Source organism: Halomonas sp. DP5N14-9, from assembly GCF_019802175.1.
In the GTDB taxonomy this organism is placed as follows: Bacteria; Pseudomonadota; Gammaproteobacteria; order Pseudomonadales; family Halomonadaceae; genus Halomonas; species Halomonas litopenaei.
This window is the reverse complement of sequence record NZ_JAHVHR010000006.1, coordinates 1-224,355: the sequence shown is the minus strand read 5'-3', so window position 1 is coordinate 224,355 and position 224,355 is coordinate 1. Positions and strand designations below refer to the sequence as shown.

Genomic DNA, 224,355 nt, shown 5'->3' with positions numbered 1-224,355 from the left:
AGCGTCCTTGTTCGACCAGGCTCTCGCCGCCGAAGAAGCCATCGGCGCCCAGCGACTGGCGCATGGCCTCTCGTGCGGCCTGCTCGTATTCTTCTTCCAGGCCCGGCATGATGCGGCGCTCGATGATGATCTTGATCATGCTTTCACTCCAACTCCGAGGTATTGATGGTGGATTCTTCCGATGCGCTGCCCGCAAGCGACAAGGAACTGGATACCAGCGGTCTGTTCTGCCCTGAACCGATCATGATGATGCACAACGCGGTGCGGGACATGAGTCCTGGCCAGGTGCTCAAGGTCACGGCGACAGATCCGGCGACCACCCGAGATGTGCCCAAGTTCTGCCAGTTTCTCGGGCACGAGCTGGTGGAGCATCGCAGTCTTGAAGATGGCTCGCACTTCTACTTTATCCGGCTGGGATGATATTGCCGAGGGAGGGGACTCAACGCTTGAGCCCCCTCCCCGGTGGTGACGCTGATCCTGACGCTCCTTCCGACGCTCCTTCTGACGCTATGGCGCGGCTTCCTCATCGTCGTCAGGCATGACCATCATGGCCAGGGCTTCCAGCGTCGCCGGGTCTTCCTGGCGAATACGATTGGCGATCTGGCGCTGGAAGAAGTACACCACCCGGTGTCGGCTGTGGCCCGGGTAGAGACAGGCGTCGCCGGGCAGTACCGGGACGGTTTCGATCAGGTTCTCGTCGGCCAGCAGGGACTCGATGGTGCCATCGCTGTACAGGCGCCAGCCGAAGACCTGCTTGAGCTGCCAGGGCGCGCCTTCCTCGTCCATGCACAGGGCGTGGGTACCCTGATGATCCGGCAGGCTCTGGATCAGGGTGGTTTCGCGGGTATCCTCGTATTCGAAGTAGGCCGCCGCGTGGGCCAGTTCCATTTCCTTGTGTTCCGGGGGCTGGTCGAACAGCTCCTCGGTTTCCGGATCACGGTAGCCGACGAAGTGACCGTGGTCCGGATCGTCGAGCTGCTCGCATGGCGTCAGCGACTCCATCCACGGGACCAGCCCGACAATATCGCCGTTCTCACGCATCCCCCAGGCCAGTATCGGCATGCCGTACAGGGTATCCGGGTGCGCGTCGAGTCGGTACACCATCTCCAGTCCATCGAGCTCCGGGGCCAGGCGAACCAGGCGTCTGCGGGCCAGTTGGCGTTGGCGCATGCTCTCCAGGTCGATGACCCGAGCGGGGCGGGGTGACAGTGGAATGCCCATGATCTCCCTCCAGCGGCTGCTTGCTTACGGCATCGCATCTCGGCCCGGGGCCGGACGCTGCGCTCTACGTCCCTGTTCTCATCAATAGCACAGACTCATCAACTAGCGTAAGTCCTCGTGGGTATCACAGCGTTGACGCCATTGCTGACGCAACCACAGGTGATCGTCTCGTATGCGCACGAAACTTGCCAGTGGCGTGGTTTCGCTGTCCAGGTCGAGCCATTGCCGGCGGTAGTCCTGAAAGGCCTGGCTGCCCGCCACATGGGCGTCCAGCAGTCGGTCCATGCCAGCGAACCAGCGTAGCGCCTGCGTCTCGAGGCGCTCAAGTGACGCTAGGGTGTCGCCTTCCTCGGGCAGCGTCGTCGTCTGTGAACATGCCGCATCAGCGCCGGTCCGGTCGTTGTCTGAGCCATGGCGGGAGGCGAGGGCGCTCTCAAGCAGTCGACTGGCTTCCTCGAGGCGTTGGCTTGCCAGCATCAGGGCGCGCATCAGCTCGGCACTCAGTGGACGATCCCGCAGGGTGGCAAGCGCCTGTTCCAGTGGCCCGGACTCTGGCGTCCACTGGCGGTCGAACTGGTGGATGACCGCTTCGTTCAGATAGCCAAGCGCCGCAAGCTGCTCGTCGACCGCCGAGAGTTCGTCGAGAGGCAGGGGGGAGCTTGCCCGCGAGAAGCTGCCGGTCCACTCCTCGGAGGAGACCAGGGCGTTGTAGCTGGCCAGCGGCAGCTGGCGTGTCTTGATGTCGGTCAGGCGAGCCAGACGCTGGCGGTCACCCTCGGCCAGGGCGTCGGCGGCCTCGGCGTTCCAGCAGGCGCTGAGGCGGCGCCACAGACGCAGCTCGTAGAGCCAGCGCTGGCTGGGGGCGGCGGTCTTGCCAAGCTGGTTGTTGCGCTCGGCGACCAGGTTGGCGATATGGCAGCCGCGCAGGGCAAAGACGTCGAGCATGCCTTCCCTGATCGGCGGGATCTCGAGCGTCAACTGACGGCGTTCGGGGAAGTCGCCGATGTTGGCCACCGGCGCGGGCTCCGGTGGTGGCTGGTCGAGTGCCTCGGCTAGCCGCTGTTGATAGGCCAGCAGATCACGTTCCAGCGCCGAGTCGCCACAGCCCACCAGCAGCGACAGGCAGGAGGCGAGCAGCAGCGGTCGCCACCGGCCAGGACGAAAGCCGTTCATGCTCAGCCGTCCTCCGCACGCCTGGCAACGCTTCGGGCCTTGCGCCGGAAGCGCTCACCGAGCAGCAGCGCGGCGACGGTCAGCCCCGCGATCAGCCCGATCCAGTAGCCGTGTACCCCCATCGGCTCGATCCAGTCGCCAACCCCGTAGCGTCCCAGCAGGTGGCCGCCGCCGAGGCCGACCAGCCAGTACGCCAGCAGGGTGATGAACATGATCACCCGGGTATCCTTGTAGCCGCGTAGGGCGCCGGCGAGGGCCACCTGCAGGGAATCCGATACCTGATAGAGCATCGCCAGCCCCACCAGCGACAGGGTCAGTGCCTGGACCTCGACGTTATGGGTGTAGAGTCCGACGATGGTCTCCGCCGTCAGCCACAGCAGCAGGCTGTTGAACAGCGCCACCAGTAGCGCGATCAGGATGCCGTTCCAGGCTACCAGTCGCGCCAGCCGAGGGTCACCACCGCCGAGGGTGTTGCCGACCCGCACCGTCAAGGCCATACCCAGTGACAGCGGCAGCATGAACAGTACCGAGGTGTAGTTGAGCGCCACCTGGTGAGCGGCCACCACGATCTCGCCGAGGCTTGCGATAAACAGCGCGATCAGGGTGAACAGGGTGACCTCGACAAAGATCGCCACACCGATGGGAACGCCTACGTAGAGCAGTTCGGCGATCATCCGCGGGTTCGGACGGGTGGGCGAGTGCCACAGCTCGATACTGCCATAGGCGCGGCTCTTCTGGGTGTAACGGACCATCGCCAGGGTCATCACCCACATGGCGATGGCGGTGGCGATGCCGCAGCCATAGGCGCCCAGTGCCGGCAGGTCGGCCAACCAGCCGGGGGTGGCGTCGCCCAGCAGGCGAGTAAAACCGTCGCCACCGTAGATCAGCACATAGTTGCTGGGAATATTCACGGCAAGCCCGATCAGGCTGATCCACAGCGCCGGTCGGGTATGATTGACCCCGTCGGAGAAGGCTCGCAGCGCCAGAAAGATGGCGACGCCGGGCATTCCGAAAGCCACTGCGCCAACATAGTCACGAGCGCGTTCGGCTACCTCGGGGGGGACCTCCATCCAGGCGAATACCGGCGCCACCGCCAGGCGCAGCAGCAGCGCCGAGACCAGCCCCAGTACCAGGCCCACCCACAGCGCCTGGTGCACGTTGGGGCGAATGCCCGCCTGGCGCCCGCCCCCCAGCAGCTGGGCGACGATCGGCGTCAGCCCCATCAGGGTACCGGTCATGAACAGCATCAAGGGCATCCACAGACTTGCACCGACGGAGACCGCGGCGAGGTCGGTGGCGCTCTGGCGGCCAGTCATCATGATATCGACGACGCTCATGCCGGCCTGGGCCAATTGGGCGCCACAGATGGGCAATGCCAGACGGATCAAGGGCCAGCTCTCGCGGCGGCTGGTGGCGCCGAGGCCGGTGGGGAAAGGACGCACGTTGGTGGGCTCCATGCAGAGAATACGGGCTTCTTGCCCTGGTGCCTTGAGTCAGCGGGCCGCTGTCGGGACAGACGGCCAAGAGGTGATCGCCGGGCAAGCGCCGACTCGGGACACGGGGTACCGTGAGAGTGTACCAGCGATGCACCATCTTGGCGCCGCAGGCCCTGGTGCCAGAGCGCGAAGGCCGAGCGCCGTCATCGGTGTCTGGTCTATCAAACCAGCGATGTCGCCAGAATCGAATGCTTCGAGAGTTTGGCTGTGCGCCAAGCCTTGGTATCCTTGCCGGCTCGCGCCAATCGGCATCGGCCACTGTTCTCGCCAGGCGGGTTCGGCCATCGTTGTCGGCAGGCGCCCTTGGCAAGCGCCCTCGCCAACATCGCTCGGTAGTGGCGTTGGTCAACAACCCGCCGCCGCTTTAGACAAACGCCCGACGTGAAGGAGCCCTTGTGGAGCACCGCCTGGAAGACGTGATCGAACTGTTCGATGGGCTGTTTCTGGGCCCCTGCAATACCCGTCTGGTGCGTGGCGGTGATGAGCCACTGTATCTGCCCGCCGACGAACAGGTGCCCTGGCATCGGGTGATCTTCGCACGGGGCTTTTTTGCCAGCGTTCTGCACGAGGTCAGTCACTGGTGTATCGCCGGGCCGCGCCGGCGACTGCTGGAAGACTACGGCTACTGGTACGAGCCTGACGGTCGCAGCGAGATGCAGCAGCAGGCCTTCGAGAAGGTCGAGGTGGCGCCCCAGGCGCTGGAGCGCATCTTCAGCGAGGCGGCCGGGCTGACCTTTCACGTCAGCGTCGACAACCTCGGCGAGGTGGAGGTCGATCGCGAAGGCTTCGCCCGACGGGTAGCAGAGCGTGCCCGCCGTTACCGTGACGAAGGACTGCCGCGCCGTGCGGCAGCGTTCGAAGCGGCGCTGCGCGGCTTCTATCGGCAAGGGCTGGCGTTGAGCGAGGCGATCGAGCTCGGACGAGACCAGCTCGAGCCTGCCATTGCCTGATGGTGTCGGTCACTCGATGACGTCAAGATCATCGGGTAGCAGCACCCTGCCATCATAGTCGGCTCGAACCTCGTCAAGCACGCTCTCCCGCGGGGCCGAGTAGTGCAGAACATGGGTCAGCACCAGGGTGCCAGGACGCGCTTCCCGGGCCAACTCTGCCAGTTCATCGCTCAGCGTGTGGGCGTATTGATGGTAGGCCTGCCACTGCGGTGACAGTTGTTCCCACCCCTGACGGCTGATCACCTCGTGGATCAGTACGTCTGCGCCGCTTGCCTGGCGACGCACTTCCTCGGAAAGCGACGTGTCGCCAGAGATCACCAGGGTCAGGTCATCGGTGACGACCTTGTAGCCGTAGGCCTGCTCCCAGTCTCCATGAGTTACCCCGAAGGCGTGGATGCTGATGCCGGGTGACTCGTGGACCAGCCCCTCCTTCTCGATTTCGGTCACCAGGGCCCTGGCCGCCGCTGGATTGGTGACAGGGCTCTTGTCGGCCAGGCGCGTATTGGTGTCCTCGGCCAGCATGGTGTAGACCCCTTGGCTCATGGCCTCGGTACCCACCGGGCCGACCACCGAGATGGGCTGTTCGCGGCGCCACCAGTAGGTGCCGAGCAGTTCCGGGTAATCCAGTACATGGTCGCTGTGGAGGTGGGTCAGAAACAGCCGCTCGATGTTCACCGGGGCGAGCGCTTCGATGCCCATTCGCTCCTGGGCCTGGCTGGCGCGCTCGACGACACCGGGGCCAACATCGAAGAGATAGGCCTCGCCATCATGGATGACCGCGACCCCCGAACCGGCCCGCTCCCCGTCGGGTACCGGGGTGCCGGTGCCCAGCATCACGATACTGGTGTCGGCCTGGGCGGCGGTGGACAGGGTTGCGCTGAAAAGGGCTGCGCTGGCCAGGGCCAGGAAGGTGGCGATGGCGCGGGGGGCAGGTCGGGGGCCGGCAAGACGCCGGGGCTGGGCAAAAGACGTGGCAATGGTCGTCGTAATGGTCGTGGCAATGTTCGTGGCAATGTTCGTGGCAATGTTCGTGGCAATGGGCATGGGCTCACTCTCTCGAAGCTTGTTGTTCGTATAGCGCACTTAAGTTCGATTTGTTGGGAAGAACAAGCCTGGCCCGAGAGGAGGGAGGAGACCAGTCGACCAAGGTATACCGCGACCACCACGCCGGGGTGACGCCAGCCGCTGCTTTGCTTCGCGCCGGGAGGGGCGGTACTGCTTCGTGACCAAGCGATAGTTCGCGAGAACGCCTGAAGCCCTGGTAACAGGGGATGGAGCTATGGGAGGGCTGACGGGAGGACTGCTGGTAGGGCTGACGGTCCGAGTCGCACCGTCAGCGGTCGCGTTTCGTTTGCGGACTCAGTCGCTGTCGCTGAGTCGCTTGTGCAGATGCAACATTACCTCTACCTCCTGCTCCGGACGCATGGGCTCGAGGCCCAGTTCGGCGAATAGCTCGTTGCGGGCGCGCGCCCACTCTCCAGGATCCAGGTCGGGGTAGAGGGATTCTGCCGGGGCCAGCTCGACGAAGGGGTCGAGACCGTAGGTGTCGAACAGCCGAGAGATGGCCGCCTCGTCGTCGAATACGCCGGCGGTCAGCAGGGTGGCATTGAAGTGATCGGTTTCCAGTTCACGGATCACGTCCAGCGGACTCACGCCGATGCTGGCCAGTTCCTCGCGGCTGTAGTCGCCGAGGGACACCGTCTCGGCATCGAGCCAGTCCTCGTCGGGCTGGATCAGGGTGTGCTTGATGCGGCCATCGTCGAGGCTCCAGGCGATGGCCAGGGGCAGATCGCCATCGCCGCCGGTCTCCACGGCGATAAAGGCAGGCATGTCGCCCATGTCAGGACTCCTTGATATCGAAGAAGGCGCGGGCCGTCGCGGTGCTGCTGGCGGCAAGCTCAGCTTCGCTTTCGCCGCGCCAGTGGGCGATCTCTCGCACGATCCAGGGCAGCAGCGCCGGCTCGTGGCGGCGGCCCTTGAGCTTGGCCGGCAGATTACGCGGCAACAGGTAGGGACAGTCGGTCTCCACCATCAGTCGATTGGCGGCGATATCGCCCACCAGATCACGTAGATGATGGCCCCTGCGCTCGTCGCAGATCCAGCCGGTCAGGCCGATGTGCAGGTCAAGATCCAGGTAGCCGTGGAGCGTCTCGCGATCCGCGGTGAAGCAATGAATCACCGCCCGTGAAATATCATCTCGCCAGGCGCCGAGGATGTCACGCATTCGGGCACCAGCGTCGCGCTCGTGCAGGAACAATGGCAGCCCTGACTCGGCAGCCAGGGCGAGTTGCGCCTCGAAGGCGCGTTCCTGTTCGGCCGGGGTCGAGAAGTTGCGATTGAAGTCGAGGCCACATTCTCCCACCGCGACCACTTGGGGCTTTTGGTGTAGCTCGGCCATGGCGGCTTCGAGCTCCGGACCCCATTCGCTGGCCTGGTGCGGGTGAATGCCGGCGGTGGCGTAAAGGCCTTCGTGGGCCTGGCACAGGGCCACCGCCTGTTCGGCATGTTCACGATCGGTACCGGTGAGAATCAGCGTCTCGACGCCGGCCGCGCGGGCACGGGCGAGGGTGGCATCGATATCGTGGGTAAAGCTCTCGTGGGTCAGGTTGGCGCCGATGTCGACCAGAGGGGCAGGCGAGTGAAAGCGCAGCGGCTCCGGCAGCGGGTTCGGCAGCGTCTCGTCTGGGGCAGGCTTGTCTGGGACGGACAACGCGGTCTCCTTGGGGCGGCTATATCGATGGAGGCGCATTGTACCTGTGTGTCGGCGGCACAACCACGTGGTGCGGTGCTCGAGGTGGCCATGTCGCTGATCGCGGTCTCTGATTTTGACTCTCAGGTGGGATCGGTCATGCCAGCAGGAGGGGGGCATGAGGTACACTGTCGCGATGATCAAGCGAAGAGGTGAAGCGTGACCCTGCTACGACTGGAGCAGTTGCAACTGGCCTATGGCCACCATGTGTTGCTCGACGGTGCCGACCTGGTGCTCGAGCGGGGAGAGCGGCTGGCGCTGGTGGGCCGCAATGGCACCGGCAAGTCCACGCTGCTGAGACTGGTGGCGGGCGAGAATCAGGCCGACAGCGGCACCATCTGGCGCGCCCCAGGCCTCAAGATCGGTGTGCTCGAGCAGGACCTCCCGGAGGCCAGCGGCGAGACCATCTTTGATGTGGTGGCCCAGGGCCTGCCCGAGGCCGGCGATCTGCTGTCCGAGTATCACCATCTGGTGCAGTCCGAGGAACCGGACATGAACCGCATGGCCACGCTGCAGACGCGGCTGGAGGCCATCGACGGCTGGTCGTTCCACCAGCGGATCGATGTGGTGCTGACCCGCCTGGGGCTGCCCGAAGACGCCGAGATGTCCTCGCTGTCGGGCGGCTGGCGCCGGCGGGTGGCGCTGGCTCGGGCGCTGGTCGCCGAACCTGATCTGCTGCTGCTCGATGAGCCGACCAACCACCTGGACCTGGATACCATCGCCTGGCTCGAGGAACAGCTTGCCGCCTTTGCCGGAGCGGTGCTGTTCATCACCCACGACCGCGCCTTTCTGTCGCGTCTGGCCACCGGCATCCTCGAGCTGGATCGTGGCAAGCTCGGGCGCTATCCCGGTGACTACGCCACCTACCAGACCCAGAAGCAGCACGAGCTCGAGGTCGAGGCCCGGGAGAACGCCGAGTTCGACAAGAAACTGGCCCAGGAAGAAGCCTGGATTCGTCAGGGGATCAAGGCCCGACGTACGCGCAACGAAGGACGGGTGAGGGCGCTCGAGCAGTTGCGCCGCGAACGCAGCCAGCGGCGCGAGCGCCAGGGCAATGCTTCGCTGACGGTAGATACCGGCGAACGCAGCGGCAAGCGGGTGGTGGAGCTGTCTCACGTCACCCAGCACTTCGAGGACGCGACGGTCATCCGTGACCTGAATATCGAGATTCAGCGTGGGGATCGTATCGGTCTGATCGGGCGCAATGGCGCCGGCAAGACCACCCTGTTGAAGATCCTGCTGGGCGAACTCGAGCCGAGCGAAGGCACGGTGCGGCTGGGGACCAAGCTTCAGGTCGCCTACTTCGACCAGCTCCGGGCCGGGCTCGAGCCTGAGCGCACCGTCTACGACAACGTGGCCCAGGGCAGTGATCGGGTCACGGTGGGTGGCAAGGACCGCCACGTGATGAGCTACCTGCAGGACTTTCTGTTCTCGCCGGAGCGTGCGCGTCAGCCGGTCAAGGCACTGTCCGGGGGCGAGTCCAACCGCCTGCTGCTGGCCAAGCTGTTCACCCAGCCGGCCAACGTGCTGGTGCTCGATGAGCCGACCAATGACCTGGACGTCGAGACCCTGGAGCTGCTCGAGGAATTGTTGCTCAACTTCGACGGCACCCTGTTGCTGGTATCACACGACCGCGCCTTCATGGACAACGTGGTGACCAGCGTGCTGGCCTTCGAAGGCAGGGGGCAGGTACGCGAGTACGTCGGTGGCTACAGCGACTGGGTCCGCCAGGGCGGCAAGTTGCCGCCGGCGCCCTGGGAGGGGGCGGCGCGCCAGCGGGTGGAGCCGACCGCGGATGACGCGGCACCGGCGCCGGCATCCAGCAAGACGGATACGGCGGACACGGCCGCAGCGCCAGCCAAGGCCAAGCCGGTCAAGCTATCCTACAAGCTGCAGCGGGAGCTCGATGGCCTTCCGGCGGAGATCGAGCGGCTGGAGTCTGAGGTGGCCGAGCTCGAGGCGGAGGCGGGCAAGCCCGACTTCTACCAGCAGCCATCCGGTGTGGTCACCGAGCGGCTGGCGTTGCTGCAGGAGACTCAGGAACGCCTCGACGCGGTCATGGAGCGCTGGATGGAACTCGAGGCCATGGCCGCCGGCGAGTAGACACGGACGCGCTCTGGCCCGTCGGCGGGGCACCGAGGAGTCGCTCGATAGGCGCCCTGCGAAAGGAGCCTCGCCCGTCCACCGCTTGGGTGGACGGGCGAGGGCAAGCTCCCGGGAATGAACGGGGCAGTGGGCGCGATGCGGTTGCCGCGAGGTGCGATCCGGTCAACCGCTGGGGTTACTCTTCGCTTTCCTTGCCGACGCGCACGGCTAGTACGTCGCACTGAGCACCATGGAGCACGCCGGTGGAGGTGGAGCCGAGCAGCAGGGCGAAGCCATGACGGCCGTGGGAGCCGACCACAATCAGGTCGACGTCGTGCTCATCGGCGAAGCGATGGATCTCGGTATCGGGCATGCCGACGACCACGTGCTGGTCGTCGCGCGCCACGTGGGCATCGGCGATCTCGGCCAGGCGCTGCTTGGCATGGTCGTCCAACTGGTCCTGGATGCTGGTCAGGTCCATGGGGATGTCGCCCCCGTAGGCAAAGCCGAGGGGCTCCAGCGTATGCATGATCGACAGCTTCGCGTGGTTGCGATCGGCGATCTGCAGCGCGCGTTCGAGGATCTTGTGGGAGTCCTTGGTGAGGTCCACGGCCACCAGCACATGACGATATTCATTGCTCACGGGACTACGCCTCCAGCGGCGGTCGGTTGAGAAAAGGTCTGTGCTTCCACTCTAGGCCGCCAGTCCCGTCAAAACAATGCTGATGATCAACGATTTTTCTGAGGAAACCGTATGTTGTGGCTGCTGATCCTGGGGGTGGTAGGAATGGTCTTTGCCCCGGCCATGTGGCTGCGCCCCACCGCCCGAGAGCGTCGTCAGGGGTCGCTGCGCCAGGTGGCGATCGAGGCGGGGGCCAGCGTCAAGCTGGAGACGCCGCCGCTGCACGGCGAGACCGACAAGATGGCGGCCTATCGCTGGGTCTATCCGAGCCAGCGGCCTGGCCCACGTTTTGTGCTGGTACGCACAGAACGTGCCAGCGAGGCGCTCAAGTCGTTCGACTACGACAATGGTTGGCGCTGGCGGATTCAGCCGCTGGAGCCGTTGCCATCGGTGATCAATGCGCGACTGTCGCGACTGCTTACCCAGTTGCCCGAGGACGCCTGCGTGGTCGAATCCAGCGACAAGGCCTTGACGCTGTGGTGGGAAGAGTCGCTGGAGGCCGACGCCTTCGGCAGCCTGGCGGCGCCTGCGACGGCGCTACGCGACGCCCTGCAGGGACGTCCGGATCGTCCCGCCGCCAATCTCCCCAACTCGCCGCCCTGATATTGGCGGCTCGACAATGGACGATGGCGATCGACCACCCAGGATCGAACAGGGCTGCGTCAGGCTGGGTATCCGGCCCAGGTGTCAGGGCGGGCTTTGAAGGCGATCTCGGCGAGGCTCTTGCTGGGCTCGTCGAGCTCAGGTGTCAGCGCTGGCAATCATCCGGCGTCAGCAAGGCCTGACCGTTGGCCTCGATGCGGCTGAGCATGTCGCTGAGTCTTTCCTGTTCCTGCTCGTCCAGCCCCTTGAGCATCTCTTCCCTGGCCTGTTGCACGATGGCATCGATCTTCTCGAGCAGAGGCGTCGCCTGCTTGGTCAGGTGCACGCGTTTGGTGCGGCGATCCTGGTCACACGGACAGCGCTCGACCAGGCCCTGCTCGCAAAGCTGATCCAGCGTCCTGACCAGCGACGGCGCCTCGACGCCGATGGCCCGCGCCAGGTCGCACTGGGGCTGCCCGTCCGGCATGCGCCACAGGTGATAGAGCGTCACCCACCGCGTCTGGGTCAGTCCCAACGGTGCGAGGCGCTGATCGAGCACCGCACGCCAGATGCGTGGTGCCCGAGACAGTTGAAATCCGATGTTCTCGTTCATAGTGATCAAGATCGCAAGGCTGCAAATGATTTGATTGTCCGAACGCAGCGGCGGTAATGCAAGCCAACTCCCTCCTTTGCTTCGAAACTGCGCCTATTCTTCACTCTTCGGGGGTACAGCCGCTCCCTGGCTGTCGCTTGTTCGCGACTCACGACTCACGCCCTGTCTCACCGTTGTCGTGTTCCCCTTCATCGTCTGCTTGCGACGCTTGCTCCTCCTTGCCCTCGCGATCACCTTTCTGTTCAGCCGGCTGCTCGCCTGCCGAATCGCTCTCCCTCGTCTCGCCGCTTTGTCCCGTGTCATCTTTCGGCTCACCCGCATCCTCTTCAGCAGGGGCTGGCTCCTCGTGATTCGGCGGCTCTTGCTGGCGTGCCTTGTCGGATGCCATGTCCGGTGTCTCCTGCTGTCCCTCGGGGCGGGCGGTCAACCAGCGTAGCCTGAGGCCGGGAATGCCCGCCTGGGTATCGATGCTGGCGTCGGCGGTGGTCGCCGCCCCAGGGTCTTCGGCAACCTCGAAGCGCAGTACGCCGATACGTTGGCCGCCGGCGGTCATCACATCGATGCGCCAGCTGCCGCTGCTGGCCTCGGGGAAGTTCTGCTTGCGGGTCCAGGCGCGATAGCCCTCGGCGCGTCCGCCGTAGATATTCAGCGCGATGCGGTCGACGAGTTCTCCCTCGTGGCGCCACTCGTGTACCACCTCTTCCTTCAAGCCGCGTGGCGCATGGATTGCGGTGTAGGCATAGAGCCCTCGGGACGACAGCGCCTCCGGTGTCAGCGCCATGGAGCCCTGCGGCGTGCGTGCGGCCTCGTCGAAGGCCGGCGACAGGGCGCTGCCGGACAACCACAGGGTCGCCGGCGGCACCCACACCCGGCCCAGCCAGGCGACCCCGGCCAATAGCGGCAGCAGCGCGAACATCGCCAGCCAGCGGGCGGGACTCATGGGGCGCAGCAGATGCAACAGACTCGGCAGGCTGAATACCACCATGGCCACGGCGGCCGCCAGCATGCTCTGACCGGTACTCAGGTGCAGGACCAGCGGCAGGGTCACCAGCACCACCAGGAACACGCACTGGGCGTGGAACACGAAGTAGAGCCAGCGCTTGCGTTCTGCCAGTCGGTAGTAGAGCGGATCAACGATGGACAGCACCGCCATGCCAAGCATGAACAGGGTGAACAGCGCCTGACCGCTGCTCCACACCGTGGTGGCGACCAGAAAGGGCAGGGCGAAGAACAGCGTCTCCTGGTGGATCATCTGGGCGATGAAGGTGGTGACGCCACGGGGCAGGGCAGGATAGCCGCGCCTCACCATCAGGCGTCCGATCAGACTTTCCGACAGCAGCAGGGTCCAGGCCAGCAGCATGCCCCCGGCCAGCAGCACGCCGAGCCACTGCTGGCGCTCGACCAGAAAGAAGCTGGCGACACCGGCAGCGAAGGCCAGCGGTGGCCACAGCCAGTGCCAGGGCCGCAGACGCGCTACCCAGGTCTCGATGAATCGCTGCGTCGCGTTGAGGGTGGTGCGCTGAGGGGGCGAGGAGGGCATGGCGTGGTCCGCGGCGGCTGGGAGGGGCATGCTATCAGTATGCTTAAACGCTGGTGAAGCGCCGCTGCATGCTTCAACGCCTCGCAAGCCCTCTAAGGTATTGGTAGGGGTTGACGGAAGTGAATCTTTGCACCAAGCTGGCGAAATCAAACGGGCGTATGAATGTCGCCTGGCCCATCGATTGTCGGGCCCTTTCCGGATGACACGGCATGACTTCAGTGGAGATGCGTGGATGATCTATCAAGGCAATGCCATTTCGGTGGCTCGCAATGGCGACGATATCGCCACTCTGACCTTCGACTTGAAGGATGAATCGGTCAACAAGCTCTCTGGCGCGGTGATCAAGGAGCTGGGCGAAGCGCTGGACGCGGTACGCGGCGAGAGCGGCGTCAAGGGCCTGATGCTGAAAAGTGCCAAGGACGCCTTTATCGTCGGTGCCGACATCACCGAGTTTCACGCCATGTTCGGCAAGGACGAGGCGGAGATCCAGGGCATGCTCGAGCAGGTCCACGGTATCTTCAATGGCCTCGAGGACCTGCCCTTCCCGACGGTCAGCGCGATCAACGGCCTGGCCCTCGGTGGCGGCTGTGAGGTGGTGCTGTCCACCGACCTCCGCGTGATGACGCCTGACGCCAAGATCGGCCTGCCCGAGACCAAGCTCGGTATCGTCCCCGGCTGGGGCGGCTGCGTACGTCTGCCCAGGGTGATCGGCGCCGACAACGCTATCGAGTGGATCGCCGGCGGCACCGAGAACCGTGCCGACGCCTGCCTCAAGGTCGGCGCCGTGGATGCGGTGGTGCCCGCCGATGACCTCGAGGCAGCGGCGCTCGACATGCTGGCGCGAGCCAACGCCGGCGAACTCGACTTCAAGGCCCGGCGCGAGGAAAAGAACAGCGCGCTGAACCTCAATCCGGTCGAGCAGATGATGGTGTTCGAGACCTCCAAGGGATATGTCGCCGGCAAGGCCGGGCCGCACTATCCGGCGCCGGTGGAAGCGATCAAGGTGATCCAGAAGGGCGCCGGTGAAGGTCGTGCGCGGGCCCAGGCGATCGAAGCCAAGGCCTTCTGCAAGATGGCCAAGACCGACGTCTGCTACAACCTGGTCGGGCTGTTCCTCAACGACCAGGTGGTCAAGAAGAAGGGCGGCAAGTACGCCAGCAAGGCGCAACCGGTGCGCCAGGCGGCGGTGCTCGGTGCCGGCATCATGGGCGGCGGAATCGCCTACCAGAGCGCCTCCAAGGGCACCCCGATCCTGATGAAGGATATCAAGGAAGACGCCATCGAGCTGGGCCTCAAGGAGGCGCGCAAGCTGTTCGGCAAGCAGGCCTCCCGCGGCAAGCTGTCCGTCGAAGGCGTGGCCGAGAAGCTCGCCAACATTCGTCCGACGCTGTCCTACGGTGATTTCGACAATGTCGACCTGGTGGTCGAGGCGGTGGTCGAGAACCCCAAGGTCAAGGGTGCGGTGCTCAGCGAGGTCGAGCAGCAGGTAGGCGATAACACCATCCTGGCGTCCAACACCTCGACCATCTCGATCACCCGGCTGGCCGAGAACCTGAAGCGTCCCGAGAACTTCTGCGGCATGCACTTCTTCAACCCGGTGCACCGCATGCCGCTGGTCGAGGTCATCCGTGGCGAGCAGACCAGCGACGCTGCCGTGGCCGCCACCGTGGCCTACGCCAAGGCCATGGGCAAGACGCCGATCGTGGTCAACGACTGCCCGGGCTTCCTGGTCAATCGCGTGCTGTTCCCCTATTTCGGCGGTTTCAGCCTGCTGGTCGAGAAGGGTGCCGACTACCAGCGCGTCGACAAGGTGATGGAGAAGTTCGGCTGGCCGATGGGCCCGGCCTATCTGCTCGACGTGGTCGGCATGGATACCGCGGTGCACGCCAACGAGGTGATGGCCGAGGGCTTCCCCGACCGCATGGCGCGTGACGCCAAGACCGCCATTCAGGTGATGTTCGACAACGATCGCCTGGGGCAGAAGAACGCCAAGGGCTTCTACGCCTACGAAGAGGATCGCAAGGGCAAGCCCAGAAAGGTCAGCGACGAGGCCGCCATCGAGCTGGTCAAGCAGGTGGTCAGCGAGAACCGCGAGTTCTCCGACGAAGAGATCATCGCGCGGATGATGGTGCCGCTGTGCATGGAGACCGTGCGCTGTCTCGAAGATGACATCGTCGGCACCCCGGCCGAGGCCGACATGGCGCTGATCTACGGCATCGGCTTCCCTCCCTTCCGAGGTGGTGCACTGCGCTATATCGATGCCATGGGCGTGGCCGAATTCGTCGCCCTGGCCGACAGCCTGGCCGAGGAGCTCGGGCCGCTTTATGCGCCCACCGATGGCCTGCGTGAGATGGCCAACAGTGGCAAGACCTTCTACGCCGACGCCAAGTGACCCCACCAGACAGGAGAAGACAGATGAGCTTGAACCCGAGAGATGTGGTGGTGGTCGATGGTGCCCGTACCGCCATGGCCAAGGCCAAGAACGGTGGCTTCCGCCACGTGCGTGCCGAGAACCTGTCGGCGGCGGTGATGAATGCGCTGCTCGAGCGCAACGCCGCTGTTGATCCCGGCGAGGTGGATGACGTCATCTGGGGCTGCGTCAACCAGACCCTGGAGCAGGGCTTCAACGTCGCACGCAACGCCCAGATCATGACCGCCATGCCGCGCAGCGTGCCGGCCCAGACGGTCAACCGCCTGTGCGGCTCGTCGATGAGCGCACTGCACATCGCCACCGCCAACATCAAGGCCGGCATGGGTGACGTCTACCTGGTCGGTGGCGTCGAGCATATGGAGCACATCCCGCTGACCCACGGCATCGACGTCAACCCCAGCGCCAGCAAGCACGCCGCCAAGGCAGCGATGATGATGGGCATGACCGCCGAATTGCTGGGCAAGCTGCACAGCATCTCCCGCGAGCAGCAGGACAGCTTCGGCGTACGCTCCCACCAGCGTGCCTACGAGGCCCAGCAGAGCGGCGCCTTTGACCGCGAGATCATCGGTGTGGAAGGCCATGACGCCGACGGCCGCCGGATTCTGGTCAAGCGTGACGAGGTGATTCGTCCCGAGGCCAGCCTGGACAGCATGGCGGGCCTCAAGCCGGTGTTCGATCCGCGTGGCGGTACCGTCACCGCCGGCACCTCCTCGGCACTGTCGGTGGGCGCAAGTGGCATGCTGGTGATGAGCTACGAACGCGCCCAGGCCCTTGGTCTTTCGCCGATTGCCCGGGTGCTGTCCACCGGAGTGTCCGGCTGCGACGCCTCGATCATGGGCTATGGCCCGGTACCGGCGTCCCAGAAGGCGCTCAAGGCGGCGGGACTGAGCATCGATGACATCGACACGGTGGAGCTCAACGAAGCCTTTGCCGCCCAGGCGCTGCCGGTACTCAAGGACCTGGGGCTGCTCGACGTGATGGACGAGAAGGTCAACCTGCACGGCGGGGCCATCGCCCTGGGTCACCCGCTGGGCTGCTCCGGCACCCGTATCAGCAACAGCCTGCTGAACGTGATGCGGCGCCAGGACACCCGCCTGGGTCTCGCCACCATGTGTATCGGCATGGGGCAGGGCGTGGCGACCGTGTTCGAACGCCTCGACTGAACTCTTGCCGCCTTCGGGCGGAGCAGAGCGGAAAACGCCGGCACTGTCTGACAGTGCCGGCGTTGTTGCGAGAGTGCAGTGTACACGCGCAAGTCATTCAACCGCTGGATGCTGCCGTGGCCATCATCTGATCGTGGCAGAGGCGCACCATGGCGCCTCCTCGTCCCAGTGGCACAATCTGACCGACGTTGTCCGGCGGGTTCTGCTGGTCCGATGGTTCGACCACTTCCTCGAGTTCCACCCTGTAGCGATGTCCGGTGAGGTGGGTCAATACGAACCGATGACCCTCGGGCATCTCGGCGGAGGCCGGGAGGAGCCGGCGTACACGATCCAAGACCTCCTCTGACAATACCTCATCCTGCTTTTTGACCAACATCCAGCCAAGCTGCGTCACGATCCCCGCGACGGTAGCGATGGGGCCCGGGTAGAGCTGCCAGAACTGGGTGAAGGTGGGGCCGCGGGCGATCGATACGCTGACGTACTCGGGGCCGAAAATGATGATGAGAACGGCGATGATCAAGACAATCAGCGACATCGCAATGACCAGATAGCCAAAGACGGTATCACCGGTGTAGGAGGGACCTTCGAATTCGATCGGTAGGTCCTCCAGCGTCTGCTGTGCATCCATGCGCATCTCCTGTGGCTCAGTAGGCCGGAGCCGTTGTACTTCCCTGTAGACCCCGACCTCGCCGTGATTTACGGCATCCCTTGAACGGACGAGTATCGAGTGAGTGACGCACAGTCCGGGCGACATCAGGCATCTTGCCAAAGGCCCATCTGTACGTTGGTGAGAGTGTCTCTACAGGGATCGTGGCCTGGCAATGCCGAGGCTTTATGCGACCAAGCTAATACGCTATTGGCGATGTGATGGTGCATAGTTGTGAGGTCTTGGCGACATTTCCGTTCGCTGCGGCAAGCAAGGGGACGGCGAGTCGATCGCGACGTCAGGTCTATTCGAACGTCTCCTCCGGCAGAGCATAGCGCCAAGGCGCTGACCAGACGGCGGCTCGGTAGCGGGGCTTCTCGATTCTGGATGGTGCTGGACGGTGCCTTTGTCGGCGCCGCTTGCGGCGATGAGTAGTGCCTGCTTGCGCCTTACACGATCCCCGCATCAAGCCCCGCCGCCAGGGTCATGGCGAGTTCTTCTACCTGACCGATGAAGTCGTCCTGCCATTCACCCCGTAGTACCAGTGGCGCCTGGACCCATTTCCAGCGCAGACCGGTGACGATGCCTTCCACCGCCCGCTGCGTGCCGGTGCCGTCGTGACCCGCGCGGATGTACAGCACGCAGGGCAACCCCTGGGTGTGTTCCAGCACGGGGTAGTAGCTACGATCGAAGAAGTCCTTGAGGGCACCGCTCATGTAGCCGAGGTTCTCGGTGGTGCCAAGCAGGATGGCGTCCGCTTTCCTGACATCCTCGGGGCCGGCATCAAGCGGCGCCAGTACCTGGACGTCCACGCCGTCGATGTCCGGATGGCGGGCGCCACGCTCGGCCGCTTTCCTTAGTGCCAGGGTGTTGGGCGAGGGTGCATGGGCGACGATCAGCAGACGTTTCATGCGGGGCTCCGGCAAGGCTGGTGCGAGGATGGTGGCTAGAGCGGCGAGCGACGGTTCGGTGCGTCGATCTTCCGGCTGCCCCCTTGAAGCCATGGGGGATCATCATCATGTCAAAGACATGCGGGTTTGACAGCCCGGGGCGACTCGTCAAGGCTGGACATGGCTGCCGCGGTGAAATATCGCCTAGCGGTTGCATGAAAATCACGCAGACGCCCTTTGCAGATTGTGAACCATTTCGATCCAGGGAGGATATCACCATGCCCTTTGCGCTTTCTTCGCTAAGAGTGACCAGCACCGCCTTCGACAATGACGGCGCCATCCCCGCACGGCACTCCCAGGAGGCAGAAGATCTGTCTCCGGCGCTGGCCTGGGACGGCCTGCCCGAGGGTACCAAGTCGGTGGCGGTCATCTGTCACGACCCCGACGCGCCGCTGGTCCAGAAGGGATGCTACGGCTTTGTTCACTGGCTGCTCTACAACCTGCCGGCGTCCCTCTCCTCGCTGGAGGAGGCCACCGAGGAAGGCATCCGAGGAACCAACGACGCCGGCAACCTCGGTTTCAATGGTCCGATGCCGCCGGAAGGGCATGGCGTGCACCGCTACTACTTCTGGGTACTGGCGCTGGACACCGAGACGAACCTGCCGGAGGGCCTCGGCATGAATGAACTGCTGTCCGAGGTCGAGCCGCACCTGCTCGGCATGAATCGGCTGGTGGGGAGCTATCAGCGCGACGCCTGAGGCGCCTCGGCCACCATCAGAACATGACGTACTGAAGCCCGTTTTTAACGGGCTTCTCGTTCAAGGATGACGCCCATGTACGAATGGATTTCTGCCCACAAGGACGTATTGCAGACGCTGGCCAGCGTCGGTTCCTTCATGATCTGGCTGATCTACGCGCAGCTTCTGTACTTTGGCTTTCGCCGCCAGCGTCGACCCCGGCTGATCATCAATCGCGGCAAGCGAAAGAATCTGGATGCGCTGTGTGTGATCAGCAACATGAGCGCCGAGCCCATCTACTTGCAACATATCATGATGACGCTGGAGACCTCGGAAGGTGACTGGACGCTGGATGTCAGTGACCACGAGGCGGATCTTGATGATGATGAAGATCAGCAGGAAGCTGGCCACAACGCCAGTCATTGTACCCACCAGGGTCCGCTGGACAGCGGTGGCTTCGTTCATATCGGTTCGTTCAATGCCTTGAAGGAACGTATTACCACCATCGCCGACATCGACGAGTCGCGGGATGGGCTGGTATTCAAGGCCGTCTGTGTACGGGTGATCGGCACGTACTGTTCGGAGAACCTGCCGATCGGTGCCGAGCGGCGTTTCGTGTTTCACCAGAGCGAGGATTCCTGCACCCTGGTGCCCGAGACCTGGGATACTCTGCAGTTCAGTACTCGCCGCCAGCGGCGGGCCCTGAAGGCCGATATCAAGCGTATCCATGAGCGCCAGGCCCAAGGCGAGGGCGAAAAGGCGGAAAAGGAAGATAAGGAGGAATAGGGAGCAATAGGAAGACAGCGCCTGACAAGGCTCTCCTTCCATTGGACGACTGGCAATCCGGCGGGGGGCAGAGTACCGTCTTCGCTTTTCCCACCTGCGAGAGTGTCATGAGCGACCTGCCCCCCTGTCCCGCCTGTGAGTCCCCATACGGCTACGAGGATGGCCATTCCCTGGTCTGTCCCGAGTGCGGCCACGAATGGTCGTTGAACGCCGAGCCCGATGAGAGCGGTGACCAGGTACGGGACGCCCACGGCAATGTGCTGAGCGACGGCGACAGCGTCACCGTGATCAAGGATCTGAAGGTCAAGGGGTCTTCTTCGGTGGTCAAGGTCGGCACCAAGGTGAAGAACATCCGCCTGGTCGATGGTGACCACGACATCGACTGCAAGATCGATGGCATCGGTGCCATGAAGCTCAAGTCGATGTACGTCAAGAAGGCCTGAATGCGGCCCTTGAGTCGTCATGCAAGGGAAAACGCCAGCGCTTGGAAAGCGCTGGCGTTTTTTTATGCTCGACTTGCGTTGGTTGCCCTGACGCGACCTGTGCTCAGGTGAGGCTGGCGCCCACGAACAATGTCACGGTGGTGACTCCCAGGGTCATCAGGATATAAGGCAGCGCCCACTTGACGAAGCGCTCGTAGGGTATCTTGGCAAGCGCCAGTCCGGCGACCAGATGGGCGGCGGTGGGAGCGAACATGTTGATCCAGCCGCTGGCGGACTGGAAGGCGGTGACCACCAGTTCGCGATCCACGCCCGAGAAGTCGGCCAGTGGCGCCATCAGCGGCATGGACACCGTGGCCAGCCCCGAAGTCGATGGGATGAAGAAGCTCAGCACGATGTGGACCACGTAGGCCACCACCACGAACAGTCCCGAGGACAGGCCGGCTACCGCGCCTTCGGCCCAATTGAGGATGGTGTCGATGATCACGCCGTTGTCCATCACCACATAGATGCCGCGTGCCACGGCCACCACCAGGGCCACGCCGATCAGGTCCTTGGCACCATCGAGGAAGGTCTCGATGAAGTCGGATTCGGACTGTCGATTGATCAGGGCGATCAGGATGGCAGCGCTCAGGAACAGGGTGGAGAGTTCATCGAACCACCACCACAGGGTCGGAAAAGCCGTGATGCCCATGTCTTCCCAGGGCACGACGCCGTAGACCATGATCCCGAAGGTCATGAAAAACACCGTCATGGTCAGCTTGTGGCGCAGGGTAAACGCCTGGGTCGAGGCGGCATCCTTGGCCTGAGGGGCGGCCGCCAGATGCAGGTCCGCCAGCACCGAGCGCTGCGGGTCGCGCTTGATCCGCGCGGCGTAGCGCATCACGAACCAGATAGCCAGCGACACCAGGATCACGAACTGCACCAGCCGGAGGGTGATACCGGCGCCGATCGGCAGGCCGGCGAAGCCCGAAGCGATGCCGGTGGCGAAGGGGTTGACGGTGGAGGCCAGCACACCGGTGCCGGAGCCGAGCAGGATGATGCCTGCGGCCACCATGCGGTCGTAGCCGGCGGCGGTGATCACCGGCAGGATGATGGCCCAGAAGGCGACCGTTTCCTCGGCCATGCCGTAGGTGGACCCACCGAGGGCAAACAGCACCATCAGCACGGGAATCAGGTACTGCTCGCGCCCGCCAAAGCGCTCGACCACCGCGCCGATCCCGGCATCCAGGGCGCCCGAGCGCATCGTCACCGCCAGGAAGCCGCCGATGACCAGCACGAACAGGGCAACGTCCACGGCCTTGTGGAATCCCTGGATCGGTGCCACCAGCACATCCAAAGGCCCCTGGGGAGAGCTTTCCAGCACCTGGTAGGTGCCGGGAATCGGCAACAGGCGGCCGTCACCCTGATAGTCGAGCACGTCGCTGGCAGCAATGACCTGATCGCTGCCTTCCACATGGTAGTCGTACTTGCCGGCGGGCATGACCCAGGTCAGCACCGCCACCAGCGCGGTGATCACAAAGAGCAGGGTATAGACCGTGGGCATGCGCAGGCCGGAGCGCCGTTTGGAGGAGGTCGCTTGCGTTTCCATCTCGGTTTCCTCGTTTCAGAAGGTCATGGTGTAGGCTCTTTTGTTGTCGGTGTGATCAGGGACAGACGGCCCTTGTGTGACCGCCTGCCTTCGAGTCTACGGGCCTCGACAGTCTGTCGGGACTTGGGTCGGCACAATGCTTGATCCGCTGCAAGGACGGCGACGATGCGGCGAGATGAGAGGTAAATTTGCTGGCCTGGCTCAAGAAACGGGACGACCCCAATGTTTCACCACACGCGGTCTCGCTGCACGACGAGACACGCGCAGGGTTGTCGTGTGCAGGGCAATAGGAAGTGGCGCTGGGGTCGGCTGACAGGGCGGCTGAAAGGACGGCCGGGAGGCCGACGGAGCGAGCGGCCGGCCCTGCCGTAAATGAGGGCCTTGGGTCAGGTGATATGGCCAGGGGCCCGATGTGGCGGCCCCTGGCGAGTTCACCCATAGCCCAGAGATCAGCCTTCGAAGTTCCAGGTCAGGCGGGCGTTGATGCGACCCTCACGGCTATCGGTCTCGAGGTCACGATCGCCGATGGGCTCAGCGTACTCCAGGGTGAGGCCGTACAGACGTCCTTTGCCCAGGCTGACGCCGGCCGCCGCCGAAGCCAGGTGGCTATCCGCGTCGCGCTCCTGAAACTCGGTGCGGGCGCCATCCAGCACCAGGTAGGGCTCGACGCGCGAAAGCCAGGCGCTATTCACAGGCTGCAGATAGCGTAGTTCCAGCGCCCCGGCGAAACCGTAGTCGCCCTCAGCTTGGCCGGCGTCATAGCCGCGACCGAAGCGTTGGCCACCGTAGTTGCCGCGCTCGGGTTCCGGCAGCGCATCGTCGGAGTAGAAACCGTTGGCGCTGGCGGTAAGGCGCCAGTGATCGCCATACAGGCGTCTGTACTGGGCGTCCAGCTGCCAGCGGGTGAAGTGTAGATCTCCGTTGTCGGCAAGCGGTGTACCGTTGAGCCGGCGCTGCTGCTCGTTGGCCCCCAGATCTACGCCCTGGCGCAGGGCCAGCGAGGCCAGCCAGAACTGACGTCCACGCTGGGTGCGATAGTTCAGGTCCAGATCGGCGGCCGAATACTCGGATTCCTCGACCAGTTGGTTGAGGGTCTGTTCCTCGAAGCTGAGTGATGTGGTCTTGGTCTCGTCGTGATGACGCAAGGCGCCGCCCAGGGTCAGGCTCGAGGAGCGTGACAGCAGCAAGGGGTAGGACAGCCCCAGGCGATAGCGTCTGCGGTCGGTATCCTGATCCTGGCGCAGATCGAAGCGCTGTCCGTCGAGCAGGTAGATCAGATTCTCCTCGTCCTCACCGTCATAGCTGTCGGCGGAGGCGGTCAGGGTCAGGCCGTCGTTGCCGATATCGGTACGATAGTCCAACGCGTAGAGCTCGTTGTCGTTGTCGATGGGCCACAGCCAGGAGAAGCCCAGGCTGTCGCCCCAGGTAGTCAGGCTCTGGGTCGAGACCCGGTTGATGAAGACGGCGTCCTGCTCATCGCCGCCGCTGAGGTTGCCCGAATAGTCAAAATGATCGATACGACGCTCTTCGACACGCAGGGTAGTGGCACCGCTGGGTGTGCGCGGCACCGGTGCCTTCAGGGTCAGGCTGGCACCGGGAATTCGCTCGATCAGCCCGCTGACACGCTCAAAGGTGCTGCGCGTCAGAGGGCGTTCTTCCAGCAATGGCTGGACCAGTTTCTCCACCCGGCCCGCCACGGGGTCATCGTCCACCACGATCTCGGTACGGGCGATATGACCCTCCACCAGTACGATGCGCACGTTGCCGTCACGAAAGTTGTTGGTTGGCAGGTAGGCGAAGGACAGCGGATAGCCGCCGTCCTGGTAGGCGTCGGTGATCGCCTGGACTTCGGCCTCGATGGCCTCTCGGCTCACGCTCTGCCCGATCATGGCCTGAAGTCCCTGACTCAGTTCGGCCAGATCCAGCACGCTGTCGCCGATGAAGCGCACGTGACGCACGGTGACGCGGGCAGGGATGCCGGCGCTTGCGTCGCTGGGCAGGTCAACCTCGGTTTCCACGCTGCGCTGTTGTGGCGCCAGCCGGCGATTTTCGATGATGTCGTCGACGGTCTCCAGCGTCTGCTGGGCCTGGAGGGGGGACACGGCCAGCAGGCTGCCGGCGGCCATCACTAGTGGAAGGGGACTGTATCGCGAACGTGGCGGGGTAGGCGGCTTGGTGTAGGGCGCTGGTTGCGGCGTAGTGCTTGGCATAGGCTTCCTTGTCGATCCCTGGTAGAGGCCCCTCAAGGCGGCTCGAATATTGTTGTGAACAGCGTCTGGACTGGTGTTGGGTTTGACCTCAAGAAAAGGCCCGATACCCGCGGGGGTATCGGGCCTGCGTTTGGCATGCTTGGTCAGGCGAGATCAGTTTCTGCCCAGCACTCCTCCCAGAATGCTGCTGACCAGGCCGTCATTGCTGCCGGCGTCGTTACTGCTGCCGTCCTGGCTGCTTCCCATGTCACCGGTAAGCTTCTCGGTCACGCCACCGACGGCGTCCAGGGTGCCGCCGACCAGGCCACCGCCGCTGTCGCCACCGCCGAGGGTGCTGGTCAGGGTGTCGGAGACGCCGGAGACCAGGCCGCCGCCGCTATCGCCACCGCCGAGGGTGCTGGTCAGGGTATCGGAGACGCCAGAGACCAGGCCGCCGCCACTGTCGCCACCGAGGGTGTCGCCCAGTCCGGCAGTCAAGCCGCTGCCGCCGCCCAGCGTATCGTTGAGTCCGGCGATGAGGTTGCTGTCACCACCAAGCTGGTCGCCAAGCCCTGCCTCGAGTCCGCCCCCGAGGCCGCCTTGCTGGCTTCCTCCGAGGTCCGAGAGCAGAGCCCCTTGGCCCAGCAGTCCGGCAGATTCCAGTTGACTGAGTCCCTGACCATCGAGGCGTGAAAGCAGTCGAGCCTCATCACCGCCCAGCAGTCTGCCGGTGTTGGCGGCGATGCCTCCGACACCACTGACAGCACCACCCACGCCAGCGGCGAGGTCATTGCCCTGGCCCAGGCGGCCACCCAATCCATCTACCGCTACGCCGGCCTGGATCAGCACGTTGCCTACCTCGGGGCCGACCACCAGGGCCTGGCTGAGCTGGGTGACGCCGCTATCCGTCTGGATGACAACGGGGCGCAATACCGCCGACACTTCGCGGGTCAGGCCACCAAGGTGCGAGCCATCGTCGTTGAAGTTCAGGGTCAGCACGTTACCGGCCTGGGTCACGCCGCCACCAAGGGCCGCGACGCTGCTGCCGAGCTGGGTGATGGCGCCGCTGCGGTTGTCGAGCTGCATGACCAGGGGGAGCTGGTTCAGGTTGCCGACGGTGGCGCCGAGGCTGGATACCACCTCTCCGGTTTCGGAGACCGCTACACCGCCGCCGGCCAAGGTGGTTCCCACAGCGTTGGGGTTATTCGAGAAGTTGCCCAGACCATTGTCGAGTCCGTTGCTGAGCCCGGATACGGCTTGGCCGCCATTGCTGATGACATTGCCCAGCCCGTCGGTGACGAACTCTCCACGTCCTCCCAGACTTTGTTGCGAAATGCCATCGCCCAGGGCGGTGACGGCGTCTCCAGCACCGGCGCCGGTCTGTCCTGCGCTGGCGACGGTGCGCTCCAGGTCGGTGCGGCCGTCTTCAGGCGCGCTGGTATCGCCATCGAGCAGTCCGCCGAGGCCGCCGCCTGAGCCATTGTCGCCTTCACCCCCGCCGAGCAGCTCGCCGGTCGCGATGACGATATTACCGCTGCCGGTCACGCTATCGCCGGCGCCGCCAAGCAGAGAGTAGCGTTCACCGATACGCTGACCGAGGTCGGCCAGGGTGCCACCGGTGCGTAGCAGCAGGTTGCCGGCCTGGGCCGGCAACACCAGCGCTTGACCGACGCGTGTGACCTTGCCGTCGGTGCCCAGCAGCACAGGACGAAGGGCAACACCAAGCTTGGTAGTGGTGGCCCCGAGCACCTCGCTGGAATCCTCGAAATTAACGCTGAGTGCGTCGCCTGCGCGCTCCACCTTGCCGCCGAGCCCATTGACGGTGGTACCGAGCTTGGTCACCAGGCCTGTTCGGGCGTCGAGTTCCATCACTACGGGCAGTTCGCCCAGGCCGGCAACGGTGTCTCCTGTCGCCGAAACTGCCTGTCCAAGCTCGCCGACACCGTTGGTCACGCCTGCGGCGGTGGTGCCCAGATAGTTGTCATTGGTACTGAGGCTGCCGACACCATCGCGTATGCCGCTCGAGATGTCGCCGACCGCATCGCCCGTTTCGGAGACGATCGTACCTGCAGGTTCGGTGACGCTGGCCAATTGAGGGGCGGCGCTCTGCTGGGAGATGCCGTTCCCGATGTCAGTAAGCGTGGTGTCTACACCGTCGCTGGTATCGGCGGTCGCCAGGAATACACCTTCCAGCGATGAGCGGGCAATGCCATCGCCGCCATCGCCGCCGTCGGATCCATCACCATCGCCGCCATCGCCACCGGAGCCATCGCCACCGGAGCCATCACCACCGGAGCCATCGCCACCGGAGCCATCGCCACCAGAGCCATCGCCACCAGAGCCATCGTCGCCACCGCTGGTAATCGGGTCCTGGCTGTTACTGGCCAGGGTGCGAGAGTTGCTGGAATCACCAGAGCAGGCGGTCAGGGTCGCCATCGCGCTGGCGAGAGCAATAACGAGTAGTTTTCGTTGCAAAGTCATCGGTTTATACCTCACCTAGTCCGGATGTAATGGTTATCTTGGTGGAAAGGCAATAAAGCCTGTATGGGCTTTCTAAAACTCTTGTAGTTGAATATTTAGCGTAGATGCATCTTTATGCATAATTCCTTTTTATTAGCTTTTTATGGGTTTTAATTGGTGTCTAAGTGTTACCAGACGTAATAAAAAGTGTTATGAAGTGATTGTGCTGAAGATTGTTTTGAAAAGGGCGGGGCGCTCGGGCGTACACTGAACTAGCACCGTGCTAGGCTCATGTAGCAGCAAGGAGAGGTGATGATGAGCCCTTGGCGTTTTGTAGTAATGTTGGTCGCAGGAGCCATGGTTGCCGGGGTGCTGGCGGCCTGTGATGGAGATTCAACAGTGAGTCAGCCTTCGGAGCCGAGCGGTGAGCGAGACATCGCGTCCGGTTCTGTCGAAAGGGTGACGTCCCGAGTTGATGAACCTGAACCTGAACCTGAACCTGAACCGATGACGGTAGCGGCGCTGGACGAGCCGGTGACGGTGTCGCTGGATATCCGGCTGGCGTCGGATCGGCGAATGCATGTGGCGGCCACGACCAACTTGCCGGAAGGCACTAAAGTCCAGCTTCGAGTGGTGCGCGAGGCCAGCAATGTACGTTGGCAGTCACGCACTGAGGTGCGTGAGGGCAGTGTGGCAGCCGGGCCCTACGGTCCCGGTAGCGGGTTGCCCGATGGCTACTATCGTATCGAACTGGTCACCGCGCCTGCTGACGTGCAGCCCGCCGAGGTCAAGGCGCGGATCGGGCCGAGCGGCGAGCACCTTGATGGGCCGCTGGTTGCCACGTCGGAGCATGGACTGGGCAAGATCATCAAGGCTAGCCAGCGGTTTCTGGTAGGGCAGGAAGTGCGACGAACGCTGGACGATGTCGAAGTGCAGCAAAGCCCGTGAATCAACCCTTGAAAGCAGCCCTTGATAAGTGTCCTTAAGACGCGAACGCAGCAGGAAGTTGTTACAGACCGCCCGTGGAATTCGCTTTTGGAAATCGTTTTTGTAAATCGTTCCGGAAACGTGTTCTTGAGAAGTGTTCCTGGCAAAGTTCTTGCGAAAAGTTCTTGAGAAGATGTATCTGAAAAGGCTTTGAGAAGTGTTCTCGGAAAACATGCTTGAGAAAAGTTCTTGGGAAAAGTTCTTGGGAAGAGTTCTCGGGGCAACGTTCTTGAGAAGAGTTCTGGAGAAGTGTTCCAGAAAAGCGTCCTGGAAGATGGCTGGAAGCGGACGTCATGCGTCGAACGCGCCTGGACGCCATCGCCGACTTATAAGTAAGAGGGATAAACGGCGCCAGGAATAAGAAGCTCAAGAGATAAGAAACGCAAGTGATAAGAAGGGCAAGGCACAGAGAGCGGTGGCGACAAGACTGCCGGGCAGGGCAGAGGCGGCAAGGGACGGTCAGGCCGGAGTGACCGACCTGCCCCGTCGGGCTCGCTCTCGGGGCTTGGGCGCCTGGTTGGATGATCTGGGTAGGCGAGAGATGAAACGTCAGGCCCGGCCGACTGCTTTTGGTTTCATCTCTGCTTTTCGTCTCACCTCAGGTCGCTGACTCGCTACGCCATAGCGCTACCACCTTGGCCTTGAGTCGCATGCCGCTGTGATAAGGCATGGTGGTGGTCTGGCCCTGGCGCTGAAAGGTCAGTTGCCCGTTGTTGTCCTGTGCGACCCGGCGCAGGTACAGGGTATCTTCCTCCGCCACAAGATAGAGTCCCGGCTGCCGGAATATCTCGGTCGGAGCCACGGCGGCCAGATCCAGCGGTCCCAGAAAATCGAAGTGCTCATCCGGTGCTGGCGTCACCAGGTGGCAGTCACCGTCCCAACGCTGCTCCGGGATCAGCTCCAGTGGCAGATCGATCCCCTTGTGGGCGACTTCCTGCCAGGGCAGCGGCAGGGTCGATCTCAGGTAGAGGGGAGATGGTCGGCTCGGTTCTCCTTCCAGCAGGTGTGCCAGGGGGCAGTTAAGGGCCTGTGACAGTGCCACCAGGCGTTCATGCCCGATCTGCTTGATGGTGCCGGACTCCCAGTAGGAAATGGTGACGTCAGAGACCCCGACCTGGCGAGCCAGCGCCGCCTTGTTCAAGCCGGCTGCCAACCTCAAAGATTTGATGCGCGGACCCAGCGCGTCCATGGAACCTTCCTGTCGACACATAAAGAGAATTTAGAATACTCATTCATAAGCACCTCTTGTGCAATATCAGGCGTCAACGATATTCGACGGTTCCTATGCCGCACTACCAGGTGATCGGCTCGTTGGCCCAGTCGAAGAAGCCGCCGCTGTCGTCGGGGCCACGCTGCTGCACCATGGTCATCAGTCGGTCGGCGACAAAGTCGGCGGTGAATAGCTTGTGCTCAGGGACTCGGGCCTGAAAGGGGCGTGACAGCAAGCTGTCGGTGGTACCCGGGTGGAAGCTCAGCACGCAGGACTGGGGATTCAATCGCTTGAGTTCGATGGCAGCGGTTTTCATCAGCATGTTGTGGGCGGCCTTGCTGGCGCGGTAGGCGTACCAGCCGCCCAGGCCGTTATCGCCGATCGAGCCGACCCGTGCCGATAGGCTGACCACGGTGGTGGGATGGGAGCCCTTGAGGTGGGGAAGCAGCGTCTGGAGCATCAAGGCCGGCGTGGCGGCGTTGACCTGAAAAAGGGTCGTCAGGGCGGCTTCGTCGAGGTCCTCCAGGCGTTTCTCGGGCTGAATGTTGCTTGCTTCGTCGTGCAACAGGCCAATGGCGTTGACCACAAGGTGAAGAGGAACGGCTTGGCCAGCAGGGCCGTGAAGGGCTCGACCCAGGTCAGCGCGGCCCTGTGCAGTGGTGACATCGCCTTGGATCGCTTCCAGGCGAGAAGAGGAGGCCTGAAAGGAGGTTCGGCTGACGACGGTCGCCTGCCCCAGCCGTGGGTCGGCGAGCAGTCGATCGACGACGGCGCGACCTATGCCTCCATTGCCGCCGATGACGAGGGCGCGATAGCCGTCGGGAAGTCTGTCCATGTCGCTCTCCTGGCCTGGGTGGGGTGGCAACCTGTTCGAGTCCCGCACGGGGTGACGATTTCAGAGTTTCGCGAATCCCGCCGGGTCCTGCGCAATTGCTTCGTCGGTGCGTATAATGCGCCCACGCCGCCAGCTTGGCTTCAACGACTTCAGGATGCAGGACGTTATGACTGTTCGCACGCGTATCGCCCCGTCGCCCACCGGGGACCCCCACGTAGGAACCGCCTACATTGCCTTGTTCAACCTGTGCTTTGCTCGACAGCATGGGGGAGAGTTCATCCTTCGCATCGAGGACACCGATCGTGTTCGTTCCACCGCCGAGTCGGAGCAGATGATCCTCGATTCGTTGCGCTGGTTGGGGCTCGAATGGGACGAAGGACCCGATGTAGGCGGCCCGCATGGTCCGTATCGTCAGAGCGAGCGAGGAGACATCTATGCCGAGCACGCCCAGCGATTGATCGATGCCGGCCATGCCTTCAAGTGTTACCGCACCAGCGAGGAGCTCGACGAGCTGCGTGAGGCGCGCAAGGCCCAGGGGCTGCACCTGGCGCTGAAGCCGGCCGATCTGGCGCTTGATCCCGATGAACAGGCCCGTCGCGAGCAAGAGGGCATGCCCTATGTGGTGCGCATGCAGGTGCCGGAAAGCGGCCCCTGCGTCGTTCAGGACATGCTGCGTGGCGCCATCGAGGTGGACTGGGCCCAGGTGGATGCGCAGATCCTGCTCAAGTCCGACGGCATGCCGACCTATCACCTGGCCAATGTGGTGGATGATCACCTGATGGGGATCACCCACGTGCTGCGTGGCGAGGAGTGGATCAATTCGGCGCCCAAGCACCAGTTGCTGTATGAGTACTTTGGCTGGGACATGCCTGAGCTGTGCCATATGCCGCTGCTGCGCAATCCCGACAAGTCCAAGCTGTCCAAGCGCAAGAACCCTACCTCGATCAACTATTATCGGCGTATGGGATTCCTGCCCCAGGCGGTAACCAACTATCTCGGACGCATGGGCTGGTCCATGCCGGACGAACGAGAGAAGTTCTCCCTCGCCGAGATGATGGAAAACTTCGACATTCAGCGGGTATCGCTGGGTGGCCCGGTGTTCGATCTCGAGAAGCTGACCTGGCTCAACGGTGTCTACCTGCGCGAGGACCTGGACGACCGCGCCTTTCTCCAGGCCTTGATGACCTGGGCCTTCAATGAAGACTATGTGGCGCAGATCCTGCCCCAGGTGCGCACGCGGGTCGATACCTTGTCCGACGTGGCGCCTCTGGCGGGGCACTTCTTCTCCGGGCTGCCCGCCATCAGCGAAGCAAGCTTCGACGGGATCAACCTGGAGCGTGAAGATCTCGTCAAGCTGCTGCAGTTCCTGGTCTGGCGGCTCGAAGGTGTGTCCAGCTGGAACAAGGACGCGCTGCTGGCCGAGATCAAGCTGTTGGGCAGCCACTTCGATCTGAAGATGAAGGTACTGCTGGCACCGGTCTTTATCGCCATCACCGGCTCCTCGTCGAGCACCTCGGTGATGGACGCCATGGCGATTCTTGGCTCCGACATGACCCGCGCCCGCCTGCGTCACGCCATTGGCGTGCTGGGTGGCGTCTCCAAGAAGCAGGCCAAGCGCTTCGAGAAGGAATATCGCGAGTTGCCGGCGGAATAGTGACAAGTGATGGCGGTGGGGGAGAGGCGTTATTGCGAGCCCCCATCGCCATGGCGCTTGATACGTTCAGCTCCGACATGACCCGCGCCCGCCTGCGTCACGCCATCGGCGTGCTGGGTGGCGTCTCCAAGAAGCAGGCCAAGCGCTTCGAGAAGGCGCCGCGAGCTTCCCTTAGAAATAGCCGCGAGCTTCCCGGAGAAAAAGCGAGAGCTGCTCAGCCACATTGGCGAGTGATGGCAGTGGGGGAGTCTTGATTGCCGCGATTGCCATGAGGTCTTCGCAATGGCCGGGACACCGAAAAATTTTGGCGCTTCCGGGGTTGACCAAATCTTATGATATCCGTAAGATACGTCTCGTCTTCACGAGATGGGGCCTTAGCTCAGCTGGGAGAGCGCGACACTGGCAGTGTCGAGGTCAGCGGTTCGATCCCGCTAGGCTCCACCAATCTCGTTTCAGGCTGCGTCCCATTCGTCTAGTGGTCCAGGACACCGCCCTTTCACGGCGGGAACAGGGGTTCGAACCCCCTATGGGACGCCACTTCCTGTGCGTAGCGTCTGCTCCGCATGGATTCATGCTTTCGCATGAATCGTTGTGAACTCCGTGGTCTCTCCTCTTGTTATCACCATTCGCTTTGTGAGCTCTTCGTGATTTGCACGAAGCCTCAGTTTGCTTGTGGATGGTTTGCAAAAACTGTCTTGTACGGCTTGACAGAACCTTCCTCTTGTCCACCAGTGACGCATTTTTCCCCCGGTCAGCCTCTGCTACGGGGATAACGCCCGTGGTTGCGCGATTTATATTTTTTTCCTTCAAAATCAACGTGTTGCGACAGGTTAAAAATTAACCAATCTAAGTCCAATGCCCAGTTCATGGCGATTCGAGGGCGGTTTCGATAGGTTGTGAACAGGGTTATCCACAGAAAGTGTGGAAAACGCTGGGCGGGGTGTAAGGGGCTTGAGAAGAGAGGGGGATGTTGGCCCATGAGCGCATGCCGGCGCCGCGGGAAGGTCGGGCCAGCAGGAGGGCGCTGGCCCGGCAGGTATGGAAAATGTCAGTCCTTGCTGTCAGACCTTTCGCGCAGGCGTCGCAGCAATGAGGACGTGTCCCAGCGTCCACCTCCCATTGCCTGCACGTCGGCGTAGAACTGGTCCACCAGGGCGGTCACCGGCAGGCGAGCCTCCAGCTGGCGCGCCTGGTTCAGACAGATATCCAGATCCTTGCGCATCCAGTTGACGGCGAAGCCATGCTCGTATTCGTCACGGATCATGGTCGCGTGACGGTTCTCCATCTGCCACGATCCGGCGGCTCCCTGGCTGATGACCTCGACCACCCGCTCCTGGTCGAGACCCGCTTGCTCGGCAAAATGAAGGCCTTCAGCGAGGCCCTGGACAAGGCCTGCGATGCAGATCTGGTTGACCATCTTGGTCAGCTGTCCGGCGCCGACGCCGCCCATCAAGGTCACGGCTCTGCCATAGTGCTCGAGTACCGGCCTTGCCCTGGAGAAGTGCTCCTCCTGGCCGCCGCACATGATGGTCAGGGCGCCGTTCTCTGCTCCTTGCTGGCCGCCGGAGACCGGCGCATCGATGAAGCCCACATCCTGCTTCTGGCAGGCCTGGTCGAGCTCCTCGGCGAGGCTCGAGGAGGCGGTGGTATGGTCCACCAGGATGGCGCCCTGGGAGAGCGTCGACAGTACCCCGTCGGGCCCGGTGGTGACCTCGCGAACGTCGTCGTCATTGCCCACGCACACCAGTACCAGATCGGCGCCGCTGGCGGCCTCGGCGGGTGTCGCATGATGGCTGCCGTCGAAGCGCTCGCACCACTGTTCGGCCTTGCTTCGGGTGCGATTGTAGACGCGTACCGTCAGTCCGGCTTCGGCGAGATGGCCTGCCATGGGGTAGCCCATGACCCCAAGGCCGATAAAGGCGACGGTGGAGATGTCTCGACTCATGAAAGCGCTCCTTTGTTGTTTCGCTAGAGGGGGTCAGCATAGCGCCGGTAGGCGTGTCCGTTCATCCGTTGGGCAAAAAAGTTGAACAAAAAAAAGGCCGCCCCGGAGGGCGGCCCTTTTCATGGTAATGCGACGCGGGATGGTGCGTCTTCTGGCGTGGCGGCGATTCCCTTGCATGGGGCAGCGGGCGCCACGCGAATTACCTGGTCGGCGAATTACTTGGACGGATAGTCGCGCTTGGGATGCCCGGTGTAGAGCTGGCGCGGACGACCGATCTTGTAGCTTTCGCTGATCATCTCGTTCCAGTGCGAGATCCAGCCGATGGTACGGGATACCGCGAAGATGACCGTGAACATGTTGGTCGGGATGCCCATCGCCTTGAGGATGATGCCGGAATAGAAGTCGACATTCGGGTAGAGCTTGCGCTCGACGAAGTACTCGTCTTCCAGGGCGATCTGCTCCAGGCGCTTGGCGATCTTGAGTTGCGGATCGTCGGCCTTGCCCAGTTCTTCCAGGACCTCGTCGCAGGTCTCTTTCATGACCTTGGCGCGCGGGTCGAAGTTGCGATAGACGCGGTGACCGAAGCCCATCAGCTTGAACGGGTCATCCTTGTCCTTGGCCTTGTCGATGAAGCGCTGGATGTTCTCTTCGGAGTCGTCGCCGATCTCGTCGAGCATGTTGAGCACTGCTTCGTTGGCGCCACCGTGGGCTGGACCCCACAGAGCCGCGATGCCGGCGCTGATGCAGGCAAACGGGTTGGCGCCGGTGGAGCCTGCCAGACGCACCGTGGAGGTGGAAGCGTTCTGCTCGTGGTCCGCGTGCAGCATGAAGATGCGGTCCATGGCCTTGGCGTAGACCGGATTGATCTCGTAGGGCTCGCACGGATTGCTGAACATCATGTAGAGGAAGTTCTCTGCATAGTTCAGGTCGTTGCGCGGGTAGTTGAAAGGCTGGCCGATGTTGTACTTGTAGGACATGGCCGCGATGGTCGGCATCTTGGCGATCAGGCGAATGGCGCTGATCTCGCGGTCCTGCGCCTGGGTGATGTCTAGGTGGTCATGGTAGAAGGCTGCCAGGCCGCCAATCACGCCGCACATGATCGACATGGGGTGGGCGTCGCGGCGAAAGCCCTTGAAGAAGTTGGCGATCTGCTCGTGGACCATGGTGTGGTTGCGCACCCGGTGCTCGAAGTCCTTGTACTGCTCTTCGTCCGGCAGTTCACCGAACAGCAGGGTGTAGCAGAGCTCGACGAAGTTGGAATGCTTGGCCAGTTGCTCGATCGGGTAGCCGCGATGCAGCAGCACGCCGTTGGCGCCATCGATGTAGGTGATGCCGGATTCGCAGGAAGAGGTGGCCAGGAAGCCGGGGTCGAAGGTAAAGAGGCCTTCCGCTCCGAGTCCGCGCACGTCAACGACGTCGGGGCCGAGGGTGCCTGAATGGACGGGAAGTTCGACAGGTTTCTCCAGACCATCCACCGTCAGGGTCGCTTTTCTCTCAGCCATGTCAGGCCTCCTTCGTGTTCGATATGGAGCGATACGTTGTCATTTCTCACTAACGTGCCGACGAATAGGGGGTCGCCCGGCAAAAAAGGTTCGCCCACTATAGAAGCGTTCAGGATATTGTCAATTCTCCCATTGAACGCTTGCTGTTGTACTATGCTCATTTAGCAGTATAGGTGTTGTATAGGTTATGGTGCTTTGCACCATAGGTTGTCCTTTTGCGGTGCAGCAACTTGACGAAGTCGCATTTTTATGCAGCTTTGCCGCATTTTCCGACGAAGCGTTCGCCAAATTGCATGGTCATGCCATTTGTCATGGTGGGGGCATGTCCCTATAATTCAGGCCGCGACTGGCAGGAACAGGAGGTCGTGTCCAACTTGTCGCAGGTTGGGTCACGACAGCGCCCTTCCCAAAACCACCGCCCGCTCGGGCCTCTGGCCCGTATGTCGTAGAGTGGGCCAAGAGAGTGTGTAGAGAGCCGTGAATAGCAAACGACCCGTAAATCTGGATCTATCCACGATCCACTTCCCCCTTCCCGCCTTGACGTCGATTACCCACCGGGTCACTGGCGTCATTCTCTTCGTCGGTCTGATCTTCGGCTTCTGGGCGTTGGACGCCTCGTTGTCCTCGCCGGCCGGTTTCGATGCCGTACGCGATGCGCTGGCGCACAACTTCTTCGCCAAGCTGGTGGCCTGGGGACTGTTGTCCGCTCTGGCCTTCCACTTCGTCGCCGGCTGCAAGCACTTCATTATGGACGCCAACATCGGCGTGTCATTGGAAGGTGCGGTGAAAAAGGCGCAGATCACCATCGTGGCGAGCGTTGTCCTGATCATTCTGGCGGGAGTCTGGGTATGGTAACCAACATCACGAGCTTCAGCCGCAGCGGCCTGTCCGACTGGATCATCCAGCGCGCCAGTGCGGTTGTAATGGCGCTCTACACGGTCTTTCTGGTGGTCTATCTGCTGGCTCATCCGCAGCTCGACTATGCCACCTGGAGCGGTCTGTTCGAGCAGACCTGGATGCGAATCTTCTCGTTGCTGGCCTTCGTCTCGCTGGCCGCCCATGCCTGGGTGGGCCTGTGGACCGTGACCACCGACTACATCAAGCCGACCGCCATTCGTGTCGGCACCCAGTCCGTCATCATCATTGCCATCTTCGTGTTCCTGGTCTGGGGCATCCAAGTGCTGTGGGGAGCCTGATACATGTCAACCATGCGTAGTTTGACCTTTGACGCCATCATCATCGGTGGCGGTGGTGCCGGCCTTCGTGCGGCGCTGGAGCTGGCCAAGTCCGGCAAGAAGACCGCGGTGCTGTCCAAGGTCTTCCCGACGCGTTCGCACACCGTGTCCGCCCAGGGCGGCATTACCTGTGCCATCGCTTCCTCCGATCCCAACGACGACTGGCGCTGGCACATGTACGACACCGTCAAGGGCGGTGACTACATCACCGACCAGGACGCTGCGGAATACATGTGTTCCGAGGGGCCGAAGGCGGTGTTCGAACTCGAGCACATGGGCCTGCCGTTTTCCCGTTTCGACAATGGGCGGATCTATCAGCGCCCGTTCGGTGGTCAGTCCAAGAACTTTGGCGAAGGCGGCCAGGCGGCCCGTACCTGCGCCGCGGCCGACCGTACCGGACACGCTCTGCTGCACACGCTGTACCAGAACAATCTGAAAAATAACACCACCTTTCTCAATGAATGGTACGCCGTCGACCTGGTGAAGAACGCCAACGGTGACGTGGTCGGCTGTATCGCCATGGATATCGAGACCGGTGAAGTGGTGCACGTAAAGTCCAAGGCTACCGTGCTGGCCACCGGCGGTTCCGGTCGCATCTATGCCTCCACCACCAATGCCCTGATCAACACCGGTGACGGTATCGGCATGGCGCTGCGTGCCGGTGTGCCGATGCAGGACATGGAAATGTGGCAGTTCCACCCGACCGGTATCCACGGTGCCGGTGTGCTGGTGACAGAAGGTTGTCGCGGTGAAGGCGGCTACCTGGTCAACAAGGACGGCGAGCGCTTCATGGAGCGTTATGCGCCGAACGCCAAGGACCTCGCCGGCCGCGATGTGGTTGCGCGCTCCATGGTCATGGAAATCCTCGAAGGCCGTGGTTGCGGTGAAGACGGCGATCACGTCTTCCTCAAGCTCGACCATCTGGGCGAGGAGGTGCTGTCCAAGCGTCTGCCGGGCATCGTCGAGCTGGCCAAGACCTTCGCCCACGTGGATCCGGCCAAGGAGCCGATCCCGGTGGTGCCGACCTGCCACTACATGATGGGTGGTATCGCCACCAACGTGCATGGTCAGGCGATTGCCCAGGATGCCGACGGCAACGACCAGATCATCAATGGTCTCTACGCCTGTGGCGAGGCAGCTTGTGTCTCCGTGCACGGTGCCAACCGCCTGGGCGGCAACTCGCTGCTGGATCTGGTGGTGTTCGGGCGTGCTGCCGGCATGTACATCGAGAGCGCGCTCAATGAAGGCATCGAGTACCTGGATGCCCGCGAGTCCGACATCGAGACCGCGATGAAGCGCATCACTCGCTGGAACGAGTCCGAAGGCGGCGAGAGCGTGCCTGAGCTCAAGCGCGAGCTGCAGAGCATCATGCAGAACTCCTTCGGCGTGTTCCGCGAAGAGAAGAACATGGTCGAGGGCGTCGAGAAGCTGGCCGAATTGCGTGGACGGATCGCCAACGCTCATCTGGCCGACAAGTCCCATGCGTTCAACACTGCCCGGGTCGAGGCTCTCGAGCTCGACAACCTGATGGAAGTGGCCGAGGCCACCGCCATCGCGGCACTGGAGCGCAAGGAGAGTCGCGGTGCGCACTCCCGCTACGACTATCCGGATCGTGACGACGCCAACTGGCTGAAGCACTCCATGTTCTTCCCCGGCGAGAAGCGGGTCGGCCAGCGCGATGTCAATTTCGCGCCGAAGACCGTCGACAAGTTCGAGCCGAAAATCCGTACCTATTAAGGGGGAGTCAACATGTCCAAGCTTCAGGTATCCCTGTACCGCTACAACCCGGAAACCGACTCCGCGCCTTATATGCAGGAGTTCGAGGTCGACACCCAGGGTCGCGACCTGATGGTGCTGAACCTGCTTGAGATGATCAAGGAGGACGACAGCTCCGTGGCCTTCCGTCGCAGCTGCCGTGAAGGCGTCTGTGGTAGTGACGGCATGAACATGAACGGCAAGAACGGCCTGGCTTGTATCACCCCGCTGTCCGAGGTGGTCAAGAACAACAAGCTGGTACTGCGTCCCTTGCCCGGTCTGCCGGTCATTCGTGACCTGGTGGTCGACATGGCGCTGTTCTACAAGCAGTACGAAAAGATCCAGCCGTACCTGCAGAACGACACGCCGGCGCCGGCCATCGAGCGCCTGCAGTCTCCGGAAGAGCGCGACAAGCTCGACGGTCTGTATGAGTGCATTCTATGCGCCTGCTGTTCGACCTCGTGCCCGTCGTTCTGGTGGAATCCGGAGAAGTTCGTCGGTCCCGCCGGCCTGCTGCAGTCCTATCGCTTCCTCGCGGATTCCCGCGATACGGCGACCCAGGAGCGTCTGTCGGAGCTGGAGGATCCGTTCTCCGTATTCCGTTGCCGCGGCATCATGAACTGCGTGGCGGTCTGTCCCAAGGGGCTTAACCCGACTCGGGCGATCGGCAAGATCCGTGAGATGTTGCTGGCGAATGCCACTTAAATCGTGGCGCCGGGCTTGTTATCATGGGCTCGGTCCGGGGGCGCGGCATCCTGTCGCGCCCCCGGATGACAGCGTCAGGAGCCGGTGCCATGGGCACCGGCTTTTGAGCATGATGCAAGACCGCTAGGCAGATCGACCGCGGCCCCGATGACCGCGGCAGAACCACCAGGGCGCTCGATGATGGTCAGTGCCAAGGGTGACGATGGGCAGGACGCCTTCCACTGAGGGGCCTGCGCCACGCCCGCGGTAGATCACGAGCATCGAGCCCACTACCACCCCATCAGTGCAGGGTGACCGAGAGATGCAACAAGGCATAATGGAGTTGATGTGGCGCTCCTCTCACGTGACGGGCAGCAACGTCCACTACGTGGAAGCGCTCTATGAGCAGTACCTCGACGACCCTAGCGCCGTCACCGATGAATGGCGCGATTACTTCGACGAGTTGTCACGCCAGGAAGGCGCCCCGTCCGACGAGACCCCCCTCTCACCGATCCGTGATCAGTTCTATCAGCTTGGCCGCGAACGTCGCACCGCCGTTGCCGGCAGCACGCCTGTCGACAGCGAAGAGAGCCGCAAGCAGGTCAAGGTCCTGCAGCTGATCAACGCCTATCGCTTCCGGGGCCACCAGAAGGCCGACATCGACCCGCTGGGGCTGCGTGATCCGAAGCCGGTGCCTGATCTTGATCTGGCGTTCCACCAGCTGTCCAAGGCCGACCTCGATACCGAGTTCCAGACCGGTTCCTTCTTCCTGGGCAAGGACCAGGCGCCGCTCAAGGAAATCGTCGATGCGCTGGATCGCACCTATTGCCGTTCGATCGGCTGCGAGTTCATGCATATCGTCGATACCGAAGAGAAGCGCTGGCTGCAGCAGCGTTTCGAGTCGGTGCGCTCGGCTCCGGACCATGGTGATGATCGCCGCAAGCAGCTGTTCGAGCGGTTGTCCGCGGCCGAAGGGCTGGAAAGCTACCTGGCCTCCAAGTACCCGGGCACCAAGCGCTTCGGCCTTGAGGGTGGCGAGACCTTCATTCCGATGATGGACGAGCTGATCCAGCGCGCGGGCAGCTACGGCACCAAGGAAGTGGTCATCGGCATGGCCCACCGCGGTCGCCTCAACGTGCTGGTCAACATCCTCGGCAAGAACCCCGGCGAGCTGATCGACGAGTTCGACGGCAAGAAGCTGATCGAGCGCGGTTCCGGTGACGTCAAGTATCACCAGGGCTTCAGCTCCAACGTGATGACGCCGGGCGGTGAGGTTCACCTGGCGATGTCCTTCAACCCCTCGCACCTCGAAATCGTGGCGCCGGTGGTGGAAGGCTCGGTGCGCGCTCGCCAGGATCGCCGCGACGATGTCGATGGCGGCAAGGTGCTGCCGATCAACGTCCATGGCGATGCCGCCTTCGCTGGTCAGGGCGTGGTCATGGAGACGTTCCAGATGTCCCAGACCCGTGCCTACAAGACCGGTGGTACGGTGCACATCGTCATCAACAACCAGGTCGGCTTCACCACGTCGCATCCCGAGGACGCGCGTTCCACCGAGTACTGCACCGACATCGCCAAGATGGTGCAGGCGCCGATCCTGCACGTGAACGGTGACGATCCCGACGCGGTGCTCCACGTGACCCAGGTGGCCCTGGACTATCGTCAGCAGTTCAAGAAGGACGTGGTCATCGACCTGGTGTGCTACCGCCGCCGCGGCCACAACGAGGCCGACGAGCCCTCCGGCACCCAGCCGATGATGTACCGCAAGATCAAGGACCATCCGTCCTCTCGTGCGATCTACGCCGAGCGCCTGGTCAAGCAGGGCGTGCTGAGCGAAGACGAAGCCAAGGCGGTGGTCGAGAAGTATCGCGATGATCTGGTCGCCGGCAATCACGTGGCCAACGCCCTGGTGCAGGAACCCAACACCTCACTGTTCGTCGACTGGAAGCCGTACCTCGGTCACGAGTGGACCGGGCACGCCGATACCACCTTCGACATGAAGCGGCTCAAGCAGCTTGCCGCCAAGATGTGCGAGATCCCTGACGGGGTGAAGGTGCAGCGTCAGGTCGCCAAGATCTACGATGATCGCCGCAAGATGCAGGGCGGTGGGCTGGCCATGAACTGGGGCTTCGCCGAAACCCTGGCCTACGCCACCTTGCTCGAGCAGGGACACCCGATTCGCCTGACCGGTCAGGATGTCGGACGCGGTACCTTCTCGCACCGCCATGCGGTGATCCACAACCAGGCCGACGGTTCCACCTACGTGCCGCTTCAGCACATGGCGGACGGTCAGCCGCGTTTCACTATCCATGACTCCTTCCTCTCCGAGGAGGCGGTGCTGGCGTTCGAGTACGGCTACTCGACCACCATGCCCAACGCGCTGGTGATCTGGGAAGCGCAGTTCGGTGACTTCTTCAACGGCGCCCAGGTGGTGGTGGACCAGTTCATCTCCTCCGGCGAGACCAAGTGGGGTCGTCTGTGTGGCCTGACCATGCTGCTGCCCCACGGTTTCGAAGGGCAGGGCCCCGAGCACTCCTCGGCGCGTCTCGAGCGCTTCCTGCAGCTGTGCGCCGAGCACAACATGCAGGTGTGCGTGCCGACCACCCCGGCGCAGATCTATCACCTGCTGCGCCGTCAGGTGATTCGCCCGCTGCGCAAGCCGCTGGTGGTGATGTCGCCGAAGAGCCTGCTGCGCCACAAGGAAGCCACCTCGAGCCTCGAGGACCTCGCCAACGGCAGCTTCAACATGGTGCTGCCCGACCAGGGACAGCGTGATGCGTCCAAGGTCGAGCGGATCATCATGTGCTCGGGCAAGGTCTATTACGATCTGGCCAACTGGCGCGAGGAGAACCTGCGTGACGATGTAGCGATCGTGCGCGTCGAGCAGCTCTATCCGTTCCCCAAGGAAGAGCTGATCGAGACGCTCAAGGACTACAGCGGCGTCACCGACATCGTCTGGTGTCAGGAAGAGCCCCTGAACCAGGGCGCCTGGTATTCCATGCAGCACAATCTGCGCATCGTCGCCGATTCGCTCAAGGACGGCCTGGGCGGTCAGCTGAAGTTTGCCGGACGTCCGGCATCGGCGGCTCCCGCGGCGGGCTACATGTCCGTACACACCGAACAGCAGCGCCAACTGGTGGAAGACGCCTTCAATCTCTAAGGCGACCATCGGGAAGAGAGAGAACACTAAGGATACGACATGGCTACCGAGATCAAGGCACCATCCTTTCCGGAATCCGTTGCCGAAGGCACCGTAGGTACCTGGCACAAGAAGCCGGGTGACAGCGTCGAGCGTGACGAACTGATCGTCGAGATCGAGACCGACAAGGTCGTGCTCGAGGTGGTGGCGGTGGAAGCCGGCACCCTGTCAGAGGTGCTGGTGGAAGAAGGCGACACCGTGGAGTCCGAGCAGGTCCTGGGCCGCATCGGTGAAGGCGGCGGCGAGTCCAAGGAAGCGTCCGAGGAGTCGTCCGAGAAAGACGAGGACGACGCCAGGGAAGCCGCTTCCGAAGCGTCCGACGAAAAGGCTGAGAAGAAGCCGGCCGAAGCGCCCAAGGGCGGCGGCGAGAAGCGTGACGTCAAGGCGCCGAGCTTCCCCGAATCTGTGCAGGAAGGGACCGTCGCCAGCTGGACCAAGAAGGTCGGCGAAGCGGTCAAGCGTGACGAAGTGCTGGCCGAGATCGAGACCGACAAGGTCGTGCTCGAGGTGGTCGCACCGGAAGATGGCGCCCTGGCCGAGATCAAGATCGAGGAAGGCGACACCGTGGAGTCCGAGGCCGTGCTGGCGGTGTTCGAGGTGGGTGCAGGCGGTGGCTCTGCCGATACCGCCGATCAGGAAGCGCCCAAGGCCAGCGCCGACGATGGCGACAGCGACGAGCAGGTCGGTGACAAGATCGTGGCGCCTGCCGCGCGCAAGCTGATCGCCGAGCACGACCTCGACGTCAGTGCCATCAAGGGCACCGGCAAGGACGGTCGCGTCCTCAAGGAAGACGTGCTCAAGGCGGTCAAGGACGGCGGCGCCAAGAAGTCCGCGCCGGCCAAGAAGGCCAGCTCCGGCGCCACCGCAGCCCCGGCCGTGGAAGGCGAGCGCCCCGAGAAGCGCGTGCCGATGACCCGTCTGCGCAAGACCATCGCCAAGCGTCTGGTCCAGGCTCAGCAGACCGCTGCCATGCTGACCACCTACAATGAGGTGGACATGGGTGCGGTGATGGAGCTGCGCTCCCAGTACAAGGACACCTTCCTGAAGGCCCACGACGTCAAGCTCGGTTTCATGGGCTTCTTCGTCAAGGCGGCTTCCGAGGCGCTCAAGCGCTTCCCTGATGTCAACGCCTCCATCGACGGTGACGACATCGTCTACCACGGTTATCAGGACATCGGCGTGGCCGTATCCACCGACCGTGGCCTGGTGGTGCCGGTGCTGCGCGATACCGACAGCATGAAGATCGCCGACGTCGAGAAGGGCATCGTCGACTTCGGCAAGCGCGGACGCGAAGGCAAGCTGGGCATCGAGGACATGCAGGGCGGTACCTTCACCATCACCAACGGCGGCATCTTCGGCTCGCTGATGTCGACCCCGATCCTGAATCCGCCGCAGACCGCGATCCTCGGCATGCACAAGATCCAGGAGCGTCCGATGGCGGTCAACGGCAAGGTCGAGATTCGCCCGATGATGTATCTGGCGCTGTCCTACGACCACCGCATGATCGATGGCAAGGATGCGGTACAGTTCCTGGTCACCATCAAGGAGCTGCTCGAGGATCCGGCGCGTCTGCTGCTGGAAATCTGAGCCTGACCGTGGCAGCGACAGGGATTTACTGCAGAGCCTCTGCACACAGAACGAACAGGAGCCAACATGGCCGACAAGTATGATGTGATCGTCATTGGCGCGGGCCCGGGTGGCTACGTGGCCGCCATCCGTGCTGCTCAGCTGGGTCTGAAGACCGCCTGCGTCGAGAAGTGGATCGGCAAGGAAGGCAAGGTGGTGCACGGCGGTACCTGCCTGAACGTGGGCTGTATCCCGTCCAAGGCACTGCTCGAGGCCTCCCACAAGTTCGTCGAGGCCCAGCACGACTTCGACGACATGGGCATCCAGGCCGGCGACGTCAGCATGGACGTGTCCAAGATGATGGCGCGCAAGGACAAGATCGTTAAGCAGCTGACCGGCGGCATCTCCGGGCTGTTCAAGGCCAATGGCGTCACCGCCATCGAAGGTACCGGCAAGGTCGTGGCCAAGAACAAGGTCGAGGTCACCGACAAGGACGGCGAGTCCAGCACCGTCGAGGCGGACAACATCGTCATCGCCGCCGGCTCGGTGCCGGTGGAGATCCCGCCGACCCCGCTGACCGAGGGTCTGATCGTCGATTCCACCGGCGCCCTCGAGTTCCAGGAGACGCCCAAGCGTCTGGGCGTCATCGGCGCCGGCGTCATCGGCCTTGAGCTCGGCAGCGTGTGGAGCCGCCTCGGCAGCGAAGTGACCGTGCTCGAGGCGATGGACAGCTTCCTGCCGATGGTCGACTCGGCCATCGCCAAGGAGACCCAGAAGCTGCTCAAGAAGCAGGGTCTGGACATCAAGCTCAACGCCCGCGTGACCGGTTCCGAGGTCAAGGGTGAGGAAGTCGTCGTCAAGTACGAGGACAACGAGGGTGAGAAGGAACTGACCTTCGACAAGCTGATCGTCTGTGTCGGCCGTCGTCCCTACACCAAGGGCGTGGTAGCCGACGGCCTGGGCGTCGAACTGGATCAGCGCGGCTTCATCCACGTCGATGACCAGTGCCGCACCAGCGTGCCGGGCGTCTACGCCATCGGCGACTGCGTGCGTGGCCCGATGCTGGCCCACAAGGCCTCCGAAGAGGGCGTGATGGTGGCCGACATCATCGCAGGCCACAAGGCGCAGATGAACTACGACGCCATTCCCAGCGTGATCTACACCCACCCCGAGGTGGCCTGGGTCGGCATGAACGAGCAGGACGCCAAGTCCGCCGGTATCAAGGTCAAGACCGGTAGTTTCCCGTTCGCCGCCAGTGGCCGTGCCATGGCCAACAACGCCACCGAAGGCCAGGCCAAGATCATCGCCGACGCCGAGACCGATCGCATCCTGGGGATGCACATCGTCGGTCAGCACGCCGGTGAGCTGATCGCCCAGGGCGTTATCGCCATGGAATTCGGCTCCAGCGCCGAAGATCTGGCGCTGACCTGCTACGCGCACCCGAGCCTGTCCGAGGCGGTGCACGAGGCAGCGCTGGCGGTGGAAGGGCACGCCATCCACGTGGCCAACCGCAAGAAGCGCTAGCAAGACAACAAGCGCCCGGTAATCCTAGGCAAGCCTGTGCAGTTTTGGCAGGCTTGCCGGTGTTTTCCGCGAGCGCATCGCCGCCGACCATGTATCGGTGGCGGTCGGTGGCGACCCGATGACTTTCGTCCCTCGGGGCAGGGTGGGTCGCCGTTCGAGTCACATGCAACCAATGGCATGAATCGATGAACCTTCACGAGTATCAAGGCAAGCAGCTGTTTGCCGACTATGGTCTGCCCGTTTCCAAGGGCTTCGCCTGCGACACCCCCGAAGAAGCCTACGAGGCTTGCAAGAAGATCGGCGGCGACATGTGGGTCGTCAAGGCCCAGGTCCACGCCGGTGGCCGCGGCAAAGCCGGTGGTGTCAAGCTGATCAAGAGCCCGGACGAAGCCAAGGCCTTCGCCGAGCAGTGGCTGGGCAAGAACCTGGTGACCTTCCAGACCGACGAGAACGGTCAGCCGGTCGCCAAGATCCTGGTCGAGAACTGCACCGACATCGCCAATGAGCTGTACCTTGGCGCGGTGGTCGACCGTGGCACCCAGCGTGTGGTCTTCATGGCTTCCACCGAAGGTGGTGTCGAGATCGAGAAGGTCGCCGAAGAGACGCCCGAGAAGATCCTCAAGGCCGAGATCGACCCGCTGGTCGGCGCACAGCCCTACCAGGCGCGTGAGCTGGCCTTCGCCCTCGGCCTGGAAGGCGCGCAGGTGAAGCAGTTCACCAAGATCTTCCTGGGTCTGTCCAAGATGTTCCACGACAAGGATCTGGCGCTTTTGGAGATCAACCCGCTGGTGATCACCGACGAAGGCAATCTCCACTGCCTCGACGCCAAGATCAACCTGGACGGCAACGCCCTGTACCGTCACCCGGATCTGCAGGAAATGCGTGACCCGTCCCAGGAAGACGAGCGTGAAGCCAACGCTGCCCAGTGGGACCTGAACTACGTCGCCCTGGAAGGCAACATCGGCTGCATGGTCAACGGCGCTGGCCTGGCCATGGGCACCATGGACATCATCAAGCTCCACGGTGGCCAGCCGGCCAACTTCCTTGACGTCGGCGGCGGCGCCACCAAGGAGCGCGTGGCTGAGGCGTTCAAGATCATCCTGTCCGACGACAGCGTGCAGGCCGTGCTGGTCAACATCTTCGGCGGTATCGTGCGCTGCGACATGATCGCTGAAGGCATCATCGGTGCCGTCGAGCAGGTCGGCGTCAATGTGCCGGTCGTGGTGCGTCTGGAAGGTAACAACGCCGAGCTGGGTGCCGAGAAACTGGCCTCCAGCGGTCTGAACATCATCGCTGCCAAGAGCCTCACCGATGCGGCTCAGCAGGTCGTCAAGGCAGCGGAGGGCAAGTAATGAGCATCCTGATCGACAAGAACACCAAGGTCATCTGCCAGGGCTTCACTGGCGGACAGGGGACCTTCCACTCCGAACAGGCCATCGAGTACGGCACCCAGATGGTCGGCGGCGTGACCCCGGGCAAGGGCGGCCAGGAGCACCTGGGCCTGCCGGTGTTCAACACCGTCAAGGAAGCCGTCGAGCAGACCGGCGCCGAGGCCAGCGTGATCTACGTGCCTGCCCCGTTCTGCAAGGATTCCATCCTGGAAGCCGCCAACGCCGGCATCAAGCTGATCGTGTGCATCACTGAAGGCATCCCGACCCTCGACATGCTGGACGTCAAGGTCAAGTGCGATGAGCTGGGCGTGCGTCTGATCGGTCCGAACTGCCCCGGTGTCATCACCCCGGGCGAGACCAAGATCGGCATCATGCCGGGTCACATCCACAAGCCGGGCAAGGTCGGTATCGTGTCGCGTTCCGGCACCCTGACCTACGAAGCGGTCAAGCAGACCACCGACCACGGCTTCGGCCAGTCCACCTGTGTGGGCATCGGCGGTGACCCGATCCCGGGCTCCAACTTCATCGACATCCTCGAGATGTTCGAGAAGGACCCGGCGACCGAGGCCATCGTCATGATCGGTGAGATCGGCGGTACCGCCGAGGAAGAGGCTGCTGCCTACATCAAGGAGCACGTCTCCAAGCCGGTGGTGTCCTACATCGCCGGTGTCACCGCTCCTCCCGGCAAGCGCATGGGCCACGCCGGCGCCATCATCGCCGGTGGCAAGGGCACCGCGGACGAGAAGTTCGCCGCCCTGGAAGCCGCGGGCGTCAAGACCGTGCGCTCCCTGGCCGAGATCGGCGACGCCCTGAAGGAAGCGACCGGCTGGTAAGCGGTCCTACCGTCAGAATAAGCGTCAGAATAAAGGCCACCTCCGGGTGGCCTTTTTTGTGGCTGGAACTCCACCAGATGCGACGAAGGGGCGGGTCGAAGGGGGAAGTACGCGGAAGGCGTTAGGGACGAGGCGACGATTGATTGGCCCGCGTGCGCCACCAGCCGACCACCTGTGCCACGAACACCGGCGCGCCCGCCACCAGATAGAGGTGGTAGCTGACCAGGCGCCAGACGATCACCGCCGCCGCGGCCTGCTCTCGGGCCATCAGCGGCAGCAGCAGGGCGCCTACGCTGACCTCCGCGGCGCCGGCGCCGCCCGGCAGCACGCTCAACTGGCTGGCGGCCATGGCCAGCATCTGCACCAGAAAGGTCCAGGCCCAGTCGGCGCCGCCGCCCACCCCCAGCACCGCCAGATACAGGAGGCTATAGCGCGCAAGCCAGTGCAGGCAGCACAGCGCGAAGATCGCCATCAGCACGCCCTTGGGCAGCGCAAGCGTACTCGCCAGGGTCCGGCGACAGCGCAGCAGGCGTCGGGTCATCCAGCGCCTGGGCCCCGAGCCGACAAAGGGAGGGGGAGGGACATGGCGCAGCAGCCAGGGTAGCCACACGATCACCACCGCAAACACCACAAGCGCCAGCAGCAGCGCCGCCAGGGAGGCCTCGACCAGGGTCTGGTGAGGCCAGCTGGCCAGTCCGCTCATCGACAGCGACACCAGTACGCCCAGCATCAGGCTGAAGAACAGCATGTCGGCGAGCTGATCGACCAGAAAGATGGCCGAGGCCTGGGCCGGCGGATAGCCCCGGCGTGCCAGCAGCCACAGCAGGGTGGCGACGCCTCCGCCCCCGGCCGGGGTGGCACATAGCGCGAACTTCGACGACATCTCGATCGCCAGGGCACCGCCCTGACCGAGGCGGCCGGCTCGTCCGTCGAGCATCAGCCGCAGGCGCGCCGCGTTGAGGTTCCAGCAGATCACCGCCAGGGCTACCATCAGCGCCAGCAGGGGCAGCGGGAAGGCGATAACCGCAGTGAAGGTGCCGGCGCCCCCCAGCCACCACGGCAGCAGCAGGGTGATGGCCAGGGTCAGGATCAGCAGGGCGGCCTTCCACCACAGGCGTGATCGCATCCCGGCAGGGGCACGCAGGCGCCTGTCCAGCGATGGTGTTGGCCCAAACCTAGCCATGGCGCCGATCGCGCGGGCAGACCGGATCGATGACGGCTTCGTAATGGTTGAGCAGCGAAATCATCACCTTGTCCCAGTCGAACTGGCGCTCGACGAAGCGCCGAGCGTGGCGCCCGGCCGATTGCGGATCATTGGCGAACAGCGCCTCGGTGGCCTCGGCCATGGCGGCTGCCGAATGTGGCTGACATAGCACGCCGCCGCCCAATGGCACGTTCTCGATCAGCGCACCGGCCCTGGCGCCGATCACCGGGATGCCGCTGGCCATGGCTTCCTGGGCGATCAGCCCGAAGGTCTCGCGGGTGCCCGCGTGCAGCAGGGCATCACTGGAGGCGAGCGCACGGGCGACCTCATGCACGCCGACGCAGCGATTGATGACGCTGACGTTGGCGGGCACCTCGGTGGGCATGCCGGGGCCCATCAACAGCAGGTGGTAGGGAGGCCCAAGGCGCCTGGCGGTGTCCAGCAACACCTCGATGTTCTTCTCTCGTGAGTAGCGCCCGACGAACACCAATAGACGGCTGTCGTTGCCGAGCCCCAGCTTGCGCCTGAGCTCGGGATCGCGCCTGTCCGGGTGAAAGGTCGCCAGATCGACGCCAAGGGGCTGCACCCGCACCCGTTTGACGCCCCAGGACGTCAGACGGTCGGCCATCGCCTGGCAGGGCGCCAGTACGCTGTCGAAGCGGCGGTAAAGGTCGACCACGTAGCGCTCCAGCCGTCGCTGCACCATCGGCCCGAAGCGATCCCCCATCAACCGAGGAAGGTCCGAGTGGTAGAAGCCCACCACCGGCACGCCGAGACGCTGGCCGGCGTCCAGTGCCGCCCAGGCGGTGACGTAGGGGTCGCCGGCTTCGATCAGATCCGGCGATAGCTCCACCAGGGCGTCGCGCCAGGGCCGGCGGCGCAGCGGAAAGCGGTAGCTCTGGCCCAGCGGGATGCGCAGTGCAGGCAACTGGTGATGGTCGCCGAGGCTGTCTCGCTCGGCCCCCGGCACCAGCAGACTGGTGCGCAACTGCGGGAAGCGCGAAAACACCCGGTGTTTGGCTTGAAGGTAGGTGCGTACGCCGCCGCTGGCGGGGGCGTGAAACATGGTGACGTCGGCGAGATGCAAAAGGGGCCTCCATGGCGAGCGCGTCATTGCCATGAGCCTACGAGGGAAATAAGTCAGTTCAGCGACAGGGGGGGGCAGTACGTCATCATCCTCGAGATGAGCTGGGCAAGAAGTAAGCGAGGTGGACTGACCTCTGCATCGGATGTGTCTTTCGTCGCTGGCGCCTTGATCTCGATACGCTCCTGAAGCGCGCTTGTCGAACCGGAGTAGTGGTTAGGTGTTCTCGTACAGAAGTTGGAGGTGACGACCCCTTATGCTGAGAGAAACAGCGGCGGCAAGGTCCAAGCCGCGTTTCATCGCCACCAGCACATGGAGCGGGAAGGCGACTTCAGGGAAGGGGGAGAAGTATGGCGGACGTCAGGATCAGCGAGATTGCCGACTGGCTCGAGGCACTGGACGACAACAGCCCGCTGCCAGGAACGAAGCAGCAGGGCTGCCCTTGCTGCGACAGGGTGGGACTACCCATCCTGCCGGTGCGCTACGCGGTATCGGACCGTCACGTCAGCGACTGGTCGCAAGACCTTCCCTGGTCGATGGCGGTACACGCCAATCGCCACTTTCCTGCCCCGCGTGAGACGCGCTATGTCCTGCGCCTGATGCGCGAGGGCTATCTCTACCTGTTCGACGAGAAGCGCCAGCGCTGGCAAGCCTGGCGCATCACTCACGACTCCCGTTTCGAAGAATTTGACCCCTATGGGCGCGGGCCGAGAGAGACGGCCTACGGGGACTCGCACATCGACGCGCCTTGCAATATTCCCGAGAATAAACTCTCTGCGCGCCTGATTTCTCTACCGAAGGCTCAGGAAGCTGGCATCGTTCACGTTGGCTATAGTGACCATCCCTTCACGCAGGCCATGCTGGGGCGGCTGGAGCGCAACGACAGCGGCCTGCGTGATCGCCTGCTTAGTCCTTTCGATGTGGCTGCCTGGCTTGGTACGGGAGAGGCCGCTGGCGTGATTCCCTCTACGCAACTCGGCACGCATGTCATGGAGTTCAATGATGCCTGTCCCGAGGAACTGCTGGAGAACGATGGTTTTCCCCTTGTTGGCGTCTGCGAGCGATTGCCGTCGACGGTGAGTCAGCTTCGCGATCGGATGAACTGGATGGTCCAGGACGCTCCTCAGTGGATCGACAGGACACCGATACTGGCGGTGGCTGACCCTATCGGCATGTGCATCTCCGTCAATCATTACCGGAACCAGGCCAAGGCTCGCCTCGATCGCTATGCCCGCCGCAAGGATGTGGTGGAAAGGAAGGTCACATCGGAATTGATCGAGGGGATACGAGAAGCGGTGAAAAGCAAGGCCGAGCACCAGGCAGAGCAACATATTGAGCGGGCACGTCGAGCCGAGGTGTTTGGTGACCAGAGGCTCGCTCAGGAGTTCGATGCGCTGACGGACGCATCAGAAAAGGCAAGGCGCTGGGCGCTGATGGGCGATATCGACAGGCGAAGAGTCGAGCGGGGTCGCCGCGAGCTCGAATTGCTGCGCGGGCAGCAGGCTGATAACGCGCTAGCCTATCAGCGTCGTGCCATCGAGCAGAGTTGGGAAAAGTATCAGGCCTGCTACGACGAGCAGCGGCGTCTGGAGTTCGAGTCGCGCTATAGCGCCCATCTTGAACGTGACAGCCAGGCGGTGGTGAAGCTGGCCGAGATTCACCGTGACTGGTTGATGTCCGACCTGGTCCGTGACGCCATGCTGGGCTACGACGACCAGGATCTGGACAATGGGGCGGCCTATGAGGTGGCCGTGGCCGCCATGACGGTGGGCATGACCACGACAGAGACGGGGCAGGAAACCGTCGCCGAGTTGATCGAACGATCGATCGACGAGGTGGATTCCTACCTGTGGCGTGCCACCTTCGCCAATCACGCCCCGGCCATCGACATGGTCAAGGATCTGGTCTTCGAAAGTGCCTTCTGGGGCAGCAAGATTCTGGGCCCCTTGAGGCGGGTGCTGGGGGCTGACATGGACAACCGCTCCCAGACCGAGCAACTGCTGGCCACCATGGCCAGTCAGATCGCGCAAAAGCTCGGGCTGGTCAGCTACACCAATATCGCCAACGACTCGCTGGCACGACTGTGGCAGGCGGTTGGCTGGGTGCGCTATGGGTTCAAGACGTCCTTGATGGTGTTCGATGCCACCCCCAGACAGCTGTTGTCCATGTACGACCAGGTGCTCTGGCGTGATGAACTGGCCTTCCGCAATATCCGGCATGACCTGCGCCACTTCTTTCCGCCCTTGCCGGAGGGGCACTCTGACGTGCCGATACGTCTGTGGGCCTTTGTTCCCACCTCCGTGGACCCGCTGCAGCGCCCGATCATCCAGGCGGAACTTGCCCAGTCGATCGAGATGCGGCGAATCGCCGTCGCATCGGCAATGACGCCATGCACCTGGTTGGGCGTCTTCGCCGCCAGCCTGGAGCTGATCAATTCGGTGCATCTGGGCGAAGCCGTGTTTGACGAGAACTCCGCCAGGAGTCAGGCGGAGCGAAACTGGATGTTTGGCGGTGGGCTGCTGTATCTGGCCAGTAGTCTGGTCGGGGTGGCCAATCAGATGATCCACCCGGTGGCGGCGCCGGAGAGCCGTCTGTACAAGGGTCTGGCCTGGGGCGGAGGAATCACCGCAGCGCTGGGGGCCTGGATTTTTGGCGTATGGCATGCAGTAAAGGCAGTCAAGGCATATCAAAGCGGGGACTTGGTTCTATTTGCGTTGTACGCATCTTCCTCACTTGTCTTTTTGGGCTCTGGAGCCTCCGCGCTGGCTGCTGTGGCTCAACAGGTAGGCAAGATATCGGCAACGGAAGCGGCGATGGGTTCCTTGATCATCAGTCGCTCAGGCTGGGCCTTGGTGGCTGCCAGGCTGGGTTGGATTGGCCTGGCGGTGGCGCTGTTGATCGTGGCGTTGGAGAAGAACCAGCTCGAGACCTGGCTGACCCGCTGCGTCTTTGGCAATGGAGATGCTGACGTTCGTTACCGGGATCTTCAGGCGGCGCTCGATGCGCTGGACGATATGACGCGCTAGAGGATGGCCGCGATGATCAACGAGTACTTTACCCAGCTGTTGTATCGCGACCGGGGGCTCGACTGGTTTGCCGAGCCGCTGGATATTCCTGTGGACGACGATATCCCATTTGACCTAAAGACTCGAGCAACCGATGAGCCCTATGACGCCGAGTTTATCTACACAAAGAATGATGTTTTTCTGGAAACCGTCAATGCCGATGAGTTTTGTCGGCGGGGCATGTACACAGCAATGTTTGGCTTTCTTTTTGGTGGGTTGATTCCCTTTGCTGTATTGTTTTTTCTTGAGGTTGCCTGGGATTTTTATACTGATGGTCTAAGCGTTCTGAGATGTGTGGCGCTATTTTTTTGTTCTGTTTTCATTTTTTTTCTTTCCTACGTAGTCTGCAACGCCCACTCCGCCTGGGACTGCTTTACCTATCGCCATGCGGCGATTCGCTTTAACCGTCGAACCCGTCAGGTGCATGTGTTCTATACGCCCAAGCTGGGCGGTCCACGCAGCTATGACTGGGACGATATTCTGGCGACCATCACCCCCTTCGACAACGGCGGCTACTTTGTGCTGAACATCATGGCGGCAACGCCGGACGGAACCCGCTACTACGACAGCTTTCCGGTGGGGGGTGAGTTAGTGAAGCACGAGGAGTGCCTGGGCTGGTGGGAGTATATCCGCCGCTATATGGAAGAAGGGCCCGACCAAGTGCAGGAGCCCGGCTGGTACCACACCGACAGGCTGTCGCTGAAGGAGTCCTTTCTGCGCTGGTTCCCGCTGCGGGAGATGAAGCGTGACAAGGCGCGGGGCCATGATATTCGTTACTCCCAATGGCGCATGGTGCTGATGTCGCCGATGCTGGCGCTGTTCTCGCTGGGGCACTTTGTGTCGATACTGACCAGCCGCAAGGTGGCCTGGTCTAAGGAGATTCGCGAGGCCTGCGGGAAAGGCGAATGATGGCGTGAAACACCGGGAGCCTTGCCAGTCTTGCCTGGTCTTGCCTGGTCTTGCCGCCGTTGGGCCGCAGCAATTGAAGCCATCTAAGAAAACGGCGACCCGAAGGTCGCCGTTTTCTGTACTTCCAGGTCGATAGCGGTGTTACCGCCGCGACCGAGCAGGAAGGATCGCTCAGGCGGCGGGCTGGGCCACCAGTGAGCGGGTCTCTTCCTTGGCTTCGGTCAGGGCGACGCGTACCGCGTCGCCGAGCTTGAAGCGCTCCTCGCCCTCGATCTGGATGCGGCCTTCCTTGTCGTCGACCACCACCTTGTCGCGATCTGCGTGCATCAGCGGTGCCGGCACGAAGGCGGTGGCGCCGTTGGCGGTCAGGCGCACCCGCATGCCGCCGCGGTTGATGGCGATGATCTCGGCATCGAACACGTCCTGCTGCTTGGCCGCCGGGGTCAGGTAGCGCACGTAGAGCCAGTCCTTGACGTCGCGCTCGGCCAGGCGGTTGAGGCGACGACGCTCGGTGAGCTGCTCTGTCAACTCGACGCTGGCCTCCTTCGGCGCCTGCTCGCCCTTGAGCACACGCTTGATCAGGCGGTGGTTGACCATGTCGCCGTACTTGCGGATCGGCGAGGTCCAGGTGGCGTAGGCGGCCAGTCCCAGGCCAAAGTGCGGGCCCGGCTGGGCGGACATGGCGGTAAAGCCCTGGAACTTGCGCAGGCGGGCGTCGAGCCAGGCATCGTCGCGGCTTTCCAGCGCACGCTTGAGTTCCTTGTAGCGCGACAGGTCGGTCAGCGCCTCACGCTCGACGGCGATGTCCTGTGTCGCCAGGAAGCTCTGGGCGGCCTCGGCCTTGTCGTCCTCGAAGGCACGATGGACGTTGAAGATGCCGTGACCGACCTTGTCGGCCAGCAACGCCGCACAGCAGGCATTGGCGGCGATCATCGACTCTTCGATCATGCGGTTGGCGATGCGCCGCTCTTCGGTGCGGATCGCCAGCACGTTGCCGGCCTCGTCCAGGTCGAAGACATAGTCGGGACGGTCCTTGAACACCAGGGCGTGCTCCTGACGCCAGGCGGTGCGTGCCTCGGTCAGATCGCGGAGGGCCTTGAGCTGTTCACCGATGGTGTCGTCGGGTGCCCAGTCGCCCTGGCCCTCGAGCCAGTCAGAGACGTTGTCGTAGACCAGGCGAGCCTGTGAACGCGCGGTGGCCGCGAAGAACTGATAGTCACCGAGGCTGCCATCGGCGTTGACGTCCAGGCGACAGGCCAGCACCGGGCGCTCCTGGCCCTCGTGCAGCGAGCACAGATCGTCGGCCAGCTGCTCGGGCAGCATGGTGACGTTCTGGCCCGGCAGGTAGACGGTGAAGGCGCGGGTGCGGGCCTCGAGGTCGGCGGCGTGGCCTTCCTCGACGTAGGCGGTGGGGTCGGCGATGGCCACCGACAGGCGCCAGCCGCCGTCCTCGCGGACCTCGACGCGCAAGGCGTCGTCCATGTCCCGGGTCTTCTCGCCATCGATGGTGAAGAAGGGCTCGGCGGTCAGGTCCTCTCGCTCCAGGCCTTCGTCGCGCAGCGGCCAGTCGTTGCCGGCGTCGGGGCATTCCTGCTCGAGGGCGTGGCGGGCCAGGGTAACGCGCCAGGGCACTGCGGGATCATCGGTCTTGGCCACCAGCTCGTCGATCTGGGTAAAGAAGGCGCGATCGTCGGGCTTGAGCGGGTGGCGCACCAGACGTGCCACTACCCAGTCGCCGTCACCGATGGCGTCTTCCTCGAGGCTGCGCTTGATGCGTGCCTTCATGGCGGTCTTGATCGATGGGTGATCAGGCACCACCGCCAGGCGTCCATCACGCTTCTGCACCCGGGCAACGAAGCGCTGCATGTTGCTCTCGATCAGGGTGTCGGGTTCCACCGACTTGCGCTCGCCTTCCTCGTGCAGCACTGCCTCGACGCGGTCGCCGTGCAGCACCTTCTTCATGGCGGGGGGCGGCACGAAATAGGACGCACCGTCCTCGCACTCGAGGAAGCCGAAGCCCTTTTCGGTGGCTTTGATGACACCCGTGACGCGGGGGGTGTTATCGCGGATCTGTTGCTTGAGCTGAGCCAGCAAGGCGTTGTTCTGCAGCATGGTCACGATCGAGTGGCGGGAATAAGGGGGCCACTATACGGATTGTTGCAGCCCCGGCCAAACCCCGTGGAGCCCGAGGCCACAAATCAAGGGGTTGGAAACGGCATTCGGCAAAATTTCACCGCTTCCTGTGCGGCATCCTTGCTACGCCTCCTTTCGCTCCCGTGGGAATACCTCGGTAGAGGAGTTGAGGGGGCGTGTGGGTCGCCGTGAAATGCACAGTCAGGGTTCGACCAATGTGGTATTAGATTGGTATTCAATTGGTCTCTAGGTGGAGCTATAGTGGTTATCACCAAGCTCCCAGGGACCACGCCGCCATGGATTCACGATTCGAGCACCTGCACCTCGACGCCTCGCTTGCCACGCCACTGTACCGCCAGCTGGCCAACGGCCTGGAGGCGGCCATCCGCAGTGGCAGCTGGCGCGCCGGAGAGGCGCTGCCGTCGGAACGCAACCTGGCCGAGGCGTTGGCGGTGTCACGCATCACGGCGCGCAAGGCCCTCGACCAGCTGGAGGAAAGCGGCCTGATCCGACGCGACCGCGGCTCCGGCACCTTTATTCGTCCCAGCATGGATCAGCCGCTGACCCGACTGGCGAGTTTCAGCGACATGCTGATCCAGCGGGGATTTTCGCCGCGCTCCGAGTGGCTGAGACGCGAGCGCTGCCAGCCGAGCTCCGAGGAGAATCTACGCCTGGGATTGTCGAGCAATGCCCAGGTGTCGCGACTCAAGCGTCTGCGTCTGGCCGATGACGTGGTGATGGCGGTGGAGGAGAGCTGCCTGCCGGTCACGGTGCTGCCGGACCCCATGGCGGTCGACGTCTCGCTGTATCAATGGCTCGAGCAGGCTGGTCGCCCCATCGTGCGTGCCCGTCAGCAGGTCACCGCGGTCAATGCCGACGCCGAACTCGCCGGGCTTGCCCAGGTGGCCGAAGGCCAGGCTCTGCTCAAGGTGACGCGGCTGGGCTACCTGGCCGACGACACCCCGGCGGAGCTGACCATCACCTACTGCCGTACCGACTACTACGACTTCACCGTCGAACTCGCCCGCTAGGAGACCGCCATGAGTACCGCTCCCACCCGCCTTGCCGGCAACGTGCTGACCCCCGAGGGCTGGCGCCTGGGTGAGATTCGGCTGGAACAGGGCCGGATCGCCGCCATCGAGGGCTCCCCCGTGGACCCCTCTACCAATGATGCCCCTCGGCTGATCCCCGGCTTCGTCGACCTGCACGTACATGGCGGTGGCGGAGCCGACGCCATGGAGGGGCGCGAGGCCGTCTCGACGCTCGCCCGCACTCACCTGCGCTTTGGCACCACCAGCCTGCTGGCGACCACCATGACCGCGCGCCCGGAAGAGGTGCGTGCGGTGCTGGGCGAGATCTCCGGCTATATGGAAGCCCCGGACCCCGCGGCTTCCCGGGTGCTCGGCGTACACCTCGAAGGGCCCTTCATCAATCCTGGCAAGCTCGGCGCCCAGCCGGCCCACGCCCAGGTCGCCAGCGTCGCCGAAATGGATGAACTGATGGCGTTGGCGCCCATCCTGCTGATCACCCTGGCACCGGAAATCAGCGGCCATGGCGAGGTGATCCGTCACCTCACCGACAAGGGCGTGCGCGTCCAGCTGGGCCATACCCTGGGCAGCTATGAAGAAGGTGTCGAGGCGCTGTCCCACGGCGCCTGCGGCTTTACCCACCTGTTCAACGCCATGACCGCGCTGCACCACCGCAAGCCGGGCATGGTCGGGGCGGCGCTGGCCCACGCCGAGTACGCCGAGATCATTCCCGATCTGCTGCATGTACATCCCGGCGCCATTCGCACCGCGCTGCGCTGCATTCCGCGGCTCTATGCGGTGACCGATTCCACCGCGGCGGCGGGCATGCCCGATGGCGACTACCGCCTGGGCGAGCAGAAGGTGACCAAGTGCCTGGGCGGCGTGCGTCTGGCCGACGGCACCCTGGCCGGCAGCACCCTGACCATGGACCAGGCGTTGCGCAACTTCGTCAGTGTCGGGCTCAGCCTGGCCGAGGCCTCGGATCGGCTGTCGCGCTTTCCCGCGGACTTCCTCGGGCGCCGTGACATCGGCCGCCTGGAGGCCGGGGCCCGCGCCGATATTGTGACCCTCGACCCCGAACTCACCCTTACCTCTGTCCATCTGGACGGTCGTCTTGTCTCTGGAGAATCCCATGTCACTCATGCTTGAAGAGGCGCTGAACGCGCCGGAACGCCTGCGCGGTCAGTTGACGCGTAACCAGACAGTGCTGCGGGAACTGGGTGATCGCCTGCGTGCCGAGCCGCCGACAGGCGCCGTCACCGTGGCCAGGGGCAGCTCTGACCACGCCGCCAGCTATCTCGCCTACCTGTGCATGCAGACTCGCGGCATTCCGGTGGCCTCGCTGCCGCCGTCACTGTCGACCCTGTCGCGTACGCCCTGGCGATTGGCCGGCCAGCTGTCCATCGCCATCTCCCAGTCGGGCCAGAGTCCCGACCTGGTGGCGAGCCAGGAGGCGCTGAAGCAGGGTGGTGCCACCACCATCGCGCTGGTCAATACGCCGGAGTCACCACTGGGCCAGGCGAGCGATCTGGAAGTGCCGTTGTTTGCCGGTGAAGAGAAGAGTGTGGCGGCCACCAAGAGCTTCCTGGCGACTCTGTCCGCCGGTGCCCAGCTGATGGCCCACTGGAACGAGAGCGCCATGCTGCTGGGGGCGCTCAATGAGCTGCCCGACCGCCTCACCGACGCCGCCGCCCAGGACTGGAGCCCGGCGGTAGAAGCGCTCAAGGACGCCGATCGGTTGATGGTCATCGGCCGGGGTACCGGGCTTGGCATCGCCCAGGAGGCGGCGCTCAAGTTCAAGGAAACCTGCGCCATTCAGGCAGAGCCCTTCAGTGGCGCCGAGGTCAAGCACGGCCCCATGGCGCTGATCGAGCCAGGCTATCCGGTACTGGTGTTCGCCCCCCCCGGCGCCGAACAGCAGGGCTTGCTGGAGCTGGCCGAGTGGCTCGAGAGCGTGGGTGCCAAGGTGCTGCTGGCCGCCGACGACCGTGTGGCCAAGCGCCATCTGACATTGACCTCGGCGGGTCACGAGGCGCTGGAGCCGCTGTCGGTGATCCAGAGCTTCTATCCGATGGTGGCCCGCCTGGCCGAGGCTCGCGGTATCGATCCGGATCAACCGAGGCACCTGCGCAAGGTGACCTGCACGCTCTAATCACTACGACAATCATACGGAGCCGATCATGACTTCCAGCAATGTCACTCTGGTGGCGCCGGTCAAGGGGGTGGTAGTCCCCCTGGCCGACGTGCCGGACCCGGTTTTTGCCGAGGGAACCCTCGGCCAGGGCATCGCCCTGGATCCCCTGGGCGGTTGCCTGCACGCGCCCTGCGCCGGCGAGGTGATTCAGTGTGCCCGTACCCATCACGCCTTCACCATCAAGAGCGACGAGGGCGTCGAGGTACTGGTTCATCTTGGCCTCGACACCGTCGCCCTCGAAGGCAAGGGCATCGAGCCCTGCGTCAGCCTGGGCCAGCGCATCGAGGCGGGCGAGCCGCTGTGCTACTTCGATGTGGATCAACTGGTACGCGAGGCGGTATCGCTGGTGACACCACTGGTGGTGCTGGATGCCGGAGGTCGTGACTGGGTGTCGCTGGACCTGCGTGCCGGCGATATCGTCCAGCGCGGTGATCCGTTGGTGGTGTTGGGCCCCGAAAGGCTTGCCGATGATGTCACCGATGAAGAAGGCAGCGATGGCCAGGTGCTGGAGCGCTCTCTGGTACTGGCGATAGAGTCAGGGTTGCACGCCCGGCCGGCGGCACGCCTGCGTGCCATCGCGCGTGATCATCAGGTGAGCCTGAGCCTGCTGCGCGACGCTCGCACGGCCAGTTCGGATAGTGTCAGCGCCCTGATGAACCTGGGCCTCGAGTGCGGCGACGAGGTGGTCATCAGAGTAAAGGGGCGTCAGGCCGAAGCGGCCCTGGCGGCAGCGATGGCGCTGTTGACCACCCCGGAAGGGCATGGCCCAGGGCAGGCGGAGGCCGCCACATCACCGCCAGCGCCCAGCGTCGATCTGCCCGCCGGGCAGCTCGCAGGTCTTGTGGCCAGCGCCGGGATCGCGACCGGTCCGCTGGCGACACTGTCGGTCAAGTTACCCGAGGTGCCGCTGGAATGACTGGGGCGCAAGCTGGAAAGTCCGCGTCTGAAAGAGGCGCTCGAGCGTGTCGGACGCCAGCTGGAGGCCGCCCGAGAGCGCGCCGAACGCAGCGGTCAGACCGCCGAGGCGGAGGTATTCGAGGCACACCAGGCGTGGCTTGAAGACCCTGACCTGGTGGCCTCGTCGATCAGCCGCCTGGAAGAGGGACTAAGCCCTGGCCAGGCCTGGCGCGAGGCGCTGGATGCCGAGGCCGATCGGCTGCGGGCCACTGGTAACCCCATCCTGATCGGGCGGATCGCTGACCTGCGTGATCTGCAACGCCAGGTGATGCTGGAATTCAGCGAAGGCGAGGGCAGCGGGTTCGGTGATATCACCCCCGGCGCCATCGTCGTCGCAGAGGATCTGACTCCGTCTACCTTCGTCGATCTCTGTGCGCTCAAGCCGGCAGGGATATGTCTGGCCGCCGGTGGCACCACCTCCCACGTAGCCATCATGGCCAGGGCCAGGGGATTGCCGTGCCTGGTCGCCATGGGCGGCCTGATGGAAGCGACCGAGTCGTGTCTGGATCGGGCGGTGGTGCTGGATGCCGACAACGGCCGGCTGGAACTCGAGCCCGACCAGGCGCGCCGCGATCAGGTGGTGGCGGACATCGCCGCCCGTCAGGCGCGTGCCGAGGAAGAACGTGCCGAGGCTCACCTGGAGGTGGTCACCCGGGACAACCGCATGGTCGAGGTGGCGGCCAATATCGGCAGCGCCGAGGAAGCCCGTCAGGCCAGCGACTGTGGCGCCGATGGCGTCGGCCTGATGCGCTCGGAATTTCTGTTTCTGGGGCGTGACGCCGCGCCCGAAGAAGACGACCAGCGCCAGGAGTACCAGGCCAGCGTCGATGCGCTGGGCTCCAGGCCGGTGATCATCCGAACCCTGGATATCGGCGCCGACAAGCAGTTGCCGTATCTCACCCTGCCCGCCGTTCCCAATCCGGCGCTGGGCGTGCGCGGCATGCGCCTGTGGCAGACCCAACCGGCTCTGCTGGACACTCAGTTGAGGGCCTTGCTCGGGGTCAAGCCCTTGCGTCATCTGCGCATCATGGTGCCGATGGTCAGCGACGCCAGCGAACTCGAGTGGGTGCGCGAACGCATGGAGGCCCTGGCCGCCGAGATGCGGCTGACCGAACTGCCGCTGCTCGGCGCCATGATCGAGGTGCCCAGCGCAGCGCTGTGCTCCGCCGCCATGGCCAAGGTCGCGGACTTCCTGTCGATCGGCACCAACGACCTGACCCAGTATGGCCTGGCCATGGACCGTGAGGATCCTCAGCTGGCGGCCCAGGCCGACGTGCTGCATCCCGGAGTGCTGCGGCTAATCCAGGCCACCCTGTCGGGCACCGCCAACCGCTGCCCGGTGGGGGTGTGTGGCGCCGCGGCGGGAGACGACCTGGCCGGCCCGCTGCTGGTGGCCATGGGCGTGTCGGAATTGTCGGTGGAGCCGTCGCGTATCGCTTCGGTCAAGGCCCGCCTGCGCAGGCTTGATGCCGCCGTGATCGCGCGTGAAATCGACACCCTGCTGGCGATGCCCGATGCGGCCTCGGTGCGCAAGGCACTGGCACCGCTGGTGGACGCCGCCCTCGACGTCGAACCCACACCCGAGAGGATCCTGACATGACCACCTCCTTTGGTTCACGCCTGATGGCGGCGCTTCAGCTGCTCGGGCGCTCCTTGATGCTGCCGATCGCGGTACTGCCGGTGGCCGGCCTGCTGCTGCGCCTGGGCCAGCCGGACCTGCTGGACATCGCCTTCGTCGCCAGCGCCGGTCAGGCGATCTTCGCCAACCTGGCGTTGATCTTCGCCATCGGCCTCGCCGTCGGCTTTGCCGACGACAGCAACGGCGCGGCGGGGCTCGCCGGGGTGATCGGCTATCTGGTGCTGGACGCGGTGCTGCAAAGCCTCAACCCCGAGATCGACATGGGGGTGCTGGCCGGCATCATCATGGGTACCGTGGCCGGGCTTCTGTACAACCGCTTCAAGGCGATAAAACTGCCCGACTATCTGGCCTTCTTCGGCGGACGGCGCTTCGTGCCCATCGCCACTGGCCTTGCCGGGGTGGTGCTGGGGATCGCCTTCGGCTGGGGCTGGCCGCCGATCCAGCACGCCATCGACACCCTGGGACACTGGCTGATCGACGCCGGCGCCTTTGGCAAGTTCGTCTACGGTGCGCTCAATCGACTGCTGATCGTCACCGGCCTGCACCACGTGCTCAACAGCTTTGTGTGGTTCGTGTTCGGCAGCTTCGGTGACGCCACCGGTGACCTCAATCGCTTCTTCGCCGGTGACCCGGCGGCGGGTGGTTTCATGGCCGGCTTCTTCCCGGTGATGATGTTCGGTCTGCCGGCGGCGGCACTGGCCATGTACCACACCGCAGACAAGGGCCGTCGCGCGCAGGTCGGCGGGCTCTTGATGTCGCTGGCGCTGACCGCCTTCCTGACCGGGGTGACCGAACCGATCGAGTTCACCTTCATGTTCCTGGCGCCGCTGTTGTATGCCTTCCACGCGCTGATGACCGGGCTGAGCATGGCGATCATGCAGTGGCTCGACGTCAAGCTTGGCTTCACCTTCTCGGCCGGGGCCTTCGACTACGCCCTGTCCTACGGTCTGTCCACCAACGGCTGGCTGATGCTGCCGGTGGGGCTCGCGATCGGTAGCGTCTACTACGTGCTGTTCCGGTGGGCGATCGTACGCTTCGATCTGCCGACGCCAGGGCGTGAGCCGATGGACGAGGGCGTCAAGGTACAGGCCGAGGACCTGGGCGAGCGGGGGCCGGCCTTCGTCACGGCACTCGGCGGTGCCGCCAACCTCGAGGCCGTCGGTGCCTGCACCACACGCCTGCGGCTGGTGCTCAAGGAGCCGGAGCAGATCGACGAGCCGGCACTCAAGGCGCTGGGCTCGCGTGGCATCATGCGCCTCGGCGGAGGTGGCATCCAGGTCATCCTGGGCCCCATCGCCGACAGTGTATCCGATGAGATCCGCGCCGCCATGGCCGCCGAGGGCCAGACCCCGCCGGTGGGCGCCGACCCCGCACCTATCGCCACCGGCGTCCCCAAGGTGGTGAGCGCCAAGAGTCTCAATGACGAGCAGATAGACGCCTGGACCAAGGCGCTGGGTGGCTCGGACAACGTTCGCGCGCTGGAAGCCCGGGCGGCGACCCGCCTGCGCCTGGAGGTCGGCAGCGACGGTGCGCTGGACGAGCAGGCGCTGGCGCAGCTGGGTTGTCACGGCGTGATGCGGGTGGCCGATGGCGTCTGGCACCTGGTGGTGGGCAAGGACGCCGAGGCCCTGGCCGGCGGTCTGCACCAGGCTGGGTTGGCAGCCCGCTGAGTGGTAGCCCGCTGGGTGGCAGGTGGCGAGTGTGATGCGCCCGCCACCTGCGGTCATCTCGCCTTACCGCCAGCGGCGGCACACTTCAGGGTGTGCCGCCGCTGGCGTTCTACGCCTGGCCATCTGGTGTAGACTTCCCCGTTCCCCCTGAAGACCCGGAGTCGCCATGCTGCCTCACCTGATCGTGTCCGACCTCGACGGTACCCTGCTGGGTGCCAACCATGACCTGGCCGAGCTGACCGTCGAGACCCTGCGTCGACTGGCCACCGATGGCCACTGCATCGCCCTGGCCTCGGGCCGTCATCATCGCGACATGATCGGTTTTCGCGATCGCCTGGGGGTGGACGCCCATATCATCTCCAGCAACGGCGCCTGGACACTGGACCCGAACGACCGCTGCGTGCGGTCGGCCCACCTCGCCCCGGAGCTGGTCGAGGCCCTGATCCAGCTGCCGCGTCATCCCGACGTACGCCTCAACATGTACCGCGACGAGGCCTGGGTGATCGATGATCACGCCCCGGGCCTGCTGTCGCTGCACGAGGCCACCGGCTTTGGCTACCGGGTGGAGGGACCGGGAGAGATGGACGTCCAGGGGGTCGGCAAGGTGCTCTATATCGGCGATCCCAGGCTGCTCGCCGAGATCGAGGCCGGCGCGCGTGAAGCGGCAGGCGAGGCGCTGCACATCACCTACTCGATGAGTCACTCGCTTGAGATCATGGCCGCCGGGGTCAACAAGGGCACCGCCGTCTCGGCACTGCTTGACGACCTCGGCATCCCCGCCACCCGTTGCCTGGCCTTCGGCGACAACCTCAATGATCTGGAGATGCTGGCGCTGGCCGGCGAGGCCCAGGTGATGGCCAACGCCCATCCCAGGCTGGCCGAGGACCTGCCCGAGGCCCGCGTGATCGGTCACCACGCCGAGGCAGCGGTGGCCCAGCACCTGCGGCAGCGCTTTGGACTGGACGGTTGACGGGGCGGCCGAGGCAAAGGCAGCGCGCTACACTGAGGCCACACTTGGGGCAGTGGTGGGGCGGCGGGCTAGGGCTTGTCTGAAAAGTGCCTGCGCTCGGTAATACGGCGTTAAAAATCGGCTGGTGCGCCAGCCCGGTCAAAATGCTCATTTACACCCCGTAAACTGCGCTTTCTCACCGATTTTTGCCTTGTCTAACCTTCGCTCGTCGACTTTTCGGACAGCGCCTAGCGCCGTCATACCGAGGTCTTGCATCCCCTGTAACAGGAGGCAGTGATGAACGGATTTGACCCGATGTTTCTCGATCGCCATGTGCGCGACACCATGGCGTTCTATCATCCGCGGGCGATCGATCCGCACGGCGGTTTCTTCCAGTATTTTCGTGACGATGGCCACATCGTCGACGCCGGACATCGGCACCTGGTCTCCAGTACGCGTTTCGTGGTGACCTATGCACGCTTTGCTCGCCAGACCGGCAATCCCGAGTATCTGCACTGGGCCCGCCATGGTCTGGCCTATCTCGAAAAGGCCCACTTCCAGACGCGCCATCAGGGCTACGCCTGGACCCTGCGCGATGGAAAGGTCGAAGACCCCACCCATCACTGTTACGGCCTGGCCTTCGTGTTGCTGGCCTACGCCGAGGCCTATCGCGCCGGCATCGATGAAGCCTACGAGGGTATCGGTCGGGTACACGCCATGCTCGACAAGCGCTTCTGGGAACCCCAGTGGCAGCGCTTCGCCGATGAGGCTGATGAGCACTGGAATCTCAGCGACTATCGCGGCCAGAACGCCAACATGCATGGCTGTGAGGCGCTGATCGCCGCCTTCGAGGCCACCGGCGAGACCCCTTATCTGGACCAGGCCATGGCCATCGCCCGCGCGATCACCAAGGCCAGCGATGACCATCCCCATGGCTGGATCTGGGAGCACTACAACCGCCAGTGGCAGCGCGACTTCGACTACAACCGCGACGATCCCAAGCACCTGTTCCGCCCCTGGGGCTATCAGGTGGGCCACCAGACCGAATGGGCCAAGCTGCTGGTGCTGCTGGCACGCTATCGCGATGATGCCTGGTTGATTCCCACCGCCGAGCGGTTGTTCTCGAGCGCCTGCGAAGCGGGCTGGGACAGGACCCATGGCGGCCTGGTCTATGGCCTGGATCTCGACGGGCAGGTATGTGACGGCGACAAGTACTTCTGGGTCCAGGCGGAGAGCTTCGCCGCGGCCGCCGTGCTCTGGGAGGTCACCGGCAAGGCCAGCTATCGACGCTGGTACCAGCGGCTGTGGGACTACAGTTGGCAGCACATGATCGACCACCATCATGGCGCCTGGGTGCGTATCCTGACGCCGGACAATCGTCGTTACGACAACCTGAAGAGCCCTGCCGGCAAGGTCGACTACCACACCATGGGCGCCTGTCAGGAAGTCATGGAAGTGCTCGAGCGGCTGGATCGTTAGGCATCTGTCTTCGGCGCCGGCCGATGCCATGCCACGGCCGGCGCTCCTCACCATCCTGGGCCGTCAGGCGTCCTTCTTCGGTGCCTCCATGCGCCTGAGCTGGCGCCACAGATCGCGGCGCAGGTCCGCCACTCGGGGGCGCTCGTCAGGGTCGAAGGCCAGCGGGCGCACCAGACGCTGGGTGCGCAGCCCCAGACGTGCCCCCAGCAGCCCCACGCCGAGGCCCTGGGCGGCGCGGGTGGACAGCCGCCCGGCCAGGTCCAGCGACAGCATCTGCATGCTGGCGTCGGCGGCAAGCTCGGTGGCGCCGGCGAAGGCCATCTGATAGAGCACGCTGCGCAGCAGGCGTACCCGGGCGGCGTAGCCCAGCTCCAATCCGTAGAGTCGGCACAGGCGATCGATCATCGCCAGGTGGCGCCAGGCCACCAGCGCCATGTCGACCAGGGTCAGCGGGCTGACCGCCACCATCACGGCGGTTTCTCCGCTCATGCGCGAGATCAGCCGGCGCGCCTCTCGGTCACGGGGGGCGAGCAGATGGTGGGCCACCAGCGCCTGCAGGTCACGGCCGTCATGGTGGTCTTCACGGGCCGCCTCGAAGGCCAGCCAATGGGGATCGTCGTCGCCGAGGGCCAGCTGATGCTTGAGCCGTCTGACCATGGACAGTGCGTCCCTGGGGGAGCGCGACGGCAATTCGGCCAGGGATTCACGCAACTGGTCGTGGCGCTTGAGGCGCCTGAGGCGAAACAGCTCCCGGCTCAGGGCGAGCCCGCCAAGGCCGATGGTGGCAAGTCCCAGCAGTTGCCAGCCGGTGGCGATCAGGTCACCGCCGGCCAGGGTAGCGGGGACCCCGGTCACCAGTTCGGCGCCGCCCAGTCCCACCGCCGCTCCCAGCACTGCGATCAGGCCCCAGCGGCGCTTGTGTGGGCGTCCCAGAGAACCCTCGAGGTCGACCTTGGTATCGGTTTCCGGCGCCTCGGCTGGGGTCAGCGCTCGGCTATCCAGGTGATCGTCGAAGCGCAGGCCCGGACGCGGGTCACTGAAGGTGGTGTTGTCGACGCCGGCAGCGGAGGGCGCATCGTCGTCATCGGCAAAGCGTACCGCAGGGCGCGGGTCGTCACGGCTATCTCGAGTCATGCGAGCTTGTCTCCAATCAGCCAGTCCAGCGCCAGGTCCATGCGAATATGGGGCAGCGCACCGGTGGTCGAGGGCTGAGGGCGGAAGGCGGTGAAATCGAACCCCTGGCGATCCCAGAAGGCCGGGTCAGGCAGGCGGCTGGGCACCTCGCCGGGGAAGGCCAGCAAGGGCTCGCCTTCCAGGGTGACGCCCTTGAGCGCAGGGGATTTCCTGCCCTGGTGGGTGACCTCGCGGGCCTCGGTGGCGCGAATGGCCGCCAGCGACATGGCCTTGACCGGAATATTGGCGTACTTGAGGTTCTTCAGCGGCTCGGCCAGCAGCGCCTCGAGCAGCCCGACCAGGCGGGCATGCTGTTCCGGGGTCACATGGTCGGCCTTGGTGGCGGCGATGGCGAGGCGGTCGATGCGTGGCGTGAACAGCCGCGAGAACAGGCTGCGCTGGCCGTAGTTGAAGCTCTGCATCAGACGATGGAGCGCCTTGGACAGATCCTCGAAGCGTTCTGGCCCGGCGTTCAGAGCCCCCAGCACGTCCACCAGCACGATCTGGCGGTCGAAGCGCCGGAAGTGCTCGCGGTAGAACGGCTTGACGATATGTTGCTGGTAGTAGCTGAAACGCCGGGCCAGGGTACGGTAGACGCTGGTCTCGGGCAGCCTTTCGAGGTCGTCGGGCGATGCCTGCTCCAGCCCCGGCAGGGGGAAGAACTGCAGCACCGGGGCGCCGGACAGCTCCCCCGGCAGCAGAAAACGGCCGGGCTGAAGGTCGGAGAAGCCGGCCTCCCTGGCGGCGCGCAGGCCTTCGGCGTAGCGCTCGCTGATCTCCGCCAGGCGGGCCTCGTCGGCCTCGTCGTCGAGCCGAAGTTCACGCACCGCGCTTTCCCAGTCGGCCAGCATGGCGCGCCTTGCTGGCCCCGCCGCGTCCCACTGGGCGAGGCTCCAGCTCAGGAAGTCGTGGTCCAGCAGCGGCAGGTCGAGCAGCCACTCGCCAGGATAGTCGAACAGGTCCAGGGTCAACTCGGCGGTATCGGGTCGCAACCACTGCTGGCGACCGGGGCGATAGCGAATCTTCAGGCGTAACTCGCTGATGCCACGGGTGGGCTGGGGCCACTCGGGAGGCGTGCTCTCGAGGCTGGCGCGGGCTCGGTCGAAGGGAAACCTGGGGACCGCGAGATCCTGCTGGGAAACCCGCTGTGCGCCCAGCAGGCGCCCCTCGCGGCTGGCCGAGAGCAGGTCGAGCCGCGCCTCGAGCCCGGCGTGACGCAACTGGTCCACCAGGGAGGTCAAGAATGCCGTCTTGCCGGCCCGAGATAGCCCGGTCACCGCCAGACGCAACTGGCGGTCTCGGCCGCGCTCGATCAGGTCCATCAGATCACGGGTCAGGTCCGTTGGCATTGCCACTCCGTCGGTGAAAGTTATTCCTTAATCTGGGGGCGACCGGCGTCAAAGGCAAGACGCTGCGCCGCGATCAGTATCAGCGGCAGGGCAGCCATCGGCAACAGCCACAGATTGAGCGTCTGCCAGCCAAGCCACTGGATCAGCGGGCCGGCCGCCAGGGCGGTGATCGCCGCAGTGGAAAACACCAGGAACTCATTGGCGGCCTGAACACGGGCCTTTTCTGCGGGCAGGTGACACTCGGTCAGAAGGCCAGTGGCCGGCAGAAAGGTAAAGTTCCAGCCCAGTCCCAGCAGGATCAAAGTGACATTGAAGCCCGCCAGGCTGGAGGGTGCCAGGGCGCTGAGGGCACTGGCGCAAAGCAGCACACAACCCAGCGCGATCATGCGTGTCGTGCCGAACCGCTGGGTCAGTTGGCCGGTGAAGAACGAGGGCGCGAACATCGCCAGCACATGCCACTGAATCGTCATCGAGACGTGGTGAAAGGCGTGGCCATCGGAGGCCATGGCCAGGGGGGTAGCGGTCATGGCCAGGTTCATCACGCCGTAGCCGATCATGGCGGCGAGTACCGCAAGCCAAAGCTTGGGCTGTGCCAGCAGCTCCCCGAGCGGACGTCTCTTGCCATGACGGGTGCTCGGGTCCAGCGGGGGCAAAGGTACCACCAGCAACAGGGCCAGAGCGATGAGGTAGAGCGCTCCCAGGCCGACAAAGCTTCCGAGAAAGGGCGTCGTGACAGCATCCTGACTGATACGTGCAAGCCAGGGGCCGAAGAAGGCGGCCAGCACACCACCGCCCATGACCAGACCGATAGCCCTGTCCCTGGCGCCGCTCGGGGCCAGCTCGATCGCCGCGAAGCGATAGAGCTGACCGAAGCCGATGCCCACGCCGATTGCCATGGTCGCCACGGTGAAGGCGGCGAAGTGATTGGCCAGCAACGCCAGGTAGGCGGCTACCGTGCCGGCGAAGCCGATCAGGTTGCCGATCACGAAGCCTCGCTTGCGCCCCAATCGGCCCATGATCAAGGAGGCCGGCAGGGTGGCGAGCATCAACCCTAGCCACTGAGTCGCCACCGGCAGGGTGGACAGCCAGGGCGAGGGCGCCAGGCTCTGGCCGATCAGCGGCGAGACGGCGATCAACAGAATGTTGCCGCTCACCAGCAGCGCCTGACACAGCGACAGCAGAAGCACTCCGCCGGGGAGGCGGGATGAAGTCACAGGGGGCATGGCGGAGTCTCCGGTAATGAAGGTCGTGGATAAAAAAGACTGAGGCGGTAGCTCAGCGATGGTTCGCTGAATCGGCGCCGAAGCGCGCACGGTAGACCGATGGCGAAACGCCATAGTGGCGATGGAACTGGCGTCTCAGTTGTTCGCTGGTGCCCAGGTGCCAACGTGAAGCGAGGCGTTCCAGCGAGGTTTCGCCACGCACCAGTTCGCGCCGAGCCGCCTCCAGGCGCAGTCCGGTGAGGTACTCGCCGGGACTGGTGTCCAGGTGGTGGCGAAACAGCCGGGTCAGGTGGCGTGGGGTGATCTTCAGGCTGTCGGCCATGCTCTCCAGATCGAAGGCGCCGCCGGGGTCGGCGTGCAGTCGATCGATCAAGGGGCGCAGGCGGGGGCCGCAACGATGCTGGCGCGACAGCAGTTCGCTGAACTGGGACTGGCCGCCGGGGCGATGGAGGAACATCACCAGTTCGCGGGCCACCGCTGCGGCGGCTTCAGCGCCCAGATCACTCTCGACCAGCGACAGCGCCAGGTCGATGCCGGCGGTGACCCCGGCGCTGGTGTAGCGCCCGCCGTCATGGACGTAGAGCGCATCGGCCTGGACCCTAACCTGCGGAAAGTCGTCGGCAAGCCGTCGACAGTGGCGCCAGTGGGTGGTGGCGCTGCGTCCGTTAAGCAGGCCCGCATCGGCCAGCAGGAAGGCGCCGGTACAGACGGCGCCCAGGCGCCCGAGGTGCGGCGCCACCCGCGTCAGTCGTTCGCGCCAGCGCTGTTGCTGGCACTGGACGAAGACGCCGTGGCCTCCGGCGATGAGCAGGGTGGTCAGGTCGCGGCCGTTGCCGCCAGCATCGGGGGGCTTGTCGAGTTCGCTCTCCCACTCTTCCCAGTCAAGATCCGGCAGGAGTCGCAGACCGCCGTTGGTGACTAGTTCGCTCGCACTTCGGCCGATCAGACGTAGCCGGTAGGCAGGCTTGCCCAGCACGTCGTTGGCGCTGGCGAAGGCCTGCCAGGGGCCGCTGACGTCGAGCATCTGACAGTCGGGGTAGGCCAGCAGGGCGACGTCTCGAGTCGTGGTCACGATGGGGGCTCCAGAGAAGGGGGGCGCACCTGACAACGGCGCGACAGCGAATCTCTGGAGTCTGGGGGAGGTCAGGAATGTCGGCAAGGACCAATACCCCACCGATATGGACATACGGTGTCCACAACGACGACGCCCCGCCTTGACAGGGCGGGGCGTCGCGGTCAGAGCAGACCGTGGTGACGGTCAGGTTCTGGTCCGTCGGAGATCGGGAGCATCAGCCGGCAAAGGCCAGGTAGATGGCGATGACCAGGATCACCAGCACGATGCCCGCCGGCACGGCGCCCTTCCAGGGCGTCAGGTCGACGGCGCCCACGTCCTCCTGCTTCCAGGCCTCGGCGCGCGGGCGCAGCTTGCCGATCACCAGCATCAATGCCACCAGCAGCACGAACACCAGGGCGACGAAGTGGAACTCGTGCATGATCACCGGCAGCTTGTTGAAGGGCGGGATGAAGTAGCCACAGAAGATGGCCAGACAGCCACCCACCAGGGCGATCTTGGCCGCCATGGGGGGCACCCGCCGGGTCAGCAGGCCGACCACCACCACCGCCAGGATGGGGATGAAGTAGATGGCGTTCATCTTCTGCAGATAACCGAACAGGCTTTCCTGGCCGGCCAGCAGTGGCGCGATGATCATCGCGGAGATGGCCATGATCCAGCCGAACACCTGGCTCGACTTGACCACCTGGGCCTCGGTGGCGTCCTTCTTCAGGACCGCCTTGTAGAGGCCCAGACTGAACAGGGTGGTGGTGGAGTTCAGCGCCGAGTTGAAGGAAGACAGGATGGCGCCGACCATCACCGCGGCGAAGAAGCCGGTGAGTGGCGCCGGCAGCACGTTGAACACCAGGTGGCCGTAGGCCGCGTCAGCCTTGACGCCCTGATCGGCGTACAGGTGGTAGGCGATGATGCCCGGCAGGACCAGGTACAGGGGCCCCAGCAGCTTGAAGAAGCCGGTCAGCAGCACGCCCTTCTGGCCCTCGGCCAGGTTCTTGGCGGCGAAGGTCCGCTGGATGATCTGCTGGTTGGTGGTCCAGTAGAAGACGTTGATCAGGAAGACGCCGGTGAACAGAGTGAAGAAGGGGACGCTCTGTTCGCTGCCACCGATGGAGTTCATCTTGTCGGGGTTGGATTCCTTGAGGATCTCCCAGCCGGCGAGCACACCGCCATTGTCGCTGATCGCCTGAAGGCCGAAGTAGACGATCACGAAGCCACCGATCAGCAGGCCGACGCCATTGAGGGTATCCGACACGGCAACGGTGCGCAGGCCCCCGAACAGGGCATAGATGGAGCCGATGATTCCGACGATCCACACCGTCAGCCACAGCAGGGTGGTGCTGGATTCGATGCCGGTGAGCCCGGACAGGTCGAGCATGCCCTGCAGGCCGATGGCGCCGGAGTAGAGGATGATCGGCAGCAGTACCACCGCGTAGGCGATCAGGAAGATCACGTTGGTGATCAGCTGGGTGCCCTTGTCGAAGCGAATCTCGAGCAACTGGGGCAGGGTGGCGATGCCGCTTTTCAGAAAGCGCGGCAGGAAGAACAGCGCCAGCGCCACCAGCGCCATGACCGCCACCACCTCCCAGGCCATCACGCTGAGGCCATCGGTGAAGGCGGAGCCGTTGAGGCCGACCATCTGCTCGGTGGACAGGTTGGTCATCAACAGCGAGCCGGCGATCAGCGGGAAGGTCAGGCTGCGGCCCGCCAGGAAGAAGCCGCTGGTGCTTGAATGGTCGTCACGGCGGGTGATGCGCCAGGTGATGAAGGCGACCAGTCCTGTAAAGAACAGGAAGGACGCGAAGGTGAGTAGGGGCATGGTGTCATCCTTGCGGTCGTTGTCCGGTGCGGCGTGGTCGTGAGCCACCTCCCAAAGGGGGCATGGCGATTACCGCACTTGGGTCGATGTCCGTGCCGAGCGCCAGCTGGCAGGCCAGTGGCGCCGACACCCAGGAAGTATCTTTGCAGCGCTTGCGTCATCCTGCCCGCTGCAGTGCATCTTTTGGCGCTGAAGCAGCGCGGGTTCGCGCAGTGTCGCATTGACGTCAAGTCGGTGGAAATTCCGAAAGTCTTCGTCTTTTTCCAGAAAGACGTCGAACTTAAAGGATTAAGTTAACCGACGGTTGCGTATTCCAACTACGTGATCGCAAGTCTAATCGGCTCGCCGTGGCGAGCCATACGTCTTTTGTCGCAGCGGGTCAGTTTGGCGGAGCTGCTGAAATCGGCACAGGCTCGATGATGCCGAACAGTTGCAGCAGTGTCGGCGTTGCCGCGATGATAAAGCCGCACAGGGCCAGTGCACGACCGGGCCATCGGCGCTGCGGGTGGCGTGCCAGGTGAAGGCCGAGCAGGCAGACCAGCAAGCCCGTGAGATGAAACACCACGGCGAGCGATCGAAGCAGTTCAAACGAGGTCATGGGCTGTCCCTGGGCATCCTGTGGCAGAGGGGCGACGTGGCGGAATCCGCGAGCGAAAGGGCGCGGCCGCCTGGGTCACAAGCGAGCGAAGGGGAGTCTGCCATGACCGACAGGGTGGTGCGAGCCGACGAAGTGATCGAGTTCTGGTTTCAGACGCTGACACCAAAACAGTGGTTTGCCAAGCATGATGCGCTGGATGGCCGTATCCGCCATGACTTCGGTGCGACCCTGGCGGCGGCGGCCGCCGGCGAGACCTGGCAGTGGCGTACCTCGGCCCGCGGGCGGCTGGCGGAAATCCTGGTGCTCGATCAGTTCTCTCGCAACATCTACCGCGGCGAGCCGCGAGCCTTCGCCTGTGACGGTCAGGCCCTGGTACTGGCCCAGGAGGCGGTGTCCCAGCGCGCAGATCGGGTGCTCGATCCTCCCTGGCGAGCCTTCCTGTACATGCCCTATATGCACAGCGAGTCGTTGCGTGTGCACGACGAGGCGCTGCGCCTGTTCGACCAACCGGGACTCGAGCACAACCTGCACCACGAGCATCGCCACCGCGAGGTGCTGGTGCGTTTTGGTCGCTATCCTCAGCGCAATGAGGCGCTGGGACGAGCGTCCACCGCCGAGGAACTGGCCTTTCTTGCCCAGCCCGGCAACCGATTCTAGACGCGACGAAGGGCCTGTCATCGGCGCTGACCCAGCGTCACCGGACGGTATTCGTGCTGTCGCGTCTCACATTACGTGACATATCCCTACTTTCGTATGCATTGATGTAATGGTATAGCTGTGAACGGTGAAGATCGTCCCCGGGCGATCGACGCGGCACCTCGCGCCCTGGTCAAGGGATTTGGTCGAAGGAGCGAGGGTGAATGATTCGCAAGTTTCCATTCAGTGACGAAAGGAGAACGCAATGAGCTTTATCGCGTGGTTGATCATCGGTGGTCTGGCGGGCTGGATCGCGGGCAACATCATGCGTGGCGGCGGCTTCGGCCTGCTCGGCAACATCGGCGTCGGCGTGGTGGGTGCTCTGATTGGCGGCCTGCTGTTCAGCCTGGTGGGGCTGTCCAGCGGCGGCTTTATCGGTTCACTGGTCACTGCGGTGGTGGGTGCCGTGGTGCTGCTGTGGGGTGTGGGCAAGCTACGCGGTTAGCGCGCTCTGATCAGCGACCGAATGGCGGCGACTCGCCGTCATCGCAAGGGGCCCGGTGCACTGCACCGGGCCCTTGTCGTAGCTGGCCCTGCCAGGGGCCTGATGCACCGCTCAGCCGGCGCGCTGGGCCGGGTCCGGCAGGGTCGGGAAGCGCGGCGGATGCGCCTCGAGAAAGGCGTGGCAGGCGCGCAGTACCCGGGCGTCGTCGAACTTGCCGCCGGCCAGCTGGAAACCCACCGGCAGGCCACGGTCGGTGAAACCACAGGGCACCGAGGCGGCCGGCTGCTGGCTCAGGTTGAAGGGGTAGGAGAACGGCGCCCACTCCTCCCAGTCGCGCATCTGGCTACCCGGCGGCACCTGGTGGTTGATCTCGAAGGGGCTGATCGGCACAGAGGGCGTCATCAGCAGGTGGTAGTCCTGGTTGAACTGCTCAAGACGCATGGTCAGCTCGGCTCGGGCCGCCTGGGCGCGAAACAGCTCCACGGCCTTCCACTCTTCTGCGCGCAGGGCGTTCTCGTAGAGGCCGGGATCCAGCTTGGCGCGTTCGCTGTCGCTGAGCTGCGAGACCATCTCCAGCGAGGCGGTGAACCACAGCCGCTGAAAGATCCATAGCGGCGAGGGCAGCTCTGGATCCACCTCGCAGATCTCCGCGCCCAGATCGCGCATGCGATCCGCCGCTTCTCTGACCCGTGTGGCGACCTGAGGGTCCACCTCGGCGAAGCCCAGATCGGTGGAAAAGGCGATGCGCAGTCCCTCGAGCCCCTTGCCGATATCCTGGCCCCAGTCCTCCGGCTGGCCCCGGGTGGCGTAGGGATCGACATAGTCGTAGCGGCCAATGACATTGAGCATCGCCACGGCGTCGTCGACGCTGCGGGCGATGGGCCCGATATGGGACAGCGTCGGTTCTTCCGCCGGCGGCCACTGGGGCGTCCAGCCGAAGGTCGGCTTGAAGCCGAACACCCCGCAGAAGGCGGCAGGAATGCGGATCGAGCCGCCGGAGTCGCCGCCCTGGTGCAACACCCCCATGTTGAGGGCCGCTGCGGCGGCAGCACCGCCGGACGAGCCTCCCGCGGTCAGGCGGGTATCCCAGGGGTTGCAGGTGGCGCCGAACACCCGATTGTCGGTGACCGCCTTCCAGCCGTCTTCCGGGGTGTTGGTCTTGCCCAGCAGGATGGCGCCGGCCTCTCTCAGGCGTTTCGCCGGTGGCGCGTCGGCATCGCAGGGCTCGCTTGAACCCAGCAGCGAGCCGTTGGACGTCGGCATGCCGGCCACGTTGGTCAGATCCTTGAGCGAGACCGGAACACCGTCGATCGGACTCAGCGGCTTGCCCTGGCCCCAGCGACGTGCCGACGCCTTGGCCGCCTTTTCGGCACCCTCGGCGTCGACGTAGGTGTAGGCATTGACGGCGTCGTTGAAGCGCTCGATGCGCGCAAGCGCCGCCCGTGTAGCTTCCAGGGGGGAGGCGTCGCCGCTGCGATAGTGCTCCGTCAGCGCGGCAACGCCCAGAATGCCCAGTTCGTCCTCTTGCATGGTCGGGTCCCTCGCGTCCATGGATGGACCCTTACCCTAGCTTGATTCGGCATAGTGTTGCCAACCCCCACAAACGACGACGCCACCGGCGGGACCGGTGGCGTCATCGGCTGACGGCTCAGGCCGTCAAGGCTTCACGATCAGGCGGTGGCGGCGGCTTCGCTGCCGACCAGGGCCTTGAGGTTCTGCTCGACGATGTCCAGGCCTTCCTCGAGTACCTTGTCCTCGATGGTGACCGGCATCAAGAAGCGGATGGTGTTGCCGAACATGCCGCAGGACAGCAGGATCAGGCCCTGCTCCCGGGCACGCTTGCACAGGGCGGCGGCGAGATCCGGAGCCGGCTGACCGTCCTTGCCGTTGAGTTCGAAGGCGGCCATGGAACCCAGGTTGCGCGGGTGGACCACGGCGTCGAAGTCGCTCGCCCACTGGGCAAAACGCTTGGCCAGCTTGTCGCCCAGCGCCTGGCTCTTGGCCAGGATGTCCTCTTCCTCGAACACCTCCATCACCGCCAGGGTCGCGGCGCAGGACACCGGGCTGCCGGAGTAGGTGCCGCCCAGCGAGTTGCCGCCAGAGGCGTCCATGTGCTCGGCGGTGCCGACCACGGCGGAGATCGGCATGCCTGCGGCCATGCTCTTGGCCATGGTCATCAGGTCCGGCTTCACGCCGCTGTGCTCGATGGCGAACATCTTGCCGGTACGACCGAAGCCGCTCTGGACCTCGTCGACGATCATCAGGATGCCGTGTTCGTCACAGATCTCGCGGATCTTCTCGAGGAAGCTCTGCGGAGCGGGGTAGAAGCCGCCTTCACCCAGTACCGGCTCGAGCACGATGGCGGCGGTGTCCTTGGGGTTGGCGTCGGTCTTCAGCACCATCTTGAGGCGACGCACCGCCTCTTCCTCGCTGATGCCGTGTTCGGCCACCGGGTAGCCGGCGCGGAACACGCAGCCCGGCATGGTGCCGAAGTCGCTGGCGTAGGGGGCAACCTTGCCGTTCATCGCCATGGTCATGAAGGTACGGCCGTGGTAGCCGCCGTCGAAGCAGATGACGTTGTTGCGACCGGTGGCGGCGCGGGCGATCTTGACCGCGTTTTCCAGCGCCTCGGCGCCGGAGTTGGCCAGCATCACCTTGGCCTCACCGCGCACCGGGGTGATCGCAGCAAGCTTTTCGGCGACCTTCACGTAGCCCTCGTAGGGCATCACGGTCTGGCAGGTGTGCATCACCTTGTCGAGCTGGTCCTTGACCGCCTGCACCACCTTGGGGTGGCAGTGACCGATGTTGAGCACGCCGATACCGCCGGCGAAGTCGATGAAGCGGTTGCCATCGGCATCCCACAGTTCAGCGTTCTTGGCGCGATCGGCGAAGGCGGTGGCGGGGCTGGCCGCGCCCTTGGCGACGTACTTGTCCTTGAGTTCGTTCAGCTGAGCGTTATTCATGTCGTGACTCCTTTGAGGGCACTGAATGTATAGGGTAGACGCTAGGTCCGGGACACGCAGGGCGTGCCCCGGGGAGACGGGGCTGGCCCTTAGAGGCCGCCGACACAGGCGTACTTCAGCTCTGTGTACTCATCGAGGCCATGGCGTGAACCTTCGCGACCGAGACCCGATTCCTTGACGCCGCCGAAGGGGGCGAGCTCGGTAGAGAGGATGCCCTCATTGATGGCGACCATGCCGTACTCGAGTTGTTCCATGGTGCGCCAGATACGGCGATAGTCGGTGGCATAGAAGTAGGCGGCCAGACCGAATTCGGTGTCGTTGGCCATGGCGATGGCTTCGTCGTCGCTGGAGAAGCGGAACACCGGGGCCAGCGGCCCGAAGGTCTCTTCCCGGGCGACACGCATGTCGGTGGTCACGTCGGCCAGTACCGTGGGCTGGAAGAAGGTGCCCTCCAGGGCCTCACCGCCGGCGACCAGGCGGGCACCGTTGTCGAGGGCGTCAGCGATGTGCGACTGCACCTTGTCCACCGCTGCCGAGTTGATCAGGGGACCCTGAACCACACCGTCCTCGAGGCCGTTGCCGACCTTCAGCTCGCTCACGCGCTTGGCCAGCTTCTCGACAAAGGCATCGTAGACGCCGTTCTGAACCAGGAAGCGGTTGGTGCATACGCAGGTCTGGCCGGAGTTGCGGTACTTGGAGGCGATGGCACCCTCGACGGCGGCGTCCAGGTCGGCGTCATCGAAGACGATAAAGGGCGCGTTGCCGCCAAGCTCCATGGAGGCCTTCTTCACGGTGTCGGCGCACTGGGCCAGCAGGATCTTGCCCACCGGGGTGGAGCCGGTGAAGGACACCTTGCGTACTCGGGCATCGCCGGTCAGTACCGGGCCGACTTCGCGCGGGGAGCTCGAGGTCACCACGTTGAGCACGCCGGCGGGGATGCCCACGTCTTCAGCGAGCTTGGCCAGCGCCAGGGCGGTCAGCGGGGTGGCCTCGGCCGGCTTGACCACCACGGTGCAGCCGGCGGCCATGGCCGGGGCGCACTTGCGGGTGATCATCGCCAGCGGGAAGTTCCAGGGGGTGATGGCGGCGACCACACCGACCGGCTCGCGGAACACCAGGATACGCTTGTCGGGTCCGTGGCCCGGCAGGGTCTCGCCAGCCACACGCTTGGCTTCCTCGGCGTAGAACTCGACGAAGGCAGCGCCGTAGGCGACCTCGCCACGGGACTCGGCCAGCGGCTTGCCCTGTTCACGGGTCATCAGTTCGGCCAGGGCTTCCTGGTGGTCCATGATGCTGTTGAACCAGGCGCGCAGCAGGGCCGAGCGCTCCTTGGCGGTCTTGCGCTTCCAGCCGGCCCAGGCCGCATCGGCGGCACCGATGGCTTCGCGGACTTCCTCGGCGTTCAAGTCCGGCACCTCGGCCAGGGTCTCGCCGGTGGCGGGATTGGTGACGCTGAAGTGGCGATCGGCGTCACGCCACTGGCCGCCGATGTACGCCTTGTCGATGATCAGGTCCTGAACGTGGGACATGCGGGAGCTCCGGAAAGGGTCAGAGAAGAGGGGTGTTATGTCATGATTGACGAGTGTGCATTATTTGAAACATCTCGCCAAGGGCTGTGATCGGAATTTTTTACGCCCGTTCGAAGAATGCATCGATGAGGCTTGCCGGACCCTCGAGGCCCAGGTCTGGAAGATCTATTGGCAACAATCGCCATCGGCGTGGCGAACAGTTTCCGGTACACTGTGTCGCCGACTTCTAGCTGCCCGAAGCGATGGTCCTTGGCGCCTTGTGTCAGGCCGGACCGGGCTGGCCTGACTCCGTGTTTCTGCGAGGTGAGACTTGGTTGATCCGCTCAATGCCTGGTGGGCTCAGCAACTGGTGCTGTGCGACTGGGCCTTTATGCCTGACCCCTTGATGCTGCCTGAAGAGGCGGCACGTGAGCGATTGGCCGCCCTCGAGATCCCCGACCGGGGCGAACTGGGGTGGCGCCTGCTCGAGCTCAATGCTGCGAACACGGTGCCTGCCTCCCACCTGCTGGGAGCGCTTGAGCTGGTGGCCCTGGCAGGGGCGTCGGGATGGATGTCGGCCGAGGTAAGTCGTGGCTGGGCAGCACGCCTGTGCAGCGACATCCACCATCGTCACGCAAGCCTGGATGAATGGCTGGAGGCACTCTGCGCCTCCCGCAGCGGCGAAGGCTGGCTTCGCGGCGATGAGGGCTTGCTCGATACCTGCCGGGCGCTGTCGAAGCTGGAAGGCGAGGGTGCCGGCATCACCTGGCCGTTGCTCGGCACTGCGCTGAGTCGCGAGCCTGCCGCCGCCCTCTGGCCCGACAGCCCGGAAGATCGCGTCTGGCGATTGCGGGCGGCCTTCTCGCCGGTACTGATGACGCCGGCCAGCATCGATGACTGGGACGGGGTCGAGGCCTGGCTGGGGGAAGTCTGGCAGATTCACGGCGCCGAGGATCTCAAGCGCGCCTTGCTGTGGCTGACCAGTCAGGGCGATCGCCAGGGCTGGGATATCGACGCTGCGCGGTTGATGGCGGTCAGTGCCGGCGAACGCCAGGCCTGGTGTGAGGGGCTGGCGCCTCAGGAGCGCCCATACGGCCGCCTGCTGTGCCGTTACGTGGATCAGGGGGAGCCGCTGGAGTGGGCCGCCTGGGACTGGCTGAGGGCGGTGGATCTGGCCTGGGCCGGCAGCTGCATCGGCTGGCTGACACCCCAGGAAGCGTCGCTGCTGGCGCATCACGCAGGCGATCTGGTCCAGCGTCGCTACAGTGACTGGAGCGCCCTGGCGCGCTCCTATCAGCGCGGCCGTGGTCTGTTCGAAGGTCAGGACCGGCTGCCGACCCTGGCAGCCGACTGGCAGTTGCTGATGGGATCGCCGGTGAGCCCTTGGCATGGCTCGTTGCAGGAGTTGCTCGACCAGGAGCAGGTCGAGGCATCACGTCAGGCGGCCAGGCAGTGGCGCGCCTCGCCTCGCCACTGGGTGCTGGCGCTGGCCTCGGTGCGTGAACCCGAGCTGGCGGCACGTCAGGGGCCGATTCCGCCGCTGCCCCAGGCGCGTCGTGACGAGGCGCGCAAGTATCTGGCGGAGACCCTCGATCTGCACCCCGACGAGGGCGCCCGCTCACTGGTTCGCTACTGGCTGCCGGCCCAGGCCCATCATCTCAATCAGCTGGCGGCTGACGCGGCGCATCGAGCGCTGCCTTCGGCCAGAACCCCCTTTGGTGATGCGCCCCAGGCGGATCTGGCAGGTCGTGATGGCCTGGCCAGGGCGACCCGCCATTCGGCGACCATCCATATGGCCGAGAAGTACGCCTTCTACTTGCTGATGAGCATGGACAGTGAGCAGTTCGACGAGGACAGCCTGACCGATATGGCGGCGTCCCTGCGCGATGTGCTGTGTCGGTTCTACAGCACCCCCAAGCGCCTGCTCGAGGCCTGGGCGACCTGGGATGCGCTGTTGCCGGAACCGGATCAGCCTTCCTTGACCTACGAGATTCGCTGGCACCTGGACGATCCGGGTAGCCTGTTCCACTGGCTCGAGTGGCGCAGCGGCGATTGGCGCGAGCCTGGCGAGCGTCCGAGCCTGATGCACTTTACCGCGCTGTCGCTGGTGGGGCCCTTGAACACCGCCGCCTGGAGCCTGCCGCAGCCGGAAAGCGACCGGGAAGGGGCTTCGATCCTGGAGTGGATCGATGGACACTACGGCCTGCACTCCGCCACCGAGCTGATCGATTTCGTGCGCTTTCTGCTGGACGCCGGTGATCGCCAGGAATATCAGATCAACTACGCGCCCTACACCCTCAACAGCGCGCGCCTGAATTCCGAGATTGCGACCCTGGAGTCTGGTGAGTGCAACGAGGAAGAGCGCAATCATCTGGAGCGCCTGCTGCGGGTACGTGACAACGCCGACCAGTGCAATGACGTCGACATGTGTGCCTGGGACCTGGCCCAGGCGGTCGACCTGGCGATCGCCGGTCGCCAGCTGGGCTGGCTGGCTCAGCAGGACTTCCTGGCACTGCTGGAGCGTGCGCACCAGTTGGCGTCGGAGCACTACGCCGGTTGGCAGGAGTATGCCCGGGGTCTCTATGCAGGATTTTCGTTCTTCATGGGGGAAACCCCTGAGCGCGAAGCGTTTCTGGCCAGCTTCCGCCAGGCGCTGGTGGCCTGGCTGTCGGGCGCTCCGCCCCTCGCCGGCACCTGGGCCAGCCTGGATTTCCCGGGTGCGCGTCCCCGCCATTGGGCACCGCTTCACATCGATACCTTGCCGGGAGATGGACGAACCCTGCACTGATCGTCGCGAAACAGCAGAAAAAAACGCCAAAAAATTGTCCTGATCTATCGTCAGATCGGATAATTTTGGCTAGTATCGTGTTGATCTTTCGTCAGGCCTCCCATCAAGAAGGAGGCCGAATTGTCAAACTTGCAGCTGAGGGGCGTTATGGTAGTGACACGAGTGCGTCACTTCCACAGCGGCTCTTGGGCGCCGGCAGGCCGTCAGCCAGCCGGTTCAGGGAATGAGGTGTGTGTCGCATGAGCGTCGCCCAGACAAGCCGCGTGACAGCGGCGATGGTGTTGCTTGGCCTGCTGTCAGGCTGTGCGGCATCGAACTACCAGAATACTGCCGATAACGACTACTTTTCCCGTGATATGCCGAGCCTGGCCGAACGCGCCGCCTCGCGCATGTCCCCGCTGGAGGACCCAGCGGCAGGGGGAAGCTTCCTTGAAGATCCCGCCGCTGCCATCCGCGAGGCGCTGATGGCGGAGCACGATCGCTGGGCGGGTACGCCCTATCGTTTCGGCGGCACCGGCATGAGCGGCATCGACTGCTCGGCGCTGGTGCAGAACATCTTCAGCGACGCCTTCCAGGTGCAACTGCCGCGCACCACCGGCAGCCAGGTGCATACCGGCGAACCGATCACTCGTGATCAGCTGTCTCCCGGCGATCTGGTGTTCTTTCGTCCTCCGGGCAACCGCCACGTCGGCATCTACGTCGGCCAGGGGCGCTTTCTGCACGCCTCATCGTCGCGCGGTGTGATGATCTCCAAGCTGGATAACAGCTACTGGCGCCGCTACTACTGGCAGGCGCGTCGACCGCTGGAACCCACCCGGTTGAGCATGCGCCAGTTCGCCTACAGCCCGGCGGGCATGGGCGGCTGAAGCGTCCTCGGCGCCATCGACGTCGCCACCACAACGGGGCGAGCCTTTTACTGGGCTCGCCCCGTTTGCGTTGGGTCGCCTTGGTGCTTGGCTGGCGAGGCTTCGGCCAGTCCTTGGCCAGCCCTCGGCGCCTCCAGGGCTACAACGAGTCGCGTTGCGACAGGGCGTAGTCGATGAAGGCGCGCTCGGCGCGTGACAGGTAGCCCTGGGGCTGCCAGGCCAGCGACAGGGTCAGCCAGGCGGCGGGGTCAAAGGGCACTGCCGCCAGGTCATCTTCCTCGATCACCCGACGCAGAAAGGTGGTGATGCCAAAGCCCTGGCGGACGATGGCCTTGGTCAGCGGGATCAGATTCGACTGGAACGTCAGGCGGGGCTGGATATCCAGCCGTCGGGCCATGGCGTCGACAAACTCGCGGTGAAAATAGCCGTCCTGAAACAGCACCAGCGGCTCGCTCAGAAAGGCTTCCGGGGTCACGCTGTGGCGTACCGTGAAGGGGTGGTCCCGGGGCGTGCATACCACCATCTCCGCGCGCAGCAGGGCCTCGGTTTCCAGTTCGCAGGCACTGCCATCCTCGACCACGATTCCCAGGTCCAGCTCGCGTGCCTTGATCATTGCCTGCAGTCGGCGGGCGCCCGCCTCGATCACCGTCATGCGTATGCCAGGGTGGCGTGCGGCAAAGCCCATCAGCAGCGGCGGCAGATAGTAGGAACCCAGCATCGAGGGGATGCCGATGCGCACTTCGCCCTTTACCAGGCCGTTGAGTTCCTTCAGCGCCAGTTCGGTGGCACTGGCGTCGGCGAGCAGCCGTCGGGCATGTTCCAGCAGCACCTCACCTTCTGGTGTCAGTCGAACACGCCGATCATGGCGCTCGAACAGACGAGTGTCGAGGCGTCGCTCGAGGCCCGCGATGGTCTGGCTGACGGCGGACTGGGCGATGTGACGGGCGCGGGCGGCGGCGCTGAAGCCGCCGTGGTCCACCACCGCGACAAACAGCGACAGCGAGCGCAGGTCAAAGGGTAGCGACATAAGGGAATGTGATGGATAGCATCATTTTCTTCTGTTGGTGTGATGGTAGTGAAGCATGGAAGATGGGCGAGGCCAACCGGAGACCGCCATGATTCACGCCAATACCCCTGCCTGGCGCAGGGCGACTCTCGCTCTGTGTCTGGGCTCGATGCTGGTGTTCATCAACCTCTACGCCCCCCAGCCATTGCTGCCGCTGCTGCGCGATACCCATGAGGCTTCGACCTTGAAGGTGGGCCTGGTGATGTCGCTTGCCACCCTGACCCTGGCGCTCTCGTTGCTGGTCTATGGGCCCTTGTCCGACGCCATCGGGCGGGGCGGTATCATGCGTGCGAGCCTGTCGGTGGCAGCTCTCGCGACACTGTTGGCGGCATTTGCGCCTGGGCTCGACTGGCTGCTGGTCGCACGCGTGCTGCAGGGGGTCGCCCTGGGAGGGCTGCCGGCGGTGGCGATCGCCTGGATGGGCGACGAGTTCTCGCCGGAGGCGATGAGTCGAGCCGTGGGGCTCTATATCGCGGCCAATACCCTGGGCGGTATCGGTGGTCGCGTGCTGGGAGGCGTCATCGGTGAATGGTATGGCGTCCAGGCGAGCTTCGTGGCGGTTGGCGGTTTGACCCTGGTGGGCGTGGCGGTGTTCTGGTGGCTGTTGCCGGCGGCCAGCGCCTTTGCCCCTCAACCCTTTCGAGTGGGGCACGCCTGCCGCCAGATGCGGGGCCACCTGGCCAACCCATGGCTGCTGTCGGCCTATCTGATCGGTGGTCTCAACTTCCTGGTGTTCATCAACCAGTACAGCTACATGACCTTTCGTCTGGCCGAGGCACCCTTTGCTCTCGGGCCCCGCTGGCTGGGCCTGCTGTTTCTGACCTACCTGGGCGGTACTCTGGGCTCGACGTTATCTGCCAGGGTCGTCGCCAGAGCGGGAGCGCCCGCCACCATGGGGTTGGGCGTTGTCATCATGATGCTGGCGCTGGGTCTGTCCCTGATACCGATGCTCGCCGTCATCATTGCCGCCTTGACCCTCAGCGCCTTCGGCTTCTTTCTGTGCCACGCCACCGCTTCGGGCTGGGTCGGTCGCCAGGCCCGCGAAGGACGAGGCGGCGCATCGGCGCTCTATCTGGTGTTCTACTACCTGGGGGCGAGTCTCGGGCCGCTGTGGCTCGAGCCGTTCTGGCTGTGGCGGGGCTGGCCTGGGGTGGTGGCGGCCAGCTGGCTGGTGCTGGCGACCACGGGCTGGCTGTCCTGGCGGCTAGGAAAGCGGCTGCAGCGTGCACAACACCAGCGCGTCGTCGAGCGTCGACTCGAACACGTATGAGTCCGCTACAGCGACGCGGTTGCCGATAGGTTGCAGATGCGTTGCAGAGACCGATCGACCTTGGCTCGCACCAGGGTCGATCGGTGTGTCATGACGTTGCTGTCAGCGCCGCGCTGTCAGGATGCTGCGGACGAGGCAGGCACGTCGTGGGGCATGGCTTCGTCTCCCCAGATTTCCTCGAGTCGATCAGGACGGCCGCAGGCGTTCTTGTAGAAGGTGTAGCGCACCTTGTTCTTCTGGTAGTAGTTCTGGTGATAGTCCTCGGCCGGATAGAAGGTGCCGGGATCTTCGATGGTGGTCTCGATCGGCTGGTCGAAGCGCTCGGCGATGTCCGCCTTGCTGGCCTCGGCCAGTTCGCGCTGTTCATCGTTGAGTGGCAACAGGGCGGAGCGATAGGAATCGCCTTCATCGCAGAACTGACGGTTGGCGACGAAGGGATCGATATTGCGCCAGAAGACGTAGAGCAGATCCTGGTAGCTCACCGTGTCGCTGTCGAAGGTGACTTCCACCACTTCGGCGTGTCCGGTGCCCCCCGCGCTGACGGTTTCGTAGGTGGGATTGTCGGTGTTGCCCGCCGCATAGCCAGAGACGGTAGCCTCGACGCCATCGATCTTGTCGAAGGCGTCCTCGACACACCAGAAGCAGCCTCCGGCGAAGATGGCCTTTTCTTCGGCGGCGAGGGCGGGGGTCGTGGAAAGCACGGCACCAGTCAGCAGGCCGGCCAGCAGGAAGGTACGCTGATTGAAGGGATATCGCATTCGTAGGCTCCGTCAGGATGGCGTCATTGTAAGGTTCGAGTAGGGCAGTCCCCGGTTGGTTCAGTCATTGTGGCAGGCGCATCCTTACATGCGCTGTCGATAAGGGGATGATTTTTTGCATTTTCGGTCGTAAGGCTCGGTCGCCTGTGCGCGACTCAGGCAGACTGCTACTCTCGATTGCATCCCGATAGCCGGCCGCACAGCTCCTGGTAACGTCATCGTCTCGTCGCAAGACGGGCGCAGGACAACGGGCGCCGCTGCTGCTGGCCACGGCTACCTATCGATCATCGACCCGATCATCGACACCAGTTGACCTAGAAGGAGACGCGGGTGACCCGTAACAAATGGATCTTGCTGGCACTGATTGCCGTCGCCGTGGTGGCGTTCTTTGTCACCGGCGCCAACGAGGCCTTTACGCTGGACGCGATCAAGGCCCAGCAGGCGCAATTTCAACAGTGGTTCCACGAGGACCCCTGGACCGTGGCCGGTGGCTTCTTCGCGGTCTATATCCTGATGGCGGCGCTGTCGCTGCCTGGGGCGGGGTTGCTGACGCTGCTGGCGGGGGCCTTGTTCGGCTTCTGGATCGGTCTGGTGCTGGTGTCCTTCGCCAGTTCGCTGGGCGCGACCCTGGCCGCGGTGATCGCCCGAACCCTGCTGCGCGAGACGCTGGAGACGCGCTTCTCGCGCCAGCTGGCGCGAATCAACGGCGGCATCAAGCGCGAAGGGGCCTTCTACCTGTTCACGCTGCGGCTGATTCCGATCTTCCCCTTCTTCGTGATCAACCTGGTGGTCGGCCTGACCCGCATGCGTCTGTCCACCTTCTATTGGGTCAGCCAGCTCGGCATGCTGCCGGGTACCATGGTGTTCGTGAATGCTGGTCGGGAACTGGGTGAACTCGAGTCGCTGGCGGGCATCCTGTCGCCAGGGCTGATCCTGTCCTTTGTGTTGATCGGCTTGTTTCCCTGGATCGCCAAGGCGGTGGTGGCGGTGCTCAAGCGTCGCCGGCTCGCCGCCGAATACCAGCGCCCGTCGCGTTTTGACCGGGATATCGTGGTGATCGGTGCGGGCTCGGCGGGCCTGGTGGCAAGCTATATTGCCGCGGCGGTGAAGGCCAAGGTGACCCTGGTGGAGCGCCACCGCATGGGCGGCGACTGCCTCAATACCGGCTGTGTGCCGTCCAAGGCATTGATTCGCGCCGCTCGCGCCGCCGAGGACATTCGTCGGGCGCCGTCCTATGGTGTCAGCGCCGGTGAGCCAAGCGTCGACTTCGCCGCTGTAATGAGCCACGTCCACGGCGCCATCGCCGAGGTCGAGCCCCATGATAGTCCGGAACGTTATCGGGGCCTGGGCGTCGATGTGGTCGAAGGAGAAGCCAGGCTGCTCGATCCCTGGCGGGTGCAGGTCGGCGAACAGGTGCTGACCACCCGTCACGTGATCATCGCCAGCGGTGCCCGCCCCAGAGTGCCGCCGTTGCCGGGGATCGAGGATATCGAGGTGCTGACCTCCGACAACCTGTGGGAGCTAAAGGCATTGCCGAAGCGCCTGGTGGTGCTTGGTGGTGGTCCGATCGGCAGTGAACTGGGCCAGAGCTTCGCCCGGCTGGGTAGCCAGGTCACCCTGGTGGAGATGGGCCCGCAACTCTTGCCACGCGAAGACGAGGACGTCGCCAGGGAGGCGGCTCAGGGGCTCGAGGCCAGCGGCGTGACGCTGTGCCTGTCGACCCGGGCGCTCAAGGTGGTGGCCGGTGACGGCGATCTCCATCGACTCGAGACCGAGGTCAACGAGGCAGGCGAGACACGTATCGAGCAACTGGAGTTCGATCAGTTGCTGGTGGCGGTGGGTCGACAGGCCAACGTCGAGGGGCTCGGGCTTGAAGAACTGGGCGTGGGCACTCGCGACAACGGCACCCTGGACGTGGATGGCGGGCTGCAGTCAGTGCTGCCCAATGTCTGGGCCTGTGGCGATGTGGTCGGGCCCTTCCAGCTGACCCATGCCAGCGCCCACCAGGCCTGGCACGCCACCGTCAATGCCTTGTTTGGCGAGTTCAAGCGCTTCAATGTGAGCTATCGGGCGCTGCCGGCGGTCACCTTCTGTGACCCGGAGGTGGCGCGCGTGGGGCTCAACGAGCGCGAAGCCAAGGAGCAAAAGGTGCCCTTCGAGGTCACCCGCTATTCCTTGTCCGAGCTCGACCGGGCCATCGCCGAGGGCGATACCACCGGATTCGTCAAGGTGCTGACCGTACCAGGCAAGGATCGCATTCTCGGTGCCACCATTGTCGGTGCTGGCGCTGGCGAGATGCTGGCGGAGTTCACCCTGGCAATGACCCGCGGTATCGGACTGAACAAGCTGTTGGGGACCATCCACCCGTACCCGACCCATTCGGAAGCCGTAAAGGCCGCCGCCGGGGTGTGGAAGAACGCGAACAAGCCCGAGCGGGTCCTGGGGTATCTGGAGCGTTACTTCAATTGGCGGCGAGGCGGGGGAGGCGACGCCGATTCCTCAAGCCAGCCGGTGACGGGAGACAGAGCCGGTGCGAGCCCCGAGCGACACGAAGCATCGTCGCTGTCCTCTGCCCAGTCCAACGACTGAGCGAACCGCCCAGGCAGTAGCCTGGACCTGAAGACACAAGCGGTGGGCCCTGGCCCGCCGCTTGTGCTTTCTTTCTACCGAATCGACGTTTTACTGCTGACGAGACTTTTATGCTGGATCTCTGGACCATGCCCAGAACCCAGGCGCCCCTGGCGCCTCTGGTCAAGATGCTGGAGCGCTGCAAGGTGACGCCTGATCAGGTCACTCTGGTGGGATTTCTTATCGGCTTGCTGGCGCTGCCGCTGCTGGCCGTTCAGGCCTATGGATGGGCGCTGGCGGCGATCCTCCTCAATCGACTCGCCGATGGCCTGGACGGGGCGCTGGCGCGCCGTCGGGGTACGCCCAGCGATGCCGGGGGATTTCTCGATATCGGGCTGGACTTCGTCTTCTACGCCGCGGTGGTGCTCGGCTTTGCCCTGGCCGACAGCGAGCGCAATGCCTTGCCGGCAGCGCTGCTGCTGTTTGCCTTTATCGGCACCGGGACGTCCTTTCTGGCCTTCGCCATCATGGCGGCGCGCCATGATCTCGAGCGCCCACGCTTCCAGCGCAAGGCCTTCTACTATCTGCACGGCCTGACCGAAGGTACCGAGACCGTGCTGGCGCTGGTGGCCTTTTGTCTGTGGCCGGCTCACTTTCCTGTGCTGGCTGGGCTGTTCGCCGCGGCCTGTCTGCTGACCACCGCCACTCGGCTATGGGGCGGCTATCATACCCTCAGGGCAATCGAGCGAGGCGCTGGCGCCGAGGATAGAAGCTGATCCCCGGTCGTGGCTCGCGAGGCGAGGGGCCTTTCATCAGACGTGATACTCAGACACGCGAAAGGGCAGCCTGGGCTGCCCTTTCTTTTGACCATGCCGGCTGTTGATCCTGCTGGCACCTGATCTTGCCGGCACTTGATCATGCATGCTCGTGGTGCTTCCGACGAGCGTAGCGCTGATCAGTGCTCGTGGCCGCCTTCGCCGTGCACGTGGCCGTGCTCGATTTCTTCCTGGCTGGCTTCACGGACTTCGGCGATCTCGACGTCGAAGTTCAGGTTCTGGCCGGCCAGCGGGTGGTTGCCGTCGACGGTGACGGTGTCGCCTTCGACCTGGGTCACGGTGACCATCAGCGGACCGCCCTGGGTCTGCGCCTGGAACTGCATGCCCGGCTCGATGCTCTCGACACCCTGGAAGGCGTCACGCGGCACTTCCTGGACCAGCTGCTCCTGTACTTCGCCGTAACCTTCGGCGGGGGCAACCTTGGCGTTGACCTTGTCGCCGGCGGCCTTGCCTTCGAGTTCCTTTTCCAGACCCGGAATGATGTTGCCGGCGCCGTGGAGGTAGGTCAGCGGCTCGCGGCCTTCCGAGCTGTCCAGCACTTCACCTGCATCATTGGTCAGGGTGTAGTGGAACGCGACAACGGAATTTTGCGCAATTTGCATTGATGAACCTTTGGTGAGTGCGTGTGAGGACGCATGGTAACGCGTGGGTGCTGGGGCTGTCAGGGGCGTGGGACATTTTTCACCTTGTGTGGTCATATCCTGAACGGTATTCACGCGCGCCCTCTGCCACCTTCGGGTTGTTGCGCAGTATCGGTGGTGGGGATACCCTCTTGTGAGATTTTTCGATTCTGCCTTTCACGCTTTTCTTGCGGAGCTGAACATGACGCTATTTGTGATCTGGGTGCTGGCCTTTGCGGTACTGCTGGCGGTGATGATCAAGGCCTGGGACAAGGGCTTGAGCTGTGCCCTGGGCAGCCTGCTGCCGGCGGTACTGCGCAGTGACGATGACCAGTGGATCTGGTGCCCCGCCCTTGCCGTGCTGGGGGCCACCTTCATCGTCTTCCCCATCGATATGCTGATGACACTGCTGGTGATCGGCATCATCGCCCTGGTGGGCTGCAAGCTGGGCTGCTGGGTGATGGGCAAGGTCCACTAGTCGGTGGTGACGTGAATCACCTGGCGTTCTCCAGGTGAGCACCGAAAGGGCCCTGAGGCGGATACGCCTCAGGGCCCTTTGTATATAACGCAGAGAGTATGTAACGCAGAGATGTTTGCGGCGGAGCGAAGTGCTGTTGTCGCTTACAAGTACAAGCCCCTTTCGCGAGCGCCTTCGTCAAGCCCTCAGTAGGGGGCAACACTCTGACGTGAACCGCTGCCGATCAGGCGAACACGCTGCCCCACCTGGAAGGCCTGGTCTGCCTTCTGCACGACGACCACGGTCTGGCCGCTGTCCTTGCGAATCTCCATCTCCCAGGCGTCGGTGCGGTTGACGCCTTTCTCGATCTGGTTGCCGGCTACGGCGCCACCGATGGCACCTGCGGCGGTGGCGATGGTGCGACCGGAACCGCCGCCGACCTGGTTGCCGAGCAGGCCACCGATCACCGCGCCACCACCGGTGCCGAGGATGCCGCCGGCGGAGCTTTCACCCTGGATCTGGACGCGACGCAGGGCGGTGATGGTGCCGAACTGCACGTTCTGGGCGGTCTGTGCCTGGTTGCCAGAATAGACGTTACCTGAGTACTGGTTGGTGGCGGTGCAGCCGGCAAGCACCACGACGCTCAGCGCCAGGACAGGAAGGATGGATGTTTTCATGGCGATTCTCCTAGAATGTCTTCTGCGCCGAATTCTGAACGCATCGGTTCGGGTCACATTCGCTTGTAGTGGTACCGCACCAAAGTTCGCAAACGCTGTTCGAAAATAGTGTAACGCCTGTTTGGAGGCTTTGACAGGGCGATGGTTCCCCGGATCCAACGATGATCGGTCTCGTCCGTCCCATGGTGGCCGTCCGCCGTCCGCCTGCCGCCCTTGTCGCCCCGCGACTGCCACTGAGTCGCGCCGACAGCGCTTTCCTGACATTCATCATATGCCGAACCGGACCTGCCAGGCCAATGGGCATCGGAGGGAGTCGCATTGCTGCAGTTGTCGGACTCGCTGGAGCCAGACGTGCTAGTTCGAGAGTAGGCCCTTGCCAGGGAAGAAGGAAAGGCTGGCTTGGCAGGGCAAGGTCACGGACAGCAAAAAGGGAGGCCAACGGCCTCCCTTTCTTACAGTCACAGGGCTCAGCGTCTGGGCTCAGTGACTGGGCGCCACTGGCCCGCGATCCTTAGCCGAACTGGTTCATGGTGTTGTCCTTGCCGCCGGCCTTGAGCGCCGCATCGCCGTGGAAGAACTCCTTGTGGTCGTCACCGATATTGGAGCCGGCCATGTCCTGGTGGCGAACGGTGGCGATACCCTCGCGGATCTCGCGGCGTTGCACGCCCGCCACGTAGGCCAGCATGCCCTCGTCGCCGAAGTAGCCCTTGGCCAGGTTGTCGGTAGACAGGGCGGCCGTGTGGTAGGTCGGCAGGGTGATCAGGTGGTGGAAGATACCTGCCTCGCGGGCGGCGTCACGCTGGAAGTTGCGCGTCCACTCGTCGGCCAGTTGGCCAAGCTCAGTGTCGTCGTAGCGTGCGTTCATCAGGTCGGCACGCTCGTAGGCGGAGACGTCCTTGCCTTCGGCTTCCCAGGCGTCGAACACCTGCTGGCGGAAGTTTAGCGTCCAGTTGAACGACGGCGAGTTGTTGTAGACCAGCTTGGCGTTGGGCACCGCCTCGCGGATGCGGTTGACCATGCCGGCAATCTGGCCGACGTGAGGCTTTTCGGTCTCGATCCACAACAGATCGGCACCGTTCTGCAGGCTGGTGATGCAGTCCAGCACCACACGGTCTTCGCCGGTGCCAGGCTTGAACTGATAGAGGCCGGAGGCGAGACGCTTGACCTTGACCAGCTTGCCGTTCTGCTTGATCACCACGTCGCCGTTGTCGATATCGGAGGCCGAGGAAATCTCTTCACCGTCGAGGAAGCTGTTGTACTGATCGCCCAGGTCGCCTGGTTCGTTGGTGACCGCGATCTTCTGGGTCAGGCCGGCACCCAGGGAGTCGGTACGGGCCACGATCACCCCATCATCCACGCCCAGTTCAAGGAAGGCGTAACGTACGGCGTTGATCTTGGCGATGAAGTCCTCGTGGGGCACGGTGACCTTGCCGTCCTGGTGGCCGCACTGCTTCTCGTCGGACACCTGGTTCTCGAGCTGGATACAGCAGGCACCGGCCTCGATCATCTTCTTGGCCAGCAGGTAGGTGGCCTCGGCGTTGCCGAAACCGGCGTCGATGTCGGCGATGATCGGCACGATGTGCGTTTCGTGGTTGTCGATCTGGTTGGTCAGATCGTCGACCTTGGCGCTGTCACCGGCTTCCTTGGCTTCTTCTCGGGCACGGAACAGGTGGTTGAGCTCCCAGGTGTCGGCCTGGCGAAGGAAGGTGTAGAGCTCTTCGATCAGCGATGCCACGCTGGTCTTCTCGTGCATGGACTGGTCGGGCAGCGGACCGAACTCGCTGCGCAGGGCGGCGACCATCCAGCCGGACAGGTAGAGGTAGCGGCGCTTGGTGTTGCCGAAGTGCTTCTTGATGGAAATCAGCTTCTGCTGACCGATGAAGCCGTGCCAGCAGCCCAGAGACTGGGTGTAGTTGGCGGTGTCGGCGTCGTAGGCGGCCATGTCCTCGCGCATGATGGCGGCGGTGTAGCGAGCGATGTCGAGACCAGTGCGGAAACGGTTCTGCACGCGCATGCGGGCGGCGCTTTCCGGATCGATGTTGTCCCACTTGCCGCGCTGGGCTTCACGAAGCTGGGTCAGGGTCTTCAGTTCTTCACGAAAGGTCATGATCGGGCCGTCCTGATGTTGAATCGACTGTTTGGTTCGACGTTCTGATACGACTTGCCTGGCATCCATGGTGAGGGGCGGTGTCGGGCCGGTCGCTTTCGACCGGCCTTTGGCTCCAGTGGCTTGCAGGCTCTTGCGGTTGGCGTCATTGCAAGAGGATCGACTGCTCGCCATGCCATGCTGCACCTGCGAAGTGTAGTCAGGTTCCTGCACCTTGGCCGAGAAGTCTTTACGGCCTTGGTCGAATCTTGGCGGAACGGTAGAGGTCGACTACAAAGTGAGCGATCTGACTCGCCATCGAGGTCTGTCCGCTGCGCCATGGTAGTGACTATGGCCCACAGCGGCGGGGGTTCGCCATTGGTACTTGGGGGGACAAGGCGTTGTAGTCCGACTACAGGAAAGCGCCGCAGAGGCACATTCCTGTAGTCGAGTTTCCTGAACGGAGGAGCTGACGGAGAGATCAGTCGTTCAGGGAGAGGGTCATATTGCGATGCGGAATGCCGGCGTCGAGGAAGATATCTCCCTCGGCGCGGAAGCCCAGGGCTTCGTAGAAACCGAGCGCATGAGTCTGGGCGGCGAGCGCGACGCTCGAGTGGCCACGCTGTCGCGCAGCCTCGATGGTGGCGCGCATCAGCGCCACGCCGACGCCGAGTCCCCGGGCTTCGGCAAGCACCGCGACGCGACCGATATGGCCATCGGGCAGCAGTCTCGCCGTACCCAGTACACGCTCGTCCTGGCGCGCCAGAAAATGCAGGCAGTCAGGATCGAGGCCATCCCACTCTTCCTCGATCGGCACCTGCTGTTCGATGACGAAGACGCGATAGCGAATGTCACCGGCCGCTTCGCCCAATTGTTCCCAGCTTCCCTGTTCGATCACCACCTCAGGCATCGTCGTCCTCCATGTCGTCGACCGGCCAGCCAAGGCTGCCGGCGTCGAACAGCCGTGTCAGCACCTCGGCGGCGCCGGGGTAGTCGAGCAGCGAGGCGTCGAACTCGCCGCGGTTGGCGATCTCGCGGGCCAGCGCCAGATCGCAGTCGATGCCGTCGCCGTCGGCAAACAGGGTGGCCCGTTCGTCCGCCAGGGCGTGCCAGGCGAAGCGAGAGCCCGGCGCGGCCACCAGCACCTCGCCTTCCTGTAGTGCAGCAACAAGCTCGTCTGGCGCCGTCGGTGTCTCGCTGGGCTCGAGCTGGTCCACGTACTTGGGCTGGGTCATCACCCGGCCGAACCACTGGGCCATCTGGGCCGGATCGTCCAGGGTATCGAGGATCAGCTGGCGCATGCGTGACAGCGCCGCCTGATCGAGTTCGCCCGGGTCCTCGGCCGGGGTCATTCCGGCATCGCCGTAGCGGCGAGAGGGGGGTTGCTGCTCACCCAGGTAGTCGGCGAAGGAGGTGATCGCCTCGTCCGCCGAGGGGGCGCGAAAGCCCACCGAGTAGGTCATGCAGTCATCGCTCTGACTGACCCCATGGTGCGCCCAGCCGGGGGGCAGGTAGAGCATGTCGCCGGGCTCCAGCACCCAGTCCTGTTCGGCGTTGACCTCGAAGGTCTCGAGGATACGCAGGTCGATGCCGCGCACGATGGGGGCGTCATCGGCCACCTTGCCGCCAAGCTGCCAGCGGCGCTGACCGCTGCCCTGGAGCAGGAAGACATCGTACTGGTCCAGGTGCGGGCCGACACTGCCCCCCGGAGGCGCGTAGCTGACCATGATGTCATCCAGGCGCCAGCGCGGCAGGAAGGTGAAGTCCTCCAGCAGGGCGGCGACCTCCGGCACATAGTGATCCACCGCCTGTACCAGCAGGGTCCAGTCGCGCTCCGGCAGGCGGGCGAAGGTGGCCTCGTCGAAGGGGCCGTGGCTGACCTGCCAGGGTCCGTCGGGGCCCTGTTCCTCGACCAGGCGTGCCTCGATATTGTCCTCGCAGGCGAGCCCGGCCAGTTCGTCTGGCGTCAGCGGGTTGTCGAAGTCGGGGAAGGCGCCACGGATCAGCAGCGGTTGCTGTTGCCAGACATCGCGCAGGAACTCTGCCGATGTCAGGCCGCCCAGCAGGGTGAGGGGGGTATCAGTTGACATGAGGAATCCTGATGGTGATTGGGAGTAGCGGGCTCGGTATCGGCCCCGGCCCCGAAGAGAGGGCTCCAGAAACGCCTCACCCCACCGATTGGCGGGGTGAAGCGGGGTTCTGTCAGCGGCTCCGGCTCAGTGCTGCGGCAGGGCGCGAGCCTGCTCGACGGCATTGCCGATGTAGTTGCCGGGGGTCAGCTGCTTGAGCTCTGCCTTGACCTCGTCGGGCAGTTCCAGGCCATCGATGAAGGCGGCGAAACCGGCCTGGTCGATGCGCTTGCCGCGGGTCAGCTCCTTCAACTTTTCGTAGGGCTTCTCGATGCCGTAGCGACGCATCACCGTCTGGATTGGCTCGGCCAGCACTTCCCAGCTGGCGTCCAGGTCCTCGGCCAGACGCTGGGGGTTGGCCTCGAGCTTGCCGATGCCTTTCAGCGAGGCCTGGTAGGCGATCAGGCCGTAGGCCAGACCGACGCCCAGGTTGCGCAGCACGGTGGAGTCGGTCAGGTCACGCTGCCAACGGGAGATCGGCAGCTTCTGGGCCAGGTGGGCGAGGATGGCATTGGCCAGGCCCAGATTACCCTCGGAGTTCTCGAAGTCGATCGGGTTGACCTTGTGCGGCATGGTCGAGGAGCCGATCTCGCCGGCCACGGTGCGCTGCTTGAAGTAACCCAGCGAGATGTAGCCCCAGACGTCACGATCGAAGTCGATCAGGATGGTGTTGAAGCGACACACAGCATCGAACAGCTCGGCGATATAGTCGTGGGGTTCGATCTGGGTGGTATAGGGATTGAAGGTCAGGCCCAGGCCTTCGACGAAGGTGCGAGCGTTGGCTTCCCAGTCGATGTCCGGGTAGGTGGCCAAGTGGGCGTTGTAGTTGCCCACGGCGCCGTTGATCTTGCCCAGTACCTCGGCGCTTTCGATCTGCTTGAGCTGGCGGCGCAGACGGTAGGCCACGTTGGCCATTTCCTTGCCCAGGGTGGTGGGGCTGGCGGTCTGGCCATGGGTGCGCGACAGCATTGGCACGGCAGCGTGCTCTTCGGCCAGACGGGCGATCTCGTCGGCCACCTGGCGCATGGTCGGCAGCAGGCTGTCGAGGCCATCGCGCAGCATCACGCCGTAGGACAGGTTGTTGATGTCCTCGCTGGTGCAGGCGAAGTGCACGAACTCGGTGACGGCATGCAGCTCTGCATTGTCGGCAATGGCTTCCTTGATCCAGTACTCGACCGCCTTGACGTCGTGGTTGGTGGTGCGCTCGATGTCCTTGATGCGCGCCGCGTCGGCTTCGCTGAAGTTCTTGACCAGGCCATCCAGGAAGGCTGTGGCGGTGGCCGACAGCTCCGGCACCTCGGTGATCTGTGGGTGCGCGGCCAGGCGCTCCAGCCAGCGGATCTCGACGATGACGCGGGCGCGGATCAGGCCAAATTCGCTGAAGTGTTCGCGCAGTGATTCGGCCTTGCTGCCGTAGCGACCGTCGACGGGAGAGAGGGCGGTGAGAGCGGAGAGTTGCATGGCGGTTTTCCGGTACGGGTAGGAAAGGAAGATCGAGCGATCAGAGGGTGTCCAGGGCGCGCTTGAGGCTGCCCCGCTGGAAGATCAGCTTCCAGCGACGTCCGCCCTGCTGGTGCCACAGCAGGCCGAAGCGAATGCCGGAGAGCAGGCAGGCGCGGACCCGCTCCGGCATCATCCGGCTTTGCAGCAGCGAAGGGTCGCCCTGGACCACGATTCGGTTCTTGAAGGTGGAAAGCGTCTGCTGGTAGGCCTCACCGAGGCTCGCCACGATGTTCTCGTGGGTCGGGCCGAAGTGTTCGGCCTGGCCCTGGATACGGGTCAGGTGGGTGCCGAGCGCGTCCATCATGTCGGGCTGGGTGCGCAGCTTGTTCATCAGCAGCATCAGGCTGAAGCCGTAGCGCATCACCACCGGGTTGGCCTGGCGTCGGCCGAGCACTGCCTCCAGGGTCTCGAGCCCCAGGCGCAGATTGTTGGGATGCCCGCCATAGATGGATTCGAAGGTTGGCGGGTTGGTTTCCAGGGTGGCGGTGATCTGGGTGTCCCAGGCGCGGCTGTCGACCTGGCCGGTGCGCGCCAGCTCGTCGACCAGATGGGCGGCCTGAAATACGCCGGCCAGGGCGATCGCCTGGCGAGCCGCCGGGGACTCGGGGGCGCGGTGGATAGGTACCGAATCGGTCATGCCGCTCGCTCCTCGGCGTTCCAGGTGGACCGGATGACGCCGCCGCCGAGGCAGACGTCACCGTCGTAGATAACCAGCGATTGGCCCGGTGTCACGGCCCGCTGTGGGTCGTCGAAGTGTACCGCGACGCCGCCATCGGCCCGGGTCGTCAGCGTGCATGGCACGTCGTCCTGACGATAGCGGGTCTTGGCGCTGAAGCGCCCCTCGGCGCAAGGCGGCTCACCGGCGACCCAATCCATCGCCTCGGTGGCCAGACTGTCGGTGTACAACAGGGGGTGATGCTTGCCTTGAACCGCGATCAGCACGTTGCGCTCGAGGTCCTTGCCGGCCACGTACCAGGGGTCTTCCGAATAGTTGGCGAGACCGCCGATGCCGAGGCCCTGGCGCTGGCCCAGGGTGTAGTACATCAGGCCCATGTGATCGCCGATGACGTCGCCGTCCGGTGTCTCGATGGTCCCCGGCTGGGCCGGCAGGTACTGCTTGAGAAAGTCGCTGAAGCGGCGCTCGCCGATGAAGCAGATACCGGTGGAGTCCTTCTTCTTTGCGGTAACCAGATCGTGCTGTTCGGCGATGGCGCGAACCTCGGGCTTTTCGATCTCGCCCACCGGAAACAGGGTGCGCGCGATGGCGGCTTCCGGCACGGCGTGCAGGAAGTAGCTCTGGTCCTTGTTGCCGTCGAGTCCCTTGAGCAGTCGCGGGCGGCCGTCGCGCTCGCCGCGGCGAACATAGTGACCGGTGGCGATCATCTCGGCGCCGAGCATCTCGGCGTAGTCGAGGAACACCTTGAACTTGATTTCGCGATTGCAAAGGATATCGGGATTCGGTGTGCGTCCGGCCTTGTACTCGGCGAGGAAGTGCTCGAACACGTTGTCCCAGTACTCGGCGGCAAAGTTGGCCGTGTGCAGGGGAATGCCGAGCTTCTTGCACACCGCTTCGGCGTCCGCCAGGTCTTCCATGGCGGTGCAGTATTCGGTGCCGTCGTCCTCATCCCAGTTCTTCATGAACAGCCCTTCCACCTGATAGCCCTGTTGGATCAGGCGGAGGGCGGAAACGGAGGAATCGACGCCGCCGGACATGCCGACGATGACTTTGCCGGTGGACGCTGACATAACGACTCTCGGAGTGGTGGGGCAAATGGGCGGTGATTATACACGAATTGCACCCGTCAACCGAAGCCTCAGCGTTCGTGCAGCACCTCCATCGGGAAGGTCTTGCCGGCCATGGCGTCGCGGATGCGCTTGATCACCAGTGGGCTGCGCAGGCGGCCCTCGCGCTCCAGCGCCTCGACGTCCTCCAGGGTCAGCCAATGGATGGCCATGATATCCCGGTCCAGTTCGGTGCCCAGGTGGGCCAGCGCCATGCCGAAGAAGGCGTGGCTGTGGAAGGTCTTGCCGTCCGGGGCCTCGTACACGTACATGCCCAGGTAGTCGGTGATGCCGACCCGCCAGGCGGTCTCTTCGGCGACCTCGCGCAGGGCGCCGTCGCGGATGCGCTCACCGGGTTCCAGGTGGCCGGCGGGCTGGTTGAACAGGGTATGGGGGCCGCCACGGTCTTCTTCCACCAGCAGGAAACGACCGGCTCGTTCGACCACCGTGGCCACGGTCACGTAGGGGGTCCAGCGCATTATCGGCGTCTCCTTGTTGTAGGGGCTGAGCCCCGGGGGCGCTTTGGCGCGTGCAGCGTCTGGCGCTGCCATTGTCCCGGGGCCAGGCCGTCGAGCCGCCAGGGGCCGATGGCGACGCGTACCAGCCTCAGCGTCGGGTGGCCCACATGGGCGGTCATCCTGCGCACCTGGCGATTGCGCCCCTCGCTGATGGTCAGCTCCAGCCAGCAGGTAACGGGATGGCGCTTCGGGTCCAGCGGCGGCGTGCGCTCGGGCAGCCCGCTGGTCGTCAGTCGCCGGACCTTGGCCGGCCGGGTGGGTCCATCCTTGAGAGTGACCCCTTCGGCGAGCGCCTTCAAGGCCCGATCGTCCGGCTGTCCCTCGACGAGCACTCGATACGTCTTCGGCTGCTTGTGGCGCGGGTGGCTGATACGATGAATCAACTCGCCATCGTCACTGAGCAACAACAGGCCTTCGGAATCGTAGTCGAGGCGGCCGGCCGGATAGATGTCCGGCACGTCGATCAGCGAGGCCAGGGTATTGCGTCCCTGGTCATCGGTGAACTGGGACAGCACCCGATAGGGCTTGTGCAGCAGATAAAGTTGACTCATGGGCGGGCTCGATGATCTGGCTCGGAAGGCGTGGCGGCGGGCCGTTTAGGCCTTTTCCAAAGATTGTCGACAAAGCCTACTCCGGGCGCGGGGGGTAATGCTATACTCCGCGCTCCACTGAATAGACCTGACAGGGGAGTTCTCAATGGGTTTCCAGAAAATTGTCGTCCCTGAGGGCGGCGAAAAGATCACCGCCAACGCCGACAACAGCCTGAACGTACCGAATAATCCGATCATTCCCTTCATCGAGGGTGACGGTATCGGTGTCGACGTGACCCCGGCGATGAAAATCGCCATCGACGCCGCTGTGCAGAAGGCTTACAACGGCGAGCGCAAGATCCACTGGATGGAAGTCTACGCCGGCGAGAAGGCCACCCACGTCTATGACGCGGACACCTGGCTGCCGGAAGAGACCCTGGAAGCGGTCAAGGACTACATCGTTTCCATCAAGGGCCCGCTGACCACGCCGGTCGGTGGCGGCATCCGTTCACTGAACGTGGCGCTGCGCCAGAAGCTGGACCTGTACGTCTGTCAGCGCCCGGTGCGCTGGTTCGAAGGCGTGCCGAGCCCGGTCAAGAAGCCTGCCGACGTCGACATGGTCATCTTCCGCGAGAACTCCGAAGATATCTACGCCGGCATCGAATGGAAGGCCGGTACCGCGGAAGCCGACAAGGTCATCAAGTTCCTGCGTGAAGAGATGGGTGTCACCAACATCCGCTTCCCCGAGAACTGTGGCATCGGCGTCAAGCCGGTCTCCATCGAAGGCACCAAGCGTCTGGTCCGTCAGGCCCTGCAGTACACCATCGACAACGACCGCGAGTCGCTGACCCTGGTGCACAAGGGCAACATCATGAAGTTCACCGAAGGCTCCTTCAAGGATTGGGGCTACGAGCTGGCCAAGGAAGAGTTCGGCGCCGAACTCCTCGATGGCGGCCCCTGGATGACCTTCAAGAACCCGAAGACCGGCAAGGACATCGTGGTCAAGGACGTCATCGCCGACGCCATGCTGCAGCAGATCCTGCTGCGTCCGGCCGAATACGACGTCATTGCCACCCTGAACCTGAACGGTGACTACCTGTCCGACGCCCTGGCGGCGGAAGTGGGCGGCATCGGCATCGCGCCGGGCGCCAACATCTCCGACACCACCGCCATGTTCGAGGCGACCCACGGCACCGCGCCGAAGTACGCCGGCCAGGACAAGGTCAACCCGGGCTCGCTGATCCTCTCCGCCGAGATGATGCTGCGCCACATGGGTTGGGTCGAGGCCGCCGATCTGGTGCTCAAGGGCGTGGAGAAGGCCATCAGCAAGGGCGAGGTCACCTACGACTTCCATCGCCTGATGGAAAACGCCACGCTGTTCAAGTGCTCCGAGTTCGGTCAGGCCGTCGCCGACAACATGTAAGCGACGTACCGATCGTCCGATGACAGCGTCTGGTGCCGGTGATCGCTATCGCCCGTACCGGCTGTATATCGCGGCGCTCTGAAAAGGCCCTCGCCCGCTCGGGCGGGGGCTTTTTGCTTTGTACGTTTTTTGCGTGAAAGCGTCCGTCGGATTTCCGATAATGGGAGACGGAACGGAACCCTGCCGCGCCGCCGACGTCCAATGCTCGACGCGGGTGGGCGCAGGCACCCGATTGACAGTGTGAGGCCTATGTTCAACGCAAGAGAGGAGGATCCTGTCTGGATCCGCGCCCCCTTCGCCGGGATGACCCGTCCGCCCAGTGAGCCGGGCGAGCAGGATGACGGTGACCTGGCGACCCAGGAGGCTGACCCCGAGGTGGCCAGGCCACCCATGTATAAGGTTGTCTTGCATAACGACGACTTCACCCCCATGGAGTTTGTGGTGGAGGTGCTGCAGACCTTCTTCCACCTGGACAGCGAGACCGCCGTGCAGATCATGCTGACGGTCCACAGCCACGGAAAGGCAACCTGCGGTGTCTTTACCCATGACATCGCCGAGACCAAGAGCCATCAGGTCAACGAGTATGCGAGAGAGTGCCAGCATCCGCTGTTGAGCGATATCGAGGCAGCGGACTGAGACGGGTCGATATCGGATCGCCCTGACAGTGCTGCCGCTGGCGGCGACGAGTGGTCACAGATCCGCACAAGCCGGCCTCGCGTTAACGAGAGACGGCTGCTGCGTTGACGAAGAACTTGCAACGGCGCCATTTGTACCCGATGTTGATGGTGCCGGACCACAAAAGATCCGATGCAAGCCCTATGCGGCGAGAAGGGGACTGCCATGCTGAGCAAAGAACTTGAACTGACCCTGAACACGGCCTTCACCGTGGCGCGTTCCAAGCGCCATGAGTTCATGACCGTGGAGCACTTGTTGCTGGCGCTTCTGGATAATGCTTCAGCATCAGATGTGCTGCGTGCCTGTGGGGCCAATCTCGACAAGCTGCGGTCCGACCTGCAGGATTTCATCAATTCCACCACCCCGCTGATTCCGGAAGACCAGACCGAGCGCGAGACCCAGCCGACGCTGGGCTTCCAGCGAGTGCTTCAGCGGGCCGTGTTCCACGTGCAGTCTTCTGGCAAGAGCGAAGTGACCGGTGCCAACGTACTGGTAGCGATCTTCTCCGAGCAGGAGAGCCAGGCGGTCTACTTCCTCAAGCAGCAGAACGTGGCACGGGTCGATGCGGTCAACTACATCGCCCACGGTATCTCCAAGGTCACCGGCCACGGCCAGAGCCCGTCTTCGGCGGCTCCCGAGGCCGAGGACGCCGAGGAAGCCGGCAGCGAGGCCGGCGGCAATCCGTTGACCGGTTTTGCCACCAACCTCAACGAGCAGGCCCGCATGGGCAAGATCGACCCCCTGATCGGGCGTGATCATGAGCTCGAGCGGGTGGTGCAGATTCTGGCACGGCGGCGCAAGAACAACCCCTTGCTGGTCGGTGAGGCCGGCGTCGGCAAGACCGCCATCGCCGAGGGCCTGGCCAAGCGCATCGTCGAGGAAGACGTGCCCGATGTGATCGGCGACGCCGTGGTGTACTCGCTGGACATGGGCGCGCTGCTGGCGGGTACCAAGTATCGTGGTGACTTCGAGAAGCGCTTGAAGAGCCTGCTGGCGGAACTGCGCAAGCTGCCCAACGCCATCCTGTTCATCGATGAGATCCATACGGTGATCGGCGCCGGTGCGGCGTCCGGTGGAGTGATGGACGCATCGAACCTGCTCAAGCCGCTGCTGTCCTCCGGCGAGTTGCGCTGTATCGGCTCCACCACCTTCCAGGAATTCCGCGGTATCTTCGAGAAGGATCGTGCCCTGGCCCGTCGTTTCCAGAAGGTCGATGTGATGGCACCCTCGGTCGAGGACTCCATCAAGATCCTCAAGGGGCTGCGTTCACGCTTCGAGGAGCACCACCAGCTCAAGTACACCGACGCCGCGCTGGACAGCGCCGCGCGGCTGGCGGATCGCTACATCAACGATCGCTTCCTGCCGGACAAGGCCATCGATGTCATCGATGAGGCCGGTGCGCACCAGCGCCTGCTGCCGCCTGAGATGCGCGTGGACACCATCGACGTCGATCAAGTCGAGGCGGTGGTCGCTTCCATCGCGCGGATTCCGCCGAAGAGCGTATCCAGCTCCGATCGCAAGCTGCTCGAGAATCTGGATCGCGATCTCAAGATGCTGGTGTTCGGTCAGGATGAGGCCATCGACAGCCTGGCGGCGGCGATCAAGCTGTCCCGGGCCGGACTCAAGTCGCCGGACAAGCCGGTCGGCAGCTTCCTGTTCGCCGGCCCCACCGGCGTCGGCAAGACCGAGGTGGCGCGTCAGCTGGCCCATATCATGGGCGTCGAACTGCTGCGCTTCGACATGTCCGAGTACATGGAACGGCACACGGTATCGCGGCTGATCGGCGCACCTCCTGGCTATGTCGGCTATGACCAGGGTGGTCTGCTGACCGAGGCCGTCACCAAGCAGCCCCATTGTGTGCTGCTGCTCGACGAGATCGAGAAGGCGCACCCCGAGGTCTTCAACCTGCTGCTGCAGGTCATGGACCACGGTCGTCTGACCGACAACAACGGGCGCGAGGCGGATTTCCGTCACGTCATTCTGATCATGACCTCCAACGCCGGGGTCGAGATCGCGACGCGTCGCTCGATCGGTTTCCAGACCCAGGACCACTCCACCGATGCCATGGAGGCGATTCGCAAGACCTTTACGCCGGAGTTCCGCAACCGTCTGGATGGCATCATCCAGTTCGCGTCGCTGGCCAAGCCTGTCGTACGCAATGTGGTCGACAAGTTCCTGGTGGAACTGCAGGCCCAGCTCGACGAGAAGCGGGTGCAGCTCGAGGTGGACGACGAGGCGCGCGACTGGCTGGCGACCATGGGTTACGACCCGGACATGGGCGCCCGCCCCATGGCGCGACTGATCCAGGAAAAGCTGAAGAAGCCCCTGGCCGAGATGATCCTGTTCGGCGATCTGGCCGAGCACGGTGGTCTGGTGCACGTCAGTCTGGAGGATGGAGAGCTTCACCTGTCCACCGACGTGGAGATGGCCGACGCGCCTTGAGTGTCGAGGCAGGCTTTGTGGGGTGTGGCCAAGCCTGAAGCCTGCCTGTTGGGCCTGCTTGCTGGGCCTGCCTGTTGAGACTATCAGCAAGTCGGTTGCTTCGACTGGTCAGGATGTGAAACTACGCGACGCCCCGTCACCGACGGGGCGTCGTCGTTTGTATGCAGCAGGGTCTGGACGGCAATAGCCGTGCGAGTTCCCGGCAGCGAGTCGTTGCCCGGCTTTTGGGACGAGGCGGTGCCGCCCTGCTGCGTCAGGCAAAGCAGGGCTGGTGCTGCACCAGAGTCTTGCTGTCTTGCGAAAGGGGGCTGCGCTTGCCGGTGGGGTGGGGCGCGCCGCTAAGGCGCGTTACCGGCAAGTAGCGTCGGCGCTGAAGCGCTGACGCCGGCCGTTCTCAACGGGAACGGTAGACGATGCGACCCTTGGACAGGTCGTAGGGAGTCAGCTCGACCTTGACCTTGTCACCGGTCAGGATGCGGATGTAGTTCTTGCGCATCTTGCCCGAGATGTGGGCGGTCACCACGTGGCCGTTTTCCAGTTCGACCCGGAACATGGTGTTGGGAAGGGTGTCGACGACCACGCCTTCCATTTCGATATGGTCTTCGCGTGCCATATAGGCGAATCCTCGCTGGTGAAATCGAAAAGATGCCTGACCTTGAGGCGTCACTGCCGTTACTGTGGTCAGGATAGCGCGATATTCTGCCGGATGCAGAAGCAGATGGCAAAGGCAGATGGCTGATCGGCCCTCAAAGTGCGCGATATTCTGCCGCTTTCCAGTATCCCCGGAAGCAGATGGCAAAGGCAGTTCGCCATGAGTACTTGAATCTCGAGATATTCTGCCGCTTTGCAGTATCCCCGGAAGCAGATGGCAAAGGCAGTTCGCCATGAGCACTTGAATCTCGAGATATTCTGCCGCTTTCCAGTATCCCCGGAAGCAGATGGCAAAGGCAGATGGCTGATCGGCCCTCAAAGCCCACGATACTCTGCCGCTCTCTAGAGAGCAGAGAACGTGCTTGAGCTATCGGGTTGGGCGATTACTCGCTGTCGATCGGTACCAGGCGTCGCCAGAGCCGGCCATCCAGGCGCTCGAGGGGCGAGAAGCTGCTCTTGTAGCTCATCTTGCGGCACTCCTCGATCCAGTAGCCCAGGTAGACATGGGGAAGTCCCTTCAGGGATGCCATCTGGATCAGCGCCAGCACCGCCTGGGTGCCAAGAGAACGGCGCTCGAGGCTGTGGTCCGGGTCGAAGAAGGTGTAGATGGCGGACAAGCCATGGCGCAGCTCGTCGAAGGCCGATACCGCTACCAGCTTTCCGTCCAGGCGCATCTCCAGCAGTCTCGCGTAGGGCTGATCGAGGCTCAGGAAGGTACGGTACTGCTCGTGACTCGGTGGGAACATGTCACCGTCATGGTGGCGCGTGCAGATATAGCGAGCGTAGAGGTCGTAGTGGCGGGAGTCGAACTGAGCCGGTACCACCTCGATGGTCAGGTCGGCATTGCGCCGCATCAGGCGTCGCTGGGTGCGATTGGGGCTAAAGTCCGCTACCGGGATTCGCACGGAGATGCAGGCGTGGCAGCCTTCACAGTGAGGGCGGTAAAGATGCAGACCGCTGCGACGGAAGCCAAGTAGCGTAAGCGCGTCATATACGCCCTGTCCCGGGGATTCCTTGGGATCCAGGAACAGGGTGGTCGCTTCCTTGCCCGGCAGATAGCTGCAGGCGTGCGGCACAGTAAGAAAGAACCGCAGGTCGCGTACGGGTTGACGCGGTGTATTGCTGCTCAAGGCTGCCGTCTCCCTGTCGGATGGCATCGAGTGATGGATCAGGCGTTGGTATGGGTCGTGTCAATGGTGGTCGTCATACATGGCCTTCTGATACCAGGTCATTCACCGATGCCGGTGAATGACCATGCCGGCGTCGTCAGGCTGTCTCTGTCCAGATCATCCAGCCACCTCTCAAGATAGCCGATGAAGGCTGATCGAGCGATACCTCGAGCGCCGAGGCTGGCCAGGTGGGGCGTGTGCATCTGGCAGTCGATCAGACGCCCGCCGCCGGCCGCCATGGTGCGGGCCAGATGCACCAGGGCGATCTTGGAGGCGTCGGCCTCGCGGCTGAACATCGATTCGCCGAAAAACACCGGTCCCAGGGCGACACCATAGAGCCCGCCGACCAGCCGGTCGTCACGCCAGATTTCCACCGAGTGAGCGACCCCCTCCCGGTGCAGGTCGCAGTAGGCGTCACGCATTTCATCGGTGATCCAGGTGCCTGACGCATGACCATCGTTGCGCGGTGCAGCACAGGCATCGATGACGGCGTCGAACGCCTGGTCGGCGGTGGCGCGAAAGCCCCCGTTTCGCAGTCGTTTGGCGAGGCTTCGACGCACGCGTAGCTCTTCGGGGTGCAACACCATGCGCGGATCGGGGCTCCACCAGAGAATCGGCTGGTCGTCGCTGTACCAGGGGAAGATTCCGCGGCGGTAGGCCTCTATCAGCCATTCGGGAGGTAGCCCGCCGCCAGCGGCCAGCAGGCCGTCCGGGTCGTCGAGGGCAATATCGACCGAAGGAAAGGTCACAGGATGTTCGTTGAGCCAGGGCAGCATGGGGCTCCCTTTGCAATACCGGGTGGAAGATGGGGCAGTGTGCCCCCAGCCCGCGCTTCGCTCAAGGTATGCTGGGCCTATTCGCTCACCGGCTGGCTCGGTATCATGACCTCCAGTCAGAAGGATGGAAGACGCCGTTATGGCGCAAGGGGAAGGCCGTTTGAGTGCCAACAAGAAGTCCATGTCGTCGCGCGCGACGGCGGCAGCCGCCAAGGAGACCGCCCGCAAGGTCGGGTTGCGTCTGCATGGCTCTGCCAGGGAAGGTGTGATCATCGTACTGCTGGCTGCCTGCGTATTCCTGCTGCTGGCACTGTTCAGCTTCGAGCCGGCGGACCCCGGCTGGTCGAGCAGTGGCCCCGAGACCGCGGTGGCCAACTGGATGGGCCCCATCGGGGCCTGGCTCGCCGACGTGCTGTATTCGTTGTTTGGCATCAGCGCCCTGTGGTGGCCAGGCATGCTGGCGTTTGCCGCCTGGTATCTGATCCGTTCCCGTCGAGTGGAGTTCGAGTGGGATGCGACCGCCCTGGCCGTGCGCTGCGGCGGGCTGATTCTGCTGCTGCTGGGGTGCACCACCCTGGGGGCGCTCTACTTCCATCAGCCCGACAGCGTGCTGCCATACTCCACCGGTGGCATCCTCGGAGTCGGGCTGGTCGGCGCCCTGCGGCCACTGGTGGGCGTCGGCGGAACAGGTCTGCTCGCCGTTGTCGCTATCCTGGGCGGAATGCCGCTGTTTACCGGGCTGTCCTGGCTCAATGTCATGGACGAGGCGGGCCACCGTTGTCTGTTGCTGGGACGCTGGCTCAAGTCCCGCTTCGCGTCGTCTAAAGACGAGGACGACGCAGGGCAGAGCGCCGACCAGCACAGTGAACCTGAGCCCAGGGCCAAGGCGTCATCGCCGATCGACAGCGAAGATGGCGAGGAAGGCGATACGACGCCCCGGCCCTCCTGGTGGCAGCGCCTGCGCGGCAAGGGGACTCCGACCGACCTGGATGAGGCCGCGGGGTCGTCCATGGGCGACGACGGCAACACCGATATTCCCTGGGACGTGGCGGAATCCACGCCGTCGGCCAAGCAGCCTGGCGCTGCCTATACCGAACGCTTTGCCGAGGCCGCGCCTCGCCGCCGCCATGAAGGTAGCGTTCAGGACGGCACCACAACGCCGCGGGACACCCGTCCCACCGAACCTGAGGGCGGGCGGCGAGAGCCGACCCTGGCCCCGGAGCCCACGGCTTCCAGAGAGCGGCGAGAGCCGACCCTAGGCGGCAGTTTTGCGGCAGAGGCACCTTTGGCGGCAAGGGCAGAAGAGCCGATGTCGCTGCGTGCAGAGAGGGATGCGCCGGTGCCTTCGCCTGAACGTACAAGCGAGCCGAGCTCTTTAGAGGCCCCCGAAGCCGGGCCTACTGCTCAGGCACGCTCTCCACAGGCGCGCTCTTCACAGGCGCCCGGGGCCGCGCCAGCCGCGCAGGGTTCTCAACAGGCGCCCGAAACCGCGCCTGGCTCTCCACGGGCGCGCTCTCCACAGGCGCGCTCTTCACAGGCGCCCGAAGCCGCGCCAGCCGCGCCTAGCTCTTCTCAGGCGCCCGAAGCCGCGCCAGCCGCGCAGGGCTCTCAACAGGCGCGCTCTCCACAGGCGCCCGGGGCCGCACCCGCCGCGCCTGGCTCGTCTCAGGAGTCCGAATCTGCGCCTTCCGCGCCGGCGACTGGCGCTCCACAGGAGCCGCGTCGGGAAGAGCCCGCTCGCGGGGAGGAGCCGTCGAGCCACCAGACGCAGCCTCGTCGAGAGGAGCGTCGTGCCGAGGAAATCCCCGAGCCGGTGCTGCCTGATGATGGTGGCGCCCTGGCTGGCGGCGCCATCGCTGCAGGGGCGGGTGCCGGTCTGTTGGCGGCCACCCATGAGGCGCCGCGTAGTGTCTCGAGCCAGGCTCCCAGTTCTTCTCCCCGTCCGTCTTCTGCTGAGGACGCTGGTCAGGATGCTGGTCAGCGCGTGCAGCAGGAAGCGGAGCGCAGCGACGCCGGCACGCCGGCCGAGCCTCCCCGGGCTGAGCCAGGTCACGACGCCGCGGGCGCGAATGTTGCCGGAGGCCACGACAGCGTGGGCGAAGGACGTGTGGCTACCGCAGAGCAAGCCCGTGAGGCCGCCGACAACGACGGCCCGACGCTGTGGACGGTAGAGCACCTGCAAAGCCAGCGTCCCGGTTTCGATGACCTGCCGGAACCTGACGGCGAGCTGCCAAGCCTCAGGCTATTGACCCCGCCGGAGCCGCATCAGCCCAACTACACCGAGCAGCAACTGGCCGACATGGCGGAGTTGCTCGAGATGCGCCTGCGCGAATACGGCGTCAAGGCCGAGGTCGTCGATACCTGGCCGGGCCCGGTCATCACCCGCTTCGAGATCAAGCCGGCAGCGGGGGTGAAGGTGTCCAAGATCAGCAACCTGGCCAAGGACCTGGCGCGTTCGCTGATGGTCAAGAGCGTACGGGTGGTGGAGGTGATACCCGGCCGTCCCACCGTGGGTATCGAGATCCCCAACCCCAATCGCGCGATGATCCGCCTGCGTGAGGTGATCGACTCGGACCGTTACCAGCACGAGGCCTCCGGTCTCACCATGGCGCTGGGTCAGGACATCGGCGGCGCCGCGGTGGTGGCCAACCTGGGCAAGATGCCCCACGTGCTGGTCGCCGGTACCACCGGCTCGGGCAAGTCGGTCGGGGTTAACGCCATGCTGATCTCGATGCTGCTCAAGGCGACCCCCGACGAGCTTCGGCTGATCATGGTCGACCCCAAGATGCTGGAGCTGTCGGTCTATGACGGTATCCCGCACCTGCTGGCGCCGGTGGTCACCGACATGAAGGAGGCCGCCAACGCCCTGCGCTGGTGCGTGGCCGAAATGGAGCGTCGCTACAAGCTGATGGCCGCCATGGGAGTGCGCAACATCGCCGGCTTCAACAGCAAGCTCGATGAGGCCGAGCGGGCCGGTGCCCAGGTTGCCGATCCGTTATGGGAGCCCCAGCCCTGGGAGATGCACCAGACCCCGCCGGTGCTGGAAAAGCTGCCCTACATCGTGGTGGTGATCGACGAATTTGCCGACATGTTCATGATCGTCGGCAAGAAGGTCGAGGAGCTGATCGCCCGACTGGCGCAGAAGGCCCGCGCCGCCGGTATCCATCTGGTGTTGGCGACCCAGCGTCCCTCGGTGGACGTGGTCACCGGCCTGATCAAGGCCAACATCCCCACCCGCATGGCCTTCCAGGTGTCGTCGCGGGTCGACTCCCGCACCATCCTCGATCAGGGCGGCGCCGAGAACCTGCTGGGCCATGGTGACATGCTCTACTTGCCGGCGGGCTCCGGTCAGCCGACCCGCGTGCACGGCGCCTTCGTCGATGACGATGAGGTGCACCGGGTGGTGGAAGACTGGAAGCGGCGCGGCGAGCCCGAGTACATCGACGAGATCCTCTCCGGTGGTGTCTCCGCCGATGCCCTGACCGGGCTCGAGGCCGAAGGCACCGGCGATGACAGCGACGCCGAGCAGGACGCCCTCTATGACGAGGCCGTGGCCTTTGTCACCGAGACGCGCCGGGCCTCGATCTCGGCGGTCCAGCGGCGCTTCAAGATCGGCTACAACCGTGCCGCACGCCTGGTCGAGGCCATGGAGATGGCCGGGGTGGTATCGTCCATGGGCAGCAACGGCGGGCGAGAGGTGCTGGCACCGCCGCCCACCGCAGGCTAACCCGATCGGCGCGACACTGTCTCCATTTGGGGACAGTGTCGCGTCAGGATGTAATCACCATGCAAGAGGGTGTCACGACCGGGTTCAGCGGCAACTTGCCAGGCATACTGGACTCAAACGGACATCCTCCCGGCGCCGGAGCCGCTCCGGCGCGACAAGGATTTCGACGATTTCGACGGAGAGACGCTATGCCCGCACGCCTTACCTTGAGTTCCGGTCTTGCCACGCTGGCCCTGGCGCTGGCGATCCCCGCCACCGCCCTGGCCGACGGCGCTGAGCGCCTGACCCGCATGCTGGAGCCGTTGAACACCTATTCCGCCGACTTCGAGCAGCAGATCCTCGACGGCAGTGGCCAGCGCCTGCAGCAGACCGAAGGGCACATGTGGCTGTCGCGCCCCGGCAAGTTCCGCTGGGAGGTCAAGGCGCCTTACGAGCAGATCGTGGTGTCGGACGGCGACGAGGTCACCCTCTATGACCCCGATCTCGAGCAGGCCACCATTCAGCCGCTGGATGAGCGCATCACCCACACCCCGGCTCTGCTGTTGTCCGGCAGCGCCAACGAGCTCACCGACAGCTACGAGGTCAAGAGCTCTCAGCAAGGCACCGCCGAGACCTTCACCCTGGAGCCCAAGGCCTCGGACACCCTGTTCGAAAGCCTGCGCCTGACCTTCTACAGCGAGCAGCTTGCGGCGCTGGAGATGACCGACAGCACCGGTCAGCGTACCGCCATCGCCTTCGATAATGCCGAGCAGAACGGCAACATCGATGACCAGCGCTATCGCTTCGAGGTGCCTGAGGGTACCGACGTGATCCGCCAGACCCGCTGATCACACCGGCCGCCGCCGATCACGTTCGGCGGCGGCCTCCCTTCCGCACCTTTCCACGGCCTGCCATTTTCTGCCCGTTCCCTCCTTACCGTGCGCTATCGAGCACGCCGCTTGTCCCCGATCAACCCTGAAGTCTACTGCGACCTTGGCCCAATAGTGTGAGCCGACTAGGGAAACTACTATCCTGGGTATCGTTTTCACGAGGTGCCCCATGTATCCCTACGCCGCTCCCCTGCGAGACCTGTCCTTCGTGCTGTCGGAAATGCTCGAGCACGAGTCCTTGAACCTGGCCCCCTTTGCCGAGGTTGGCCCCGAGCTGGTCGACGCTGTGCTCGAGGAGGCCGCCAAGCTCGCCTCTGATGTCTGGGCGCCGCTCAATGCCAGCGGTGATCGCCAGGGCTGCAGCCGGCTGGAAGACGGCAGCGTGACACTGCCCGACGGCTTCGCCGAGGCCTACCAGGCCTACGCCGAGGGCGGCTGGAACGGGATCGGTGTGTCCGAGGAGCGTGGCGGCCAGGGGCTGCCCGAGGTGGTGGCCAGCAGCGTGCAGGAGATGCTGCACGGCGCCAACATGGCTCTGGGCCTGTGTCCGATGCTGACCGCGGGTGCCATCGAGGCGCTGGCTCACCATGGCAGCGACGAACTCCAGCAGCGTTACCTGGCGCGTCTGGTGGAGGGCAGCTGGACCGGCACCATGAACCTGACCGAGCCTCAGGCCGGCTCGGACCTGTCCCGCGTGCGCACCCGCGCGGTGCCGGAAGGCGATCACTACCGGCTGTTCGGCCAGAAGATCTTCATCACCTGGGGCGAACACGAGGCCGCCGAGAACATCATCCACCTGGTGCTGGCGCGCACCCCCGACGCCCCCGAGGGCAACAAGGGCATCTCGCTGTTTCTGGTGCCCAAGTTCCTGGTCAATGAGGACGGCTCGCTTGGCGAGCGCAACGACGTGGTGTGCGCCTCCATCGAACACAAGATGGGCATCCACGGCAGCCCCACCTGCACCCTCAGCTTCGGCGAGAAGGACGGCGCCGTCGGCTATCTGGTGGGGGAGGCCGGGCGCGGCCTCAACCACATGTTCACGATGATGAACGAGGCTCGCCACAAGGTCGGTATCCAGGGTATCGGTGTCGCCGAGCGTGCCTGCCAGCACGCCCTGGCCTACGCCAACGATCGCTCCCAGGGACGCACACCACCGTCCCGCGGAGGCGAGCCCTGCACCATCGGCGAGCACCTGGACGTGCGCCGCATGCTGCTGTCGATGCGGGCGCGCACCGACGCCCTGAGGGCGCTGGCGCTGCTGTGCGCTCAGCAACTCGACGTGGCTCGTCACCATGAGGACGAACCGCGCCGTCGCGAGGCCCAGGCGCGGGCAGAGGTGCTGATCCCGGTGGTCAAGGGCTTCTCCACCGACCAGGCGGTGGACATCGCCTCGTTGGGGGTTCAGGTCCACGGCGGCATGGGCTTCATCGAGGAGACCGGCGCCGCGCAACTGTTGCGGGACGTGCGTATCGCACCGATCTACGAGGGCACCAACGGCATCCAGGCGCTCGATCTGGCGGGGCGCAAGCTCCAGCGCGATGGCGGCGCGGCCTTGTCGCTGCTGATCGACGAAGTGCAGGCCACCGCCGAAGCGCTGTCAGCCCATTCTTCTCTTGCTCCGCTGGGGGCAGAGCTTGCCGCCGGTGCCGAGGATCTGCGTGCCTGTGCGGCCCTAGTGCTGGAGGCGGGGGCGGACGCCGAACGCGGCGCCGACGCCATCCAGGCCTACGCCACGCCGCTTCTGTCGCTGACCGGCCACGTACTGTGCGCCTGGCAGATGGGGCGCGCGGCGATCATCGCCCGGGCCGCGCTGGACGCCGGCAGCGACGACGACTTCTACCGGCGCAAGCTGGCCTGTGCCGACTTCGCCGTGCGCCAGTGGCTCCCCGAGGGGCGCGCCCAGCGTCGCGTCATCGAGGCTGGCTTCGACGAACTGCTTGGCGTATCGCTTGGCTGAACCGATTGGCCGTCGGTGTCCACCGGCGGCTATCTTCTGTTCAGGATCGGCCATCGTCATTTCCCTCGTAGCGAGGCGCAGGCCGCCAGTGGCTACGCATGCGACCTTCAATCAGGAGTGTCTAATGAGCAACATCTACGACCAGGGCATGCCGCGCAACGCGGCCAACCACGTGGCGATCTCGCCGTTGACCTTCATCGAACGCGCGGCCAGCGTCTATCCGGACCTGCCGGCGGTGGTCCACGGCCAGACGCGCCGCGACTGGGCCACCACCTGGCAGCGCTGCCGGCGACTGGCCTCGGCGCTGGAGCGTCGTGGGCTCGGCAAGGGGGATACGGTGTCGGTGATGCTGCCCAATGTGCCGGCGATGTTCGAGGCTCACTTTGGCGTGCCCCTGGCCGGTTGCGTGCTCAACACTCTGAATATCCGTCTCGATGCCTCGGCGATTGCCTACATGCTGGAACACGCCGAGACCCGGGCGATCCTGGTGGACCCGGAGTTTGTCGAGGTGGTACGTGAGGCGATCAAGGGCCTCGATAAACCGCCTCTGATCATCGACGTGCTGGATCCCGAGTTCGAGGGCCAGGCCGAGCGCCTGGGCGAGATCGAGTACGAGGACCTGCTGGCCGAAGGTGACGCCGACTACCCCTATCGCCTGCCCGAAGACGAGTGGGACGCCATCTCGCTGAACTACACCTCCGGTACCACCGGTAAGCCCAAGGGCGTGGTCTATCACCATCGCGGCGCCTACCTCAACGCAGTGAGCAACATCCTCGAGTGGGCGATGCCACATCACCCGGTGTACCTGTGGACGCTGCCGATGTTCCACTGCAACGGCTGGTGTTTCCCCTGGACCATCGCCGCCAACGCCGGAGTCAACGTCTGCCTGCGCAAGGTCGACCCGAAGAAGATCATGGAACTGATCGCCGACGAGAAGGTGACCCACTTCAGCGGTGCGCCGATCGTGCTCAACGGACTGGTCAATCTGGACGAGTCCCAGCGTCGCGCCATCGACCACCCGGTCAAGGCCACCACCGCAGGAGCAGCGCCGCCTGCTGCGGTGATCGCCGGGGTGGAGTCACTCGGTATCGATGTGACCCACGTCTATGGTCTGACCGAGGTCTATGGTCCGGTGACGGTGTGCGCCTGGCGCGAGGCCTGGGACGAGCTGCCGCTGGAGGAGCGTGCCCGCATCAAGGCCCGTCAGGGCGTGCGTGGGCACATGCTGGAGGCGCTTTGCGTGGCCGACCCGGTGACCCTGGAGCCATTGCCCAAGGACGGCGAGAGCATCGGCGAGATCATGATGCGTGGCAACAACGTGATGAAGGGCTACCTGAAGAACGAGGCCGCCACCCGGGAAGCGCTGGATGGTGGCTGGTACCACACCGGCGACCTGGCAGTGTGGCACGCCGATGGCTACATCGAGATCAAGGATCGCTCCAAGGACATCATCATCTCCGGCGGCGAGAACATCTCCACCATCGAACTCGAGGATGCGCTCTACGCCCACCCGGCGGTGGAAGAGGCCGCGGTGGTGGCCCAGCCTGACGAGAAGTGGGGCGAAAGCCCCTGCGCCTTCGTCAAGCTCAAGGCCACCAGCGGTGAGGTGACCGAAGAGGACATCATCGAGCACTGTCGGGGCAAGCTTGCGCGCTTCAAGGTGCCCAAGCGCGTCGTCTTCACCGAACTGCCGAAGACCTCTACCGGCAAGATCCAGAAGTTCGTGCTGCGTCAGCAGGCAAAGGAGAGCTGATCGCCGCCTGCCATCCGCTGATGGCAGGGTAAGCCCGCCCGAGACAGAGCGGGGAGCAGATCATCAGACGCCGCCTTCGGGGTGACCGGGGGCGGCGTGGTTGTGTCATGATCGAGGGAAATATCCATCAAGGGAGAAAGCAAGTGAGCGAGACGCGGATCGGTGTGGTCGGTGGTGGAACCATGGGTCAGGGCATCGCCCAGGTGCTGGTGCAAAGCGGCTTCGAGGTGAGCCTTTATGATGTTGCCGAGGCCGCCCTGGAGCGGGCCAGCGCGGCGATCGACAAGGGCCTTGCCAAGCTGGTGGAAAAGCAGCGGCTGAGTGCCGAACAGCGGGACGAGGCCCGCGCGCGCCTGACCACGGTCAACTCGCTTCAGGCCCTGGCCGACTGCGGGGTGATCATCGAGGCGGCGCCGGAAGCGCCGGAGCTCAAGGAACGCCTGTTCCGGGAGCTCGATGAGCTCAACCCCGAGGCGGTGCTGGCCTCCAACACCTCCTCGCTGTCGCTGACCCGTCTGGCGGCGGTGTGCCAGCGGCCAGAACGAGTCGTCGGCATGCACTTCTTCAACCCGGTGCCGGTGCTCAAGCTGGTCGAGGTCATCCGCGCCGAGCAGACCAGCGACGCGACCGTGGCCCGTGTCGAAGCCCTGGCCGAGTCCATGGGCAAGACCGCCGTGGCGATCGGCGACGCCCCAGGCTTCGCGGTCAACCGCCTGCTGGTGCCGATGATCAACGAGGCCGCCTTCCTGGTGCAGGAAGGGGTGGCCAGCGCCGAAGACATCGACACCGCCATGAAGCTTGGCGCCGCCCACCCGATGGGCCCGCTGGCGCTGGCCGACCTGATCGGCCTGGACGTCTGCCTGGCGATCATGAACGTACTGGCCGATGGCTTCGGCGATCCCAAGTATCGCCCCTGTCCGCTGCTCAAGCGGATGGTCGACGCCGGCTATCTGGGACGCAAGAGCGGCCGCGGCTTTCACGACTACAGCGGTTGAGGCGGTGGCATGCGCCAAAAGGATGGCTTGTGAGCCTACCAAGCGTTCGCTAGGGTTGGGCCAAAGGTGACGAACGCGCCAGGCTCCGCCGACGCCAGGCGGGCCTCGCCGACAACTGACAACTCTGACAAGGAGCATTTCGTGAGCGAACAACTGGTCGAGATGGTCGACAACGATGGCGTGGTACGCCTCACCATCAACCGTCCCAAGGCGTTGAACGCCCTGAATCGCGAGGTCATCGAGGCGCTGGCCGAGATCCTTGATCGGCTCGAAGGTCGCGAGGGCCTGCGCGCGGTGCTGATCACCGGCGCCGGCGAGAAGTCCTTCGTGGCCGGTGCCGACATCACCGCGATGCGCGAGATGAACCCGCTCGAGGCGCGCGACTTTGCCGGTCAGGCGCTGAAGACCATCAAGCGCCTCGAGACGCTGCCGGTGCCGGTGGTGGCGCTGGTCAACGGCTTCTGCCTCGGCGGCGGCTGCGAGCTGGCGCTGGCCTGTGACTGGGCGGTGGCCAGCGACAACGCGGTGTTTGGCCAGCCCGAGGTACTGCTTGGGGTCATTCCCGGCTTCGGTGGCTCCCAGCGTCTGCCGCGTCGGGTCGGCCCGGCCATGGCGCTTGACCTTTGCACCACCGGGCGCAAGATCGACGCCCAGGAGGCCCTGCGCATTGGCCTGGTCAACCAGGTGATGTCCCAGGCCGAGCTCGAGGACTACGCCGCCACCCTGACCAAGCAGTTGTCCGGCAATGGCCCCGGCGCGGTGCGCAGTGCCAAGCAGGTGATCCACGACGGCATGGATCAGGATCTGGACAGCGCCCTGGCGCTGGAGACCAGCCTGTTTGCCCTGTGCTTCGCCTCCGACGAGCAGCGCGAAGGCATGAGCGCCTTCGTCGAGAAGCGCAAGCCCAACTTCTGAGTCCCTTTCACAAGCCTTCAGCTAGGGCTTGTCTGAAAAGTGCCTGCGCTCGGTAATACGGCGTTAAAAATCGGATCAACATGCTCATTTACACCCCGTAAACTGCGCTGTCTCACCGATTTTTGCCTTGTCTAACCTTCGCTCGTCGACTTTTCGGACAGCGCCTAGCATTGAAGCGGCCATGGCGAATGCCATGGCCGCTTCGTCATTCTGGCGCGAGGATTCTGGGGGGCGCCTAGCGGGGCAATGGTCGGGTGGCCTTGTCCCGGCCCGGCGACAGCATGCCGGTGGCTACAGCGGTGCCTGCCAGGGTGATGGCCATGCCCACCAGGGTGCGCAGCCCCAGGGTCTCGTCGAGCAGCACATAGCCCCACAGCAGGGCGCTGACCGGTACCAGAAAGGTCACGGTAGAGGCGGCGGTAGCCCCGGCGCTGGCCAGCAGGCTGAAGAACAGCAGAAAGGCGACAGTGGTGGACAGCACCGCCATGGCCAGGGCGCTGCCCCAGGCCTCGATGCTGACGGCTTGCTGCGGCCACATCAGGAGCCCAGGTACCAGCAGCATCAGCCCGGACATCGAGCAGCTGCCGGCGGCCAGCACGCGTACCGGCAGATGGCCGAGGTGGGTCTTCGAATAGTTGCCGGCGATGCCATAGCAGAAGGTGGCCCCGAGAATCGCCAGGATGTACCAGCCATCGCCGCCCAGCTGGAAGTCCAGCCGATCGGCGGACAGCACGTAGACACCGACGAAGGCCAGCGCCAGACCCAGGTACTGACGTCGGCGAATCGGCGTGGCGAACCAGGCGGCGCCGATAAGCGCGGTGAAGATCGGAGTGGTGGCGTTGATCAGCGAGGTGAAGCCTGCCTCGAGCTGGGTGGTCGCCAGGGCCAGCAGTGAAAACGGCACCACGTGGTTGATGAAGCCGAGCAGCGCCAGGCGTCCGATATTGTCGCGCACCTGGCGCAGGTAGTGCAGTGATGCCAGCAGGGGCAGCAGCAGCAGGGCGCCGACCCCCATGCGGATCATCACCACCGGGACGGCGCCGAACTCCGGCGAGGCCACCCGCATGAAGATGAAGGACAGTCCCCACAGGCTCGACAGCAGGACCAGCTTGAGGGTGTCTGAGGCCGTCATCGAGATTCCTTGTCGTGGGACGGTGGAGGTAGTGGTAGCACTTTTGCTAGCCCGCTAAGAGTATGCGAGATGCGCGAAACAGGAAAGCCGTTGAGGGTGAGGGTGCTGTGAGCCACCGATGACTCTTGTATGCTGAAGTAGACGGTACCGCAACACTGACTGGGCCAGGGAAGTCCTCGGGAGGGCGCTATGAAGACCATCGGGCTGTTGGGCGGCATGAGTTGGGAGTCCACGGTGAGCTACTACCAGGTCATCAATCGGGATGTGAACCGCGCACTTGGTGGACATCATTCGGCCAAGATTGCCTTGATCAGTCTGGACTTCGCCGAGGTCGAGGCCTTTCAGCATCAGGGCCGCTGGGAGGATGCCGCCGGGCTGCTCGCCGACGCCGCCTGGCGCGTTCAGGAGGCGGGCGCGGACCTTATCGTGCTGTGTACCAATACCATGCACAAGGTGGCCCGAGACATCGAAAAGGCGGTGGATATCCCCCTGTTGCACATTGCCGACGCCACCGCCGATGCCCTGATCGCCGACGGGGTCAAGCGGGTGGGGCTGCTCGGCACCTGTTTTACCATGGAGCAGGGCTTCTACAAGGACCGGCTCGAGGCCTACGGTATCGAGGTACAGGTACCCGAGAAGGCTCAGCGCGATCAGGTTCACCGGATCATCTACGATGAACTTTGCCATGGTGAAATCGAGCAGGCGTCACGCCAAGTGATGCTGTCGATCATGGAAGAGCTCAAGGCCGGTGGTGCGGAAGCGGTGATACTGGGCTGCACCGAGATCGCCTTGCTGGTCGCTCAGGCCGACACCGAGATTCCGCTGTATGATACGACGGCCATTCACGCCCGCAGGGCCGTCGAACTGGCGTTAGGCTGACGCTGGCCCGGTACTGGCACCGTGCAGTGCCCGTGCCACCAACTTGAGACGATGCCCCTCTGGCAAGGATGCCCATGAAGCTTTCCACTCTCGCCTGTTACCCCGTCAAGTCGCTGCGCGGCATCGCGCTGTCCCGGGCTGAACTCACCGAGCGCGGGCTCGCCTTCGATCGGCGCTGGATGCTGGTCGACGACGACGGTCGTTTCGTCACCCAGCGTGAGATCCCCGCCCTGGCGACCATCGGTGTCGAACTGTCGTCCGACACTCTGCGCCTGGTCCACGAGAGGATGGCGCCGCTCGTGCTGTCACTGGACGAGCCGAAGGCGGCGGTGCGCCGGGTGCGGGTCTGGCAGAGCGAATGCCAGGCGTTGGACGAAGGCGACGGTGCGGCGAATTGGCTGGCAGAAGCGCTGGCAAAGTCCTTGCCAGAGCCCTTGCCAAAGTCCTTGCCAGAACCCCGGGGCGAAGCGGGACGTTTCCGGCGGTTGCGGCTGGTGCGCCTGCCCCACGAGCAGCGCCGTTGGGTAGAGACCGAGTTTCTGCCGCCGGCGGAACGCGGTGTGGTGCATACCGCCTTTGCCGACGGCTACCCCCTGCTGATCGCCTCCGAGGCCTCGCTGGCGGCGCTCAACGAGCGGCTGGAAGCCAAGGGGGAGGCGCCGGTGCCGATGGAGCGCTTCCGCCCCAACCTGGTGGTGTCGGGCGGTGATCCCTTCGCCGAACGGGATTGGGCCTCGTTGGCCGGGCCCGGCTATCGCCTCGGCCTGCGCAAGCCATGCAAGCGCTGCAAGATCATTACCCTGGATCAGCGCAGCGGTGCGGCGCCCTCGGCCAAGGAGCCATTGAAGACCCTGGTGGAAATGGATACCCAGCCCGGTTGGAAGGGCGCCTTCTTTGGCCAGAATGCCGTCGTCGAGCAGGGCGTGGGGGTCATCCTGCGTGTGGGTGACGTGCTCGATAGCCTGAGCTGACGGTTGATCACCGGCGTCGCCGGCCAACGACTCGACGCCGCTGTCCGCCTTCTCGATACCCCAGCTCCCCCTTCCTCCGTCACTTCCGATAGAGCCGCCGGTGCAGCTCGCGAATCTCGTCGGCAAACTCCTCAACCGGCCCCTCCACCTCGGCACTCGGCACGATGGTCTGGATCGGCAGCGGGGCGATCGGGGCAGGTGCCACCTGCCACTCGCCGAGCCAGCCGCCGAGCTGTTCTGAGGAGCTGGCGTAGACGATGCGTCCGAGTCCGACCCAGCCATGCGCCGCGGCGCACATGGGGCAGTGTTCGCCGGAGGTATAGACGGTCGAGTGCGCGCGCTCTTCGACGCTGAGGTGCTCGGCCGCCCAGCGGGCGATGGCGAATTCGGGGTGGCGGGTCGCGTCACCGCCGGCGACGCGGTTGCGATCCTCGAAGCGAACCTGCCCTTGCGGGTCCACCAGCAGCGAGCCGAACGGCTCGTCACCAGCCTCGAGGGCCTCCCTGGCCAGGTCAACGCAGCGGCGCAGGTGCTGACGATCGGTCGAATTCATTCAGTATTCCTCATAAAGATGATCCGCGGGCGGCCTCCTGCCTGGGGAAGGATGCCTCCGGGGAGGGATATCTGTGGCCTTGGCTTGACTCTAGCATGGACCAAAGTTGTCCGATGACGGACAGCCAGATACGTGATTCTTCACTGAAATATGCTTCTGGCGTCGGCATTTTCCTACGCAGCGCCCGGCGGATCGACTATTGATGCCGAAGGGTAACCCTAGGACGCTGTAGGTTGTCGGCAAGCTGGCCTGCAAATGAGGTGCGTTGCATGAACACGAGGAATACCATGTTGGCCCAGCAGATGGTGGCGCTGGCCGAGCAAGATAGAGCGTTGCTGGATGAACTCGCGGCCTCGGGGGAGATCCCCTCCGCCGACTATCATCCGCGAGTGCGTGCGCTGCATCAGGCCAATGCCGAGCGTCTGTCTGCGGTCATCGATCGTCACGGCTGGCCGGGCAAGGACACCGTCGGGGAAGACGGCAGCGAAGCAGCCTGGTACATCGCGATGCACGCGGTTTTCGACGTGGATTTCATGCAACGTTGCTGTTCTGCACTGATTCAGGCGGTTGCCGCCGGCCAGGCGCCCGGGTGGCAGCTGGCCTTTCTCGAAGATCGCATAAGGGTCCTGACCGGTCGGCCCCAGCGCTATGGCACCCAATTCGAGATCGGCGACGACGGCTGGCCCGTACCCAGCGTCATCGAACGGCCGGATGACGTCGATCGGCGTCGTCAGGCGCTTGGGCTGGAGCCGCTGTCCAGTCGTCTGGCACGGCTGAGGGGACCGGGGTTAGCGGGTCCGGATGACTGGCTACGGCGTTCGGCCTGAACCGCTTTGCTTCACTTCCTGCTGCATGTCGAACTGAGCCGGCTGCCAGTTGGTGGCCTCTCACTCTGCCCTTGTCACCAGACTCATGACGGCGCGCCGGCATCTCGGCCGACGTCGCTATCCTGCCCGGGCAGTGCTGCCACCAATCCCAGCGCCACGGCCAGCCTGACCAGATGCGCCAGGCTATCGGCGCCGAGTGTCTTCATGATGCGCTGACGGTAGACCTCCACGGTCTTGGCGCTCAGCGTCAGCTTCTCGGCGATCTCGCGACTGGTAAGCCCGCGGGCCACCTCGACCAGGATGGCCTGTTCGTTGGCCCTCAGCCCTTCATATCGCTGCCGCAGCTCTTCGAGATCGGCCTGGGCCCGCTGCCGGTGCTGGTGGTGGGCCAGCGCCTGCTGGATGACATCGATCAATTGCTGCTGATTGAAGGGCTTTTCGATGAAGTCGAAGGCTCCCGCCTTCAACGCGGCGACCGCCATGGGCACGTCACCGTGACCGGTCATCATGATCAGGGGAGGACAACGGTCTCGCTCGGCCAGCCGCTGCTGGACCTGCAGACCGCTGAGGCCGGGCATGCGCACGTCCAGCAACAGCACCTCATGGTGCCGCGACGAGGCGAGAAAGGCGTCGCCGCTGGCGTAGCCCTGACTGCCAAGTCCCACCGACTGCAATAGCCAGGCGAGCGACTCGCGCAGGTCATCGTCGTCGTCGATGATGGCGATGGTTGGCTGGTCAGCAGTGTCGACGGGCATGATGGTCACTTCGCTGGTTGGGCGAGTCTCGCGGGCAGGCCCCTATGCTAGCCGATCCCCCGGCCAAAGGGGACCGTGCCAGGCGATGCCTGGTCGCCGGGTTTTCGTACAAAGCCTGGTGCCTGATCTCCGCCTGGCTGGCGCTTGGCGCCTCAAGTCAGGGGACGCGCCGAGGTATCAGCTGTTCAAGCCCTCAGGCGGAGGGCAGGGTAATGCGAAAGCGCGCACCCTGTGGCGCGTCAGGATCTTCTGACCGCCTCGCACCGGGACCGGGAGGAAGAGCGTCTGCGCTCGGTGGGTCGCCGTCATCGATCAGCACCAGGTTGCCGCCCATGGCCTCGATCAACGACAGGCTGATCGATAGCCCCATGCCGAGACCGTCCTTGCGGCCGCTGACGAAGGGCGTAAACAGGCCCTGGCGTTGCTCTGGTGCCACGCCGGGGCCGTCGTCGACGATGTCCACGCAGCATTCGCGGGAGCCAAGCGGGTAGGCTTCCAGGCGAATGCACGGAGGCCTGGGCGGAGTGGCGATGTCGCGACAGGCGTCGAGAGCGTTGCGGATCAGGTTGACCAGTACCTGTTCCAGGCCGATGGCGTCGGCCATGACGAGGTCGAGGCCAGGGGCCAGGCGTGACGCCAGATGCACGCCTTCGTGCCGACACTGGGGCTCGCACAGGTCGCAGGCCTGGCCAATGATCTCGGCGAGATCCTGGGGCGCGAGGTGAAGACTGCCGCGGCGAACGAAGCGACGGATATGCTTGAAGCGTTCGGATAGGCGCTGAATCTGATCGTTGATGCGGTTGAGGGGCAGCGCCAGTTGGTGGGCGGGTTGGTCGGGGTCGCGCTCGAGCTGCATCAGCGCGCCGCTGGCGTAGTTGCCCATAGCCGCCAGCGGCTGATTGCATTCGTGGGCGATATTGGTGGCCAGTTCACCCAGGCTCGCCAGGCGATTGGCGTGGGTGATCTGCTCCTGATGGCGGCGTGCCTGGGCCTCCGCCTCCAGGCGCAGACTGAGATCTCGATTGAGGATCGACAGTCGCGTCTGCCCTCCCTGTTCACGGTGCAGCTGGACCACGCTGAGCACCGGGATCTCGCCTGAGGGTGAGGCCAGGGCCAGCTCGCCACTCCAGCGCCCCTCCAGGGTGACGGCAGGCAGCACCTGTTCACGCCATCTTTGTGCCGACGTGGGCACCAACAGTTCGGCAATGGTCGTGCTTGCGCCTTCTTCGTCGAGCCTGAACAGGGTGCGTGCGGCCTGATTGCAGTAGACCACGTGTTCGTCCTGGTCGCAGAACAGCACAAAATCAGTGGTCGATTCCACCACCCTTGCCAGGCGCTCGCGGCGTGCCTCGGACTCGACACGCCGACTGACGTCGCGGGAGACGCACAGCACGTCGGTGAGTTCGCCGGTATCGGGGTCGCGACGGGTACGGCTGGTGGTCTCGAACCAGATGTAGTGGCCGCTGCGGGTGCGAAAACGGTAGGTCTGCTCGTAGAAGCCCTCGTGGTAGTAGATACGAGGGGACTTGGACAGCAGCGCCGCCAGATCGTCCGGGTGGAAGAGGTCGTAGGCCGATACACCGATCAAGTCGTCAGGATCATAGCCCAGCAGGGTCCTGGCGGCCTGGGAGGCGTAGAGGAAGACGCCGTTGTGGTCGTGGCGCGAGATCAGATCCGTGGTGCTCTCGGCCAGCCACTGATAGTGGCGCTTCTCCTGTTCGAGCTGCTGTACCCGTTCGCTGAGCGCCTCTACCTGCTGGCGCAAGCGTTCCTCTTCGGTTCGCGGTTCGGCGCTGGAGTCTTTAGCGTCGTTGCTGTCGTGGCGCATGGTCATCAGGCCCTAGCGAGCCGGGTCTACCACGCCACCCAGCGAGGCATTGCGTCTGAACCAGCCGGCGATGCTGGCGCGGGGCAGGCGGGTCGGCAGTACTTCATGCGGCACCTGCTCGGACAGGAAGCACACCAGGGTGCCGGCCCTGGGGGCGACCCTGGTGAGCTCCCTCTGCGGGTCCTGTTCAGCGTAGATGACCATCTCGCCACCGCCATCTTCCGGCCAGTCGGGATTGAGATAACCTACCGTGGAGACCACGCGGTTGGCGCGGCCTCGGAAACTGTCGAGATGGCGACGGTAGAAGGCTCCGGCAGGATAGCGGGCCAGATGCGCCTCGTACTCGAACAGGCCGAGAAACAGGCTCTCGTTGAGTCTTTGCTGGAGTTCGCCCATGGCGTCGAGATAGCGGCGCTGGGCCAGGGTTTCCCGATCGAGCCAGTGGATGGCGTCGCCACGAATGTCTTCGCGGGTATCGAAGTCGGATCCGCGGCCGATGCCGGCCCGGGCCAGGGCCTGCTGGTGCGCTCGGCCCTCGACCTCGGCGTGCAAGGCCTGGCACAGCTCGGCGTCGATCATCGCTTCACCGACATAGAAGCCGCGTTCCACCAGGGCGTCCACCAGCTCCTCCATCCGTTGCGGCGGCAGGGGGCAGGGATCGGGGTAGCTCATGAAATCGGTGCTCGTCTTGTCATCGCGGGGCCGTGCCTGGTCATCTTGGCGCTCTTCTCGGAGGCAGATGGCGTAGTCTACCCTCCGGGCGGCGAGAAAGGCTCATGTCCAGGTCGCATCCCTTGGCCAGCAGCTCCACCAGCATCATGGCGGACAGCCCCCAGATCACGTAGTCGTCGCCCTGGTCGGCGGGGATCAGGTAGCTCGGTACATAGATGTCGTTGCCGTCCACCGGGATCACGTCGGTGTGGGTACGCTGGTCATCGATAAAGTGCGACAGCGGCACCTCGAAGATCGCGTCCAGCTCGCCCAGGTCCGGGACCAGCGGCAGATCCGGCGGAATCAGTCCGACGAAAGGGGTGACCTTGAGACCATGCAGCGACAGCACATCAGAGAGCTGGCCGAGCACCTCTACCTGGCCGGGGGGCAGGCCTATCTCTTCTTCGGACTCGCGCAGGGCGGTGGCCAGCAGGTCGGCGTCATGAGCCTCCCGCTTGCCGCCCGGAAAGGCGACCTGGCCGCTGTGGGTCGACAGGTGGCTTGCGCGGCGGGTGAACAGCAGGCCGGGCTCGGGCCGATCGACCAACGGGATGAGTACCGCTGCCTCGGGCAGCTTCAGCGTCAGGCGGCGGGGGGAATGCGCTTGCAGGCGTTTGCGAAGTTTCTCTAACATGGGGGATCCGCAGGGTTTCACTCCTTGTACCCAGCCCCGTGCAGTGGCGTCAAGCCCGTCCTCCATTCCCGAGCCGGGAGCGACATGAACGATTGCAGCCCATGAATTTTTGCAGCCATTGCGGGCAGACCGTCCGTTTCGTCATCCCCGAGGGGGACGACCGTCCGCGTTACCTGTGTGACGACTGCAGCACCATCCACTACCAGAACCCGCGCATCGTGGCCGGCACGCTGCCGGTTTGCGGGTCACGGGTGCTGCTGTGCCGTCGCGCCATCGCACCGCGTGAAGGCTACTGGACGCTGCCAGCGGGATTCATGGAAAACGGCGAGACCACCCCGGACGCAGCACGGCGTGAGACCCGCGAGGAGGCCTGCGCCGAGGTAGCGCTGTCGGGGCTCTACACCATGATCGACCTGCCCCATATCAATCAGGTGTTCATGATCTTTCTCGCTGAGCTCGATGGAGGTTACGCCGCCGGTCCCGAGAGTCTCGAAGTCGCGCTGTTCGAGGAGCACGAGGTGCCCTGGGACGAACTGGCCTTTCCCACCATCGAGCGTACCCTGCGTCACTTCTTCGAGGACCGCGCAAGCGCGACCTTCCCGCTGCACATCAGCGATATCACACCGGATCAGCGCAGGCGCTTCTTCGGCAGCGCCTGACAGCACACGTCCAAGGCTTCCGGGGGGCGGGGCCAGGGTTGCCCCCGGTGGCCGGCCGCAGATTCGAAAGGCCACCGGCCGGCTCGTCCGCTTTCGTTCGCGTCACAGATCTGCCAGCCGCCAGACGTCGTAGGCCACTTCCTCGTAGGGGTGGGCCAACTTGAGCGCGGAGATGGCGGCGCCGATCAGCTCGTCCTCGCACACCAGCTCCACCTTGTATTCCTCTACCCGCTCAAGCTCGCCTACCTGGCCGATGTGCGGGTCGGCGCCGTCCAGCGGGCGAAACTGGCCCTGACCGGCGGTCTGGAAGCAGCAGGCCTCGTAGTCACCGATGCGTCCGGCACCCGTGGCAAACACGGCTTCCTTGACCGCCTCGGCGTCGTCTCTGGGCACGAAGAAGGCAAGCTTGTACATGGGGTCTCCTTGCGTAAGCTGGGGGATGATCGAGCCGGGTGTACCACCCGAGGGTGGCGACGCGCAACCTGCACCCGGCGAATCTGCCAGCAGCCAGCAGGAGCCAGCATGAAACTCAATGACGCCCTCGAGACGCTGGGGCTAGCCGCCACGGCACCGCCACGTGCCCTGTCGGGCGGTGATATGGCCGAGGTGTGGCGGATCGAGACAGCGCAGGGCGCGGTGGTGGCCAAGCGCGACGATCCTGAACGCCTGGCAGGAGAGGCCGAGGGCCTTGCCGCACTCGGCGATGCCGGTAGCTCGCTGGTGATACCCGCAGTGATGGGCCAGGTCGGCTCCTGGCTGGTGATGGAAGCACTGGAGCCGGGGCCCGCCGACTGGACGGCGCTGGGTCGAGGGCTGGCGGAGCTGCACGCGCCTTGCGAGGCCGCCCACGGCTGGGCGCACGACAACGCCTGCGGGGCGACGCCCCAGCCCAATGCGCCGCTTCACGACGGACGCGCCTTCCAGCGTGAGCGCCGATTGATGCCCCTGGGCGAGGCCTGCCACGGCCGCGGCTTGCTGTCGCGCAGCGAACTTGCCCGCCTCAGGCAGGTGGCCGACCAGCTCGAGGCGTGGCTGCCTGACCAGGCGCCAAGTCTGGTGCACGGGGACCTGTGGTCCGGCAACGTCATCCACAGTTCGCGCGGCCCGGCATTGATCGACCCGGCGGTCTATCGCCACTACCCGGAGGTGGATCTGGCCATGCTGACGCTGTTCGGCGCGCCGGGTGAGGCCTTTTTCGAGGCCTACTGGCAGGCGCAGGGGCGGGAGCGCGCCCCCGCCGACTGGCCCCGGCGCGAAGCCGCCTTCCAGCTCTATCCGTTGCTCAATCACCTGCTGCTGTTCGGCCGTGGCTATCACGCGGCAGTGCTGCGAACGATCACGCGGCTGGAGCAGCACTCCAACGACTAGACAGAGCGGGCTTCAGGAGGCGCCGAGCCCCAGCAGGCGTCGCCACCAGGGACGCGCAACCGCCCTGGACGGCTCGTGAGGCTGCTCGGCGAGGCTTTTCTCGAGAAAGGCCTTGATCGGTGCAACCTGGCTCGGGCGATCGAGCATCGGGGCGTGGCCGCAGCCCGGGACCGCCAGCGTCTCGAGCTGTGGCTGGGCCTCGCCCATGCGGGTGACGATATCCTCGGACAGCAAAGGTGAGTCTTCGCCACGCACGACCATCAAGGGGCAGCGGATGGCCTTCCAGTCGGCCCAGGTGTCCCTGGGCGTGTCGTGGACGAATTGCTCGCCGATGCGCGGGTCGTAGTGGTAGGTCCAGCTACCGTCCGGCAGGCGGCGGGCGCTCTCCAGGGTGAGCTGGCGCCAGGCGTCCTCGTCATCGATGCCGAAGCCGGCGTAGTGGCGGCGAAGCTCCGCCTCCAGTTGGCTCAAGCGGGAAAAACGGTGGGGGACGGTGAAGTAGGTGGCCAGTTCGGCCAGGCCTTGTGGCACCAGTTCCGGACCGACATCGTTGAGCACCAGTCGTTCGATGCGGCCTGCACTGGATGGATCGGCGGCCAGCAGCATGCCGAGCAGCCCTCCCATGGAGGTACCCACCCAGGCTGCCCGGTCGAGTTCGAAGTGGTCCATGACGGCCAACGCGACTGTCATGTAGTGGGAGTACAAGTAGTCATTGGCAGGATACAGCGACCAGCTCGACAGTCCTCGCCCCGGTGTGTCGGGTGCCAGGACTCGCCATTCGGGGCCAAGTTCCCGGGCCAGGGCAGCGAAGTCACCGCCGTGGCGTGCCAGTCCGTGCCAGGCGATGACGGTTCTGGGTGCCTCGGGATGAAACACGCGTACCGCGATCTCGAGCTCTCGGAAGGTGACCAGTCTCAGAGTGTCCATGGTGGCTCCTGGTGATGGTCCTGCAGGGGAGGGCGATCTTGGCTATGTTGCGGTGCAGCATTGTGGTTTAGCCAGCAATATAGTGCGGAATTGCGAATTTTTCACCATCCTTGCATGAAGGGCGGTAGAATACGACGCCAAACATGCGACAATGTATGTATATCGAATACCCCTAGATTCGAACGCCACCCGGTGCTTTCCAGGAAGTCGAGGCGCCCAGGAAATGGCAAGGACAGTGTGTCAGGGAGGTCGTGCTCGCGTCGCGCGGCGTCCCTGGTGTGATGTCTCTGTGGCCTGGTCAAAGGGACTTGTGGACAACGCCGAGCAACAGATCCGAGGATGCTATCAATGACGCCTTCCCGACCAGTCCCCGTCACTCTGACCTCGCGGGTTCCTTCTCGCCGCCGCCTTCTGTGTGCCGCTGTCGCCGCCCTGATGATAGGCCAGGTCCAGGCCGCCGATCTGTTGACCATTACCCGCGACGCGCTGGACAACAACTCCGAGTTGGCCTCCGAGCGGTCCACCACCAGTAGTGCGGAAGAAGGCATCAACGTCGAACAGGCGGATCTTAATCCTCAGGTGACCGCCTCCGGCGAGGCGGCCTACAACCATATCTTCGAGACCCAGTCGCAGTCAGGCTTCAGCGGCACCGGCAGCGATGACGACTACCTCAGCTACGGTCTCAACCTGCAGGCGACCCAGAAGCTCTACGACGCCCTGAACAGCCGCGAAGTGAACGTGGCCGAGGCCCAGCTGGAACAGCAGACCTACGCCCTGGCGGCTACCGAGCAGCAGGTGTTGATCGACACCTCGTCGGCCTACTTCGATATTCTGCGTGCCTACGAGATCCTCGAAGCACGTAGGGCCCAGGAGCGCGCCATCGGGCGTCAGCTCGAGCAGGCCCAGGAGCAGTTCGACGTCGGTTTGATCGCGATCACCGAGGTCGAGGAAGCGCGGGCGACCTTCGACCAGTCACGGGCCGACCGGATCGTCGCCGAGAGCGACCTCCAGGTGGCCTTCGAGGCGCTGGAGCGCTTGACCGGCAAGCGCTACGACAGCATCGAGATGCTCCAGGACGATCTGCCCATTGCGCTGCCCGAGCCGTCCAGTCGTGATGCCTGGATCGAGCTTGCCATCGAGCGCAATCCGGAACTGCTGGCGCAGCAGGCTGGCGTCGATGTGGCGCGTGAGCGGATCGATGTGGCCAGGGCCGCCGATCTGCCGGTGGTGGAGGCCTTTGCCAACTACGCCTACAGCGACGACGAGCGTGACAACTTCGAGGACTACAACTCCAACAGCCAGGTGGGCGTGAGCGCGAGCATGCCGCTGTACACCGGCGGTCGGACCAGCGCTTCGGTGCGCCAGACCACCTACGACCTGGAGTCCAGCCAGTACGACTTCGAGTCCCAGCGCCGCGAGACGGTGCTGCAGGTGCGCTCGCTGTACACCCAGGTCAGCAATGACGTCTCCACGGTGGCGGCGCGCAAGCAGTCCATCGTCTCCAACCAGAGTGCCCTGGATGCCACCCGCGCGGGCTACGAGGTGGGTACCCGCAACATCGTCGACGTGCTCAACGCCGAGCAGAACCTGTATAACGCCATCGCTGACTACGCCGATGCCCGTTTCAACTACGTGATCAACCTGCTCAGTCTGCACCGTCAGGCGGGGGTGCTCGACGCCCAGGATATCGCCGAGCTCAACGCCTTCCTGGTCGAGGAAGGGCAGGTGAACTTCACCCTGCCGGAGCAGGGCGAGGCCGACGAATACGACGCGGTTCTCGATATCGGCGCACCGCCGAGTCAGGACGGCTGACGCACGCCTTGGCGTCCAGGCTGACCGCCTCCTCCCTCGAGGCGGTCAGCGCCCGGCATCTGACGATCCAATTACCCCGAAGGAATCAAGGGATGAAAACCACCATCTATCGCGGCCGCCTCTGGGCCGCACTGGCGGCGGCATTGCTGCTGGTCGGCTGTGGTCAGGAAGAAGACCCGTCCGCCGGTCAGGCCGGTGGTCAGCCACCCGCCAAGGCCATCGAGGTGGCCGAGCTGGCCTACCAGGACATTCCACTGGACAAGTCCTACCCCTCCAAGCTGATGAGCGAGCAGGAAGTCACCCTGGTCGCACGTGTCACCGGTGTGCTCGAGGAGCGCAAGTTCGAACCCGGCGATCAGGTCGAGCAGGGTGAGAGCCTCTACACTATCGAGCCGGACCTGTACGAGGCCACCGTGGCCCAGCGCGAGGCCGACCTGGCCAGCGCCCAGGCCGAGCTGTCGCGGGCCGAGCGTGACGCCAATCGTTTCCAGCAGCTGGCAGCCCAGAACTCGGTGAGCCGTCAGCAGGTCGACCAGGCCCTGGCCGACGCGCGCGTCGCGCGGGCCAGCGTGGCCCAGGCCGAGGCGGCGCTGAAGAGCGCCCAGCTCGATCTGGACTACGCCGAGGTCACGGCGCCGGTGTCTGGCGTGATCGGTCTCAGTGAGGTCAATGTCGGCAACCTGGTGTCACCTAATACCGAACTTGCCACCATCACTCCGCTGGACCCGCTGGAGGTCCGTTTCCAGATGCCTCAGAACGACGCCTTCGAGCTGCGTCGTCAGTTGAAGGACATGAGCATCGAGGACATCGCCGCCTCGCTCGAAGCGTTCTCTTCGCGTGGGGATGAGCCTGCCGTGCTCAGTGGCCACCTTGACTTCCTTGGCTCCCGTGTCGATCCCGAGACCAGCACCGTCCAGGCGGAGGCCACCTTTGCCAACCCGGACGGCGCGGTGCTGCCGGGTCAGTACGTGCGCGTGAAGATCGAGGGGCTGGCTCGCTTCGGCGTGCTGGCGGTGCCGGAGCTGGCGTTGACCCAGGGCCTGATGGGCCCGCAGGTCTACGTGCTCGATGAAGACAACGTCGCCAGGGCGCGTCCGGTGCAGCTCGGTGAGCTGGCGGGCGCCTGGCAGATCATCCTCGACGGCGTCGAACCCGGCGAGCGTGTGGTGGTCGGTGATCCGGGCAGCCTGAAGCCGGGTACTCCGATCGATCCCCAGCCGTTTGACGGCGATGCCGAGGCGCTGATGCAAGAGGCCCAGTACGAGCAGCAGGGGCAGGGCGCCGGCCAGGCCGCGCCCGAGCAAGCCGAGCAGGAAGCTGCGTCACCGGGCGAGTCAGCGGCCGATCAGAGCGGGCAGGGCACTGCCGAGAGCGCTGGTCAGGGCGAGGATGCCGCGAGTGCCACCCAGGCCGCCCAGCAGGCGCCGATGAACGCGCCGCAGGGCGATCAGGAGGCCGAGGAGGCTCGAGGAGAGGGTAACGAATGAATTTCGCCAACTTCTTCATCAAGCGGCCGATCTTCGCCTCGGTCCTGGCGATCATCCTGACCATCATCGGGGCGATGAGCATTCGGGTACTGCCGATCGAGCAGTATCCCAGCGTGGTGCCGCCCACGGTGTCGGTCAGCGCCACCTTCCCGGGGGCCGATGCCGAGACCGTGGCGCAGACGGTGGCCGCGCCGCTGGCGGAGGCGATCAACGGCGTCGAGAACATGCTCTACATGAACTCGACCAGCTCCGACAACGGCTCCATGAGCCTGAGCGTGGCCTTCGACATCGGGACCGACGGTGATATCAACACCATCAACGTCAACAACCGGGTCCAGGGCGCGCTGTCTCAGCTGCCCGAGGCGGTGCAGGAGCAGGGCGTCCAGGTCGAGCTGCGCTCCAGCTCGATCCTGATGCTGGTGTCGTTGATCTCGCCCCAGGACGACTACGACAACATCTACATGCAGAACTACGCCACCCTGAACATTCTCGACGAGCTGCGCCAGATTCCCGGCGTCGGTGAGGCCGAGGTGCTGGGCGGTGGCGAGTTCGCCATGCGCATCTGGATGGACCCCAACAAGCTGGCCGAGTACGACCTGACCCCCACCGAGGTGGCGGCGGCGATTCGTGCCCAGAACACCGAGGTACCGGCGGGTAGCCTGGCGTCCACGCCGATCGACAGCCCGCGAGCCTTCACCTACACCATCACCGCCGGCGGACGCCTGTCCAGCGCCGACGACTTCCGCGACATCCTGCTGCGCACCAACGAGGATGGCTCTGCGCTGCGCCTGGATGACGTCGCACGGATCGAGCTGGGCGCCTCCTTCTATGGCGTCGAGGCGCGCCTCAACGGCGCCATCATGACGCCGATCATGATCCAGCAGCAGCCGGGCGCCAATGCCCTGCAGACGGCAGACATGGTCAAGGAAAAGATGAACGAGCTGGAGGTGCGCTTCCCGCCGGGCCTCGAGTACGTGGTGCCCTACGACACCACCTTGTTCATCGACGCCTCGGTGGAAACCGTCTTCCACACCTTTATCGAAGCCTTCCTGATCGTCGGCGTCATCCTGTTCATCTTCCTGCAGAACTGGCGCTTTACCGTGATCGCCATGTCGGTGGTGCCGGTATCGGTACTGGCCACCTTCGCAGGCTTCTACGTGTTCGGCTTCTCGATCAATCTTTTGACGCTGTTCGCTCTGGTGCTGTCCATCGGCATCGTGGTGGATGACGCCATCCTGGTGGTGGAGAACGTCGAAAGGGTGCTGTCGGAGGACGAGGAGATCACGGTTCGCCAGGCCACCATCCAGGCCATGAAGGAGGTCGGTGGGCCGGTCATCGCCACCTCGCTGATCATGGCGGCGGTGTTCGTGCCGGTGGCCTTCCTCGGCGGCTTTACCGGGCAGATCTATCAGCAGTTCGCCCTGACCATCGCCATCTCGGTGGCGTTCTCGGCGCTGATGGCATTGACCTTCACCCCGGCGCTGTCGGCGATCTTCATCAAGCACGACCTGCACAAGAAGGAATCCTCCTTCATGCGGGCGGTGCGCACCCCGCTGCGCCTGTTCGACCGCTTCTTCGATGGCGTCACGAGGGTATTCATGGTGGCGGTCAAGGCGCTGGTCAAGGCCTGGGTGCTGACCCTGCTGCTGGTGGGGCTGGTCGGGGCCGGTTCCTTCTGGCTCTACGAGAACACGCCCTCGACGCTGGTGCCGGAAACCGACCAGGGCATCGCCCTGGCGGCGGTCAGCCTGCCGGACTCGGCCTCGCTCAGCCGCACCAAGGCCTACATGGCCGAGGTCAGCAAGCGCATCGAGGAAGTGCCCGGTGTGCGCTATTCCTCGGCCATCGCCGGCTACGACATGCTGACCAGCTCGGTCAACACCGCGCGCGGCATCATCTTCATCAACATGGACAACTGGGACGAGCGCGAGACCACGGTGGATGACCTGATCGGCCGGATCTTCCAGATCGGTGCCGAGGTCGACGGCGGCAACGTCATGGCCTTCAACATGCCGCCGATCATCGGCCTGTCCACCACCGGCGGCTTCACCGGTTACCTGCAGTCGTTCTCCGGTGCCACCCCCGAGGAGATCTACCAGGCCTCGCTCAAGGTGATGCAGGCGGCCAATCAGGATCCGGCGCTCAACCAGGTGTTCTCGACCTTCAGCGTCAACGTGCCGTCCTTCCGCGCCGAGATCGACCAGCAGAAGGCGCTGAGCTACGGCGTGTCGCTGACCGACCTCAATGCCACTCTGTCGAACACCTTCGGCAATGGCTTCGTCAACTTCTTCAGCTACCAGAACCGCAACTTCCAGGTCTACCTGCAGAACGAGGCGGAGTACCGCGACACCCCGGACGATATCAACAACGTCTATGTGCGCGGCGGCAACGGTGAGCGGATTCCGCTGTCGGAGTTCGTGACCCTCGAGCGCAAGGCCGCACCTGCGGTAGTCACCCGTTTCGGTGTCTACTCGGCGGCCCAGTTCCAGGGTGGCCCGGCGGAAGGCTACTCCTCGACCCAGGCGCTCCAGGCCATGGAGCGGATCGTCCAGGATACGCTGGGCAGCGATTGGGGCATGGGCTGGACCGGTACCGCCTACCAGGAGAGCGAAGCGGGTAACGCCGGCACCATCGCCATCATCTTCGGCATGGTCATGGTGTTCCTGATCCTGGCGGCGCAGTACGAGAGCTGGTCATTGCCTCTGGCGGTACTGACCGCCACGCCGTTCGCCTTCCTCGGGGGCATCGCCGGTATCGCCATGCGTGGCCTGGATACCAGCGTCTATGTCCAGATCGGGGTATTGGTGGTCATCGGCCTGGCGGCCAAGAACGCCATCCTGATCGTCGAGTTCGCCGAGCTCCAGCGCAAGGAGATGGGCAAGAGCATCCGCGAGGCGGCGATCACCGCGGCGGAGCTGCGTTTCCGGCCTATCGTGATGACCTCCATGGCGTTCATCTTCGGCACCCTGCCGCTGGCCATGGCCACCGGCGCCAGTGACACCAGCAGCCACCACATTGGAACCACGGTGGCCATGGGCATGGCCTCGGTGGCGATACTGGGTAGCTGTTTCGTGCCGTCGTTCTACGCCATGATCGCGTCGCTCTCCCTGCGCTTGTTCGGAGAGCGTGGTTCCGACGACGATGAGGACGAGAACGCCTCAGAAGCCAAGGGCACTGCCACCGATCATTGAACGGGGTGAGCGGGTCAACATGACCGCCCCTCATCGGTAGAATGGTTGATGCAGGTCAAAGCGCCGCCTTTCCAGGCGGCGCTTTTTTTTATGCTGCAGAGGCGGTGAGTCGCTGGTGACAGGGAGCTTTTTTATTGCGTATTACACGCTTGTGGCGGGCTTGGGGGGAGTGTGCAGTGCAGCATATTGTGCGTTGCAACATGCTGTCGCCAAAGGAAAAATTGGGATGTGCGGGTCGAGGTTTGTGGCCTATGGCGCTATGCTGCGGGTAGCAAGTACGCAAGTGGCAACGCCACGGGAGGTGGTATGGACATAACGCTGATCAGGGACATCGCCCTGAGTTTTCCGCTGATTCTGTTCACGGTGCTGCTTCCACTCGTCGCGCTCTACTGGATCCTGGTGGCATTGAAGCTGGTGCCGCTGCAGCTGTTCGAACGTGACAGCCTGCGTGACGATCATATGGCCAGCACGATGGTATCGCTGGGGTTCGCCGGGGTGCCGGTGACGGTGGCCTTGACCGCGCTGATCCTGTTTGCCGCGGTCTTCACCTTGATGGCGGAACTGCTGATACTGCAGTGGTTCAATCTGGCGATCGTAATCGTGCCACTGGGCATCGTGGTGCTGTGGGGAGCCTTTGCGCTGTCGTCCCCGCTGGCATCCCGCTTCTGTCGGGTACTGTTGAAGCGCTATCGCGATCGGCCCTCGTTCAACCGCCGTTGCCTGCTGGGCGAGCGTGTTCAGGTGGTCGGCTTCATCGATGGCCAGGGGTGCTGCCGTGCGGTGCTCTGCTCGGACGGAACCCGGGAGATCTGCCTGAGGGGCAAGCCGGGGGCGATGCCGCGGGAAGGGGAAGTACGGGTGCTGGTCAAGTACCTGGAAGAGCACGACAGCTTCCGCTCGGTGGCCGAGCAGGAGTTCCTCGATGCGCGTACCCGGCTGGTAAGGCTCAAGCTGATCGAGCGCCATGAACCGGTACCACCCCATGAGGCACCGACGCACGGGCATCACTACCACGGCCATCGTCACTCCCACGGCCATCAGCATTGAAGCGTGTCGAGCCCTTCTCGAGTCGATCGAGTAGCAGTTCGCGACGACGGGTCAGTCGCGACCGATCAGGCGGATCAGGTCATCGACCAGGGCAGGGCCTCGTTCACTGAGAGTGAAAGCCTGGGGCGCCCGCAGCCACTCCCAGAACAGCCCGCTTAGGGCATAGTGAAACAGGTCGGTGGCACGCTCCGGGCTAAGCCCGGGGCGTAGCTGCTGCTTGAGATCAGCCTGCTTGAACTGGCGCAGCAAGGCCTGGCAGGTTTCTCGGGCGATCTCGGCCTTGGCCTCCAGCGGGTCGAAATCGTCGGTACGCTCGCAGTGGTGCAGCAGGATACCGTGAACCCGGCGGTGGCGCGGAGTATCGGCCTGACGCAACCCGACATGACAGCTCAAGCGAATGGCCTCCAGCGGGTGGTGATCGACCGAGGAGTCGTCGAGCTCATTGAGCAGGTCCTCGAACGGCAGATGGACACGCTCCAGCATGGCCCGGAACAGATCGCCCTTGTTGCGAAAATGCCAGTACAGGGCGCCCCGGGTAACGCCGGCCCGTCGCGAGATGACCTCGAGCGAGGCGCGCGAGACACCACGCTCGAGGAACACTTCCTCGGCGGCATCGAGCAATGCGGCTCGGGTGGCGGCGGCTTCTTGCTTGGTACGGCGGGCCATGGGGGCGGGGCGCTCCGGCGGTGGGTCAGTCCGCGTATTCTACCGGACTGGCCCCGCGAGATCAGCGGCATCGATACGCGCACTGAGGTAAATTGGACTCGTTTTGGCGACGTCACAAAGGTATAAGGACGACAGGTGCTGTCGTGTTTTCGACGGCGCGGCATGGCGACTAAGGAACTTTCATGGCAAGAGCCCCCTTCGAACTGGCCGGCATTACCGTCAAGCCGGGCACGCGTGCCCAGATCGACGTGCCGGTGGCCAAACTTTACACCCATGCACCGCTGGATATCCCGGTGGAGGTCGTTCACGGACGCCAGCCCGGCCCCACCTTGCTGGTGTGCAGCGCCATCCACGGCGACGAGATAAACGGCGTCGAGATCGTCAGGCGTCTGTTGCGTTCGCGCCAGATCAACCGTCTGCGCGGCACCCTGATCGCGGTGCCGATCGTCAATATCTTCGGCTTCGTTCAGCACTCTCGCTATCTGCCGGATCGGCGCGATCTCAATCGCTGCTTTCCCGGCAGTGAATCGGGCTCTCTCGGGGGGCGTATCGCGGCACTGTTTCGCGAGCAGATCGTCGATCACGCGACCCACATCATCGACCTTCACACCGGCGCCATCCACCGCACCAACCTGCCGCAGATCCGCGCCCAGCTGGGTGACGCCGGCGAGGAGACCCGGCGCATGGCCGACGCCTTCGGCGCCCCGGTGATTCTCAACGCCGAGCTTCGCGAAGGCAGCCTTCGCCACTACGCCCAGACGCGCGGTACGCCAGTGCTCACTTACGAGGCCGGCGAGGCGCTGCGCTTCGACGAGTGGGCGATCACCGCGGGTGTCCGAGGGGTGCTGCGGGTGATGCGCCGGCTCGACATGCTCACCGGCGAGCAACGCCGGCGCAAGCCGCCGGCGGCAGAGGTCGCCAATGGGTCGAGCTGGGCGCGTGCGCCCATCGACGGCATCCTGAGGCCCAAGGTGCGCCTGGGAGCCCGGGTCGCTAAGGGGCAGGTGCTGGGCAAGGTCGCCGACCCCTTCGGCGAGACCGAAGGCGAGATCCTGTCCATGGCCGACGGCATCGTCATCGGCATGAGCCGGCTGCCCCTGGCCAACGAAGGCGAGGCGCTGTTCCATATCGCCCGCTTCGACGCCATCGAAGAAGCCGAAAGCGCCATCGAGACCTTCCATTCGAGCCTGGAGCCGCCGCCCGATTCACTCTACTAGGCTCAAGCCGTGCAACGGTTCACTCAGGAGCCAAGGCTGAACAGGGAAGTGAGCATTCGCTCACCTGGAGGCATGTGTGTGGCGATAGGGGTGGCGGCAGAGGTAGCAGTAGGGCTAGCGAGACAGATGTCCGGAGGGCTTGATGAAGATCGAGTCCCCAACCCCGGACCCAATAAAGAACGGCCGAGCAGATCGCTCGGCCGTTGTCTTTTTTGCAGGGCAATTTTTCCCGTGCAGCGGAGTGTCGTGCAGCCGTTCCGTTGTCAGGCGCTAACGGGTTCCGGCACCAGGCCCAGGGCATCGTCGAACACCGCCAGGCCCGCGCCGTCGCGATGAGCGTTCTCCGACAGATGTCGACGGAAGCGGCGCCCGCCGGGGCAGCCCTGGAACAGGCCAAGAAGATGGCGGGTGATATGGTTGAGCTTGGCGCCTTCTTCCAGGCGGCGCTGGATGTAAGGGCGTAGTGCCATGGCGGCGGCGTGGCGACTGTCAGCAGGCCCCGGCTCGCCGTAGATCGCCTGGTCCACCTGGGCCAGCAGCCAGGGATTCTGGTAGGCCTCGCGACCCACCATCACGCTGTCGACGTGATTAAGCTGCGTCTGGCACTCCTCGAGGCTCTTGATGCCGCCGTTGATGCCGATATGCAGATCGGGGCGACTGGCCTTCAAGCGATGCACCCGCGGATAATTCAGCGGCGGCACGTCGCGGTTTTCCTTGGGGGACAGCCCCTGCAGCCAGGCCTTGCGCGCGTGCACGATAAACACCTCGCAGCCGGCGTCGGCTACCTGGGTGATAAAGCGCTCGAGATCGGCGTCCTCGTCCTGATCGTCGATCCCGATACGGCACTTCACCGTCACCGGAATCGACACCGCCTCGCGCATCGTCGCCACCGCCAGCGCCACCTTGTCCGGATGACCCATCAGGCAGGCCCCGATCAGGTTGTTCTGGACCCTGTCGCTGGGGCAACCCACGTTGAGATTGACCTCGTCATAGCCCCACTCCTCGGCGATCGCCGCGCACTCGGCGAGTTCCCCAGGATCGCTGCCACCTAACTGCAGCGCCAGCGGATGCTCCACCTCGTCGTAGCCGAGGAAGCGCTCGCGCGGACGCCCGTGAAGGATCGCACCAGTGGTCACCATCTCGGTGTACAAGAGCGTCCGGCGCGTCAGGGTGCGCGCGAATACGCGGTAGTCGCGTGTCGTCCAGTCCATCATCGGCGCCACTGAGAAAGTTCTATCCAGCGTGGGGCGCGGGATGTCAGGCTTCATGCGGGTTGTAGGGGTTGCCTTCTCAATCATATCTGTACATATTTACAGTGGTTTTGCCGTATTTTACTCGGTGTCTTGTCACATTCTTGGCACATGGCGCCGAGGGAATTTGTCACATTGGAGTGTGGTGATGGCGACAATAGTGAAGCGCCGAAAAAAGGACGGCAGTTTCTCATATCTGGTCCGGGTCCGCATCGCTCGGCGCGGCCAGCCCGACTACTCGGAGACCAGGACCTTCCCGAAGAAGGCCATGGCCGATGAATGGGCCAAGCGTCGCGAGCTCGAGCTGGCCGCCCCGGGTGGTATCGCCCAGTTGCGCTGGAAGGGAGTGACTCTGGACGATGCCATCGAGCGCTATCTGCATGAGTTCGCCCAGGGCGCCGGACGCTCCAAGCGCGCCACCATCGAGCAGTTACGCCGCTTTCCCATCTCCAGGGTAGCGATCACCGAACTCACCAGCGAGCAGGTGATTGAGCACGCGGTGATGCGCCGTGACAGCGGCATCAAGCCCTCGACGATCAATCAGGATGTGGTGTGGCTGGGGATCATCCTCAAGACCGCAGCCGCGGCCTGGAAGATGCCGGTGGAGCTCAACGAGTTCGAGTCAGCCAGGCTGCTGTTGCGCAGCAAGGGTGTGATCGGCAAGTCGAGTGCCCGGGACAGGCGTCCAACGGTAAGGGAGCTTGAGCGAATACGCGCTTACTTCCAGCGCTCGCAGCGGATCCGGCCGAGTGCCATCATCCCCATGGAAGACATCATGGACTTTGCGGTGGCCACCTCTCGGCGCCAGGAAGAGATTACGCGCCTGCTGTGGTCGGATCTCGACGATGAGGCCATGACCTGCTGGGTGCGTGATGCCAAGCACCCGCGCCAGAAGTGGGGAAACCACAAGCGCTTCAAGCTGACCCACGAGGCCATGGCCATCATCAAGCGTCAGCCGCGTATCCAAGGGGAAGACCGGATATTCCCCTACAACGGCAAGTCGATCGGCACCCGCTGGCGAGCAGCGACTGCCGCCTGCGGCATCGAGGACCTGCGCTTTCACGACTTGCGTCACGAAGCGACATCTCGCCTATTCGAGGCGGGATACGAGATCGTCGAGGTCCAGCAGTTCACGCTGCATGAAAGCTGGGATGTGTTGAAGCGGTATACGCACCTGCGTCCGGAGAACTTGGCATTGCGCCAGTCTCCGGACGACTAGGGGTCAAGTGTTGACCTGTTTCCAGAGCTGGTGTGCCTCGCCACGCTTCTTGTCCAGGTACTGGGCGAGGTCCGCAGCACTGACCAGCCAGGGGGACTTCTGGGAGTCGCCGGCGCGGTAGGCCGGTACCGGCAGGGCCTGGGCTCCGGCACGGATGCTGGCGGTGCGAGGGCTGATGCCGAAGTAGCGGGGGGCCACTTCATCGAGTGGCAGCTCGGAGCGTCCATCGAACTCCGCCAGCAGGCCAAAGTAGGTATTCATCGTTTTTCGCTCCTTGTTGGCGGTATGGTATCTATGCTGATCCGTCCTGGCGGGAGCTGAAGGTTACAAAGGCCAATGGATAGAGCCTGTGCAACCAGGTCGTGCGGCTCTTGGGCAAGGATTCTCAGCCATGCCTGCTCAGCTTGTTGCACGGTGACGGTACCTTTCGCCTGGCCTTCCAAAACTCGGAGGATCGGCGATAGCTTCTTTTGATCGAGATAGCTCATGTTAAGCAAAGGACCCCAAATGGAAGATTGCTCGAACATTGCCCGCTTCGATGAATACACGGGCAAGATTTTTGCCGCCTTGTATCAGCGGTTTCCTGTACCTCTGCTCCTGCAAACACATGAATATGTTGAGAGTCCAACGGAATTTAGTGATTTTCTTGGTTGTGATACGGCCTCTAAAGAGTCCGAGTTTTTTTGTCATACGGTGGTTTGGCTTGAAAAAGCTGGCTATATCGAAACTGAAGAAGTGGATGGCCGCTATCTGTATGTCCAAGGAGTAGTTCTCACTGCCAAGGGGCTCGAGGTACTCAATATTCAGCCTGATAGCTTGGAGCAGAGAGTTTCTCTCGGTAGCCGGATTACAAGGGCCACGAGAGAAGAAGGCGTCGAGATGCTGCGAGGCCTGGTTCGAGAAGCCCTCAGTGCGGGTGCCAAGATGATGGTTTATGGCAGTTAAAGGCATCATTGTGTTCGCTTTTTCCAATGGTGATAGCGCTGCTGAATGGTCCGCAGCACCGCTGCGGACTTGGGGCGATGATCCAGCTCGGCGCGGCTGTTGACGCCGCAGGCGGCGCAGAGCCAATCGCGGGCGTCCTGTTCGTTGTGGGTGCCGTCGGGTAGCTGCTCGGCGGTCAGGCCAAACTTGTGGCGCCGGCGCCGGTCCAGGTAGAGCCGAAAGCCCCTGTCCTTGCAAAGCAGGGCGGCGGCCCTGGCCAGGGCGCCTCCTTTTCGCTCATTCATGGCTCGTCCTCATTCGCATGCTCGTGACGCTCCGGATCGAACAGGTCCAAGGTCTCGCGGCTGAGTTTCCAGGCTTCCCAGGCCAGCAGTAGCGTCATCAGGATGGCCACCGCGGCAATGACGATGAGGATGGTGTCAGCGGACATGGCGGCGTTTCCTCTCGCTCAGTTCCTGGCACTGGATACAGGTGGTGGCCCAGGGCGCGGCCTGGCGGCGAGCGGTAGGAATCTCGTCGCCGCAATCCTCGCATTCAGTGTTGGTGGCGGTGGCCGTCGGTAGGCGGCACAGCGTGAGTGCACCTTCCATGCGACGTTCCATCAGTTCGCTGGCGATATCGGCGTTGTCGGCCATGATCAGTCCTCCTCCTTGTGAGTCTCGGTGTCCCAGAAGCGCTGCATCAGGCGGTCACCGTCGTCCAGGTACTCGTGCAGCTCGCGGGGTGTGTAGGTGGCCCACTCGATTAGGGTCAGGGCAGCGCGCTGCAGGTCGCGATCGATGACCCGCAGGCGAGTGATATCCAACGGCCAGGTCGGGCCGTTGTAGGCGGCGAGTAGAATGCGCCGGCAGTGCTGGCTCTGGCCGGTGTGTCCGTTGGCGACGTCGACGAGGCGGCGCAGCGCCGCCGGGCCGACCAGTTCAAGCTGCGCTCGGCGCTGTTCGGCGTCGGCCTCCTGGGCGAGGATTTTCTCCATGGCCTGGCGGCTTCGCTCGCGCAGGCGCTCGGTAACACGGTGCATGGTCATGAGGCGCTCCTTGCGTGGTGCGGTTGTTGTGCTGCCCGTTGGGCGTGATGCGCGGGCAGGTGTGCGATGGCGATGCCAAGCTTGTCGGCGATGTGGTCGAGCCCGCCGTCGGTGAGTTCGGTGCGGCCGTAGTGGGTCCATCCGCACGTGGGGTGCCAGTAGGTGCCGGTGGAGACCAACATCAGGCGAGTTTTGCCGCGCCTCCTGTTTCGGTAAGGCCCGGTCGGCAGGTTGTCGGCGCCCAGCACCCCGGCCTCGCGCAGGCGGCGGGCCAAGGTGTTGCGGCCGAGGTTCAGCAGGCCGGCGGCCTGGTCGAGGGTGTAGGTACGCTGCATATGGGACTCCTTCGTTGCCTGCTATGCCTGGAACACCCAGCACTTCACGCTCGCTCCGTTGAGGCGGATGCGGGAGCGCACGGTACGGTTGGCGTCGACGAACTTGCGGGTCTTGCTGGCCTTGAGGTAGCGCTTGAGCTCGCGCATTTCGGGCACGCGCAGCTTGTATTCACCGCAGTAGCGCTCGAAGTCCTTGAGGTTGATGGCGATCAGATCGCCATCGCCGCCGTAGTGATCGAGTACCGGCTCGGCCTTGAGTCCTTCGAGGTAGTCGAAGGCCTCCCAGAACTCCGCGACCAGGGGGTGGTCTGCGCTGATTGCCTGTTGGCGTTCGCGGGCCATCTGCCAGACATGGCCGATGGCCACGTCGATGGTTGCGGCGTTGAACAGGCCGAGTCCGTCGGGACCGAGGCACTCCACCAGGGCGGCGAGCTGGCCGTGGCACTTGGCGATACGCAGCACCTTGATGTCCGGGTCCTCGGCGAGGCGTTCGGCGAAGGGCCTGGCACGCTCGTTGATCAGCGTGAGCAGCTCGGCCTCGCGTTGTGCCACGTCCAGGGCGAACTGACTGACGTGTTCGAGTTCGGCCTTTTCCAGCGCCTCGGCGAGTTCTTTGGTCTGGCGGTTCTGACCCGCACGGGTGAAGTGCAGGTGACAGATGCGTGTCTGGATCGCCTCGCCGGCCTGCACGGCGGCGTTCTGGCTGATCACGATGGAGCCACGGAAGGGCGGCTCGTAGGTGTCGTTGCCGCTGTTCTTCACGCCCCGGGCGCGGATCGAGCGGCCGTTGAAGGCGGTCTTGAGCTCGTCCCAGTCAAACTGCTTCTGTTTGGCGCCGCCGTCCTGCTCGCGGTCAGACTCGATCAGCACCACCGGCAGGTTGGAGACCTGGGCGAAGTTGCGTGAGCGCGCAGGCATGGTGGCCTTGGATGGGTCGAAGCCCTCGTAGTCGCGGCGACCGACCAGCTTCCACAGGAACTCGATCAGCGTGGACTTGCCGGCACCGGCCTCGCCGACGATCTCCAGGAAGGGAAAGCTGCCCATTTCGGCGCGGATCTGTTCGGTCAGCAGGCTGCCCAGCCAGAACGCCAGAGCGATCACGCCCTTGGCCCCGAAGGCGCCGAGCAGTTGAGTCGTCCAGTCGGTCTGGTAGGCCTCGCGGTCAGGGTTGAGGTGCAGGGTCACCGACTGGCTCAGGGTCTTGAGCTGCTTGCGTGCGCCGAGTTCGAAGTAGTCCTCGCTGTTGATGCGTATCAGCTTGCCGCCGGCGACGGCCAGATCACCGAACACGTAGGCCGCGTGCTCCTTGCTGTAGCCGATGAAGTCGATGGTCTCGACGGTCTTGATGCCGCCGATCTGGTCCTGGAGCAGGGTGTCGAGCTGCTGACTGGTGCCGGTCCAGACCGCGCCGGGCGCCACGCCAAGCAGGCGCTTCTTGAACTCGCTGGCACTGGCCAACTGGCCACCGCTGAAGGTGTTCTTCACCGGGGCGCTGCCGTCGGGGAATTCGACGCGGTAGTAGTACCAGCTCTCGTCGGTGACAACGTTGGCCTGGTAGTACAGCGCTGTGGGGAAACAGGTGCAGATGCGCTTGACGCTGCCGGCCTGCTCTAGGGCGGCATCGCGGATCGCAGGGTTCAGGCTTTGCTGGTCGCCGCCATCTTCCCCCTCAGCGCGCACAGCGCGATCGAAGGCGTCGATATCGAGCTTCCACCACCACAACTGACGCTTGTACTCGAACCAGAACTCCCGCCGCTCGCTGCGCTTGTAGATGATCAGTGCCTTGGCCATGGCGGAGGGAGCCAACAGCAGGGCACCGTGGTAGCGGTACGTCTCGCGGTGCTGCTCGGTCAGTTCGCCGCGCTGGTGGCAGTCGTTCCAGTCATGACGGCCGTCGCCGGGAATCTGTGCGGCGCGGCACTCCCAGCCGGCGGCCCTGGCGCGGGCAACATGCTTGACGGTGGCGTTCTGGCCTGCCCGGTTACCATCCAGCGCCCACACCAGGGTGGGGCGCGTGGTTCCGACGGCGTGGGCGGCATCGGCTAGGGCCTTGAGGGCTAAGTCTGGATAGTTGGCGCAGCTCATCGCCGAGACCGCGGCAATACCATGGTGGTTGAGGGCGATGGCATCGAAGATGCCCTCGACGATCCACACCTCGCCGGCCTCGACCAGGTCAGCGGTGGTCAAGGTCGGCGGCTGCCACCAGTTGCCCTTGTAGCGGCCGACGAAGTTGGCCTTCTGCTTGCCGAAGCGCTCGGGATTGTCGAGTAGCCGCTCCCAGTAGGCCCCGCCTGGCAGAGTGAAGCGCACCGTGGCGCTGCCGCCGACGTTGGGCTTCCAGTAGCTCTCCTGGCTGTACCAGCCCTGGATGCGATCCAGATCGAAGCCCCGCCCGTCGCGCAGGTAGCCGTCGGCGACGGACGTCTTGCTCTTGGCTTGAAGTGCCGGCGTGCCGTAGCGCTCGCTCCAACTGGCGAACAGCTCGGGAAACAGCTCCTTGATATGGAACTGACTGCCACAGTTGTTCTCGCGCCCACATTTCAGCATCCAGGGCGACTCACTGGAGATGTACGCTTCGCGCTTGCCGCAGGCGGGGCACACCACCTTCTGCAGGTAGCGACCCCGTTCTTCGGCGCGGTAGTCACGAATCAAACGCGCAAGAATGTCCTGGCGCAGCGATGGATTCACGCTGGCCTCCTTATGATGAAAGCTGGGCGACAAAAAGGTGGGCGAAAGCCCGACGCCGGTGGCAGCGACTACTGGTCGATCAGAACTGGGCGCTGTCGGCGGCGATCGATCACGCTGGTGCGCTGTTCCTGCCGAGCCTGTTTCAGGACTTGAAGCAGGTCGGTCACCGTCAGGGCGACAGGGGTCCCGTCACCCAGGCGCAGTACGACAAGTTGCGACGTCGTGGCGTCCACATCGATGCGCTCGCGCCGGTTGGTGGCCTCGAGGTCGGCGTAGGCCTGGAGGGCAGTCAGTTCGGCGTGCTCGACCGGCGTATCGGTGTTGGCGAGCAGGTAGTCCACGCAGTTGGCCAAGGCATCGCGGCGATTGAGCCAGCGATCGCGAAACAGCTGCGCGGCGGCGAGGTTGTGCGGATCCAGGTGAATACCACGCAAGGGCAGAACATTGGTCATCAGGATGTCCTCGTCAGTCGTTGATCTGTTCCAGTACCCAGCGCCGCAAACTTGGGTCGATGGGGATGCAGACGTCTGGGTTGGGTTGTCGACTCGGTGCGGTGGTGGTGGCGAACTCAAGCTGCATCTTTCCGCCCCAGCCGCAGTCCAGGTTGGTGCACTGGGCGTACACCAGCACCAGGGCGGGAATCGGCCGCTTGCTTGTTCGTGTCGCTAGCCGAGAGCGGCAATGCGGGCAGGTGATCCTCACCGGCTATCTCCTTTCACTTCGTATATCGCTCTGCCCCGACCAGTGAGCCCCTGAGCGCCCCGGCGGATGCGCCGACGCAGCAGCCACTCGGCGGCCTGTTCTCGGGTCTGCAGGTTCTGCTGGGTACAGACGGCATCGAGCACGGCTTTCATGTGTTGATCGAGCTCCATGGCTTGGTCCGGCATGGCGTACCTCGAATGCACGGTGGATGTAGCGCTTCATTCAGCCAGCGCGAGCGGCGACAGTGTCAGTGACGGTGGCAAGGTCGACGCCGAGGACCTCTCGGGCTTCCTTCATCATCATCTGGCGCATCACCTCGGCCTTGGGCAGGCCCAGATAGTTGGCCAGTGCCGTGATGACATCGGCCTCGTATTGATCGAGGTAGACCGTGGCCTTGTTGGTGCGAACGCGTTTCGGGTCCTGGTACATGGCGGAGTTCCTTTATGCGGCAAGTCAGGACAAGAGCAGGATCAGCAACGAGCCGCCTGCTCGGTGTCGGCTTCGTAGCGCTCGATACCGAGCAGAAGCAGCATGCGAGCGGTGGAGGAGAGCGAACGCATTTCCAGCTCCGCGATGCCCTCGAGCTTGTGTCGCTCCCGATCGGTGACCATGGTCATCACCGAACGGTTGCATCCGCGGGGCGAACGGGCCGCAACAGGGACCTGTTGCATGGTGTCAGTGCTGTTCATGGGTTAGGCTTCCTAATGGTTGTCTAAGACTGTAGCGACAGAATGGTACCGAACGGTTCCATTGTCAAGATAGGAATATACCGAATGGTGTCTTTTGGTGAGCGGCTTCGAGAGGAGCGGGAGCGTCTAAGCCTGACGCAGGCCCAGTTCGGGCAGCTTGCGCAGGTGACGAAAAAGACGCAGATGCTCTACGAGAGCGGTGAACGCTCTCCCAAGGCGGACTACATGACCGCTATCGCCAGTTCGGGAGTGGATGTGCAGTACTTGCTGACGGGAGAGAGAACCGTTCGCCACAGTGAGAGCGCAAACGGTGATCTTCCTGGCTGCAGCGTGGAACCGTTTGAGGTTCCGATGATGGGGGAGAACCTTGCCGCTGTACCGATGTACGACATCGAGGCGGCAGCTGGTGACGGACGCTCTCTGGAAGCGGAGGAGGTCGAGACCACCATCTACTTCCCGGGCGAACAGCTCGCTGCTCAAGGCTTGGATCCCGCCCATGTGGTGGGCGTCAAGGTTCGCGGTGATTCGATGGATGGCACCCTGGCCGATGGTGACTGGGTGTTGGTGGACCGTAGCCAGCGAGAGCCGAAGCCCGAAGGCGTCTTCCTGCTGCTGGTCCATGGCGAGCGACGGATCAAACGCGTGCAGCGCGTCGCTGGCGGCGCCTGGTTGTTGATCAGTGATAATGACCACTATCAGCCGGAGTTGATCAAGCCCGAGGATATGAAGGACGTGGCGATTCTGGGGCGGTGTGAGATTCGTATTGGAAGGGTCTCTTAGTCTATATTTATTTATCGCTGTCAGGTTGCTTACAATGTCGAATGCGAAACTATTAAAAGATCTTTTTCAGTCCTTCTCGCTAGGCGATGATGAAGCCTTTAAGTCAACTGCTCGGAAAATTATTAACGTAGAGAAATCGAAAAAACACCACGTTCTTGCGGCCGATCTGGAAAAATTTTTAGAATCTTATAGCGATAAGACTGGCGATCCTGTTGTAACTCTCTCAATGATGATGAAGAGCATCCCGAAAGACTCAGATGGGACTGCAGACCTCATTGAAATTGTTACACCGAAAATATCACGTTCGGAAGTAGTATATTCTGACTCGAACGCTAAAGTTTTAGAAGATTTTATAGTGGAGCAAAAAAGTCACCACCTGTTGAGATCCCATGCGCTGAAACCAAATTCTCGTCTGCTGTTGTGTGGCCCTCCCGGCTGTGGCAAGTCGATCAGTGCAGAAATGTTGGCGAGTGAACTTGGGCTCCCTTTGGTTATTGTTCGTATAGATTCTGTTGTATCTTCTTTCTTGGGAGAAACCGCATCTAATCTAAGAAAAATTTTCGATTTTATAGGGAAGAATAGAGTTGTAGCATTTTTCGATGAGTTTGATGCATTAGCTAAGGAAAGGTCTAATAGAGATGAGCATGGTGAACTGAAGAGAGTTGTTAATTCTTTCCTACAAATGATGGACGGTTACAAAGGGAATAGTGTGATTGTTGCAGCAACGAATCATGAAGGAGATTTAGATAGGGCGCTTTGGCGTAGATTTGACGAAGTTTTGAAGTTTGATAATCCAACAACTAATCAAATTAGAGACTTGTTAGAGATAAAGCTCAAAAATTTTCTTCACGATATACCATTGAAGTCAAATGAGTTCATCCTTCAATTTGAAGGGTTTTCTTATGCTGATATTGAAAGAATTGTCTACTCATCTGCAAAAAAAACTATTTTAAGTAACTATGCAAAAATAAATCGACAGACTATGGAAGAAGTTACTTATAAAGAGATGAAGCGAAAAGACTTTGTCAAAGATATGGTGCGCGCAGGGGGAGAATAATGGAGTCATATGAACATCTATCGATAAAGAGGTTCACTGTTGAACAACCAAGAAGGCGTTCTGGTGGTGGGGGAAGCTTAGTTAAACGTACAGACGTAAGTGGTCATGCACAAAAAATAAGAAATCAATGCAATAATATTGAGGAGAGCGAAACCTATAGGAGTGTGAACGCTTTTGATCCTAACCTTCTTGTCAAAATAAAGGCACAGGATGGTCAACTGAATGATGATAGCTTTAAATCCATAGGTGCACGTTTAATTTCTGAGGAAGACAGCGGTTGTTTAATCGTATTTTTTGACGAAAATGCTAAGAAAGAGTTTTTTGATAGGCTAAGTAAGTATTCTAATGGAATGGAGGGGCCAGGAGTTAACGCGACCCTTTTTCATGCTATTGATAGTTTCGAGCTATGGGAAAGAGGCGATAGAGAGTCATTGGAAATAAAGCAGTCAAACCTGTTTTTCGACAAAGAAAAAGCTCTCTTTGATGTTGAGTTATGGCCATTTGATTCGTTATTAAGAAATAAAGAAAGTTTTGATATAATTTCAAAGATCATCATTGATGAAGGTGGAGAAGTCGTAGACAGTTTTGTTACTGACAATTTGGTTTTACTGAAGCTTCTTCTTTGTAAAAAGTCGTACGAAGTTTTAGTTAATGTAAAATATGTTAGGTTTGTATCTCTACCCCCAAAACTTGTTGCAGAGTTTCATGATAATTTTCGTGATGGTAGCGACGTAGAAGATATCATTTCACCTCCTGAGAACGCTGCAATTGTAGGGGTTTTAGATACCGGAGTGATGCCATCACACCCTTTGCTTCAGAGTTGCATTAAAGAGTCAAAGTCATTTGTTAGTGGAGAAGATGACATAGATGGAAATGGACACGGTACTGCTGTAGCCGGGTTCTGTGCTCATGGCTGTGTGGTTGACGGTGCAAAAGGCCCTGTGGTTCAACACGAAGTTAATATCGTTTCAGGAAAAGTTCTTGATAGTAATGCAGAATACTCACGAAAGTTGATAGCAAACCAAGTTACCGAGGCAGTCAAGTACTTTTATAGTAAATACTCTTGCCGTATATTTAACCTTTCTTTCGGCGATCGAATGTCGCCATATGATGGGAAGCATGTAAGAGGCTTGGCTGTTGTCCTCGATAAGATATCTAAGGAGTTAGATGTCTTATTCGTGGTCTCGGCAGGAAACCTGCGCCACGAAGACAATCCGTGCGACTGGAAAAGAGAGTATCCCCGTTACTTGATGCAGCCGGTATCAAAAATTATTGATCCTGCTACATCAATAAACTCCATCACTGTCGGCAGTATTTCCCGTGAGGATAAGACTTTCAATTCTTTCCGTTCGGAAAAAAGTGTTGAGCAGGTAGCAATTGCTGGAAAAGACGAACCATCACCATTTACTCGATCTGGTTTCGGGGCGGGTGGCGCAATTAAGCCAGATTTTGTGGAGTATGGTGGGAACTATTATATTGACAAATATTATTCTAACGGAACAATTCCGCTACCCGGTGATGCAATTTTAAGTGAGGTGGTGCTAAACAAAGATTATCATAATGGTTATTACTCAAAAAATAACGGAACTAGCTTTGCGGCTCCAAGGATAGCTCACTTAGCAGCTCTGATCATGAATGAGTATGAAAAAATAAGCGCCAACAAGGTAAGGGCTATCTTGGGAGCTTCATCTTCAATTCCAAATATGTCAGAAGAGTTTTACGAACGAGCCTCGTTTAATAGTAAGACAGATGTTTTTTCTCTTGTAGGATATGGACTCCCAAATAAGAATAAAGCTTTAAGGTCAACTGACAATTCAGTGGTAATGATTTCTGAAGATACCATAAAGGTTGATGAGCATCAGTTTTACGAGGTTCCGATACCCGACAGTTTCTTTATGTCTGGACGAAGGGCTGAGCGTAGAATAATTATTTCTCTCGCTTATAGTAGCAGAGTGAGGAGTACGCGGTTATCATATAAAGAAGTTAGGATCGGGTTTAAAGTTGTTGAAGCGGAAAGCATGGATGAAGTCAAGGAAGTGTTTGTGCACAAGTCTGAAAAAGAGAATGTTTCAGAAACACCTGGTTTTTTTCCAAGTTCGCAGCTGAGAAGGAAAGGAACGCTACAGGTGGCCGAGAAAAAGTATAGCATCTTTAATGGAAGAAATAAGCTTAAGAATAATAAAAGTAAATTGTTTATTGTGGTCACATGTCAGAATGAGGGCTGGGGCGAATTTTTGTCCGAAGATTATGCTTTGGCGATTAGAATGGAAGATACTTACACCGAGGGTGTTAGTCTTTATAAAGAATGTAAAAATATAATCAGGTCGCGTACAGATCTTCGTGAAAAAGTGCGCCTATCTAATAGGGTTTGATGTTTTATTTAATATCTTAGGAAAGTTTTGGACAAGCCTATATGCGGGTGAATTACATTGGGCCGCTGTGTCTCGGCATAAAGCATCCGGCATTGGAGGGATACGATCTCTCAAAGTTCGCGCCGACCTGCTTCCTGGTTGAGGTCAGCGAGGAAGCAGGGGTTGATGGGACGCTGATCGAAGGCGATCTGCTGGTGGTGGACGAGGGGAAGGTGGTCCAGCACGCCGATCTCGTTATCGTAGAGCGAGAGGGCCAGCACCAAGTCTACAGCAGCCACCGCATCGGTGGCGGCTTTCGAGCTATCCCGTTCTTTGGATGTGAAGGCTTCTCCATCAAGCAGTCCGAGGTGCGTGGCGTGGTCGTCAGTCAGGCACGGCGCTATTCCTTATGATTCAGCGCGTTCTGACTCACTCCTTCCGCAGCACTTCCATCGACAGCGCCACCGTGTAGGCGCTGTCGTTGAGGTCGTGCCGTACCTCGGTGATCAGCCAGGCGGTCTCTTCGATCTCTCGCTTCCAGCCAATCAACCGCACCGGGGTCTCTGGGTAGAGGTCGGGTCGCCCTTCGGCCAAATTCAGGGTGAACTCGGCGCCACCGCGCTCTAGCCGCTGCATCTCGCTCTGGGCTGCGGCGAGGGCGTCGTCTTCGCTGGCGTAGGTGGGGCGAAGGCACTTCAGGTTGTCGGTGTCGCCGGCGATGACTTCCTTACGCTCGGCGTGGGCGGTGTCGTTCCAGTAGGCCAACACGCCGGTGAAGGCGTCGCGGTCGGTGACGACGTAGCGGTGGCGATCGCCGACTTGGCGATACAGGTCGATGGGGGGAATCTCGGTGCCACCGGCGGTGGTGGCCTGGCCGGCGTGAATGAACAGCAGATTGCCGGCTTTCACTGTTGCGATGGCGTCGTAGCGCTCGGCGAGGCGGGTAAGGAAGTGAAGGTCACTTTCATCGGTCTGGTCGATGTGACCGACGCGGATCCCGCCGAGGCCTCCACTGATCTTCGGCTCCAGGTCGTGGCGCTTGGCGATGGTGGTGATGATGTCGCGCAGCACCAGGTTGTCCCAGCTCTGGGTGCGTTTGCCCGGCAGGCCATGGCGCATGTCGGCGGAGCGGGCGCGGATGATGATCAGGTCCGGGGCGCCGCTGTGTTCCACCTCGTCCACGATGTAGGTGCCTCGGTCGATCAGCGGCTCGCCTTTCCAGCCCATGGCCAGGTGCAGCTCCGCGCCACGCGGCGGCAGGGCGAGGCGCCCGTCGTGGTCGTTGAGGGTAATGTCAAGCTGATCGGCCTCGAGTCCGCGGCGGTCGGTGAGCGACAGGTGCTGCAGGCGTGCGTCCAGCTCCGGACTGATCACCTGGCCCTGGAGCGTCAGACGGTAGTCAGGTGTCCGTGCCGGGCGCCCGGGCTGTAGCAGCGTTGAGCCGAAAAGTTGGATCATGCCAGGCCCCCGCTGAGTCCGGACACCAGGGCCTGAGTAAGGGCGTTGGTGGCCAGTTGGTCAGTTGCGTCTTCGTCGATTCGTTGTAAAGTCAATTCGAAGTCGATCTTCTGGGCGACACCATCGCGGAAAAACGCGCTCTTGCGCTCGTTGAGGCTCTCGATCACGAACAGGCCGTAGACACTGCCACTGCCCTCGATCAGCGGCCAAGCTCCGCCGGCATTGGCCATCTGGCGCAGCTGGTCGAGGTTCTGCTGGCCACCTGTGAACTGGGGCAGCAGGGTGCCTGTCAGGGTGATGCTGTCACCGTCTGGCCCCAGAAACTGACGGGACGGCCGGCGGCCCACCCGCCCCTGGGGCGCATGGCGCCAGGCTGTTTGGCGTTGCAGCTCCTGGTATGCTGCCGAAGATACGCCGAAGATAAAGAGTCCGTAGGCCATCATCATTTATAAAATCTCAGTAGAGGGAAACATGAGTAAAGGCTGCTTTCACGCATGTATGTCAGGGGCGTCATCTATTGTGATGCTTTTTGTTGCTGTTGTGATTGGTAATCACGCATCAACTGAATCTTATGTTATCGAAGTTGTTGGGTCACTCAGTTCTGAAGTCCTTGTGGCGGTCACAGCTTGTTTTCTTGGTTCAGTGATAAATAGTAAAAAGCGTGAAGCAAACATTGTGCTAGTCTGCCTTTTGTTAACATATGTGGTGGGATCATTTTTTGGTGCAATGGATGATGAATTTAACGATGGTTGGCTTGTTTATTGTTTCGCTTCTGTTTATTTCTTTTGTATTTTTATGTCTTTTTTGACACTTGAGAGAGCAATTTTTAGCCAGTGATAATGCTCTTTTAACTGTTGTATCTAGTCCAGGTCGTACATTGCACTCCTATCCCGGGCTGCGGCCTCGCGGCTGGCCTCGTCTAGGGCGCGGCGGACTTCGTTGGCCACGTAGCGGGCCAGGGCCTGCTCATCCATGCCCGGTGCCGGCTGTACATTGATATTGATGCCTCCCTGGATGATCACGCCGTCACCAGCGCTGGCGGCTGACAGCGGAGGCCGGGTGTCGATCGGGATATCAGCGGTGGCCACGGTCGGCAGCGTGGCCGCACCCAGGGCCAGGCTGGCGCCGGCCTGACGCAGTCGCTGGCTGAAGGCGGTGACCCGAGACAACGGCGCCTGTTCGCTGCCCCGGATACCCTGGGCAAGCCCCGCCATCACATCGCCGCCGATGCTCTTGAACACTCGTGATGGTGAGTGTGTGTCGAGCTCGTAGCGGGCGCGGTGCTCGGTGCCCCTGGCGGCGTCGCTGACGGCCTCCCAGGCGGATACGGCGCCATTTTTGATGCCTTCCCCGAGTCCTCGGGCAACGTCCAGTCCGGCGTCTCGCATGCGCCCCGGCAGGCTCTTCAAGTAGTCCATGGCGGCGGTCCACTTCTCCTCGAGCAGGCCCTTGAGGTCCCAGTCGTTGAGCATGGTGGCCACCGCCTCGATGGCGTTGCCGGGGGCGTTCTGAAACCACTGCCACAGTTCGGCGCCGCGGGCCCTGATGGCGTCCCAGTGCTGGAGGATCAGGCCGGGAAGTGTCCAGTTGGTGAAACCGGCGATGATCAGGTCGCGTGCGGAGGCAGCCGTAGCTTTCAGCCACTCCCAGAAGTCGCCGGCGGTTGCCTTTATGCCTTCCCAAAGTGCGGCGAACTTGGGACCAAGGGTGTCCCAGTTCTGCCAGATCAGCAGGGCGCCGGCGGCGATTAGGCCAATGATGGCGAGGATCGGGTTGGCCATGGCGGCGGCTCCGAGCATGCGTAGAGCGCCAATCAGGGTAGGAATGGCGCGGGCCGCAAGGGCGCCCAGCACACGGGTGAAGGCGCCGCCTTTCAGTCCCAGCATCTGCAGGCCATAACGGGTCAGCACCATGGGGCCGAGCAAGGCGCCCAGGGCAAGGGTCAGGGCTCCTCCCACGGCGACCAGGCCGGCGACAGCGGCAGCGGCGGTGGCGAGCTGAGCGGTCAGCTCGGGGTTGGCCTTCATCCAGTCGCCCACGGCACGGGTGATGCGGGTGACGTTCTGGATCAGATCTCGCAACGGCCCCTCGTTGGTGTCGGTGAGGGTGATACCGACTTCTTCCCAGGCGCTGTTGAGGCTCTGCAGGTCGCCTTTGATGTTGTCGGCCATGACCTTGGCGACCCGGGCGTTCTCGCTGGCGGCCTGTTCCAGGGTGGCCACGAATGCCTCGATGCCGGCAGCGCCTTGCTGGTTGATCAGCTCCGCCATGCCGGCGGCGGGTTCCTCGCCGAAGATGTCCTTGAGGTAGGCCAGACGGTCAGCGCTGCCGAGTGTCTCTGTCGCCTTGGCCACGTCGGCGAGGATCTCGGGCACGTTGCGCAGGTTGCCCTCTGCGTCCTTGGCGTTGATGCCGAGTGTTGCCAAGGCGTCGGAGGCTGCGCCGGTGGGGGCCGACAGGCGCAGCATCATGGCACGCAGCGTGGTGCCGGCCTGGCTGCCCTGGATGCCGACGTTGCCGAGCAGGCCGGCCATGGCGGCGGACTCTTCGAGCGACAGCCCCATCTCCCGCGCCACCGGCGCCACGTATTTCATCGACTCGCCCAGCATCTCCAGGTCGACGTTGGCCCGGGTGGTGGTGGCGGTGATGACATCTGCCAGGCGCGTCATCTCGGCGGGATCAAGCCCGAAGCCGGACAACAGGTTGGAACTGATATCCGCGGTGCGCCCAAGGTCCGCGCCCTGGGCCTTGGCGAGATCCAGCATCGAGGGCATGGCGGCGATGATGGCGTCAGGATCGAAGCCCGCCATGCCAAGAAAGCCCTGGGCCTCGGCGGCCTGGGTGGCGCTGAAGGAGGTCGATGAACCAAGCTCGCGGGCCTGGTCCTGGAGCGCCTGAAAGCGCGGATCGTCCTTGTCGAGGCGCGTCAGGGCTTGGACGCGGGACATGGCAGCGCCGTAGTCGACACCAGGAGCCAGTAGCCGGGCGCCACCGTAGAGTGAAGCGCCACCGGTGGCCAGGCCGCCGGCACCAGTGCCCATCAGGCGTCCGGCGCGGCCCATACCCCGGTGGAACTGACGGGCAGCGTCAGCGGCCTGGCGTTGCTTGCGGGCAACTTCGCCCAGTTCCTGCTGTTGTCGCTGCAGCTGCTCGTTGGCGTCACGAATGCGCCGACTCAGCGCCTGCTGCTGGTCGCCTAGTTTGCCAGTCACGCCGTCGACGCGGGTCATATGGGTACGCAGGTACTGAAGCTGCTGTTGCTCCGCCTGATACTGCTCCTTGAGGCGCTGGGCCTGGCGGATGGCCTGGGCACGGCGGCGGGTGAGGTCGCCGGTGGCGCCATCGGCCTGCCCGAGCTGGCGGGTCAGCTCCTGGACTTCACGCTGCTGGTCGGTGAGGGCGCGGGCGCTGTCCTCGCTCTGGCGCTTGAGATCGCGAAAACCGCGCAGCTCGCGTTGAGCGCGTTCCAACGTCTTGAGCTGATCGCGGCTGGCCTTGAGGGCTTCGGTGGTGGCGCCGCTGCCCTGTGTGATCTTCTTCAGCGGGCCGGTGGCCCGATCCACTGCGTCGAGGATGACTTGCAGCTTGAGGTCTCGGGCCATCGGTGTTCCTTGCGGTGTGGCGGTGCGGGTGGGTCAGGTGTTGGGGCTGGCTCAACCTTTCCTTGGCTCGACGCGGCGGCGGGCCTGTTCCCGCCAGGACATCAGCTCTGCCAGGCCCATGGCGTCCATCTCCGGCGGGCCCCAGTGGAACACCATGGCGAGGTCCGCCATGGCGTCGTCCACGCGCTCGGGCAGGGCTAGGCGCTCGCCTCGCGCGTCTTCCTCGGCACCAAAAAACCGGCCACGGTGCCCCCGAGTTGGACCAGGTCGGCGGGATCGAGGTCACGCACCTCGGCTTCGGTCAGCGCCGGTTCGGTGATGCGGGGCAGCACGGTGGTCAGGGCGGCGACCTGCATCTGCAGCAAGTCGGTAAGCGAGACGCCGCGCAGCGCTCCGGACTTGGGCTTGCGGACCTGGATCTCGTTGACGGTGGTCTTGCCGCGCATGATCGGGGTGTCGAGCTCGACGGTCTCTGTGATCGGCTTGGGCAGTTCGGCGACGTTGGGGGTGTCGGTCATGGTGAGTCCTGTGGGTCTGAGTCAGGTGAATGCCTACGCCGCCCAGGGGCGGCGCTGGGTTACAGGTTGAGGTTGGCGCGGCGCTGGGCGAGGCGGTCCTCGCCGCGCACGGTGAAGACGTAGCCGGGCACGTCGCGCTCGATGACGGTCTCGCCATCGATGACGAGCTTGTAGTAGGTGAGGGTGGTGGTGATCTCCCAGTCGGACTTGTCGCCTTTCTGGGCCTCGCCCATGGCGATGGTCTTGTGGCGGCCTCGGGCGACGATCTCGACCGGCACGGTTTCGCCGGTCTCGTCGCTTTCGTAACTGCCGGTGAAGCGCAGCAGGGCGGCGTCATGCTCCGGGGAGCCGAAGCTGTCGAACAGGCCATCCACGACCAGACCACCGGTGGTCCATGTCATCGTCATGAGTTCCTGGCCCATGTCGACCTCGACCGGGCCATCCATCCCGCCGCCCTCGTACTCGATCATGCGGCGGGCGAGCTCGGGGATGGTGACGGTGGGCACCTGGCCCTGCCAGTTGTGGCCGTTGCCGAACAGGTTGTAGTCCTTGAGGATCTTGGGAAGCATGGATTTCTCCTAACTGGGCATTTCGCTGAGCCCGGCGATCAGGCGGCGGCGACGCGGTCGGCGAAGTCGATCAGGTAGCGGTCGGTGATGCGCTGCTGGAACATCAGGTTCTCTAGCGGCGGCACCGGGGTGTAGTCGTAGTCGATGTAGAGCTTGCCGGCCTTCAGCACCTCGGGGGTGTTGATCTCGGGGTCGAACCAGGCGACGCCGTCGATCAGGTAGCCCAGGCGCTTCCACTCGCGGAACTTGGCGTTGATGCCCTCGATGATGTCCTTCACCAGGCTTGGGTGCATCGGCAGGTCCACCGCCCAGAGGTGGGCCTCGGCGATGGTGTCGGCGATGATCTGGGCGGTGCGGGTGTAGTTCTCGAAGGCGAACAGCGGATCCACCGAGCAGGTGCGCGAGCCCCAGAAGCGGTAGCCGCCGCGATTGATCAGGGTGGTGACCTCGTGGCTGTTCAAATAGCCGGCGTCGGTGGCCGGATCCTGCAGGTCCCAGAACACATCGCGGCTGATGCCGGTGACACCATTGACCGGGATGTTCGAGAGCGTCTTGTGCCAGCCGAATTCGTTGTCCAGGCGCGCACGCATGCCCAACGCCCGGGCCACGGCGGGGTGGTTGCGGGTGCTCTGGGTGGCGGTGTCCCAGCCGGTGAAATCGGGCCAGATCACCATCACTTCGCGGGCACCGAAGTTCTCCCGGTACATGGCCGCCTCTTCCTTGGTGGTGCAGCCGAAGGCCGAGGCGTAGACGAAGGCACGCAGCTTCTGGGCGACGCCGATCAGCTCGCTGACGACGTCGGCGTCGTCCAGCTCCGGCACGCCGAGCACGCGGGGCTTGACGCCAAAACGCTGCTCGGCGGCGAGCAGGGCCTGCAGGCCGAGCTTCTTGCCGCTGGCGTCCACGCCGCCGATGACGTTGCTCTTGGTCTCGGCGGCATCACTGCCTTCCGCCACCCGGACGACCACCACCAGGGTCTTGGCCTGGTCGGCGATGGCGTCGAGTGAGCGGGCGAGGGTGCCCTCGGCGCCGGCCTTGCCCTGAGCCGCGAGGATGTCGGTGATCAGCACCGGCGTGTTGAGCGGGAAGGGCTCGTCCTGGCCGCCGGTCAGTCTGGTGAAGGGCATCGCGGATACGATGCCCGCACCACTGGAGTCCTCGGCCTCGGCGGCGGTGACCAGGGCGCTGGCGGTGGCCTCGCCGTTGACCGCCGCGACCACCTCGCTGGCGGTGCTGGCCAGTTCGCCCTCGGTGTCGGTGGCGAGGCTGACGGTGACGTCGTTGCCGGAGACGCTGACGGCCAGGGTGGCGGAGGCGGTACCCGGGTCGAGGTAGCGCACGCGGATGGCGTTGCCATCGGTACTGGCACTGGCGGCGGTGTAGGTGATGCCGGTATTGGCAGCGGCAAAGTTGACCGTGGTGCTGGCGGCGACGCCGGGGGCGGCATCTGGTGCGGTGGCCACCAGGCCGATCACCGCTGTTGCAACGGTGCGGATCGGTCGGGTGCCCTCGTTGATCTCTACGACACGAATGCCGTGATGGTAGTCCTGGGCCATGGGTGAGGCTCCTGCGCAGGGAATATCGGGTCGATGCATGACGTGGTGTCATGCTGCGCGGGAGGGTGGAGGGGGCTCAACGAGCGGGCGTTGTGACAGGGGGAGGTCACAACGCCCGGTAGGATTACAGCGGAAGGGCTCCAAACGCGTAAGCGAGAAGGATCGAGACGATGATGACAGCGGCTATGCGGTGGTTCATGTGAATACTCCTGATTGATGGAGCGGTCATCGTAGCCGCCTTCAGCACAAACCTACCGGTCTCGTCGTGCCCTTTAAGGGCGTTTTGAGAAATTTTTTACCAGGTGAGGGCTTCCAGGGTATCGCGATCCTGGGCTTCCAGGGCGGCCTTCACCTCATCTTCGAGTCGCTGACGTTTCCCGGTGGCTTTGCCGCTAGCCATGGTAAAGGCATCGGCCTTGGCGAGTATGCGCCCCACCAATTCGGCCTTGTCCATGGGGCGTTCTACCAGCATGGCGTCGATATAAGGCGTGGCCACGCTGTTGTCCGCCTGCCACTGGCGTGCCTCGCGCTCTTGCTTATCAAAGGTCAGCGTTTCCGCGTGGGGATAGTCGTTGAGGATCTGGCCCATCTCGGCCTGGTAGCCCGAGTTAATACGGGAGAGGGCTTGGGCGGTGAGATCGTCCACTGGTGTTGCCAGTGGTTCACTGAACCCGCTTGCATCGTAGCTCCAGCCCACCTCTACTTGCTTGCCGCAGGATACCCACTCGATGGAAGGATGAAAGCGCCCAAAAGGGTCGGCATCCGTGATCTCCACCACGGCACCGTTCTCGATTCTTGCCCACATAGTTGTCACCATTCGATGATTACTGAACCGGAGGCCCCGTCGCCACCGCCACGCGACCCGCCTGTGCCGCCGCCACCGGCACCGCCCCCGCCGGGTGCGCCGCCGTCTGCACCCTTCGGCCTAGTTGTTTGTGCTGCGCCGGCGCCGCCGAAGCCGCCACCGCTACCAGAAACCGCGTTGCCTTCTTGAGTCGATCCGCCAGGAGACGCAGAAGACACTGGCAAGATCACCGCGCCAGATCCGGTGGTGGAACCTGATCCGCCGGCGGTAGGGATTGATCCGCCAGACCCACCCGTGCAAGTGAGATAAGTGCCGAATGAGCTAGTCCCACCTGTCGAACCTCCACCAGTCGAACCCGACGACTTGCCGGAGCCGCCGCCACCCACAGTTATAGCCACCGAAGACACGCCGGACAGATCAACGTAAGCATATGCAGCGCCACCACCGCCGCCACCGCCGCCACAAGCCGCCGACGTTTCCGAATGCCCTCCGCCGCCACCGCCGCCTACCACAGTGACACGCGCCTTCCTGGTTCCTTGCTTCAGAATCTCGGGCACGGTCCAGCTAGTGGTACCCGGAGAATCGAAAACCTCGTGCCCCAAAAACCTGGCAGACACCTCAGACCATGCAGTCCACTGGTAGCTTCCTCCGTCTGCATACCTGGTGCGCACAAAAGTTCTGTTTTCCTGGGCGGCGATAAAAGTCTGCGTCGGCCTCGCATTCTGGCCACCAACTGTGATTGCCCCGTCGACAGCCAAAGGCAGGCCCGGCGTATCACCGTTAATGAAGTAGAAACCCTGCTTCACTAGGGTGCCTAGGTCGGCAGTTCCCTTGAACTCGCCTTCCCCAAGGCCAAATTGATAGAAGGCTTTATGAACCAGCAACGGGGTCATGAAAACTTCATTCGACGTTCCGGCCTTAGCCTGCGCGCTGCTGGCTGCGTCGTCTTCGCTTATTAGCCTCAGCCATTCGGGCGCTGCGTCTTCGCCCGGTTTGAAACCGATATGGGCAAAGCCATCACCGACGCCGATAAAGGAATAGGTAGGCGAGCCATCGATGGGCATGGAAATCATGCCTGACGTTTCTCCAGGGCCTCCAATCGCGCTAGAAGTCTGGCGGAAGATTCGAGCAGTATTGACAGATCGGCTGGTTAAGTCCGGCACGTCCACCGGGCCTGCCCCGAGACCAAACTTCTTGAACGCGGCATGCACCTTCTCGGGCGTCATCGCCTTGACGTCGTCTGTGCCTTCCAACGCCTCCTCGTCGTTGGCGATCTCCAGCATCCCCTGGGCGGTCTCCGTCGCCGCCGGGTGATTCCGACTCTGCTCATGGGCCAGGCGCTGCTGATCCACGTACTCCCGCGTCGCCAGCACCACACTGGGATCCACTTTCAGCGTCACTGCTGCGGTGTCGCTGACTTCCATCACAACGCGGATGGTCTGGGTGCGGCTGGAGCCCTCGGCAAGTACCGGCTTGTAGGTCTCAGGCAGGTTGCCGATGGCGATCAGGTCGCCTGCGGCGTCGAACACGCCGATTTCTCGGATGGTCCAGCCGCCGACGTCTGGCGGCAGCACCTGCTCGATGACGATCCAGGTGGGATTGTTGTCATCGGTGTGGACGGCGTTGATCGGGGCGCGGCGCACTTCGTTGACCAGGGCGGTGGCACTGGAGTCCGGGGTAACGGGGTTGCCGCCACCGTCGCCCACAGCCATCTGGGTGATCTGGATCTGGGTGCCGAGGGCCACCGCGTTGGCGATCTTGGCCTGACCGGTATCGGTGAGCAGGGTGTAGAACTGGGGCATGGGGCGGGCTCCTGATGTTCGGCCTTATAGGGGGAATACGGTGGTGCTGTCGATGGAGTGGACGGCGGCGCCGACGAAGAAGGGGCTGGTGGTTTCGATGTCGCCGGGGGCGAAGGGATAGACCTCGGTCACGTCGCCGTCGTAGATGGCCGCACCGACGTGGGTGAGGCCACGGCTCTCGCCGGCGATATCCAGCCCGATGACGTGACGCGTCAGCGGCTTGGCGTCGTCGATCAGCCGCTCGAGCTCCTGGTACATGCCGTCGGTGATGCCGGTGTCGAGCACGCCAATACGTAGGGCGAAGGTGCCGGGGATTCCCTCGGGGCTGGTCTCCCACCACTCCACGACCTCGAGCAGGTAGCCCAGCGGCTCGACGACGCGGCGAAGGGCCGAGATGGTGCCCTTCTTGCGGTGGACGTAGAACGCCTGGGCGATGACGCCGCGCTTGGTAGCCACCGTCCAGGTCGGGTCCCAGCGGTCGACGCTGAAGGCCCAGGCCAGGTAGGGCAGGAGGTGGGCGAGGCAGGTCTCAGGACGCCACAGATCGCGCAGCGGTACCGGCACGCGCTGGATTTCGGCCAGCGCCTCGGCGGCGGCACGCTCCAGGGCGGTGCCGTTGGAAGGCAGCAGGTGGCGGATACGTTCGGCGCTACTCATCGCTGCCCCCGATGATCACGCTGGTCCCGGTGCAGTGGGCGGCCTCGGTGACGTCGAGCACCACGTCGCTCACCGGCGCGGTCAGTTCCACCCGCTGCACACCTTCGACGTGAAGCGCCGCGTGTAGTGCGGAGCGCCGAATATCACGGCCAAGGCGACGCTGTTCACCGATATAGCTGGCCAGGGCAGCCTCGGCGGCGGCCAGGATGGGCTCCTGCTCGGGGCCGGGATAGACGTAGAGGGTGGCGTCGACGTTGTAGTCGACGATGGTGGCGGATTGCACCGTGAGGCGATCACCCACCGGCCGGATGTCCTCGGCAGAGAGGGCCGCGTCGACCTGGTCGATCAGTTCCTGACTGGCGGTGCCATTACCTTCGGACGACAGCAGAGTGACGATGGCCACCGCCGGGCTTGGGCTGGTGGCCCTGGCGTCCATCACCCGACCATCGGCGGACAGAGCATGGAACTCGTAGGCGCCACGGGGCCCGGCGACGCTGAGCCCTTCATAGGCTCGCTGGGCACGCAGGCGCAGTTGATCGTCGCTTTCCAGTACGGAGGCAACCGGTGGCGTGGCATTCGGATCACCAGGGCTGACCACCAGGCGCTCCACCTCGAAGTTGGCGGCGATCTGGTCGAGATCAGCGTCTCTTGCGTAGGCAAGCATCACCGCCTTGGCCGCTTCATTGACCCGCTGTCGCCAGATCATCTCGCGGTAGGCATTTTCCTCGAGCAGCTTGGTCAGCGGCTCACTCTCGAGTGCCAGGGTGGCCTCCACCTCGGCGCGGCGCTCGTCACCGACCAGCGCGAGCAGGGCAGCGGTGCGCTCGGCCAGGATGGCCTCGAAGTCCAGCGCTTCGACGACCTGGGGGGCAGGGAGCTGGGACAGATCGATGGTGCTCATGCCAGAGGCACCTCCAGATTCACGGGCTCGCCTTCACGGGTCTGGGCCTCGAGGTCGAGCACGACCCGCCCGGGGCTGGTGGTACTGACGCTGGTGCGTACAGCCGTGACGCGCAGTCGCGGTTCCCAGCGCAGCAGCGCCATCACCGTGGCGGCGTAGACCTGGAGCAGGGTGGCATCGGTCAGCGGGCGGTCGATCATCTCGGGCAGCAGTGAGCCGTAGTCGCGCCGCATGACCCGGGAGCCCAGCGGGGTGGTCAGGATATCGGTGACGCTCTGGCGCAGATGGTCGAGATAGTCGAGCCGGCGCCCGGTGGTGGCGTCCATCATGTCGGCACTCCCGTGTTGCTGGGCCCAGACTCCACGCCACCATGGCGATGGCTGTCGCCGATATCCTTGCCGTTGTGGGTCACGCCGTCCCCCGCGATGGTCACGCGTCCGTTGAGCGTCACGTCAGCGTTGATTGTCACGCCGCCGGGAGCCGTGATGGTGGCGCTGCCGGGTAGGTCGGCGTTCAGGTGGCGGTTGGTGTGGTCGTATTCCAGCACGGCACCGTCCGGCATCACGCGCCGCCACAGGCCGGGGTTGTCCGACGGCGCTGCGTGTCGTTGCGAGAAGACGCCGGTCAGCACCACGCCGGCGGACGGATCGCCGCCGGGGGAAAACAGCACCACCTGCTCGCCGGTGGTGGGCGGGTCCCAGTCTCGGGTGGTGCCGGCGCGGCTTTCGATCCAGGGCAGCCAGGCGGTGAGTAGCTCGCCGCTCTTCACCCGGACCCGGGCACGGGAATGATCCACCTCGGCGATAGTGCCGAAGCGGATCAGGTTGTGGATCAGGCGCAGCAGCTCGGCGGCACCATGGAGAGGGCGAGAGGGTGTCATGCGGGCATCGTTGCGCGCTGTGGTGGTGACTGCCATACCGGGGCGTTGTGAGCCGGACGAGTCACAACCTCGCTATGACCAAGCGGTCAGTGAGCACCGGTCAGATGGCGCAGCACGGTGTCCTGGATCAGCTCCCGATCGGCGTCGCTGAAGCCGATCAGGCGCCGCTGGGTGTAGGTCACGCGGGGGCCGTCGCGGTCCACGTTGGCGCGAAGCCCGTCCTGGTGGACTCGAGCGATACGGACCACGCGGCCGACAAAGCCCACCTCTGCGGTGTCACCCTGGGCGCGGGCCTTGAGGTACTTGGCGGTGCGGATCTTGGCGAACATGGTGCGACGACGGATGGCACCCTTCTGGGCGCGTCGCTGTGGCTTGCGCGGTGCGTAGGGGGAGCCGTCGGGATTCTGCTGGGCCTTGATGCGCTCGCGCTGGGAGCGACTCAGCGCCTGGGCAACTCGGCGTGCCAGGGCGCGGCGCTCCTTTGAGCTAAGGTTGTCGAGCAGTGGAGTGACCCAGTCTTCCAGCGCCTGGAGGTCGTTGGTCATGCCGTTCGCCCTCAGTCCGATGACCACTCGGCGGCCAGCTGGTAGTCCTGGTCGCTTGGTCCCTTGATGTTCATCTGCCAGGCGTCTGCCGGGCAGAGATCAATCGGGTATTCGGGCATGCGGTGCTCGACGTTGATATGAGCCGCGTCGCAGTCAACCAGAGCCACTACCCGCTCGGTGAGCTGGACGGTCAAGGCCAGATCCCAGCGCTTGTTGTCGAGAATCTCGGCCTCGATGGTGACGGCCTCGTCAGGGTCGAGGTCCGGCTGGTAGCGGGACAACCACTGGAGCAGGGGAATCATGACGGTGTCCAGGGTGCCGCTGTAGTCGGTGATGACCAATTGGGCGGGGACTCGGTACTCGTGGCTTAGGTGCTGGCCACGATGAAAGGCGACCCTGCCATCCTGGATAAAGGTCAGCAGCTTATCGGGATTGCGCTTGAGCTCAGCGACGGCGCCGAGCAGGTGGTCGCGTAGCGACATCAGTTTCTCCACTCTGGCCTCTCATTGGTTTCACTCAACACATCAATCAGGCCGTTATGACGGGTGGCACAGCCGTGGTACTGATTGGCCCAGTCGCGCAGCGTTAACGCCACATCCCGGGCGGTGCCGTCAGTCAGCGGTGGCAGTGTCGTTGGGCATGGCGTCAGCAACGTCTGCTGCAGCGGGGGCGCGCCCGGCGGCGGCGTCGTTGAGCAGCCGGACAAGGCGAGGCTCAAGGCAAACACGCTGATAGATGGGCTTCTCGATTTCACGGATGATCCCTCGATCGATGATTCGCTCGTTGGCCTTGAGTTCGGCCAGCCTGGCCTCGATGGCACTGGCGATCTCGGACTCGCGCGCCATGGCGGCGGCGATGGACTGTTCGATGACGCTCTGGGCAGTGAGGCGCTGGCTGTCTTCAAACCAACCCCGGGCCAGCCAGCCGCTGGCGGCGGTGGTGGCCAGCATCAGGACAGCGGCGAGCAGACGGATCCGGGTCATGCCGAATATTCCAGGGCAGGAGCGCAGATCTCATTGATCAGAACGTCACCCACTGCCTCGACGCAGCGACGGCGGTTGGCGATGTACTTGGCCAGGTCGCGCTTGTTGCTCAGGAAGAACAGCTCGACGATGACGCCACCCCCCTGACGGATGAAGGCCAGCCTGCTGTGCTGCCCGCTAGCTTCACCCTTGGCGCCGCGGTTGGCGATGCCCAGGGCATCAGCGATGGCGTGGCAGAGGGCATTGCCCAGCGGGTAGTGGTGGCCGGCACTGAGCGTCTCGACGCCGGTGGCGGCCTGGCTTGCGGCGGCATTGCAGTGAAATTCGACGGCCAGGTCGTGTGCCTTGGCGGCGCCTACCGCATCGCGAAGCGGCAGGTTCTTTCCATCGGTGCCGTCCTTGTCGACGATGACTCGCTCGCCGAGGTATTCGGCCAGTAGGTCGCGGAACTCGAGGACGATGTTGGCCTCGGTATGACCATTGCCTACTGCGCCAGGGTCGCTGTCGCTATGGCCGGCGGAGATGAATAGGCTCTTTTCCTGCAGGGCGGCGAACTGGCGCATCAGGACCTCCACGGAACACGAAACAGATGGGCGAGGTTGCCGCCAGTCATCAGCAGATGGGTGGCAGCGAGTGGTAGCAGGCACACAAGCCAGGCGCTGCCCGGCGATCCGGTGGCCAGAATTCGGGCGATGACGACGGTGCAGCCGGCGATGCAGGCCCAAGCGGCAATGCCGACGCCAGGGCGATAGCGGCGGCCACGCCGGCGATAGGTCAATAGACGCAGGATGATCAACAAGGCGGCGATCAGCGTGATGATCCCGGTGATGGTCATTTCCTCCCTCCCAGCCAGGCTTTGAGATCAAGGGTCTTGACTCCCTCGATAGCTCGCAGCCCGGCAGTCACTGTGACGGCGGCGGCGATGAAGGCTGAGACAGCGCTGTGCTCAAGCATGTCGCCGAGCAAGGCCGGCCCGCCCAGGTAGCCGATGGCGAAAGAGATCAACAGATAGACGAAGCGCTCGAACAGCCCCAGCTCCTTGGCGCTGATCACGAATAGCGTGGCGCCGCAGAAGGCACCGATGACGGCATTGGCGTCGACGCCGGGTAACCAGCCGATCAGGGCGGCAAGTCCTGTAGCGGTGGCGACGGCGGTGGCAGTGCTTGGTTCGGCCATGGGTTCCTCGTGAGTGTCAGCGCCAGAGTTGCAGGGTGTCGGCGTGAAGGGGGGCGGCCTGTCGTTCATCGGGCAGGGTGACCAGCAGGCCCTGGGGCAGTAGGGGGCCGAGTTCCGCCAGGCCCGGGTTTAGCTCCAGGGCCTGCTCGGTGACGCTGCCGGTGCGTCCAAGTACGCGATAACACAAGCTGTCCAGCGTCTCGTCCTGTTGGGTGCGAACCTTGGGCATCAGATCAGCTCCACGGTGGTATGCGCCTTGCCGAGGATCTCGCTGACTGCCCAGCGCGCATCGCGGCGGTAGTCATCGGCGGCCAGGTCCTTGGCCTCGCCGCGCTCGTCGCCTTCGCCGGTGGCGCTGTGGTCGCGGTAGCGCTCCATCAGTGAGGCCGTGGCGGTGGCGTAGACCGCCCGGCGGTAGAGCAGGGCGTAGCTGTTCGGTGGCATCCAGTTGGGTGCTTCGACGTCATCAATGGTGGTGCTGCCACTGGCCTGGCGATCCTGCTGCCAGTTCGCCAACTGGCGATTGATGTCGGCCATGGCTACGCGCAGCGCCATGTCCACCCGGGCATCGGTGATGCTGCCGTCGACGCGCTCGGCCGCGCGGTAGTCCTGAGCGTCGAGCGCCGGCCAGAAGCCGTTGTTCTCGATGGGCGTCGCCGGCGCTTCGCTGGTCGGGACGTTGTAGGCGATCAGTGACATGGCGAGTGTTCTCAAATGCCGTCGAAGAAGGGGGTGGGCCGGGCTGCGAGCGGGTCTGCTTTCGGCCTGCTCTCACTCGGCGCCCCCTGACGTCGGCGTGCGACTCGGTAGCGGCGTCAGGCCCCGTTGTGGGGGGCGCCCTGACCGCCTGCGTTCTGTTGCTTGGTGTTTTCTTGCTGAATCTGGCGCTCAATGCGCTCGAGGTCCTTCTTCACGCCAACCTTGTCGTTCAGCGCCAGAGCGCGCTCTAGGCTGGACTGCGCCTCGATCAGCTGGCCTACGGCGCGCTGGGTGTAGCCCAGGGCCTTGAACAGCTTGGCGCGCACCTGGTCATGCATGTCTGCCTGACGGGTCAGGATCTCGACGTCGATCAGCTGCTTGAGCAGGTCCAGGGTGTCGATGCCTTCCTCATCGAGGCACTTGAGGGCCTGGTCGGCGACTTCCTCGGCGATGATGGCGGCGGTGGAGCGCTCGAACTGATCGGGCGGATTGAGGTCGTGGGCCAGGGCGTAGCGGGCGATGGCCACGGCGCCGGCGATGTCTCCGGCGTCGATGCGCCACAGCATGACGCGCATCAGCACGTCGTCCTGGGCGCCCAGGCCTGCCTCGAGTACGCCGGTGACGTAGTCGGCGTACTTGGGCAGGATCTCGCGCTTGATCTCGGCCTTGCGCTCCATCGACTGGGTCGACTTGAGCCGGCGGTAGTCCTCGAACAGGGCGGCCTGCATCAGCTCGTAGGCGTCACCTTGCATCGGTGTCTCGCCGGCGGTCTCCGCCGCGAGTGCGGCGGAGACCCGGTGGTAGTGGCGGCGGGCGGGGCTGGTCATCGTGACTCCTTATCAGGCGCTAAAGTCGCCCAGCTCGATGTTCTCGATCAGGCAGCCGGCGCCGAAGTCCTCCACCACGTAGGCGTCGTTGGAGCTCTCGTAGTTCTCGATGCGGTTGCGCTTGGGGTTCTCGCTGACGTAGCGGCGGCGGGCGCCGTTCTGCCAATAGATCGAGAGGTTATCCAGGGTGGTGACCAGGATGGCGTTGTCGGGAAAGAACGGCACCTGGAGGCCCTGCTGTCCGCCGATACGCTTCTGGCTGATGATCACGTCCATGGCCTGCTGTTCGGTGGGCGGCTGGGTCTGGTTGATCAACGGGAAGTACTTGTCGGCCATCAGCTTGCGCCCGACGATCGCGACCAGGTCGGTGGCGTTGCGGAACCAAGGATCGATCAGCTCGTTGACCGCGTCGTAGACGACAGCGTCGAGGTTCTCGTAGTCGCCACTCTTGCCTACCTTGAGGGTCCCGGCGGTAGCGCCTTCCTTGAGCACCCGGGCCGGGGCCTGGGTACGGTAGTGCTGGAGCCAGCCGATGTTGACGTCCTGCAGCATCGGGTTGGTGGCGGCGTTGGTCTGAGCGGCGGCGGAGGTGCCATTGAAGCCGATCATGATCCGGTCCAGCGCCTGCTGGCGGACGATGGCGTCGCGCACCAGCTCCTGGAAGTTCGGGAACTTGGCCCAGGCGTCGAGCTTGCCGTAGCCGAGGTGGGTGTCGAACTCGGTAAGGCGGCACTCGTAGCCTTGGGAATCCAGCGTCGAGAGGTCGCGGGTCTCGCGATCCTTCTGGCTGACATCGGTGCGTGCGGCGATCGGGCCGGAGACGCCGAGGGCGAGTTTCTCCCCCTTCAATTCGTCGACGCCGATCATGTTGATGCGGCCCAGGAAGTCACTGGACTCCTGGATACGCTTCTCCAGGCGCTGTTGGACGCTAGGGTCGACGGCGAACTTCTGACTGGCCGCTTGTACGCCATTGAGTTTCGCCACCTGGGCGGTGAAACGGTTGAAAAGGTTGCGGGTATCGTTGCGCATGAGCGGGTCGGTTCCTTAGCAGTCGGTGACGATGCCGCCGTCGTTGCCGGTGGCGCGTGAACGGTGGTGTTGCGGAGAGGGGGCGTTGTCGAGCTGGGTGTGAAGCTCGTCGAAGCGACGTTTGAGGTCGTCGTGGGCGGTCTTCAGCTCGTTGAAGGCGTCGGTGGAAGGACGTGCTTCAAGCTCGGATTCCAGCGCCTCATGACGCTTCACGAACAGCTCGAAGGTCTGCTCCAGGTCCTTGCTGAAGGCGTCGAACCCGGCCTGTGTTCTGGCGGTGCTCTTGGCGTCGTGCTTCTTGAACAGCGCGGTGATGCGCTCGGTCAGGCTGGGGCCTTTGTCGGGCTCCGGCAGCGCGTCGGAGAAGTCCAGCTCGACCTCCACGGCGGCGGTGAACAGGTTTTCGGGACGTTGCTTGCGCGCCGCCAACGGGGAGGCGCTGCCCTGTTTGGCGCTGAACTGCAGCATCTCGGTACCGAGGCTAGCGGGGCTGTCGGTAACGGCCAGGCCGACGAAATAGGCTTCACCACTGCCGGCGAAGTCGGGGTCGACCTCGATGCTGGTGTAGACCTTCTGTCGTTCGCCGTTGATCTGCTTGAGCTTGTCGGTTGGGTCGATATCCGCGAACAGGCCCAGCTTGCCGTCCTCGACCTCTTCGGCCTTCAGTGCCTTGATGTCGCCCAGGGCGGGGAAGGGGCCGTCATGGAACATGCCGCGCATGTGTTCCATCCACACACGGGCACCGTACTTCTTGGGGTCGTAATTGCCGGCCATCTGCGTGATCCAGTCACGCGAGATGATCCGGCCGTCGGTGGTGGCGCCTTCGGTGGCGACGCGGAAGAAGGGCATGGGGTGTCCTCGGTTCATGGGCTCTCGATGCTGCCGTCAGGTTCCGCCCCGCCCCCAATAGCCTCAACCATTTGCCGTTGTGACCAGGCGCTGTCACAACGCTGGCCAGGTAACGCTGAGCGATGGCACGAGTAGGCTGGCGGCATGACTCCCACGACCGATATCAACGACGACGGCGGCCGCCTCTCCGCCCGGCACCTCTACTGGACGGGGTGGCGCATTGCGCGCATCGCCGAGTTTCTCGACCTGCCTCGGGCCACCATCGACAGTTGGAAAAAGCGCGACGCCTGGGACGACGCCACACCGACGCAACGGATCGAGGGTGCGCTCGAGGCACGCATGATCCAGTTGATCTGGAAGGACCAGAAGGAGGGCAAGGACTTCAAGGAGCTGGACTTGCTGGGCAGGCAGGTCGAGCGGCTGGCCCGGGTGCACAAGTACCAGGGCAGCGGCAAGGAGAGCGACCTCAATCCCAATATCGACCGGCGCAACGCCGGGCCGAAGCGCAAGCCGAAGACTAACGACGTCGGCGACGAGGGCGTAATCCAGATCGTCGAGGCTTTCGAGGCCTCGCTATTCGATTACCAGCGCACCTGGTACCGGGCCGGCCAGCATGAGCGGATCCGCAACCTGCTCAAGAGCCGCCAGATCGGCGCCACCTGGTACTTCGCCCGGGAGGCGATCGCCGATGCCCTGGAGACCGGCAAGAACAAGATATTCATGTCGGCGAGTAAGGCCCAGGCCCATATCTTCAAGCACTACATCGTGCAGTTCGTGAAGGAAGTCACCGGCGTCGAGCTGAGGGGCGACCCGATCATCCTCGCCAATGGCGCCGAGTTGCACTTCCTGGGGACCAACGCCAAGACGGCCCAGGGCTACCACGGCGACACCTACTTGGATGAGTACTTCTGGATCCATGGCTTCGAGACCTTCCGCAAGGTGACCAGCGGGATGGCGATGCACAAGAAGTGGCGCCAAACCTACTTCTCGACGCCCTCAAGCGTGGCCCATGAGGCCTACCCGTTCTGGACAGGCGAGCGCTTCAACAAGCGGCGCAAGAAGGCCGATCGGGTGAAGATCGATACTGGCCACGCGGCACTCAAGGACGGCGCCCGCGGACCAGATGGCCAGTGGCGCCAGATCGTCACGATCGAGGACGCCATCGCCGGCGGCTGTGACCTTTTCGACATCGATCAATTGCGCCTCGAATACAGTGATGACGAGTTCGCCAACCTGTTGATGTGCGAGTTCGTCGACGACACCCAGTCGGCCTTCCCGTTGGCGATGATGCAGCGCTGCATGGTCGATAGCTGGGACGTCTGGCAGGACATCAAGCCATTCGCGCCGCGCCCCTACGGCGAGCATCCGGTGTGGATCGGCTATGACCCCGCCGGCGATGGCGAGGAGGGCGATGGTGCTGGGCTGGTGGTCGTGGCGCCGCCGCGCTCGATGAACGGTAAGCACCGGATCCTCGAGAAGCACCGCATCAAGGGCAGTGACTACGAGGCCCAGGCCGAATTCATCCGCGGCGTGACTCGCCGCTACAACGTGACCTTCATCGGCATTGACACCTCGGGACTTGGCGAGGCCGTCGCCCAGCTGGTGGCCAAGTTCTTTCCCACGGTCACCCGCTACCGCTACACCCCCGAGATCAAGGCGCGCCTGGTCATGCAGGCCCAGCAGATCATCAACAAGGGACGGCTCGAATTCGACGCCGGCTCGATGGATCTCGTTCAGTCCTTCATGGCGATTCGGCGTGGACTCACCGCGTCGGGGCGCCAGATCACCTACAGCGCAGGGCGCAACAACCTGACCGGCCACGCCGACCTGGCCTGGGCGACCATGCACGCCCTGCACAACGAACCCCTGGACGGGCCGGCGGAGCACGGCACCGGACGATCAATGATGGAGCTGTTTGGATGAGCGAGCCGCTTGCAGAGAAACCCCGGGTGCGTGTACCGGCCTACCGCGCTGACGAGGGTGGCGATAACGCCAGTAGCCCGGCAAAGGCCGAGGCCTTCAGCTTCGGTGAACCTGTACCGGTGACCGATGGCTATGACTTCTTCTACACCGGGTGCTGGATGCTCGGCAGCGAGTGGTACGAGCCTCCGGTGGACTTCCCGGCGCTGGCCCAGACCTATCGCGCCACCGCCCATCACGGCAGTGCCATCCAGGTGAAGCGCAACATTCTGGTGCGTTCCTTCGTGCCACACCCATTGCTGAGCCGGCAGGCCTTCAGTGCGCTGGCAACCGACTATCTGGTGTTTGGCAACTGCTACCTCGAGCAGGTCCGTGGGCGCCTCGGCAAGCTGCTACAGCTGCGGCCGGCCCGGGCCAAGTACGTTCGACGTGGGGCCGATCTGGAGCGCTACTTCTGGGTGCCCAACTGGGCCGATCGCAGCGAGTTCACCCCGGACAGCCTGATCCACATCCTGGAGCCGGATATCAACCAGGAGGTCTATGGAGTGCCGGACTACCTGGGTGCGCTGCAGTCGATCTACCTCAACGAGAACGCCACCCTGTTCCGTCGCAAGTACTACCTCAACGGCAGCCATGCCGGCTTCATCATGTACGTCTCGGACGCGGCCCAGAACCAGGAAGACATCGACGCCATGCGGTCCGCGTTGAAGGAGTCGAAGGGTGTCGGCAACTTCCGCAACCTCTTCCTCTACAGCCCCAACGGCAAGAAGGACGGTATCCAGATCATCCCCATCAGCGAGGTCGCGGCCAAGGATGACTTCGCCTCGATCAAGAACATCACCCGTGATGACCAGCTCGCCGGCCACCGAATCCCGCCGCAGCTGATGGGCATCATCCCCAACAACACCGGTGGCTTCGGCGACATCGAGAAGGCGGCTCGCGTCTTCGTCGCCAACGAGCTCGAGCCGTTGCAAGCCACCCTCAGCGAGATCAACGACTACCTAGGCGAGAAGGTCGTCAAGTTCCGGCCTTACTCACTGGACGAAGGAGAGACGACAGGGCTTGACCCAGCCCGCTAATACGAAAAAGCGCCCGAGCCGATGAGGCTGCGGGCGCGAATCGCCGTGATCGTCCCTGATCATCAACGCCTTCCTGGCGCATCCAGCGACACCGACAGCATAGCAAAAACTGGATAAATAAACAGGTGTCTGGATGACCATGAAACCGATCCTCCCATGGATGGGAGGCAAACGCCGACTCGCCAAGACCATTCTGCCGCTGTTCCGGCCACACCGGACCTACGTCGAACCCTTCTGCGGAGGGGCGGCCATCTTCTTCATGAAGGAGCCGAGCCCTGTGGAGGTGATCAACGACGCCCACGGCGAGTTAGTGAACCTCTATCGTATCGTCAAGCATCACCCCGACGAGCTGGTGCGCCAGTTCCGCTGGAGCCTGGTGAGCCGCGAGGAGTACCTGACCCAGCGTGAGGTGGATCCTCGCCACCTGACCGACGTCCAGCGTGCCGCGCGGTTCTTCTACCTGCAGAAGCTTGCCTTTGGCGCCAAGGTCCACGGTCAGACCTTTGGCACCTCGGCGACATGCCCACCCCGGCTCAACCTGATGCGTATCGAGGAAGACCTGAGCCAGGCACATCTTCGGCTATCGCGTACCGTGATTGAGCACCTGGACTGGGCCCAGTGCCTGACCCGCTACGACCGTCCCGAGACGCTGTTCTACCTCGACCCCCCGTACTGGGAGACAGCGGGTTACGGCACCGACTTCGGCATCGAGCAGTATGAGCGCATGGCCGAGCTGGCCCGGACCGCAAAAGGGCAGGTCGTCATCAGCGTCAACGACGTGCCCAAGATGCGCGAGGTGTTCCAGGGGCTCGACATGAAGACGACGCAGCTGCGGTACACGGTGGGGAGAGAGGCGACAAGGCCCAAAGGGGAGCTGGTCATCACCAATCGCTGACACCTGTGCCCAGCAGTTGCGGAAGCCGCCCGATGAGGCGGCTTCTCCAAGTGCTTTCTCTCCTCTGAATATGTATATTGAGCGAATGTATGCCTTTTCCTTCGAGGTTGAAATGTCTGGGGAGTCAAGTAAAAACTCAGGTCAGAGTGCCGCATGTAAAAGAAAACCTGTATGGAGACAGGCTGGCGAGAGCTCGTGGATAGGCAGCGTGGTTGTCGGGGGAAGTGCGCTAATTGGTCTGATGATAGCTTTTTATCAGGACAAGATAAGTAATGCGTTCCCTTTTCCAATGTTGGAAGGAGATTTCTCTTTCTCTAATGAATTATCTTTCCAAGCCTGTTTTTTTTGGCTTTTTTTTATTGTAACTGTTTCGCTAGCTTGGTTGAAAGAAAAGGCAAGGAAGCAATCGTCTGAGGAAGTAAACAATGAGCTAAGCGGAAAGATATCAGAAGTTAGAATGTTGTCACTAACAATGCCACCGAAAGACTATATGAGAGTTTATGGCGAGCTGTATACAGCCTCTGTTGACGAGTTCGATAATCTGAATTTTGGTATAGAAAAGTCACTAGAAGATGGTGCCGAAAGCACTTCGGACTGGCGTGAGCAAACCAATGCTGTAATTAGAGTCGTGTTAGACGCCATTTTGCAATTATCAATAGTTTTTGATTCGCCAAATAATGAGTTTAAGTCTAAGTATTTTGCAGGAATATCCTGGCTGGTCCAAAAAGAAGAGTTGGATGTGAGTGATGTTTCTGAAATTTGGGAGTATGCGAAAAGAGTTTCTCGACACGAAAATATAGAAGGGTTCATATCCAGTACTGACCTTTTTTTAGTTGATGATGTTCATCTAACCACGGAATCTAATAATGACGCAGCTCCAATTGGTGAAGTATTTTCTCCTATTATTTGGGGTTGGGAGGCAGATTACAATTTTCGCCAGGGGATAATAGTTCCGGGGCCTCTTCAGGCATTGGTTGCTGATGACTTTTCACGAGTACAGTGTTCTTCAAAGTGCGCTGAAAACTTGGTTGAGTTTGGTGAAGGTGCCGTGGAAAGTTTGGAGGTTTTTTTTGCTGGCGACCCGATTCGCTCAAGCTTTATTTCGTTTAGGATCGAAGGAAATATCCGTTCGTCGGAAGAAAAACTTTGCATTGCCACATTGAGTATCTATCGTGACTCACCGGGAGTTTTGGAGAATGATGATCGAGCAAGAATGTTTTATCGACAGATAATTCCCTTTTTAAATATGTTGTTTAGATTGCTGATGATTCGGTTAGAAATTGATGCGAGTGACGGGAGAGAGCTTAGGTTGTATACTGAGTCTGGAAGTGGGCCTTCTAAGGAGGACTGACATGCCAGATAAGGTGATGCTGGACCCACGCCCCGTGCGTGGTCAAGCGACAGCAAGCGGTGAACTGAAGGTCGTTAGGGTCGAAGACCTCAAGCGGCCAGCGTTGAGTGTGAGTCGACGACGTCAACTGCAAAGGAAGCGTCATGAGGACTCAGTCGAGACGCTTCGGTGGAGCAGAAAGGTGCTGCCTACCTCCTAGACAGACTGATACCAGCAAAAAGCCGCCTGCCGAGGCGGCTTTTCTGTGCCTACCTACCTTTAGTCCCTGGCGCGCCGTCGACACCCCGCCCCGCCTGCGCGCTAACCCCGTCGATTTTTGGGCACCCTTGCACTGCTGCCGAGGGCGCCTGCGCTCTGGGCTCCATGGCGCTGGGGAAGGGGCTGTCTTTCATGCGGAATCATGCGAACTCAACGAGCGCCAGGAGAGTGTGGTGGTGGAGGGCGTTGCCCGTGGTGGCTCCTGAGAATGTGGGGGGTGCTCGGAAAAAGGTAACATCGGTAACAGGGTCATAAATCAGACCCTATGCATCTGTTTTTATTAAAAAATCCTGTAACCGTAAAAAGGTCGCAAAAGGTAACGCAAAAGGTAACGCCTGACTAACCATCTGATTTTCTTAGACTCTTGAAAACAAGAAAAATACCTTTCCAAAAGGTAACGCATCACCTTTTCATCACCTTTTTGTTACCTTTTGGACAGTCGTTTTAATCCTTTTTAAATCATTAGGATAGGTGTGTTTTTCGCAAGACGTTACCTTTGTTACCTTTTTCCGAGACCCCCACGGATTCTGAGCCGGGCCCGTCTCTAACGCGTACGCACGCGCTCGTCACATCCATGCTCGCGCCTGTCTCACCGACAAGCGCAACTCCACGGGCAGGATCCGTGCCACTTTTTCTTGCTGGTACATTTTTGGTACACGAGGCCAGGAAAGCCCGTGGTTGTGGGCTTTATCCCCGATCCATCATCGGTGCCACGGAAAAGCGGCGGGCCTGGGCCAGGGGATCTCGGTCAGTCATCGGCATCAAGAGGTCGGGCAGGAGAGGGCGCGTAGTGTACCAGCCCCAAGGGGGCGTTTTCATCGTTGGTGCTGAGACATTGGAAGCGAGCCTTTACGAGCGGTCCTGCCTGGCTCCGTAGAGCCAGGCAGGGCCTCCGTCATGCCCTTCTTATAGCAAGTTGGCCATTGTCTTCATGAAGGAGCAGAGCCCTTGAAGTGATCAACGAGGCCCACGGCGAGTGGGTGAGCCTCGATCTGGGGCGCAGTGCTTTGAGGCCGTGAATCACCCCACGCAGCGCTCGAGTTCATGTGCCCAGATAGGGAGTCATGTCGATCTCGACTGCGGCCCACACCCAGCCGGCATAGTCGGGATCCGCCAGGTGCTGCTCGATAGCGCTGGCTGAAGGGATGGGATCGCCATCGTCGACCAGGCTCTCGAGATGTCCTTCAATGGCTTCGCGGGCATTGGCGATCGCCTCATCAAAGGTGTCACCGGCCGAGAAGCAGCCCGGTAGGTCAGGCACTGCCACACCATAGGCATGCTGGTCGTCACCTACCTCGATGGCAACGGGATAGTGCATGTCGTGTCTCCTGTGGTGAGCCGGTGTGTCCGGCCTCACTTGAGGCCGGCTTGCTTCTTCGGATGGAGCAATGCGACCGCATGGCCGAGCTAGCTTGGACAGCGAAAGGGCAGGTCGTCATCAGCGTCAACGACGTATCCAAAATGCGCGAGGTGTTCCAGGGGCTAGACCTGTAGACGACGCAGCTGTGGTATACGGTAGGCCGGAAGACTACAGGCCCGAAAGTACTGGCTCGGCTACGGCGCGTTGAACTGGGTAACGTCGGTGACTGTGAGGCTGTCGGTGAGGGGGGCTCGGAACTGAGGATCCATTACGGGCCTGGTTACCGAGTGTCTTTCGTCCAGAAGGGGCACGAACTGATCATTTTGCTGGCAGGCGGCGACAAGTCCAGCCAGGCCAGAGATATTGAACTCGCCAAGCGATTGGCGAGGGAGTTGACGGAGGCACCATGAGCACACTTCAGAAATGGGATGTCGTTGACCATCTGCAGACGGAAGAAGACATGGCCTTGTATCTTGAGGCCTGCCTTGAAGAAGGTGATCCCGCTCTCGTCGTGGCGGCGCTTGGCGATATCGCTCGAGCGCGAGGCATGACGCAACTGGCGCGCGATACCGGCCTGACCCGCGAAGGGCTTTACAAGGCGCTTTCGGCCGATGGGAACCCAAGTTTTGCGACAGTCATGAAGGTCATGAATGCCCTTGGCTTCACGCTGCGAGCCGACGCTCCCTGACGCTTTCTGCGATTCAGACAAGCTATCGTCTTTTCCAAGCGCTTCCCCCCGGTGCTTGTGCTGCGGCTTTCAGGGCCTGAGGGCTGGCTAATCCAGCGCCCAGGCCGTCTGGTTTCATTGGTTGGCTCGATTCGTGCCTACCACCGGGCGTAGTCGCTTCTCTGCCCCATGTATTGCCTTTGCACAGCCCCGTGCTTCGACCTTTGTTTTATTCCTTCGGGCGGCAACTGGTTCAAACCCTTTTTCTTTCTTACTGCTCCAGCGCCTCCAGTATCCGCCAGGCGGCTTCGACGCGCTCGCCGTTGGGGTAGCGCTTGTTGGCGAGGATGACGATGCCCAGTTCATGCGCCGGCATAAAGGCGGCGTAGGCGCCGAAGCCGCCGGTGGAGCCGGTCTTGTGGTACCAGCGCTGGGGCTGTGGCTCGCCTGACGGCTCGAACATGGTGACGGGCTGGGGCTCCAGTGCCATCTCTGCGGTGGTGCCGTTTTGCAGCGTATCGAGGGTCGTCGGCAGGGCGTAGCTTTCCCAGGCGAGTCCCTGCTGCATCTCGCCGACGGCGGCGTAGCCCTGGTGGGTGGCCAGCAGGGCTTGTGCCATGCGCTGGTCGTTCTGGGCGCCTTGATAGGCGTCGATATTGGCCTGAACGAAGCGTGCCAGGTCCCGTGCCGTGGTCTTGATGCCGTAGGCCTGGGTGTCCAGCGGGCCCGGGTTGACTCGTACCGGTTGGTCATCGCCGTTGTACCCCTGGGCGTAGCGGCTGGCCTGGTCGTCGGGCACCGTAATCCAGGTGGCATCGAGGCCAAGTGTGGGCAGCACGCTGTCCTGCATCAGCTCAGCGAAGCTTGAGCCTTCGCTCTGGGCCGCGAGCAGGCCGAACAGGCCGATGCTGGGGTTCGAGTACAGGCGCTTGGTGCCGGCGGCAAAGTCCGGCTGCCAGTTCACGAAGTAGTCGTGGAGGGTGGCGTCGTCGACGCCCGCGGGAAACTGCAGCGGGAAGCCGCCGGCGGTGTAGGTGGCAAGCTCTACCATGCTGACCTCGCCTACCGGACGACCCTCGAAGTCGGGCTCGATGCTGGCCGCGCTGTTGCTCAGGGAGAAGGCTCCGCCTTGTTGCACCCAGGCGCCCAGCGCCGCGGTGAATGTCTTGCTGACCGAGCCGATCTCGAACAGGGTGTCGTCGTTCACTGCGGCGCCGGTCGAGGACTCCCGGCTGGCGACGCCGTAGTGGCTCAGGCAGATGTTGCCGTGGTCGACCAGTGCCACCGACACGCCCGGGATGCCGTGGTGATCCATCAGTGCCTCGATCTGCTGGTCCATGGTCGGGTTTTCGCAGGATCGGCTACTCTGCTGCTCGACGGTACTCCGGTCGGCGTCTTTTGGCGCGGAGGCCGCCTGGGCGGAGGTGGTCCCCACGGCGAAGACGAGGGGCAGAAGATGAACGGGGCGAACGGGCATGAGCGGTGATTCCGTCGTGTGGGGGTGTTGCCCGAGGCTGTGGGGCCACGGGGCAGGCGGACAGGCACAGGACGGCGCGCCTTGAAGGCTCGCCGAGTCTGCTGTGCCGGCATAATCATCGCCTGAACCCGGCGGCGAGTCACCCGTGGGATGAGGTTCGATCGTGCGGCTCTCACCTCATTTCGTCTCGCTCTACCTCTACCGATCGCCACATTCACCGATCGCCACCTTCACCCTGGTAGCGCCTGTTATATCGCCTCAGGCCAGGACCTTGAGGCCTCGTTGCACGGCGGGGCGCTCGAGAAACGCCTGGAGGGTGCGGTCGACGTGGGGGAAGTTGGCAAACTCGACCAGATCCCCGGCGTCGTAGCGGTAGACCAGGTTGCGTACCCAGGGAAGGATGGCGATATCCACCACCGAGTAGTCCTCGCCCATGATCCACTCGCGCTGTTCCAGGCGCTTGTCCAGCACCCCAAGCAGGCGTTTGGCCTCGTCCACGTAACGCTGAAGAGGGCGCTTGTCCTCGAGTTCCTTGCCGGCGAAGAAGTGGAAGTAGCCGATCTGGCCAAACATCGGGCCTACGCCGCCGACCTGGAACATCAGCCATTGCAGGGCCTGGTAGTAGGCCTGGGGCGTCTGGGGCACCAGCTGGCCGGTCTTGTCGGCCAGGTACAGCAGAATCGTGCCTGATTCGAACAGTCCGATCGGCTGGCCTTCAGGGCCGTCGGGGTCGAGGATCGCGGGAATCTTGTTGTTGGGGCTGAGCGAGAGAAACTCGGGAGAGTGCTGGTCCCTGGTATCGAAGTTGACCCGGTGCGCTTCGTAGTCCAGCCCGACTTCCTCCAGCATGATCGAGACCTTGACCCCGTTGGGGGTCGGCAGCGAGTAGAGCTGAAGGCGCTCGGGGTGTGTCGCCGGCCACTTGGCAGTGATGGGGAAGCGGGAAAGGTCGGTCATGGGGACATTCCTTGTGGTGAAGAACGAAGAGAGCGTGACGCTGACATCTGGTGGCTGGAAGTACGAACTGACGGTGCGAGCAAGGAGCGATCGAGACAGGCGTCGCCCTTGACCTGAACCGGGGAAAGCCGTCAGCCAACGTCTGGAGGGTAGCACCCGACGACGGATTCGAGCGTCGCCAGGCGCAGAAAGGCGCAGCTCTGGTGCATTTGGCGCTGCTGCCAAAGCGGGTTCGGGCGCCTATCGGCGGGTTCGGGCGCCTATCGGCGGGTTCGGGCGCCTATCGGCGGGTTCGGGCGCCTATCAGCGGGTTCGGGCGCCCATTTGCGGGGTCGGGCGCCTGCCCGCGGGGTCTGCCCCGGGCTGACTCAGGCCCTGGGTCTTGTACGAAAAGCCACCGAGCGCAGGCACTTTTCCTACAAGCCTCACTCAGGGCGGTTGGGCCAGACGCTCTCCAGGGTGGCAAGCGCGGCCTGCAGCGGCGGCTCGCGGGTGCGTTCCTTCTTCCATACAAAGCACAGGGCGCAGTCCAGCGTCACCCCCTCGACGATGGTCAGGCCGCTGCGCTGGCGCTCGGTCAAGGCCAGCGAGTCCCGGGCCAGGCTCAACCCCACCCCGGCGCGTACCAGGTCGAGCATGCAGGCTTCCTGGTCGACCTGGGCGACCCGCCGAGGCGTCTCGCCGCTGTCCTGCATGGCGCGCTTGAGCAGTCGATGGTGGACCGAGTCGGGCGGCGTGACGATCCAGGGCAGGGTGGCCAGCGTCGACCAGCGGGTGTCCTCGACCCGCGATTCCCAGCCGGAGGGCGCCACCACGTAGTAGCGAAAGTGGGTCAGCTCGACAAACGCAAGTTCGCCGGCGCCGTCGGCATGGGTGCTGCCTGTTCCGGGGGGCGCCAGATAGAAACCTGCATCCAGTTCGCCGCGCTCCACTCGCGACAGGGCGTAGCCGCTCATGCCGTGGTGCAGCTCGGTCTCGAGTTCGGGGGCGCGCTCGACCAGCACCTTGAGAAAGCTGCCCAGACGGATGAACTCGGGGTCGATGATGGTGCCGATTCTCAACAGCCCACGCACCGTCGAGTGCAGCGAGTGGGCCATCTGATCGAACACCCGGGCGCTCTCCAGGGCCTTTTCGGCGGTGGGCAGCAGTGCCTGACCGTGGGCCGTCAGCTCCAGTCCCTGGGGGCGGCGGTGGAACAGCGTCAGTCCTAGCGTTGCCTGCAGCTGCTTCAACTTTAGGCTAACCGCCGGCTGGGTGAGATGCAGCGCCTCGGCGGCGCGGGAGACGCTGCCGAGGTGCGCCACCGTGACGAATGCTCGCAGCGTGGGGTAGTCCTGCATGGCGCCTTCCTTCAACAGAGCGTGTTATTTGAGAACTTTATATCTGGGTTTCAAATAACTCAATTGCTCAGATCGCCACCAGAGATAGGCTGTACAGCGACAAGACGAGCAGGCTGGGCACCTTTCCTCATACGGCCACGCTCGAATGACTTAAACAACGCTTATAAAGGAGCACCCCATGACCTCGACGATTCCTCACTTCATCGGCGGCCAGATCGACGAAAGCGCCTCCCTGGGTCATCAGGACGTCTACAACCCGGCGACCGGCCAGGTCAGCGGCCGCGTGGCGCTGGCCTCCGCCAGCGAGATCGACAAGGCGGTGGAGGTGGCCAAGGCGGCCTTCCCGAGCTGGGCCGACACCCCGCCTATCCGCCGCGCCCGGGTGATGTTCCGCTTTCTCGAATTGCTCAATGCCAACAAGGACGCCCTGGCCGAGGCGATTACCCGTGAGCACGGCAAGGTCTTCACCGACGCCCAGGGCGAGGTGGCACGGGGTATCGACATCGTCGAGTTCGCCTGCGGTATCCCGCAGCTGCTCAAGGGCGACTTCACCGACCAGGTCAGCACCGGCATCGACAACTGGACCCTGCGCCAGCCGCTTGGTGTGGTCGCCGGCATCACCCCGTTCAACTTCCCGGCCATGGTGCCGATGTGGATGTTCCCGGTCGCCGTCGCCGCCGGCAACAGCTTTATCCTCAAGCCCAGCCCCACCGATCCCAGCGCCTCGCTGATGATGGCGGACCTGCTCAAGCAGGCCGGGCTGCCCGACGGCGTGTTCAACGTGGTCCAGGGTGGCAAGGAAACGGTGGACGCGCTGATTGACCACCCCGACGTCAAGGCGCTGTCCTTCGTCGGCTCCACTCCCATCGCCAACCTTATCTATCAGCGTGGTGCGGCCCTGGGCAAGCGTGTGCAAGCCCTCGGCGGCGCCAAGAACCACATGGTGGTGATGCCCGACGCCGACCTCGACAAGGCGGTGGACGCGCTGATCGGTGCCGCCTACGGCTCCGCCGGCGAGCGCTGCATGGCCATCAGTGTGGCGGTGCTGGTCGGCGACGTGGCCGATGACGTGGTTGCACGCGTGGCCGAACGCGCCCGGGGTCTCAAGGTCAAGGACGGCATGCAGCTGGACGCCGAGATGGGGCCGATCGTCACCGCCCAGGCCCATCAGCGTATTACCGGCTACATCGACAAGGGCGTCGAGGAGGGTGCCGAGCTGGTGGTCGATGGCCGTGGCTTCGACAGCAGCAATACCGGCGAAGGCTGCAGCGAGGGCTTCTGGATGGGCGGCACCCTGTTCGATCACGTCACCCCTGAGATGACGATTTACCGCGAGGAGATCTTCGGCCCGGTGCTGGCCTGCGTGCGCGTGCCGGACGTGGCCACCGCCATCGAGCTGATCAACGACCACGAGTTCGGCAACGGTGTCAGCTGCTTCACCGAGAGCGGCAAGGTGGCCCGTGAGTTCGGCCGTCGCATCCAGGTGGGCATGGTCGGCATCAACGTGCCGATTCCGGTGCCCATGGCGTGGCATGGCTTCGGTGGCTGGAAGCGCTCGCTGTTCGGCGACATGCACGCCTACGGCGAAGAGGGCGTGCGCTTCTACACCAAGCAGAAGTCGATCATGCAGCGCTGGTCCGACTCCATCGAGGCGGGCGCGGAGTTCGTGATGCCGACCGCCAAATAACGCCCTGAATCGAGGGACCTGCGATGACAACCGTACAACAATACGACAGCGAGTTTGACTACATCGTGGTCGGAGCAGGCACCGCCGGGTGCCTGCTGGCCAATCGCTTGAGCGCCAACCCCAACAACCGGGTGCTGCTGATCGAAGCCGGTGGTCGCGACAACTACCACTGGATCCACGTGCCGGTGGGCTACCTGTACTGCATCGACAACCCGCGTACCGACTGGCGTTTTCGCACCGATCCGGACGCGGGCCTCAACGGGCGCTCGCTGCTCTACCCGCGTGGCAAGACCCTCGGCGGCTGCTCGAGCATCAACGGCATGATCTACATGCGCGGCCAGGCCCGGGACTACAACCACTGGGCCGAGGTCACCGGTGACGACCAATGGCGCTGGGAGCACTGCCTGCCGGCCTTCATCCAGCACGAGGATCACTATCGTCTGGACGAGGGCGGTGACGCCGACGCCGCCCACCGGGACTTTCACGGTCACGGCGGCGAGTGGCGCATCGAGAAGCAGCGGCTCAAGTGGGAGGTACTGGACGACTTCGCCGAGGCGGCGGTCCAGGCGGGTATCCCACGGACCAAGGACTTCAACCGTGGCAGCAACGAGGGCGTCGACTACTTCGAGGTCAACCAGCGCTCCGGTTGGCGCTGGAACACCGCCAAGGCGTTCCTGCGTCCGGCGCTCAAGCGGCCGAACCTGACGCTGTGGCACTCCACCCAGGTCAACCGGCTGATCGTCGCGGGCGGCGAGCCCGACGGCGAGAAGCGCTGTGAAGGCGTCGAGGTCAAGCGCGAGGGCACCACCCAGCTGGCCAGGGCGTGCCGTGAGGTGGTGCTGTCCGCCGGCGCCATCGGCTCACCCCAGATCCTGCAGCTCTCCGGCATCGGGCCTGGTGAACTGCTCAAGCAGCACGGCATCGACGTCGTCCACGAACTGCCGGGGGTCGGCGAGAACCTGCAGGACCATCTGCAGATACGCTCGGTGTACAAGGTCAAGGGCGCCAAGACCCTCAACACCATGGCCAGCACCCTGTGGGGCAAGGCCGGCATCGGGATGGAGTACCTGCTCAAGCGCACCGGCCCGATGAGCATGGCGCCGTCTCAGCTCGGTATCTTCACCCGCAGCAGCGACGAGCACGAGCACCCCAACATCCAGTACCACGTCCAGCCCCTGAGTCTGGAGGCCTTCGGCCAGCCGCTGCATCCCTATCCGGCGGTCACCGCCAGCGTCTGCAACCTGAATCCGACCAGCCGCGGCAGCGTCAGGATTCAGAGCGCCGATCCGGCCCAGGCGCCGTCCATCGCCCCCAACTACCTGAGCACCGACGAGGACCGGCGGGTTGCGGCGGACTCGCTACGCGTCACCCGCAGGATCGCCGAGCAGAAGGCGTTCGCCAGGTACGAACCGGAGGAGGTCAAGCCCGGCGTCCAGTACCAGTCCGATGAAGAGCTGTGGCGGCTGGCCGGTGACATCGGCACCACCATCTTCCACCCGGTCGGAACCACCCGGATGGGCCAGGCCGATGACCCCATGGCGGTGGTCGACTCACGCCTGCGGGTGAGGGGCATCCAGGGCCTGCGGGTGGCGGACGCCGGCGTCATGCCGACCATCACCAGCGGCAATACCAACTCGCCGACCTTGATGATCGCCGAGCGAGCGGCGGGCTGGATGCTCGAGGCCGCCGGCTGAGCGCCGGCGTCCTGAGCACCAAGCGTCACAACAACAAACGATAAAGGTATCCCTGATGAACGCGCCAGAGTCCCATTCCGATCGGCTCGACCTGCGGGTCTTCGTACCCGCAGTGCTGGTCATCGCAGGCCTGATCCTGCCCATCATCGTGTTCCCGGAGTCGGGGGCCGCACTGGTCAATGCGGCCTTTGCCTTTGCCACCGGGCGATTCGGCTGGCTGTATCTGCTCGCCGGCATCGCCGTGGTGGTCTTTCTGGTGGGCCTGGCCATCAGTCGCTACGGCAACGTGCGGCTCGGCGGCCCCGATGACAAGCCGGAGTTCTCCTACTTCAGCTGGGTGGCGATGATCTTTGCCGGTGGTATCGGCATCGCCATCGTCAACTGGGCCTGGGTCGAACCCATCTACTACTTCACAGGCCCTCCCTTCGGCGTCGAGCCAAGCTCACAGGAAGCGGCCGAGTGGGCCTTGACCTACGGCCAGTTCCACTGGGGTTTCACGCCCTGGGCCTTCTATTGCCTGCCGGCCATCCCGATCGCCTACTCCATGTTCGTCCACAACCGCCCGGGCGTCAGGCTGTCCGTGGCCGCCCGCGGGGTGCTGGGGCGCCATGCCGACGGCTGGTGGGGCGCGCTTCTCGATGCGGTGGTGGTGTTCGGCATCGTCGGTGGCGTCGGTACCTCGCTGGGGCTGGCAGTGCCGCTGGTATCGCAACTGCTGAGCGGCCTGCTTGGGGTGTCACCGTCATTCATGCTGGATATCGCGGTGCTGCTGATCTGGACCGCCATCTTCTCCGCCAGTGTGTGGTTCGGCCTGGCCAAGGGCATCAAGATCCTGTCGGACATCAACGTGCTGCTGGCGGGGGTACTGTTGGTCTTCACCCTGGTGGTGGGCGACACCCTGTTCATGGTGGAGGGCTGGGTCAACAGCCTCGGCAAGATGGTCTCCAACTTCGTGCCCATGAGCATGTGGACCGACCCGGTGGGGGACTCCAGCTTCTGGCGCGACTGGACGGTGTTCTACTGGGCCTGGTGGATCGCCTACGCCCCGATGATGGGTCTGTTCGTCGCCCGCATCTCGCGTGGTCGCACCATCCGTGAGCTGATCATCGCCGAAATGGTGTTCGGTTCCCTGGGCTGCTGGGTGTTCTTCGCGGTGTGGGGCGGCTATGCGCTGGACCTGCAGATCTCCGGCACCCTGGACGTGGCGGCCATTCTTTCGGCCGAAGGCATCCCCGCCGCCGTTGAGGCGATCCTTGGCACCCTGCCGATGTCCGGCGTGATTACCACCCTGTTCGTGCTGCTGTGCTTCATCTTCTTGGCGACGACCCTGGACAGCTCCGCCTACGTGCTGGCGTCGGTGACCTCGCGCAAGTTGTCTGGCTATCAGGAACCGCAGCGCAAGATCCGCCTGATCTGGGCGTTTCTGATCGCCGGCGTCGGGGTAGCGCTGATCCAGCTTGGCGGGCTCAAGCCGGTGCAGACCTCCACCATCGTGGTGGCGCTGCCGATGATTCCTGTGCTGGCGATCCTGGCATGGTCACTGGTGCGCTGGTTGCGCCAGGACTTCGCCAAGAAGGTCCTTGAACCCCACCTGGTCATCGAAGACGGCAAACACTGAGGTCACCGAGGCGGCTTCGGCCTCCTCACGTTGCCGCGCTGGCTGCGCCAGGACTTCGCCAAGAAGGTCCTTGAACCCCACCTGGTCATCGAGGACGACAAACACTGACGTCACCGAGGAGGCTTCGGCCTCCTCCCGTTGCCACCCTTGCTCTACAGGAAGACCCCGATGTCACCGAATCCTCATTCCCAACTGCCGCTCAAGGACGTCAAGGTCATCGACTTCGGTCAGTACATGGCCGGCCCTGCGGTGGCGATGATCCTCGCCGACCTGGGCGCCACGGTTATTCACGTGGACCCGCCCACGGGGCCCATGTGGGAGTCACCGGCCAACGCCACCTTGCAGCGCAACAAGCTGATCGTGACGATCGACCTCAAGACCGAAGAGGGCCTCGAACAGGCGCTGGCGCTGATCGAGGAGGCCGATATCGTGATCGAAAGCTTCCGGCCCGGTGTCATGCAGCGCCTGGGCATCGACTTCAGCGCGCTGCGCGAGGAGCGTCCGGAGCTGATCACCCTGTCGATGCCGGGCTTTGCCTCCAACGACGAGCTGCGTCGTGACTGGCGGGCCTTCGAGAGCGTCATCGCCGCCCACTCGGGGGTGTTTACCGACATGGGGCTCAACCGGGTGCTGATGGGCATCAACCCGTCCTTCTCGCCGCTGCCGCTGGGCTCGGCCTACGGCACCATGCTGGCGGCCACCGCCGTCACCCTGGCGCTGCAGGCGCGTGAGCGTACCGGCCTCGGCGATGAGATCGAAGTGCCCATCGCCTGCGCCCTGATGGAAGGCCTCTGCTACAACTCGATCAAGATCGAGGGCCTGCCGGAGCGCTACAAGACCCAGCGTGAAAAGGAGATCGAGCGTCGCCGCATCGAAGGCGCGCCGATGAACCTGGACTACGACGAACTACAGGAACTGCTCGATCCCTTCTATCGCAGCTACAAGTGCAAGGACGGGCGCATGTTCTACGTGGTCTGCCCGAGTCACAAGGAGCACGCCAAGCGTTGCCTCAAGGTGCTCGGTCTGTACGACGAGCTGGTGGAGGAAGGGCTGGTGGAAGAGCCCGACACCTATGCGCCCACCAGCCAGTGGCAGAGTGACGTGTCGCTTGGCGTCTACCCGCTGCCCAAGCGTTGGGCGGATCATATCGCCGCACGTATGAAGGAGGTGTTCCTGACACGCACCTCCAAGGAGTGGGAGAAGATCTTCGGCCGAGGCAAGTTCCCCGGCGCGCCGCAGCGCTGGCTGCAGGAGTGGATCCACGACGACCACGCCGAGACCGCCGGGCTGATGATCGAAGTGAAGGATCCCGAATTCGGCCTGATGACCCAGCCCGGCCCGATGGTCTGGCTGCACGACAGCGGCCACGAGATGCTCACCCCGACGCCGCGCCGCTGGGTGGCGTTCGACCAGGCGCTGGCAGTGCTGCATCGCATCGAGACCAAGCTGCCCCGGGTTCGTGCGCGCAACGCCAAGGACGGTTGGCTCGAAGGCGTCAAGGTGCTGGATCTGTGCAACGTCATCGCCGGTCCCCACTCGGTGGCCTTTTTGGCACGCTTCGGCGCCGACATCATCAAGGTGGACCCCGCCAAGCCGTTCTACGACTGCTGGAACACGGTCATCTTCGGCCTGTCGCATATGCGCTCCAAGCGCTCCTTGCTGACCGATATCCAGGTGCCTCGGGGGCGTGAAATCCTCGACGAGCTGATCCGCCAGAGCGACGTGGTGGTGTGGAATGCCACCGACAGGCAGGTGGAGCGGATGGGGCTGACCGAGGCGGAAATGCAGCGCATCAATCCCGAGGCGATCTTTTGCCAGCTCGACTGCTTCAGCGGGGTCAAGCCGGGCCCCCGGACCAACTACCTGGGCTACGACGACCTGGTGCAGGCCACCACCGGCATCATGCTGCGCTTCGGGGGCAGCATGGACACGCCAGAAGAGCACGCCCACGTCGGCACCATCGACGTGATGTGCGGCTTCGGTGCCTCTCTTGGTGTCGCCACCGCCCTGTACCAGAAGCTGCGTACCCGCCGGGTCAGCCGGGTCAAGACCTCGCTGTCGGCGCTCAGCGGCCTGGCCCAGATGCCGTTCTGCTACGACTACGAGCGGCGCGGTCTGTTCGACGAGCCCTCGGGCCGTGAACTCAACGGCTACGACGATCTGTCACGCTTCTATTTTACCGCCGACGGGGTGGTGCTGATCAGCGCCTACGAGCGAGACCTGCACAAGTTCGCCCAGGTGCCGGGGATCGAAGGGGTGGTCGATGTTCCGCCGGAGGAGCGGGCGGCCTATCTGGCACCTCGCTTTATCAATGCGGTGGCCACCGACTGGGTGGAACGGCTGCAGAAGGCGGGCATCGCCGCGGCGGTGTGCGAGAACATCGAGGCCCTGCGCTCCTACAACTCGCGGCGCTGGGACAACACCCCGGGCATCGATCGTGGCAGCTACTCCTTCACCGTCTACGACGAGCACCCCAGTGGTCACGTCATCACGCAGCTTGATCCGTATGCCATCCGTCCCAAGCGGGGGCGCATCTATCCGCTGGCGCCGTCGGAGAAGTACGGCAGCTCGAGCCGTCAGGTGCTCGAAGAGCTGGGGCACAGCCCAGAGGAGATCGATCGGTTGATCGCCGAAGGCGTCGTGTCGGACAGTTGGAGCGAGGAGTACCTGCCGACCTGAGTGGTGTTCGGCGCGGGGTTTTTGCGCTGAGCCGACCAGGCGGGCTGAAGGTGTCCTGAGCCGACCAGGCGGGCTGAAGGTGTCCTGAGCCGACCAGGCGGGGAACGTGCCTCCCCGCCTGGTCGTTTTCGTTGCGGAGGACCACTCCCGCTGCGCTGGGCCCCAGCCGCTGCGACGGGCGTCGCCAGCGCAGCGGCTGGTAGAACGCCAGGGCGTCAGGTGAGCTGGCGCACCGCGGTCTCGACGCCACGCAGCTCGGCCAGGCCGCGCAGCCTGCCGTACAGCGGATAGCCCGGGGCGGTGGCGCGGTGCTGATCGTCGAGAATGTGGTGGCCGTGGTCGGGGCGTAGCGGTAAGCGTCGGCCGCCTTCGCGCTCGCGGCGGCGTTCCTCGGCGACCAGCGCGCTGATGACCGCGACCATGTCGACATCACCGTCCAGGTGAGGCGCCTCGTGGAAGGAGCGAGGGTCGGGGGACTCGCGCCTGGTCGAGCGCAGGTGCACGAAGTGGATGCTGGGACCAAAGCGCTGAACCATGGCGGCCAGGTCATTGGCGGCGAGCACGCCGTAGGACCCGGTGCACAGCGTCAGGCCATTGGCGGGGCTGTCGACGGCCGCAAGGATCCACTCGGCGTCTGCCGCCGTCGAGACCACCCGGGGCAGGCCGAGCAGCGGCCGGGGCGGGTCATCGGGGTGGATCGCCATCTTGATGCCGAGTTCTTCGGCGACCGGGATGACCGCTTTCAGAAAGTAGCCGAGGTGCTCGCGCAGCCGCGCGGCATCGATCTCGGCGTATCCGGCCAGTACCTCGCGAAAGCGCTCCAGGGTGTAGTGCTCTTCGGCGCCGGGCAGGCCGGCGATCAGGGTGTCGACCAGTGACTGGCGGGCTTCGGCGTCCAGGCTATCGAGGTAGCTCCTGGCGGCGCTCTTCTCGTCGTCGCTGTACTCGTCCTCGGCGCCTGGTCTGGCGAGCAGGTACAGGTCGAAGGCGGCAAAGGCTGTCTGGTCAAAGCGCAGCGCCAGGGCGCCATCCGGCATCGCCCAGCGCAGGTCGGTGCGGGTCCAGTCGAGCACCGGCATGAAGTTGTAGCACACGGTATCGATGCCGCAGGCCGCCAGGTTGCGCAGGGTGTCGCAGTAGCGGGTGATCAGGGCGTTGCGCTCGGGCAGTCCTTTCTTGATCGCCTCGTGTACCGGCACGCTTTCCACCACCGACCATTCGAGGCCAGCGTCCTCGATCATCTGCTTGCGCTCGGCGATGGCCTGCCGGGACCAGACCTCATCGTTGGGCACCTCGTGCAGCGCGGTGACGATGCCGGTCGCGCCGGTCTGGCGAATCTCCTCGAGTCGGATCGGGTCCTTGGGGCCGAACCAGCGCCAGGTGTGTTGCATGGAAATCTCCTTTTCTCGGGTCCAGCTAGAGGGTGCTCAGTGACGCCGCAAGCCCGGTATTGATCAGTCGGCGGTAGCCATCGGTGACAGCATCGGCAAATCCCTGCTGCGCCGCCAGGGCCGCAGGGACGATGTCTTGCTGGGCCAGAAAGGCCGCCACCAGCGCTTCAGGGTCATCGCCGTGACGTTCATGCAGCTCGATGAAGCGCGATGCCAGCGGGTCGCTCACCTCATGTGGCTGGCCGTCGAGCGAGACGCCGGAGGTGTAGCGTACCCAGGCGGCCAGCCCCAGTGCGGTGCAGTCGACCTGGTCGCTGGTCCAGTCTGCCAGTTCGCTCGCTGCGCGCGGGGCGATGAAGGTGATCGATGGCCTTGCAGGTGCGTTTGCCGTTGTGCTCAATATTGTCACAGGGCGGAACGGTGATGGCTGCAGGGCAGGGGGCGGGTGGCCCTTGCCCATAAGAGACGTCTGCCGGGTAGATAACTATCAGCCGTTGGTGTCCTCGAAGATCGATGAAAAGCGCTGCACCATCTGGGGCAGGGAGATCAGGATCTCGCTTTGATGCACCAGCATGGCCTGGCGGGCCTTGTCTTCGTTTCTCTGTTCGATGGCATCGACAATGTCGGCGTGCTGCTGGACCAGCTTTTCGAAGGGCGTGGTGTCAGGCACGCTGAGGTAGCTCACCCGGTCGAGCTGTGCCTTGACCTCTTCGATGACGCGCCAGGCTGTCTCGTGTCCGGCGCCAAGGGCGAGCACGCGGTGGAAGTCCTCGTCGAGGATGAAGAACTGGTCATACTGGCCGCTGCGGGCGCAGCGAATCTGGCGTTCGATCAGATCCCGCAGCTCGTAGATCACCTTGTCGGCGAGCCCTTGCCTGGCGGCGGAGGCGCTGACGGCGGTTTCGACCGCCTCCCTGACGAAGCGCGCTTCGCGCACCGACTTCTGCGAGATGCCCACGACATAGGTGCCGCGTTGTGGGCGAACGTCGACCAGGCCTGCCTCGGACAGGCGGATAAAGGCTTCGCGCACCGGCTGGCGGCTGACCGAGAAGGCGTCGGAAATCTCTTTCTCGGACAGTGCCTGGCCGGGGGCGAACTGCATTCGGATGATGGCGAGTCTGAGGACTCGGTAGAGCCGCTGACGCACCGATCCTCCGGTAGCATCCTGTTCCCAGAGTTCAGCGATTGCGGGGGTCAGCATGGGGGCACCTACCTTTCGTTGAGCTTTTTAGCTCTTGTACTGTTGAGCCTTTGGGCTCCGGCCTGGTACGACTTGTATGGTAGTCATGCTAGCATAGCTGTCAGGTGCTGTCCGGCCTGGGCGTATAGCACTTTGGTCTCGCCTCGCCACCATCATCGTCACCCCGGGGGGCGCCATGCCGCACTCCGCCAACTTCGCTGCACCGGATGACTGTGTGTTGCGCAAGGACGATCATCGACGCCGGCTCGGCGGACATCTATCACGCCTTTCAGGCGACCCTGCTGCCCCTGCTGCCGCTGGCGCCGACGCCGGCCAGCGCTCTGGCCCATTCGCCCTGGGGAGATTTGGCATAGGCAGCACGGTAATAGGCAGCGCCTCGATAGCCGGGGTTATCCTGGTGGAAAGGGTGACCCTTGCACGCCGGCGGCGCTGTGATGATGCTGTAAGGGGCGCGGCTTCTCAGGGCATATGGTCAGCGCGGGAGCCGGCGAGGGCGTGGCCGTCGACGGTGGGGTGGCCGGGACTGCGGTCGGTGTCTGTGCCGGCGGTGGACGAGTCGGCAGGTGTGTCGCCTGCGAGCGGGCCTTCGCGCCCGGGTACCGGCACCACCATCATCCAGTCGAGCCCGGCGGCGATCGGCGCAAGGCGCATGCCGTCGCCCAGTGCGACCACGGCGTCTCCCAGTTCGCTTAACGGGCGACTGGACATCGGCGCCTGGACCACGGCGTCCGCCAGGCGGTTGACGCCGTCCTGCTGGGCGCTGGTGACGGGGTCAAGCGTGCCTCCCAGGCGATCGGCCAGCGTCTCGATGCGGGTATCGGCCTGCGCCAGCCCGTCTGCCAGGGTGTCGGCCAGGGGCAGCAGCAGGTTGCCGGTCCTGTCGAGGCCCTGATCGACGCGCCCAAGGGTCGTGACACCACTGTCCAGGCTGTCCGCCAGCACCAGACCCTGCAAACGCCCGGACAGGTCCTGGCCGGCATCGACCAGCCGTCCGACCTCCTCAAGGGTGGTGCGAGTGTCGCCTACCAGTGATGACAGATTGGCCGACATGTCGCCCAGTTGCTGGGCCGGGGCCAGGGCGAGTGTCACCCGGTCGTCGAGCATGTCGCCGGGACGCGTGACCATGACGCCGAACTCACCGGTCAGGCCCACCGCCTCGGTGGCCAGCATCTGACTCAGGCTGCCTCGGCCCAGGTCCGCCGCTGCCGTGAGCGTGCTGCGCTCATCGTTTCCGATACTCTCGACCAGTCCGACGACGGCCTGCTCATCCAGCCGGGGGATGCCGCTGTGGCTGATCCCGCCATGGCGCAGCGCCGTGCGCGCCGCCACCCCTTGCAGGCTGGTCTCATCACGCCTGCCGCCCAGCACCTGACCGGCCAGGGCGACCCACTGGCCGGCACGACTCAGCCCGCTGGCGGAGGCGTCGACCAGGGCGTTGCCGGTGGTGGCGCTGACGTCTGACAGCGCATCGCCTCCGGCGACGATCAGGTCCGCCGCCAGGCTTGGCCACAGCAAGGAGTCGGAGGTGATCAGGATCGGTTCCAGGCCGAGCTGGATGGCGCTAGCCACTCGGGTGGTCAGTGACTGCTCAAGATCGCCCCATGGCTCCTCGAGATCGAGTTCCTGCTGGCCGATGCCCAGCGTGCTGGTCAGGCGACGTCGATAGCGGTCCAGTGACAGCACCCGCTGCAGCCGGTCATCGAAGCGATGCAGTAACGGCAGAGCAGCGACGCTGTCGAGCACACCCTCAACCGCTTCCAGAGATCCCCCCAGTGGTCCCTCAAGGTAGGCCCCGGTGCTTGCCAGGGCGGACTCGGTAGCGCTGGCCCATCCGTTGGCACCGACAGCACGGGCCACGGCGGTTCCTTGAGTCGTGAGCTGGTTGGCGGTCATCCGTCCGATCCCCCCGGCCACCAGCTCGGCGGAACGGGAGGCGCTGGGCAGCACCGGGCTGGCCGAAAGGTGCTGTCGGTCGCCGGAAATCTGATCACGCTGAACGATCTGTACCGACGACTGGAAGCCGTGACCCGCAAGGGGGGCTGACGTCATCTCGGTGGCTGGTCTGGTGGCTGGTCTGGTGGCGGACGCTGCTGGCGAGAGAGGGGAGTGCTCAGCGCAGCCGGTCAGCAGAACGGCCAGAACGGTTACCGCTATCCATCGTGGCAATCGAGCCGCCTGTGCGCTGGGCTTGAGGATCATGAGGTGTCCAGCCGTCTGATACCGGCAATAGTGCACCAGACTATCGACAAAACGGGCGCGATCGTGGACGAACTTTGCTATAGCAGGCGTGTTGCCGGCATGGATGAGCGCTAGGAGCGAGTCATTGGCAGTTAACCTGCCCGGGATCGCGACAGGGTCGACCGGGCAAGAGGATCAGGCGAGCAGGTGGTGATACAGAGTGGTGGCGCCGATGGCGATCAAGACCAGCCCCCCGAGGATCTCGGCACGCGGCCCCACCGTCTTGCCGAGCCGGCGTCCCAGCAGCATGCCCAGGGTCGCCATCAGGGTGGTGGCGCCACCGATCGCCAGTGCCGTCACCCAGATGTTGGCGTTCATGAACGCCAGACCTACGCCCACCGCCATGGCGTCCAGGCTGGTGGTGATCGCGGTGGCGATGATCAGCCACCAGCGGGTGCGATCGCTGGTCGTGCCGCAATCGCAGCTGGCGCAGTCCTTGGGGGCGGGAGCGAGGCCACTGTGGATCATCTTGCCGCCCAGGGCGAGCAGCAGGAAGAAGATGATCCAGTGATCCCAGTGGGCAATGGTGTCATAGGCGCTGGTGCCGAGCAGCCAGCCGATAATTGGCGTCGTGGCTTCCACCAGACCAAACAGCAGGCCGGTCTGCAGGGCCACCACGAAACGCAGCCGACGCACGCAGGCACCCTTGCTGACCGAGGCGGCAAAGGCATCGGAAGATAGCGAGAAGGCGAGCAGCAGGGTCGAAGTGGGCGTCATGAAGGTGCGAATCCGGCGGTTGCCTGTTGAAAATACGTGATGTCGCTGAAAGAGCCTCGTGCGCAGCGTTACGACCGATAGTCCGGGCATTGGCTATGGACACGATAGCGAATTTGCATGGCGATATTAGCGCGCAGGCTGACAGATGCAACTCTTTACCAAGGCTGCAAGTTTAAGCCAAAACAAAGACATATAGCCGTGACTATACCTTATGGCAGCGGCAAGAAAAGGAGAGGCCAGAGGCGCACTATTGCCCGCTGGCGGGTAATCCCGAGGCGCGACAAAGCGGCAAGGTCGTCGAGGCCCTTTCCCCGATAAACGAGCAAGAAGATGCATTGGCAGCGGCAAGAATGTTGGTTCTCGGGAAGAGAAGACGGTCAGGATTTCAAGGCGTCTTCCAGCATCTTTACGATGACGAGGCCGGCCTTGGCGGGCAGGTTGTCGCCGGCATAGTGGCGAATGGCTGCGACCTCTTCGCGAAGCTTTAGATGCCGAGCTCTGAGGTGTTCGAGTTCCTGTTCAAGGAGCTCCATTCCATCCATTCCAACCGATGCAAACTGGGAAGCCCGAGGTTCGAGGGAGTCGTCAAATGGCGTGGTCACTGTCATCTCCGGACCAGGACAAGGGCACCGCCGGGCAGGCGAGACCATCGGAGAATCCTGGTTATTGAAGTGTGGCGTATCTCTCCTTGTGGCGATATAGGGATCAGGGGGTAGTTCGCCTGTAATGACGAGGTAATCAAACCATTAATCCGTCACGATCATGATATTGCGACTCAGGCATTCGACCGATTCGCGGTCGAGCCAGGCTTAGGCCTGGTCCTGAAACTCGGGCACGGCGACGGCGTCGTTGTGGGTGACGACCTCCTCGAGCTGCTGGCAGAAGGTGTTGAAGGCGTCGCTCGCATGTCCGGGGCGCCGGTGCATCTCGATTTCCACCTGGCCGAGTGCCGGCAGGCCCTGCTCCTCGCCGAGAATCCGACAGCCCGCCGGTACGCTGCGGGGTGTCTTGACGGTGATCGCGAGCCCCGCCTGGACCGGCAGGTTGATGCCGGTGGGGGACTGGCTCGAGTAACGCAGTTCCCAGGCGCGTTCCTGACGCCCCAGGGCGGCGAGGGCGTGGGCGCGAAAGATGCAGCCTTCGGGATTCAGTGCCAGTGGCAGTCGGCTGCCACGGGTAGGATCGGCATCTTCCGCCGCGACCCACACCATGGGTTCCCAGCCGAGCAACTGGCCCGATTGCGTCGGTCCGTGGCGGATCGACAGGACCACGTCGAGCAGGCCCTGCTGGAAGCTGTCCACCAGGTCGGCACTGATGCCACAGATGACTTCGATGCGGGTATGCGGATAGGCCTCGGCGAAGCGGGGCAGCAGTTCCGGCAGGTAGGCGCTGGCCTGTTCCTCGGAGGTGCCGATACGAATCTTCTCGCCGTGCTGGCGGTCGCCGAGTGCCGCCCTGGCCTCGTCTTCCAGCGTCAGCATGTGTCGCGCGTAGGGCAGCAGCCGTTCACCGTCGGACGTCAGCAGCACGCTGCGGCTGGTGCGCTCGAACAGCGACTTGTGCATCTGGTCCTCCAGTCGCTTGATCTGCAGGCTGACGGCGGACTGGGTCCGGTGCAGCACGCGGCCGGCGGCGCTGAAGCCCTGGCACTCGGCCACGGTGACGAAGGCGCGGAGCAGGTCGGTATCCATAATCGATGAGCCTTTGAAATAAGTGATATCTCAACCATTCATTTCTATTATGAAGAGGCGCTCTCTATCCTGTCCAACATCACTTGAGACAGGCAGGAGTTCCTCATGCAGGCCACCGATGCGCCCACCACTTCCTCGCTGGACGGTCTGATCGACCTTGAGCACTACCCGATTCATGACCTGGACGGCGAGTCCGGACGGGCGCTGATCCAGCGCTGTCACGAACAGCTGGCCGACGATGGCTGTGTGGTACTCAAGAACTTTGTCCCCGAGGAGGCGTTGGCGCGGCTGGAGCGCGAGACCGAGCGGCTGTCGCCCGAGGCGCATTACAACCAGACCGAGACCAACCCCTACAACAATGCCGGCGATCCCGAGCGCCCGGCCCGCCATCCGCTCAATCGCTTCGACGATCGCACCAACGGCTTTGTCGCCGGCGATCGCATCGGCGAAGACACCATCATTCGCCAGGTCTACCAGCACCCGGACTTCCAGCGCTTTATCGCCACCGTGGTGGGCATGGAAGAGATTCACCAGTACGCCGACCCATTGGCGGACCTGGTGGTCAACGTGCTGAGAGAGGGCTGCCAGCATCCCTGGCACTACGACACCAACGAGTTCATCGTCACCATGATGACCCGCCAGTCCCATGGCGGCGGCCGTTTCGAGTATGCCCCGGGCATCCGCAGCCCCGAGGGTGAGAACTTCGACGAGGTCGAACAGGTGCTGGACGGCGACCGTTCGCGGCTCAAGGCGCTGGACCTTCAACCGGGTGACCTGCAGGTGTTTTTCGGCCGCTATTCGCTGCACCGGGTGACGCCGGTGGAAGGCCAGAAGGAACGTCACACCGTGATCTTCGCCTACGCCAAGGAACCCGGCTTCATCGGTCGCCCCGAGCGTGCCCAGCGCATCTTCGGGCGCATGGCGCCGATTCACGAGACCCTGTTGAAGGAAGGCATGAATCGCAGCGATTCGCTGGCCGACTGAGCCCACGCCGATGACATCGAAGCCGAGCACGTAGAGGCTCGGCCTGTGCCCCTTGCGACCCCGCCATATTCGAACAGGACCCTGACATGAGCATCGTCGATTTCGACAACCTGACCGACAACGAGCCGGACCATATTCCGGTCGTGCCCTCTGCGCCGATGGCCAACGGCGACAGCATCCCCACCGCCTTCGATCCCAGGCAGCTGCGCGCCGGGCGCCTGGCGCGGCTGCGCGCGACGATGGCGGAGCAAGGCTACGCCGCCATGGTGCTGTTCGACCCCAACAACCAGCGCTATGCCACCGGTTCGCGCAACATGTTCGGCTACTTCCTGCGCAACTCGACCCGCTACATCTATGTGCCCCTGGAAGGGCCGGTGATCCTGTTCGAGTACCCGGGCAGCGCCCACGTCTCTACCTGGCTCGAGACCATCGATGAATCGCGCACCTCCAAGGTGGTGTGGTCCGCCGTCAACCAGCGCGACAACCTCTCTTCGGACCCCTTCGGTGTGGAGATCGCCGAACTGATCGAAGAGCACGGACGCGGCAACCGCAAGATCGGGCTGGATCGCTGTGCGCTCAACCTGGCGCGCTCACTCGAGGCCCAGGGCCTCGAGGTCTTCGACTGCATGCAGGACACGCTGCACTGCCGGCGCATCAAGACCCCCGAGGAGATCGCCTGTCTGGCCCAGTCCATGGCCGGCAGCGAGGCTGCGGTGGCCGAGGTCGAGGCGGCGATCAAGCCGGGCATCACCGAGAACGAGCTGTTCGCGATCATGTACGGCAACGTCATCCGCCAGGGCGGAGAGTTCATCGAGACCCGTCTGCTGTCGTCCGGTCCGCGCACCAATCCCTGGTTCAATGAGGCCAGTGACCGGGTCATTCGTCCGGGCGAACTGGTGGCGCTGGACACCGATACCATCGGTTGTCACGGCTACTATTCGGACTTCTCGCGGACCTTCCACGTCGGCCCGAATCGCCCCAGCGCCTACCAGAAGGAGCTGTATCGCATGGCCTACGACCAGGTGCACCACAACATGGGCATCTTGAAGCCGGGCATGAGCTATCGCGAGATCGCCGAGCAGGCCTGGAAGATCCCCGAGCGCTTCCTCGACCGTCGCTACCCCTCCATCATCCACGGCGTCGGCATGCACGGTGAAACCCCGCTGGTCGCTCACCATATGGACTTCGATCGCTTCTCCAAGGATGGCGTTCTCGAACCCGGCATGGTGGTGTCCGTGGAGAGCTACATCGGCGAGGTGGGTGCCGCCGACGGGGTCAAGCTGGAAGAAGAAGTGCTGATCACCGACAGCGGTGTGGAAAAGCTGTCCCGCTATCCCTTCGACGAGGCGCTGCTCGACCGCCAGTTCTGAGCCGCATCATCTGTGTACCATGCTGCGCCGGGCCCCATGTGAGATGGCCGCCCGGCGCTGACGCCTTTTCAGCAAGTCATATCGAGAGTTTTGATGAAAGACGTGAATCATTGGATTGGCGGTGAGTCACAGCCGTCGCAGCGCCATCTGGATGTCATCAACCCGGCCACCGCCGAGCCGGTCGGTCGTGTCGCCCTGGGGGACGCTGCTACCGTCGAGTCTGCCATCGAGGCGGCCCGCCGTGCCCAGCCGGCCTGGCGCGAGACGCCGCCGGCCAAGCGCTCCCAGGTGATGTACCGCTTCAAGGCGCTGCTCGAGCGTGACGCCGACGAGATCTGCGCGCTGGTCAGCGAAGAGCACGGCAAGGTGCTTGAAGACGCCATGGGCGAACTCAAGCGCGGTATCGAGAACGTCGAGTACGCCTGCGGCGTGCCGGAGCTGCTCAAGGGCGAGTACTCCCACAACGCCGGGCCGGCCATCGACACCTGGTCCAATCATCAGCCGCTGGGCATCGTGGCCGGGATCACGCCGTTCAACTTCCCGGCCATGGTGCCGCTGTGGATGTATCCGATGGCGCTGGCCTGCGGCAACGCCTTTATCCTCAAACCCTCCGAGCAGGTGCCGTCGGCGGCGCTCAAGATGGCCGAGCTGCTCACCGAAGCCGGTCTGCCTGACGGCCTGTTCAGCGTGGTCCACGGCGACCGTGAGGTGGTCGAGGCGCTGATCGATGCGCCCGATGTGAAGGCGGTGTCCTTCGTCGGATCGACCCCGGTGGCCAAGGCGATCTACCAGCGTGGCGCCGAGAACGGCAAGCGCGTGCAGGCGCTCGGTGGCGCCAAGAACCACGCCGTGGTGCTGCCCGATGCCGATCTGGACAACGCCGCCAGCACCCTGATCGGGGCCGCCTACGGCAGCGCCGGTGAGCGCTGCATGGCGATCAGCGTGGCGGTGTGTGTCGGCGATGACACCGCCGATGCCCTGGTGAAACGGCTTTCGCAAGAGGCTCGGGAACTCAAGATCGGTGCCGGCACCGAGCGCGGCCTGGATATGGGCGCGCTGGTCAACGCCGGCCACCGCGACAAGGTGGCGGGCTATCTCCAGCAGGGCGTCGACGCCGGGGCCGAGCTGGTGGTGGATGGACGCGAGCATCCGCTGGTGGCGTCGTCACCGGGCTACTTCCTGGGCGCGAGCCTGCTCGACCGGGTCACGCCCGAGATGAGCGTCTATCGCGACGAGATCTTCGGACCGGTGCTGTGCGTTGTGCGTGTCGCCAGCTTCGATGAGGCCATTGCGCTGATCAACGCCCACCAGTATGGCAACGGCACCTGCGTGTTCACCCGGGATGGCGAGGCCGCGCGTCGCTTCGCCGACGCCATCGAGGTCGGCATGGTCGGCATCAACGTACCTCTGCCTGTACCGGTGGCCTTCCACAGCTTCGGCGGCTGGAAGGAGTCGCTGTTCGGCGATCTGCATGCCTATGGCCCCGACGCCGTGCGCTTCTACACCCGGCGCAAGGCCATCTCCCAGCGCTGGCCGAGGAGTCAGGACAGGGAAAGCGCGCAGTTCAACTTCCCCTCGAACTAGCGCGCTCTCGAGGCCAGGCTCGTCCAGCAAGCGCAGCGTCGGCCTCGGACCCCCGACGAGGGAGAGCGCCTCAGGCCACCGCGAACGCCCACTCCTTGCGAGTGGGCGTTGTCGTATCCGTGGCAGGCGATCGCGCCATCACTCGGGGGCTGTCGGTGTCTAAGTGGATGGCGGCGTCGCCGCAAGACGCGGGTGGATAGGGTTGGCGGGGCGATAGCCGGGCAGGGCAAGACGACGGGTGGCAACGCTCGGGTGCAACGTCTCGTTGCCGAAGGAGGCAAAGCCGATGCGCCGCAGATAGCGCCGGGGCGAGATCAGCCGATAGAGGCGCGAAAGAAACCTCTGGTAGGAGTCGACGATGTCGTCCTCGCGCGGTGGTGAGCCAAGCAAGGGGCGACTGTCTGGCAGCAGCGGCAGCCCCTGTTCGCAGGCGCGGCCCATCATCCAGTCCAGACTGACGTCCGACAGCACGCGGTCCCGGTAGCCTCCGCCGACGTTGGAGTGGGCGCCGGGAAACCAGACCTGCTCGAGGGTGGCGGTGGTGGTCTGCGGCGACCACAGGGTGGGGGCGAAGGCCTTGCGGTGCTCGTCGATCGCCAGCGCCTGGTAGGCGTGGCGCACCAGCGGGCTCAGGCGGGTGTCATGGAACTCGAATTGGCGGCGGTTGAAGGCGGCAAAGCTCCTGAGTGGAATCCCCAGGCTGCCCACGGTGTCCCACACACCGATCATGTGGATCTCCGGCACCCAGGCGTAGCGCGAGGCGAAGCGTCGAGCCTCGGCCGATTGCGGGCCACGTCTTCGATCGCGGTAAAGCGCGTAGGCGCGTCCCGCCAACTGCCGGTGTTCGGGGTGCAGCAGACCGCTGGTGTGAAGCATCCCGCTCAGGCTGCGCGCGGTGTAGGCGCCTCGGCTGAAGCCGAACAGAAACAGCCGGTCGTCCGGGCGCAACAGTTCGACCAGCTCGACGTACGCCTCGACCAGAATTTCCGATAGCCCGAGTCCGGTGGCGCCTGCCACCAGGCGGTCGTACCAGTGCAGGTCACTGCCGACGCCATGGTAGTAGCGCTTGACGGTGCCGCCCTCGGCCATGGGATTGTCGGCCACCGCCTGGTAGAGCCGGCTGACGTTGGTGTTGGTGTCACCGTCTTCCAGGTCCATGTCCGGCACCTGCCAGGTGCCATCGAAGAACAGCGCGACATTCTTGGCCATCGGCTTCCCTTGCTGTCAGCCCTCTTGATCCGAGCGATGCCCGGTGGTCGCTGTCAGTGTATGTCGGGGGCGTGGCCAGAAAATTGAGCGCAGAGGCGAAGGGCGTCGATCGGTCGTGCCGTCAGCGCTGCGGCAAAGATTGCAGGAGCGGGGCGGGTGGATGGTTTCCGCCCGCCCCTTGGTCGTTCGCTTGTCAGAGTGTCTAGAAGCGCGTCGCCCAGGTATCGACGACCCTGAGCGCGTCATCGACCAGATGGAGCTGGCGCCACTTGTCGAAGGTCATGCAGGGGTGCGAAGCGCCGAAGGCCAGGACGTCACCGATGCGCACGTCGCGGGCGCTGTCCGGTAGCTGGATAAAGGTGTGCTGATCCATCTGCTTGACGACTTGCCAGCCTTCCACCGACAGCTGCTCGCTGGCCTGTCCGCCTTCGCGATAGCGCCTGAGCACCTCGGGCGCCAGGTCGAAGCCGATATCGCGCTTGCCCAGTGCCACGATGGCCAGCCCCGGCTCGGGCAGCGACTGCACCTGTGCGAACACCTCCAGCGCCGGCTCAAGCCCCTGGTGCAGGTCCTGGCGCCGGGACAGCACGCCGGCCTGGGCCTCGCGGTAGATGCCGTGGTCGTGGACCACGTAGCAGCCCGGGCGCAGCACCGGGGTGAAGCGGCCTTCGAGTCCACCGTCGCGGAAGGCTTCGGCGATCAGGTCGTACCAGGCCGACCCCGACGCCGTGACGATGGGCTTGTCGCGATCGACCAGGCCTTCGTCGGCCAGTCGCTTGACGCCGTCGACCAGGCGCTGGGCGTAGCGACGGATACCGTCCACCGGATCGTCGCCATGGACCACGCCCTCATACCCCTCCAGACCTGCCAGGGCTATGCCGGGCAGGGTAGCCGCCCGGCGCGCCAGCGCCATTACCTCGTCATCATCGCGAAGTCCGCACCTTCCCCCTTCGACGCCTACCTCGATCAGGATATTCAGGGAGATGCCGGCCGCCCCGAAAAAGGCGCCTAATTGGTCCAGGTTCTCGGCGCTGTCGACGGTGACATAGAGCTCGGCGCCGGCACGGATCAGGTCGGCGGCGATGGCCATGTTGGCCTGACCGACCATCTGGTTGGCCACCAGTAATCGCTGGGCGCCCTCGGCGAAGGCGGCGCGGCACTGGGGCAGGGTGGCCAGGGTGATGCCCCAGGCGCCGGCCTCGAGCTGCCGCCGGAACAGCGCCGGGGTCATGGTGGTCTTGCCGTGGGGCGCAAGCTCGGCGCCGTGGCGGCGGGCGAAGTCCTGCATCCATGCCAGATTGTGGGCGAGCGGCGCCTGGTGGATCACCGCCGCCGGCAGGCTGACGTCGGCCAACAGCCGGTCGCCGGTTTCCAGGGTGCCCTTGTGGCAACCCTTGGCATCGAAGGAAGAGGAAGAGGGGGAGTGGGCCATGGAAGTTCTCCTGAAGGCGGAACGCGGCTCATGTTACGCCGCGCCGGACGATTGGCAATGTTCGAAGATTGATCTGACTACGACCATTGTCGGAAATTTTCAAAAAACTGTGGATGGTTGTTAGAAACTAACATAGCGTAAGGATACCGCAGATGACGAGGGCCCTGGACAGGCTTCGTGATCTGGCAACGTCGCAACGGAGGGAGGCAAGCCGTGAGTCAACAGATCGATATCCTGTCGCGCATCACCGCGGTGGTTCGCTCCCTGAGCGAGTCGGAGCGCAAGGTGGCGGAGCTGATCTTCGACGACATCGACTTCGTGACAGAGGCCAGCATCAGCGAGATCGCCCGGCGATCAGGCGTCAGTGATGCCACCGTGACCCGCTTCGCCCGCTCGGTGGACTGCGACAACGTGCGTGACCTCAAGCTGCGCCTGACCCGTGCCCTGGCCGCCGGTCGTCGCTTTATCGAGGACGCCGACCCCGCCCGGGGATCGAGCATCGTCTACGACGTTGCCGCCCAGACCCTGGCGCTCAACCGCGAGTTGCTGTTCGAGGCCGATATCGAAGGCGCGGTGGAGCGACTCGACAATGCCCGCCAGATCCTGACCTTCGGCAGTGGCGGCGGCTCCAGCGTGATGTGCCAGGAGCTGCAGTTTCGCCTGATGCGCCTGGGCTATGCGGTCAGCGCCTATCCTCACGGTCTGCTGCCGAGGATGGTGGCCGCCACCCTGGAGCCCGAGGACGTAGTGGTGGTGCTGTCGGTGTCCGGTTACACCCCGGAGATGGTCGAGTCGGCCCAGATCGCCAGTCAGTACGGGGCCCAGGTGATCGCCATCACCGCCGTGGGGTCTCCGCTTGCCGCCGCCGCCAACGTGGTGCTGCCCATCGCCGCCCGGGAGACCGATTTCATTCTTCACCCTTCGGCGTCGCGCTATGCGTTGATGGCCGCCATCGACGTGCTGGCGCTGGAGCTGGCCATGCGTCATCGCGACCAGGCCCGCACCAAGCTCAGGCGTTTGAAGATTGCACTTGATGACCATCGCGGCGGTGACAATCGCCAGCCGCTGGGAGACTGACATGCACCATGACCTCTTGATTCGTCGCGCCACGCTGCTGGATGGCACCGGCGCAGATCCTCGTATCGCGGATGTCGCGATCAAGGGGGATCGTATCGTGGCGGTGGGGGATCTCGCCGGGCACGAGGCCAGCGAGGTGGTGCAGGCCGAGGGGCTGGTGCTGACCCCGGGATTCATCGACGTTCACACCCACGACGACACCAATGTGGTGCGCACCCCCGAGATGCTGCCGAAGCTGAGTCAGGGGGTGACCACGGTGGTGGTCGGCAACTGCGGCATCAGCGCCTCGCCGGTCACGCTGCGCGGCAGCGAGGTGCCCGATCCGATGAACCTGCTGGGCGACGCCGAGGATTTCGCCTATCCCAGCTTCGCCGCCTACGCCGATGCCGTGGCGACGGCCTGCCCGGCGGTCAATGTGGCGGCACTGGTGGGGCATACCAGCCTGCGCTCACTGGTGATGGATGACTACGAGCGCCCGGCCCGCGACGACGAGATCGGCGCCATGCGCCTTGCTCTGGAACAGGCGCTGGCCGAGGGGGCCATCGGCATGAGCACCGGGCTTGCCTATCGCAACGCCCGTCAGGCGCCAAGCGCCGAGGTCGGTGCCCTGGTGCGCGCGGTCAGCGAGGCGGGCGGCATCTACACCACCCACCTGCGTGACGAGTTCGCCGGACAGGCCGAGGCGATGGACGAGGCCTTTGCCACCGCCGCCGAGGCCCGTGCACCGCTGGTGATCTCGCACCTGAAGTGCGCCGGTGCCGGTAACTGGGGCCAGGCGCCGCGGGCCCTGGCGCAGTTGACCGACGCCGCCAGCCGCCAGCGTGTTCACTGCGACTGCTACCCCTATACCGCCGGTTCCTCGACCCTGGATCTGGGGCAGGTCACCGACGAGATCGACATCACCATCACCTGGTCGAAGCCGCATCCGGAGCAGGCGCGTCGGCCGCTGGCCGACATCGCCGCCGACTGGGGGCTGTCACTGATGGACGCGGCCAGGCGCCTGCAGCCCGCCGGCGCGGTCTATCACAACATGAGCGAGGACGACATGCGCCAGGTGCTGGCGCACCCCTTGACCATGGTCGGCTCCGACGGCCTACCCAATGACCCGCATCCGCACCCGCGCCTGTGGGGCGCCTTTCCCCGCGTGCTGGCCCACTACAGCCGTGACCTGGCACTGATGCCGCCGGCCGAGGCGGTACGCAAGATGACCGGTCTTTCCGCCGCCACCTTTGGCCTGGAAGACCGCGGTGTGATTCGTCCAGGCGCCTTCGCCGATCTGGTCCTTCTGGATCTCGAACGACTGGAAGATAGCGCCACCTATGACCAGCCGAAGACGCCCGCCAGCGGCATCCTTCGGGTGCTGGTCAACGGCACGACGGCCTACGCCAATGGTCAGGCGTCGGGCCAACGATCCGGGCGCATGTTGCGCCGAAGCGTGCGCCTTGCGGCCACGCCACTCTAGCCACGTTTATTGCATCAGTATTTTTCAGGAGACATTGACATGACGATCAAGCGTTATGGCGCCGAAGGCGGCGTCGGTACCGGCGGTCAGAAACTTCCCTTCTCCCGCGCGGTGGAAGCCGGCGGCTGGCTGAAGGTGTCCGGTCAGACCCCGATGACCGATGGAGAAGTGGTGGAAGGCGGCATCGTCGAGCAGAGTCGGCTGGCCTTCGAGAATGCCCTGACCATCGCCCGCGAGGCGGGCTACGACATCGAGGACGTGGTCCACGTCACCGCGGTGCTGACCGACTCGCGCTACTTCCAGTCGTTCAACAAGGTGTTCGCCGAGTACTTCAAGGATCACCCGCCGGCGCGCATCTGCAGCGTTCAGGATCTGGTGGTGGACTGCAAGGTCGAGGTGGACCTGACCTGCTACCGCGCCGACCGCGCTTAAACCAGGGATATTGCGTCGAGCGGCAACTCGACCGGGGCAGGGATGCCCGCATCGTAGCGACAGGAAGGCGCCGGATCCCGGCAAGGACCCGACGCCAGGCACAGCAAACGTTCACGTTCACTGTCTCGATCGCGGCAACGACCGAGACGACAAGTATAAGAGGTCTGTATGAACAGTCATCTTTTCCTTGCTACCTTTTGCGTCTACATCGTCCTGATGATCGGCTTCGGCTGGTGGATGTCGCGGAACGATCGCGGCACCGGCGATGACTTTCTCCTTGGCGGGCGCAGCGTACCGATATTCCTGACCATCGGTACCACCGTGGCCACCATGGTGGGAACAGGTTCCAGCATGGGGGCGGTGGGCTTCGGCTACGCCAACGGCTGGGGCGGCGCACTCTATGGTCTGGGTGGTTCGATCGGGGTGCTGCTGCTGGCGCTGTGTTTCGCCGGTGTGCGGCGCTACCGCTTCATGACCATGAGCGAAGAGTTGTCGTTCTACGTCGGGGCCAACCGCCTGGTGCGCAATGTCGTGGCATTGTTCATCTACGTCGCCTGCATCGGCTGGCTCGGCGCCCATATCCTCGGTGGCGGCCTGTATCTGGCGTGGATGGCGGATATTCCCGCCTGGCAGGCCAAGATGGTGGTGGCGCTGGGCTTCGGTGTCTACTGCGTCATCGGCGGCTACATGGCGGTGGTCTGGACCGACACCGTGCAGGCCATCGTGCTGTTTGTCGGCTTCTTTTTGATGGCGGCGGTGGCCGTGGTCGAGGTCGGCGGCTTCTCCGAGATGACTGCCTCCATGGACGCCGCGGCGACCAGCTTCCTGGCCATCGACAAGGTCGGCCTGGTGCCCGCCCTGTCGCTGATCACGGTGATCGCCGTCGGTGTGCTGGCAACCCCGTCCTTCCGCCAGCGCATCTACTCCGGCGCCTCGGTGGGCTCGGTGCGCCGCTCCTTCCTGGTGACCGGCTGCCTTTACATGCTGTTCTCCATCGTGCCGGCGATCATCGGCATGGCGACCTACGCCCTCAACCCCAACCTGGAAAACAGCAACTTCGCCTTCCCGTATCTGGCCACCGAGGTGCTGCCGCTGTGGCTGGGCCTGCTGCTGCTGGTGGCCGGTCTGTCGGCGACCATGTCCAGCGCCAGCAGTGACGCCATCGCCGGTGTCACCACCCTGATCCGCGATCTCTACGTGCTGGTCAAGGGCCGCGCGCCGTCGGCCAAGAGTGTGGTCATGCTGTCCCGGTTCGGCCTGGTCGGTACCATCAGCCTGGCGCTGGCCTTCGCCCTGACCTCCGACAACGTGATCGCCTACATCACCAAGATGGTGGCGACCGTGCTGGCGGGCATGTTCGTGTGCGGCGTGCTGGGCCGCTTCTGGCCGCGCTACAACTGGCAGGGCGCGATTGCCTCGCTGGTGGTGGCGTCCGCCACCTCGCTGACGGTCATCTCGGTGGAGAGCTGGAGTGAGTACTGGGGCAACCCGAGCATCCCGGCGGTGGGCCTGGCCATGGCCGCCGGTATTGTGGTCAGTCTGTTTACCCCGGCTTCCGAGCTCAGCGAAGACCAGGCACTCGAGCTGATCACCGAAGAGCGCGAGCGTATGGAGGCGGTGCCGGACGTGCCGCTGCGCAAGGGTCCCGCCAAGGCCTGAAGACCGCTCTCCAGGCCGAAGCACAAAAGCCCGCGCAGGTGACTGCGCGGGCTTCTTCGCATGTCTGCCGCGATGGCGAGGAGCACGGGGCATCGCTCAATGGTGCAGTGACCATATTCGGCCAAGGGCGCCGTCCTTCAACACAAGATGGTGAAACAGGGCCGCCGCGATGTGGCCACCGAGCAAAAAGGGCAGCAGCAGATCGGCGCCCCAGTCCCGATGGAAGCGGCCAAACGGCTCCATCAGGGTGATCAGCGGCACCTCGAACAAGGCTGCGAGCGACGCCGCCAATGGCAGGCGCTGAAACGAGGGCAGTGTCCACTGGCCCAGCACCCCCCTGAGGTCGAAGCCGGTACCGATATAGGCCGCCACGGGCAGCGCCAGGAGCACGGCGAGCAGGCCACGGTGGGCGAGGCGAGTCACCCGGGGCAGACCCAGGGGTGGCGGCTGCGGCAGCCACAGGTGGGCCGCCAGCAGCCCGAGCGACAGCGCCACACTCAAAAGCCCCAGGTTGACATGGACCACCAGCAGGTACCAGTTGGCAGACTCGAGCTGGGTGGTCGCCCACTTGCGCCCGTAAGCAGTGAGGTAGAGAAGACCGATGGTCAACGCCAGCGAGGCGTGCAGGGCGCGGCTGGTCAGGGCATGACGGGCAGGGTGGACATCGGGGGCGTGGGTGACGTCGTAGGCTCGGCTCGCTGGCATGAAGGAAACCTCGGGATGCGGTATTGCCCGGTGTCAGGCAACTACCGCCATGCTGACGCCTGGCCCTTCGCCTGTCAGCCATTCCCTGTGCCATGCTGGGGGCAATTCGCCCTCGGAGCCTTCCATGTCGATCTTTCTCGTCACCCTCTTTGTTGCCTCCCTGCTGCCGATCCTGCTGGCCTGGATCGGCGCCGCCTGGCGCGTGCGACAGTTCGGCCACCTGGACAATCGCCACCCGCGTGCCCAGCAGGCGCGTCTTGAAGGCGTCGGTGCGCGGCTGCAGGCGGCCCAGTCCAACGCCTGGGAGGCGCTGATCGTCTACGCCACCACCGCGGTGGTGGCCATCGGCGCCGGGGTGGAGCTTGAAAGCCTAGACGTGCCGGCGCTGGTCTTTCTCACCTCACGCCTGCTCCACCCGCTGGCCTACGCCCTGAACTGGCAGTGGACCCGCTCCATCGTCTTCGCCGTCGGCATGCTGGCGTGTCTGACGATCATGATCGGGGCGCTGTGGTAGCCGCCCCGAAACGGGACAGGTGGCGGGCGGTTGTCCGCCGGCGTTCAGCCCTTTGACCGTCAGGGGCCGACGGCCGTCATTGTGACGACCGCGCCAGGGTGGTGACCAGGCGCTGGCAAATGTTGTCCAGCGCCTTGGCCTTGCCTTCGTCGGCCAGGCTGCCGTCTTCATGAAAGGCGCTGCCAGCGCCGCCTACTGCAAGCTGGTCCGGCAGTACCGTGACGCCGATGTTGCTCAAGAGCTGACGCAGCAGCGGCAGGGCGCGAAGCCCGCCCAGCCCGCCGGGTGAGGCGCCGACGATGGCCGCCACCTTGTGCTGGTAGGGCTCGAGGGCGCCCAGGTCGCCGTCGGGGCGCGAGACCCAGTCGATGGTGTTCTTCAGAAGCGGTGTGATGAAGCCGTTGTACTCAGGGGAGGCGATGGCGAGGCCCTGATGCTCCATGAACATCCGCTTGAGGCGGCTGGCGTGCTCGGGAAGACCCTCGCCGGCCTCCAGGTCGCCGTCGTAGATCGGCATGGGAAAGTCGCGCAGGTCGACGAAGGTGGCCTGACCACCAAGGGCGTCGATGCGCTGTGCCATCAGTCTGGCCAGACGCTTGTTGAAGGAATCCTCCCGGGCGCTGCCGGCAAAGACCAGGATACGGGGACGGGTATCGCTCATGGGGTTCTCCTGCGGTGTGAACGGAAGCGCAAAAGGGCAAGGCATGGACCAATAGCCAATGGAGCACGCTCTGTCAGCCATTGCCAGCGCCGATCTTGTGCATTCATCCTGCAACATATTGGATCAAGATGGCAGAAGGAGGACGATGTGAAGTACCCCACAACGCCGGATGGGCGCTACTTTGTTGCCCGCAATCGCCTCTGGCGCTGCACCGATCCCGGCCTGGACGAGGACACCCGCAAGCGCCACGTCAAGGCGCTGATGGCGGCCCGACGCGCGGTCAAGGAGGCCAACAAGGTCGACGATGACGACGCGCTCAAGGCCGCGCGCCGCCAGGTCCAGGCAGCCAAGGAGGCGCTGGGCGAGCGTGGCCCGGTGTGGTGGTCCGACGGCGCCGAGGATGAGTCCGGACGCGCACCCCACAACAGCTCCTACGCCGACTGGTGGGCCAGCCTGAACGCGCAGGAGGACAAGGCGCCTGGATGAATGCCTTGCGTGTCGGCAAGGCGGCTTTCAGGAAGACCAGGGCAGCGGTGGTGCCTCCAGGCGTGCTCCCTGCCACTGGGGGATGTCACCAAAGCGCTCGCTGGCGGCTTCCCAGTCGTGCTGGGCCTGGATGATCGCTTCCCGCGAATGGCCAACGAAGTTCCACCAGATCAGGATCTCGTCCTGCATCGGCTCGCCGCCGATCAACAGGATCCGGCTGCCCGCCGACAGCGACATCTCGAGGCTGTCTCGTCCACGCCCCAGATACCCCAGCTCGTCCACCGTGAAGGCCTCGTCATCGAGCTCAAGGCCGCCTTCCAGCACCAGCACGCCGTATTCGAAGTCGGGACGCAGGGGCACCGCCAGCTTCGTGGTGTCACTGGCCTGAACGTCGAGTCCCACCAGCGGCGAAAAGCTCAGGGTGGGGGCGTGATGGCCTTCGGCTTCACCGATCAGCAGGGTGAAGTCGGCGCCGTCGCGGCGCCAGCGCGGCAGCTCGGCGTAGTGATCAAAGCGTGGCGCGGTGTCGGCCTTGTCCCGGGGCAGGGCGATCCATAGCTGGGCGGCGTGCAGGCTGTCGGTTTCGGCCAGGCTCTCTTCGGTATGGCTGATGCCGTGGCCGGCGGTCATCAGGTTGACCTCACCCGGTCGGATGACCTGGTCGCTGCCCAGGCTATCCCGGTGGTGGACCTCGCCGGAGAGCATCCAGGTGAAGGTCTGCAGGCTGGTGTGGGGGTGGGGGCCGACCCGCATGGCCTGGCCTTCGCGCAGGATGCTGGGGCCGGCGTGGTCGAGAAAGCACCAGGCGCCGATCAGGCGGCGCTCGCGGGTGGGCAGCACGCGGTGGATCGGCAGGCCGCCGACGTCGGCCTCCCGGGAACCGATGCGCTGGATACAACGGCGTCCATCGACCACCGGGCAGTCCAAAGAAGATGATGGGCGATGGGGCGTTTCGTGCAGGCTCATGGTGGCCTCCTGGGCGGTCATGGCTAGACCTGGTATGGCTGTACCTGGGTGGGATCGACAGAAAGAACAAGACCTGGGCGCGGTACGCCCAGGCCTGAAGCTCACCCTTGGGTCTGTTGGGAATAGCTCTGCATCAGGTTTGCGTAGGCCGGCAGGTGGGACGCCAGCAGGCCGCCGAAGCCTTCGATGTCGTTGCGCCAGTCGCGGTGCAGTTCGCAGCCCACCCCGAACCAGGTCATCAACTGGGCGCCGGCCTGGCTCATGCGATCCCAGGCGGCCTCGCGGGTCACCGGGTTGAAGGTGCCCGAGGCGTCGGTGACGACGAAGACGTCGTAGCCGGCCTCGATGGCCGACAGCGCGGGGAAGGCCACGCACACCTCGGTGACCACCCCGGCGATCAGTAGCTGCTTGCGCCCGGTCTTCTCGATGGCGGCGACGAACTCCTCGTTGTCCCAGGCGTTGATCTGGCCGGGGCGGGCGATGTAGGGCGCGGTGGGGAACATCTCCTTGAGTTCGGGGACCATGGGACCGTTGGGTCCGTCCTCGAAGCTGGTGGTCAGGATGGTCGGCAGCTCGAAGAACCTGGCGATATCGGCCAGGGCCAACACGTTGTTCTTGAAGGCGTCGGCGTCGAAGTCTCGTGCTACCGACAAGAGGCCGGCCTGGTGGTCGACCAGCAGCACGGTGACGTCATTCTTGTCGAGACGAACATAGGGGCGAGTCATGGCGATTTCCTGGAGTCAGGGGAAGCCTTCCCTGGAAGAGGTCTCCGGCATCCAGCCTGGAGGTACAGCCCCCGGCGGCGGCTGCCGTCGGGGTCTTTCGCAAGGCGTCGCAGGGCGATAGGAGCAGCTACCTGGGCGCCGTGGGCTCAGGTACTGAGGCGGCCAAACCGGCCACGTCGAAAGGCGTCGATGGAGGCGTGGATCTCGGCCTCGCTGTTCATCACGAAGGGGCCATGACCCACCACCGGCTCGTCGATCGGTTCACCGGTCAGCACCAGCAGCCGGGCGGCGGTGTTGGCGGCCAGGGCCAGTGTCTCGCCATCGCGGGACAGCTCTACCACGCTGCCACCGCGCACGACCTCCCGATCCTGTACCAGCAGGGTGCCGTCGAGCACTACCAGAAGGCTAGTGTGCCCGTTGGGTAGCGACAAGGTCGTTTCAGTGTCCTCTTTCAATGCCAGTTCCCAGGCGTTGATCGGGGTAAAGGTCCGTGCCGGGCCGCGTGCCTCCAGGTACTCGCCGGCCACCACCCTGAGCTGGCCCGCCTCGCCCGGTAGTGTCACCACCGGGATCTCGTCACGGGTCAGGTTCTGGTAGGCCGCCGGGGTCGTCTTGTGGCGCGCCGGCAGATTGACCCATAGCTGGACCATCTCCAGGTCGCCGCCCTGGCGAGTGAAGTCCTCGGAGTGAAACTCCTCGTGGAGGATGCCGTCGCCGGCGGTCATCCACTGAACGTCGCCCGGGCCGATGGTGCCGCCGCCACCGGAGGAATCGCGGTGGCTGACCTCGCCTCGATGCACGAAGGTCACCGTCTCGAAGCCGCGATGGGGGTGCACGCCGACGCCACGCTTTTGCTCGCTGGGCGCGAAGTGGTGAGGCCCGGCGTGGTCCAGCAGCAGAAAGGGGCTGATGCGCTCGGCGCCAAGGCGGTCGTAGCTGAACAGCGAGCGCACCGGGAAGCCGTCGCCCACCCAGTGACCGCGAGGGGCAGCGTGTACGGCGTTGATGGTCTTCATGGGACACCTCCTGTCATGGAAGGATCGTTGGCGATCCGTCATGGTGACAGCATAGAATCGAGACGATGTAGGCGGTAGTAGGCAAAATTCGGACGCATCGTTGCATACATGAAACGATGGTGCGCTCAATCACCCTCGACAGGACCCGAGCCGTGCAGGATCTCAACGACTTCTTCTATTTCGTCAAGGTGGTGGACCACGGCGGTTTTGCTCCGGCGGGCCGCGCCCTGGGGCTGCCCAAGTCACGGCTCAGCCGACGTATCGCGGCGCTGGAGGCACGCCTCGATACCCGCCTGATTCAGCGTTCCACCCGTCAGTTTGTGGTCACGGAACTGGGCCAGGCCTTCTATCAGCACTGCCAGGCCATGCTGTGGCAGGCCGAGGCGGCGGTGGAGGTGGTCGAGCGCCACCAGGCCGAACCGCGCGGGCGCATTCGCCTGAGCTGTCCGCCGAGCCTTCTCGCCACCTTGTTCACGCCGCTGTTTTCCGAGTTCCTGCGTCGCTGCCCCCGCATCGACCTGGACGTGGTGGCGACCAGTCGCCGCGTCGACGTGGTGCGAGAAGGCTTCGACCTGGCGATCCGGGTACGCTATCCGCCGCTGGAAGACAGCGAACTGGTGATGCGCAGGCTGTCGCGCAGCCCCCAGCGGCTGCTGGCATCACCGGATCTGGTGGCGCGCCTGGGGATGCCGGAAGCGCCACAAGCCTTGAGCGATTGGCCCAGTCTCGACTTCGAGGAACCGGACCGGCGCCATCGCTGGCGCCTGGACGGTCCCGGCGGCGAGGAGCGAATCATCGAGCATCGGCCTCGGCTGGTGACCGACGACGTGGGGCTCTTGCACCGAGCGGTGCTCGATGGCCAGGGGGTGGCACGCTTGCCGTTGGTGGCCGCGGGCGCCGATCTGTGCGCCGGGCGCCTGGTGGACGTGGTGCCGGGCTGGGAGCCTCGGGCCGGACTGATCCACGCGGTCTACCCCAGCCGCCGCGGACAGTTGCCGTCGGTACGGGCACTGCTCGACTTTCTCGACGGTGCCCTGGACGAGGAGGACGCGCCACTGCCCAGGGCGTAGGGACGATCGGGGCGCAACGGTGCTCGGCCTGACGAGACGGCCCGTGTCCGGCCGTCGGAAACGACAACGCCACGGCATTGGCCGTGGCGTTGTTGGTGCTGGGGCTTGAGCGGCCCCTGCGGTCTTGCTTGTTCAACCCCTAGTCAGGCGTCCTTTCCGCTGCCCTTGGGCGCTTCAGAGGATGAGGCCTGCGAGGCCTTGTTGCTCAGGCTCGGCCAGGCGCTCGGGTCGACCTTGCCCTTGAGCTTGGGGAACTCGTCCGGGTTGAAGGTCGGCTCCTGGCCGGCCTTGAGCTGACGCTCGTAGTCGCGGAACAGGGCGAAGGCCAGCGGCGAGAGCAGCAGGATGGCGGTCAGGTTGATCAGTGCCATCATGCCCATGGACAGGTCGGCGAAGTTCCAGATGGTGCCGAGCTGGGCGATCGAGCCGATCATGATCATCGCCAGCACCGCCAGGCGATAGATGAACACCGCGCCCGCAGAGCGACGCGAGCCCGCCAGGTACTCGATGTTGGATTCACCGTAGGAGTAGTTGGCGATCAGCGAGGTGAAGGCGAACAGCAGAATGGCGATGGCCACGAACATGCCGCCCCAGTCACCGACGTGCTCGGACAGCGCGACCTGGGTCAGCTGGATGCCGTTGGGCGCGTCGCCGCTCTGCAGCGCCGGCTCCGACAGGATGATTACCGCAGCGGTGGCGGTACAGATCACCAGGGTGTCGAAGAACACGCCGAGCATCTGGATAAAGCCCTGGGCCGCAGGATGGTTCGGTCGGGTGCTGGCGGTGGCGGCCACGTTGGGGGCGGAACCCATGCCGGCCTCGTTGGAGAACAGGCCGCGCTTGATGCCCTGCATCATGGCCTGGGCCACGGCGTAGCCGACGGCACCGCCGGCGGCTTCTTCAAGGCCAAAGGCACTGTTGAAGATCAACGCGATGGCGCTCGGCAGCTCATCGATATTCAGCGCCACCACCACCAGAGCGAGGATCAGGTAGAGCAGTGCCATCAGCGGCACGATCAGCTCCGCCACCTTGGCGATGGAGCGTAGGCCGCCGAAGATGATCGGGGTAACCCCCGCCAGCAGGGCGATGCCGACGATCCAGGTCGGGATGTTGAATGCCTGCTCCATGGCCTGGGCGATGGAGTTTGCCTGGACGCTGTTGAAGGCGAGGCCGAAGGCGATGATCAGACAGATCGAGAAGGCGATGGCCATCCAGCGCTGACCGAGCCCGCGCTCGATGTAGCGGGCCGGGCCGCCGCGGAAGGTCTTGTCGCCGTGGTCGACCTTGTAGGCCTGGGCCAGGGTGGACTCGACGAAGCTGGTGGCCATGCCGACCAGCGCGGTCATCCACATCCAGAAGATGGCGCCGGGGCCGCCCAGATAGATGGCCACGGCGACACCCGCCAGATTGCCGGTACCCACACGGGCGGCCAGACTGGTGGACAGGGCCTGGAAGGAGGAAATGCCCTCGCCGCCATCACGGGATCCCTTGAGCAGGGCGAACATATGGCCGAAGAAGCGGAACTGGATGCCGCGGGTCATGACGGTGAAGTAGAGACCGGCGCCGATCAACAGGTAAACGAGCAGTTTACCCCAGATCAGGCCGTTGCCGACGGAGACGGCATCGTTGAACCAGGTGGCGATGGAATCCATGTCAAATTGTCCATTGGGTAGGAATGCGGAGGCCATTCTTCACGAATTGCCGCGTATGACAAGGAGCGTAGAGAAAAGATTGAGATAAGGCGTAGTTTTCGAGAAAAAAGATATAGACTTTAGTCGCATTCGAAAGGGTGCTGTTCTCAATGGCGCCTCAGGCCAGACATGTGAGGCCGAACGAGGTGTCGGTGAGCCCCTTTACCCGGCGCCGTTTCAGTTTATGCCCAGCGATGCCCGAGACAGGCGTTCGACAGCGGGTTGGGCGGCACTTCCCTGGACGACATTACCCTGAATGGCATTCTGCTGGTGGACGGCGCAGGCCACCCGCAACAGCGATGCCAGGTTAGGCACCTCACCACGGATCTCGATCACCTCCTGATGCAGCTCGCTGATGAACTGAACCGTGGTCAGGTTCTGGCCGGCGGCGATCTCGTTGAGGATATCCCAGAACTCGTTTTCCAGTCTGACGCTGGTCACCGAACCCTGCAGGCGGATGGAACGGGTGGTGCACTCGTACTTGGCAGGGTCGGTGGAGGCGTACATATGGCACATAGCGTGGTCCTCTCGCTGGCGTCCGGTCGTTATCGATAATGCCGTCTTCTGACCCTGCCTGGCTCTTGCGTCAAGGAGCATTAGACCATGGTCGACGTAGTACCCCAGTGTTACCCGCCGTAGGCGGAGGCGACATAGGCTTTGGAGAGACGCAGTGTCCCATGTGGCGCTTGTCGAATCTGAATTCTACGGCCTGGGGCAAGGAGTCCTGCTATGAAGGGTAGCGCTTTTTCTCGTCGTGTCTTTCTCAAGGCCAGCGGTGGTGTGCTGATGGGCACACTGGCGATGGCCTCCGGTCCCATCGCCCTGCTGGCGCCCAGTCGTAGCTGGGCCATGTCCCTTGAAACCCTGACCAGTCGCCAGGGCCAGGTGCTGCTGGCGATGACGCGTCACATCTTCCCTCACCCAGACCTTGAAGACGCGGTCTACGCCCTCGTGGTCAAGAGTCTGGACACCAAGGCCGCCGATCCCCAGGTCGCGGCCCTGGTAGCCGAAGGTATCGATGTGCTCGACCGTGAGGCGGGTGGTGATTGGCTATCGCTGTCGCCGAGCGAGCGTTTCGCCTTGCTGGAAGCGCGGGCCGGCTCGCCATTCTTCGAACTGGTGCGCGGCGACGCCGTCGTCTCGCTCTATGACAACGATCTGGCCTACGCCCACTTCGGCTACGAGGGTGAGGCGGGCAATCCCGGCTACCTGACCAAGGGCTTCAATGACCTGGACTGGCTGCCGGATCCGCCCCGGCCCGAGGGCGGCTACCTGCCCCATGAAGTACCGGGCTGACGCTGTCGCGGCGGGTGAGGCGAGCGTCGGTGACCGCTGGCGACAGCCACGGACAACAACAGCCAGCTACAGACAACAACAGACAACAACAGACAACAACGAACAATACGGACCGATGAGGAGACGTCGTCATGGCCATGACCGACAGTCAGCAGACCTTTGCGCTGGACGATGACAGTGTGGTGGTAGTGATCGGCTCGGGGGCCGGTGGAGGCACCCTGGCGAACGAACTGGCCCAGCAGGGCATCGACGTGGTGGTACTGGAAGCGGGCAAGCTGCACACCACCTCGGACTTTCTGGCCGACGAGTGGGGCGCCTTCAACCAGCTTTCCTGGCTGGACCCGAGGACCACCTCGGGAAGCTGGCGGCTGGCACGGGACTTTCCCAACCTGCCGGCCTGGATCGTCAAGTCGGTGGGCGGCACCACGGTGCACTGGGCCGGTGCCAGCCTGCGCATCCAGCCCCACGAGTTCGAGGCCCTGAGCCACTATGGCGCGGTGGATGGCGCTGACCTGCTCGACTGGCCGCTGTCCTACGAGGAACTGGCACCCTGGTACGATCGTGCCGAGGCGCGCATGGGGGTGACCCGCACCCACGACAACAAGGGGCTGCCGGGCAACAACAATTTCAAGGTGATGTACGCCGGGGCGCAGAAGCTCGGCTATTCCTGCAACACCGGCCATATGGCCATCAACAGCGAGATCCGCGATGGCCGGGCGCCCTGCCAGCAGCGCGGCTTCTGCTTCCAGGGCTGCAAGACCCAGGCCAAGTGGTCGACGCTCTATACCGAGCTGCCCAAGGGCATCGCCACCGGACACCTGGAGCTGCGACCCGAGTCGCATGTGGCGCGTATCGAGCATGACGACGAGGGTCGTGCCAAGGCGGTGGTCTACTTTGATAGCGAGGGCCGCGAACAGCGACAGAAGGCCCGGGTGGTGGCGGTGGCCGGCAACTCCATCGAGACGCCGCGGCTGTTGTTGAATTCCACGAGCAGTCGTTTCCCCAAGGGGCTTGCCAATGGGGCAGACAAGGTCGGGCGCTACTACATGCGCCATATGACGGGTTCGGTCTACGCCACCTTCGACGAGCCGGTGCACATGTATCGCGGCACCACCATGGCCGGCATCATCTCCGATGAGGCGCGCCATGATCCGTCGCGGGGCTTTGTCGGCGGCTACGAGATGGAGACGCTGTCGCTGGGGCTGCCGTTCATGGCTGCTTTCCTCGACCCCGGCGCCTGGGGCGAGCGTTTCGCCGGCGCGATGGACCAGTATGATCATATGGCCGGGATGTGGCTGGTGGGGGAGGATCTGCCCCAGGCCAGCAACCGCATCACCCTGAACCCGGAGGTGACCGATCGTTTCGGCCTGCCGGTGGCCAACGTGCACTACGACGATCACCCCAACGACGTGGCCATGAGGCAGCACGGGTATCAGCAGGGCAAGGCGCTGTACGAATCGGTGGGGGCGCGGGATGTCTACGAGGTGCCGCCCTATCCCTCGACCCACAACCTGGGTACCTGCCGCATGAGCGAGCGCCCCGAGGACGGCGTCTGCAACGGCTACGGCCAGACCCACGAGGTGGCGAACCTGTTCATCTCCGATGGCAGTCAGTTCACCACCTCGGCGTCGGAAAACCCGACCCTGACCATCGTCTCGCTGGCCCTGCGTCAGGCAGAATATATCGCGCAGCAGATGGCCGAGCAGGCGATCTGACGCCACCTGAACGACAATAGACCCCTCATCCAAGGAGACCGAGATGCACGACAATTTCCAAGGCGAACAGCACCCCGGCGTGGAGCCGGCCCCCGAGGCCACGCGCGGTTTTCGCCTCAATCACAGCATGCTGAGGGTCAAGGATCCCGAGGTGTCCCTGGCGTTCTATTCACGGGTCTTCGGCATGAGCGTGCTGAGGCGCCTGGACTTCGAGGAAATGCAGTTCTCGCTGTACTTTCTCGCCAACCTCGAGGCGGATGATCAGGTTCCCGAGGACGCCGCCGCCCGCACCACCTGGACCTTTCAGCAGCGCGGACTGCTCGAGTTTACCCACAACTGGGGCAGCGAGGAGCAGGAAGGGCGGATCTACCACGACGGCAACGCCGAGCCCCAGGGCTTTGGTCATATCTGCTTTGCGGTGCCGGATCTGCACGCGGCGGTGGCCTGGTTCGATGAAAACGACGTCGAGTTCATCAAGCGCCCCGAGCAGGGCAAGCTGAAGGACGTGGTCTTCGTCAAGGACCCGGACGGCTACTGGATCGAGGTGGTGCAGCCGAGCCTGATGGCGAACATGGGCGACGCCTGAAGCGGTTATCTAACGCCAAGCCCCGGCGGCATCGGGTCGGGGCCATCGCGGCCCGTCCGTCGGACTCAGCCCGCCTGCGTTGGCAGGCAGTGCGGCAGGCTGTCACGCAGGCTGCGCGGATTGAGGCCCAGGTCGGCGAAGCTGCCGACGCCGTTGGCGACCAGGTTGTCCTCGCTGATCAGCCACAGGGTATCGCGGGTCAGCGGCGGCGAGGGCAAGGGCGAAAGGGCCAGTGCCAGGGCGTGCCACAGGGGCAGGGGGACCTTGATGAACCTGGGTTCTCTGCCGAGGTGTCGCGCCACCTGGGTGACCAGATCGCGGTAGCGCAGCGGGTCGGGCCCGCCCAGTTCGAAAAGTGCCCTGGGCAGGCTCGCCCGGGTGGCCAGGCGTGCCAGGGCGCTGGCCAGATCACCCACGTGGAGCGGTTGCAGGCGCATCTCTCCGGCGCCAAACAGCGGCACCAACGGCATCTTCACCAGCCTTGCCAGGGTCGCCACCAGGCCTGACTGCTGGCCATAGAGGGCGCTGGGGCGAACGATGACCGCGCGAGGTATCTCGCCCATCACCGCCTGTTCGCCTCTCGCCCGGGCGCGCACGTAGGGCGAGGGCGAATCGAGCCGGGCGCCGATGCCGGACAGCAGCACATAGCGATCGATGCCCGCCTCCCGGGCGAGCCGGGCCAGCCTGGCGGCGCCCTCGACATGCACCTGCTCGAAGCTGCGCTTGCCACTCTCGCGGTAGAGGCTGACCGCGTTGATCACCGCGCTGGCCCCCTCAAGGGCCGCCTTGAGGCTCTCCGGATCCTCGATATCCGCCTGGATCGCCTCGACCGGATCGCCGTCTTCCACCTCTTCGGGGAGTCTCGGGTGGCGGGCCACCACGCGGACCGCATGGCCCGCGAAGTAGAGCTCGCGCACCACGGCAGCGCCGATAAGGCCGGTGCCACCGATCACCACCACCGGACGCGTGCGGTCACTCATGACGTCCTTTTGCCCTCATGCTGGCGCAGGGCATCCTGCAGGCGTTCCACCGCCAGAAAGAGCTGGCGCCTGGGTTGGGCGCCGGACAGGATGCCGGCGTGTTCGCCGTCGACCAGAAAGCGCAGCGCCGGAACACCGTGAACCCCCAGCGCCTGACCTTCCTCGCGGGAAGCTTGTACCGCCTCGCGGTCTTCACCGGCGGCAAGACTCGCTTCGAGTGCCGCGCCGTCCAGCCCCAGTTGATTGGCGATCTCGGCCAGGGCGGCCGGATCCGACAGGTCCAGGCTATCTTCGAAGAAGCCGCTGAACAGGGCCTTTCGCAGCGCAGCGACCTGGCTGGCTGACGGGGTGTCGCGATAGCGGCGCTCGGCCCAGGCCAGCGTTTCCAGGGCCAGACGCGAGCGTGGTTGGATGTTCGGCTGGCGCATGCTCAGACCTCGCTCCTGAGCCATCGGCAGCACCGCGTCTCGCCACAGCTCGTTCAGGTAGTCGCAGTGGGGATCGAGGGCAGGTTCCGGCTCGGGGCGCAGCTCGAAGGGGCGCCAGACGATGCGGATGTCATGACCGAACCTGTCTTCCAGCGCCTCCAGTTCGGGCAACTCCAGGTAGCAGAACGGGCAGCGCAGATCGCTGAAGACCTCCAGGGTCAGGCGTGGGGGAGCGGGCGGGGTCAGCATGCAACTCTCCTGGGTGGCGGTACGTGGGCCCGGACGGCAATGGGATCGACCCTAGCTTGACGATTGATGACGCCGAAGTGAAGCGCCGACGTCAGCTAGGCTCGATGCTGGCGAAGCTGCGTCAGCCGTGATCACCGGCTGAGGCGACGTCTGCCTGGTGGGGCTGTGCAGCGGATCCTCGTGTGGAGCCTTACGAATCGTCGTCAGTTGGACGGGCGTCGCGCAGATCCAGGGCGCCGGCGCGCTTGACGGCACGGATGGCAAAGCTCGAATCCACGGTATTGACCATGGGCAGGGTCTGCAGCTGTCGCACCCAGCGCTCGTAGCCTTTCAGGTCGGCGCTGACGATCTGCAGCAGATAGTCGAAGGCGCCGGACACGGTGTGGCACTCGATGACTTCGGGCATGTCCGCCACGGCGGCTTCGAAGGCTTCCACCAGGGCGTCCTGGTGGCGGCTGAGCTTGACGTGGACGAACACCGTCAGCCCCAGCCCCAGGCGTTCGCGGTCCAGCTCGGCGCGGTAGCGCTGGATCAGCCGCTGTTGCTCCAGCCGGCGTATGCGCCTGGCGCAGGGTGACGGCGACAGCCCCACCCGCTCGGCCAGTTGGTGACTGGTGAGTCGCGCGTCCTGCTGGAGCAGGGCGAGCAGATGGCGATCGATACGGTCCAGTTTTTTCAACGGATTGGCTCAATCTGGCGGAGTAAGGAAAAATATTGGCATGTCCTGCCAATATGGGTCCAGCGCGTCGTTGTCTTTGCCTGCATTTGCCCGACCGTTGGCGGCAGACTGAGGGTCAGCAGGGTGCTCGTTCAGGCGCCCGTCGAACCTCACGGAGTCCTGTCATGTCGTCTTCCTTGACCCAGGTGGCACCGCTTGTCGCCTCTCCCCGGCGCGCCCTGTTGGGGGGCGCCGCTGCGCTGGGGGCGGTGCTGATCTGGTCGTGCTACTTCCTGTCGCTGCGCCAAGGGGCGCTGTCACCACTGGGAACGCTCGACCTGACCCTGTTTCGCTACGCCGTGCCTGGCCTGGCGCTGTTGCCGTTGGCGCTGCGTCGGCGCCAGCGTCTGCTGGCGGTCAACCCGGTGTGGCTGGTCGGCATGATGGCAGGCGCCGGCATTCCCTTCTTCCTGCTGGGGGCGGTGGGCATGGGGCTGGCCCCGGTGGCCCACGGCAGCACCCTGATACCCGGGGCGGCGCCGCTGTTCGTCAGTACCCTGGCGGTTTGGGTCTTCGCTCAGCCGTTGTCGCGGGGGCGTGCCGCCGGACTGGTCGCTATTGGACTCGGCGTCGTCTGCCTGCTGGCGTCCGGGGGACAGGGCTCGCAGAGCCTGCTGCTGGGGCAGGGCATGTTCCTGCTGTCCAGCGTGATGTGGGCGGTGTTCACCCTCAGCGTGCGTCAGAGCGGTCTGTCGGCGCTCGAGGCCACGGCGGTGGTCACGGTGCCCAGTGGACTGGTCATTGTGCTGACGGTGATCGGGCTCGAGGCGAGCGGGGCGGGGGGACTGTCCCTGCATCTGGTGCCCACGAAGGAGTGGCTGGTGCAGTTGGTGGTGCAAGGCATCCTGGTGGGGCTGGGGTCTGGCCTGCTGATGGGCATCGCGATTCGACGGCTGGGGGCCGAGGCGACCTCGGCGCTGGGCTCGCTTACCCCGGTGGCGGCCACGGCGCTGGCCTGGTGGGCGCTGGACGAGACGATCGGTGGGGTCACGGCGGTGGGCATGCTGATGGTGGTGTCCGGCGTGATGATTGCCAGCCGTGGCCGTTGATGGCGCGGCGGTCATTCGAGCAGTGCTGAACCAGAGACACCGCCCGTAGGCGGTGTCTGGGTCAATCGTCCAGCAAGGGCAATCAGCAATCAGCCCAGGCGCACCAGCATCTTGCCGGTGTTGGCCCCCTTGAATAGGTCGAGGAAGGCTTCCGGCGTGGCCTCGAGGCCCTCGCGCACGGTCTCCTGGTAGTCGATCTCGCCGGCCGCGACCTTGGGACCGACGTCCTTGAGAAAGGCCGGGTAGTTGTCCCAGTGCTCGAACACGATAAAGCCCTGCATGCGCGCTCGGCGAATCAGGATCATCGCCAGGTTGGCCGGTCCCGGTGCCGGGCCTTCATCGTTGTAGCGGGAAATCATGCCGCACACGGCGATGCGGGCGCCGACCCTGAGGTTGTTCAGCGCGGCTTCCAGGCAGACACCGCCGACGTTCTCGTAGTAGACATCGAAACCGTCCGGGCAGGCCTTGGCCAGATCCTCGCTGAGGGTGGCGGCGTCCTTGTCGCGGTAGTCCACCGCGATCACGCCCTGGGACTCGAGCCAGTCGCGCTTCTTCTGGCTGCCGGCCAGGCCGACCACAACACCACCCTTGGCCTTCGCCAGCTGTACCGCCAGAGAGCCCACCGCGCCGCTGGCGGCGCTGACCAGCACATTGTCACCCTGCTGCATCTCGGCGATGGCATTCAGGCCGGTCCAGGCGGTCATCCCCGGCATGCCCAGCACGCCCAGGTATGCCTGTTCCGGCACGTCCAGATCGGGCAGGGCGGTCACGCCGTCGGCGGGCAGCTGGGCCACGTCTCGCCAGCCACCCATGTGGCTGACCTTGTCACCCACCTTGAAACGATCGTCACGGGATTCGATGACCTCGCCGACGGCGGCTCCTTCCAGCGGTGCCTCGAGCTCGAAGGGTTCGATATAGGTGGTGACACCGCTCATGCGTCCACGCATGTAGGGGTCCACCGACAGCCAGCGATTGCGGATGCGCACTTCACCGTCAGCCAGCGCCGGCAGGTCCTGCTGCTTGAGCTTGAAGACGTCCTGGCTGGGGGTGCCGGTGGGATACTCGCTGATGGTGTAGTAGTTCGACTGCATCATGCCTCCTTTGCGTGATGAACCGGAAGTCGATTGGCTGTCGCTCCGGAGAGGGCGAAGCGTGGCCGAGGATCACTCGGATTCACGCCTCGCTCCGTGATCATCGATAGGTGTACGGTCGCCACAATAGACCAGTCGGTCTGTTTCGTAAAGGGGGCGATTGTCTTCCTGGGTCCGAGGTCTATCCACTACGACTGTGCCGAATCAGCGAGGTTCCCCGAGGAGCGCCATGGACAGGGCGTGGCGGCAGGGCGCTACCCAATCATGACTAAAGTCTAAAGGCGTTTGAAATACGTTTTCGTCAAGCTATGTCGGACATAGCGTGTAGCGCCGTCCGACACATGGTGCTACATGTCCGATTTCTCTCGTTCCCTGTATGGATGGCTCCATGTCGGCAAGTTCCACTTCCACGCGTCGCGCGCGCCCGGACATCGCCGATGCCCTGGCCGAGGCGATCTTCGCCGGTGAGTATGCGCCGGGGGACTTCCTGCCCAGGGAAGTGGATCTGTGCGAGCGCTTCGAAGTCAGCCGTTCCACCGTGCGCAGTGCGCTGCAGGTGCTGGTGGCGGCGGGCATGATCACGCGGATCTCGGGCCAGGGATCTCGGGTACAACCACTGGAGGGCTGGCACCTGCTGGACCCCAGGGTCAGCGGCTGGCTGGCGCGCTTTGCCCATCCCAATCCGGTGATCCAGCGCGAAGTCTTCGCCTTTCGCGTGGCGGTGGAGCCCTTTGTCGCCCGTCTCGCCGCCGAGCACGCCACCGCCGCCGACCTGCTGGCCATCGAGACGGCCTATGAATGCATGATCGAAGCGCTGGCCAACGATGATCTACGCTTTGATGGCAAGAGCCACGACGAGTATGACGTGGCCTTTCACGAGGCGATCTTTACCGCATCGCACAATCTGGTGTGGGCCCAGATCAGCCACGTTCTCAAACCCGCCATCGCGCTGCTGGTGGAACGCTCCAACCACAGCGCCGACAGGCTCAACGACAGCATGGATCGTCACCGCCGGGTGATGGAGGCGATCCGGCTTCGCCAGCCGCAGGAAGCCGCCCGAGCGGCTCTCGCGGTACTGGAGCGCACCGGGCAGGACCTGGGTCTTGAAGGGGTGACAAGGTCGCCCGCCACGATCGAGACCACCTTCGACGCTCCCGAATTCCCTGCAACTCGCCAACAAGAAGGATGAGATTCCCATGATGGCAAGCACCAAGCTCAAGTTCTCTGTTTCCGCGCTCACGACGTTGGGCGCGGCGATCCTCGCGGCAACGGCGACCTCTGCCCAGGCGGCCGAGTACGAGTGGACCTTCCAGACCTCCGAGACCGCGGGTGAGCCGCAGTTCGAGATGAAGAAGGCCTGGGCCGACAACGTCGAGACCATGTCCAACGGCCGCATCTCCATCGAGATCCTGCCGGTCAACGCCGTGGTCCAGGCCAACCAGACCCTGCAGGCCGTGCAGTCCGGCATTCTTCAGGGCCACCTGACCGACCCGAGCTACTTCACCGGCCAGAACCCGGCCTTCGGCATGATCGGCAACCTGGTAGGCGCCTGGAGCGATCCCTACGACTTCCTCGACTACATGAACAACGCCGGTGGCGAAGAGCTCTACAACAAGCTGGTCGAACCTTACGGCGTCCACTTGATCGGCGCCGCCGCCACTGGCCTCGAGTCGCTGCCGTCGACCAAGCCGGTGCGCTCCATCGACGACATGCAGGGCCTCAAGCTGCGTGCACCCGAGGGCATGGTCTACAACATCTTCGAGGCCGCCGGCGCGACCCCGGTCAACCTGCCGGGCTCCGAGGTCTATACCGGCCTCGAGAAGGGCGTCATCGACGCCGCCGACTACACCGTGTTCGCCACCAACCAGGCCCAGGGGCTGCACGAGTTCGCGCCGTACCCGCTGTACCCGGGCTTCCACTCGCTGCCGATGGTGGCGGTGTCACTCAACAAGGACGTCTGGGACAGCCTCTCCGATGACCTGAAGGGCATCCTCGAGACCTCTGTCGACGCCCTGGCCTACGAGATGGTGGCCGAGCTCAAGACCCGCGACATGGAAGCCGTGCGCGAGGCCCGCCAGAACCCGGATATCGAGATCATCGACCTGCCGCAGGAGGAGCGCGTGGCGTTCCGCAATATCGCCAAGCAGGAGTGGGAGAACTGGGCCGAGAAGAACGAGATCACCCAGGAATTCTACGAGTCCGTGGTGGCCTACCTCGAGAACCACAACCTGCTGTAACCCTCGCTGGCGTGCGCCAGTGGAACCCGGGGCGGTGCCGAGGCACCGCCCCCTCATTTTCATCTTGCGATGTCCGCGCCCGTCGGGGCGATAGATCACGGGCGTCGCGATACATCAATGTCGAGGATGTCTCATGAGTGACGAGACACGTGCAGGGCCTGGGCCCGACCCATCACCCGATCCGTCAACGGACAAGACGCCCGAGCGTGCCCCCGATGTGGTGCGCAGCCGTTTCGATCGTGGCGTGGTCCGGGTGGCCCAGTTCGCCGCCTGGCTGGTGTTCATCGCCATGGCCATCAGCGTCTATGAGGTGATCATGCGCTACGGCTTTGGCGCACCCACCTCCTGGGTCCACGAGACCGTGGTCATGCTGGTGGCGGTCAGCTTCTGTCTCGGCGGCCCGGCCGCGCTGGCCTCCAACCGCCATATCCGGGTCAAGGTGCTCTACGACGCCGTGGGCCCGAGGTTCCGGCTGTGGC

General features: G+C 63.9%; 208 protein-coding genes, 2 tRNA genes and 2 pseudogenes (1 of these 212 only partly in view). 95 read left to right on the top strand and 117 right to left on the bottom strand.

The window, feature by feature from the left end:
* Positions 1-139: the 5' portion of an antibiotic biosynthesis monooxygenase family protein gene (locus KUW00_RS06460; RefSeq protein ID WP_045992977.1), read on the bottom strand. The gene continues 149 nt to the left of window position 1, outside the view; only the first 139 of its 288 coding nucleotides appear in the window; it begins with the start codon at positions 137-139; its stop codon lies beyond the left edge, outside the window.
* Between the two features lie 26 nt (positions 140-165).
* Here KUW00_RS06460 and tusA point away from each other — a divergent pair, with 26 nt between their 5' ends.
* Positions 166-420, top strand: a complete 255-nt coding sequence (gene tusA, locus KUW00_RS06455; protein ID WP_045992976.1) for a sulfurtransferase TusA — start codon at positions 166-168, stop codon at positions 418-420.
* Between the two features lie 87 nt (positions 421-507).
* Here tusA and KUW00_RS06450 read toward each other — a convergent pair whose 3' ends face one another.
* The 4 genes and pseudogenes from KUW00_RS06450 to KUW00_RS06440 form a co-directional block, all read right to left on the bottom strand.
* Positions 508-1,221 carry a hypothetical protein gene (locus KUW00_RS06450; RefSeq protein WP_045992975.1) on the bottom strand — a complete coding sequence of 238 codons (714 nt, stop codon included), beginning with the start codon at positions 1,219-1,221 and terminating at the stop codon, positions 508-510.
* 98 nt (positions 1,222-1,319) lie between these two features.
* Complete coding sequence (locus KUW00_RS22615) at positions 1,320-1,547, bottom strand: hypothetical protein (RefSeq protein WP_375038301.1); 228 nt, start codon at positions 1,545-1,547, stop codon at positions 1,320-1,322.
* Between the two features lie 91 nt (positions 1,548-1,638).
* Positions 1,639-2,394, bottom strand: a pseudogene (locus KUW00_RS06445) (DUF3080 family protein); the annotation flags it as partial.
* 2 nt (positions 2,395-2,396) lie between these two features.
* A complete protein-coding gene (locus KUW00_RS06440) occupies positions 2,397-3,836 on the bottom strand; it encodes an MATE family efflux transporter (protein WP_231498674.1) in 1,440 nt (479 codons plus the stop codon).
* Between the two features lie 449 nt (positions 3,837-4,285).
* Between KUW00_RS06440 and KUW00_RS06435 the strand changes: the two genes are divergently transcribed.
* On the top strand, positions 4,286-4,840 hold the full coding sequence (locus KUW00_RS06435; protein WP_222568571.1) for an elongation factor P hydroxylase: 555 nt from the start codon (positions 4,286-4,288) through the stop codon (positions 4,838-4,840).
* Between the two features lie 9 nt (positions 4,841-4,849).
* On the opposite strand, the gene KUW00_RS06430 is transcribed toward KUW00_RS06435, so the two are convergent.
* The 3 genes from KUW00_RS06430 to KUW00_RS06420 form a co-directional block, all read right to left on the bottom strand.
* Positions 4,850-5,884 (bottom strand): MBL fold metallo-hydrolase, encoded by a 1,035-nt coding sequence (locus KUW00_RS06430; RefSeq protein ID WP_261392009.1) that lies wholly within the window; start codon positions 5,882-5,884, stop codon positions 4,850-4,852.
* Between the two features lie 315 nt (positions 5,885-6,199).
* Positions 6,200-6,679 (bottom strand): hypothetical protein, encoded by a 480-nt coding sequence (locus tag KUW00_RS06425; RefSeq protein WP_108133207.1) that lies wholly within the window; start codon positions 6,677-6,679, stop codon positions 6,200-6,202.
* A 1-nt stretch (position 6,680) separates the two neighbouring features.
* Positions 6,681-7,550 (bottom strand): TatD family hydrolase, encoded by an 870-nt coding sequence (locus KUW00_RS06420; protein WP_231498675.1) that lies wholly within the window; start codon positions 7,548-7,550, stop codon positions 6,681-6,683.
* Positions 7,551-7,748: 198 nt separating this feature from the next.
* Between KUW00_RS06420 and KUW00_RS06415 the strand changes: the two genes are divergently transcribed.
* Positions 7,749-9,692, top strand: a complete 1,944-nt coding sequence (locus tag KUW00_RS06415) for an ATP-binding cassette domain-containing protein (RefSeq protein WP_222568570.1) — start codon at positions 7,749-7,751, stop codon at positions 9,690-9,692.
* Between the two features lie 178 nt (positions 9,693-9,870).
* Here KUW00_RS06415 and KUW00_RS06410 read toward each other — a convergent pair whose 3' ends face one another.
* Positions 9,871-10,317, bottom strand: a complete 447-nt coding sequence (locus KUW00_RS06410; RefSeq protein ID WP_045992968.1) for a universal stress protein — start codon at positions 10,315-10,317, stop codon at positions 9,871-9,873.
* Between the two features lie 111 nt (positions 10,318-10,428).
* Here KUW00_RS06410 and KUW00_RS06405 point away from each other — a divergent pair, with 111 nt between their 5' ends.
* Positions 10,429-10,959 (top strand): hypothetical protein, encoded by a 531-nt coding sequence (locus tag KUW00_RS06405; protein WP_045992967.1) that lies wholly within the window; start codon positions 10,429-10,431, stop codon positions 10,957-10,959.
* A 145-nt stretch (positions 10,960-11,104) separates the two neighbouring features.
* On the opposite strand, the gene slyA is transcribed toward KUW00_RS06405, so the two are convergent.
* Positions 11,105-11,551, bottom strand: coding sequence for a transcriptional regulator SlyA (slyA, locus tag KUW00_RS06400; RefSeq protein ID WP_045992966.1), 447 nt, complete (start codon positions 11,549-11,551; stop codon positions 11,105-11,107).
* A gap of 148 nt (positions 11,552-11,699) precedes the next feature.
* Positions 11,700-13,091, bottom strand: a complete 1,392-nt coding sequence (locus tag KUW00_RS06395; protein WP_124804201.1) for a DUF5924 family protein — start codon at positions 13,089-13,091, stop codon at positions 11,700-11,702.
* 232 nt (positions 13,092-13,323) lie between these two features.
* Between KUW00_RS06395 and fadB the strand changes: the two genes are divergently transcribed.
* Together fadB and fadA are read left to right on the top strand one after the other, a co-directional pair.
* A complete protein-coding gene (gene fadB, locus KUW00_RS06390; protein WP_222568569.1) occupies positions 13,324-15,483 on the top strand; it encodes a fatty acid oxidation complex subunit alpha FadB in 2,160 nt (719 codons plus the stop codon).
* 23 nt (positions 15,484-15,506) lie between these two features.
* A complete protein-coding gene (gene fadA, locus KUW00_RS06385; protein WP_045992964.1) occupies positions 15,507-16,685 on the top strand; it encodes an acetyl-CoA C-acyltransferase FadA in 1,179 nt (392 codons plus the stop codon).
* Between the two features lie 97 nt (positions 16,686-16,782).
* Here fadA and KUW00_RS06380 read toward each other — a convergent pair whose 3' ends face one another.
* Both KUW00_RS06380 and KUW00_RS06375 read right to left on the bottom strand, forming a co-directional pair.
* Positions 16,783-17,313: a hypothetical protein gene (locus KUW00_RS06380; RefSeq protein ID WP_222568568.1), complete on the bottom strand. Its 531-nt coding sequence runs from the start codon at positions 17,311-17,313 to the stop codon at positions 16,783-16,785.
* A gap of 467 nt (positions 17,314-17,780) precedes the next feature.
* Entirely contained in the window at positions 17,781-18,242 is a 462-nt protein-coding gene (locus tag KUW00_RS06375; RefSeq protein WP_222568567.1) for a flavodoxin family protein, read from the bottom strand.
* Between the two features lie 257 nt (positions 18,243-18,499).
* Between KUW00_RS06375 and KUW00_RS06370 the strand changes: the two genes are divergently transcribed.
* The 3 genes from KUW00_RS06370 (at position 18,500) to KUW00_RS06360 (ending at position 20,187) form a co-directional block, all read left to right on the top strand.
* On the top strand, positions 18,500-18,979 hold the full coding sequence (locus tag KUW00_RS06370; RefSeq protein WP_222568566.1) for a YbhB/YbcL family Raf kinase inhibitor-like protein: 480 nt from the start codon (positions 18,500-18,502) through the stop codon (positions 18,977-18,979).
* A gap of 75 nt (positions 18,980-19,054) precedes the next feature.
* Positions 19,055-19,744 carry a hypothetical protein gene (locus KUW00_RS06365; RefSeq protein ID WP_108449038.1) on the top strand — a complete coding sequence of 230 codons (690 nt, stop codon included), beginning with the start codon at positions 19,055-19,057 and terminating at the stop codon, positions 19,742-19,744.
* A gap of 107 nt (positions 19,745-19,851) precedes the next feature.
* Positions 19,852-20,187: a zinc ribbon domain-containing protein YjdM gene (locus KUW00_RS06360; RefSeq protein WP_108133227.1), complete on the top strand. Its 336-nt coding sequence runs from the start codon at positions 19,852-19,854 to the stop codon at positions 20,185-20,187.
* Positions 20,188-20,290: 103 nt separating this feature from the next.
* Here the strand turns inward: KUW00_RS06360 and KUW00_RS06355 are convergent, their stop codons facing one another.
* The 3 genes from KUW00_RS06355 to KUW00_RS06345 all read right to left on the bottom strand — a co-directional run bounded on the left by KUW00_RS06355 (position 20,291) and on the right by KUW00_RS06345 (position 26,445).
* Positions 20,291-21,775, bottom strand: coding sequence for a YfcC family protein (locus KUW00_RS06355; RefSeq protein ID WP_222568565.1), 1,485 nt, complete (start codon positions 21,773-21,775; stop codon positions 20,291-20,293).
* 449 nt (positions 21,776-22,224) lie between these two features.
* Complete coding sequence (locus KUW00_RS06350; RefSeq protein ID WP_222568564.1) at positions 22,225-23,985, bottom strand: ShlB/FhaC/HecB family hemolysin secretion/activation protein; 1,761 nt, start codon at positions 23,983-23,985, stop codon at positions 22,225-22,227.
* 153 nt (positions 23,986-24,138) lie between these two features.
* Positions 24,139-26,445 (bottom strand): collagen-like triple helix repeat-containing protein, encoded by a 2,307-nt coding sequence (locus tag KUW00_RS06345; RefSeq protein ID WP_222568563.1) that lies wholly within the window; start codon positions 26,443-26,445, stop codon positions 24,139-24,141.
* Positions 26,446-26,736: 291 nt separating this feature from the next.
* Between KUW00_RS06345 and KUW00_RS06340 the strand changes: the two genes are divergently transcribed.
* On the top strand, positions 26,737-27,372 hold the full coding sequence (locus KUW00_RS06340; RefSeq protein WP_261392008.1) for a hypothetical protein: 636 nt from the start codon (positions 26,737-26,739) through the stop codon (positions 27,370-27,372).
* A 637-nt stretch (positions 27,373-28,009) separates the two neighbouring features.
* Here the strand turns inward: KUW00_RS06340 and KUW00_RS06335 are convergent.
* Positions 28,010-28,600, bottom strand: coding sequence for a helix-turn-helix domain-containing protein (locus KUW00_RS06335; protein WP_162816469.1), 591 nt, complete (start codon positions 28,598-28,600; stop codon positions 28,010-28,012).
* Positions 28,601-28,703: 103 nt separating this feature from the next.
* Positions 28,704-29,456 (bottom strand): SDR family NAD(P)-dependent oxidoreductase, encoded by a 753-nt coding sequence (locus tag KUW00_RS06330; RefSeq protein WP_108133232.1) that lies wholly within the window; start codon positions 29,454-29,456, stop codon positions 28,704-28,706.
* 166 nt (positions 29,457-29,622) lie between these two features.
* Here KUW00_RS06330 and gltX point away from each other — a divergent pair, with 166 nt between their 5' ends.
* The 4 genes from gltX to KUW00_RS06310 all read left to right on the top strand — a co-directional run bounded on the left by gltX (position 29,623) and on the right by KUW00_RS06310 (position 31,647).
* On the top strand, positions 29,623-31,110 hold the full coding sequence (gene gltX / locus KUW00_RS06325; protein WP_045992955.1) for a glutamate--tRNA ligase: 1,488 nt from the start codon (positions 29,623-29,625) through the stop codon (positions 31,108-31,110).
* 32 nt (positions 31,111-31,142) lie between these two features.
* Positions 31,143-31,364 carry a hypothetical protein gene (locus KUW00_RS06320; protein WP_222568562.1) on the top strand — a complete coding sequence of 74 codons (222 nt, stop codon included), beginning with the start codon at positions 31,143-31,145 and terminating at the stop codon, positions 31,362-31,364.
* 114 nt (positions 31,365-31,478) lie between these two features.
* Positions 31,479-31,554 (top strand) — tRNA-Ala (locus KUW00_RS06315).
* 17 nt (positions 31,555-31,571) lie between these two features.
* A tRNA-Glu gene (locus KUW00_RS06310) sits at positions 31,572-31,647 on the top strand.
* A gap of 511 nt (positions 31,648-32,158) precedes the next feature.
* On the opposite strand, the gene KUW00_RS06305 is transcribed toward KUW00_RS06310, so the two are convergent.
* Positions 32,159-33,055 carry an NAD(P)-dependent oxidoreductase gene (locus KUW00_RS06305; protein WP_222568561.1) on the bottom strand — a complete coding sequence of 299 codons (897 nt, stop codon included), beginning with the start codon at positions 33,053-33,055 and terminating at the stop codon, positions 32,159-32,161.
* Between the two features lie 215 nt (positions 33,056-33,270).
* Complete coding sequence (gene gltA / locus KUW00_RS06300) at positions 33,271-34,557, bottom strand: citrate synthase (protein WP_222517158.1); 1,287 nt, start codon at positions 34,555-34,557, stop codon at positions 33,271-33,273.
* Positions 34,558-35,034: 477 nt separating this feature from the next.
* Here gltA and sdhC point away from each other — a divergent pair, with 477 nt between their 5' ends.
* The 9 genes from sdhC to sucD all read left to right on the top strand — a co-directional run bounded on the left by sdhC (position 35,035) and on the right by sucD (position 46,744).
* Positions 35,035-35,412, top strand: a complete 378-nt coding sequence (gene sdhC, locus KUW00_RS06295; protein ID WP_045992952.1) for a succinate dehydrogenase, cytochrome b556 subunit — start codon at positions 35,035-35,037, stop codon at positions 35,410-35,412.
* Entirely contained in the window at positions 35,406-35,753 is a 348-nt protein-coding gene (gene sdhD, locus KUW00_RS06290) for a succinate dehydrogenase, hydrophobic membrane anchor protein (protein ID WP_045992951.1), read from the top strand. Before sdhC ends, sdhD begins: the two co-directional genes overlap by 7 nt.
* A 3-nt stretch (positions 35,754-35,756) precedes the next feature.
* Complete coding sequence (gene sdhA / locus KUW00_RS06285) at positions 35,757-37,529, top strand: succinate dehydrogenase flavoprotein subunit (RefSeq protein WP_045992950.1); 1,773 nt, start codon at positions 35,757-35,759, stop codon at positions 37,527-37,529.
* A 12-nt stretch (positions 37,530-37,541) separates the two neighbouring features.
* The gene (locus KUW00_RS06280; protein WP_045992949.1) at positions 37,542-38,252 is read left to right on the top strand and encodes a succinate dehydrogenase iron-sulfur subunit; all 711 of its coding nucleotides are present in this window, start codon (positions 37,542-37,544) and stop codon (positions 38,250-38,252) included.
* 301 nt (positions 38,253-38,553) lie between these two features.
* A complete protein-coding gene (locus tag KUW00_RS06275) occupies positions 38,554-41,391 on the top strand; it encodes a 2-oxoglutarate dehydrogenase E1 component (protein ID WP_108133235.1) in 2,838 nt (945 codons plus the stop codon).
* A gap of 39 nt (positions 41,392-41,430) precedes the next feature.
* Positions 41,431-43,017, top strand: a complete 1,587-nt coding sequence (odhB, locus tag KUW00_RS06270; protein WP_222568560.1) for a 2-oxoglutarate dehydrogenase complex dihydrolipoyllysine-residue succinyltransferase — start codon at positions 41,431-41,433, stop codon at positions 43,015-43,017.
* A gap of 66 nt (positions 43,018-43,083) precedes the next feature.
* Complete coding sequence (gene lpdA / locus KUW00_RS06265; protein ID WP_045992946.1) at positions 43,084-44,520, top strand: dihydrolipoyl dehydrogenase; 1,437 nt, start codon at positions 43,084-43,086, stop codon at positions 44,518-44,520.
* Between the two features lie 185 nt (positions 44,521-44,705).
* Positions 44,706-45,872: an ADP-forming succinate--CoA ligase subunit beta gene (gene sucC, locus KUW00_RS06260; protein ID WP_045992945.1), complete on the top strand. Its 1,167-nt coding sequence runs from the start codon at positions 44,706-44,708 to the stop codon at positions 45,870-45,872.
* Positions 45,872-46,744 (top strand): succinate--CoA ligase subunit alpha, encoded by an 873-nt coding sequence (gene sucD / locus KUW00_RS06255; RefSeq protein ID WP_045992944.1) that lies wholly within the window; start codon positions 45,872-45,874, stop codon positions 46,742-46,744. Before sucC ends, sucD begins: the two co-directional genes overlap by 1 nt.
* 121 nt (positions 46,745-46,865) lie before the next feature.
* On the opposite strand, the gene KUW00_RS06250 is transcribed toward sucD, so the two are convergent.
* A complete protein-coding gene (locus tag KUW00_RS06250) occupies positions 46,866-47,927 on the bottom strand; it encodes a YbhN family protein (RefSeq protein WP_260425325.1) in 1,062 nt (353 codons plus the stop codon).
* The gene (locus KUW00_RS06245) at positions 47,920-49,035 is read right to left on the bottom strand and encodes a glycosyltransferase (RefSeq protein WP_108133238.1); all 1,116 of its coding nucleotides are present in this window, start codon (positions 49,033-49,035) and stop codon (positions 47,920-47,922) included. The genes KUW00_RS06250 and KUW00_RS06245 overlap by 8 nt, the downstream gene beginning before the upstream one ends.
* Before the next feature lie 347 nt (positions 49,036-49,382).
* On the opposite strand from KUW00_RS06245, the gene KUW00_RS06240 reads away from it, so the two are divergent.
* Positions 49,383-52,058 carry a T6SS effector BTH_I2691 family protein gene (locus KUW00_RS06240; protein ID WP_222568559.1) on the top strand — a complete coding sequence of 892 codons (2,676 nt, stop codon included), beginning with the start codon at positions 49,383-49,385 and terminating at the stop codon, positions 52,056-52,058.
* A 12-nt stretch (positions 52,059-52,070) separates the two neighbouring features.
* Positions 52,071-53,006, top strand: coding sequence for a DUF6708 domain-containing protein (locus KUW00_RS06235; protein ID WP_222568558.1), 936 nt, complete (start codon positions 52,071-52,073; stop codon positions 53,004-53,006).
* A gap of 171 nt (positions 53,007-53,177) precedes the next feature.
* Here the strand turns inward: KUW00_RS06235 and KUW00_RS06230 are convergent, their stop codons facing one another.
* Positions 53,178-55,118, bottom strand: coding sequence for an exoribonuclease II (locus KUW00_RS06230; protein WP_108449052.1), 1,941 nt, complete (start codon positions 55,116-55,118; stop codon positions 53,178-53,180).
* A gap of 317 nt (positions 55,119-55,435) precedes the next feature.
* Between KUW00_RS06230 and KUW00_RS06225 the strand changes: the two genes are divergently transcribed.
* The 8 genes from KUW00_RS06225 (at position 55,436) to KUW00_RS06195 (ending at position 65,055) form a co-directional block, all read left to right on the top strand.
* A complete protein-coding gene (locus tag KUW00_RS06225; protein WP_108133240.1) occupies positions 55,436-56,170 on the top strand; it encodes a GntR family transcriptional regulator in 735 nt (244 codons plus the stop codon).
* 9 nt (positions 56,171-56,179) lie between these two features.
* Positions 56,180-57,316 (top strand): N-acetylglucosamine-6-phosphate deacetylase, encoded by a 1,137-nt coding sequence (nagA, locus tag KUW00_RS06220; protein ID WP_108449053.1) that lies wholly within the window; start codon positions 56,180-56,182, stop codon positions 57,314-57,316.
* A complete protein-coding gene (locus KUW00_RS06215) occupies positions 57,300-58,319 on the top strand; it encodes an SIS domain-containing protein (protein ID WP_213228875.1) in 1,020 nt (339 codons plus the stop codon). The genes nagA and KUW00_RS06215 overlap by 17 nt, the downstream gene beginning before the upstream one ends.
* Positions 58,320-58,347: 28 nt before the next feature.
* Positions 58,348-59,277: a glucose PTS transporter subunit IIA gene (locus KUW00_RS22335; protein WP_261392007.1), complete on the top strand. Its 930-nt coding sequence runs from the start codon at positions 58,348-58,350 to the stop codon at positions 59,275-59,277.
* Complete coding sequence (gene ptsP / locus KUW00_RS22330) at positions 59,278-60,918, top strand: phosphoenolpyruvate--protein phosphotransferase (protein ID WP_315901109.1); 1,641 nt, start codon at positions 59,278-59,280, stop codon at positions 60,916-60,918.
* The gene (gene nagE, locus KUW00_RS06205; RefSeq protein ID WP_108449056.1) at positions 60,915-62,627 is read left to right on the top strand and encodes an N-acetylglucosamine-specific PTS transporter subunit IIBC; all 1,713 of its coding nucleotides are present in this window, start codon (positions 60,915-60,917) and stop codon (positions 62,625-62,627) included. Before ptsP ends, nagE begins: the two co-directional genes overlap by 4 nt.
* A 166-nt stretch (positions 62,628-62,793) precedes the next feature.
* Positions 62,794-63,597: a Cof-type HAD-IIB family hydrolase gene (locus tag KUW00_RS06200; protein WP_108449057.1), complete on the top strand. Its 804-nt coding sequence runs from the start codon at positions 62,794-62,796 to the stop codon at positions 63,595-63,597.
* Positions 63,598-63,873: 276 nt separating this feature from the next.
* Positions 63,874-65,055, top strand: coding sequence for an AGE family epimerase/isomerase (locus KUW00_RS06195; RefSeq protein ID WP_108449058.1), 1,182 nt, complete (start codon positions 63,874-63,876; stop codon positions 65,053-65,055).
* Positions 65,056-65,118: 63 nt separating this feature from the next.
* On the opposite strand, the gene KUW00_RS06190 is transcribed toward KUW00_RS06195, so the two are convergent.
* From KUW00_RS06190 to KUW00_RS06165, 6 genes are all read right to left on the bottom strand, one after another.
* On the bottom strand, positions 65,119-66,189 hold the full coding sequence (locus tag KUW00_RS06190; RefSeq protein WP_213228869.1) for a YcjF family protein: 1,071 nt from the start codon (positions 66,187-66,189) through the stop codon (positions 65,119-65,121).
* Positions 66,186-67,577 (bottom strand): YcjX family protein, encoded by a 1,392-nt coding sequence (locus KUW00_RS06185; protein ID WP_213228867.1) that lies wholly within the window; start codon positions 67,575-67,577, stop codon positions 66,186-66,188. The genes KUW00_RS06190 and KUW00_RS06185 overlap by 4 nt, the downstream gene beginning before the upstream one ends.
* A 20-nt stretch (positions 67,578-67,597) precedes the next feature.
* Positions 67,598-68,800: an MFS transporter gene (locus KUW00_RS06180; protein ID WP_108133247.1), complete on the bottom strand. Its 1,203-nt coding sequence runs from the start codon at positions 68,798-68,800 to the stop codon at positions 67,598-67,600.
* A 52-nt stretch (positions 68,801-68,852) separates the two neighbouring features.
* The gene (locus KUW00_RS06175; RefSeq protein ID WP_315901108.1) at positions 68,853-69,872 is read right to left on the bottom strand and encodes a GlxA family transcriptional regulator; all 1,020 of its coding nucleotides are present in this window, start codon (positions 69,870-69,872) and stop codon (positions 68,853-68,855) included.
* A 217-nt stretch (positions 69,873-70,089) separates the two neighbouring features.
* Positions 70,090-71,685 carry a solute:sodium symporter family transporter gene (locus KUW00_RS06170; RefSeq protein ID WP_222568556.1) on the bottom strand — a complete coding sequence of 532 codons (1,596 nt, stop codon included), beginning with the start codon at positions 71,683-71,685 and terminating at the stop codon, positions 70,090-70,092.
* Positions 71,686-72,064: 379 nt separating this feature from the next.
* Positions 72,065-72,283 carry a hypothetical protein gene (locus tag KUW00_RS06165; protein ID WP_045992932.1) on the bottom strand — a complete coding sequence of 73 codons (219 nt, stop codon included), beginning with the start codon at positions 72,281-72,283 and terminating at the stop codon, positions 72,065-72,067.
* A 102-nt stretch (positions 72,284-72,385) separates the two neighbouring features.
* On the opposite strand from KUW00_RS06165, the gene KUW00_RS06160 reads away from it, so the two are divergent.
* Both KUW00_RS06160 and KUW00_RS06155 read left to right on the top strand, forming a co-directional pair.
* Positions 72,386-72,940: a DUF924 family protein gene (locus KUW00_RS06160; RefSeq protein WP_222568555.1), complete on the top strand. Its 555-nt coding sequence runs from the start codon at positions 72,386-72,388 to the stop codon at positions 72,938-72,940.
* A gap of 244 nt (positions 72,941-73,184) precedes the next feature.
* Positions 73,185-73,424, top strand: coding sequence for a GlsB/YeaQ/YmgE family stress response membrane protein (locus tag KUW00_RS06155; protein WP_045992930.1), 240 nt, complete (start codon positions 73,185-73,187; stop codon positions 73,422-73,424).
* A 111-nt stretch (positions 73,425-73,535) separates the two neighbouring features.
* Here the strand turns inward: KUW00_RS06155 and KUW00_RS06150 are convergent, their stop codons facing one another.
* The 3 genes from KUW00_RS06150 to KUW00_RS06140 all read right to left on the bottom strand — a co-directional run bounded on the left by KUW00_RS06150 (position 73,536) and on the right by KUW00_RS06140 (position 77,916).
* A complete protein-coding gene (locus tag KUW00_RS06150; RefSeq protein ID WP_045992929.1) occupies positions 73,536-74,954 on the bottom strand; it encodes an amidase in 1,419 nt (472 codons plus the stop codon).
* 140 nt (positions 74,955-75,094) lie between these two features.
* Positions 75,095-76,387, bottom strand: a complete 1,293-nt coding sequence (gabT, locus tag KUW00_RS06145) for a 4-aminobutyrate--2-oxoglutarate transaminase (RefSeq protein WP_108133251.1) — start codon at positions 76,385-76,387, stop codon at positions 75,095-75,097.
* Positions 76,388-76,476: 89 nt separating this feature from the next.
* A complete protein-coding gene (locus KUW00_RS06140; RefSeq protein ID WP_222568554.1) occupies positions 76,477-77,916 on the bottom strand; it encodes an NAD-dependent succinate-semialdehyde dehydrogenase in 1,440 nt (479 codons plus the stop codon).
* A gap of 310 nt (positions 77,917-78,226) precedes the next feature.
* Between KUW00_RS06140 and KUW00_RS06135 the strand changes: the two genes are divergently transcribed.
* Both KUW00_RS06135 and KUW00_RS06130 read left to right on the top strand, forming a co-directional pair.
* Positions 78,227-80,683 (top strand): DUF1266 domain-containing protein, encoded by a 2,457-nt coding sequence (locus tag KUW00_RS06135; protein WP_108133252.1) that lies wholly within the window; start codon positions 78,227-78,229, stop codon positions 80,681-80,683.
* A gap of 239 nt (positions 80,684-80,922) precedes the next feature.
* Complete coding sequence (locus KUW00_RS06130; protein ID WP_231498679.1) at positions 80,923-81,549, top strand: C40 family peptidase; 627 nt, start codon at positions 80,923-80,925, stop codon at positions 81,547-81,549.
* A 139-nt stretch (positions 81,550-81,688) separates the two neighbouring features.
* On the opposite strand, the gene KUW00_RS06125 is transcribed toward KUW00_RS06130, so the two are convergent.
* The gene (locus KUW00_RS06125) at positions 81,689-82,576 is read right to left on the bottom strand and encodes a LysR family transcriptional regulator (protein WP_222568553.1); all 888 of its coding nucleotides are present in this window, start codon (positions 82,574-82,576) and stop codon (positions 81,689-81,691) included.
* 88 nt (positions 82,577-82,664) lie between these two features.
* Between KUW00_RS06125 and KUW00_RS06120 the strand changes: the two genes are divergently transcribed.
* The gene (locus tag KUW00_RS06120) at positions 82,665-83,885 is read left to right on the top strand and encodes an MFS transporter (RefSeq protein ID WP_213228943.1); all 1,221 of its coding nucleotides are present in this window, start codon (positions 82,665-82,667) and stop codon (positions 83,883-83,885) included.
* A 116-nt stretch (positions 83,886-84,001) separates the two neighbouring features.
* Here KUW00_RS06120 and msrA read toward each other — a convergent pair whose 3' ends face one another.
* A complete protein-coding gene (gene msrA / locus KUW00_RS06115) occupies positions 84,002-84,643 on the bottom strand; it encodes a peptide-methionine (S)-S-oxide reductase MsrA (protein ID WP_213228857.1) in 642 nt (213 codons plus the stop codon).
* Between the two features lie 330 nt (positions 84,644-84,973).
* Here msrA and KUW00_RS06110 point away from each other — a divergent pair, with 330 nt between their 5' ends.
* Positions 84,974-87,232: an FAD-dependent oxidoreductase gene (locus tag KUW00_RS06110; RefSeq protein ID WP_222568552.1), complete on the top strand. Its 2,259-nt coding sequence runs from the start codon at positions 84,974-84,976 to the stop codon at positions 87,230-87,232.
* A gap of 110 nt (positions 87,233-87,342) precedes the next feature.
* Positions 87,343-87,987: a CDP-alcohol phosphatidyltransferase family protein gene (locus KUW00_RS06105; RefSeq protein WP_222568551.1), complete on the top strand. Its 645-nt coding sequence runs from the start codon at positions 87,343-87,345 to the stop codon at positions 87,985-87,987.
* Positions 87,988-88,166: 179 nt separating this feature from the next.
* Here KUW00_RS06105 and KUW00_RS06100 read toward each other — a convergent pair whose 3' ends face one another.
* Positions 88,167-88,649 carry a peptidylprolyl isomerase gene (locus tag KUW00_RS06100; RefSeq protein WP_045992921.1) on the bottom strand — a complete coding sequence of 161 codons (483 nt, stop codon included), beginning with the start codon at positions 88,647-88,649 and terminating at the stop codon, positions 88,167-88,169.
* 220 nt (positions 88,650-88,869) lie between these two features.
* On the opposite strand from KUW00_RS06100, the gene KUW00_RS06095 reads away from it, so the two are divergent.
* Positions 88,870-89,145, top strand: coding sequence for a hypothetical protein (locus KUW00_RS06095; RefSeq protein WP_045992920.1), 276 nt, complete (start codon positions 88,870-88,872; stop codon positions 89,143-89,145).
* 185 nt (positions 89,146-89,330) lie between these two features.
* Here the strand turns inward: KUW00_RS06095 and KUW00_RS06090 are convergent, their stop codons facing one another.
* From KUW00_RS06090 to KUW00_RS06050, 9 genes are all read right to left on the bottom strand, one after another.
* Positions 89,331-89,801 carry a glycine zipper 2TM domain-containing protein gene (locus tag KUW00_RS06090; RefSeq protein ID WP_108449068.1) on the bottom strand — a complete coding sequence of 157 codons (471 nt, stop codon included), beginning with the start codon at positions 89,799-89,801 and terminating at the stop codon, positions 89,331-89,333.
* Between the two features lie 511 nt (positions 89,802-90,312).
* The gene (locus KUW00_RS06085; protein WP_124804139.1) at positions 90,313-91,908 is read right to left on the bottom strand and encodes an isocitrate lyase; all 1,596 of its coding nucleotides are present in this window, start codon (positions 91,906-91,908) and stop codon (positions 90,313-90,315) included.
* A gap of 460 nt (positions 91,909-92,368) precedes the next feature.
* Positions 92,369-92,797 (bottom strand): GNAT family N-acetyltransferase, encoded by a 429-nt coding sequence (locus KUW00_RS06080; RefSeq protein ID WP_222568550.1) that lies wholly within the window; start codon positions 92,795-92,797, stop codon positions 92,369-92,371.
* The gene (locus KUW00_RS06075; RefSeq protein ID WP_222568549.1) at positions 92,790-93,977 is read right to left on the bottom strand and encodes a cupin domain-containing protein; all 1,188 of its coding nucleotides are present in this window, start codon (positions 93,975-93,977) and stop codon (positions 92,790-92,792) included. The genes KUW00_RS06080 and KUW00_RS06075 overlap by 8 nt, the downstream gene beginning before the upstream one ends.
* Positions 93,978-94,103: 126 nt before the next feature.
* Positions 94,104-95,477, bottom strand: coding sequence for an adenylosuccinate lyase (gene purB / locus KUW00_RS06070; protein WP_108449070.1), 1,374 nt, complete (start codon positions 95,475-95,477; stop codon positions 94,104-94,106).
* Positions 95,478-95,517: 40 nt separating this feature from the next.
* Positions 95,518-96,156 (bottom strand): high frequency lysogenization protein HflD, encoded by a 639-nt coding sequence (gene hflD, locus KUW00_RS06065; protein WP_222568548.1) that lies wholly within the window; start codon positions 96,154-96,156, stop codon positions 95,518-95,520.
* Entirely contained in the window at positions 96,153-97,265 is a 1,113-nt protein-coding gene (gene mnmA / locus KUW00_RS06060; RefSeq protein WP_108133261.1) for a tRNA 2-thiouridine(34) synthase MnmA, read from the bottom strand. Before mnmA ends, hflD begins: the two co-directional genes overlap by 4 nt.
* A gap of 68 nt (positions 97,266-97,333) precedes the next feature.
* A complete protein-coding gene (locus KUW00_RS06055) occupies positions 97,334-97,783 on the bottom strand; it encodes an NUDIX domain-containing protein (RefSeq protein WP_222568578.1) in 450 nt (149 codons plus the stop codon).
* Complete coding sequence (locus KUW00_RS06050; RefSeq protein WP_108133262.1) at positions 97,780-98,370, bottom strand: pseudouridine synthase; 591 nt, start codon at positions 98,368-98,370, stop codon at positions 97,780-97,782. The genes KUW00_RS06055 and KUW00_RS06050 overlap by 4 nt, the downstream gene beginning before the upstream one ends.
* Positions 98,371-98,515: 145 nt before the next feature.
* On the opposite strand from KUW00_RS06050, the gene icd reads away from it, so the two are divergent.
* The 3 genes from icd to clpA all read left to right on the top strand — a co-directional run bounded on the left by icd (position 98,516) and on the right by clpA (position 102,889).
* Positions 98,516-99,772: an NADP-dependent isocitrate dehydrogenase gene (gene icd, locus KUW00_RS06045; RefSeq protein WP_045992911.1), complete on the top strand. Its 1,257-nt coding sequence runs from the start codon at positions 98,516-98,518 to the stop codon at positions 99,770-99,772.
* 249 nt (positions 99,773-100,021) lie between these two features.
* A complete protein-coding gene (gene clpS / locus KUW00_RS06040; protein ID WP_083970414.1) occupies positions 100,022-100,408 on the top strand; it encodes an ATP-dependent Clp protease adapter ClpS in 387 nt (128 codons plus the stop codon).
* A 204-nt stretch (positions 100,409-100,612) separates the two neighbouring features.
* A complete protein-coding gene (gene clpA, locus KUW00_RS06035; RefSeq protein WP_045992909.1) occupies positions 100,613-102,889 on the top strand; it encodes an ATP-dependent Clp protease ATP-binding subunit ClpA in 2,277 nt (758 codons plus the stop codon).
* A 394-nt stretch (positions 102,890-103,283) separates the two neighbouring features.
* Here the strand turns inward: clpA and infA are convergent, their stop codons facing one another.
* The 3 genes from infA to aat all read right to left on the bottom strand — a co-directional run bounded on the left by infA (position 103,284) and on the right by aat (position 105,485).
* Complete coding sequence (gene infA / locus KUW00_RS06030; protein WP_013332816.1) at positions 103,284-103,502, bottom strand: translation initiation factor IF-1; 219 nt, start codon at positions 103,500-103,502, stop codon at positions 103,284-103,286.
* A gap of 421 nt (positions 103,503-103,923) precedes the next feature.
* The gene (locus KUW00_RS06025) at positions 103,924-104,670 is read right to left on the bottom strand and encodes an arginyltransferase (protein ID WP_045992908.1); all 747 of its coding nucleotides are present in this window, start codon (positions 104,668-104,670) and stop codon (positions 103,924-103,926) included.
* Positions 104,671-104,768: 98 nt separating this feature from the next.
* Positions 104,769-105,485 carry a leucyl/phenylalanyl-tRNA--protein transferase gene (gene aat / locus KUW00_RS06020; RefSeq protein WP_222568547.1) on the bottom strand — a complete coding sequence of 239 codons (717 nt, stop codon included), beginning with the start codon at positions 105,483-105,485 and terminating at the stop codon, positions 104,769-104,771.
* A gap of 160 nt (positions 105,486-105,645) precedes the next feature.
* Between aat and KUW00_RS06015 the strand changes: the two genes are divergently transcribed.
* From KUW00_RS06015 to KUW00_RS05990, 6 genes are all read left to right on the top strand, one after another.
* Entirely contained in the window at positions 105,646-109,212 is a 3,567-nt protein-coding gene (locus tag KUW00_RS06015) for a DNA translocase FtsK 4TM domain-containing protein (RefSeq protein WP_409996281.1), read from the top strand.
* 188 nt (positions 109,213-109,400) lie between these two features.
* A complete protein-coding gene (gene lolA, locus KUW00_RS06010) occupies positions 109,401-110,039 on the top strand; it encodes an outer membrane lipoprotein chaperone LolA (protein WP_045992906.1) in 639 nt (212 codons plus the stop codon).
* Positions 110,040-110,250: 211 nt separating this feature from the next.
* Positions 110,251-112,038 carry an acyl-CoA dehydrogenase gene (locus KUW00_RS06005; protein WP_222568546.1) on the top strand — a complete coding sequence of 596 codons (1,788 nt, stop codon included), beginning with the start codon at positions 110,251-110,253 and terminating at the stop codon, positions 112,036-112,038.
* Between the two features lie 124 nt (positions 112,039-112,162).
* Positions 112,163-113,791: an acyl-CoA synthetase gene (locus KUW00_RS06000; protein WP_045992904.1), complete on the top strand. Its 1,629-nt coding sequence runs from the start codon at positions 112,163-112,165 to the stop codon at positions 113,789-113,791.
* 143 nt (positions 113,792-113,934) lie between these two features.
* The gene (locus KUW00_RS05995; protein WP_045992903.1) at positions 113,935-114,786 is read left to right on the top strand and encodes a 3-hydroxybutyryl-CoA dehydrogenase; all 852 of its coding nucleotides are present in this window, start codon (positions 113,935-113,937) and stop codon (positions 114,784-114,786) included.
* Between the two features lie 141 nt (positions 114,787-114,927).
* Complete coding sequence (locus KUW00_RS05990; RefSeq protein WP_045992902.1) at positions 114,928-115,701, top strand: enoyl-CoA hydratase-related protein; 774 nt, start codon at positions 114,928-114,930, stop codon at positions 115,699-115,701.
* 235 nt (positions 115,702-115,936) lie between these two features.
* On the opposite strand, the gene KUW00_RS05985 is transcribed toward KUW00_RS05990, so the two are convergent.
* Positions 115,937-116,833 (bottom strand): DMT family transporter, encoded by an 897-nt coding sequence (locus KUW00_RS05985; RefSeq protein WP_045992901.1) that lies wholly within the window; start codon positions 116,831-116,833, stop codon positions 115,937-115,939.
* Positions 116,834-117,022: 189 nt separating this feature from the next.
* Here KUW00_RS05985 and KUW00_RS05980 point away from each other — a divergent pair, with 189 nt between their 5' ends.
* Positions 117,023-117,712 (top strand): aspartate/glutamate racemase family protein, encoded by a 690-nt coding sequence (locus KUW00_RS05980; protein WP_222568545.1) that lies wholly within the window; start codon positions 117,023-117,025, stop codon positions 117,710-117,712.
* Positions 117,713-117,786: 74 nt separating this feature from the next.
* The gene (locus tag KUW00_RS05975; protein ID WP_222568544.1) at positions 117,787-118,683 is read left to right on the top strand and encodes an MOSC domain-containing protein; all 897 of its coding nucleotides are present in this window, start codon (positions 117,787-117,789) and stop codon (positions 118,681-118,683) included.
* A gap of 79 nt (positions 118,684-118,762) precedes the next feature.
* Here KUW00_RS05975 and KUW00_RS05970 read toward each other — a convergent pair whose 3' ends face one another.
* Complete coding sequence (locus tag KUW00_RS05970; RefSeq protein WP_045992898.1) at positions 118,763-119,236, bottom strand: nucleoside deaminase; 474 nt, start codon at positions 119,234-119,236, stop codon at positions 118,763-118,765.
* 269 nt (positions 119,237-119,505) lie between these two features.
* On the opposite strand from KUW00_RS05970, the gene KUW00_RS05965 reads away from it, so the two are divergent.
* Complete coding sequence (locus tag KUW00_RS05965; protein WP_124804119.1) at positions 119,506-120,063, top strand: DUF6624 domain-containing protein; 558 nt, start codon at positions 119,506-119,508, stop codon at positions 120,061-120,063.
* An 83-nt stretch (positions 120,064-120,146) separates the two neighbouring features.
* Here the strand turns inward: KUW00_RS05965 and KUW00_RS05960 are convergent, their stop codons facing one another.
* The 4 genes from KUW00_RS05960 to KUW00_RS05945 all read right to left on the bottom strand — a co-directional run bounded on the left by KUW00_RS05960 (position 120,147) and on the right by KUW00_RS05945 (position 123,991).
* On the bottom strand, positions 120,147-120,818 hold the full coding sequence (locus tag KUW00_RS05960) for a response regulator transcription factor (RefSeq protein ID WP_045992896.1): 672 nt from the start codon (positions 120,816-120,818) through the stop codon (positions 120,147-120,149).
* A gap of 193 nt (positions 120,819-121,011) precedes the next feature.
* Complete coding sequence (locus tag KUW00_RS05955; protein ID WP_222568543.1) at positions 121,012-122,646, bottom strand: PAS domain S-box protein; 1,635 nt, start codon at positions 122,644-122,646, stop codon at positions 121,012-121,014.
* Between the two features lie 12 nt (positions 122,647-122,658).
* Positions 122,659-123,318, bottom strand: coding sequence for a 2OG-Fe(II) oxygenase (locus KUW00_RS05950; RefSeq protein WP_108449077.1), 660 nt, complete (start codon positions 123,316-123,318; stop codon positions 122,659-122,661).
* A 40-nt stretch (positions 123,319-123,358) separates the two neighbouring features.
* Positions 123,359-123,991, bottom strand: coding sequence for a CoA pyrophosphatase (locus tag KUW00_RS05945; protein ID WP_108449078.1), 633 nt, complete (start codon positions 123,989-123,991; stop codon positions 123,359-123,361).
* A gap of 101 nt (positions 123,992-124,092) precedes the next feature.
* Here KUW00_RS05945 and KUW00_RS05940 point away from each other — a divergent pair, with 101 nt between their 5' ends.
* Positions 124,093-124,650 (top strand): NUDIX hydrolase, encoded by a 558-nt coding sequence (locus KUW00_RS05940; RefSeq protein ID WP_222568542.1) that lies wholly within the window; start codon positions 124,093-124,095, stop codon positions 124,648-124,650.
* A gap of 102 nt (positions 124,651-124,752) precedes the next feature.
* On the opposite strand, the gene KUW00_RS05935 is transcribed toward KUW00_RS05940, so the two are convergent.
* Positions 124,753-125,064, bottom strand: coding sequence for a YqfO family protein (locus KUW00_RS05935; RefSeq protein WP_108133275.1), 312 nt, complete (start codon positions 125,062-125,064; stop codon positions 124,753-124,755).
* Between the two features lie 108 nt (positions 125,065-125,172).
* Here KUW00_RS05935 and KUW00_RS05930 point away from each other — a divergent pair, with 108 nt between their 5' ends.
* Entirely contained in the window at positions 125,173-126,018 is an 846-nt protein-coding gene (locus KUW00_RS05930) for a fructosamine kinase family protein (protein ID WP_222568541.1), read from the top strand.
* Between the two features lie 12 nt (positions 126,019-126,030).
* Here the strand turns inward: KUW00_RS05930 and KUW00_RS05925 are convergent, their stop codons facing one another.
* Positions 126,031-126,945, bottom strand: a complete 915-nt coding sequence (locus tag KUW00_RS05925; protein ID WP_222568540.1) for an alpha/beta fold hydrolase — start codon at positions 126,943-126,945, stop codon at positions 126,031-126,033.
* Between the two features lie 348 nt (positions 126,946-127,293).
* Here KUW00_RS05925 and KUW00_RS05920 point away from each other — a divergent pair, with 348 nt between their 5' ends.
* The 4 genes from KUW00_RS05920 (at position 127,294) to KUW00_RS05905 (ending at position 134,482) form a co-directional block, all read left to right on the top strand.
* Positions 127,294-128,757 (top strand): TolC family outer membrane protein, encoded by a 1,464-nt coding sequence (locus tag KUW00_RS05920; RefSeq protein WP_222568539.1) that lies wholly within the window; start codon positions 127,294-127,296, stop codon positions 128,755-128,757.
* Positions 128,758-128,849: 92 nt separating this feature from the next.
* Positions 128,850-130,244, top strand: coding sequence for an efflux RND transporter periplasmic adaptor subunit (locus KUW00_RS05915; RefSeq protein ID WP_222568538.1), 1,395 nt, complete (start codon positions 128,850-128,852; stop codon positions 130,242-130,244).
* Positions 130,241-133,435 carry an efflux RND transporter permease subunit gene (locus KUW00_RS05910; protein ID WP_222568537.1) on the top strand — a complete coding sequence of 1,065 codons (3,195 nt, stop codon included), beginning with the start codon at positions 130,241-130,243 and terminating at the stop codon, positions 133,433-133,435. Before KUW00_RS05915 ends, KUW00_RS05910 begins: the two co-directional genes overlap by 4 nt.
* 306 nt (positions 133,436-133,741) lie before the next feature.
* Positions 133,742-134,482 carry a hypothetical protein gene (locus tag KUW00_RS05905; RefSeq protein WP_261392004.1) on the top strand — a complete coding sequence of 247 codons (741 nt, stop codon included), beginning with the start codon at positions 133,742-133,744 and terminating at the stop codon, positions 134,480-134,482.
* A gap of 51 nt (positions 134,483-134,533) precedes the next feature.
* On the opposite strand, the gene KUW00_RS05900 is transcribed toward KUW00_RS05905, so the two are convergent.
* The gene (locus tag KUW00_RS05900; protein ID WP_222568536.1) at positions 134,534-135,148 is read right to left on the bottom strand and encodes a TetR family transcriptional regulator; all 615 of its coding nucleotides are present in this window, start codon (positions 135,146-135,148) and stop codon (positions 134,534-134,536) included.
* 182 nt (positions 135,149-135,330) lie between these two features.
* On the opposite strand from KUW00_RS05900, the gene KUW00_RS05895 reads away from it, so the two are divergent.
* Positions 135,331-136,365: a succinylglutamate desuccinylase/aspartoacylase family protein gene (locus tag KUW00_RS05895; protein ID WP_045992886.1), complete on the top strand. Its 1,035-nt coding sequence runs from the start codon at positions 135,331-135,333 to the stop codon at positions 136,363-136,365.
* A 263-nt stretch (positions 136,366-136,628) separates the two neighbouring features.
* Here KUW00_RS05895 and dusA read toward each other — a convergent pair whose 3' ends face one another.
* On the bottom strand, positions 136,629-137,633 hold the full coding sequence (dusA, locus tag KUW00_RS05890) for a tRNA dihydrouridine(20/20a) synthase DusA (protein ID WP_261392003.1): 1,005 nt from the start codon (positions 137,631-137,633) through the stop codon (positions 136,629-136,631).
* A gap of 142 nt (positions 137,634-137,775) precedes the next feature.
* Here dusA and KUW00_RS22525 point away from each other — a divergent pair, with 142 nt between their 5' ends.
* Positions 137,776-138,834 (top strand): site-specific integrase, encoded by a 1,059-nt coding sequence (locus KUW00_RS22525; protein WP_315901107.1) that lies wholly within the window; start codon positions 137,776-137,778, stop codon positions 138,832-138,834.
* A gap of 3 nt (positions 138,835-138,837) precedes the next feature.
* On the opposite strand, the gene KUW00_RS05880 is transcribed toward KUW00_RS22525, so the two are convergent.
* Positions 138,838-139,095 (bottom strand): pyocin activator PrtN family protein, encoded by a 258-nt coding sequence (locus KUW00_RS05880; protein ID WP_222568533.1) that lies wholly within the window; start codon positions 139,093-139,095, stop codon positions 138,838-138,840.
* A 246-nt stretch (positions 139,096-139,341) separates the two neighbouring features.
* On the opposite strand from KUW00_RS05880, the gene KUW00_RS05875 reads away from it, so the two are divergent.
* A complete protein-coding gene (locus KUW00_RS05875; protein WP_222568532.1) occupies positions 139,342-139,779 on the top strand; it encodes a hypothetical protein in 438 nt (145 codons plus the stop codon).
* 5 nt (positions 139,780-139,784) lie between these two features.
* Here the strand turns inward: KUW00_RS05875 and KUW00_RS05870 are convergent, their stop codons facing one another.
* The 11 genes from KUW00_RS05870 to KUW00_RS05820 form a co-directional block, all read right to left on the bottom strand.
* Positions 139,785-140,063 carry a hypothetical protein gene (locus KUW00_RS05870; RefSeq protein WP_222568531.1) on the bottom strand — a complete coding sequence of 93 codons (279 nt, stop codon included), beginning with the start codon at positions 140,061-140,063 and terminating at the stop codon, positions 139,785-139,787.
* A complete protein-coding gene (locus KUW00_RS05865; RefSeq protein ID WP_157033052.1) occupies positions 140,060-140,209 on the bottom strand; it encodes a hypothetical protein in 150 nt (49 codons plus the stop codon). The genes KUW00_RS05870 and KUW00_RS05865 overlap by 4 nt, the downstream gene beginning before the upstream one ends.
* Positions 140,199-140,414, bottom strand: a complete 216-nt coding sequence (locus tag KUW00_RS05860; RefSeq protein ID WP_222568530.1) for a TraR/DksA C4-type zinc finger protein — start codon at positions 140,412-140,414, stop codon at positions 140,199-140,201. Before KUW00_RS05860 ends, KUW00_RS05865 begins: the two co-directional genes overlap by 11 nt.
* A 2-nt stretch (positions 140,415-140,416) precedes the next feature.
* On the bottom strand, positions 140,417-140,806 hold the full coding sequence (locus KUW00_RS05855; RefSeq protein ID WP_222568529.1) for a hypothetical protein: 390 nt from the start codon (positions 140,804-140,806) through the stop codon (positions 140,417-140,419).
* Entirely contained in the window at positions 140,803-141,141 is a 339-nt protein-coding gene (locus tag KUW00_RS05850) for a phage antirepressor KilAC domain-containing protein (protein WP_222568528.1), read from the bottom strand. The genes KUW00_RS05855 and KUW00_RS05850 overlap by 4 nt, the downstream gene beginning before the upstream one ends.
* Positions 141,142-141,162: 21 nt before the next feature.
* A complete protein-coding gene (locus KUW00_RS05845) occupies positions 141,163-143,829 on the bottom strand; it encodes a toprim domain-containing protein (protein WP_222568527.1) in 2,667 nt (888 codons plus the stop codon).
* Between the two features lie 68 nt (positions 143,830-143,897).
* Positions 143,898-144,281: a hypothetical protein gene (locus KUW00_RS05840; RefSeq protein ID WP_222568526.1), complete on the bottom strand. Its 384-nt coding sequence runs from the start codon at positions 144,279-144,281 to the stop codon at positions 143,898-143,900.
* 13 nt (positions 144,282-144,294) lie between these two features.
* A complete protein-coding gene (locus KUW00_RS05835) occupies positions 144,295-144,531 on the bottom strand; it encodes an ogr/Delta-like zinc finger family protein (protein WP_222568525.1) in 237 nt (78 codons plus the stop codon).
* Positions 144,528-144,716, bottom strand: a complete 189-nt coding sequence (locus KUW00_RS05830; protein WP_045992875.1) for a hypothetical protein — start codon at positions 144,714-144,716, stop codon at positions 144,528-144,530. The genes KUW00_RS05835 and KUW00_RS05830 overlap by 4 nt, the downstream gene beginning before the upstream one ends.
* Positions 144,717-144,753: 37 nt before the next feature.
* Complete coding sequence (locus KUW00_RS05825) at positions 144,754-144,960, bottom strand: hypothetical protein (protein WP_045992874.1); 207 nt, start codon at positions 144,958-144,960, stop codon at positions 144,754-144,756.
* Between the two features lie 41 nt (positions 144,961-145,001).
* The gene (locus tag KUW00_RS05820; protein WP_162816471.1) at positions 145,002-145,220 is read right to left on the bottom strand and encodes a hypothetical protein; all 219 of its coding nucleotides are present in this window, start codon (positions 145,218-145,220) and stop codon (positions 145,002-145,004) included.
* An 84-nt stretch (positions 145,221-145,304) separates the two neighbouring features.
* Between KUW00_RS05820 and KUW00_RS05815 the strand changes: the two genes are divergently transcribed.
* Genes KUW00_RS05815 through KUW00_RS05800 form a run of 4 tightly spaced genes read left to right on the top strand, consistent with a single transcriptional unit; the run spans position 145,305 to position 149,821 of the window.
* A complete protein-coding gene (locus KUW00_RS05815) occupies positions 145,305-146,000 on the top strand; it encodes a LexA family transcriptional regulator (RefSeq protein WP_222568524.1) in 696 nt (231 codons plus the stop codon).
* A gap of 34 nt (positions 146,001-146,034) precedes the next feature.
* Positions 146,035-147,057 carry an AAA family ATPase gene (locus KUW00_RS05810; protein ID WP_222568523.1) on the top strand — a complete coding sequence of 341 codons (1,023 nt, stop codon included), beginning with the start codon at positions 146,035-146,037 and terminating at the stop codon, positions 147,055-147,057.
* Entirely contained in the window at positions 147,057-149,429 is a 2,373-nt protein-coding gene (locus KUW00_RS05805) for a S8 family peptidase (RefSeq protein WP_222568522.1), read from the top strand. Before KUW00_RS05810 ends, KUW00_RS05805 begins: the two co-directional genes overlap by 1 nt.
* A gap of 41 nt (positions 149,430-149,470) precedes the next feature.
* Positions 149,471-149,821, top strand: a complete 351-nt coding sequence (locus tag KUW00_RS05800) for a hypothetical protein (protein WP_222568521.1) — start codon at positions 149,471-149,473, stop codon at positions 149,819-149,821.
* Positions 149,822-149,837: 16 nt separating this feature from the next.
* Here the strand turns inward: KUW00_RS05800 and KUW00_RS05795 are convergent, their stop codons facing one another.
* The gene (locus tag KUW00_RS05795) at positions 149,838-150,866 is read right to left on the bottom strand and encodes a phage late control D family protein (RefSeq protein WP_222568520.1); all 1,029 of its coding nucleotides are present in this window, start codon (positions 150,864-150,866) and stop codon (positions 149,838-149,840) included.
* Positions 150,863-151,312 carry a phage tail protein gene (locus KUW00_RS05790; protein WP_222568519.1) on the bottom strand — a complete coding sequence of 150 codons (450 nt, stop codon included), beginning with the start codon at positions 151,310-151,312 and terminating at the stop codon, positions 150,863-150,865. Before KUW00_RS05790 ends, KUW00_RS05795 begins: the two co-directional genes overlap by 4 nt.
* A gap of 25 nt (positions 151,313-151,337) precedes the next feature.
* Here KUW00_RS05790 and KUW00_RS05785 point away from each other — a divergent pair, with 25 nt between their 5' ends.
* A complete protein-coding gene (locus KUW00_RS05785; RefSeq protein WP_222568518.1) occupies positions 151,338-151,703 on the top strand; it encodes a hypothetical protein in 366 nt (121 codons plus the stop codon).
* Between the two features lie 23 nt (positions 151,704-151,726).
* On the opposite strand, the gene KUW00_RS05780 is transcribed toward KUW00_RS05785, so the two are convergent.
* The 22 genes and pseudogenes from KUW00_RS05780 to KUW00_RS05675 form a co-directional block, all read right to left on the bottom strand.
* Entirely contained in the window at positions 151,727-154,468 is a 2,742-nt protein-coding gene (locus KUW00_RS05780) for a phage tail tape measure protein (RefSeq protein ID WP_222568517.1), read from the bottom strand.
* 51 nt (positions 154,469-154,519) lie between these two features.
* Positions 154,520-154,639: a GpE family phage tail protein gene (locus KUW00_RS05775; protein WP_222568516.1), complete on the bottom strand. Its 120-nt coding sequence runs from the start codon at positions 154,637-154,639 to the stop codon at positions 154,520-154,522.
* 26 nt (positions 154,640-154,665) lie between these two features.
* On the bottom strand, positions 154,666-154,986 hold the full coding sequence (locus KUW00_RS05770; protein WP_222568515.1) for a phage tail assembly protein: 321 nt from the start codon (positions 154,984-154,986) through the stop codon (positions 154,666-154,668).
* Positions 154,987-155,045: 59 nt separating this feature from the next.
* Positions 155,046-155,555: a phage major tail tube protein gene (locus KUW00_RS05765; protein ID WP_222568514.1), complete on the bottom strand. Its 510-nt coding sequence runs from the start codon at positions 155,553-155,555 to the stop codon at positions 155,046-155,048.
* A gap of 38 nt (positions 155,556-155,593) precedes the next feature.
* Positions 155,594-156,649, bottom strand: a pseudogene (locus KUW00_RS05760) (phage tail sheath protein); the annotation flags it as partial.
* A 757-nt stretch (positions 156,650-157,406) separates the two neighbouring features.
* Positions 157,407-157,916 (bottom strand): hypothetical protein, encoded by a 510-nt coding sequence (locus KUW00_RS05755; RefSeq protein WP_222568513.1) that lies wholly within the window; start codon positions 157,914-157,916, stop codon positions 157,407-157,409.
* A gap of 5 nt (positions 157,917-157,921) precedes the next feature.
* Positions 157,922-159,718 (bottom strand): phage tail protein, encoded by a 1,797-nt coding sequence (locus KUW00_RS05750; RefSeq protein ID WP_222568512.1) that lies wholly within the window; start codon positions 159,716-159,718, stop codon positions 157,922-157,924.
* Between the two features lie 24 nt (positions 159,719-159,742).
* On the bottom strand, positions 159,743-160,375 hold the full coding sequence (locus KUW00_RS05745) for a phage tail protein I (RefSeq protein ID WP_222568511.1): 633 nt from the start codon (positions 160,373-160,375) through the stop codon (positions 159,743-159,745).
* A complete protein-coding gene (locus KUW00_RS05740; protein ID WP_222568510.1) occupies positions 160,368-161,276 on the bottom strand; it encodes a baseplate J/gp47 family protein in 909 nt (302 codons plus the stop codon). The genes KUW00_RS05745 and KUW00_RS05740 overlap by 8 nt, the downstream gene beginning before the upstream one ends.
* The gene (locus tag KUW00_RS05735; RefSeq protein ID WP_205254684.1) at positions 161,273-161,605 is read right to left on the bottom strand and encodes a GPW/gp25 family protein; all 333 of its coding nucleotides are present in this window, start codon (positions 161,603-161,605) and stop codon (positions 161,273-161,275) included. Before KUW00_RS05735 ends, KUW00_RS05740 begins: the two co-directional genes overlap by 4 nt.
* A complete protein-coding gene (locus KUW00_RS05730; protein ID WP_108449108.1) occupies positions 161,602-162,156 on the bottom strand; it encodes a phage baseplate assembly protein V in 555 nt (184 codons plus the stop codon). The genes KUW00_RS05735 and KUW00_RS05730 overlap by 4 nt, the downstream gene beginning before the upstream one ends.
* An 86-nt stretch (positions 162,157-162,242) precedes the next feature.
* A complete protein-coding gene (locus KUW00_RS05725) occupies positions 162,243-162,701 on the bottom strand; it encodes a phage virion morphogenesis protein (protein WP_222568509.1) in 459 nt (152 codons plus the stop codon).
* Positions 162,702-162,712: 11 nt separating this feature from the next.
* Entirely contained in the window at positions 162,713-163,183 is a 471-nt protein-coding gene (locus KUW00_RS05720; RefSeq protein ID WP_222568508.1) for a phage tail protein, read from the bottom strand.
* A gap of 129 nt (positions 163,184-163,312) precedes the next feature.
* Positions 163,313-163,684, bottom strand: coding sequence for a hypothetical protein (locus KUW00_RS05715; protein WP_222568507.1), 372 nt, complete (start codon positions 163,682-163,684; stop codon positions 163,313-163,315).
* The gene (locus tag KUW00_RS05710; RefSeq protein WP_108449111.1) at positions 163,681-164,247 is read right to left on the bottom strand and encodes an N-acetylmuramoyl-L-alanine amidase; all 567 of its coding nucleotides are present in this window, start codon (positions 164,245-164,247) and stop codon (positions 163,681-163,683) included. Before KUW00_RS05710 ends, KUW00_RS05715 begins: the two co-directional genes overlap by 4 nt.
* On the bottom strand, positions 164,247-164,519 hold the full coding sequence (locus KUW00_RS05705) for a phage holin family protein (RefSeq protein WP_222568506.1): 273 nt from the start codon (positions 164,517-164,519) through the stop codon (positions 164,247-164,249). Before KUW00_RS05705 ends, KUW00_RS05710 begins: the two co-directional genes overlap by 1 nt.
* Entirely contained in the window at positions 164,516-164,860 is a 345-nt protein-coding gene (locus tag KUW00_RS05700; protein ID WP_222568505.1) for a putative holin, read from the bottom strand. The genes KUW00_RS05705 and KUW00_RS05700 overlap by 4 nt, the downstream gene beginning before the upstream one ends.
* Positions 164,861-164,876: 16 nt before the next feature.
* Positions 164,877-165,089, bottom strand: a complete 213-nt coding sequence (locus tag KUW00_RS05695; RefSeq protein WP_222568504.1) for a tail protein X — start codon at positions 165,087-165,089, stop codon at positions 164,877-164,879.
* The gene (locus KUW00_RS05690; RefSeq protein ID WP_222568503.1) at positions 165,089-165,559 is read right to left on the bottom strand and encodes a head completion/stabilization protein; all 471 of its coding nucleotides are present in this window, start codon (positions 165,557-165,559) and stop codon (positions 165,089-165,091) included. The genes KUW00_RS05695 and KUW00_RS05690 overlap by 1 nt, the downstream gene beginning before the upstream one ends.
* Positions 165,560-165,675: 116 nt before the next feature.
* Positions 165,676-166,386, bottom strand: a complete 711-nt coding sequence (gene gpM / locus KUW00_RS05685) for a phage terminase small subunit (protein WP_222568502.1) — start codon at positions 166,384-166,386, stop codon at positions 165,676-165,678.
* 12 nt (positions 166,387-166,398) lie between these two features.
* Positions 166,399-167,415 carry a phage major capsid protein, P2 family gene (locus KUW00_RS05680; RefSeq protein WP_045992850.1) on the bottom strand — a complete coding sequence of 339 codons (1,017 nt, stop codon included), beginning with the start codon at positions 167,413-167,415 and terminating at the stop codon, positions 166,399-166,401.
* 15 nt (positions 167,416-167,430) lie between these two features.
* Positions 167,431-168,282 (bottom strand): GPO family capsid scaffolding protein, encoded by an 852-nt coding sequence (locus KUW00_RS05675; protein WP_261392002.1) that lies wholly within the window; start codon positions 168,280-168,282, stop codon positions 167,431-167,433.
* 126 nt (positions 168,283-168,408) lie between these two features.
* Here KUW00_RS05675 and KUW00_RS05670 point away from each other — a divergent pair, with 126 nt between their 5' ends.
* From KUW00_RS05670 to KUW00_RS05655, 4 genes are all read left to right on the top strand, one after another.
* Positions 168,409-170,187, top strand: coding sequence for a terminase large subunit domain-containing protein (locus tag KUW00_RS05670; RefSeq protein WP_222568501.1), 1,779 nt, complete (start codon positions 168,409-168,411; stop codon positions 170,185-170,187).
* Positions 170,184-171,263 carry a phage portal protein gene (locus KUW00_RS05665; RefSeq protein ID WP_222568500.1) on the top strand — a complete coding sequence of 360 codons (1,080 nt, stop codon included), beginning with the start codon at positions 170,184-170,186 and terminating at the stop codon, positions 171,261-171,263. Before KUW00_RS05670 ends, KUW00_RS05665 begins: the two co-directional genes overlap by 4 nt.
* Before the next feature lie 139 nt (positions 171,264-171,402).
* Complete coding sequence (locus tag KUW00_RS05660; protein ID WP_261392000.1) at positions 171,403-172,158, top strand: DNA adenine methylase; 756 nt, start codon at positions 171,403-171,405, stop codon at positions 172,156-172,158.
* Between the two features lie 85 nt (positions 172,159-172,243).
* A complete protein-coding gene (locus KUW00_RS05655) occupies positions 172,244-173,509 on the top strand; it encodes a hypothetical protein (protein ID WP_222568498.1) in 1,266 nt (421 codons plus the stop codon).
* 1,300 nt (positions 173,510-174,809) lie between these two features.
* On the opposite strand, the gene KUW00_RS05650 is transcribed toward KUW00_RS05655, so the two are convergent.
* Positions 174,810-175,085, bottom strand: a complete 276-nt coding sequence (locus KUW00_RS05650) for a type II toxin-antitoxin system HicB family antitoxin (protein WP_222568497.1) — start codon at positions 175,083-175,085, stop codon at positions 174,810-174,812.
* 185 nt (positions 175,086-175,270) lie between these two features.
* On the opposite strand from KUW00_RS05650, the gene KUW00_RS05645 reads away from it, so the two are divergent.
* Together KUW00_RS05645 and KUW00_RS05640 are read left to right on the top strand one after the other, a co-directional pair.
* Positions 175,271-175,537, top strand: coding sequence for a type II toxin-antitoxin system RelE/ParE family toxin (locus tag KUW00_RS05645; RefSeq protein ID WP_222568574.1), 267 nt, complete (start codon positions 175,271-175,273; stop codon positions 175,535-175,537).
* A complete protein-coding gene (locus tag KUW00_RS05640; protein WP_045991840.1) occupies positions 175,534-175,815 on the top strand; it encodes an addiction module antidote protein in 282 nt (93 codons plus the stop codon). The genes KUW00_RS05645 and KUW00_RS05640 overlap by 4 nt, the downstream gene beginning before the upstream one ends.
* Before the next feature lie 250 nt (positions 175,816-176,065).
* Here KUW00_RS05640 and ampC read toward each other — a convergent pair whose 3' ends face one another.
* The 3 genes from ampC to KUW00_RS05625 all read right to left on the bottom strand — a co-directional run bounded on the left by ampC (position 176,066) and on the right by KUW00_RS05625 (position 179,568).
* Positions 176,066-177,133, bottom strand: a complete 1,068-nt coding sequence (gene ampC, locus KUW00_RS05635) for a class C beta-lactamase (protein ID WP_222568496.1) — start codon at positions 177,131-177,133, stop codon at positions 176,066-176,068.
* Positions 177,134-177,529: 396 nt separating this feature from the next.
* The gene (locus KUW00_RS05630) at positions 177,530-178,228 is read right to left on the bottom strand and encodes a glutathione S-transferase N-terminal domain-containing protein (RefSeq protein ID WP_108449125.1); all 699 of its coding nucleotides are present in this window, start codon (positions 178,226-178,228) and stop codon (positions 177,530-177,532) included.
* Positions 178,229-178,653: 425 nt separating this feature from the next.
* Positions 178,654-179,568 (bottom strand): LysR family transcriptional regulator, encoded by a 915-nt coding sequence (locus KUW00_RS05625; protein WP_222568495.1) that lies wholly within the window; start codon positions 179,566-179,568, stop codon positions 178,654-178,656.
* A 178-nt stretch (positions 179,569-179,746) separates the two neighbouring features.
* Between KUW00_RS05625 and KUW00_RS05620 the strand changes: the two genes are divergently transcribed.
* The 4 genes from KUW00_RS05620 to KUW00_RS05605 all read left to right on the top strand — a co-directional run bounded on the left by KUW00_RS05620 (position 179,747) and on the right by KUW00_RS05605 (position 187,246).
* A complete protein-coding gene (locus KUW00_RS05620) occupies positions 179,747-181,255 on the top strand; it encodes a CoA-acylating methylmalonate-semialdehyde dehydrogenase (RefSeq protein WP_222568494.1) in 1,509 nt (502 codons plus the stop codon).
* A 23-nt stretch (positions 181,256-181,278) separates the two neighbouring features.
* Positions 181,279-182,949 (top strand): GMC family oxidoreductase, encoded by a 1,671-nt coding sequence (locus KUW00_RS05615; protein ID WP_222568493.1) that lies wholly within the window; start codon positions 181,279-181,281, stop codon positions 182,947-182,949.
* Positions 182,950-183,004: 55 nt separating this feature from the next.
* The gene (locus KUW00_RS05610) at positions 183,005-184,567 is read left to right on the top strand and encodes a BCCT family transporter (RefSeq protein WP_108133289.1); all 1,563 of its coding nucleotides are present in this window, start codon (positions 183,005-183,007) and stop codon (positions 184,565-184,567) included.
* Between the two features lie 168 nt (positions 184,568-184,735).
* Positions 184,736-187,246 carry a CoA transferase gene (locus KUW00_RS05605; RefSeq protein ID WP_222568492.1) on the top strand — a complete coding sequence of 837 codons (2,511 nt, stop codon included), beginning with the start codon at positions 184,736-184,738 and terminating at the stop codon, positions 187,244-187,246.
* A gap of 215 nt (positions 187,247-187,461) precedes the next feature.
* Here KUW00_RS05605 and uxuA read toward each other — a convergent pair whose 3' ends face one another.
* The 3 genes from uxuA to KUW00_RS05590 all read right to left on the bottom strand — a co-directional run bounded on the left by uxuA (position 187,462) and on the right by KUW00_RS05590 (position 189,838).
* Positions 187,462-188,637, bottom strand: a complete 1,176-nt coding sequence (gene uxuA, locus KUW00_RS05600) for a mannonate dehydratase (protein WP_222568491.1) — start codon at positions 188,635-188,637, stop codon at positions 187,462-187,464.
* Positions 188,638-188,662: 25 nt separating this feature from the next.
* Positions 188,663-189,037 (bottom strand): hypothetical protein, encoded by a 375-nt coding sequence (locus tag KUW00_RS05595; RefSeq protein WP_222568490.1) that lies wholly within the window; start codon positions 189,035-189,037, stop codon positions 188,663-188,665.
* A gap of 87 nt (positions 189,038-189,124) precedes the next feature.
* A complete protein-coding gene (locus KUW00_RS05590) occupies positions 189,125-189,838 on the bottom strand; it encodes a GntR family transcriptional regulator (RefSeq protein ID WP_222568489.1) in 714 nt (237 codons plus the stop codon).
* A 206-nt stretch (positions 189,839-190,044) separates the two neighbouring features.
* Between KUW00_RS05590 and KUW00_RS05585 the strand changes: the two genes are divergently transcribed.
* Complete coding sequence (locus KUW00_RS05585; protein WP_213228810.1) at positions 190,045-190,191, top strand: hypothetical protein; 147 nt, start codon at positions 190,045-190,047, stop codon at positions 190,189-190,191.
* A gap of 106 nt (positions 190,192-190,297) precedes the next feature.
* Here the strand turns inward: KUW00_RS05585 and KUW00_RS05580 are convergent, their stop codons facing one another.
* The 4 genes from KUW00_RS05580 to KUW00_RS05565 all read right to left on the bottom strand — a co-directional run bounded on the left by KUW00_RS05580 (position 190,298) and on the right by KUW00_RS05565 (position 194,484).
* On the bottom strand, positions 190,298-191,887 hold the full coding sequence (locus KUW00_RS05580; protein ID WP_222568488.1) for a hypothetical protein: 1,590 nt from the start codon (positions 191,885-191,887) through the stop codon (positions 190,298-190,300).
* A gap of 324 nt (positions 191,888-192,211) precedes the next feature.
* The gene (locus KUW00_RS05575) at positions 192,212-192,793 is read right to left on the bottom strand and encodes a manganese efflux pump MntP family protein (protein ID WP_045991826.1); all 582 of its coding nucleotides are present in this window, start codon (positions 192,791-192,793) and stop codon (positions 192,212-192,214) included.
* Positions 192,794-193,170: 377 nt separating this feature from the next.
* Positions 193,171-193,395 (bottom strand): hypothetical protein, encoded by a 225-nt coding sequence (locus tag KUW00_RS05570; RefSeq protein WP_157033011.1) that lies wholly within the window; start codon positions 193,393-193,395, stop codon positions 193,171-193,173.
* A 207-nt stretch (positions 193,396-193,602) separates the two neighbouring features.
* Positions 193,603-194,484, bottom strand: coding sequence for a LysR substrate-binding domain-containing protein (locus KUW00_RS05565; RefSeq protein WP_045991825.1), 882 nt, complete (start codon positions 194,482-194,484; stop codon positions 193,603-193,605).
* A gap of 105 nt (positions 194,485-194,589) precedes the next feature.
* Here KUW00_RS05565 and KUW00_RS05560 point away from each other — a divergent pair, with 105 nt between their 5' ends.
* The 3 genes from KUW00_RS05560 (at position 194,590) to KUW00_RS05550 (ending at position 198,422) form a co-directional block, all read left to right on the top strand.
* A complete protein-coding gene (locus KUW00_RS05560; RefSeq protein WP_108133299.1) occupies positions 194,590-195,468 on the top strand; it encodes a hypothetical protein in 879 nt (292 codons plus the stop codon).
* An 86-nt stretch (positions 195,469-195,554) separates the two neighbouring features.
* Positions 195,555-196,838 (top strand): M24 family metallopeptidase, encoded by a 1,284-nt coding sequence (locus tag KUW00_RS05555; RefSeq protein ID WP_045991823.1) that lies wholly within the window; start codon positions 195,555-195,557, stop codon positions 196,836-196,838.
* Positions 196,839-196,931: 93 nt separating this feature from the next.
* Positions 196,932-198,422, top strand: coding sequence for a CoA-acylating methylmalonate-semialdehyde dehydrogenase (locus KUW00_RS05550; RefSeq protein WP_222568487.1), 1,491 nt, complete (start codon positions 196,932-196,934; stop codon positions 198,420-198,422).
* Between the two features lie 159 nt (positions 198,423-198,581).
* Here the strand turns inward: KUW00_RS05550 and KUW00_RS05545 are convergent, their stop codons facing one another.
* Positions 198,582-199,631, bottom strand: coding sequence for a DUF2235 domain-containing protein (locus KUW00_RS05545; protein ID WP_222568486.1), 1,050 nt, complete (start codon positions 199,629-199,631; stop codon positions 198,582-198,584).
* Positions 199,632-199,833: 202 nt separating this feature from the next.
* The gene (locus tag KUW00_RS05540; protein WP_222568485.1) at positions 199,834-201,063 is read right to left on the bottom strand and encodes an amino acid deaminase; all 1,230 of its coding nucleotides are present in this window, start codon (positions 201,061-201,063) and stop codon (positions 199,834-199,836) included.
* 213 nt (positions 201,064-201,276) lie between these two features.
* Between KUW00_RS05540 and KUW00_RS05535 the strand changes: the two genes are divergently transcribed.
* From KUW00_RS05535 to KUW00_RS05520, 4 genes are all read left to right on the top strand, one after another.
* Positions 201,277-202,140: a MurR/RpiR family transcriptional regulator gene (locus KUW00_RS05535; protein ID WP_108133303.1), complete on the top strand. Its 864-nt coding sequence runs from the start codon at positions 201,277-201,279 to the stop codon at positions 202,138-202,140.
* 1 nt (position 202,141) lies between these two features.
* A complete protein-coding gene (locus KUW00_RS05530; protein WP_222568484.1) occupies positions 202,142-203,602 on the top strand; it encodes an N-acyl-D-amino-acid deacylase family protein in 1,461 nt (486 codons plus the stop codon).
* A 39-nt stretch (positions 203,603-203,641) separates the two neighbouring features.
* Positions 203,642-204,034 carry a RidA family protein gene (locus KUW00_RS05525; protein WP_045995074.1) on the top strand — a complete coding sequence of 131 codons (393 nt, stop codon included), beginning with the start codon at positions 203,642-203,644 and terminating at the stop codon, positions 204,032-204,034.
* A 168-nt stretch (positions 204,035-204,202) separates the two neighbouring features.
* On the top strand, positions 204,203-205,693 hold the full coding sequence (locus KUW00_RS05520; protein ID WP_222568483.1) for a sodium:solute symporter family protein: 1,491 nt from the start codon (positions 204,203-204,205) through the stop codon (positions 205,691-205,693).
* A gap of 96 nt (positions 205,694-205,789) precedes the next feature.
* On the opposite strand, the gene KUW00_RS05515 is transcribed toward KUW00_RS05520, so the two are convergent.
* On the bottom strand, positions 205,790-206,398 hold the full coding sequence (locus tag KUW00_RS05515) for a cytochrome b/b6 domain-containing protein (RefSeq protein WP_222568482.1): 609 nt from the start codon (positions 206,396-206,398) through the stop codon (positions 205,790-205,792).
* 124 nt (positions 206,399-206,522) lie between these two features.
* Between KUW00_RS05515 and KUW00_RS05510 the strand changes: the two genes are divergently transcribed.
* Positions 206,523-206,912, top strand: a complete 390-nt coding sequence (locus KUW00_RS05510; RefSeq protein ID WP_213228789.1) for an MAPEG family protein — start codon at positions 206,523-206,525, stop codon at positions 206,910-206,912.
* Between the two features lie 76 nt (positions 206,913-206,988).
* Here KUW00_RS05510 and KUW00_RS05505 read toward each other — a convergent pair whose 3' ends face one another.
* Complete coding sequence (locus tag KUW00_RS05505) at positions 206,989-207,573, bottom strand: NADPH-dependent FMN reductase (protein WP_108133307.1); 585 nt, start codon at positions 207,571-207,573, stop codon at positions 206,989-206,991.
* A 147-nt stretch (positions 207,574-207,720) separates the two neighbouring features.
* Here KUW00_RS05505 and KUW00_RS05500 point away from each other — a divergent pair, with 147 nt between their 5' ends.
* Entirely contained in the window at positions 207,721-208,059 is a 339-nt protein-coding gene (locus tag KUW00_RS05500; RefSeq protein ID WP_222568481.1) for a hypothetical protein, read from the top strand.
* A gap of 27 nt (positions 208,060-208,086) precedes the next feature.
* Here KUW00_RS05500 and KUW00_RS05495 read toward each other — a convergent pair whose 3' ends face one another.
* The 3 genes from KUW00_RS05495 to KUW00_RS05485 all read right to left on the bottom strand — a co-directional run bounded on the left by KUW00_RS05495 (position 208,087) and on the right by KUW00_RS05485 (position 210,766).
* The gene (locus KUW00_RS05495; protein WP_222568480.1) at positions 208,087-209,025 is read right to left on the bottom strand and encodes a pirin family protein; all 939 of its coding nucleotides are present in this window, start codon (positions 209,023-209,025) and stop codon (positions 208,087-208,089) included.
* Between the two features lie 101 nt (positions 209,026-209,126).
* Positions 209,127-209,750, bottom strand: coding sequence for an isochorismate family cysteine hydrolase YcaC (gene ycaC, locus KUW00_RS05490; protein WP_108133309.1), 624 nt, complete (start codon positions 209,748-209,750; stop codon positions 209,127-209,129).
* Between the two features lie 146 nt (positions 209,751-209,896).
* Positions 209,897-210,766 carry a pirin family protein gene (locus KUW00_RS05485; RefSeq protein ID WP_222568479.1) on the bottom strand — a complete coding sequence of 290 codons (870 nt, stop codon included), beginning with the start codon at positions 210,764-210,766 and terminating at the stop codon, positions 209,897-209,899.
* Between the two features lie 152 nt (positions 210,767-210,918).
* Here KUW00_RS05485 and KUW00_RS05480 point away from each other — a divergent pair, with 152 nt between their 5' ends.
* Positions 210,919-211,836, top strand: a complete 918-nt coding sequence (locus KUW00_RS05480) for a LysR substrate-binding domain-containing protein (RefSeq protein WP_222517209.1) — start codon at positions 210,919-210,921, stop codon at positions 211,834-211,836.
* A gap of 143 nt (positions 211,837-211,979) precedes the next feature.
* Here the strand turns inward: KUW00_RS05480 and KUW00_RS05475 are convergent, their stop codons facing one another.
* Both KUW00_RS05475 and KUW00_RS05470 read right to left on the bottom strand, forming a co-directional pair.
* Positions 211,980-213,488: an alanine/glycine:cation symporter family protein gene (locus KUW00_RS05475; RefSeq protein ID WP_222568478.1), complete on the bottom strand. Its 1,509-nt coding sequence runs from the start codon at positions 213,486-213,488 to the stop codon at positions 211,980-211,982.
* A 216-nt stretch (positions 213,489-213,704) separates the two neighbouring features.
* The gene (locus KUW00_RS05470; protein ID WP_222568477.1) at positions 213,705-214,043 is read right to left on the bottom strand and encodes a ribbon-helix-helix domain-containing protein; all 339 of its coding nucleotides are present in this window, start codon (positions 214,041-214,043) and stop codon (positions 213,705-213,707) included.
* A 213-nt stretch (positions 214,044-214,256) separates the two neighbouring features.
* Here KUW00_RS05470 and KUW00_RS05465 point away from each other — a divergent pair, with 213 nt between their 5' ends.
* From KUW00_RS05465 to gloA, 3 genes are all read left to right on the top strand, one after another.
* A complete protein-coding gene (locus tag KUW00_RS05465) occupies positions 214,257-214,823 on the top strand; it encodes a tat (twin-arginine translocation) pathway signal sequence (RefSeq protein ID WP_045995064.1) in 567 nt (188 codons plus the stop codon).
* Positions 214,824-214,954: 131 nt separating this feature from the next.
* On the top strand, positions 214,955-216,538 hold the full coding sequence (locus tag KUW00_RS05460; protein ID WP_222568476.1) for a GMC family oxidoreductase: 1,584 nt from the start codon (positions 214,955-214,957) through the stop codon (positions 216,536-216,538).
* Between the two features lie 43 nt (positions 216,539-216,581).
* Positions 216,582-217,124, top strand: coding sequence for a lactoylglutathione lyase (gloA, locus tag KUW00_RS05455; RefSeq protein ID WP_222568475.1), 543 nt, complete (start codon positions 216,582-216,584; stop codon positions 217,122-217,124).
* A 65-nt stretch (positions 217,125-217,189) separates the two neighbouring features.
* On the opposite strand, the gene KUW00_RS05450 is transcribed toward gloA, so the two are convergent.
* From KUW00_RS05450 to KUW00_RS05440, 3 genes are all read right to left on the bottom strand, one after another.
* On the bottom strand, positions 217,190-218,104 hold the full coding sequence (locus KUW00_RS05450; protein ID WP_222568474.1) for a complex I NDUFA9 subunit family protein: 915 nt from the start codon (positions 218,102-218,104) through the stop codon (positions 217,190-217,192).
* The gene (locus KUW00_RS05445; RefSeq protein WP_222568473.1) at positions 218,101-218,781 is read right to left on the bottom strand and encodes a DsbA family protein; all 681 of its coding nucleotides are present in this window, start codon (positions 218,779-218,781) and stop codon (positions 218,101-218,103) included. The genes KUW00_RS05450 and KUW00_RS05445 overlap by 4 nt, the downstream gene beginning before the upstream one ends.
* A 190-nt stretch (positions 218,782-218,971) precedes the next feature.
* Positions 218,972-219,460, bottom strand: coding sequence for an Lrp/AsnC family transcriptional regulator (locus KUW00_RS05440; protein WP_197037138.1), 489 nt, complete (start codon positions 219,458-219,460; stop codon positions 218,972-218,974).
* 164 nt (positions 219,461-219,624) lie between these two features.
* Between KUW00_RS05440 and KUW00_RS05435 the strand changes: the two genes are divergently transcribed.
* Positions 219,625-220,548 carry a DMT family transporter gene (locus KUW00_RS05435; RefSeq protein ID WP_222568472.1) on the top strand — a complete coding sequence of 308 codons (924 nt, stop codon included), beginning with the start codon at positions 219,625-219,627 and terminating at the stop codon, positions 220,546-220,548.
* 89 nt (positions 220,549-220,637) lie between these two features.
* On the opposite strand, the gene KUW00_RS05430 is transcribed toward KUW00_RS05435, so the two are convergent.
* A complete protein-coding gene (locus KUW00_RS05430) occupies positions 220,638-221,639 on the bottom strand; it encodes an NADP-dependent oxidoreductase (protein WP_213228770.1) in 1,002 nt (333 codons plus the stop codon).
* A 388-nt stretch (positions 221,640-222,027) separates the two neighbouring features.
* Between KUW00_RS05430 and KUW00_RS05425 the strand changes: the two genes are divergently transcribed.
* The 3 genes from KUW00_RS05425 to KUW00_RS05415 form a co-directional block, all read left to right on the top strand.
* Positions 222,028-222,828 (top strand): FadR/GntR family transcriptional regulator, encoded by an 801-nt coding sequence (locus KUW00_RS05425; protein ID WP_222568471.1) that lies wholly within the window; start codon positions 222,028-222,030, stop codon positions 222,826-222,828.
* 7 nt (positions 222,829-222,835) lie between these two features.
* Positions 222,836-223,876, top strand: coding sequence for a TRAP transporter substrate-binding protein (locus KUW00_RS05420; RefSeq protein ID WP_222568470.1), 1,041 nt, complete (start codon positions 222,836-222,838; stop codon positions 223,874-223,876).
* A 133-nt stretch (positions 223,877-224,009) separates the two neighbouring features.
* Positions 224,010-224,355 (top strand): TRAP transporter small permease subunit (locus KUW00_RS05415; RefSeq protein ID WP_222568469.1); only part of this gene is annotated, 346 nt, incomplete at its 3' end.

Excerpts from the sequence above, each read along its gene's own strand:
- tusA (WP_045992976.1), top strand. The coding sequence starts at position 166 with ATGGTGGATTCTTCCGATGCGCTGCCCGCAAGCGACAAGGAACTGGAT.
- KUW00_RS06450 (WP_045992975.1), bottom strand. The coding sequence starts at position 1,221 with ATGGGCATTCCACTGTCACCCCGCCCCGCTCGGGTCATCGACCTGGAG.
- KUW00_RS06430 (WP_261392009.1), bottom strand. The coding sequence starts at position 5,884 with ATGCCCATTGCCACGAACATTGCCACGAACATTGCCACGAACATTGCC.
- KUW00_RS06425 (WP_108133207.1), bottom strand. The coding sequence starts at position 6,679 with ATGGGCGACATGCCTGCCTTTATCGCCGTGGAGACCGGCGGCGATGGC.
- KUW00_RS06405 (WP_045992967.1), top strand. The coding sequence starts at position 10,429 with ATGTTGTGGCTGCTGATCCTGGGGGTGGTAGGAATGGTCTTTGCCCCG.
- slyA (WP_045992966.1), bottom strand. The coding sequence starts at position 11,551 with ATGAACGAGAACATCGGATTTCAACTGTCTCGGGCACCACGCATCTGG.
- KUW00_RS06395 (WP_124804201.1), bottom strand. The coding sequence starts at position 13,091 with ATGCCCTCCTCGCCCCCTCAGCGCACCACCCTCAACGCGACGCAGCGA.
- fadB (WP_222568569.1), top strand. The coding sequence starts at position 13,324 with ATGATCTATCAAGGCAATGCCATTTCGGTGGCTCGCAATGGCGACGAT.
- fadA (WP_045992964.1), top strand. The coding sequence starts at position 15,507 with ATGAGCTTGAACCCGAGAGATGTGGTGGTGGTCGATGGTGCCCGTACC.
- KUW00_RS06380 (WP_222568568.1), bottom strand. The coding sequence starts at position 17,313 with ATGGATGCACAGCAGACGCTGGAGGACCTACCGATCGAATTCGAAGGT.
- KUW00_RS06375 (WP_222568567.1), bottom strand. The coding sequence starts at position 18,242 with ATGAAACGTCTGCTGATCGTCGCCCATGCACCCTCGCCCAACACCCTG.
- KUW00_RS06370 (WP_222568566.1), top strand. The coding sequence starts at position 18,500 with ATGCCCTTTGCGCTTTCTTCGCTAAGAGTGACCAGCACCGCCTTCGAC.
- KUW00_RS06365 (WP_108449038.1), top strand. The coding sequence starts at position 19,055 with ATGTACGAATGGATTTCTGCCCACAAGGACGTATTGCAGACGCTGGCC.
- KUW00_RS06360 (WP_108133227.1), top strand. The coding sequence starts at position 19,852 with ATGAGCGACCTGCCCCCCTGTCCCGCCTGTGAGTCCCCATACGGCTAC.
- KUW00_RS06355 (WP_222568565.1), bottom strand. The coding sequence starts at position 21,775 with ATGGAAACGCAAGCGACCTCCTCCAAACGGCGCTCCGGCCTGCGCATG.
- KUW00_RS06350 (WP_222568564.1), bottom strand. The coding sequence starts at position 23,985 with ATGCCAAGCACTACGCCGCAACCAGCGCCCTACACCAAGCCGCCTACC.
- KUW00_RS06345 (WP_222568563.1), bottom strand. The coding sequence starts at position 26,445 with ATGACTTTGCAACGAAAACTACTCGTTATTGCTCTCGCCAGCGCGATG.
- KUW00_RS06340 (WP_261392008.1), top strand. The coding sequence starts at position 26,737 with ATGATGAGCCCTTGGCGTTTTGTAGTAATGTTGGTCGCAGGAGCCATG.
- KUW00_RS06335 (WP_162816469.1), bottom strand. The coding sequence starts at position 28,600 with ATGGACGCGCTGGGTCCGCGCATCAAATCTTTGAGGTTGGCAGCCGGC.
- KUW00_RS06330 (WP_108133232.1), bottom strand. The coding sequence starts at position 29,456 with ATGGACAGACTTCCCGACGGCTATCGCGCCCTCGTCATCGGCGGCAAT.
- gltX (WP_045992955.1), top strand. The coding sequence starts at position 29,623 with ATGACTGTTCGCACGCGTATCGCCCCGTCGCCCACCGGGGACCCCCAC.
- KUW00_RS06305 (WP_222568561.1), bottom strand. The coding sequence starts at position 33,055 with ATGAGTCGAGACATCTCCACCGTCGCCTTTATCGGCCTTGGGGTCATG.
- gltA (WP_222517158.1), bottom strand. The coding sequence starts at position 34,557 with ATGGCTGAGAGAAAAGCGACCCTGACGGTGGATGGTCTGGAGAAACCT.
- sdhD (WP_045992951.1), top strand. The coding sequence starts at position 35,406 with ATGGTAACCAACATCACGAGCTTCAGCCGCAGCGGCCTGTCCGACTGG.
- sdhA (WP_045992950.1), top strand. The coding sequence starts at position 35,757 with ATGTCAACCATGCGTAGTTTGACCTTTGACGCCATCATCATCGGTGGC.
- KUW00_RS06280 (WP_045992949.1), top strand. The coding sequence starts at position 37,542 with ATGTCCAAGCTTCAGGTATCCCTGTACCGCTACAACCCGGAAACCGAC.
- KUW00_RS06275 (WP_108133235.1), top strand. The coding sequence starts at position 38,554 with ATGCAACAAGGCATAATGGAGTTGATGTGGCGCTCCTCTCACGTGACG.
- odhB (WP_222568560.1), top strand. The coding sequence starts at position 41,431 with ATGGCTACCGAGATCAAGGCACCATCCTTTCCGGAATCCGTTGCCGAA.
- lpdA (WP_045992946.1), top strand. The coding sequence starts at position 43,084 with ATGGCCGACAAGTATGATGTGATCGTCATTGGCGCGGGCCCGGGTGGC.
- sucC (WP_045992945.1), top strand. The coding sequence starts at position 44,706 with ATGAACCTTCACGAGTATCAAGGCAAGCAGCTGTTTGCCGACTATGGT.
- sucD (WP_045992944.1), top strand. The coding sequence starts at position 45,872 with ATGAGCATCCTGATCGACAAGAACACCAAGGTCATCTGCCAGGGCTTC.
- KUW00_RS06250 (WP_260425325.1), bottom strand. The coding sequence starts at position 47,927 with ATGGCTAGGTTTGGGCCAACACCATCGCTGGACAGGCGCCTGCGTGCC.
- KUW00_RS06240 (WP_222568559.1), top strand. The coding sequence starts at position 49,383 with ATGGCGGACGTCAGGATCAGCGAGATTGCCGACTGGCTCGAGGCACTG.
- KUW00_RS06235 (WP_222568558.1), top strand. The coding sequence starts at position 52,071 with ATGATCAACGAGTACTTTACCCAGCTGTTGTATCGCGACCGGGGGCTC.
- KUW00_RS06230 (WP_108449052.1), bottom strand. The coding sequence starts at position 55,118 with ATGCTGCAGAACAACGCCTTGCTGGCTCAGCTCAAGCAACAGATCCGC.
- KUW00_RS06225 (WP_108133240.1), top strand. The coding sequence starts at position 55,436 with ATGGATTCACGATTCGAGCACCTGCACCTCGACGCCTCGCTTGCCACG.
- nagA (WP_108449053.1), top strand. The coding sequence starts at position 56,180 with ATGAGTACCGCTCCCACCCGCCTTGCCGGCAACGTGCTGACCCCCGAG.
- KUW00_RS06215 (WP_213228875.1), top strand. The coding sequence starts at position 57,300 with ATGTCACTCATGCTTGAAGAGGCGCTGAACGCGCCGGAACGCCTGCGC.
- KUW00_RS22335 (WP_261392007.1), top strand. The coding sequence starts at position 58,348 with ATGACTTCCAGCAATGTCACTCTGGTGGCGCCGGTCAAGGGGGTGGTA.
- nagE (WP_108449056.1), top strand. The coding sequence starts at position 60,915 with ATGACCACCTCCTTTGGTTCACGCCTGATGGCGGCGCTTCAGCTGCTC.
- KUW00_RS06200 (WP_108449057.1), top strand. The coding sequence starts at position 62,794 with ATGCTGCCTCACCTGATCGTGTCCGACCTCGACGGTACCCTGCTGGGT.
- KUW00_RS06195 (WP_108449058.1), top strand. The coding sequence starts at position 63,874 with ATGAACGGATTTGACCCGATGTTTCTCGATCGCCATGTGCGCGACACC.
- KUW00_RS06190 (WP_213228869.1), bottom strand. The coding sequence starts at position 66,189 with ATGACTCGAGATAGCCGTGACGACCCGCGCCCTGCGGTACGCTTTGCC.
- KUW00_RS06185 (WP_213228867.1), bottom strand. The coding sequence starts at position 67,577 with ATGCCAACGGACCTGACCCGTGATCTGATGGACCTGATCGAGCGCGGC.
- KUW00_RS06180 (WP_108133247.1), bottom strand. The coding sequence starts at position 68,800 with ATGCCCCCTGTGACTTCATCCCGCCTCCCCGGCGGAGTGCTTCTGCTG.
- KUW00_RS06170 (WP_222568556.1), bottom strand. The coding sequence starts at position 71,685 with ATGCCCCTACTCACCTTCGCGTCCTTCCTGTTCTTTACAGGACTGGTC.
- KUW00_RS06165 (WP_045992932.1), bottom strand. The coding sequence starts at position 72,283 with ATGACCTCGTTTGAACTGCTTCGATCGCTCGCCGTGGTGTTTCATCTC.
- KUW00_RS06160 (WP_222568555.1), top strand. The coding sequence starts at position 72,386 with ATGACCGACAGGGTGGTGCGAGCCGACGAAGTGATCGAGTTCTGGTTT.
- KUW00_RS06155 (WP_045992930.1), top strand. The coding sequence starts at position 73,185 with ATGAGCTTTATCGCGTGGTTGATCATCGGTGGTCTGGCGGGCTGGATC.
- KUW00_RS06150 (WP_045992929.1), bottom strand. The coding sequence starts at position 74,954 with ATGCAAGAGGACGAACTGGGCATTCTGGGCGTTGCCGCGCTGACGGAG.
- gabT (WP_108133251.1), bottom strand. The coding sequence starts at position 76,387 with ATGAATAACGCTCAGCTGAACGAACTCAAGGACAAGTACGTCGCCAAG.
- KUW00_RS06140 (WP_222568554.1), bottom strand. The coding sequence starts at position 77,916 with ATGTCCCACGTTCAGGACCTGATCATCGACAAGGCGTACATCGGCGGC.
- KUW00_RS06130 (WP_231498679.1), top strand. The coding sequence starts at position 80,923 with ATGAGCGTCGCCCAGACAAGCCGCGTGACAGCGGCGATGGTGTTGCTT.
- KUW00_RS06125 (WP_222568553.1), bottom strand. The coding sequence starts at position 82,576 with ATGTCGCTACCCTTTGACCTGCGCTCGCTGTCGCTGTTTGTCGCGGTG.
- KUW00_RS06120 (WP_213228943.1), top strand. The coding sequence starts at position 82,665 with ATGATTCACGCCAATACCCCTGCCTGGCGCAGGGCGACTCTCGCTCTG.
- msrA (WP_213228857.1), bottom strand. The coding sequence starts at position 84,643 with ATGCGATATCCCTTCAATCAGCGTACCTTCCTGCTGGCCGGCCTGCTG.
- KUW00_RS06105 (WP_222568551.1), top strand. The coding sequence starts at position 87,343 with ATGCTGGATCTCTGGACCATGCCCAGAACCCAGGCGCCCCTGGCGCCT.
- KUW00_RS06100 (WP_045992921.1), bottom strand. The coding sequence starts at position 88,649 with ATGCAAATTGCGCAAAATTCCGTTGTCGCGTTCCACTACACCCTGACC.
- KUW00_RS06095 (WP_045992920.1), top strand. The coding sequence starts at position 88,870 with ATGACGCTATTTGTGATCTGGGTGCTGGCCTTTGCGGTACTGCTGGCG.
- KUW00_RS06090 (WP_108449068.1), bottom strand. The coding sequence starts at position 89,801 with ATGAAAACATCCATCCTTCCTGTCCTGGCGCTGAGCGTCGTGGTGCTT.
- KUW00_RS06085 (WP_124804139.1), bottom strand. The coding sequence starts at position 91,908 with ATGACCTTTCGTGAAGAACTGAAGACCCTGACCCAGCTTCGTGAAGCC.
- KUW00_RS06080 (WP_222568550.1), bottom strand. The coding sequence starts at position 92,797 with ATGCCTGAGGTGGTGATCGAACAGGGAAGCTGGGAACAATTGGGCGAA.
- KUW00_RS06075 (WP_222568549.1), bottom strand. The coding sequence starts at position 93,977 with ATGTCAACTGATACCCCCCTCACCCTGCTGGGCGGCCTGACATCGGCA.
- purB (WP_108449070.1), bottom strand. The coding sequence starts at position 95,477 with ATGCAACTCTCCGCTCTCACCGCCCTCTCTCCCGTCGACGGTCGCTAC.
- hflD (WP_222568548.1), bottom strand. The coding sequence starts at position 96,156 with ATGACCGATTCGGTACCTATCCACCGCGCCCCCGAGTCCCCGGCGGCT.
- mnmA (WP_108133261.1), bottom strand. The coding sequence starts at position 97,265 with ATGTCAGCGTCCACCGGCAAAGTCATCGTCGGCATGTCCGGCGGCGTC.
- KUW00_RS06050 (WP_108133262.1), bottom strand. The coding sequence starts at position 98,370 with ATGAGTCAACTTTATCTGCTGCACAAGCCCTATCGGGTGCTGTCCCAG.
- icd (WP_045992911.1), top strand. The coding sequence starts at position 98,516 with ATGGGTTTCCAGAAAATTGTCGTCCCTGAGGGCGGCGAAAAGATCACC.
- clpS (WP_083970414.1), top strand. The coding sequence starts at position 100,022 with ATGTTCAACGCAAGAGAGGAGGATCCTGTCTGGATCCGCGCCCCCTTC.
- clpA (WP_045992909.1), top strand. The coding sequence starts at position 100,613 with ATGCTGAGCAAAGAACTTGAACTGACCCTGAACACGGCCTTCACCGTG.
- infA (WP_013332816.1), bottom strand. The coding sequence starts at position 103,502 with ATGGCACGCGAAGACCATATCGAAATGGAAGGCGTGGTCGTCGACACC.
- aat (WP_222568547.1), bottom strand. The coding sequence starts at position 105,485 with ATGCTGCCCTGGCTCAACGAACATCCTGTGACCTTTCCTTCGGTCGAT.
- lolA (WP_045992906.1), top strand. The coding sequence starts at position 109,401 with ATGCCCGCACGCCTTACCTTGAGTTCCGGTCTTGCCACGCTGGCCCTG.
- KUW00_RS06005 (WP_222568546.1), top strand. The coding sequence starts at position 110,251 with ATGTATCCCTACGCCGCTCCCCTGCGAGACCTGTCCTTCGTGCTGTCG.
- KUW00_RS06000 (WP_045992904.1), top strand. The coding sequence starts at position 112,163 with ATGAGCAACATCTACGACCAGGGCATGCCGCGCAACGCGGCCAACCAC.
- KUW00_RS05985 (WP_045992901.1), bottom strand. The coding sequence starts at position 116,833 with ATGACGGCCTCAGACACCCTCAAGCTGGTCCTGCTGTCGAGCCTGTGG.
- KUW00_RS05980 (WP_222568545.1), top strand. The coding sequence starts at position 117,023 with ATGAAGACCATCGGGCTGTTGGGCGGCATGAGTTGGGAGTCCACGGTG.
- KUW00_RS05975 (WP_222568544.1), top strand. The coding sequence starts at position 117,787 with ATGAAGCTTTCCACTCTCGCCTGTTACCCCGTCAAGTCGCTGCGCGGC.
- KUW00_RS05970 (WP_045992898.1), bottom strand. The coding sequence starts at position 119,236 with ATGAATTCGACCGATCGTCAGCACCTGCGCCGCTGCGTTGACCTGGCC.
- KUW00_RS05965 (WP_124804119.1), top strand. The coding sequence starts at position 119,506 with ATGAACACGAGGAATACCATGTTGGCCCAGCAGATGGTGGCGCTGGCC.
- KUW00_RS05960 (WP_045992896.1), bottom strand. The coding sequence starts at position 120,818 with ATGCCCGTCGACACTGCTGACCAGCCAACCATCGCCATCATCGACGAC.
- KUW00_RS05955 (WP_222568543.1), bottom strand. The coding sequence starts at position 122,646 with ATGCGCCACGACAGCAACGACGCTAAAGACTCCAGCGCCGAACCGCGA.
- KUW00_RS05950 (WP_108449077.1), bottom strand. The coding sequence starts at position 123,318 with ATGAGCTACCCCGATCCCTGCCCCCTGCCGCCGCAACGGATGGAGGAG.
- KUW00_RS05945 (WP_108449078.1), bottom strand. The coding sequence starts at position 123,991 with ATGTTAGAGAAACTTCGCAAACGCCTGCAAGCGCATTCCCCCCGCCGC.
- KUW00_RS05940 (WP_222568542.1), top strand. The coding sequence starts at position 124,093 with ATGAATTTTTGCAGCCATTGCGGGCAGACCGTCCGTTTCGTCATCCCC.
- KUW00_RS05935 (WP_108133275.1), bottom strand. The coding sequence starts at position 125,064 with ATGTACAAGCTTGCCTTCTTCGTGCCCAGAGACGACGCCGAGGCGGTC.
- KUW00_RS05930 (WP_222568541.1), top strand. The coding sequence starts at position 125,173 with ATGAAACTCAATGACGCCCTCGAGACGCTGGGGCTAGCCGCCACGGCA.
- KUW00_RS05925 (WP_222568540.1), bottom strand. The coding sequence starts at position 126,945 with ATGGACACTCTGAGACTGGTCACCTTCCGAGAGCTCGAGATCGCGGTA.
- KUW00_RS05920 (WP_222568539.1), top strand. The coding sequence starts at position 127,294 with ATGACGCCTTCCCGACCAGTCCCCGTCACTCTGACCTCGCGGGTTCCT.
- KUW00_RS05915 (WP_222568538.1), top strand. The coding sequence starts at position 128,850 with ATGAAAACCACCATCTATCGCGGCCGCCTCTGGGCCGCACTGGCGGCG.
- KUW00_RS05910 (WP_222568537.1), top strand. The coding sequence starts at position 130,241 with ATGAATTTCGCCAACTTCTTCATCAAGCGGCCGATCTTCGCCTCGGTC.
- KUW00_RS05905 (WP_261392004.1), top strand. The coding sequence starts at position 133,742 with ATGGACATAACGCTGATCAGGGACATCGCCCTGAGTTTTCCGCTGATT.
- KUW00_RS05900 (WP_222568536.1), bottom strand. The coding sequence starts at position 135,148 with ATGGCCCGCCGTACCAAGCAAGAAGCCGCCGCCACCCGAGCCGCATTG.
- KUW00_RS05895 (WP_045992886.1), top strand. The coding sequence starts at position 135,331 with ATGGCAAGAGCCCCCTTCGAACTGGCCGGCATTACCGTCAAGCCGGGC.
- dusA (WP_261392003.1), bottom strand. The coding sequence starts at position 137,633 with ATGAAGCCTGACATCCCGCGCCCCACGCTGGATAGAACTTTCTCAGTG.
- KUW00_RS05880 (WP_222568533.1), bottom strand. The coding sequence starts at position 139,095 with ATGAATACCTACTTTGGCCTGCTGGCGGAGTTCGATGGACGCTCCGAG.
- KUW00_RS05875 (WP_222568532.1), top strand. The coding sequence starts at position 139,342 with ATGGAAGATTGCTCGAACATTGCCCGCTTCGATGAATACACGGGCAAG.
- KUW00_RS05870 (WP_222568531.1), bottom strand. The coding sequence starts at position 140,063 with ATGAATGAGCGAAAAGGAGGCGCCCTGGCCAGGGCCGCCGCCCTGCTT.
- KUW00_RS05865 (WP_157033052.1), bottom strand. The coding sequence starts at position 140,209 with ATGTCCGCTGACACCATCCTCATCGTCATTGCCGCGGTGGCCATCCTG.
- KUW00_RS05860 (WP_222568530.1), bottom strand. The coding sequence starts at position 140,414 with ATGGCCGACAACGCCGATATCGCCAGCGAACTGATGGAACGTCGCATG.
- KUW00_RS05855 (WP_222568529.1), bottom strand. The coding sequence starts at position 140,806 with ATGACCATGCACCGTGTTACCGAGCGCCTGCGCGAGCGAAGCCGCCAG.
- KUW00_RS05850 (WP_222568528.1), bottom strand. The coding sequence starts at position 141,141 with ATGCAGCGTACCTACACCCTCGACCAGGCCGCCGGCCTGCTGAACCTC.
- KUW00_RS05840 (WP_222568526.1), bottom strand. The coding sequence starts at position 144,281 with ATGACCAATGTTCTGCCCTTGCGTGGTATTCACCTGGATCCGCACAAC.
- KUW00_RS05830 (WP_045992875.1), bottom strand. The coding sequence starts at position 144,716 with ATGCCGGACCAAGCCATGGAGCTCGATCAACACATGAAAGCCGTGCTC.
- KUW00_RS05825 (WP_045992874.1), bottom strand. The coding sequence starts at position 144,960 with ATGTACCAGGACCCGAAACGCGTTCGCACCAACAAGGCCACGGTCTAC.
- KUW00_RS05820 (WP_162816471.1), bottom strand. The coding sequence starts at position 145,220 with ATGAACAGCACTGACACCATGCAACAGGTCCCTGTTGCGGCCCGTTCG.
- KUW00_RS05815 (WP_222568524.1), top strand. The coding sequence starts at position 145,305 with ATGGTGTCTTTTGGTGAGCGGCTTCGAGAGGAGCGGGAGCGTCTAAGC.
- KUW00_RS05810 (WP_222568523.1), top strand. The coding sequence starts at position 146,035 with ATGTCGAATGCGAAACTATTAAAAGATCTTTTTCAGTCCTTCTCGCTA.
- KUW00_RS05805 (WP_222568522.1), top strand. The coding sequence starts at position 147,057 with ATGGAGTCATATGAACATCTATCGATAAAGAGGTTCACTGTTGAACAA.
- KUW00_RS05800 (WP_222568521.1), top strand. The coding sequence starts at position 149,471 with ATGCGGGTGAATTACATTGGGCCGCTGTGTCTCGGCATAAAGCATCCG.
- KUW00_RS05795 (WP_222568520.1), bottom strand. The coding sequence starts at position 150,866 with ATGATCCAACTTTTCGGCTCAACGCTGCTACAGCCCGGGCGCCCGGCA.
- KUW00_RS05790 (WP_222568519.1), bottom strand. The coding sequence starts at position 151,312 with ATGATGATGGCCTACGGACTCTTTATCTTCGGCGTATCTTCGGCAGCA.
- KUW00_RS05785 (WP_222568518.1), top strand. The coding sequence starts at position 151,338 with ATGAGTAAAGGCTGCTTTCACGCATGTATGTCAGGGGCGTCATCTATT.
- KUW00_RS05780 (WP_222568517.1), bottom strand. The coding sequence starts at position 154,468 with ATGGCCCGAGACCTCAAGCTGCAAGTCATCCTCGACGCAGTGGATCGG.
- KUW00_RS05775 (WP_222568516.1), bottom strand. The coding sequence starts at position 154,639 with ATGGCGGACCTCGCCATGGTGTTCCACTGGGGCCCGCCGGAGATGGAC.
- KUW00_RS05770 (WP_222568515.1), bottom strand. The coding sequence starts at position 154,986 with ATGACCGACACCCCCAACGTCGCCGAACTGCCCAAGCCGATCACAGAG.
- KUW00_RS05765 (WP_222568514.1), bottom strand. The coding sequence starts at position 155,555 with ATGCTTCCCAAGATCCTCAAGGACTACAACCTGTTCGGCAACGGCCAC.
- KUW00_RS05755 (WP_222568513.1), bottom strand. The coding sequence starts at position 157,916 with ATGTGGGCAAGAATCGAGAACGGTGCCGTGGTGGAGATCACGGATGCC.
- KUW00_RS05750 (WP_222568512.1), bottom strand. The coding sequence starts at position 159,718 with ATGCCCCAGTTCTACACCCTGCTCACCGATACCGGTCAGGCCAAGATC.
- KUW00_RS05745 (WP_222568511.1), bottom strand. The coding sequence starts at position 160,375 with ATGAGTAGCGCCGAACGTATCCGCCACCTGCTGCCTTCCAACGGCACC.
- KUW00_RS05740 (WP_222568510.1), bottom strand. The coding sequence starts at position 161,276 with ATGAGCACCATCGATCTGTCCCAGCTCCCTGCCCCCCAGGTCGTCGAA.
- KUW00_RS05735 (WP_205254684.1), bottom strand. The coding sequence starts at position 161,605 with ATGATGGACGCCACCACCGGGCGCCGGCTCGACTATCTCGACCATCTG.
- KUW00_RS05730 (WP_108449108.1), bottom strand. The coding sequence starts at position 162,156 with ATGACACCCTCTCGCCCTCTCCATGGTGCCGCCGAGCTGCTGCGCCTG.
- KUW00_RS05725 (WP_222568509.1), bottom strand. The coding sequence starts at position 162,701 with ATGACCAACGACCTCCAGGCGCTGGAAGACTGGGTCACTCCACTGCTC.
- KUW00_RS05720 (WP_222568508.1), bottom strand. The coding sequence starts at position 163,183 with ATGTCGCTACGCGACCACCTGCTCGGCGCCGTCGCTGAGCTCAAGCGC.
- KUW00_RS05715 (WP_222568507.1), bottom strand. The coding sequence starts at position 163,684 with ATGACCCGGATCCGTCTGCTCGCCGCTGTCCTGATGCTGGCCACCACC.
- KUW00_RS05710 (WP_108449111.1), bottom strand. The coding sequence starts at position 164,247 with ATGCGCCAGTTCGCCGCCCTGCAGGAAAAGAGCCTATTCATCTCCGCC.
- KUW00_RS05705 (WP_222568506.1), bottom strand. The coding sequence starts at position 164,519 with ATGACCATCACCGGGATCATCACGCTGATCGCCGCCTTGTTGATCATC.
- KUW00_RS05700 (WP_222568505.1), bottom strand. The coding sequence starts at position 164,860 with ATGGCCGAACCAAGCACTGCCACCGCCGTCGCCACCGCTACAGGACTT.
- KUW00_RS05695 (WP_222568504.1), bottom strand. The coding sequence starts at position 165,089 with ATGCCCAAGGTTCGCACCCAACAGGACGAGACGCTGGACAGCTTGTGT.
- KUW00_RS05690 (WP_222568503.1), bottom strand. The coding sequence starts at position 165,559 with ATGTCACTGATCGCCTACAACGTCCCGACCAGCGAAGCGCCGGCGACG.
- gpM (WP_222568502.1), bottom strand. The coding sequence starts at position 166,386 with ATGACCAGCCCCGCCCGCCGCCACTACCACCGGGTCTCCGCCGCACTC.
- KUW00_RS05680 (WP_045992850.1), bottom strand. The coding sequence starts at position 167,415 with ATGCGCAACGATACCCGCAACCTTTTCAACCGTTTCACCGCCCAGGTG.
- KUW00_RS05675 (WP_261392002.1), bottom strand. The coding sequence starts at position 168,282 with ATGAACCGAGGACACCCCATGCCCTTCTTCCGCGTCGCCACCGAAGGC.
- KUW00_RS05670 (WP_222568501.1), top strand. The coding sequence starts at position 168,409 with ATGACTCCCACGACCGATATCAACGACGACGGCGGCCGCCTCTCCGCC.
- KUW00_RS05665 (WP_222568500.1), top strand. The coding sequence starts at position 170,184 with ATGAGCGAGCCGCTTGCAGAGAAACCCCGGGTGCGTGTACCGGCCTAC.
- KUW00_RS05660 (WP_261392000.1), top strand. The coding sequence starts at position 171,403 with ATGAAACCGATCCTCCCATGGATGGGAGGCAAACGCCGACTCGCCAAG.
- KUW00_RS05655 (WP_222568498.1), top strand. The coding sequence starts at position 172,244 with ATGTATGCCTTTTCCTTCGAGGTTGAAATGTCTGGGGAGTCAAGTAAA.
- KUW00_RS05650 (WP_222568497.1), bottom strand. The coding sequence starts at position 175,085 with ATGCACTATCCCGTTGCCATCGAGGTAGGTGACGACCAGCATGCCTAT.
- KUW00_RS05640 (WP_045991840.1), top strand. The coding sequence starts at position 175,534 with ATGAGCACACTTCAGAAATGGGATGTCGTTGACCATCTGCAGACGGAA.
- ampC (WP_222568496.1), bottom strand. The coding sequence starts at position 177,133 with ATGGACCAGCAGATCGAGGCACTGATGGATCACCACGGCATCCCGGGC.
- KUW00_RS05630 (WP_108449125.1), bottom strand. The coding sequence starts at position 178,228 with ATGACCGACCTTTCCCGCTTCCCCATCACTGCCAAGTGGCCGGCGACA.
- KUW00_RS05625 (WP_222568495.1), bottom strand. The coding sequence starts at position 179,568 with ATGCAGGACTACCCCACGCTGCGAGCATTCGTCACGGTGGCGCACCTC.
- KUW00_RS05620 (WP_222568494.1), top strand. The coding sequence starts at position 179,747 with ATGACCTCGACGATTCCTCACTTCATCGGCGGCCAGATCGACGAAAGC.
- KUW00_RS05615 (WP_222568493.1), top strand. The coding sequence starts at position 181,279 with ATGACAACCGTACAACAATACGACAGCGAGTTTGACTACATCGTGGTC.
- KUW00_RS05610 (WP_108133289.1), top strand. The coding sequence starts at position 183,005 with ATGAACGCGCCAGAGTCCCATTCCGATCGGCTCGACCTGCGGGTCTTC.
- KUW00_RS05605 (WP_222568492.1), top strand. The coding sequence starts at position 184,736 with ATGTCACCGAATCCTCATTCCCAACTGCCGCTCAAGGACGTCAAGGTC.
- uxuA (WP_222568491.1), bottom strand. The coding sequence starts at position 188,637 with ATGCAACACACCTGGCGCTGGTTCGGCCCCAAGGACCCGATCCGACTC.
- KUW00_RS05590 (WP_222568489.1), bottom strand. The coding sequence starts at position 189,838 with ATGCTGACCCCCGCAATCGCTGAACTCTGGGAACAGGATGCTACCGGA.
- KUW00_RS05585 (WP_213228810.1), top strand. The coding sequence starts at position 190,045 with ATGACTGTGTGTTGCGCAAGGACGATCATCGACGCCGGCTCGGCGGAC.
- KUW00_RS05580 (WP_222568488.1), bottom strand. The coding sequence starts at position 191,887 with ATGACGTCAGCCCCCCTTGCGGGTCACGGCTTCCAGTCGTCGGTACAG.
- KUW00_RS05575 (WP_045991826.1), bottom strand. The coding sequence starts at position 192,793 with ATGACGCCCACTTCGACCCTGCTGCTCGCCTTCTCGCTATCTTCCGAT.
- KUW00_RS05565 (WP_045991825.1), bottom strand. The coding sequence starts at position 194,484 with ATGGATACCGACCTGCTCCGCGCCTTCGTCACCGTGGCCGAGTGCCAG.
- KUW00_RS05560 (WP_108133299.1), top strand. The coding sequence starts at position 194,590 with ATGCAGGCCACCGATGCGCCCACCACTTCCTCGCTGGACGGTCTGATC.
- KUW00_RS05555 (WP_045991823.1), top strand. The coding sequence starts at position 195,555 with ATGAGCATCGTCGATTTCGACAACCTGACCGACAACGAGCCGGACCAT.
- KUW00_RS05550 (WP_222568487.1), top strand. The coding sequence starts at position 196,932 with ATGAAAGACGTGAATCATTGGATTGGCGGTGAGTCACAGCCGTCGCAG.
- KUW00_RS05545 (WP_222568486.1), bottom strand. The coding sequence starts at position 199,631 with ATGGCCAAGAATGTCGCGCTGTTCTTCGATGGCACCTGGCAGGTGCCG.
- KUW00_RS05540 (WP_222568485.1), bottom strand. The coding sequence starts at position 201,063 with ATGGCCCACTCCCCCTCTTCCTCTTCCTTCGATGCCAAGGGTTGCCAC.
- KUW00_RS05530 (WP_222568484.1), top strand. The coding sequence starts at position 202,142 with ATGCACCATGACCTCTTGATTCGTCGCGCCACGCTGCTGGATGGCACC.
- KUW00_RS05525 (WP_045995074.1), top strand. The coding sequence starts at position 203,642 with ATGACGATCAAGCGTTATGGCGCCGAAGGCGGCGTCGGTACCGGCGGT.
- KUW00_RS05520 (WP_222568483.1), top strand. The coding sequence starts at position 204,203 with ATGAACAGTCATCTTTTCCTTGCTACCTTTTGCGTCTACATCGTCCTG.
- KUW00_RS05515 (WP_222568482.1), bottom strand. The coding sequence starts at position 206,398 with ATGCCAGCGAGCCGAGCCTACGACGTCACCCACGCCCCCGATGTCCAC.
- KUW00_RS05510 (WP_213228789.1), top strand. The coding sequence starts at position 206,523 with ATGTCGATCTTTCTCGTCACCCTCTTTGTTGCCTCCCTGCTGCCGATC.
- KUW00_RS05505 (WP_108133307.1), bottom strand. The coding sequence starts at position 207,573 with ATGAGCGATACCCGTCCCCGTATCCTGGTCTTTGCCGGCAGCGCCCGG.
- KUW00_RS05495 (WP_222568480.1), bottom strand. The coding sequence starts at position 209,025 with ATGAGCCTGCACGAAACGCCCCATCGCCCATCATCTTCTTTGGACTGC.
- ycaC (WP_108133309.1), bottom strand. The coding sequence starts at position 209,750 with ATGACTCGCCCCTATGTTCGTCTCGACAAGAATGACGTCACCGTGCTG.
- KUW00_RS05485 (WP_222568479.1), bottom strand. The coding sequence starts at position 210,766 with ATGAAGACCATCAACGCCGTACACGCTGCCCCTCGCGGTCACTGGGTG.
- KUW00_RS05475 (WP_222568478.1), bottom strand. The coding sequence starts at position 213,488 with ATGGATTCCATCGCCACCTGGTTCAACGATGCCGTCTCCGTCGGCAAC.
- KUW00_RS05470 (WP_222568477.1), bottom strand. The coding sequence starts at position 214,043 with ATGTGCCATATGTACGCCTCCACCGACCCTGCCAAGTACGAGTGCACC.
- KUW00_RS05465 (WP_045995064.1), top strand. The coding sequence starts at position 214,257 with ATGAAGGGTAGCGCTTTTTCTCGTCGTGTCTTTCTCAAGGCCAGCGGT.
- KUW00_RS05460 (WP_222568476.1), top strand. The coding sequence starts at position 214,955 with ATGGCCATGACCGACAGTCAGCAGACCTTTGCGCTGGACGATGACAGT.
- gloA (WP_222568475.1), top strand. The coding sequence starts at position 216,582 with ATGCACGACAATTTCCAAGGCGAACAGCACCCCGGCGTGGAGCCGGCC.
- KUW00_RS05450 (WP_222568474.1), bottom strand. The coding sequence starts at position 218,104 with ATGAGTGACCGCACGCGTCCGGTGGTGGTGATCGGTGGCACCGGCCTT.
- KUW00_RS05445 (WP_222568473.1), bottom strand. The coding sequence starts at position 218,781 with ATGCTGACCCCGCCCGCTCCCCCACGCCTGACCCTGGAGGTCTTCAGC.
- KUW00_RS05435 (WP_222568472.1), top strand. The coding sequence starts at position 219,625 with ATGTCGTCTTCCTTGACCCAGGTGGCACCGCTTGTCGCCTCTCCCCGG.
- KUW00_RS05430 (WP_213228770.1), bottom strand. The coding sequence starts at position 221,639 with ATGCAGTCGAACTACTACACCATCAGCGAGTATCCCACCGGCACCCCC.
- KUW00_RS05425 (WP_222568471.1), top strand. The coding sequence starts at position 222,028 with ATGTCGGCAAGTTCCACTTCCACGCGTCGCGCGCGCCCGGACATCGCC.
- KUW00_RS05420 (WP_222568470.1), top strand. The coding sequence starts at position 222,836 with ATGATGGCAAGCACCAAGCTCAAGTTCTCTGTTTCCGCGCTCACGACG.